The sequence below is a fragment of the Cellvibrio sp. UBA7661 genome (genome assembly GCA_002483365.1).
In the GTDB taxonomy this organism is placed as follows: Bacteria; Pseudomonadota; Gammaproteobacteria; order Pseudomonadales; family Cellvibrionaceae; genus Cellvibrio.
This window is the reverse complement of sequence record DLHT01000006.1, coordinates 303,195-533,880: the sequence shown is the minus strand read 5'-3', so window position 1 is coordinate 533,880 and position 230,686 is coordinate 303,195. Positions and strand designations below refer to the sequence as shown.

General features: G+C 47.9%; 205 protein-coding genes, 1 tRNA gene and 1 pseudogene (2 of these 207 only partly in view). 126 read left to right on the top strand and 81 right to left on the bottom strand.

Annotation, left to right across the window (positions count from 1 at the left end; translation table 11 throughout):
- The 3 genes in view from B2739_RS06435 to B2739_RS06425 are tightly spaced (at most 13 nt apart) and all read right to left on the bottom strand, a layout consistent with a single transcriptional unit that may run on beyond the window.
- A protein-coding gene (locus B2739_RS06435; protein ID WP_331345034.1) for an ABC transporter ATP-binding protein crosses the window boundary here: on the bottom strand, positions 1-447 show its 5' portion. Its footprint begins 237 nt before the window's first position; only the first 447 of its 684 coding nucleotides appear in the window; it begins with the start codon at positions 445-447; its stop codon lies off the left edge, out of view.
- Positions 444-1,640 carry an efflux RND transporter periplasmic adaptor subunit gene (locus B2739_RS06430; RefSeq protein WP_331345033.1) on the bottom strand — a complete coding sequence of 399 codons (1,197 nt, stop codon included), beginning with the start codon at positions 1,638-1,640 and terminating at the stop codon, positions 444-446. The genes B2739_RS06435 and B2739_RS06430 overlap by 4 nt, the downstream gene beginning before the upstream one ends.
- Before the next feature lie 13 nt (positions 1,641-1,653).
- The gene (locus B2739_RS06425; protein WP_331345032.1) at positions 1,654-2,364 is read right to left on the bottom strand and encodes a YIP1 family protein; all 711 of its coding nucleotides are present in this window, start codon (positions 2,362-2,364) and stop codon (positions 1,654-1,656) included.
- Between the two features lie 259 nt (positions 2,365-2,623).
- On the opposite strand from B2739_RS06425, the gene B2739_RS06420 reads away from it, so the two are divergent.
- The 7 genes from B2739_RS06420 (at position 2,624) to B2739_RS06390 (ending at position 8,493) form a co-directional block, all read left to right on the top strand.
- Positions 2,624-2,779 carry a hypothetical protein gene (locus B2739_RS06420; protein WP_331345031.1) on the top strand — a complete coding sequence of 52 codons (156 nt, stop codon included), beginning with the start codon at positions 2,624-2,626 and terminating at the stop codon, positions 2,777-2,779.
- Positions 2,780-2,879: 100 nt separating this feature from the next.
- Positions 2,880-3,899: a DUF5924 family protein gene (locus B2739_RS06415; protein ID WP_331345030.1), complete on the top strand. Its 1,020-nt coding sequence runs from the start codon at positions 2,880-2,882 to the stop codon at positions 3,897-3,899.
- Between the two features lie 67 nt (positions 3,900-3,966).
- Positions 3,967-5,355: a glycosyltransferase family 4 protein gene (locus B2739_RS06410; protein ID WP_331345029.1), complete on the top strand. Its 1,389-nt coding sequence runs from the start codon at positions 3,967-3,969 to the stop codon at positions 5,353-5,355.
- A complete protein-coding gene (locus B2739_RS06405) occupies positions 5,342-6,115 on the top strand; it encodes a class I SAM-dependent methyltransferase (RefSeq protein WP_331345028.1) in 774 nt (257 codons plus the stop codon). Before B2739_RS06410 ends, B2739_RS06405 begins: the two co-directional genes overlap by 14 nt.
- Entirely contained in the window at positions 6,112-7,182 is a 1,071-nt protein-coding gene (locus B2739_RS06400) for a prenyltransferase (RefSeq protein ID WP_331345027.1), read from the top strand. Before B2739_RS06405 ends, B2739_RS06400 begins: the two co-directional genes overlap by 4 nt.
- Before the next feature lie 2 nt (positions 7,183-7,184).
- Complete coding sequence (locus tag B2739_RS06395) at positions 7,185-7,910, top strand: 16S rRNA (uracil(1498)-N(3))-methyltransferase (RefSeq protein ID WP_331345026.1); 726 nt, start codon at positions 7,185-7,187, stop codon at positions 7,908-7,910.
- Between the two features lie 115 nt (positions 7,911-8,025).
- Positions 8,026-8,493, top strand: a complete 468-nt coding sequence (locus B2739_RS06390) for a tRNA-uridine aminocarboxypropyltransferase (RefSeq protein ID WP_331345025.1) — start codon at positions 8,026-8,028, stop codon at positions 8,491-8,493.
- Between the two features lie 351 nt (positions 8,494-8,844).
- On the opposite strand, the gene B2739_RS06385 is transcribed toward B2739_RS06390, so the two are convergent.
- The 21 genes from B2739_RS06385 to pilG all read right to left on the bottom strand — a co-directional run bounded on the left by B2739_RS06385 (position 8,845) and on the right by pilG (position 32,219).
- Positions 8,845-9,888 (bottom strand): DNA cytosine methyltransferase, encoded by a 1,044-nt coding sequence (locus B2739_RS06385; RefSeq protein ID WP_331345024.1) that lies wholly within the window; start codon positions 9,886-9,888, stop codon positions 8,845-8,847.
- Positions 9,885-11,696 carry an ATP-binding protein gene (locus B2739_RS06380; RefSeq protein WP_331345023.1) on the bottom strand — a complete coding sequence of 604 codons (1,812 nt, stop codon included), beginning with the start codon at positions 11,694-11,696 and terminating at the stop codon, positions 9,885-9,887. The genes B2739_RS06385 and B2739_RS06380 overlap by 4 nt, the downstream gene beginning before the upstream one ends.
- 263 nt (positions 11,697-11,959) lie before the next feature.
- Complete coding sequence (locus B2739_RS06375; RefSeq protein WP_331345022.1) at positions 11,960-12,874, bottom strand: NAD(P)/FAD-dependent oxidoreductase; 915 nt, start codon at positions 12,872-12,874, stop codon at positions 11,960-11,962.
- A gap of 9 nt (positions 12,875-12,883) precedes the next feature.
- Positions 12,884-13,372 carry an Rrf2 family transcriptional regulator gene (locus tag B2739_RS06370; protein WP_331345021.1) on the bottom strand — a complete coding sequence of 163 codons (489 nt, stop codon included), beginning with the start codon at positions 13,370-13,372 and terminating at the stop codon, positions 12,884-12,886.
- A 174-nt stretch (positions 13,373-13,546) separates the two neighbouring features.
- Positions 13,547-14,083 (bottom strand): SRPBCC family protein, encoded by a 537-nt coding sequence (locus B2739_RS06365; RefSeq protein ID WP_331345020.1) that lies wholly within the window; start codon positions 14,081-14,083, stop codon positions 13,547-13,549.
- A gap of 66 nt (positions 14,084-14,149) precedes the next feature.
- A complete protein-coding gene (locus B2739_RS06360) occupies positions 14,150-14,506 on the bottom strand; it encodes a metalloregulator ArsR/SmtB family transcription factor (RefSeq protein ID WP_331345019.1) in 357 nt (118 codons plus the stop codon).
- A gap of 256 nt (positions 14,507-14,762) precedes the next feature.
- Complete coding sequence (locus tag B2739_RS06355) at positions 14,763-15,644, bottom strand: transglutaminase-like cysteine peptidase (protein ID WP_331345018.1); 882 nt, start codon at positions 15,642-15,644, stop codon at positions 14,763-14,765.
- A gap of 13 nt (positions 15,645-15,657) precedes the next feature.
- Complete coding sequence (locus tag B2739_RS06350; RefSeq protein ID WP_049631419.1) at positions 15,658-15,888, bottom strand: DUF350 domain-containing protein; 231 nt, start codon at positions 15,886-15,888, stop codon at positions 15,658-15,660.
- A gap of 247 nt (positions 15,889-16,135) precedes the next feature.
- Positions 16,136-16,342, bottom strand: a complete 207-nt coding sequence (locus B2739_RS06345; protein ID WP_331345017.1) for a hypothetical protein — start codon at positions 16,340-16,342, stop codon at positions 16,136-16,138.
- A complete protein-coding gene (locus tag B2739_RS06340; RefSeq protein ID WP_331345016.1) occupies positions 16,335-16,754 on the bottom strand; it encodes a hypothetical protein in 420 nt (139 codons plus the stop codon). The genes B2739_RS06345 and B2739_RS06340 overlap by 8 nt, the downstream gene beginning before the upstream one ends.
- 316 nt (positions 16,755-17,070) lie before the next feature.
- Positions 17,071-18,054, bottom strand: coding sequence for a hypothetical protein (locus tag B2739_RS06335; protein ID WP_331345015.1), 984 nt, complete (start codon positions 18,052-18,054; stop codon positions 17,071-17,073).
- Positions 18,047-18,586: a hypothetical protein gene (locus tag B2739_RS06330; protein ID WP_331345014.1), complete on the bottom strand. Its 540-nt coding sequence runs from the start codon at positions 18,584-18,586 to the stop codon at positions 18,047-18,049. The genes B2739_RS06335 and B2739_RS06330 overlap by 8 nt, the downstream gene beginning before the upstream one ends.
- Positions 18,587-18,792: 206 nt before the next feature.
- Positions 18,793-19,131, bottom strand: coding sequence for an FKBP-type peptidyl-prolyl cis-trans isomerase (locus B2739_RS06325; protein ID WP_331345013.1), 339 nt, complete (start codon positions 19,129-19,131; stop codon positions 18,793-18,795).
- A 138-nt stretch (positions 19,132-19,269) separates the two neighbouring features.
- Positions 19,270-19,755 (bottom strand): chemotaxis protein CheW, encoded by a 486-nt coding sequence (locus B2739_RS06320; protein ID WP_331345012.1) that lies wholly within the window; start codon positions 19,753-19,755, stop codon positions 19,270-19,272.
- Entirely contained in the window at positions 19,752-20,738 is a 987-nt protein-coding gene (locus tag B2739_RS06315; protein ID WP_331345011.1) for a chemotaxis protein CheB, read from the bottom strand. Before B2739_RS06315 ends, B2739_RS06320 begins: the two co-directional genes overlap by 4 nt.
- A 10-nt stretch (positions 20,739-20,748) precedes the next feature.
- Complete coding sequence (locus tag B2739_RS06310; RefSeq protein WP_331345010.1) at positions 20,749-27,408, bottom strand: Hpt domain-containing protein; 6,660 nt, start codon at positions 27,406-27,408, stop codon at positions 20,749-20,751.
- 29 nt (positions 27,409-27,437) lie between these two features.
- Complete coding sequence (locus B2739_RS06305; protein ID WP_331345009.1) at positions 27,438-28,295, bottom strand: protein-glutamate O-methyltransferase CheR; 858 nt, start codon at positions 28,293-28,295, stop codon at positions 27,438-27,440.
- A gap of 55 nt (positions 28,296-28,350) precedes the next feature.
- Positions 28,351-30,519 (bottom strand): methyl-accepting chemotaxis protein, encoded by a 2,169-nt coding sequence (locus B2739_RS06300; protein ID WP_331345008.1) that lies wholly within the window; start codon positions 30,517-30,519, stop codon positions 28,351-28,353.
- Between the two features lie 109 nt (positions 30,520-30,628).
- A complete protein-coding gene (locus tag B2739_RS06295) occupies positions 30,629-31,171 on the bottom strand; it encodes a chemotaxis protein CheW (protein ID WP_331345007.1) in 543 nt (180 codons plus the stop codon).
- A gap of 145 nt (positions 31,172-31,316) precedes the next feature.
- A complete protein-coding gene (gene pilH / locus B2739_RS06290; RefSeq protein WP_331345006.1) occupies positions 31,317-31,679 on the bottom strand; it encodes a twitching motility response regulator PilH in 363 nt (120 codons plus the stop codon).
- A 144-nt stretch (positions 31,680-31,823) separates the two neighbouring features.
- Positions 31,824-32,219, bottom strand: coding sequence for a twitching motility response regulator PilG (gene pilG, locus B2739_RS06285; RefSeq protein ID WP_007639219.1), 396 nt, complete (start codon positions 32,217-32,219; stop codon positions 31,824-31,826).
- 346 nt (positions 32,220-32,565) lie between these two features.
- Here pilG and gshB point away from each other — a divergent pair, with 346 nt between their 5' ends.
- From gshB to ruvX, 4 genes are all read left to right on the top strand, one after another.
- The gene (gene gshB, locus B2739_RS06280; RefSeq protein ID WP_331345005.1) at positions 32,566-33,519 is read left to right on the top strand and encodes a glutathione synthase; all 954 of its coding nucleotides are present in this window, start codon (positions 32,566-32,568) and stop codon (positions 33,517-33,519) included.
- Between the two features lie 48 nt (positions 33,520-33,567).
- Entirely contained in the window at positions 33,568-34,491 is a 924-nt protein-coding gene (locus B2739_RS06275) for an energy transducer TonB (RefSeq protein ID WP_331345004.1), read from the top strand.
- Positions 34,492-34,554: 63 nt separating this feature from the next.
- Positions 34,555-35,148, top strand: coding sequence for a YqgE/AlgH family protein (locus tag B2739_RS06270; RefSeq protein WP_331345003.1), 594 nt, complete (start codon positions 34,555-34,557; stop codon positions 35,146-35,148).
- A gap of 48 nt (positions 35,149-35,196) precedes the next feature.
- Complete coding sequence (gene ruvX / locus B2739_RS06265) at positions 35,197-35,619, top strand: Holliday junction resolvase RuvX (RefSeq protein ID WP_331345002.1); 423 nt, start codon at positions 35,197-35,199, stop codon at positions 35,617-35,619.
- Between the two features lie 74 nt (positions 35,620-35,693).
- Here the strand turns inward: ruvX and B2739_RS06260 are convergent, their stop codons facing one another.
- On the bottom strand, positions 35,694-36,839 hold the full coding sequence (locus B2739_RS06260) for a PilT/PilU family type 4a pilus ATPase (RefSeq protein ID WP_331345001.1): 1,146 nt from the start codon (positions 36,837-36,839) through the stop codon (positions 35,694-35,696).
- A 77-nt stretch (positions 36,840-36,916) separates the two neighbouring features.
- On the bottom strand, positions 36,917-37,951 hold the full coding sequence (locus tag B2739_RS06255) for a type IV pilus twitching motility protein PilT (RefSeq protein ID WP_049631436.1): 1,035 nt from the start codon (positions 37,949-37,951) through the stop codon (positions 36,917-36,919).
- Between the two features lie 77 nt (positions 37,952-38,028).
- Between B2739_RS06255 and B2739_RS06250 the strand changes: the two genes are divergently transcribed.
- The 3 genes from B2739_RS06250 to B2739_RS06240 all read left to right on the top strand — a co-directional run bounded on the left by B2739_RS06250 (position 38,029) and on the right by B2739_RS06240 (position 40,309).
- A complete protein-coding gene (locus B2739_RS06250) occupies positions 38,029-38,730 on the top strand; it encodes a YggS family pyridoxal phosphate-dependent enzyme (RefSeq protein ID WP_331345000.1) in 702 nt (233 codons plus the stop codon).
- 109 nt (positions 38,731-38,839) lie between these two features.
- Entirely contained in the window at positions 38,840-39,658 is an 819-nt protein-coding gene (gene proC, locus B2739_RS06245; protein ID WP_331344999.1) for a pyrroline-5-carboxylate reductase, read from the top strand.
- A 57-nt stretch (positions 39,659-39,715) separates the two neighbouring features.
- A complete protein-coding gene (locus B2739_RS06240) occupies positions 39,716-40,309 on the top strand; it encodes a YggT family protein (RefSeq protein ID WP_331344998.1) in 594 nt (197 codons plus the stop codon).
- A gap of 123 nt (positions 40,310-40,432) precedes the next feature.
- Here the strand turns inward: B2739_RS06240 and B2739_RS06235 are convergent, their stop codons facing one another.
- Positions 40,433-40,807, bottom strand: a complete 375-nt coding sequence (locus B2739_RS06235; protein WP_331344997.1) for a hypothetical protein — start codon at positions 40,805-40,807, stop codon at positions 40,433-40,435.
- Here B2739_RS06235 and B2739_RS06230 point away from each other — a divergent pair.
- The 8 genes from B2739_RS06230 to hemW all read left to right on the top strand — a co-directional run bounded on the left by B2739_RS06230 (position 40,791) and on the right by hemW (position 49,529).
- Complete coding sequence (locus B2739_RS06230; protein WP_331344996.1) at positions 40,791-41,777, top strand: PQQ-binding-like beta-propeller repeat protein; 987 nt, start codon at positions 40,791-40,793, stop codon at positions 41,775-41,777. The two genes, B2739_RS06235 and B2739_RS06230, sit on opposite strands and share 17 nt — an antisense overlap.
- A gap of 156 nt (positions 41,778-41,933) precedes the next feature.
- On the top strand, positions 41,934-42,989 hold the full coding sequence (locus B2739_RS06225) for an acyltransferase (protein ID WP_331344995.1): 1,056 nt from the start codon (positions 41,934-41,936) through the stop codon (positions 42,987-42,989).
- Between the two features lie 217 nt (positions 42,990-43,206).
- Entirely contained in the window at positions 43,207-45,228 is a 2,022-nt protein-coding gene (locus B2739_RS06220) for a dynamin family protein (protein WP_331344994.1), read from the top strand.
- A gap of 134 nt (positions 45,229-45,362) precedes the next feature.
- A complete protein-coding gene (metX, locus tag B2739_RS06215) occupies positions 45,363-46,505 on the top strand; it encodes a homoserine O-succinyltransferase MetX (protein ID WP_331344993.1) in 1,143 nt (380 codons plus the stop codon).
- A complete protein-coding gene (gene metW, locus B2739_RS06210) occupies positions 46,505-47,092 on the top strand; it encodes a methionine biosynthesis protein MetW (protein WP_331344992.1) in 588 nt (195 codons plus the stop codon). Before metX ends, metW begins: the two co-directional genes overlap by 1 nt.
- A gap of 40 nt (positions 47,093-47,132) precedes the next feature.
- Positions 47,133-47,591 (top strand): DUF4426 domain-containing protein, encoded by a 459-nt coding sequence (locus tag B2739_RS06205; protein ID WP_331344991.1) that lies wholly within the window; start codon positions 47,133-47,135, stop codon positions 47,589-47,591.
- Positions 47,592-47,698: 107 nt separating this feature from the next.
- Positions 47,699-48,304 carry an XTP/dITP diphosphatase gene (locus B2739_RS06200; RefSeq protein WP_331344990.1) on the top strand — a complete coding sequence of 202 codons (606 nt, stop codon included), beginning with the start codon at positions 47,699-47,701 and terminating at the stop codon, positions 48,302-48,304.
- 1 nt (position 48,305) lies between these two features.
- On the top strand, positions 48,306-49,529 hold the full coding sequence (gene hemW / locus B2739_RS06195; RefSeq protein WP_331344989.1) for a radical SAM family heme chaperone HemW: 1,224 nt from the start codon (positions 48,306-48,308) through the stop codon (positions 49,527-49,529).
- A 19-nt stretch (positions 49,530-49,548) separates the two neighbouring features.
- On the opposite strand, the gene B2739_RS06190 is transcribed toward hemW, so the two are convergent.
- Complete coding sequence (locus B2739_RS06190) at positions 49,549-49,839, bottom strand: DUF1496 domain-containing protein (protein WP_331344988.1); 291 nt, start codon at positions 49,837-49,839, stop codon at positions 49,549-49,551.
- Between the two features lie 139 nt (positions 49,840-49,978).
- Here B2739_RS06190 and B2739_RS06185 point away from each other — a divergent pair, with 139 nt between their 5' ends.
- Positions 49,979-50,398, top strand: a complete 420-nt coding sequence (locus B2739_RS06185) for a Dabb family protein (protein WP_331344987.1) — start codon at positions 49,979-49,981, stop codon at positions 50,396-50,398.
- A 100-nt stretch (positions 50,399-50,498) separates the two neighbouring features.
- Here B2739_RS06185 and B2739_RS06180 read toward each other — a convergent pair whose 3' ends face one another.
- The gene (locus B2739_RS06180) at positions 50,499-51,269 is read right to left on the bottom strand and encodes an exodeoxyribonuclease III (protein WP_049631451.1); all 771 of its coding nucleotides are present in this window, start codon (positions 51,267-51,269) and stop codon (positions 50,499-50,501) included.
- Positions 51,270-51,479: 210 nt separating this feature from the next.
- On the opposite strand from B2739_RS06180, the gene pyrE reads away from it, so the two are divergent.
- Positions 51,480-52,130, top strand: coding sequence for an orotate phosphoribosyltransferase (gene pyrE, locus B2739_RS06175; RefSeq protein ID WP_331344986.1), 651 nt, complete (start codon positions 51,480-51,482; stop codon positions 52,128-52,130).
- A 34-nt stretch (positions 52,131-52,164) separates the two neighbouring features.
- Positions 52,165-52,776 (top strand): hypothetical protein, encoded by a 612-nt coding sequence (locus tag B2739_RS06170; protein ID WP_331344985.1) that lies wholly within the window; start codon positions 52,165-52,167, stop codon positions 52,774-52,776.
- A gap of 63 nt (positions 52,777-52,839) precedes the next feature.
- Here the strand turns inward: B2739_RS06170 and slmA are convergent, their stop codons facing one another.
- From slmA to coaBC, 4 genes are all read right to left on the bottom strand, one after another.
- Entirely contained in the window at positions 52,840-53,451 is a 612-nt protein-coding gene (gene slmA / locus B2739_RS06165; RefSeq protein WP_331344984.1) for a nucleoid occlusion factor SlmA, read from the bottom strand.
- A 73-nt stretch (positions 53,452-53,524) separates the two neighbouring features.
- Entirely contained in the window at positions 53,525-54,433 is a 909-nt protein-coding gene (argB, locus tag B2739_RS06160) for an acetylglutamate kinase (protein ID WP_331344983.1), read from the bottom strand.
- 37 nt (positions 54,434-54,470) lie between these two features.
- Complete coding sequence (locus B2739_RS06155) at positions 54,471-56,990, bottom strand: phosphomannomutase/phosphoglucomutase (RefSeq protein ID WP_331344982.1); 2,520 nt, start codon at positions 56,988-56,990, stop codon at positions 54,471-54,473.
- A gap of 62 nt (positions 56,991-57,052) precedes the next feature.
- Complete coding sequence (coaBC, locus tag B2739_RS06150; RefSeq protein WP_331344981.1) at positions 57,053-58,270, bottom strand: bifunctional phosphopantothenoylcysteine decarboxylase/phosphopantothenate--cysteine ligase CoaBC; 1,218 nt, start codon at positions 58,268-58,270, stop codon at positions 57,053-57,055.
- 243 nt (positions 58,271-58,513) lie between these two features.
- Here coaBC and radC point away from each other — a divergent pair, with 243 nt between their 5' ends.
- Positions 58,514-59,188 (top strand): RadC family protein, encoded by a 675-nt coding sequence (radC, locus tag B2739_RS06145; protein ID WP_331344980.1) that lies wholly within the window; start codon positions 58,514-58,516, stop codon positions 59,186-59,188.
- Between the two features lie 123 nt (positions 59,189-59,311).
- Complete coding sequence (locus B2739_RS06140; RefSeq protein ID WP_331344979.1) at positions 59,312-60,220, top strand: diguanylate cyclase; 909 nt, start codon at positions 59,312-59,314, stop codon at positions 60,218-60,220.
- Positions 60,221-60,288: 68 nt separating this feature from the next.
- On the opposite strand, the gene B2739_RS06135 is transcribed toward B2739_RS06140, so the two are convergent.
- On the bottom strand, positions 60,289-62,370 hold the full coding sequence (locus B2739_RS06135) for a hypothetical protein (protein ID WP_331344978.1): 2,082 nt from the start codon (positions 62,368-62,370) through the stop codon (positions 60,289-60,291).
- Positions 62,371-62,875: 505 nt separating this feature from the next.
- Here B2739_RS06135 and rpmB point away from each other — a divergent pair.
- The 4 genes from rpmB to B2739_RS06115 all read left to right on the top strand — a co-directional run bounded on the left by rpmB (position 62,876) and on the right by B2739_RS06115 (position 66,978).
- Positions 62,876-63,112, top strand: a complete 237-nt coding sequence (gene rpmB, locus B2739_RS06130; RefSeq protein WP_007639320.1) for a 50S ribosomal protein L28 — start codon at positions 62,876-62,878, stop codon at positions 63,110-63,112.
- Between the two features lie 15 nt (positions 63,113-63,127).
- Positions 63,128-63,283 (top strand): 50S ribosomal protein L33, encoded by a 156-nt coding sequence (rpmG, locus tag B2739_RS06125; protein WP_007639321.1) that lies wholly within the window; start codon positions 63,128-63,130, stop codon positions 63,281-63,283.
- 147 nt (positions 63,284-63,430) lie between these two features.
- Positions 63,431-65,410: a cation:proton antiporter gene (locus tag B2739_RS06120; RefSeq protein WP_331344977.1), complete on the top strand. Its 1,980-nt coding sequence runs from the start codon at positions 63,431-63,433 to the stop codon at positions 65,408-65,410.
- Between the two features lie 164 nt (positions 65,411-65,574).
- Positions 65,575-66,978: an HDOD domain-containing protein gene (locus B2739_RS06115; protein WP_331344976.1), complete on the top strand. Its 1,404-nt coding sequence runs from the start codon at positions 65,575-65,577 to the stop codon at positions 66,976-66,978.
- Positions 66,979-67,051: 73 nt separating this feature from the next.
- On the opposite strand, the gene B2739_RS06110 is transcribed toward B2739_RS06115, so the two are convergent.
- Positions 67,052-67,690 (bottom strand): PEP-CTERM sorting domain-containing protein, encoded by a 639-nt coding sequence (locus B2739_RS06110; protein ID WP_331344975.1) that lies wholly within the window; start codon positions 67,688-67,690, stop codon positions 67,052-67,054.
- A 330-nt stretch (positions 67,691-68,020) separates the two neighbouring features.
- Here B2739_RS06110 and mutM point away from each other — a divergent pair, with 330 nt between their 5' ends.
- Positions 68,021-68,833, top strand: a complete 813-nt coding sequence (mutM, locus tag B2739_RS06105; protein WP_331344974.1) for a bifunctional DNA-formamidopyrimidine glycosylase/DNA-(apurinic or apyrimidinic site) lyase — start codon at positions 68,021-68,023, stop codon at positions 68,831-68,833.
- A gap of 6 nt (positions 68,834-68,839) precedes the next feature.
- On the opposite strand, the gene coaD is transcribed toward mutM, so the two are convergent.
- Positions 68,840-69,319 (bottom strand): pantetheine-phosphate adenylyltransferase, encoded by a 480-nt coding sequence (gene coaD / locus B2739_RS06100; RefSeq protein ID WP_331344973.1) that lies wholly within the window; start codon positions 69,317-69,319, stop codon positions 68,840-68,842.
- 101 nt (positions 69,320-69,420) lie between these two features.
- Positions 69,421-70,035 (bottom strand): 16S rRNA (guanine(966)-N(2))-methyltransferase RsmD, encoded by a 615-nt coding sequence (gene rsmD / locus B2739_RS06095; protein ID WP_331344972.1) that lies wholly within the window; start codon positions 70,033-70,035, stop codon positions 69,421-69,423.
- A gap of 117 nt (positions 70,036-70,152) precedes the next feature.
- On the opposite strand from rsmD, the gene ftsY reads away from it, so the two are divergent.
- The 7 genes from ftsY (at position 70,153) to B2739_RS06060 (ending at position 76,477) form a co-directional block, all read left to right on the top strand.
- The gene (gene ftsY / locus B2739_RS06090) at positions 70,153-71,262 is read left to right on the top strand and encodes a signal recognition particle-docking protein FtsY (protein WP_331344971.1); all 1,110 of its coding nucleotides are present in this window, start codon (positions 70,153-70,155) and stop codon (positions 71,260-71,262) included.
- A 23-nt stretch (positions 71,263-71,285) separates the two neighbouring features.
- Positions 71,286-71,954 carry a cell division ATP-binding protein FtsE gene (ftsE, locus tag B2739_RS06085; RefSeq protein ID WP_049631466.1) on the top strand — a complete coding sequence of 223 codons (669 nt, stop codon included), beginning with the start codon at positions 71,286-71,288 and terminating at the stop codon, positions 71,952-71,954.
- Entirely contained in the window at positions 71,948-73,024 is a 1,077-nt protein-coding gene (ftsX, locus tag B2739_RS06080) for a permease-like cell division protein FtsX (RefSeq protein ID WP_331344970.1), read from the top strand. The genes ftsE and ftsX overlap by 7 nt, the downstream gene beginning before the upstream one ends.
- A 118-nt stretch (positions 73,025-73,142) precedes the next feature.
- Entirely contained in the window at positions 73,143-74,003 is an 861-nt protein-coding gene (rpoH, locus tag B2739_RS06075) for an RNA polymerase sigma factor RpoH (protein ID WP_331344969.1), read from the top strand.
- Positions 74,004-74,091: 88 nt separating this feature from the next.
- Positions 74,092-74,475 carry a DUF423 domain-containing protein gene (locus B2739_RS06070; protein WP_331344968.1) on the top strand — a complete coding sequence of 128 codons (384 nt, stop codon included), beginning with the start codon at positions 74,092-74,094 and terminating at the stop codon, positions 74,473-74,475.
- Between the two features lie 28 nt (positions 74,476-74,503).
- Positions 74,504-75,250: a tRNA (guanosine(46)-N7)-methyltransferase TrmB gene (gene trmB / locus B2739_RS06065; protein WP_331344967.1), complete on the top strand. Its 747-nt coding sequence runs from the start codon at positions 74,504-74,506 to the stop codon at positions 75,248-75,250.
- A gap of 183 nt (positions 75,251-75,433) precedes the next feature.
- Positions 75,434-76,477 (top strand): OmpA family protein, encoded by a 1,044-nt coding sequence (locus tag B2739_RS06060; protein WP_331344966.1) that lies wholly within the window; start codon positions 75,434-75,436, stop codon positions 76,475-76,477.
- A 32-nt stretch (positions 76,478-76,509) separates the two neighbouring features.
- Here the strand turns inward: B2739_RS06060 and B2739_RS06055 are convergent, their stop codons facing one another.
- Positions 76,510-77,397, bottom strand: a complete 888-nt coding sequence (locus B2739_RS06055; RefSeq protein ID WP_331344965.1) for an SDR family oxidoreductase — start codon at positions 77,395-77,397, stop codon at positions 76,510-76,512.
- 66 nt (positions 77,398-77,463) lie between these two features.
- On the opposite strand from B2739_RS06055, the gene B2739_RS06050 reads away from it, so the two are divergent.
- The 7 genes from B2739_RS06050 to B2739_RS06020 all read left to right on the top strand — a co-directional run bounded on the left by B2739_RS06050 (position 77,464) and on the right by B2739_RS06020 (position 86,016).
- Positions 77,464-78,393, top strand: coding sequence for a hydrogen peroxide-inducible genes activator (locus tag B2739_RS06050; protein ID WP_331344964.1), 930 nt, complete (start codon positions 77,464-77,466; stop codon positions 78,391-78,393).
- Between the two features lie 31 nt (positions 78,394-78,424).
- The gene (gene recG, locus B2739_RS06045) at positions 78,425-80,524 is read left to right on the top strand and encodes an ATP-dependent DNA helicase RecG (RefSeq protein WP_331345130.1); all 2,100 of its coding nucleotides are present in this window, start codon (positions 78,425-78,427) and stop codon (positions 80,522-80,524) included.
- Between the two features lie 268 nt (positions 80,525-80,792).
- Complete coding sequence (locus B2739_RS06040) at positions 80,793-82,196, top strand: HDOD domain-containing protein (protein WP_331344963.1); 1,404 nt, start codon at positions 80,793-80,795, stop codon at positions 82,194-82,196.
- 150 nt (positions 82,197-82,346) lie between these two features.
- Positions 82,347-83,150 (top strand): hydratase, encoded by an 804-nt coding sequence (locus B2739_RS06035; RefSeq protein ID WP_331344962.1) that lies wholly within the window; start codon positions 82,347-82,349, stop codon positions 83,148-83,150.
- Positions 83,151-83,178: 28 nt separating this feature from the next.
- The gene (locus B2739_RS06030; protein ID WP_331344961.1) at positions 83,179-83,592 is read left to right on the top strand and encodes a thioesterase family protein; all 414 of its coding nucleotides are present in this window, start codon (positions 83,179-83,181) and stop codon (positions 83,590-83,592) included.
- A 3-nt stretch (positions 83,593-83,595) separates the two neighbouring features.
- The gene (locus tag B2739_RS06025) at positions 83,596-84,402 is read left to right on the top strand and encodes a ZIP family zinc transporter (RefSeq protein ID WP_331344960.1); all 807 of its coding nucleotides are present in this window, start codon (positions 83,596-83,598) and stop codon (positions 84,400-84,402) included.
- 120 nt (positions 84,403-84,522) lie between these two features.
- Entirely contained in the window at positions 84,523-86,016 is a 1,494-nt protein-coding gene (locus B2739_RS06020) for an alkaline phosphatase PhoX (protein ID WP_331344959.1), read from the top strand.
- A gap of 80 nt (positions 86,017-86,096) precedes the next feature.
- Here B2739_RS06020 and B2739_RS06015 read toward each other — a convergent pair whose 3' ends face one another.
- The 5 genes from B2739_RS06015 to B2739_RS05995 form a co-directional block, all read right to left on the bottom strand.
- Positions 86,097-86,948: a UDP-2,3-diacylglucosamine diphosphatase gene (locus tag B2739_RS06015; RefSeq protein ID WP_053094217.1), complete on the bottom strand. Its 852-nt coding sequence runs from the start codon at positions 86,946-86,948 to the stop codon at positions 86,097-86,099.
- Between the two features lie 83 nt (positions 86,949-87,031).
- The gene (locus B2739_RS06010) at positions 87,032-87,256 is read right to left on the bottom strand and encodes a hypothetical protein (protein ID WP_331344958.1); all 225 of its coding nucleotides are present in this window, start codon (positions 87,254-87,256) and stop codon (positions 87,032-87,034) included.
- A 153-nt stretch (positions 87,257-87,409) separates the two neighbouring features.
- Entirely contained in the window at positions 87,410-88,195 is a 786-nt protein-coding gene (gene znuB, locus B2739_RS06005; RefSeq protein ID WP_331345129.1) for a zinc ABC transporter permease subunit ZnuB, read from the bottom strand.
- Entirely contained in the window at positions 88,188-88,991 is an 804-nt protein-coding gene (znuC, locus tag B2739_RS06000; protein ID WP_331345128.1) for a zinc ABC transporter ATP-binding protein ZnuC, read from the bottom strand. The genes znuB and znuC overlap by 8 nt, the downstream gene beginning before the upstream one ends.
- Positions 88,984-89,490 carry a Fur family transcriptional regulator gene (locus tag B2739_RS05995; RefSeq protein ID WP_331344957.1) on the bottom strand — a complete coding sequence of 169 codons (507 nt, stop codon included), beginning with the start codon at positions 89,488-89,490 and terminating at the stop codon, positions 88,984-88,986. Before B2739_RS05995 ends, znuC begins: the two co-directional genes overlap by 8 nt.
- Positions 89,491-89,640: 150 nt before the next feature.
- Between B2739_RS05995 and B2739_RS05990 the strand changes: the two genes are divergently transcribed.
- A complete protein-coding gene (locus tag B2739_RS05990; protein WP_331344956.1) occupies positions 89,641-90,558 on the top strand; it encodes a zinc ABC transporter substrate-binding protein in 918 nt (305 codons plus the stop codon).
- On the opposite strand, the gene B2739_RS05985 is transcribed toward B2739_RS05990, so the two are convergent.
- Positions 90,526-90,834, bottom strand: coding sequence for a hypothetical protein (locus B2739_RS05985; protein WP_331344955.1), 309 nt, complete (start codon positions 90,832-90,834; stop codon positions 90,526-90,528). The two genes, B2739_RS05990 and B2739_RS05985, sit on opposite strands and share 33 nt — an antisense overlap.
- A 296-nt stretch (positions 90,835-91,130) precedes the next feature.
- Positions 91,131-91,388: a hypothetical protein gene (locus B2739_RS05980; protein ID WP_331344954.1), complete on the bottom strand. Its 258-nt coding sequence runs from the start codon at positions 91,386-91,388 to the stop codon at positions 91,131-91,133.
- 410 nt (positions 91,389-91,798) lie between these two features.
- Between B2739_RS05980 and polA the strand changes: the two genes are divergently transcribed.
- Positions 91,799-94,582, top strand: a complete 2,784-nt coding sequence (gene polA, locus B2739_RS05975) for a DNA polymerase I (RefSeq protein ID WP_331344953.1) — start codon at positions 91,799-91,801, stop codon at positions 94,580-94,582.
- A 613-nt stretch (positions 94,583-95,195) separates the two neighbouring features.
- Here the strand turns inward: polA and yihA are convergent.
- Positions 95,196-95,837 (bottom strand): ribosome biogenesis GTP-binding protein YihA/YsxC, encoded by a 642-nt coding sequence (yihA, locus tag B2739_RS05970; protein ID WP_331344952.1) that lies wholly within the window; start codon positions 95,835-95,837, stop codon positions 95,196-95,198.
- A 214-nt stretch (positions 95,838-96,051) separates the two neighbouring features.
- Between yihA and B2739_RS05965 the strand changes: the two genes are divergently transcribed.
- From B2739_RS05965 to B2739_RS05915, 11 genes are all read left to right on the top strand, one after another.
- Positions 96,052-96,735, top strand: a complete 684-nt coding sequence (locus tag B2739_RS05965) for a c-type cytochrome (protein ID WP_331344951.1) — start codon at positions 96,052-96,054, stop codon at positions 96,733-96,735.
- A gap of 230 nt (positions 96,736-96,965) precedes the next feature.
- Positions 96,966-97,616, top strand: a complete 651-nt coding sequence (locus B2739_RS05960) for a thiol:disulfide interchange protein DsbA/DsbL (RefSeq protein WP_331344950.1) — start codon at positions 96,966-96,968, stop codon at positions 97,614-97,616.
- Positions 97,617-97,732: 116 nt separating this feature from the next.
- Positions 97,733-99,418 carry a GGDEF domain-containing protein gene (locus B2739_RS05955; protein WP_331344949.1) on the top strand — a complete coding sequence of 562 codons (1,686 nt, stop codon included), beginning with the start codon at positions 97,733-97,735 and terminating at the stop codon, positions 99,416-99,418.
- Between the two features lie 13 nt (positions 99,419-99,431).
- Complete coding sequence (locus B2739_RS05950) at positions 99,432-100,067, top strand: methylamine utilization protein (protein WP_331344948.1); 636 nt, start codon at positions 99,432-99,434, stop codon at positions 100,065-100,067.
- Between the two features lie 13 nt (positions 100,068-100,080).
- Complete coding sequence (locus B2739_RS05945; protein ID WP_331344947.1) at positions 100,081-102,414, top strand: putative bifunctional diguanylate cyclase/phosphodiesterase; 2,334 nt, start codon at positions 100,081-100,083, stop codon at positions 102,412-102,414.
- The gene (locus tag B2739_RS05940) at positions 102,411-103,313 is read left to right on the top strand and encodes a DUF3034 family protein (protein ID WP_331344946.1); all 903 of its coding nucleotides are present in this window, start codon (positions 102,411-102,413) and stop codon (positions 103,311-103,313) included. Before B2739_RS05945 ends, B2739_RS05940 begins: the two co-directional genes overlap by 4 nt.
- Position 103,314: 1 nt before the next feature.
- Positions 103,315-103,746, top strand: coding sequence for a group 1 truncated hemoglobin (locus tag B2739_RS05935; RefSeq protein WP_331344945.1), 432 nt, complete (start codon positions 103,315-103,317; stop codon positions 103,744-103,746).
- A gap of 144 nt (positions 103,747-103,890) precedes the next feature.
- The gene (locus tag B2739_RS05930) at positions 103,891-106,401 is read left to right on the top strand and encodes a glycoside hydrolase family 9 protein (RefSeq protein ID WP_331344944.1); all 2,511 of its coding nucleotides are present in this window, start codon (positions 103,891-103,893) and stop codon (positions 106,399-106,401) included.
- 330 nt (positions 106,402-106,731) lie between these two features.
- On the top strand, positions 106,732-109,749 hold the full coding sequence (locus tag B2739_RS05925; RefSeq protein WP_331344943.1) for a TonB-dependent receptor: 3,018 nt from the start codon (positions 106,732-106,734) through the stop codon (positions 109,747-109,749).
- A 100-nt stretch (positions 109,750-109,849) separates the two neighbouring features.
- Positions 109,850-111,364, top strand: coding sequence for a tryptophan halogenase family protein (locus tag B2739_RS05920; RefSeq protein WP_331344942.1), 1,515 nt, complete (start codon positions 109,850-109,852; stop codon positions 111,362-111,364).
- A gap of 9 nt (positions 111,365-111,373) precedes the next feature.
- On the top strand, positions 111,374-112,906 hold the full coding sequence (locus B2739_RS05915; RefSeq protein WP_331344941.1) for a tryptophan halogenase family protein: 1,533 nt from the start codon (positions 111,374-111,376) through the stop codon (positions 112,904-112,906).
- 167 nt (positions 112,907-113,073) lie between these two features.
- Here B2739_RS05915 and B2739_RS05910 read toward each other — a convergent pair whose 3' ends face one another.
- Entirely contained in the window at positions 113,074-114,588 is a 1,515-nt protein-coding gene (locus tag B2739_RS05910) for a tryptophan halogenase family protein (protein WP_331344940.1), read from the bottom strand.
- A 150-nt stretch (positions 114,589-114,738) separates the two neighbouring features.
- The gene (locus B2739_RS05905) at positions 114,739-115,491 is read right to left on the bottom strand and encodes a tellurite resistance TerB family protein (RefSeq protein WP_331344939.1); all 753 of its coding nucleotides are present in this window, start codon (positions 115,489-115,491) and stop codon (positions 114,739-114,741) included.
- Positions 115,492-115,781: 290 nt separating this feature from the next.
- On the opposite strand from B2739_RS05905, the gene B2739_RS05900 reads away from it, so the two are divergent.
- Together B2739_RS05900 and B2739_RS05895 are read left to right on the top strand one after the other, a co-directional pair.
- Positions 115,782-116,819, top strand: coding sequence for a GTP-binding protein (locus B2739_RS05900; protein WP_331344938.1), 1,038 nt, complete (start codon positions 115,782-115,784; stop codon positions 116,817-116,819).
- A gap of 156 nt (positions 116,820-116,975) precedes the next feature.
- A complete protein-coding gene (locus B2739_RS05895) occupies positions 116,976-119,393 on the top strand; it encodes an acyl-CoA dehydrogenase (RefSeq protein ID WP_331344937.1) in 2,418 nt (805 codons plus the stop codon).
- 64 nt (positions 119,394-119,457) lie between these two features.
- On the opposite strand, the gene B2739_RS05890 is transcribed toward B2739_RS05895, so the two are convergent.
- Both B2739_RS05890 and B2739_RS05885 read right to left on the bottom strand, forming a co-directional pair.
- The gene (locus B2739_RS05890; RefSeq protein WP_331344936.1) at positions 119,458-120,801 is read right to left on the bottom strand and encodes a GGDEF domain-containing protein; all 1,344 of its coding nucleotides are present in this window, start codon (positions 120,799-120,801) and stop codon (positions 119,458-119,460) included.
- Positions 120,802-120,890: 89 nt separating this feature from the next.
- Positions 120,891-121,766 carry a glycosyltransferase family 2 protein gene (locus B2739_RS05885; protein ID WP_331344935.1) on the bottom strand — a complete coding sequence of 292 codons (876 nt, stop codon included), beginning with the start codon at positions 121,764-121,766 and terminating at the stop codon, positions 120,891-120,893.
- Between the two features lie 147 nt (positions 121,767-121,913).
- Between B2739_RS05885 and B2739_RS05880 the strand changes: the two genes are divergently transcribed.
- From B2739_RS05880 to B2739_RS05745, 29 genes and pseudogenes are all read left to right on the top strand, one after another.
- Complete coding sequence (locus tag B2739_RS05880; protein ID WP_331344934.1) at positions 121,914-123,608, top strand: GspE/PulE family protein; 1,695 nt, start codon at positions 121,914-121,916, stop codon at positions 123,606-123,608.
- 5 nt (positions 123,609-123,613) lie between these two features.
- A complete protein-coding gene (locus B2739_RS05875) occupies positions 123,614-124,804 on the top strand; it encodes a type II secretion system F family protein (protein ID WP_331344933.1) in 1,191 nt (396 codons plus the stop codon).
- Between the two features lie 62 nt (positions 124,805-124,866).
- Complete coding sequence (gspG, locus tag B2739_RS05870; protein WP_049631499.1) at positions 124,867-125,304, top strand: type II secretion system major pseudopilin GspG; 438 nt, start codon at positions 124,867-124,869, stop codon at positions 125,302-125,304.
- Between the two features lie 34 nt (positions 125,305-125,338).
- Positions 125,339-125,731, top strand: a complete 393-nt coding sequence (locus B2739_RS05865) for a type II secretion system protein (RefSeq protein ID WP_331344932.1) — start codon at positions 125,339-125,341, stop codon at positions 125,729-125,731.
- A complete protein-coding gene (locus tag B2739_RS05860) occupies positions 125,728-126,183 on the top strand; it encodes a prepilin-type N-terminal cleavage/methylation domain-containing protein (protein WP_331344931.1) in 456 nt (151 codons plus the stop codon). The genes B2739_RS05865 and B2739_RS05860 overlap by 4 nt, the downstream gene beginning before the upstream one ends.
- A complete protein-coding gene (locus tag B2739_RS05855) occupies positions 126,161-126,778 on the top strand; it encodes a type II secretion system protein (protein WP_331344930.1) in 618 nt (205 codons plus the stop codon). The genes B2739_RS05860 and B2739_RS05855 overlap by 23 nt, the downstream gene beginning before the upstream one ends.
- A 16-nt stretch (positions 126,779-126,794) precedes the next feature.
- Positions 126,795-127,835: a type II secretion system protein GspK gene (locus B2739_RS05850; protein WP_331344929.1), complete on the top strand. Its 1,041-nt coding sequence runs from the start codon at positions 126,795-126,797 to the stop codon at positions 127,833-127,835.
- Complete coding sequence (locus B2739_RS05845; protein WP_331344928.1) at positions 127,774-128,865, top strand: hypothetical protein; 1,092 nt, start codon at positions 127,774-127,776, stop codon at positions 128,863-128,865. The genes B2739_RS05850 and B2739_RS05845 overlap by 62 nt, the downstream gene beginning before the upstream one ends.
- Positions 128,855-129,478 carry a hypothetical protein gene (locus B2739_RS05840; RefSeq protein ID WP_331344927.1) on the top strand — a complete coding sequence of 208 codons (624 nt, stop codon included), beginning with the start codon at positions 128,855-128,857 and terminating at the stop codon, positions 129,476-129,478. Before B2739_RS05845 ends, B2739_RS05840 begins: the two co-directional genes overlap by 11 nt.
- Entirely contained in the window at positions 129,475-129,999 is a 525-nt protein-coding gene (locus tag B2739_RS05835) for a hypothetical protein (protein WP_331344926.1), read from the top strand. Before B2739_RS05840 ends, B2739_RS05835 begins: the two co-directional genes overlap by 4 nt.
- A 114-nt stretch (positions 130,000-130,113) precedes the next feature.
- Complete coding sequence (locus tag B2739_RS05830) at positions 130,114-130,404, top strand: GIY-YIG nuclease family protein (protein WP_331344925.1); 291 nt, start codon at positions 130,114-130,116, stop codon at positions 130,402-130,404.
- A gap of 169 nt (positions 130,405-130,573) precedes the next feature.
- Complete coding sequence (locus B2739_RS05825) at positions 130,574-132,760, top strand: hypothetical protein (protein WP_331344924.1); 2,187 nt, start codon at positions 130,574-130,576, stop codon at positions 132,758-132,760.
- A gap of 200 nt (positions 132,761-132,960) precedes the next feature.
- The gene (locus tag B2739_RS05820; protein WP_331344923.1) at positions 132,961-134,415 is read left to right on the top strand and encodes a hypothetical protein; all 1,455 of its coding nucleotides are present in this window, start codon (positions 132,961-132,963) and stop codon (positions 134,413-134,415) included.
- Between the two features lie 127 nt (positions 134,416-134,542).
- The gene (locus tag B2739_RS05815; RefSeq protein ID WP_331344922.1) at positions 134,543-135,571 is read left to right on the top strand and encodes an acyltransferase; all 1,029 of its coding nucleotides are present in this window, start codon (positions 134,543-134,545) and stop codon (positions 135,569-135,571) included.
- A gap of 25 nt (positions 135,572-135,596) precedes the next feature.
- Positions 135,597-136,739: an acyltransferase gene (locus B2739_RS05810; RefSeq protein WP_331344921.1), complete on the top strand. Its 1,143-nt coding sequence runs from the start codon at positions 135,597-135,599 to the stop codon at positions 136,737-136,739.
- 2 nt (positions 136,740-136,741) lie between these two features.
- A complete protein-coding gene (locus B2739_RS05805; protein ID WP_331344920.1) occupies positions 136,742-137,695 on the top strand; it encodes a glycosyltransferase in 954 nt (317 codons plus the stop codon).
- Between the two features lie 21 nt (positions 137,696-137,716).
- Positions 137,717-138,565 (top strand): hypothetical protein, encoded by an 849-nt coding sequence (locus tag B2739_RS05800; RefSeq protein ID WP_331344919.1) that lies wholly within the window; start codon positions 137,717-137,719, stop codon positions 138,563-138,565.
- Complete coding sequence (locus tag B2739_RS05795; protein WP_331344918.1) at positions 138,562-139,332, top strand: sulfotransferase domain-containing protein; 771 nt, start codon at positions 138,562-138,564, stop codon at positions 139,330-139,332. The genes B2739_RS05800 and B2739_RS05795 overlap by 4 nt, the downstream gene beginning before the upstream one ends.
- A gap of 133 nt (positions 139,333-139,465) precedes the next feature.
- A complete protein-coding gene (gene rfbA / locus B2739_RS05790; RefSeq protein ID WP_331344917.1) occupies positions 139,466-140,371 on the top strand; it encodes a glucose-1-phosphate thymidylyltransferase RfbA in 906 nt (301 codons plus the stop codon).
- The gene (gene rfbC, locus B2739_RS05785) at positions 140,371-140,919 is read left to right on the top strand and encodes a dTDP-4-dehydrorhamnose 3,5-epimerase (protein WP_331344916.1); all 549 of its coding nucleotides are present in this window, start codon (positions 140,371-140,373) and stop codon (positions 140,917-140,919) included. Before rfbA ends, rfbC begins: the two co-directional genes overlap by 1 nt.
- The gene (rfbD, locus tag B2739_RS05780; protein ID WP_331344915.1) at positions 140,916-141,812 is read left to right on the top strand and encodes a dTDP-4-dehydrorhamnose reductase; all 897 of its coding nucleotides are present in this window, start codon (positions 140,916-140,918) and stop codon (positions 141,810-141,812) included. The genes rfbC and rfbD overlap by 4 nt, the downstream gene beginning before the upstream one ends.
- Positions 141,813-141,851: 39 nt before the next feature.
- Positions 141,852-142,919, top strand: coding sequence for a dTDP-glucose 4,6-dehydratase (gene rfbB, locus B2739_RS05775; protein WP_331344914.1), 1,068 nt, complete (start codon positions 141,852-141,854; stop codon positions 142,917-142,919).
- A gap of 8 nt (positions 142,920-142,927) precedes the next feature.
- A complete protein-coding gene (locus B2739_RS05770; RefSeq protein WP_331344913.1) occupies positions 142,928-143,719 on the top strand; it encodes an ABC transporter permease in 792 nt (263 codons plus the stop codon).
- A gap of 9 nt (positions 143,720-143,728) precedes the next feature.
- Positions 143,729-144,970: a polysaccharide ABC transporter ATP-binding protein gene (locus B2739_RS05765; RefSeq protein ID WP_331344912.1), complete on the top strand. Its 1,242-nt coding sequence runs from the start codon at positions 143,729-143,731 to the stop codon at positions 144,968-144,970.
- A gap of 10 nt (positions 144,971-144,980) precedes the next feature.
- Positions 144,981-145,193 (top strand): annotated as a pseudogene (locus B2739_RS17875) (elongation factor 1-alpha C-terminal domain-related protein); the annotation flags it as partial.
- Between the two features lie 99 nt (positions 145,194-145,292).
- Positions 145,293-145,898 carry an adenylyl-sulfate kinase gene (gene cysC / locus B2739_RS05760; RefSeq protein ID WP_331345127.1) on the top strand — a complete coding sequence of 202 codons (606 nt, stop codon included), beginning with the start codon at positions 145,293-145,295 and terminating at the stop codon, positions 145,896-145,898.
- Positions 145,899-145,922: 24 nt separating this feature from the next.
- Positions 145,923-149,381: a glycosyltransferase gene (locus B2739_RS05755; protein WP_331344911.1), complete on the top strand. Its 3,459-nt coding sequence runs from the start codon at positions 145,923-145,925 to the stop codon at positions 149,379-149,381.
- Positions 149,353-150,408: an acyltransferase gene (locus tag B2739_RS05750; RefSeq protein ID WP_331344910.1), complete on the top strand. Its 1,056-nt coding sequence runs from the start codon at positions 149,353-149,355 to the stop codon at positions 150,406-150,408. Before B2739_RS05755 ends, B2739_RS05750 begins: the two co-directional genes overlap by 29 nt.
- 678 nt (positions 150,409-151,086) lie before the next feature.
- On the top strand, positions 151,087-151,902 hold the full coding sequence (locus B2739_RS05745; RefSeq protein ID WP_331344909.1) for a hypothetical protein: 816 nt from the start codon (positions 151,087-151,089) through the stop codon (positions 151,900-151,902).
- 17 nt (positions 151,903-151,919) lie between these two features.
- Here the strand turns inward: B2739_RS05745 and B2739_RS05740 are convergent.
- From B2739_RS05740 to tviB, 4 genes are all read right to left on the bottom strand, one after another.
- Positions 151,920-151,996, bottom strand: a tRNA-Arg gene (locus B2739_RS05740).
- Between the two features lie 64 nt (positions 151,997-152,060).
- Positions 152,061-152,978 carry an XrtA system polysaccharide deacetylase gene (locus tag B2739_RS05735; RefSeq protein WP_331344908.1) on the bottom strand — a complete coding sequence of 306 codons (918 nt, stop codon included), beginning with the start codon at positions 152,976-152,978 and terminating at the stop codon, positions 152,061-152,063.
- Between the two features lie 37 nt (positions 152,979-153,015).
- Entirely contained in the window at positions 153,016-154,026 is a 1,011-nt protein-coding gene (locus B2739_RS05730) for an NAD-dependent epimerase (protein ID WP_331344907.1), read from the bottom strand.
- Between the two features lies 1 nt (position 154,027).
- The gene (gene tviB, locus B2739_RS05725; protein ID WP_331344906.1) at positions 154,028-155,302 is read right to left on the bottom strand and encodes a Vi polysaccharide biosynthesis UDP-N-acetylglucosamine C-6 dehydrogenase TviB; all 1,275 of its coding nucleotides are present in this window, start codon (positions 155,300-155,302) and stop codon (positions 154,028-154,030) included.
- Between the two features lie 212 nt (positions 155,303-155,514).
- On the opposite strand from tviB, the gene B2739_RS05720 reads away from it, so the two are divergent.
- The 7 genes from B2739_RS05720 to B2739_RS05690 all read left to right on the top strand — a co-directional run bounded on the left by B2739_RS05720 (position 155,515) and on the right by B2739_RS05690 (position 165,095).
- Positions 155,515-156,927: a TIGR03013 family XrtA/PEP-CTERM system glycosyltransferase gene (locus tag B2739_RS05720; RefSeq protein WP_331344905.1), complete on the top strand. Its 1,413-nt coding sequence runs from the start codon at positions 155,515-155,517 to the stop codon at positions 156,925-156,927.
- Between the two features lie 67 nt (positions 156,928-156,994).
- A complete protein-coding gene (locus B2739_RS05715; RefSeq protein ID WP_331344904.1) occupies positions 156,995-157,612 on the top strand; it encodes an XrtA/PEP-CTERM system exopolysaccharide export protein in 618 nt (205 codons plus the stop codon).
- A gap of 41 nt (positions 157,613-157,653) precedes the next feature.
- A complete protein-coding gene (locus B2739_RS05710) occupies positions 157,654-159,174 on the top strand; it encodes an XrtA system polysaccharide chain length determinant (protein WP_331344903.1) in 1,521 nt (506 codons plus the stop codon).
- A 25-nt stretch (positions 159,175-159,199) separates the two neighbouring features.
- Positions 159,200-159,985: a CpsD/CapB family tyrosine-protein kinase gene (locus tag B2739_RS05705; protein ID WP_331344902.1), complete on the top strand. Its 786-nt coding sequence runs from the start codon at positions 159,200-159,202 to the stop codon at positions 159,983-159,985.
- Between the two features lie 15 nt (positions 159,986-160,000).
- Positions 160,001-161,305, top strand: coding sequence for a hypothetical protein (locus tag B2739_RS05700; RefSeq protein ID WP_331344901.1), 1,305 nt, complete (start codon positions 160,001-160,003; stop codon positions 161,303-161,305).
- A 63-nt stretch (positions 161,306-161,368) separates the two neighbouring features.
- Entirely contained in the window at positions 161,369-163,996 is a 2,628-nt protein-coding gene (locus tag B2739_RS05695) for a tetratricopeptide repeat protein (protein WP_331344900.1), read from the top strand.
- Between the two features lie 70 nt (positions 163,997-164,066).
- On the top strand, positions 164,067-165,095 hold the full coding sequence (locus B2739_RS05690) for a GNAT family N-acetyltransferase (RefSeq protein ID WP_331344899.1): 1,029 nt from the start codon (positions 164,067-164,069) through the stop codon (positions 165,093-165,095).
- A 10-nt stretch (positions 165,096-165,105) separates the two neighbouring features.
- On the opposite strand, the gene B2739_RS05685 is transcribed toward B2739_RS05690, so the two are convergent.
- The 4 genes from B2739_RS05685 to B2739_RS05670 all read right to left on the bottom strand — a co-directional run bounded on the left by B2739_RS05685 (position 165,106) and on the right by B2739_RS05670 (position 169,646).
- The gene (locus B2739_RS05685; protein ID WP_331344898.1) at positions 165,106-166,284 is read right to left on the bottom strand and encodes a FemAB family XrtA/PEP-CTERM system-associated protein; all 1,179 of its coding nucleotides are present in this window, start codon (positions 166,282-166,284) and stop codon (positions 165,106-165,108) included.
- A 138-nt stretch (positions 166,285-166,422) separates the two neighbouring features.
- On the bottom strand, positions 166,423-167,427 hold the full coding sequence (locus B2739_RS05680; protein WP_331344897.1) for a polysaccharide deacetylase family protein: 1,005 nt from the start codon (positions 167,425-167,427) through the stop codon (positions 166,423-166,425).
- 3 nt (positions 167,428-167,430) lie between these two features.
- Positions 167,431-168,438 (bottom strand): polysaccharide deacetylase family protein, encoded by a 1,008-nt coding sequence (locus B2739_RS05675; protein ID WP_331344896.1) that lies wholly within the window; start codon positions 168,436-168,438, stop codon positions 167,431-167,433.
- Between the two features lie 32 nt (positions 168,439-168,470).
- Complete coding sequence (locus B2739_RS05670) at positions 168,471-169,646, bottom strand: ATP-grasp domain-containing protein (protein WP_331344895.1); 1,176 nt, start codon at positions 169,644-169,646, stop codon at positions 168,471-168,473.
- Positions 169,647-169,845: 199 nt separating this feature from the next.
- On the opposite strand from B2739_RS05670, the gene B2739_RS05665 reads away from it, so the two are divergent.
- The 6 genes from B2739_RS05665 (at position 169,846) to B2739_RS05640 (ending at position 175,743) form a co-directional block, all read left to right on the top strand.
- Positions 169,846-170,967, top strand: coding sequence for a glycosyltransferase (locus B2739_RS05665; protein WP_331344894.1), 1,122 nt, complete (start codon positions 169,846-169,848; stop codon positions 170,965-170,967).
- A gap of 23 nt (positions 170,968-170,990) precedes the next feature.
- Positions 170,991-171,545 (top strand): hypothetical protein, encoded by a 555-nt coding sequence (locus B2739_RS05660; RefSeq protein WP_331344893.1) that lies wholly within the window; start codon positions 170,991-170,993, stop codon positions 171,543-171,545.
- 63 nt (positions 171,546-171,608) lie between these two features.
- Complete coding sequence (locus tag B2739_RS05655) at positions 171,609-172,886, top strand: O-antigen ligase family protein (RefSeq protein ID WP_331344892.1); 1,278 nt, start codon at positions 171,609-171,611, stop codon at positions 172,884-172,886.
- Between the two features lie 51 nt (positions 172,887-172,937).
- Positions 172,938-173,822, top strand: a complete 885-nt coding sequence (locus tag B2739_RS05650; RefSeq protein WP_331344891.1) for a hypothetical protein — start codon at positions 172,938-172,940, stop codon at positions 173,820-173,822.
- Positions 173,823-173,831: 9 nt separating this feature from the next.
- Positions 173,832-174,752 carry a glycosyltransferase gene (locus B2739_RS05645; protein ID WP_331344890.1) on the top strand — a complete coding sequence of 307 codons (921 nt, stop codon included), beginning with the start codon at positions 173,832-173,834 and terminating at the stop codon, positions 174,750-174,752.
- A 280-nt stretch (positions 174,753-175,032) separates the two neighbouring features.
- On the top strand, positions 175,033-175,743 hold the full coding sequence (locus B2739_RS05640) for a hypothetical protein (RefSeq protein ID WP_331344889.1): 711 nt from the start codon (positions 175,033-175,035) through the stop codon (positions 175,741-175,743).
- Between the two features lie 95 nt (positions 175,744-175,838).
- On the opposite strand, the gene B2739_RS05635 is transcribed toward B2739_RS05640, so the two are convergent.
- The 9 genes from B2739_RS05635 to B2739_RS05595 all read right to left on the bottom strand — a co-directional run bounded on the left by B2739_RS05635 (position 175,839) and on the right by B2739_RS05595 (position 186,585).
- The gene (locus B2739_RS05635) at positions 175,839-176,897 is read right to left on the bottom strand and encodes a hypothetical protein (RefSeq protein ID WP_331344888.1); all 1,059 of its coding nucleotides are present in this window, start codon (positions 176,895-176,897) and stop codon (positions 175,839-175,841) included.
- Between the two features lie 38 nt (positions 176,898-176,935).
- A complete protein-coding gene (locus B2739_RS05630) occupies positions 176,936-178,117 on the bottom strand; it encodes a polysaccharide pyruvyl transferase family protein (RefSeq protein ID WP_331344887.1) in 1,182 nt (393 codons plus the stop codon).
- Positions 178,118-178,131: 14 nt separating this feature from the next.
- Positions 178,132-179,331 carry a glycosyltransferase gene (locus B2739_RS05625; RefSeq protein ID WP_331344886.1) on the bottom strand — a complete coding sequence of 400 codons (1,200 nt, stop codon included), beginning with the start codon at positions 179,329-179,331 and terminating at the stop codon, positions 178,132-178,134.
- Positions 179,328-181,130: an ABC transporter ATP-binding protein gene (locus tag B2739_RS05620; protein WP_331344885.1), complete on the bottom strand. Its 1,803-nt coding sequence runs from the start codon at positions 181,128-181,130 to the stop codon at positions 179,328-179,330. Before B2739_RS05620 ends, B2739_RS05625 begins: the two co-directional genes overlap by 4 nt.
- 109 nt (positions 181,131-181,239) lie before the next feature.
- Positions 181,240-182,478, bottom strand: coding sequence for a glycosyltransferase family 4 protein (locus B2739_RS05615; RefSeq protein WP_331344884.1), 1,239 nt, complete (start codon positions 182,476-182,478; stop codon positions 181,240-181,242).
- A complete protein-coding gene (locus B2739_RS05610; protein WP_331344883.1) occupies positions 182,468-183,613 on the bottom strand; it encodes a glycosyltransferase family 4 protein in 1,146 nt (381 codons plus the stop codon). Before B2739_RS05610 ends, B2739_RS05615 begins: the two co-directional genes overlap by 11 nt.
- Positions 183,595-184,524: a glycosyltransferase family 2 protein gene (locus B2739_RS05605; RefSeq protein WP_331344882.1), complete on the bottom strand. Its 930-nt coding sequence runs from the start codon at positions 184,522-184,524 to the stop codon at positions 183,595-183,597. The genes B2739_RS05610 and B2739_RS05605 overlap by 19 nt, the downstream gene beginning before the upstream one ends.
- A 173-nt stretch (positions 184,525-184,697) precedes the next feature.
- Positions 184,698-185,315: a PEP-CTERM sorting domain-containing protein gene (locus tag B2739_RS05600; protein ID WP_331344881.1), complete on the bottom strand. Its 618-nt coding sequence runs from the start codon at positions 185,313-185,315 to the stop codon at positions 184,698-184,700.
- A gap of 115 nt (positions 185,316-185,430) precedes the next feature.
- Positions 185,431-186,585 (bottom strand): glycosyltransferase, encoded by a 1,155-nt coding sequence (locus tag B2739_RS05595; protein WP_331344880.1) that lies wholly within the window; start codon positions 186,583-186,585, stop codon positions 185,431-185,433.
- Positions 186,586-186,636: 51 nt separating this feature from the next.
- Between B2739_RS05595 and B2739_RS05590 the strand changes: the two genes are divergently transcribed.
- Together B2739_RS05590 and B2739_RS05585 are read left to right on the top strand one after the other, a co-directional pair.
- Positions 186,637-187,782, top strand: coding sequence for a glycosyltransferase family 2 protein (locus B2739_RS05590; protein WP_331344879.1), 1,146 nt, complete (start codon positions 186,637-186,639; stop codon positions 187,780-187,782).
- Complete coding sequence (locus B2739_RS05585) at positions 187,779-188,918, top strand: DegT/DnrJ/EryC1/StrS family aminotransferase (RefSeq protein WP_331344878.1); 1,140 nt, start codon at positions 187,779-187,781, stop codon at positions 188,916-188,918. The genes B2739_RS05590 and B2739_RS05585 overlap by 4 nt, the downstream gene beginning before the upstream one ends.
- 4 nt (positions 188,919-188,922) lie before the next feature.
- On the opposite strand, the gene B2739_RS05580 is transcribed toward B2739_RS05585, so the two are convergent.
- From B2739_RS05580 to prsK, 4 genes are all read right to left on the bottom strand, one after another.
- Positions 188,923-190,356 (bottom strand): archaeosortase/exosortase family protein, encoded by a 1,434-nt coding sequence (locus B2739_RS05580; protein ID WP_331344877.1) that lies wholly within the window; start codon positions 190,354-190,356, stop codon positions 188,923-188,925.
- A gap of 93 nt (positions 190,357-190,449) precedes the next feature.
- Positions 190,450-191,415 (bottom strand): fibronectin type III domain-containing protein, encoded by a 966-nt coding sequence (locus B2739_RS05575; RefSeq protein ID WP_331344876.1) that lies wholly within the window; start codon positions 191,413-191,415, stop codon positions 190,450-190,452.
- 247 nt (positions 191,416-191,662) lie between these two features.
- Positions 191,663-193,048 carry a PEP-CTERM-box response regulator transcription factor gene (gene prsR, locus B2739_RS05570; protein ID WP_331344875.1) on the bottom strand — a complete coding sequence of 462 codons (1,386 nt, stop codon included), beginning with the start codon at positions 193,046-193,048 and terminating at the stop codon, positions 191,663-191,665.
- A 9-nt stretch (positions 193,049-193,057) separates the two neighbouring features.
- The gene (gene prsK, locus B2739_RS05565) at positions 193,058-195,148 is read right to left on the bottom strand and encodes an XrtA/PEP-CTERM system histidine kinase PrsK (RefSeq protein WP_331344874.1); all 2,091 of its coding nucleotides are present in this window, start codon (positions 195,146-195,148) and stop codon (positions 193,058-193,060) included.
- Between the two features lie 199 nt (positions 195,149-195,347).
- Between prsK and B2739_RS05560 the strand changes: the two genes are divergently transcribed.
- Positions 195,348-195,749 (top strand): cytochrome c5 family protein, encoded by a 402-nt coding sequence (locus tag B2739_RS05560; protein WP_331345126.1) that lies wholly within the window; start codon positions 195,348-195,350, stop codon positions 195,747-195,749.
- Positions 195,750-195,840: 91 nt separating this feature from the next.
- On the opposite strand, the gene rep is transcribed toward B2739_RS05560, so the two are convergent.
- Positions 195,841-197,859 (bottom strand): DNA helicase Rep, encoded by a 2,019-nt coding sequence (gene rep / locus B2739_RS05555; protein ID WP_331344873.1) that lies wholly within the window; start codon positions 197,857-197,859, stop codon positions 195,841-195,843.
- Positions 197,860-198,085: 226 nt separating this feature from the next.
- Here rep and B2739_RS05550 point away from each other — a divergent pair, with 226 nt between their 5' ends.
- Positions 198,086-199,801, top strand: coding sequence for a putative bifunctional diguanylate cyclase/phosphodiesterase (locus B2739_RS05550; RefSeq protein ID WP_331344872.1), 1,716 nt, complete (start codon positions 198,086-198,088; stop codon positions 199,799-199,801).
- 45 nt (positions 199,802-199,846) lie between these two features.
- Here B2739_RS05550 and B2739_RS05545 read toward each other — a convergent pair whose 3' ends face one another.
- Together B2739_RS05545 and B2739_RS05540 are read right to left on the bottom strand one after the other, a co-directional pair.
- On the bottom strand, positions 199,847-201,370 hold the full coding sequence (locus B2739_RS05545; protein ID WP_331344871.1) for a YifB family Mg chelatase-like AAA ATPase: 1,524 nt from the start codon (positions 201,368-201,370) through the stop codon (positions 199,847-199,849).
- Between the two features lie 136 nt (positions 201,371-201,506).
- Complete coding sequence (locus tag B2739_RS05540; protein ID WP_331344870.1) at positions 201,507-201,737, bottom strand: accessory factor UbiK family protein; 231 nt, start codon at positions 201,735-201,737, stop codon at positions 201,507-201,509.
- Between the two features lie 399 nt (positions 201,738-202,136).
- Here B2739_RS05540 and B2739_RS05535 point away from each other — a divergent pair, with 399 nt between their 5' ends.
- From B2739_RS05535 to B2739_RS05525, 3 genes are all read left to right on the top strand, one after another.
- The gene (locus B2739_RS05535) at positions 202,137-202,475 is read left to right on the top strand and encodes a P-II family nitrogen regulator (protein ID WP_331344869.1); all 339 of its coding nucleotides are present in this window, start codon (positions 202,137-202,139) and stop codon (positions 202,473-202,475) included.
- A 31-nt stretch (positions 202,476-202,506) separates the two neighbouring features.
- Positions 202,507-203,775, top strand: coding sequence for an ammonium transporter (locus B2739_RS05530; RefSeq protein ID WP_331344868.1), 1,269 nt, complete (start codon positions 202,507-202,509; stop codon positions 203,773-203,775).
- A gap of 189 nt (positions 203,776-203,964) precedes the next feature.
- Entirely contained in the window at positions 203,965-204,303 is a 339-nt protein-coding gene (locus B2739_RS05525; protein WP_007639554.1) for a P-II family nitrogen regulator, read from the top strand.
- A gap of 109 nt (positions 204,304-204,412) precedes the next feature.
- On the opposite strand, the gene B2739_RS05520 is transcribed toward B2739_RS05525, so the two are convergent.
- Entirely contained in the window at positions 204,413-204,736 is a 324-nt protein-coding gene (locus B2739_RS05520) for a hypothetical protein (RefSeq protein WP_331344867.1), read from the bottom strand.
- A gap of 304 nt (positions 204,737-205,040) precedes the next feature.
- Here B2739_RS05520 and B2739_RS05515 point away from each other — a divergent pair, with 304 nt between their 5' ends.
- The 8 genes from B2739_RS05515 (at position 205,041) to B2739_RS05480 (ending at position 214,634) form a co-directional block, all read left to right on the top strand.
- Positions 205,041-205,349 (top strand): hypothetical protein, encoded by a 309-nt coding sequence (locus B2739_RS05515; protein WP_331344866.1) that lies wholly within the window; start codon positions 205,041-205,043, stop codon positions 205,347-205,349.
- 332 nt (positions 205,350-205,681) lie between these two features.
- Positions 205,682-207,109: a sodium:solute symporter family protein gene (locus B2739_RS05510; protein ID WP_331344865.1), complete on the top strand. Its 1,428-nt coding sequence runs from the start codon at positions 205,682-205,684 to the stop codon at positions 207,107-207,109.
- 138 nt (positions 207,110-207,247) lie between these two features.
- Positions 207,248-208,186, top strand: a complete 939-nt coding sequence (gene hemC / locus B2739_RS05505; protein WP_331344864.1) for a hydroxymethylbilane synthase — start codon at positions 207,248-207,250, stop codon at positions 208,184-208,186.
- A gap of 3 nt (positions 208,187-208,189) precedes the next feature.
- Positions 208,190-209,038 (top strand): uroporphyrinogen-III synthase, encoded by an 849-nt coding sequence (locus B2739_RS05500; RefSeq protein ID WP_331344863.1) that lies wholly within the window; start codon positions 208,190-208,192, stop codon positions 209,036-209,038.
- A gap of 4 nt (positions 209,039-209,042) precedes the next feature.
- The gene (locus B2739_RS05495; RefSeq protein WP_331344862.1) at positions 209,043-210,161 is read left to right on the top strand and encodes a uroporphyrinogen-III C-methyltransferase; all 1,119 of its coding nucleotides are present in this window, start codon (positions 209,043-209,045) and stop codon (positions 210,159-210,161) included.
- A complete protein-coding gene (locus tag B2739_RS05490; protein WP_331344861.1) occupies positions 210,161-211,366 on the top strand; it encodes a heme biosynthesis protein HemY in 1,206 nt (401 codons plus the stop codon). Before B2739_RS05495 ends, B2739_RS05490 begins: the two co-directional genes overlap by 1 nt.
- Positions 211,367-211,406: 40 nt before the next feature.
- Positions 211,407-213,806, top strand: a complete 2,400-nt coding sequence (gene pbpC, locus B2739_RS05485) for a penicillin-binding protein 1C (RefSeq protein ID WP_331344860.1) — start codon at positions 211,407-211,409, stop codon at positions 213,804-213,806.
- Between the two features lie 120 nt (positions 213,807-213,926).
- The gene (locus B2739_RS05480; protein ID WP_331344859.1) at positions 213,927-214,634 is read left to right on the top strand and encodes an SDR family NAD(P)-dependent oxidoreductase; all 708 of its coding nucleotides are present in this window, start codon (positions 213,927-213,929) and stop codon (positions 214,632-214,634) included.
- Here B2739_RS05480 and B2739_RS05475 read toward each other — a convergent pair.
- Entirely contained in the window at positions 214,631-215,866 is a 1,236-nt protein-coding gene (locus tag B2739_RS05475) for a DUF418 domain-containing protein (protein WP_331344858.1), read from the bottom strand. The genes B2739_RS05480 and B2739_RS05475 overlap by 4 nt on opposite strands.
- 314 nt (positions 215,867-216,180) lie before the next feature.
- On the opposite strand from B2739_RS05475, the gene B2739_RS05470 reads away from it, so the two are divergent.
- The 5 genes from B2739_RS05470 to B2739_RS05450 all read left to right on the top strand — a co-directional run bounded on the left by B2739_RS05470 (position 216,181) and on the right by B2739_RS05450 (position 219,197).
- Positions 216,181-217,587 carry an MATE family efflux transporter gene (locus B2739_RS05470; protein ID WP_331344857.1) on the top strand — a complete coding sequence of 469 codons (1,407 nt, stop codon included), beginning with the start codon at positions 216,181-216,183 and terminating at the stop codon, positions 217,585-217,587.
- A gap of 29 nt (positions 217,588-217,616) precedes the next feature.
- Entirely contained in the window at positions 217,617-218,006 is a 390-nt protein-coding gene (locus tag B2739_RS05465; RefSeq protein WP_331344856.1) for a hypothetical protein, read from the top strand.
- A 48-nt stretch (positions 218,007-218,054) separates the two neighbouring features.
- Positions 218,055-218,513 (top strand): GNAT family N-acetyltransferase, encoded by a 459-nt coding sequence (locus B2739_RS05460; protein ID WP_331344855.1) that lies wholly within the window; start codon positions 218,055-218,057, stop codon positions 218,511-218,513.
- Between the two features lie 90 nt (positions 218,514-218,603).
- Complete coding sequence (locus tag B2739_RS05455) at positions 218,604-218,900, top strand: type II toxin-antitoxin system RelE/ParE family toxin (RefSeq protein WP_331344854.1); 297 nt, start codon at positions 218,604-218,606, stop codon at positions 218,898-218,900.
- 3 nt (positions 218,901-218,903) lie between these two features.
- Positions 218,904-219,197, top strand: a complete 294-nt coding sequence (locus tag B2739_RS05450) for an addiction module antidote protein (protein ID WP_331344853.1) — start codon at positions 218,904-218,906, stop codon at positions 219,195-219,197.
- 103 nt (positions 219,198-219,300) lie between these two features.
- On the opposite strand, the gene B2739_RS05445 is transcribed toward B2739_RS05450, so the two are convergent.
- The 5 genes from B2739_RS05445 to B2739_RS05425 all read right to left on the bottom strand — a co-directional run bounded on the left by B2739_RS05445 (position 219,301) and on the right by B2739_RS05425 (position 224,020).
- On the bottom strand, positions 219,301-220,152 hold the full coding sequence (locus tag B2739_RS05445) for a glycoside hydrolase family 11 protein (protein ID WP_331344852.1): 852 nt from the start codon (positions 220,150-220,152) through the stop codon (positions 219,301-219,303).
- 115 nt (positions 220,153-220,267) lie between these two features.
- Positions 220,268-222,175, bottom strand: coding sequence for a putative bifunctional diguanylate cyclase/phosphodiesterase (locus B2739_RS05440; protein WP_331344851.1), 1,908 nt, complete (start codon positions 222,173-222,175; stop codon positions 220,268-220,270).
- A 182-nt stretch (positions 222,176-222,357) separates the two neighbouring features.
- The gene (locus B2739_RS05435) at positions 222,358-222,711 is read right to left on the bottom strand and encodes a DMT family protein (RefSeq protein WP_331344850.1); all 354 of its coding nucleotides are present in this window, start codon (positions 222,709-222,711) and stop codon (positions 222,358-222,360) included.
- Between the two features lie 13 nt (positions 222,712-222,724).
- A complete protein-coding gene (locus B2739_RS05430) occupies positions 222,725-223,120 on the bottom strand; it encodes a hypothetical protein (protein WP_331344849.1) in 396 nt (131 codons plus the stop codon).
- A 51-nt stretch (positions 223,121-223,171) separates the two neighbouring features.
- Positions 223,172-224,020: a 23S rRNA (adenine(2030)-N(6))-methyltransferase RlmJ gene (locus tag B2739_RS05425; protein WP_331344848.1), complete on the bottom strand. Its 849-nt coding sequence runs from the start codon at positions 224,018-224,020 to the stop codon at positions 223,172-223,174.
- 147 nt (positions 224,021-224,167) lie between these two features.
- Between B2739_RS05425 and B2739_RS05420 the strand changes: the two genes are divergently transcribed.
- The 3 genes from B2739_RS05420 to B2739_RS05410 form a co-directional block, all read left to right on the top strand.
- On the top strand, positions 224,168-226,009 hold the full coding sequence (locus B2739_RS05420) for an autotransporter assembly complex family protein (RefSeq protein ID WP_331344847.1): 1,842 nt from the start codon (positions 224,168-224,170) through the stop codon (positions 226,007-226,009).
- A 16-nt stretch (positions 226,010-226,025) separates the two neighbouring features.
- On the top strand, positions 226,026-229,907 hold the full coding sequence (locus B2739_RS05415) for a translocation/assembly module TamB domain-containing protein (RefSeq protein ID WP_331344846.1): 3,882 nt from the start codon (positions 226,026-226,028) through the stop codon (positions 229,905-229,907).
- Between the two features lie 100 nt (positions 229,908-230,007).
- Positions 230,008-230,686, top strand: the 5' portion of a protein-coding gene (locus tag B2739_RS05410; RefSeq protein ID WP_331344845.1) for a glycoside hydrolase family 5 protein. The gene runs 428 nt beyond the window's last position; the window shows 679 of its 1,107 coding nt (coding positions 1-679); its start codon is at positions 230,008-230,010; its stop codon lies beyond the right edge, outside the window.

Sequence of the window (230,686 nt, the reverse complement as noted above, 5' to 3'; positions counted from 1 at the left end):
CTGCCCGCCGGATAATTGGTTAGGTAAATGGTGCATGCGTTTTTCCAAACCCACTCGCTCCAGCACAATGCGCGCCGCATGCTCGCGCGCTTGCAAAGGCACAGCGCGATAAATCAGCGGTTGCATTACATTGGCAAGTGCAGACAGGCGCGGCAACAAATTAAAATTCTGGAAAATAAAACCGATATCGCGGTTGCGCACTTCCGCCAATTCATCCTGATTTAACTGCGCAACATTGCGCCCGTTTAGCAAATAATCACCGCTGCCGGGTTTATCCAATGCGCCTAAAATATTCATCAAGGTGGATTTGCCGGAACCCGATGCACCGGTAAAGGCCACATATTCATTACTGGCAATGTCCAGGCTGATTCCATCCAGTGCGCGCACTGTGTCTTGCCCCATGACATAGTGTTTACAAATATCCACCAGCGAAATTAAAGGCATCATTTTGCTTGATCCTGCTTTACCGATGCGGTTTGTGCGAGAGTAGTTTGTTCAATGCGAATGCGATCGCCATTTTGTAAAAAGCGCAGCTCGCGGTCGGGGCCGGTAATGATGTTATCGCCAGCGCGTAATTTTCCCTGCGCTGTAATTTCCTGACGGGTGTCATCGGCAATGCCGGTGGTGACTGCAATGCGTTCGGCGGTTTGGTTGCGGGCAATAAAAATAAACGGTTTTTTATCCTCGTCATACACAATCGCTTGAATAGGGACTGCCAATTTTTTTGCATCATCGCCAACAAAAATTTCTGCGCGCGCCGACATGCCCGGCCAGAGTTTGATGCGGTTGTTTTCATCAAAGAGAATTTTTACCGCAAAACTTAAACCGCTGCGCCCTGGCGCAACGGCGGCTGTCTCGGCAATAAAATCCACCTTGCCGGAAATAGGTTGGTTTTCTTGCGCAATGGCAATAATGGTTGCGCGCTGGCTGGGTGCAATCTGGCTGATGTCCGCCTCGTCCACATAAACTTCGGCTTGCAAGCTGTGTGGATTAGCAATAGTCATCAAGCTCGAACCGGCAAAATTCATGGTGCCGGATACCGCTGTTTCACCTTCTTTAATCGACAGTGTGGTAACAATGCCATCGAGCGGAGAATAAATACGTGTTTTGGTGAGATTGGTTTGCGCTTGTGCCAACAGCGCCTGGCTTTGAATTAATTGTTGGCGGCCAGCGTGCAATTGGAATTCTGCATTGGCCAATGCCAGTGTGGTTTGGTCAAAGGTTTGTTGGTCGATTAATTTTTTAGTGTGCAATATTTGCTGGCGCTGCCACTGCGATTGCGCATTTTTATAATCTGCTTGCAATTGGGTAATGCGCAGCTCTTGCATGCGCACCGCCGCTTGTTGTTGTTCCGTGGCAGAGCGATAGGCTTCATCATCAATTTGCAGCAACAACTGGCCTTTGTTAATCCGGTCGCCTTCTTTGATAAAAATCTGTTTTACCTTGCCAATCACTTCTGTACTTAATTGCACCTTCTCTTGGTGTTGCAAATTGCCAGACGCCAAAATCGAGCGGGTAATCACCTGCTCTTGCAGTGCTTCTACCTGAACGGTTTTTTGTGCATTACCAGCAATTGTTTTTTTAACCACTGGTACCGCGATCACAAGGCCAATGATCGCGGCAAGAATTAATTTTTTCATGCGCGCAACTCACTTATGCCAATGCGATAGCAATCCAAATTCCGTAAATAATCACCGTGGGTGCCAGCACAATCGCAGCAGATTTGGCGATGGATTTCCCCGTCCAATAATGAAAACCCAGCACCATCAATATTTGGTTCCAGACGGTAAACGGATCCCAGGAACTGAGTGGCGCAAAGAGTGGGTCGTGGGGCGATAAATCCAACAGCATATTGTTAAAACTGACAGGGTTGATCGCCTCTAATGTCAGTTGGCCATCACTGGCGAGCAGTACATTCACCAGCGATGCCAGCGCGGTCAATAACGTGGGTGTGGCGCACCAGCAGGTGAGAGCAAACCAATGTTTGAATCCAAGTTGTTCGCTATCCAGCAATTTGTTGGCGAGCAACAAGTACACCGCCATCACACTAAAAATAATCAAGACTCCAAGCAGCATGCCTACAATCGCACTGCCGCCCATGATCATGGGTGTTAAACCGCTCATGGCCTTGGCCATATCGGCGCGCTCGGCGGCGCTTTTATCCATCGTCTGGCTATTCACCATCTGTTCAATCATCCACGCGAAATCCACGGTGGAAAAAAAGCACAGCATCAACACAATATTGGCGGCGAGTAATGCCAGCAGTGGAAATAAAAAACCGGGTTTGGTGTTGATATCGCGAAATGCCTGCGATGGGCTGGTGAGGATATTGGTCAAGGTATTGAATGCGGAGGTTTGGTTCACAGCAGGTCCCTCAAAACGTTATTGGAAAATAGCCATTGCATTTTAGGGAGGCTCTGCCAGCACAGGTCACGACAAGTGATAAACGGCAAAAAAACCGGTTGCGAGGTGGTTTGCCTTACACCGGCGGAATTTGCGCCAGATCAAATCCGTGTCTGTTCGGGGCAATGCGCCCGGCTGCAATTGATCCGGATCAAAAAACCGCAACCGGAAAACGCGCAATCTGGTGTTGAAGGCACCAGTGCTTATCGGAATCAACCTGATGAGCGGGTGCAATAACCCGGATGGAGAAATCATTATGTTGGTATCAGGTGTAGTGGCAACCGTATCTCTGGTGGGCGTGCTGGTATTGCTATTTGTCGGCGGCTTGGCTTTGGCGGCAGTGGATAAACATTGCGATAAAAACCGCGAGCACTAATCCGATCGCCATCACGTTTCAGGTGAAACGATTGAACAATTTCGCTACCGGGGATGTCCTTAGCTTATAACCTAAGGATTAACCGTTCTCAGGGTGAAGGATGTTCAAGTTTCCCAGTCATGCAATTGCAAACATCATTGCGTTATCAGAGCGCTTTCCTTGGGCGATGCCGTTATTTGGTTTCTGCTCGGGGTTGGCGAGTTTTTTATTGGTCGAGCGCAAACAAGGATTAGCGCAAATTATTGCGCTGATGATCTTGGCGAGTTGGTGCTGGTTCCTCACTGAAAAAGTGGTACACAGGATTACGCTGCGGTGGTTTGGTTTGTCATCCCCGCGGCCACTGGTGGTTTATGCTACGCAGCTGATGCATCAGGAAAGTTTATTTTTTGTCATTCCTTTTCTATTTCTCACCACTGCATGGAATAGCGGCCAATCGGTTTACACCGCGATCCTGTTGGTTGCTGCCGCCATCACTATTATCGATCCACTCTATTTCCGCTGGTTAGCGCCGCGCCGCGTTTGGTATTTTGCGTTTCATGGCATAACGCTTTTTGCCGTTTTACAAACCATATTGCCCATTATTTTTTATTTACCGACGGCGCAAAGTTATTGCTGGTCATTGGGGATTGCGCTGTTGCTGATTGCCGTTGGCATCGCCAGTGGAACCCAGTGGCGCTGGTGGAAACGTATGCTGGTTATTGTGGGGCTGGTTAGCGCTTTGGGTTATACCGGTTTAGTGGTGCGGCCCTGGATACCGCCATCAACCCTGTGGCTAACCGATGTGGCCATCGCCAGTGCGATCAACGGCGCAGAAAAAATTCCCAAAAATAATTTGAAAGTCCTGTCCGATGCTGAGTTGCACAAAGGTCTTTATGCCTACACCGCGATCCATGCACCGCGCGGCCTGCGCGAGCGGATTTATCACGAATGGAAATTAAACGGCAAACTCATCGATAGGGTGCCTCTGGATATTCACGGCGGCCGCGAAGCGGGCTATCGCGCCTGGAGTCACAAAGTCAATTTCCCTGCCGATTCCACCGGCCGCTGGCAAATTCGCGTCGTGACCGAGGCGGATCAGTTAATTGGCGTGCTGCGCTTTAAGGTAGTACCAGATTCCTGATGCGCTTTCATTCTGATTCCCCGCGATACTCCCCTATAATGTGCAAAATAGTGGGGTTTGTTTGCTTATGTCGTATTTTCCGGTCAATCGTGACCAGCCTTCCATTCACAATCCTGACCGCAATCCAGAGCAGTCGTCGCAATCCGTGGCTGTGCCGCATGCGGTGCAATCGTTGCGCATTGCGCTGCTGGGTTATCGCAGCCATCCGCACGTGGGCGGGCAGGGGATTTATCTCCAGTATTTGAGCAAAGCATTGGTGGATTTAGGGCATAAGGTGGATGTCATTTCCGGCCCGCCTTATCCCGAATTAGATTGGCGTGTGCGTCTTATACAATTGCCGGGTTTGGATTTATACGCACACCCGCACCCCACGCGTGCGCTTAAATTAAAACATTGTTTATCGCTCGCGGATTTTTACGAATGGTGGAGTAAATTAAGTGGCGCCTTTGGTGAGCCTTATTGTTTTGGTCGCCGTTTGAATGCGTATTTCAAACAACATCAACCACAGTACGACATAGTGCACGACAACCAAAGCCTGTGTTACGGCTTATTGGATTTACAACAGCGCGGTGTGAATGTCATCGCGACAGTGCATCACCCCATCACCCAAGACCGCGATCTCGCCCTCGCTGCCGCCACTGAAAAAGGCCAGCGTTGGTTAATTAAACGCTGGTACAGTTTTTTGGATATGCAAAAAACTGTGGTGCAAAAACTGCAGCATGTCATCACCGTGTCGCAACAATCCCGGCGCGATATTACGCAAGCATTTGATCGCCCCGCAGCAGAAATTCACGTGATTCCCAATGGTGTCGATACCAACATTTTTAAACCGCTTGCAGGAATTGCGCGTATTCCGTTTCGGTTAATTACCACCGCGTCTTCTGACCAACCGCTAAAAGGTTTAAGCGTATTGCTGCGTGCCATCGCCGCGCTGCACAGTGAATTTCCTGAACTGCAATTAATGGTGATCGGAAAACTAAAAGAAAACGGCGAGACCCAAAAAGAATTACAAGCATTGAACCTACAAGAGAGTGTTCAATTTAAATCCGGCATCAGTAACAGTGAATTGGTTGAGCAATATGCTCACGCCAGCATTGCCATAGTGCCATCACTCTATGAAGGTTTTGGTTTGCCTGCAGCAGAGGCAATGGCCTGCGGAGTGCCATTAATTTGTAGCGATGGTGGTGCCTTGCCGGAAGTGGTGGGCGATGCCGCGCGCTTGGTGCGCGCCGGTAATACAGATGATTTGCAACAGGCATTACGCGATTTGTTGCTTGATAATCAAGCGCGTGACCAATTAAGCGAAAAAGGGCGTGAGCATATCTTGCAACAATTAAGTTGGGATTGTGTAGGGAAAAAAATGGAACGTTTTTATTTCCAAATTTTGAATCAACAACACGACCCGATTAGCAATCGTGAACTATCGCGTGAGCAAGTACAAAATGCTTACGATTAACTTTCACGATTTCCCTTTAGCGGCGGGCGACCGCGTACTGGATCTCGGTTGTGGCGAAGGCCGCCATGTGATTAACGTTTATTTGCAGGGCGATGTAGTCGCCATCGGTGTGGATTTAAATCATCGCGATTTGCTGACCAGCCGTGAACGATTTTTACCGTTTGATCAAGCATCTGCCAATAAACACTTTTATTTACAACAGGCAGATGCGACCAAATTGCCCTTTGCTGATCACAGCTTTGACAAAATTATTTGCAGCGAAGTGCTGGAACATATTCCGGATTACCAAAGCGTATTAACTGAAATTCAGCGCATACTCAAACCCGGCGGGTTGCTGGCCATTACCGTGCCGCGCGCATGGCCAGAAAAAATCTGCTGGTGGTTAAGTGAGGAATATCATCAGGTAGAAGGTGGCCATATTCGTATTTTTAATGGCAAACAATTACGTACTGATATTGAGCAGCGGTCATTTACATTTTATAAACGCCACTGGGCGCACGCGCTGCATTCACCTTTTTGGTGGATGAAATGTTTGTGGTGGAAAACGCAGGACACCAATCCGCTGATTAAACTCTACCACCGTTTATTGGTGTGGGATTTAATGGAAAAACCCTGGCTCACACAAACACTGGAAAAATGGCTGAATCCAATTATGGGAAAAAGCGTGGTGATGTATTTTAAAAAAGCCGGTCTTGATGCAGGCATTAATTACTCCTCCCCTTTGCAAAAGGGGAGACCGGGAGGGGATTCCTGCTCATGAAAAATTTATTACTCACCAAAGGCTTTTTTCCTGAGCAGTTGTTGCGCCCGACCATCAATTATATTTTGCAAACCCAATTACCAAACGGCTGTATTCCCTGGTTTGCAGATGGCAAAGCTGACCCTTGGGATCATATTGAAGCGGCTATGGGTTTAACCATTGGCGGTGAATATGCCGCAGCGCAGCGCGCTTACCAATGGCTGGTGCAAGAACAATTGCCCGATGGCAGTTGGTGGGCAAATTATCTGGGTGATGAAGCGGTAGATAAAAATCACCGCGAAACAAATTTCATTGCTTATATTGCCACCGGCGTTTGGCATTATTTTTTAATCACGCAGGATGTAAAATTTTTGCTCGATTATTTTCCTGCCGCGCAAAAAGCGATTGATTTTGTATTGCGCTACCAAGCGCCGACGGGCGAAATTTATTGGGCTGTTGCGGAAGATGGCAGCGCTAAAAAAGATGCATTAGTCACGGCATCCAGCTCCATTTATAAAAGCCTTGAGTGCGCCATTTTATGCGCAGAGCAGCTGGGTTTTAATGCGAACCACTGGCGCAGCGCCCATCAACAATTGGGCACAACCTTGCGCCATCATTCGGAATGTTTTGACCGCACCTGGGAACCCAAAACCCGTTTTTCCATGGATTGGTTTTATCCCATTCTTACCGGCGTTGTGGATGGAAAAGCGGCGCAGCAGCGCATTGATGAAAAATGGAAAACCTTTGTCGAGCCGAATATTGGTTGCCGTTGTGTGAGTGATGAACCCTGGGTGACGGTGGCTGAATCCTGCGAACTCACACTCGCATTGTTAGCCGCTGGCGAACACGCGAAAGCCGTTAATTTATTTAGCTGGCTATTTCAATTTAAAGATGAAGATGGCGGTTATTGGACTGGTTATAATTTCCGCGACGATGTTATTTGGCCGCGTGAAAAAACTACCTGGACAGCCGGTGCAATTTTATTGGCAGCCGATGCCATCACCCAACACACCGCTGCCGCCAATATATTTTTGCAGTCGGCTTTATCCCCAATGGCTTACGCCGAACCACTTACAACAGAACACTAGTTATGCGAATCCCACGAATTTTTACCGAACAAAATTTACTGAGCGGCGAACATATCGCGCTGGAAGAATCGGCATCGCATCACCTGAGCAAAGTATTACGAATGCAAGCGGGGCGCGAATTAATTTTATTTAATGGCGCTGGTGGTGAATTTGCGGCAACCATTCATGAAGTCAGTAAAAAGCATGTGATCGTCAGTGTGCAAGAACACAGCATCGACAATCGTGAATCACCACTGGAATTGGAATTAGCGATTGGTATTTCACGCGGTGAACGTTTTGAATGGGTGCTACAAAAAGCGACAGAACTTGGCGTAACCAAAATTACACCACTCATTACCGAGCGCACCGAAGTAAAATTAGGTGGCGACCGCCAGGAAAAACTGCACGACCGCTGGCAGCAAATCCTTATCAGCGCCTGCGAGCAGTGCCAACGCAATTTATTGCCCGTTTTACATTCGCCTGTACAAATTTCTGACTGGCTGCCACAAGTGAAATCTGATTTACGTTTTGTACTCCATCACCGCGACAGCAAAACCCTACCGGCAGAGCAACAACCTGAAAGCGTCACGCTATTAATCGGCCCCGAAGGCGGCCTGAGCGAACGCGAAATCGCCCACGCCCTGGAGCAAGATTTTAACGCGCTGACCTTAGGCCCAAGAGTATTACGCACTGAAACAGCACCAGTTGCTGCGATTAGTTTGGTGCAGTATTTGTGGGGGGATTTTTGAGTTGAACCACTGGGGCACAGCCAATATTAAGCCCCTAATAGGCAATTGGACGCTAATACATCGCTTTCCAATTTGCCCATGGACGCTTTATAGAAAAACGACAAATAGCTAGCAAATGAAAATATTTTTACTCACCCATGAACGCGAACTACTGCGCCCTACTAATACCGGTGTGTTGGCACAGAATGTTGCACCGGAAATCGTAGAGCGAATAGTCTGGGCGAGAAACGAACCTAACCCGTTTTTGTTAGATGCAATCAATCAAGGAAATACGGTATTGCTTTACCCGGTTGATGATGCCGATGTTGCGTCAATTGAATCCTCTGAAAATATCATTGTGCTGGATGCCACCTGGCAAGAAGCACGCAAAATATTTAATCGCAGCCCCTATCTAAAAAATTTAACCAGAGCACAAATTAACCCGCAGCAAATTTCCCAGTACCAGCTCAGGCGCAACCAACCCGAGGGTGGTTTGTGTACCGCTGAATGCGTGATGGAAATACTCAGAGCAAAAAATCACGTAACTATTGCGCAGCGGTTAGCGGCAGAGTTTGCAAATTTCAATTCAAAAATCCGCAATTAAATGTAGGTTGGGGTGAGGCACGAACCCCAACATGACGGGCTTTCCGATTACTGAAGTGTCAATTCAAGCTTCAGAATTTTATCCAAAAAATACAATCGCGACATAAAAAATAACAGCGTGGTCGTGAGCTCATCAAAAAATGGATATCAATTCTGTGTACAATCGTCAAATCCATGCAGATTTACCAGAGGTTTATCCTTTCGCAAGTTTTTTCGATGTGTAGATAAAAAATTTTCTTGAAATTTTGTTGAAGAAAGACTGTGCATGAATTTTTTAGTGCGCTTCTATTTTCCAATAATAATTTGATCTCAGTACAACACATCACAAACTGCTTAAATCAATGAACTAGCGTTACTCAAACGTTTTTAATGATAGAAAATGATTCTTGATACTTTTTCCTATTTCTTTGGCCATTAAAGGCGGTACGGCATTTCCAATTTGTCTCGCCTTTGATGCCATATTGCCTTTAAATCTATAAGTTCTTGGAAATGTTTGTAGGCAAGCAGCTTCTCGGATGGAAATAGCACGGTTTTGAGATGGGTGACCAAATCTTCCATTTGAAAGACTAATACATCTGGTTGTTAAACCGCTAGCAGGTTTATCCCAGTGTAATCTTCCATAAACATCTGTGTGACCTTTGTAGTTTTGATGGCATTTAAGTTGAAGATCTGGTGACCAAAATTCTCGTCCTCCGCCCTCAGGAGTTTGCTTTATCCTTCTTAAGTTAATTTCAGACAGTTTCGCGGCTCGATGCTCAGAATCTTGATTACAGGTTTCTCCCGCTGAAATAGCCGTTAGATCAGAAATCCATTCTCTAACAGTACTATAAGGGGTTCCAGCCTTCGGTCCATGTGTTGCTTTGGGTAGCGAAATTGTGCCTAATTTGGATGCCAATAAAACTAATCGCTCTCTTCTTTGAGGCACTCCAAAATCTGCTGCTGGTAATACATCAAACGAATATTGATATTTTAAGTCGTCAAGAATTTTCAAAAATTCATAAAATGGACCGTTTGATCTTATTTTCTGCATGCCTGGCACGTTTTCGACTAAAACGTATTCAGGTTCCCAATACCCAATAAAGCGAGAAAACTCCATCAACAAATTTTTTCTTGGGTCATTTTCATATTTTTTTTTGTTCTGTTTTGAAAATGGTTGGCACGGAGCACAGCCACAAAATAAAATAGGATTATTTCTTTCGCCAATAATGGATGATAAATTTTCAGGCTCTATTTCCTGAATATTTGAGGTTAAAACTTTTGCATAGGGAAAGTTTTCTTTGAAAGTTGAAATTGCAACTTCATCGATATCGAGGGCAAATTTAATATTAAGCCCTTCATCGCTTAATCCGCAACTGGTGCCGCCGCAACCAGAAAAAAAATCAAATACATCAATCATTTTTTGGCGCTCAATTTTTTGAAGTTATTAATTTTATCTGCTAAGAGTAAAATATGCGAATTATTTTTTTCAATGGTGGCAATCTTGCTTTTTTGAATAAAAAGAATTTCTTGAGATGTTGGATTTTCATAATCCTCTTTACCTAATTCTTTCCTAGTAATTTTTTCAAATGTGATCTTTCTGTCTTCTTCAGGATAATTTAAATAGTCTATCGTTTTATGCATATTATCCCATACAAATTCTTCAGGGGTTTTTCCTGGAAGATATGAAACATGATCTTTTATCCATTCAATAAAAGTTCTCTCTAGATATTTTTTTTGTTCTTTGTCTCCACCATTACTATTTCCATCAACTTTAAAGTCAATATCAATACCTGATATTGACTTTATTAATTCAGGCAAATTATTTTCTGCGTCTTTGCTGATGGTATCTATATGAGGTATTTCAATCTCTCTATTTTTGTCGCCATCAAATAAAATAAAAACATCTTCTCTTTTTTCAATTGAATAAATTGGAACATAGTATTTCCACAATGTATCTGCGCCTCCTGGGAAGTAAATGACCTTGATAGTTTTAAATGTAACTTCGCCTAAGGTTTTTATAGCAAATTCGGTTACTTCTTTTGCTAAAGCATCTTCTACAACAATGGTTGTTGCTCCAATCATGGGTTCGCCAATATGAAAAAAAGCTTCATCGTGTGAACTTGACTGATTTGGTAGCCTAACTTTTTGAGTGGAACTATCAAATCGTAACGCTTTTACGGCTTCAAATGGTAGTTGACGTACTATGGCTGGGGAATGAGTTGAGATAACTATTTGGTGTTTATTTTTTTTAACTTGATCTTTAAGGAAATTGACTAGCTTTTCTTGCGCTCCTGGGTGTAGCGAAACCTCTGGCTCATCCAGCAATATTAAAGAGCTTTCTTTAGCAGACATAATATCTGTCACTAGTTTTACTACTGCGAATTCTCCACTACCAGCGAATGCTTCGCTATATTGAAGATCAGACATTTTCATTAAGCAAGTATAAGCATCAGTGTTATAAAAATAGTGCCTAATCAAATTTATTTCAGAATATTTTTTACCGAGAATGTTTGATATTTCAAGTAGCTCTTCTGAAGTCAGAGTTCTATTTTCTGAGTTAACAATTCTTTGTTGTTTCCTATAAAAAAATTCCATTTTCTTTTGTTGAATAGAGTATTTTAGATGTGGGGCCCTTGTTCTAATAAATTGTTTTTTTATCTTTGTATTATTCGATTTTCCTTTTAATTCACTATGATAAAAAAATTTATCGTAAGCGCTTAAGGATGCTCTGAAATCTATATAAACTACACTCTTATCAATGGCGTCCCATCTCGTTTTACTTCTTCCCTTCGGCAAGGGTTTATCTTCCGGTAATAGAGGCATTGGCTTCATGCCATATTTAGCTACTGGCCTTGAAGGCTCCCAATAATCAGGGTCTTCATCTTTTTTTATCCGGGTTTTTAAAACCTCTATGGTTTCGTCCGCTCCTTCATTAAAATATCCATAGATGAAACAATTTCTTTGATCTCCCGTCTCTTTGATAGGGTCAATATTAGTAGAAAACCAAAGTTCACCTAAACTGTAGAAGTTAGGGCAGCCATATAGTGCTCGTAATACCGAACTTTTATTTGTCCCATTGGCACCTACAAGCGCGGTTATAGGGAAAGTTAAATCTATCTTAGTGTTTTCCTCAAAATTTTTATATTTTGGAAATCTTATGTATCTAATGTAGGGCTCTAACTTTTTCTTTTCCAAAAGTTGCCGTAATAGTGCTTCGTAGTCCATTGATCGCCTGATATTTTTAGAGTTTAATTGGTAAAGTTTTTAAATACTCTTTTTTCAAAAAGAGAAGAAAATTCAACTATTTCCTGTAAGTTTGTTATTTCATTAATTGAATGAATTAGCTTCTTTTAATTTTTGGAATCTTTTGAGGATTTTCCAATAGAAAGTAACCATTGCTCAAAATGCATTGTCTTATCACAGACCCAAAGGCGCAAGTTTCCACTATAGCCAAGGATTTTGGGAAATACATCGTATTACACGAAATGTCAGTGCCCTTCAAAAATCAACGACCGATGTGTTGCAAACCCTGCTTGTGCGCCGTCGCCGATGGCGAAGGTGACGCTGCCCATGGGGCGGGCTAGGTCGCCGCAGGCGAATACGCCGGGGACGGAGGTTTGTTTGAGTTCATCGGTTTTGATGTAAAAACCAATCGGACTTTCTGCAATTTCACAACCTAAATCCTGTGCGATGCGGTTTGAAGGTTGCGTGAGTGATGCGACAAATAATCCGGCTAATTCCACCAAGCGCCCATTGGCGAGTTTCACAATGATGGATTGCTCGCCCGCTATTTCGCTCACCGTTTCTGTCTCGATAGTCACACCGCGTGCGGCGAGTTGTGCGCATTGTTCTGCGTTGGGTGTGAAGCAATTATTGGTGAACAATGTGGTTGGGCCCCAATCGGGAATTAGCATGGCTTGATGGAAAGAGGCTTCGCTGATGGCGAGTACGCCCAGCTTGCCCTGATCCAATTCATAACCGTGGCAGTAGGGGCAGTGGAATACGGTTTTGCCCCAGCGGTCTTGCAAACCGGTGATGGCGGGAAGGTGGTCGCTCACACCGGTGGCGAGGATCAAGCGCTTGGCGGTGAAGGTGTTGTTGCCGATTTTGTTGTCAGCGGTAGTGACAGTAAAACGCTCGCCGGTTTTTTCAGCGGAATCGACCAAGCCTTGCAGCCAGGTCAGGTTAGGGTACTCCAGCAATTGCGCTTTGGCTTCTTCGGCGATGGCGCTGGGCGATTTGCCATCTTGCCCGAGCAAGCCGTGCGAGTGGGATGCAAAACGGTTGCGGCGCACACCGCCATCAATCACCAACACACGGCGACGGCCGCGCGCGAGTTGCAGTGCCGCGGCCATACCGGCGTAGCTGCCGCCAATCACAATCACATCGTAAGTTGTTTGCATGGTGTTACCTCACTCTGCATCTGCCGCATCATCAGCGGGAAAAAGGGAATGTTCATGGGTGCCGGAAAACCCGCGCGCTTGCATGCGCTGGTGGAAATCGGCGCTGAGTTGGGCGAGGGTCACAGTGCGAAAGCGCGCGAGTAACAGGGCTTCGGCCTCGGCAAAGGCATTGTTGAGCGCGTTGTTGACGGCCTCTTCCACCAAGCAACCGGGCGATTCGGTGCGGTTGCCCATCGCCAGTAATGTCGGCTCATCCAGCGCCTGGTAGATGTCGTGCAGGGTGATGGTGTCCAGCTCGCGGCAGAGTTTCCAACCGCCGCCGTGACCTTTCTCCGAGCAGACCAATTGGTGCTCACGCAGCCCGGCGAGTACCCGGCGGATCACCACCGGGTTGGTCTTCATCATTTTCGCCAGCGCGTCCGAGGTCATGGGCGTACCCACCTCGGCCATATGCAGGAGGACGTGCAGCACGCCCGAGAGTCTGGAATCGCGTTTCATGGATCACCTCTTATTCGCAGGATGTTACGGCGGAATTTCACGTAACCAAATCAGTTACGTGAAAAGGTAATCCATAAAATCGACTTATGCAACTTTTATTGTTACGTAAGTTAAATATTGTTGCTTAAGTTAAATATTGCTACGCAAGTTAAAAAGAGCAGTGATGGATAGCTGTCAGCCCGCCAAACGCTGCGCGTATTCCGCTTCCAAACGGGTGTGGGTTTTCCAGAATCCCTCCGGGGTTTTGCCTTCCAATCGATCGCGCAAAATATTGAGATGGGTGTGCCAGCCACCGGCGACACTCAGGCGTTCGTTGGCATTGGTGAGGCGGCGATGGGTGACGGTGAGTTTGACCTTGTCGTCCTGCCGGGCGAGTTCAAAACTCACTTCGGACTCCTCGGGCGAGCCTGCATTCCAGATATAACTGAGCAAGCGCAATGGCTCGCAGGCAGTCACTTTGCCCAGCATGGGCACATCGCCCGCGCAGCTGGCGTATTTGGGCGGCGGTATGTCGTGCTCGGGTGATAGCTCGGAATTGCGGAAGGTATGTTCCACCTGGCCGCCCACCTTCTGCTCCACATTACCCGCCGCCAACCAGGTGGCGCGCTTGTCAGAATCGGTCAGGTATTGCCACACCCGCTCAATCGGGCCGGGCAGCAGGCGCTCAAGGCGCAGGGTATCGGGGGCGGTCAGTACACCGTAGTCGTTCATCTTCAGCTCCTTTGGCATAGCGCCAATTATGGTGATGGGTTGACCCGGTAATACCGTATCCACCCGTTATTGATCCGTTTCGTTGTTTGCTAACTGATCTTCCGCCAGCAGCGCGGCGGTCAGTGCATCCAGCCGCTGGTTCCAGAATTGTTCGTAATGACGTAACCACTCGATACCGCCAAGCATCGGGCGTGCATCCAACTGGCAAGTGTGGTTGCGCCCCTGAATACTGCGCACCACCAAGCCTGCACTTTCCAGCACTTTGATGTGTTTGGAAATCGCCGCGAGGGTCATATCGAACGGTGCTGCCAGTTCGGTAATGCCACAGGGTGCTTGCGCCAGCCGCGCAATCATCGCCCGCCGCGTAGGGTCGGCAAGGGCGTGAAAGACGGCATCTAGCTGTTCAACTTGATTATTTACCATATGGTTAAGTATTCTCCCGATGCTAATAATTGTCAACCATTTGGTTAAATATAATCGCAATTGCACGTTGGGTCGAGCGATTCAAAGTTGAAGGGGGAAGTTTCAGGATGGGAATAGGTAAGCGCTGGGCGACAACGGAGAAGTTTCAGGGCACTGGCGTTTGAATTTAACCACCATCGTCACTCCCGCTTGCGGGAGTCCAGCTTGCCAATTAATCGAATGACCTATGGATCCCCGCTACGCGAGGATGACGTATTCAGGGTGAAACAGAGTTATCCGCTGACGATAGCGGCGAATAATGGCTCTGCTCCACCCAGTGCTCACCGGAGTAACGCGTGGTCAGGCTGCTGCCGGTGTTGATCCAAAAGGCGGTGCGGTTAAATTGCGCAGTGGGGTGATAATCCGGCAGAGTCGCCGCGAGTGGGTAGGGCGTACCGGTACTGAGGCGCGATTTCTGCGTCGCCTCCAGAATAAATTCCTTGCCCTCATGCACCAACACCACCCAGGCATGGCCGTCATTCTGGTGTTTACCCAGCGCCACGCGCGCATCAAATCCCATCTCGATTAACCAATCGGCCAACACAATGGCGTGGTCTTCACAATCGCCGTTAGACATATAAAACGCCTGTCGGCTGGTCTGCCACAGCTCTTCCTTTCCGTAGTTGAGGCTATCGAGCATGTAGCGTTTGCGCTTGGCGATTACATACAGCGGCATCCACACATTATCGACCGCGAAGGGGCTAAAGCCCTCAAGAAACGCATTCACGATATGCGCGCGCTGATCGAGCCCCGGCGCAATCGCAGTCGCGTTTTTAATTCCGTTCAGATGAAAAAAATACACACCGCCAATCGGCGCAGGGTTGCGTGGGTTTGGATTGTAACGTTGAATAAGCTCGCTGAGTTGTTCGCTGGTGTAATGGAATTGGGTTTGGTTAATCACCACCTCACCGGGCGCAGGGCCGCTGGTTTCCAAACCGGCAGGTATAACGGCATTCGCGCTCTGACTTTGCGCCAATAAATTTGCAATCGTCGGATCATCGCCACTGCGCCAATCGCGCAGCACAATCACAACCGCAATCCCCACCAAAATCTGGAGCAGACTGCCAAACGAAAAATTATTTTTATGTTTGCGGCTCATCCGCGTTTACGCCCTAACCTTTAAAACCAAAAGTCACAATCAGTGCAACAAACACCAGAATCGACGAAGCAAAAATCGCCACCGCCACATTCCCCTTTTTCAACTCTTCTTCAATGCTCATATTTTTCAGCAATTTTTCATCGATGATGAGTAACGCCTTCACACCAATAAAAAGCGCAAGCAATGTGTAAGCAAGGTTGATTGATAAGTTAACGGCGGTAGCGATAATAAAATCCCATTGCATGGTGTTTGGCCTTGGTGGTTATTAAAATTTTAGACAGAAGCGCAATTTAGTCTTTTGTAGGTTGGGCAGCAATGCCCAACATCTTCAGATTCGTAGCCCGTATGGAGTCTAGCAGAATACGGGAGCGATGCTTCGATTCAAGTCCTTATAGATCCGACCAGATTGCATCTATCAGTAATCCCGCATTTCGTTACACTCCATGCGGGCTACTTGCTTGTGTAACCATTTTTATTTTTGGGTGTGCGCTTTACTTTAATTGCAGGCCATATGAATTTAAAGCGCCGTATTGAATGGTTTTACGTGCGTCATCAATATCCTGAAGCTTTTCATCAAAAACCAATTGTTCATTTTCAGATGGTGCACTTAATGACATTTGCTCCAAGTACTTCTCATAGTGATTTAACGCTTCCCAAATAACATTGTATTCCTTAACCAAAATTGTTGGCTCAGCCATTTGCAACCTCCACTGCAGTCAATCGGACAACCCTAATTCTATCCATTCCCAATTCCTCTAAAAGAGCCAAGTAATCTTTCAGTGGCATATTTTTTTCGGGAGCTATCATAAAGTGCCCTTCATGGCCTGGTCTAAGATCTTTCACTAATTTTAAGCCAAGCGGAATATTTGCATGTTTCTTGATTCGCCAAACGGTTTTTCCTGGGCGCTTCATTATAGGTGTTAGATAATTAAAGGCAGAAAATCCATTACCATTAGCCTTTACTATTTCAACTCCACCGGTACTGTAAATCACAACATCGGTTCTTGCACGTTCTTCTGTAAACGCAGGCCAAGTTGAGTTTCCCATCCTGTATAAATTCTCTGTGAATTTAGCTACATCGTAAAAATACAAATCATCATTGTTAATCATATGTTCTCCTTGATTTGAGTTTGGTTTAATGAGTATTAACCTCCAATCCATAAGAATGGGTGTTTTTACTCGTATGTGATTTTAAGTTGCCCGTTAATCAAGGCGCGTGTGTTAAATCTCAAAACAGTGATGTGGTAATTACGGGAAAGCGATTTTCGGTTGTGAAGGAATATTGTGAGCTTTAGTGGTTATTTTTAGTTGGGGATTCGTTTTAGTTAAAACGTTAAAAACAAATCCATGTTTTTCTTTGAGTTATAGCTTCTTGCTTGCCGGACAATTGGATGTTTATAGAGTGATTTTTCTAGTGCAGAAGTTTTTATCCATGCTTTATCCTATCGAGTGTAAATAGTATGTTGCCATGCACATCGTTGATGATATTGCTATTTTCCTCAAATATTACAGGTATGTATTCTTTGAATTCTGAAACTGTACTAATTCTGTTGAGCAGTGCAGTTTGAACTGCAGTCTGGCATCTTGAAGCACTATAGATCATTACTTGGCTATACAGCTCTAATTCTTTCTTTGAGAAATCGACACTCCTAAAACCAGAATGGACTGATTCATTTCGAAATACTCTAATTTTGTCAATGACATCAATGATTTCACTATTCCAATAGGCATATTTAGGGTGGGCGGCCAACTTTGCAATAAGCAACTTTGAAATATCATTGTAATGTTTTCCGTTAGGAAAACCTAAAAACCAGCGAACAATTCCTTCAATGTTGTCGTTTTCTGATTCTTTTAGTAGCGCTTCAATTGCGAACCAATAAAATAGTGTTTTTAGTTGAATATTTTTTTCGTGTTTACTGTTTCGCACCCAGTGTAACGAACGTTGATAGCGTTCACTTAGTTCATTCTTCAGCGACAAGATATAATTCACAAAATCTCTTCTTTGAATTTCACCTTGCTGAACCATAAACGACATTGATGGTTCATATCCAATTTTATTTATTGGATGAATTTTCCCAGACTCTAGATTTTTAGTAAACCCTATATCTGACGTTTTAAAGTTTGATATTGCGAATTCCACAGATTTGAGATCAAGCACAGCGGAGAATGCATTTTCTGATAGTTCAATTGCTTCATGTATGCTGGCAGTATCAACAATAGTTGCTATCCTTGCGCAAAAAGAATACTTGTCAAAGTCTGCTCGATTATCTAAAGCAGATTTTTTTAGTGCATCTATTTCGTATTCAGAATCCGATGTATGCGACCTGAGCTCAACAGTTCCATATATTTGAGTAGAAGGCAAAGATATGCTGTTGTTGTCTAGTATTTTTAAAACTAAAAATTTACCCACATTTAACCTTTACAATACTAATTACTAATCTCTCAAGAGCAAGCTTTTTAATGTGCTGCATTCCGAAACTGTTTAATGTTAGTTTTTCTTTTTCTAGATATTTAATTAGAGTTATCGCAATATTGTAGTTTTTTAAGTTTAGGCAAGCTTCAATAATGGTATTTAAATATTTAATTTCTATCCGCTTTGATAGCAGAAACTCACAACACTCTTCGCAATCCTTATGATTATTTACAGAGAGATAATATTTCAATCGGAACCAAAATATTTCAACATCTTTGGGTTTTGAATCATACAAAAGCTTATCGAATTTACGCACTCCATCATTGTCAAATGTTGCTATTGATAGTGAATACCCTAGCCTAATTGTTTTTTCATGATTCGGTTTTTTATCGGAAAGTTTTTTAAAGTAATACTTGGCCTCAAAAAGCTTCCCATTTTTCACTAGGTAATCAATAAAGATTGTTAGTCTTTTAGCATATTTTTTGCTATCGATTGGCGTATCTCTGAAATTTTTCTCAATTGCGTCCAAATTTTAAATCTCTTTTAATTAATTTCAGGCAAGAGCTGTCTTTTTGAACTTCATTAGCTGCATGACTTCCGCAAAGAACAGCAGCTAAACCCCTATCGTTATTCATCTGTATTTCCTATCTCCATCCAATGGCGTAAGTTTCTACTATAGCCAAGGATTTGCAAAATACATCACATTACGCGTTACGCGGGGTTTTGAGGCAGGGGTTAATCGTCGCGGGTGAGGACTTCCAGTAGTTCGATTTCAAAGATGAGATTGGAATTGGGTTTGATGTGTGCGCCGATTTGGCGTTCGCCGTAGGCTAAATGTGCGGGGACGTGGAGTTTGCGTTTGCCGCCGACTTGCATGCCGATCAGACCTTGATCCCAGCCTTTGATCACACGGCCGGTGCCGATCACGCATTGGAAGGGTTTGCCTTTGCGGTGGGAGGAATCGAATTCGGTGCCGTCTTCGAGCCAACCGATGTAGTGGGTGGTGATGAGCGCGCCTTTGACAACGGCTTTGCCATCGCCAATTTGCAGGTCTTCAATGACGAGTTCGTTCATAGTGTTCAATGCGTTTAATTTTTTACCGAGCGGTAAAAAGAATGTGTTTTACGTGTTTTGGCGGTGAATTTTTACTGAGCGGTAAAATGTTTAGACGTGCCCGCGAGATTTATCGGCTCGCGGGTTGTTTAAAAAAGCTTAATTATCCAAATGCAGATATTCCAAAAAGGCGCGCTCCATGGCTTCCACATTGGGAATCACCGCTTCTTCGCCCGCCCAACTGACGTGCATTAATTCGTAGGGCTTGTTATCGGCATCTTCACGCTCGGTGATTTCCTCTTCGGTCACGCGCGCCAAACGCGGCAGGCCTTGGGTGAGTATGGCGATAAACGGCAGGGATTCGTGTTGGCCGGTGGTGTTGAGTACCGCAAAGCGGGAGCGCTGGGCGACACCGGGTTTGTCTTCGCCATTCATCACTTCAAACGAGAGCAGCGGGATGGTTTGTTCACGCCAGCTGCAATTGCCCAAGTACCACGCCGGTGCATCTTGCACGGGAATAACCTGGGATACGGGTACAATCTCGGCCACCGTCACGTTGGGCGCGAGTAGCTGACGGCCCTGCAGCGGGATGAGCAGGCTGGCAACTTCTTGTATTTTTTTCTCAATGCGCTGAGGTGCTCTCATGACGATGGACCTTGTCGATACTGTTCTTGTCGGTTGTTGGTAACCGGTGTTTGTTTCAATTGCGCCAGTGCGCGTGCCAGATATTCCGGTGTGCCGCTGAGGCTGATGCAGCCGGTCGCGATGGCCGATACGGGCATGGAATCGCTGGTGCAGTCATCGGGTGCTTGCGCCCAGGCTTTGCCGCCGACTTGCTTGAGCAGGCGGCAACTCGCCGCGCCATCATCACCCATGCCGGTAAAAATAATCAACCCGCTACGCTCGCGGTAAATACGCGCCACATTAGCGGCTATCTGGTCGATGGAAGGCGCATAACTGCCCTTCCAGGACTGCCCGTAATTCACCGCCAGAGTACCGTTTTCCAATACTTCTACCGGATCGCGCGCGGTCACCAGCGTAAGGCTGTTCGCCTCCAGCACTAACCCTTGTGTCGCCACCATCGCAGGGTAGTTGCCCGCGTTGCTCATCATGCGGTTGAGCGTGGCGGCCTGACTTGCATCAATATGCTGTACATACAAAAAGGCGATACCCAAATTGGCGGGCAGTTGCGCCAGAAACCGTTTTACTGCCGCGGGCCCTCCGGTCGAGGCGGCCAATACCCACAACTCATGGGCGGGATTGGTCTGCTGCAGGTTGATATCGCCCCGCAGCCGCTGCAACCGTATGCCGGTGCGGCGCAACCAGGCGTTGTGTTCTTCAGTGCCGGGCGCAAATTCGCTGCTGTCGCTGAGGATAATTGGCACCCGGCTTTGGGCGAATAACTGTTCCAGCAGCTGTTGTTCATCGCAGTAGTCTTCAGCGACATCCACCAGCCAGGCATCGACCCCTGATTCGGCCAGAGAACCTTGCCCGGCAAGGGCCTGGTTGGCCGATTCGGCTCCCGACAGGGACACGTAGCGCGCCACCTTATGGCCGGAGCGCGCGACCAACTGATCCAGCGCTTGCTGCTTGCGGATACTATCGATCAGTATTCCAAGTTGCAGCATAAGCGCCGCCTTACTTCACAGTTTTGCCGAGCAGCTCATGGATATTGGTGAGCAGCAAGTCTTCCTGATAGGGTTTGCCCATGTACTTGTTCACGCCCAGGCTGAACGCGCGCTCGCGGTGTTTTTCACCGGTACGCGAGGTGATCATGATGATCGGCAAGTCTTTCAGGCGCGAGCTGGTGCGGATATTTTTGGCTACTTCAAAGCCGTCCATACGCGGCATTTCGATGTCCAGCAACATCACATCGGGCAGATGATCTTGTAACAGTTGCAGCGCTTCCACACCGTCTTTGGCGGAGATCACGCGGAAGCCTTCGCGCTCCAGGAAGCGGCCGGTTACCTTGCGTACGGTTACCGAGTCGTCCACCACCATAATGGTTTTTTCCGACAGGTCTTCTTCGATAGCCGGACTGATGCGGAGCGGGTCGAGCTGGATGGCGTTTTGCAGACCGAGTGCCAGCTGTTCGCGGATCATGGCGTGCAGATCCAGAATCACCACCACGCTACCATCGCCCATTACCGTTGCGCCGGATACGCCGCGCACGGCACTGAACTGGGCGCCGAGGGTTTTCACCACGATCTCGCGCGAGCCGAGCAGACGGTCTACTTGCAGGGCGACGGTATGTTCGGCACTGCGCACCAGTACGACCGGCAAGGGCAACATTTGGCCATCGAGCTTCGGTTGGGCGTTGGAGTCGAGCAGGCTGCCGAGGTAGCGCACCAGATAGTTTTCACCGGCGTAATCGAAACGGGCGCTGTCATCCTGATAATAGTGCTCCAGCTCAAATGGGCTGACGCGTACAATACCTTCAATCGAGTTGAGCGGAATGGCGTAGAGATCATCGCCAATCTGTACCATCAAGGCGCGGTTCACCGATACGGTAAACGGCAGGCGAATGGTGAATTCGGTACCCGAGCCCCAGTTGGAATCGATAAACATGGCACCGCCGAGCTGTTTGATCTCGGAGTGCACTACGTCCATGCCCACACCGCGGCCGGAAATCTGGGTGACTTTCTCGGCGGTACTGAAACCGGCGTGCAGGATAAATTGGATTACATCCTGATCGGCCAGCTGCGCATCGGCCGCCATCAGCCCGCGTTCAACCGCTTTTTCGCGCACGCGCTTGAGGTTGATACCGCGGCCATCGTCGATCAGGCGGATAATTACATCGCCGCCTTCACGGCCAAGGGTGAGCAGGATGCGGCCATTCGGATTCTTACCGGCAGCGATACGCTCGTCGGGCATTTCAATCCCGTGGTCCACTGCGTTACGCAGCATGTGTTCAAGTGGGGCGACCATGCGCTCCAATACGGTACGGTCCAGTTCGCCTTCGACGTTATCCAGCTCGAAATCCACTTCTTTGCCCAGCTCGGACGCGGCTTGGCGCACGATCCGGCGCAAACGCGGTACCAGACGGGAGAAGGGCACCATGCGCGAACGCATCAGGCCTTCTTGCAAGTCGGTATTAATGCGCGACTGTTGCAGCAGCAGGGTTTCGGTATCGCGGGTTTTGTCCGCGAGGGTGTATTTCAAGTCCATCAAGTCGGAAGCGGATTCGATCAGCGAGCGCGACAACTGCTGCAGTTGTGAGTAGCGGTCCATCTCCAGCGGGTCGAATTCTTCGTGTTGCGCCATCTGCTCCTGACGGAACAACACCTGCGCTTCGGTTTCGATGTCGAGGCGGCGCAGCTGTTCCTGCAAGCGTTGGATGGTGGAATCCATCTCTTCGATGGCACCGCCCAGATCGCTGACTTGCTGCTCCATACGGCCACGGCTGATGGAGGTTTCACCGGCGAGGTTTACCAGTTCCTCCAGCAATTCAGCAGAGACTTTAACGACTTCTTGTGGGCCGCTGCGGCGCGCTGCCAAGTGCTGCACTTGCGCAGGGCCGGTATTGCCGGAGCGCAGGCCACCGCCGTACTCGGTGCCCGGAATAGCGCCCGGTACAACAGGTGCTGCGGGTTTGGCTTTGGGCGCAAAGGTGAGCACATTGGGTTTTTGGGTTGGGCTGCCGCTATCGAAATCGCCACCTGCTAGCTCGCGGGTGTTGTCCACCACAATGGTCGGCTTGTTGTAGGCCGGGAAGCTGTTTTCCTGTGCGGGAATCTGGTCGCTGTCGGCGTCTTCTGCCGATGCATCAATCTCATCGCCGCTGCTTGGCATATCGTCCTGTGCGACGGATTCAACCAGGTAGCTGTCATTTAATACGGGTAGTTCTTCTGATACCGGTAGCGCTGCGGTCGGCTCAGCCGGTTTGGTGTCTGCAAAAGCGGCTCCGTTCATCCGCGCCTGGGCGCGCTCTACACCGGAGTGCAAACGATCCTGATAACTGTGCAAACGGTTGAAGAAGGATTGATCGAGTTCGGCATCTTCATCCATCTCAATCAGGATGGTTTCAAAGTCGTGCGACAGATCGCCCAAGTCCATCAAACCGGCCAAACGCGCGCCACCTTTGAAGGTGTGCAATGAGCGTTTGAGCTGTTCTACACAGTCGCTATTGTTCCAATCGTCCTGCCATTCATTGAGCGAGCCGTCGATTTCTTCCAATAATTCGCTGGCTTCTTCGAGGAAAATCTCAACAATTTCCGGATCAAAATCGTCATCAACTTCTTTGTCTGCAAGGGACTCGGCATCGTCCTCTTCAACGTCTGCAACTAATTCCGGAGTCTGCGCTGCAGGCGCGTAACTTACTGCTTCTGCTGCAAATACAGGTTCTTCTAATTCCGGTTCGGTAATTAGCTCAATGGTTTCATCGATCAGCTCAACAGGTTCTTCATCAAGCTGTTCTTCAGGTTCCAAGCTTGCTTCAACCAATGGAAGATCATTTTCCTCGATGAGTTCTATCTCATCCACCAGTGGCAGAGATTCAAGGATGGTCTTTTCAAGGTTCGGTATCTGGTCATTGATCAGCGCACTCAGGGTGACCGCTTCGGTGCTTAACAGGTCATCCAGCGCATCGTTGACCGCATCGGGAATACCGTTGAGGTTTTGCCCGGCGGCGATGGCATCGACCATATCCAGCAGGGCTACGTGTACATGATTGAGGGTGTCGCATACCGACGGTGAACAGGCCAACTGGTCGGCGATGATCATCTCGTACACGCTGTGGATTTTCTCGCTCAGCTCGGCCATCGCTGGCAAGTAGGCGTGAGCAGCCGCTTTGGTGAGTTTGCCCAGTTCATCCATGACCGGAATCAGGTGTACCGCATCGGATGGATTGGCTGCCCATTCGGCAATAATTTTGTCTGCATCCAGCAGCAGGTTCATTTCCTCGGCCATGAAAATGGCGAGCAACTCAGGGTCTACCGGACGTTTTCCGCTTTCATCCAGCTCTTGCAGGCTGACCAGCGGGGCAATATGTATGTCGCGCAGCTCATGTACGCGGGCGATAAATTGATGCAGGCGCGGGATATCAACTGGCTGGCCTGCCTCGATCTGACGCAGTGCGGTTTGGGTGTAACTGACGGCATCGCGCAGTAATTGGAGGATATCGTCGTTAATATTGACGTGATATGAACGTAACTCCTTAACAAAACGCTCCAGCGGCGTGGCCAGTTCAGCCACTTGCGTGACTTCTGCCATGTGCGCGCTGCCCTTGAGGGTGTGCAGGGCGCGCTGCATGCCTTCACTGGGCGGCTCGTAAATCGGCGCTTCCGCTTCCATCCGGGCTATATATTCTTCAACCACTTGCAGGTGGGTGAGGGCTTCTGCGCCGAAGATGTCCCATAACTGGGCATCAGGGTCGTCCATATCCTCGTCGCCGGCTTCCTGATAATTGAAGTTGGCGGTCTGGTATTCGCTGTAGGCTTGGGTGAGCTGGGCAATATCGTGCTCATCAAGGGCGGCTTCATCTTCATCCACCAGTTCGACCTGGTCTTCCAGCGTAACGGGTGGTGCCAGTTCCTCGTCGCCATCAAAATCAATCAGCTCATCTTCACTGTTGCTGACATCGATATCCTCAACACTGGCCAAAGGCAAGTCAGCCAGTTCGATTTCGTCGTGTTGATTATTGGCATCGCTGTACTCATCCGCGATGTTTTCAAGGATGATGGCCGCGTCTTCTTCCAGCGCGAATTCGGCTTCTTCCTCTCTTTCCAAGGCTTCATCAGCCAATTCCAGCGGATGCTCATCAATAGAATCCGGTTCTGGCACGGATGCTGGACTATCGCCCATTTCTTCGAGCAGCGTTTCCGGTGTAATACCTTGAGCAAGTGAGTGAGCTTGTTCGCGATAGCGTTCGGCTAAATCGGCGTGGGCGTAAGGCTGGTTGTCGCGGAAGGCAGCGATCATCCCGGGTAGCAACTGACGTACTTTTTCAATGATATGCACGTGCACAGCACTGGCGATAATGGTGTGGTCAAGCACGCGGTTGAGCATGTTTTCAATCGACCACGCCAGTTCGCCAATCTCGTTGGCACCTACCATGCGGCCGCTGCCTTTCAGGGTATGGAAAGCGCGGCGGAATTCGGTGAGTGCCTCGGTGTTATCAAAATTCTGCGCCCAACGGGGGAAATATTCGGCGATCGTTTCAGTGGTTTCTGACGCTTCTTCGATGAAAATTTCGATGATTTCATCGTCGATGTCTTCATTATCGCGCTGGATAACCGGTGCGTTATTGGTGGCGATTAAATCGGGCTCTGATGAGCTGGCAGCGATCTCAACCGCTGTTTCAGGTTCGTCTTCTGCATCCTCAATTACATCAAGGACAGGTAGGGATTCTTCAGCACTGCCATCTTCAACGAGATGATCCCCGGATGTGTGTTCCGGTACAGCCTGGGCGTAGATAGCTTCCAGTTGGCCGGATTCTTCGGTGCTTGCACCTTCGTCATCTGTGGCAACGCTGGCACTGCCATAAGCGGCGGCCAATTCCGCTTCATCATCACTGCTTTCAGCCATCTGACTGTGATCGTCAGCATATGCTGCTGCGCTTGGTTCAAGTGCAGCAGCAGGTTCCGATTTAGTCGTTTTAGCCACGGCATAGCCGAGGCTGGCTACGCTGTCTTCTGCAACGCTCAGCAGCAGGTCATTTTCTTCTTTGCGCCCGCCGCTGCTCAGACGTTCCAGATAATACTCAACGCTGGTAATCGCATCGGCGAGGGTATCCAGCGTAGACCACTGGGGTGTCGCTTCCTGTTCAAGTAGCTGCTCTTCGATAAAACGGGCGCAGGCACCCAGAATACGTGCCGGGCGCGGCAGCGGGATGATGTCCAGGCCGCCACGGATCTCGCGCAGGGTAGTGGGCACGGTTTGCAGATGCTGGCGGTTCCACTGGGAGGCGATGTATTCAATGATCGCGTCTTTGGCATGTTCAAGACCATTGCGCGATTCGCGCAGCACCGATTCTTTGGCGCGGCTTAAGGTAATGTCGGAGTCATCGCTGTTACCGGTATCGACACTACCGGTTTCGCTCAGACCATCGAGCGCGTTTTCAATCGAAATCAACTGGCTGGCAATCGCCAACAGTTGGTCATCAGTCAGTTGGCTGTTGGATTCAACCACCAGATCCAGTGCGGCACCCTGTTCAAGAATGCGCTTGCGCAGATCGCCCAGGCCAAGTACGGCCATGGTATCGGCAACCCGTTTGACGATAGGCAAAGCATCGCCCAGCGCGGCATGGGTGTCGCCACCGGCAAGGCAGATATCCAGGCTGCTTTTGATCAGCGCCAATTCTTCTTTGAGTGCGCCCACGACGGAGCGCATGGCTTCGGCATCAGGCACCGAGAGCATATTTTCAGTGTCTTCGCCGCCTTCTTTGCCTTCCAGCAGGGCTTCTTCCAGCTGGTAAGTCTCGTATACCCGTTGCAACTGGGAGTTGGGCGGGAAACCAGGGGCGTGTTTACCGGCGCGAGCGACGTAGTAGAGCAGGTTTTTAATCAGCTCATCGTTGGTGAAACTGTTGAGTGCTTTGATACCGTGCACGGCGAGCACTTTGATTTCTTTATCGAGCTGGCGCAGCAAGTTTTTCACTGCAACGCTGATTTCAATCGCATCGATTTCAATCGCTTCAACCAGCGCGAGCGATATGTCCCAGAGTGCAAAACGCGCGGTGCCATGCGTTAATTTTTGCAGGCGCGAAAAGGCTTTCTGCAGGTAGGCAAGGTTTTCTTCCGGATTGACGCCGCGAATAAAACCCGAGGCGGCGTACTGGTACATCTGGCGCAGTTTGAGCACCATCGCCTGGAACTGCACGTTGTCCTGGGTAACGGGCAAGCGCGCACCGCTGACTTTTTTAGCAGGGGTCAGGTTGGGGACGAAGAGTTTGGTATCGGTCAGCAAGCTTTCGCCGCGGACTGCGCGCAAATCATTCAGAAGCGGCAGCACCACTAACGGATTGTCTTTGCGGCTGGATTTTACTTGTTCAAGGTAGAGCGGGAATTGCAGGATGGCGCGCATCAGCACTTCTTGTGCTTCGTTGCTGTTGGCAACTGTACCGGCCACCATTGCCTGGGTGAGTTGTTCCATTTCGCTGGCGAGCATGGCTGCGCCATAGAACTCCACCATCTGCAGGCTACCGTGAACCTGATGGATATGGGTCAGGCAAAAGCGGATGCGGGTGGCATCTTTGGGATTTTCAACATAGCTTTCGAGGGCTTGGCGCGCTTCTTTCAGCGTCTCACTGATCTCATGGATCAACCAATCCAACGCGGCAAAATTGCGATTATCTGCCATGCAGAACGTTCCTCTATGTGTTCTCGTTGTTATCGTTCTTCACGAACGTAAGCCTGCACTTGATCATCGCCAGTGCGCTGCATTTTCGGGTGTTCCCAATCCACCACTTCACCCAGACCAACAATCAATAACCCGCCTGGTTTCAGGCGCTCGGCCAAGGCATTCAACACGTCGCGACGCAACCAGCGCCGGAAGTACACCAACAAGTTTTGGCAGAAAATCACATCCACACTGACCTGCGGTAGCTGGCGTGCATGGATGATATTGGCATGGGTAAAACACACGCGGTCGCGCAGCTTGCTCACTACCTCGTAACTGCCATCGGTACAGACTTGCAGGTAACGCTTTACTTCATCCGGCTTAACCTGTTCTACCCGGCGCTTGCTGTAACGGCCTTTACGGCCAGTCGCCAGTGCTGATGAGCTGATATCCATTGCGGTAATCCCGTAGTAGGGATTGATCGCTGCCAACTCAAAACAATCATTGACTACCATCGCCAGGGAATAGGCTTCTTCCCCTGTCGCACAACCCAAACTCCAGATATCAAAGCTGGTATTTAGTGCATGGTTGTTTATTTTTTGTTGTAAATAATTGCGCACATACTCAATCGATTCGCGGTGACGGAAAAAGCTGGTTTCCTTAACAGCGATACGATCAATCAGGCGCGACCATTCGAGTTTGGCTTCAATCGTTTCACTGGATATGAAATTGAAATAGGCATCGTAGTCTTCATAGCCTTGGTCGCGCATACGCGAATTCATCTGCGATTCCAACCAGGCCTTCTGTTGAAAAACCAGTTGGATACCCGTGCGCTCTTCCAGCAGCTTGCCCCATTGGAGCATCTGGTCTTCGGTGAGTGTAGGTAGTGTTCGCAGTGACCAGGCCATAGGTACTATTTACATCGTAAGCAGTGATGCCAGCGGTGCTGGCATCACTGGCTTATCAGGCTTTTGATGTGTTAGCAAAGATGTCGTCATCGGGCAACAGCTCGTCGTCCAGATCGATAACGTCAGTGCTGTTGTCATAGGAGCTGTTTTCAAAGTCCATTGCCGGCGTGCTGGCCATGGCTTTGCGTGCTGCATTGGCGCGACCTTCAGACATATCCTCTTCTGGCAGTTTGAAACCAGCTACGGATTCACGCAGATCGAGGGCCATTTCGGCGAGGTTACCAATCGACTGGGCGGTAGCAGAGGTACCGGCAGAGGTTTGGGTAGTAATCTCTTGAATAACATTCATCGTGTTGGAGATGTGACCCGCCGACGATGCCTGTTGGCGCGCGGCGTTAGAAATGTTCTGGATCAATTCCGCCAAGCTTGACGATACGTTTTCAATTTCTTCCAGTGCCACACCCGCATCCTGTGCGAGGCGCGCACCGCGCACCACTTCAGAGGTGGTTTGCTCCATCGAGATTACCGCTTCGTTGGTATCGTTCTGAATGGTTTTTACCAGCGCTTCGATCTGTTTGGTTGCTGCTGCGGAACGTTCCGCAAGGCGTTGAACTTCGTCCGCTACCACCGCAAAGCCGCGGCCCGCGTCACCGGCCATCGATGCTTGAATTGCCGCGTTAAGTGCGAGGATGTTGGTTTGGTCCGCAATGTCGTTAATCAAGCTAACGATGTCACCAATCTCTTGTGACGATTCACCGAGGCGTTTAATACGTTTGGAGGTGTCCTGGATCTGCTCACGGATGGTATCCATGCCGTGGATAGTGTTCTGTACCACTTTCGCGCCGTTGCCCGCGATGGATACCGCGCGCTCCGCTACCGCTGCCGATTCGGCGGCGTTTGCAGATACCTGGTCAATGGTGACCGCCATTTCGTTTACCGCGGCAGATGCACCGGCGATTTCTTGCGCCTGGTGTTCAGAAGCTTCGGCAAGGTGTAATGCAGTTTGCTGGGTCTCTTGCGCCGCCGCCGATACGTTTACCGCGGTTTCGTTAATGCGTGCTACCAGAATACGCAGCTGGTCGATGGTGAAGTTAATAGAGTCCGCAATCGCACCGGTAAAGTCCTCGGTTACGGTCGCGGTAGTGGTCAGGTCACCGTCCGCGAGGTCGGCCAGTTCGTCGAGCAGACGCAAAATCGCCGTCTGGTTACGTTCGTTGGTTTCGGCGGTTTCGTCCGCGCGGCGACGTGCGCCCATGTATTGGTTAAAGCCTAATACGAAGAGCGATACCAGCGTAATACCCGCAAGGCCAATAAGAGTCGCGTTGTTGATAATCGGGTGCTCTTTGGTGGAAATTTTATCGGCAATAGTGGCCAAGCCCTGCAAAAGCTGCGGGGTATCATTCAAGAGTGCGTCAGATGCCTGACGGGCGCGGGTCAGAGTAGTAGAACCTTCCACCATCTCCTGGATTGATTTATTTACGCCTTCGAATAGTTGGGTAATTTGCTCAAGGCTCGCGCGCGCTTGTGAATCGGATACACGGGTAATACGCAGGGCTGGATCGCCATCTTTCATCGCGGTAAGTACACGGGCATAGAAGTTGGCGTCGCGGTTAAACTGGTCTGCTGCATCACCTGAGTCGGTGTCACCGCGCAGCATCTTGTCCACGTTACGACCGATACGCTCAGCGCGCCATGAGAGCAGCTGGGCTTGGATCGCCTGATCGGCAGGAGCGCCGGATTCGAGCAGGATATCCACGATGTTGTTGTGCTCAGTCTGCAAGGTAGGCAGGTTGTCGTTCAGGGTTTTACCGACATTATTGAGCGATACAATCAGGTCTTTGTTAGTCGCAATGGCTTGGGCGTTGGTTTTTACACGGTTCCAGATAGCGCCAAAGTTATCGAACTCGGCACTCAGTGTTTCGCGGGTGCGTTCATCGCTCGCGCGCAACATATCCCAGGTGCTACCCATGCTTTCTACCACGCTGGTCAGCTCACCGAAGGCAGCTTCATCACCGGATGTGGCATCGCGTGACAACGAGGTCAAGCGATAGGCTTGCGCACGCAAGTCGCCCGCTTGTTGCAGGTAGCGTTGGTCATTGCTTTTGCCCTGGTTGATCAGGTAGAGCAGTACCAGGGCAGCCACAAACGAAACCACCAGCAAGACCGCGAAAAAGATCGTCGTCGGTTTTGCCTTGAAGGTGGCAATCTTTGAATCAGTTTTCATCTAAGCACTCCTAACCAGCGTTCGGTTTTATTTTTTCTTCCACTGCGCTTTTGCGTTATGCAGAAAGCGTGCGTTTGACTCTCACTGCCCGTGATCGGGCTTTGTTCAACTAGGTTTTTGCCGCATTGGTAAAACGTGGATCTTCTGCCAATAGTGCCGGTCGGAACAGTGACCAGCGCTCGCTTCCCTGTGGGTAACTACCGGTGACAAATGGCAAAATATTGCTTGCTACGGCTCCTGCCTGTTCGCTGTATTCATCCATGGGAAAATGTTGCATACCGAAAACCTGATCGACGATCAGGCCTGAGTACAAGGTTTCGGTTTCAAGGATCAATACCCGGCGGTGTTTGCGGGTACCGGTGAGGCGATCGCCAAAAAACATCGCAAGATCAAACAGCGGAAGTAACCGACCGCGGACGTTAGCGACACCTTTCACCCAAGGCTGTACACCGGGCAAGTGGGTGTGGTTGGGTACTTCCAGCATCTCGGATACTTCTCCAATAGGCGCTACGAAATAATTGCCCATGAGCGAAAAGCCAATACCGCTCCAATGGGGGCGTATATCCGCCTGTGCTGGCAGACCGCGTGCAGCAGCGCGGCTGCGCTGTGCCAACGTAAGCAAAGCCTGAAAGGCGGCCTGTGGTTCTGACATATTCCTATCCGTACCTGTCGTACATCAACACGCGCAAGCGCAAGCGCTTTATGGTCGGTGATAGATGTTTGTTGTTATTGTTGCGCGTGTCCCTGCTGAACTGCCCATGCCGGATGACCGGTTGATCCTGTAATTAATCTACAAACTAGCGCAATACTTCGGCCATAGCCGCCATCAATACTTCTTGTGTGATTGGTTTGGATAAATACGCCTTCGCCCCTTGGCGCATGCCCCAAACCCGGTCTGTTTGCTGATCTTTGGTGGTGACGATAATGACCGGAATATGGGCAGTTTCGGGGGTTTTGGTCAGTTGGCGTGTCGCCTGAAAGCCATTAAGCCCAGGCATCACCACATCCATCAGCACAAGATCAGGCAGTTCTTTCTGTGCCAGAGCGATGCCAGCTTCGCCATTATCGGCGGTCATCACTACATGGCCATTTTTTTCCAGCATGCTGGTCAGCTTGTAGGTTTCAGTCGGTGAGTCGTCAATAATCAATACTCTGGCCATAATCGCTCCAAAAAACAAAAAGTTTTCCGCGCTATTGCGGTGAATGTGAGACAGTCCTTTGGAAATCAGTCCACGCTGCTGCCAGATCCGTCGCCGCCAAATACAGTGAGCGGATGGCAACAGCCAAAATCCGGATGTATCCCGTCAAGAGGCTTTCAGGTGTTTGACGTGTGCTTCAATAGCGCCGAGTAACTCGCTTTTGCTAAAAGGCTTGGTGAGATACTGGTCGGAGCCGACAATGCGGCCTTTGGCTTTATCGAACAGGCCATCCTTACTGGATAACATGATGACCGGAGTGGTTTTGAATTCGCTGTTATTTTTGATCAGGGCACAGGTCTGATAGCCATCGAGGCGTGGCATCATGATGTCCACAAAAATAATATCGGGGCGGGTATCGGCAATTTTTGCCAGTGCATCAAAGCCGTCGGTGGCGGTAATTACCATGCAGCCCGCTTTTTTGAGTAGTGTTTCAGCCGTACGACGGATGGTTTTACTGTCGTCTATCACCATCACTTTGAGGCTTTCGTAAGTTACTTCCATACTCTGACCTTGCCTTTTGTTATTGCCGCAACAGGGTGTTATTACGGCTGCCAGATATACACGTTTAGTTGATTGAAGCCTGGCGTTGAGCCAGTATTACGCGAAGTAGTCACTTGTCGGCGAGTGTCAAAATAACGCCATTAGTGAAACCGAACTTTTAACACAGTTTTTAAGGTTACGCCATAACTAGTTGAATATATGAGCAATCCGTACCGCTTTTCAATTTTTTAGATCGCTTTAATCTGTCGGTTAGCTTCTTGCTTTAATTGTTATCAGGACTTAACTTTAGCCCGCCCTTGTTGTCTGGGCAAATTGTGCCCCGGACATTATTTTCAGAGTAAATTTTATGGCTATTTCCCTTGGCGTGGTGATGGATCCTATTGCTGATATCAAGTTCTATAAGGACACAACCCTGGCGCTCTTGCTGGCCGCACAAGAACGGGGTTGGGATCTGCACTATATGGAGCAGTCTGATCTTTATCTGTTACAGGGTGAAGCACGCGCCAATATGCGCAATTTATTCGTAGCTGATAATGGTGATAGCTGGTTTGAGCTGGGTTTGCATGAAGATCGCAAACTGGGCGAGCTGGATGTGATCATCATGCGCAAAGATCCTCCCTTCGACAACGAGTATATTTACAGCACTTATGTCCTTGAGGCTGCGCAGCAGCAGGGTGCTTTGGTTATCAATGATCCGCGCAGCCTGCGCGATTGCAATGAGAAAATATTTGCCACCCAATTTCCCCAATGTTGCCCTCCGGTATTAGTCAGCCGCGATATGCTGCGCCTGCGCGACTTTCACAAACAGTATGGCGATGTGATATTTAAACCGCTCGACGGCATGGGCGGCAGCCGGATTTTCCGCTGTCGTCAGGACGATCCTAACGTCGGCGTCATTCTGGAAACACTTACAGAATTCGGCATCCAGACAATTATGGCGCAGCGTTACATCCCTGAAATCCGCGATGGCGACAAGCGTATTTTGGTCGTCGACGGTGAGCCTGTCCCTTATTGTTTGGCGCGTATTCCTGCCCAAGGCGAAACCCGCGGCAACCTGGCAGCGGGCGGTACCGGCGTCGCCCAGCCGCTCACTGACCAGGACTACTGGATTGTCAGCCAAGTGGCACCCGCGCTCAAAGCCAAGGGTTTGATGTTTGTCGGTTTGGATGTGATTGGTAACTATCTGACAGAAATCAATGTCACCAGCCCCACATGTGCGCGTGAAATCGATAAGGCGTATGGCACGGGAATTGGATCACGGCTAATCGACGCCATAGAGCGTAAATTGGCGGCGCGTTAATTTACTCCGGCCGCCCGCAGGATAGGCCAGACACCAGAGCAGTTGTGCATGAATCAAGCCCTTGCAGTGGAACAAGAAAACCTGTTGGTACCGCCGGTCGATACCGGCGACCGACTCAGTTTTACGTTTTTTCTGGCGATTGCGCTGCATGCTTTTGTGATTCTGGGTTTTACCTTCAAACTGCCTGACCATAACAATACTTCCCAGACGATCGAAATTACGCTCGCCACCCATAAGTCGCAGCGTGCGCCTGAACAGGCGGATTTTCTCGCCCAGCACAATCAACAAGGTAGCGGTACTCTTGATGAAGCCAAACAACTGGCCACTGAGCATCAGGCAGAATTTGCCGATACCCAGGTGCGTGAGGTCAACCCGATTCCGCAACAGCAAGCCGCCTCAAAAGAAAAAATCAAAGACCAGCAGTTGCTGACAACCACTGCAAAATCCACACAGGTGGCGCAGGTCAAATTGAATTCGGATGAGCGCGAAGAGCGTGAATTCAACGATGCCCAGTTCAACACACCATCAAAATACGATGCAGAAATTGCCAGCCTGCAGGCAAAGCGCGATCTCCAGCGACAGGAGGCTGCCAAGCGCCCGCGTTTGCGTGTGCTCAATTCGGTATCCACCAAAGAATCCTTTGATGCCAAGTACCTGAACGATTGGAGCAACAAGATTGAACAGGTGGGTGACCGCAATTATCCGCGTGAAGCACTTAATCGCCGCATTACTGGAAACTTGCGTTTATCGGTGATGATCAATCCCGATGGAACCATCTACGAGATCAAAGTATTGCAGTCTTCCGGGCAGCGTATCCTCGATGATGCGGCGCGCCAGATTGTCCGCCTGTCTGCCCCTTTTGCCCAATTCCCTCCGGAAATCCGCAAGCATGCGGACCGCTTACAAATTATCCGTACCTGGCGGTTTGAAATTACCGGCAAAGACTCCACCATCACTACCTCCGCCAATTAATGATCCACCAATTAATTTAGGTCTGATGCTTGTTTTAGCCCCACCAGGCCTCATACTGAAGTTATGAACTCAAAACCCATAACCACTGATATCAATGAGCTGACACCTGGCAGCCTGCGCGATCATTTTTTGATTGCGATGCCAGGTTTGAATGACTCCTCTTTTGCCCACACAGTAACCTATGTTTGCGAACACAGCGACAAGGGTGCGATGGGGGTGGTAATCAACGCCGCTACGCCCATGCTGCTCAAAGAGATTTTTTTGCAAATGGATCTGGATGACTTATCCGACCAAGGCGATCAAATGGTCATGAGCGGTGGCCCGGTACAACCCGAGCGCGGTTTCGTATTGCACACCAGTGATGTCAAATGGCAATCCACTCTAGAGGTTTCACCGGATATTTCCCTGACGGCATCGCGCGATATTATTGTCGCCTTGGCAGAAGGTCGTGGTCCCAAACAATGTTTGATTGCCTTGGGTTATGCCGGGTGGGGTGAGGGGCAATTGGAGGCTGAGATTGCAGCCAATAGTTGGCTTACCGTTCCTGCCAATAAAGACATTATTTTCAATACGCCTTTGGAGCAACGCTGGGCATCAGCGGCGCAAGTGTTAGGCATTGATGTTAATTTAATTGCCAGCACACCAGGCCACGCGTAATTCTGCGCAACAACGACATTTCTTATTGAGCTCATTAGCGCACCTTCGATGATAAAAACCCTTCTTGCGTTTGATTACGGCACTAAAAATATTGGCGTTGCATCCGGCCAAACAATTACCCACTCGGCCAATTCGCTTGCGCCACTAAAAGCCAAAGACGGTATTCCCGACTGGACACAAATTGAAAAATTATTAGCTGAATGGAAACCCGATTTGGTATTGGTGGGGCTGCCACTGAACATGGACGAAAGCGAAAGTGAACTGAGCACACGCGCGCGAAAATTTGCCAACCGCATTCACGGGCGTTTTGGTGTGAAAGTCGAAATGGTCGATGAGCGTTTAACCAGCTTTGAAGCAAAAGGCGAAGTGATGAGCCGGGGTGGATCGCGCGATTACAAACATAATCCGGTGGATTCGATTGCTGCGCGCTTAATTTTGGAAGGTTGGTTTGAACGAAATCAAAGTGTTTAGTTTCCCCTGACCCCTCTTTATCAAAGAGGGGCATCTGCTCCTCCTCCCTTTTGTAAAGGGAGGCTGGGAGGGATTTAAAACATCTTGCCGCGATTATTCTGCTCGTCGCTTTGAATCGATAAACTGTCTGCAGCGTGCGATAAATAATTGGCATCGGTCTCGGAGCCGAGTTTAATCATCAAGCGCAAATCGTTAGGTGAGTCAGCGTGTAGTAGCGCATCTTCATACGTAATTTCGCCATTGTCATACAGTGCATAAAGCGCTTGGTCAAACGTCTGCATACCCAACTCTGTTGAGCGCTTCATCAATTCTTTCAACTCAGACACTTCGCCTTTGCGAATTAAATCTTGTGCAAGCGGGGTGTTGATCATAATTTCCAAACACGCACGGCGGCCGTTCCCATCCGGTGTTTGAATCAATTGTTGCGCAACAATCGCTTTTAAATTTAATGACAAGTCCATCCACAATTGGCGATGGCGATCCGCCGGGAAGAAGTGAATGATACGGTCGAGTGCCTGGTTGGCGTTGTTGGCGTGCAGTGTACACAAACACAGGTGACCGGTTTCCGCAAACGCAATGGCGTGATCCATGGTTTCGCGCGAGCGCACTTCGCCGATCAAAATTACATCGGGCGCCTGACGCAAGGTATTTTTCAGCGCAATTTCAAACGATTCGGTATCAATACCCACTTCGCGTTGGGTGATAATGCAGCCCTGATGTTGGTGGATAAATTCAATCGGGTCTTCAATGGAAATAATGTGGCCTTTGGAATTTTGGTTGCGATGACCGATCATAGACGCGAGTGAGGTAGATTTACCGGTACCGGTCGCGCCCACAAAAATAATCAGGCCGCGTTTGGTCATTGCCAATTCTTTTACGATTTCGGGCAAACCCAATTCATCAATTTGGGGGATTTTGGTCTCAATGCGGCGCAGTACCATGCCCGCGAGGTTGCGCTGATAAAATGCGCTCGCACGAAAACGCCCAATGCCACGTGCGCTCACTGCAAAGTTGAGTTCTTTTTTGTCCAGAAATTCAGTGCGCTGTTTTTCATTCATTACACTCAGCACCAACTCGCGCGCTTTTTCCGGCGCGAGTGGAGTAGCTGTCACAGGAACAATTTTGCCGTGGACTTTGATCGACGGTGGTACGCCGGCAGTAATAAATAAATCCGACGCGCCTTTTTCTACCATCAGGGACAATAACCGATCAAAATCCATAACAATGCACCTTAAATATTATTGAAACGTTGTGCGAAAAATAATTAAAAATAACGGAGCCTGGCAGACAGCCGTCGTTAGAAATTCTCCGGGAACTTGGCTTTCGATTTGGCCGCTTCACGGCTAATAATGCGGCGCGATACCAAGTCAGCCAGACACTGGTCCATGGTCTGCATGCCGAGCGATGCACCGGTCTGGATTGCCGAATACATTTGCGCCACTTTATCTTCGCGGATCAGGTTACGGATTGCCGAGGTGCCACGCATAATTTCGTGTGCCGCTACACGGCCACCGCCGTTTTTCTTCATCAGCGTTTGCGAAATTACCGCTTGCAGCGATTCCGACAACATTGAACGCACCATGGATTTTTCGTTCGCGGGGAATACGTCCACGATACGGTCGATGGTTTTTGCGGCGGAGGTGGTGTGCAGTGTGCCGAATACCAGGTGGCCGGTTTCAGCGGCGGTCAGTGCGAGGCGGATGGTTTCCAAATCGCGCATCTCACCCACCAGAATAATGTCCGGGTCTTCCCGCAGTGCGGAGCGCAGTGCTTCGTTAAAGCCGTGGGTATCGCGGTGGACTTCACGTTGGTTCACCAGACATTTTTTGGATTCGTGTACGAATTCAATCGGGTCTTCAATCGTCAAAACGTGTTCATATTTGTTGTCATTAATGTAATCGATCATTGCAGCGAGGGTAGTGGATTTACCCGAGCCGGTCGGGCCTGTCACCAACACCAATCCGCGCGGCACGGCGCAGATATCGCGGAACACGTTGCCCATGCCCAGTTCTTCCATCGTCAATACTTTGGAAGGAATGGTACGGAATACCGCACCGGCACCGCGGTTCTGGTTAAAAGCGTTAACACGAAAGCGCGCTACACCGGGCACTTCAAACGAGAAGTCGGTTTCCAGGAATTCTTCGTAGTCCTTGCGCTGCTTGTCATTCATAATGTCGTAAATCAGGCCGTGTACCTGCTTGTGCTCCATGGGCGGCAGGTTGATACGGCGTACATCGCCATCCACACGGATCATGGGCGGCAATCCCGCCGAGAGGTGCAAGTCAGATGCGCCTTGTTTGGCGCTAAAAGCCAGAAGTTCGGTGATATCCATCAGGGCAACCTTTTATTTTATTGGAGTCGGTACTGCAGCAGGCGGTACGGAGGACATAGGTAAATATTCATAACACTATGCACAAGATAGACGACAAGCTCGCGAAAGTCACCGCACGAATTCACCAAGCCGCTGCCGCTGCCGGACGAAATCCGCAAACTGTGCAGTTGATCGCCGTCAGCAAAACCCAACCCGCAGAGGCGGTGACGCAGGCTTACGAGGCGGGGCAGCGGGCGTTTGGTGAAAATTACCTGCAAGAGGCGCTGGATAAGCAAAGCGCCTTGTCGCATCTGGATGATCTGGAGTGGCACTTTATCGGCCCGATCCAATCCAATAAAACCCGGCCGATTGCCGAGCATTTCAGCTGGGTGCATTCGGTAGACCGGTTGAAAATCGCCCAGCGCTTGAATGACCAGCGGCCGCCACACTTGCCGCCGCTGAATATTTGTGTGCAGGTGAATATTGACGATGAATCCACCAAGTCGGGAGTGAGTCTGGCAGAATTGCCTGCATTGGTTGCGGCGATAGCCCCGTTAACGCGGCTCAAGTTGCGCGGCTTGATGGCAATACCCGCTGTCACCAATGACCCCGCCCAACAGCGCGCGGCGTTTGCCAGGTTGCGCGAGGCATTACAGGCGTTGAATAACAGCGGTGCTTGTCTGCCGATGGACTGTTTATCTATGGGGATGTCCGGCGATTTGGAAGCGGCCATCGCTGAAGGTGCAACATTTGTCCGTGTGGGTACGGATATTTTTGGCGCGCGTCCTAAACTGAATTGACATTTTAGCGCCTGGCTATTTTTACTGACTGGGTTTTTACAGGCCGGTTTTTAATAGATCGGGTTTTAATAGATCAGCTTTTCACAAATCGACCATTTAAGGAACTATCGTGAGTACAACCAAAATTGCCTTTATCGGCGCCGGTAACATGGCCAAAGCGATTATCGGGGGATTACTGGCAGAGGGTTACAGCCGCACGCAAATCATTGCCGCGGGTCCGCGTATGGAAACACTCGACAAAGTGAAGCAGGAATTCCATATCGATATCACCACGGATAACGCCGCTGCCGCACAGGCAGATGTGGTTGTGCTCGGGGTGAAACCGCAAATGCTCAAAGATGTTGCACTTGGTTTGCGCGCATCGCTTGCCCATAAGCCGCTGATTATTTCGGTCGCGGCGGGCATCACCACGGCGAGTATCGCAAGCTGGTTGGGTGACGATCAGGCGATAGTGCGCTGCATGCCCAATACGCCATCGCAATTGCGCGCGGGCGCGAGTGGTTTATACGCGAACGCACATGTCAGCGCGGCGCAAAAATCCCAGGCGAATGCGATCCTCGGTGCGGTGGGAATAGTGCAGTGGTTGGATGATGAAAGCCTGTTGAATCCGGTTACTGCGGTTTCAGGTTCCGGCCCCGCTTATTTCTTTTTATTTATGGAAGCGATGATTGATGCCGGTATAAAACTCGGGCTGAGCCGTGAGTGTGCAACCGAACTGACATTGCAAACGGCACTGGGTGCCGCCATGTTAGCGAAGGAAAGTCATTTTGATGTAGCTGAATTACGCCGCCGCGTGACATCGCCCAAAGGTACGACCGAGCAGGCGATCAATAGCTTTGAGCAGGATCAGTTGCGCGCAAGCGTATTGAATGCCATGACCGCCTGCTCCAACCGTGCAGTTGAATTGTCAGAGTTGTTGGGCAAGTAATCGTTAATTGTTTTTCAATTTATGTTGTTATTTTTCGTCGGATGAGTGGAGCCCTTCATGTTTGTCAGCATTTTGCATTTGATTGCTTACAGTCTTTTATCGCTATTTTTGTTGATTGTGATTTTGCGTTTCCTGCTGCAATTGGTGCGCGCTGATTTTTATAATCCGGTATCGCAAGCGATCGTCAAAGTGACTGCGCCGTTTTTGAAACCGCTGCGCAAAGTCATCCCCGGGTTTTTGGGAATTGATATGGCATCGGTGGTGCTCATTTTATTGGTGCAGTTATTGGCGACCTTTATTTTGGCCACGATTCTGGGTGCACCCGGGATTATCGCTAATCCGCTGCCATTGATTGCCTGGGGATTCGTCGGTGCACTGACCATCATTTCCGGTATTTTTTTCTGGTGCATGATCATCAGCATTATCGGCAGTTTTATTGCGCCTATGAGCCATAACCCGCTGCTGGTGTTGGCAAACCAGATCATCAACCCACTGTGCGCGCCGATCCGCAAAGTGTTGCCGCCATTAGGTGGTGTTATTGATCTATCGCCGATTATTATTTTGCTGGGTTTGCAAATTGTAGACATGCTGCTTGGTAGGTTCGCAGCTTTCCTCAATGTGAGCCCGCAGATAGTGCTGGGATATTGGTAAGCGATTATCTATTGGCACGCGCTTGTCGGGCGCGGCCAACGTTCTACTTTTGGTAGCGGTGTGCTGTCCATAAAGCTTAATTATCCTTCAGCCTTTCTTCAGGCTTTTTAAAACCCCTCACCTCTATTGTGATTGTGTGCGAGCCGTTGTGGCGTTGCGCCAAACCAACAATAGATGTGATGGGAGAAGAGAGATGGGTTTTTGCAATACGTCAGTATGTGTGTCATTAGCCGGTTTGAGGTTTGCCGGTTTGTTTGCGGTGTGTTTATTGACGGCGTGTGGTGGAGGTGGTGGCAACAGCAGTAAAGCGCCTTCCCCTACATTGCCTTCGTCGATAGCAGTTTCTTCAGTAGCACCTTCTTCAGTTGTTTCTTCAACTGCGCTTTCGTCAACAGTTCCCTCATCAACAGCCGCTTCGTTAATGTCATCTGCAGCGTCCAGCCAGTCGTCGGCATTACCTGGCAATCGCAGACTTGAACATGTGAGTTGGTCGTTCAACACCAAATCCAAAGTGCGCTCGACCGCCGTAACTACCGATAACAACGTTATTTTTGGTGTTGAGGGCGGAATGCTTTATGCGCTGGATCTGGAAACCGGCAGCGAGCGCTGGCGGTTGGATACTGGCGGTGCTGTCAGCAGTCATTTGTTGCTGGCAGACGGTAAGGTCATCTTCCTGAATCACAGCGGCAAAATCATGGCTGTCGATGCCACAGCCGGTACCCAGGTGTGGGTCAAAACCACCACCGGCGAACATTTCCGCCCCTGGGGGCATCACCTTGCATCTGCCCTGCTGGCGGATGATCGCATCTATATCGGCTCCAGTAGCGGCAAGCTCTATGGCCTGATGCTGGATACAGGCGAGGAGGTATGGAGTGTTGATATTCAAAGCGCCATCCACACCAAACCCGCGCTGGTTGATGGCACCTTGTATGTGAGTTCGGATACTGCCGTACACGCCATCAATATCGCCACCAAAAGCCAGCGCTGGAGTGTGTCGCTGAATAATCCAACATCGCCAGCGATTGAGGGCAACACCCTGGTAGTGGGTGGGCGCGATGCCAATGTGCATGGTCTGGATGCCACCACCGGTGCCAAACTCTGGCGCGTGCCCCACGGCATGGATTGGGTGTCGGGGGATGCGGTAATCCTCGATGGTATCGCCTACATCGGCAGCTCGGATGACGAGACTTTCCAGGCCATCGATCGGGCGACAGGCTCGCTAAAATGGCAAATCTCCACTGGCGGTAACGTGTTTTCCCGCGCGGCATTCGAGGGCGATATCGCCTATATCAGCTCCGGTGATTCCTACGCGACACCCGGTACGGGCATGGTGCAGGCGGTCAATAAAAGCGGTCGCGTGCAGTGGTCCATGAATGGCAAAAATTTCTTTGCCAGTCCAGTCGTCAAAAACGGCAAGGTGTATATCGGCAGCGATGACGGCTATTTCTACGCGATGCCAGCCCTGTAAGGTTTTGCCCAAGCCGATACGCGTGTATCGGCTTTTTTAATTGTCCAGTTAATAACGTATTAACCGGTTAATACCTTGCTAAACAGTTATTAACTGGAGCCTTGATCTGGCGCGCAATTACACTGCGGCCTGTCTTGTTGTCGCGGAATATAACTAATGAATAACAACCGGTTTTATGAAATTGATTTACTGCGCCTGATTTCAGCAGTGTTGGTAGTGGTATTTCACTACACCTTTGTGGGCTCGGTGCTGGGGTTTGCGCCTGAACCGCGCGTGGATGCCTTTGGCGAATACAGCCGCTACATGTATCTGGGGATTAACTTCTTTTTCATCATCAGTGGATTTGTGATTTTGCTGAGCGCGCAAGATGGCAAACCGCGCCAGTTTGTGGTGTCCCGTTTTGTGCGCCTGTATCCCGCTTATTGGTTGTGCGTGTTGCTGACTGCCAGCGCCGCGGTGCTGTTTAGCCAGCCGGCCTTCCAACTGGATTGGAAACATGTGCTGGTCAATTTGACCATGCTGCAAAACGGTTTTGATGTGCCACTGGTGGATGGCGTTTACTGGACGCTGTGGATAGAGCTGAAGTTCTATGCGCTGGTGTTGGTGATGATCTGGCTGCGCTTATTGCGCTTCCTGCCCTGGTTTTGCGGGATAGTGTTGGTGGGTTCCCTCATCGGATTGGAAACTTCGCTGGCTTTTACCGTCGAGCATTTTGTCGCCGGTTTTCCCCATTGGGCGGGTTATTTTGCCTGCGGTTGCGTGCTCTATCTGGTGCGGTTGCACGGCTTTAATTGGGGTTACGGCGTGCTGATCGCGTTGAGCGTCATTTTTTGCGTGCGCCAAAATCAGGTGTTTACCGAGCTGATGATCGGCTGGTATCAGGTGCCGTTTAATGAATGGGTATCTGTCATTGCAACGCTGCTGTTTTATGCACTTCTGGCGATGGTTGCCTTGCGCAAAAACGGCTTGCTGCGCGATCCGCGTTTTTACTATTTGGGGGTGCTTACCTATCCGCTGTATCTGGTGCACGAGAATATCGGCTTTATGATGTTTAACGCCTGGCAGGAACAAATGCCCGCCTGGTTGTTGATTGGCGGCACGGTGGTATTGATGTTGGCCGTGGCATGGCTGATCCATCGCTGGGTCGAAAAACCGATGCAGGTCTGGTTGAAACGGCAGCTGTTGCCCAAGCCTGTCCAACCAGCAAGTTAGGGCTCAAATCTGTGCAGTTTGGCGCGAAATGTTGCTAAAAGTAGCGCCTTCCCTCCTTTTGGTTCCCACAAATAACCGCTCATTGCTCACGAACTGGTCACTGGCGTGGATTTCCGCTTTAATGCCATTCTTGGGGAAAAGAATGTAATTACTGCTGGTTATTTCGGTTAGCTATTAAACAACGCTAATAATTCCAATACAGACTGAGAGCACCCTTATGGACGTCAGATCCTTGCACCGCCAGATGACGCATTACAACCGTTGGAAACGCCAATTGGACGAGCGTTTGCAGCAGTTTGAGCGCTGGGGCAAGAATCACGGCATGCTGGGTGCAGACATGGGCAAAACCCTGCAGCGCGCACGTCAGCTATTGCGCGGCGAGAGTTTTACCATCGCTTGTGTGGGTGAGTTCTCGCGCGGCAAAACCGAATTGATCAATGCCCTGTTGTACACCGCCGGTGGCCGCCGTTTGCTGCCATCGCAACCGGGGCGTACCACTATGTGTCCCACTGAAATTTTTTGGGATGCGCAACAGCCCACCACTTGCGTGCGCCTCCTGCCTATCGAAACCCGCTACACCAACACCAGCCTGCAAAGCTTCAAGCGTATTCCGCAAAATTGGGTCACTATCCATTTTGATGCAAAAGACCATGAGCAAACCCGCGCGGCCATCAATCAGGTGTCTGCCAGCAAGCAAGTCAGCGTTGCCGATGCGACCAAGTTGGGTTTTTCACAGGACGAATGGGGCGAGCGCGATGAAAACGGCATGGTCAGCGTACCTGCCTGGCGTCATGCGCTCATCAGCCTTGACCATCCACTGCTGCGCCAAGGCTTGCGGATTGTCGATACTCCCGGCCTTAACGCCTTGGGCAATGAGCCGGAGCTGACCCTCAAAACCCTGCCCGATGCCGATGCGATCCTGTTCCTGTTGTCGGCCGATGCCGGTGTTACCGCGAGTGATATGGACATCTGGCGCGAGCATATTCAGGGTTTGCGCGATAATCACTGCACCGCCGTCATTACCCTGCTCAATAAAATCGATAGCCTGTGGGATGACCTTACGCCCGAGCAGGAAGTCCAGGCCAATATCGATCGCTTGTGCCAGCTAACGGCGCGCCAGCTCAACATGTCGCCGGATCATGTGGTCGCACTCTCTGCCAAGCAGGGGTTATTGGGCAAAGTAGGGCGCAATCAGGCGCAATTGGCGCGCAGCAATTTTGCGCAGCTGGAACATATGCTGGCGGAGTGCATATTGCGCAACCAACAGCAAATTATCAGCCATCGCTTGGTAGGCGATAGCTACGCGATGATGATTACCGTGCGCAATAGTTTGGTGCGCCGCATCGCTGAATGCGAACAAGAGCTTGAAAGCTTGCGTGTAACAGCACCGGCAGAGGCGGCCGAAAAGCTTCATGAATTGCGCGATACCATCAAGCGCACCCACCACGAATACCACAAACAGGCACTGTCACTGCGCACCAGCCAGCGCCTGCTGGAATCGCAAAAATTATCCTTGCTGGCTCCGGTGAGCACCGCACAGCTGGAGCAGCAAATCGCCGAGGCGCACCAAAGTCTGGCGCAGAGCTGGACCACGCTGGGGCTAGGCCGCGCCATCGCCAAATTTTTTGATGATGTGGATAGCAACATCCTGCATCTGGAGCGCGAAATCGAACGCTGCAACCGGGTGCTGACATCAATTTATGAGCGTCCGGAGCAGGCGATTGGGGGCGATGACCTGATCATGAGCCATTTATTGAAAATCCAGAAACAGCGCCGCCAATTGCGCCAGTTACATGGCCGCGCCGATGATTTCCGCAAATCGCTCAGCACCGTGCTCACCCACAAAGGTGCATTGATCAGCCGCTTTATCAACACGCTGGTGCAGGAAGTGCGCGCGGTCTATGCAGACTTGAACCAGCATATCCAGCACTGGATGCAAGAAGCACTGGCTCCGCTCTTCCACCAAAACCAATACCAGAAACAATTGCTGGAACATCACATGCTGCGTCTGACGCAGTTGCAAACCCAGCGCAACAGCCACGCCGAACAATTGGAAGTTTTGAAAACCAACCTGTATCAATTGCAGACGGCGTTGGTGAATATTGAGCCGCTCTATAACGAAATTCTCACCGCACCTCTGGAGCCGGAATCCATGGCCGATCCTGCGCTTGAGTCGCAGCCGTTAGGTGCGCAAATCGTGTCGATCAAACAAGGGCGGCAATCGGCCCGCTCGGGCTGATGCCATTGCTGGCTGGCGGATAACTTGCAGCCCTGATTGGCTCTCTTTAGACTGTCGCATCATTTAACTCTGCCGGATTGGCGCTGCGCCCAAACACGCAGCGCCAATCCGCTGTTGCGGTAAAAGAGACAGCTATGCCCAATCAACTACCTGCCGATTCGGTGGGTTTAGTCACTCCCCAAACCCATCGCTTCACTGCGCCGCTGCTGTTGGCCTGCGGCCGTACGCTTGATGAGTACGAATTGGTCTACGAAACCTATGGCCAATTGAATGCCGCCAAGTCCAATGCGGTGCTGATTTGCCATGCGCTTTCCGGCCATCATCACGCTGCTGGCTACCACAGCATGGACGACAAACGCCCCGGCTGGTGGGATGCCTACATCGGCCCCGGCAAACCGATTGATACCAACAAATTTTTTGTGGTTGCGCTCAATAATCTCGGTGGCTGTCACGGTTCTACCGGCCCGCGCTCGATCAACCCTGCCACCGGCAAAGCCTGGGGGGCAGATTTCCCGATGATCCGCGTGCGCGATTGGGTTGCCAGTCAGGCGCGTTTGGCCGATGTGTTGGGCATTGATGTGTGGGCGGCAGTGATCGGCGGCAGTTTGGGTGGCATGCAAGTCATGCGCTGGGCGCTCGATTATCCGCAGCGCATCCGTCACGCGGTTGTCATTGCATCGGCGATGAAACTGTCCGCGCAAAATATCGCGTTCAACGAAGCTGCGCGCAAAGCGATTGTCAGCGACCCCAATTTTTTTGATGGCAATTACATTGAGCACAACACCTTGCCGAAAAATGGTTTGGCTGTAGCGCGCATGATTGGCCACATCACCTATCTTTCCGATTTTGCGATGGGCGAAAAATTCGGACGCGATTTGCGTAGCGGCAGTTTTGAGTTGGGCACTGATACGCCGGTTGAATTCCAGATTGAAAGTTATCTGCGTTATCAAGGCGACAGTTTTGCTAATACCTTTGATGCGAATTCTTATATCCGCATTACCAAAGCGCTCGATTATTTTGATCTCGCGCGTGAATACAACGATGATCCGGTGCTGGCATTCAAACAAACCAATGCAAAATTTTTAGTCATTTCATTCAGTACCGATTGGCGTTTTGCACCGGAGCGTTCGCATGAAATTGTCAACGCGCTGGTCGGAGCCAACCGCACGGTCACCTATGCCGAGATTGAATCCAAACATGGTCACGATGCCTTTTTATTGCCCGATGCGCGCTACCAGCAAGTGTTTGGTCGCTATCTTGCCGGAGTGGAAATCTGATGCGTATTGATCTCAGCGAAATCCAGCATTGGATCAAACAAGGCAGCCGCATTCTGGATTTGGGTTGCGGTGACGGCACACTATTAAAATTTTTGATCGATACCAAACAAGTACAAGGTTACGGTTTGGAAATCGATGCGATGCATATCAATACCTGCATCGATAAAGGTCTGAATGTCATCGAGCAAAACCTTGATCGCGGATTGGGAAATTTTGCCGATAAAAGTTTTGATACCGTGCTCATGACCCAAGCGCTACAAACTTTGCATTTCCCCCATTTGGTGCTGGATGAAATGTTGCGCGTGGGCAAAGAATGCATAGTTACCTTTCCTAACTTCGGTCACTGGAAAGCGCGTTTTCATTTAGCTGTACGCGGCCGTATGCCAGTATCGGATTTGCTGCCTTACGAATGGTACAACACACCCAATATTCACTTTTGTACGTTTAAAGATTTTGAGGTGCTGTGCCACGAGCGCAATATCAAAGTGATCCATCGCCAGGTTGTTAACGAACAGTCCGGACAAACCTTAAAAGATTTTATGCCCAATTTGTTTGGTGAAACGGCGATTTATCATTTGAGTAAGTAATGTTGCTTCCATCTTAATCGCGTAACCGCTGGAGAATTGTATGAAGACATTATTGGCCAGTATTTTTTTTGCTGTCTGTGCTATGGGCGCACAAGCCCAGATTGACCAGCCAAAAGAAATCAGCACAACAGAAACCTTTGGTGATTACACCGTGCATTACACGGTATTTAACAGCACCGATATTCCGGCGCAAGTCGCTGAAGCTTACAAGTTAGTGCGCGGTAAAGACCGCGCGCTAGTAAACATCAGCCTCACCAAAACTGAAAATAATGTAACTACATTAGGATTGCCTGCGCAGATCAGCGGCAAAACCAAAAACCTGATGCAGCAGCAACAAACATTGAAATTTATTGAAATTAAAGAAGGTGAGGCAACTTATTATTTAGCGCCTTTTGTATTTAACAATGAAGAGGTGTTGCACTTTGAAATTCAGGTTGTTGCTGCGGAAAGTACCAAGCCATTCAAGGTGATGTTTAATCGCACACTGTACACACAGTAAATACCATACCTTTGCTTGGAAGAGGCGCCGATGGGCGCCTTTTCTTTCAGGGGCAGCTTCCAGTGGAAAATTAAGATGAATAGCAATAACAGAATAATGGTTTGGTTATGAAAAAAATTGTCTTGGCTAGCGGTAACGCCGGTAAGTTGCGCGAATTTCAACAGCTGCTCAGCGGCTGCGGTTTTGAGGTGTTGCCGCAATCGGATTTTTTCAGCGAGAACGCTGAAGAAACCGGATTGACCTTTGTCGAAAATGCGATCATCAAAGCGCGTTTCGCCTGCGAAAAAACCGGCTTGCCCGCGATTGCAGACGATTCCGGTATTGAAGTTGATGCACTCAATGGTCGCCCCGGAATTTATTCCGCGCGTTACGCCGGTGAAGGTGCCAAAGATGCAGACAACAACGCAAAACTGTTGCAGGAATTAAACGGTATCCCTACAGAAAAACGCACCGGGCGCTACCACGCGGTGCTCGCGTTTATGCGTCATGCACAAGATCCAACACCGATTCTATGCCACGGTGTATGGGAGGGCGTGATTCTCACAGAGCCGCGCGGTGAAGGCGGTTTTGGATACGATCCATTATTTTTTGTACCCACGCATCAATGCGCTTCGGCAGAACTGGATAAAGCAGAAAAAAATCGCATCAGCCATCGCGGCAAAGCCATGCAGGAATTACTGCAAAAATTATCATCACTGACTGACAGCGAATAATATGTCCCTGCAATTGCCACCGTTAGTGCTACAGCTTCCGCCATTATCACTTTATATTCATGTGCCTTGGTGTATTCGCAAATGCCCCTATTGCGATTTCAATTCACATCAAGCGAATAATAATATTCCGGAAGCGGATTATGTGGCAGCCCTGCGTTTTGATCTTGAGCAAGATAAATCCCTTGCGCAAGGGCGCAAACTCACCAGCATTTTTTTTGGTGGCGGTACACCGAGTATGTTGTCGGCGCAGGCAATAGCGCAGATATTAAACGACGCAGAAGCCATTATTGGTTTTGAGCCGGATATTGAAATCACCCTTGAGGCAAATCCGGGGACATTTGAGCAGGAAAAATTTTCCGGTTTTCGCGCGGCAGGTGTTAATCGTTTATCGATTGGCATCCAAAGTTTTAATGACCAACAATTAAAATTGCTCGGACGTGTACACGGGCGCGATGAGGCTTTGCGTGCAGTAGGTGTTGCGCGCAAAGCAGGCTTCGACAACATCAATCTGGATTTAATGCATGGTTTGCCTGAGCAATCGGTTGATGCGGCAAAAGCAGATTTGCAACAAGCTATTGATCTCGCGCCGGAGCATCTCTCCTGGTACCAACTGACGATCGAACAAAATACGGCGTTTTATTCTGCACCGCCGGTACTGCCGGAAGAAGAAATTCTCGCAGACATCCAGGATGCAGGTGTTGAGCTGTTAGCGGCTGCAGATTATGAACAATATGAAATTTCTGCGTATGCGCGCAATAAAAAGCGCGCACGCCACAATCTCAATTATTGGCAATTTGGCGATTACCTTGGCATAGGCGCAGGCGCACACGGGAAAATTACATTTCCAACGGACAATAAAATTATGCGATTGTGGAAAACCCGCTTACCCAAACATTATTTGGATGCAATGCACAGCCAAAAAATATCTACCAACTTGCAAGGCCATCAAAATGTGTTTGGCGGCGGCAGCGATGTGTTATTGCCGGACGCTTTGCCACTGGAATTTATGATGAACGCACTGCGTTTAAATGAAGGTGTGGCGCAGCGTTATTTTAGCGATCGAACGGGTTTGGCTTGGCAATCCATAAGCGAACCATGGATGTTGCTTGCGAAGCAAGGTTTGGTGGAAATTGAACAAGATCACCTGCGCCCCACAGCATTGGGGCGCAGATTTTTAAATCGTGTTTTGCAAACCTTTATGAAGGACGAAACAGTTAATCAATAATATGAGTGCGCAATAATTTTTACGGTACAGTTACCAACGCTTTATCTTTTATCGTCACTTCTACCCAAACCAGCTCGCTTTGGGGCTTCAGGTTTTGGCCATAGGCTTTCACGCAGCGATACATTTTCCCCTCTTTTTCTATAATGGCACCTTCTGAATTTCCCTGATTATTCACAATGCAAAGCTTGCCTTCCTTAACTTGTTTTGCAGTTTCTGCTTTGCTCAATCCTTCATGCTCATGACCTTCATGGGCAAAACTGATGTGGCTGCATAGCAGGCCGAGGCTGGCGATCAAGGTTATTATTTTCATGGTGTGCGCTCACTAATAGGTTTGGGGTTGCAGAAGCTTATCAGAGCAGTGAAGTGGGCGTGGGTAATCTTGAGTAAAACTATTTGCCTGCCAGCGTTGTTCGTAGTTTTATCTGATTTTTTAATTCAGGAGCTGATTAATGACTGATACCAATCGCCGTCATTTCATAACCACCAGCGCTATTGCCGGTGCCGCTTTGGTTGCAGGTGATGCCTTGGCTAAACCTGCCAAGGAGAATCCCACTATGCCTGCATTGTTACACCATGTTTTTTTCTGGTTAAAAAATCCGGATTCAAAAGAAGATCTGGAGAAATTGATTGCCGGGGTTAAATCCCTTGCAGCAATTGAAACCGTGCGTTCTATCCACGTAGGTGTTCCTGCCTCTACCGAAAAACGCGATGTAGTGGATAATTCCTATCATGTTTCCGAACTGCTTGGGTTTGATGATGTAGCGGGGCAGGATGCTTATCAGGTTCATCCGTTGCACAAAAAATTTGTCGATGAACATCAGCACTTGTGGAGCAAGGTTGTCGTGTATGACGCGCTTGCCGTGAAATAACACGCTTCTGTAAATCCAATAAAAAACCCGCTGTGTAATCACAGCGGGTTTTTTATATGTAGCCAATGCAGTAGTAAAAAATGCAGTGAAGCGGTGAGTTTTACAGCTCGATGTCGTAATCAATAATTACTGGCATATGGCTGGAAAACTGCTGGGTTTTGTAAATAGCAGCATATTCCACTTTTGGCCCCAGACTATTGGATACCACTTGGAAATCGGTGCGCCAGCCATCGCCATCATCTTTCTGACCATTTGGCCACCAGCTGTATTCATCGCCGTCTTTGTTCACTTTACGGAATGCATCCACATAACCAATTTGGTTAAACAGTTGGCTCAACCACTGGCGCTCGTGGGGAAGGAAGCCGGAGTTGTGTTGGTTGGCGGCGCTATTGCTCACATCTTTTGGGGTGTGGGCCATTTGCCAGTTGCCGCAAAAAATATACTCGCGGCGCTTGCGGGTAATTTTGTCCAGATGCGCCTGGAAATCATCAAAAAATTTAATTTTGACTTCTTGCGATTCCAGTTCGGAGCTGGCGCTGGGCGCGAGCAATGAGCCAATACTTAATTGCTCAAAATCGACTTGCAGGTAGCGGCCTTCCATATCAACGCCGGACGCAAAACCCAAACCGTAAATAAGTGCTTTAGGTTGCAGGCGGGTATAAATGGCAACGCCGTTGTAGTGTTTGGTACCTGAATCGAAAAAATAGGCGTGGTAACCCTTTAGTTCAAACTCGGGTTTTTCCAGTTCGCGCTCCAATGCACGTAAATCCTGCAGACAAATGAAGTCTGCATCCTGATTGGCGAGCCACGTGTAAAGGCCGCGTTGCGCCGCCTGAAAAATACCATCGACGCTAAGACTGATAACTCTCATGTTAGCCCCTTGATTACGGACTGTGTATCATACCCGAGCTTTGTGTGATTGTGTTACCGTCAAAACTGGGTTTTTTGTGGTAGGCGTTACGATTTTTCACATCCTTACATTTGGAAAGCTGCTATAGCCCAAATGCGGGTCTTGCTCCTGGGCGAGACCTCATTGTCATTATTTGTCATCTCAAACTTAGTTCATTGTTGGATACTTTGCATGGAAAAATACCAATTTGATTTCATTCAGCTGGCCATCAGGCATCAGGCACTATGTTTTGGTGAGTACGTACTCAAGTCTGGCCGGACCAGCCCCTATTTCTTCAATGCAGGCAAATTTCAGACCGGTCAGGCACTGGCAGAGCTGGGGCGTTATTATGCGGCGGCTATCACTGCATCGGACGTGGACTTCGATATAGTGTTTGGCCCCGCCTATAAAGGCATTCCACTGGCGGCCACTACGGCAATTGCATTGGCCGACCACCATCAGCGCGACCTGCCTTACTGCTATAACCGCAAAGAAGCCAAGGACCATGGCGAGGGCGGCACCCTTGTGGGTGCACCACTGCAGGGCAATGTGTTGATTGTGGATGATGTCATTACCGCAGGTACTGCGGTGCGTGAAGTGATGAGCATTATCGATGCGGCAGGTGCAAAGCCGGCGGCAGTATTGATTGGATTGAACCGTCAGGAAAAAGGCCAGGGTGAGTTATCGGCCATTCAGGAAGTGGAGCAAACCTTTGGGATCCCGGTGATCAGTATTATTAAACTGAACCATATTATTGACTATCTTGAAAGCCAAAGCGGTCAGGAAGCGATGGTGGAGAAGATCAAAACCTATCGCGCCACCTATGGTGTAGAACTGGCTTGATCGGATGGCGAACGTCAACGAGGTGAGAAATTCGATGCGTAATCTGTTGTTGGTAGCAATAACCTGTAGTGCGTTGCTGGTGGCTGGATGGGCAGGTGCCGTCCAGCAGACAGAAGGCAAGGTGATTTATCGCTACAAAAACAAGGATGGTGTTACCGTGTTGAATAGCCAGGTTCCACCGGAATATGTGAATAAGGGTTACGAAGTCATGTCGCTTAGTGGACGGGTGCTCAAGGTGGTGCCTCCGGCTGTGCAAGGCGAGGAGGGTGAGCGTCTTTATCGCGAGCGACTGGAACGTGAAGCGCAAGAGCGCGAGGATATACAGCTGCGCCGTAGCTACAGTAATGTTGCCGATATTGATGCTGCGAAAAAGCGCAATCTTGAAAGCCTGCGCGGGAATATCGGAATTCTCACCACCAATCTGGCCTCTGCCAGATCGCGCTTGCAAGCCTATCAAACGCAAGCGGCAGCCATCGAGCGCAGTGGTCGACCGCTGCCAGATGAATTACTGAAAAATATCAGTAATTTGGAACAGGAAGAAAAAGATATCCAATCGCAAATTCAGCAGCGTGAAGCTGAATTGGAGTCAGTGGAAAAGAAATTCGATGAAGACCGTAAGCGCTTTATCGAAATTTCCCAGCAGTGATTGCAAGTAGTGACCGTGTAAATAACGCAAAGCCGGCAAATGCCGGCTTTTTTGTGGATGTCGTTATTGCGGTACCGCCGAGGGAACAAGGAATCCTTGTGCAATCAACTGCCACTGCTCCTGCCAGTACTCGGTTGGGCGGCGACGAAATTCGGTGCGCACAAACTCAGTAATGCGCCCATCCACCAGCGCAATTAAAAGATTCGCCGCTGCACTGATAGGCAATTGTGGATGCAGCCCTTCACGCAGTTCTGCTTCGCGCAGGATTTGTTTTAATTGTGTTTCGATACGATCAAAAAACTGTGCGATGCGTACACGCAAACGCTCAGTTTCTCCGGTTAGGGCATCGCCCGTCAGTAGCCGGGTTAATCCGGGATTGCGCTCGGCAAATGTCAGCAACAAAACAAGGATTTTTTCGCAGCGCTTAAGCGCAGATTTTTCATCTGCCAAAATTAAAGTGATGCGCGAAAAAACGGTTTCCTCAATAAACTCAATTAATCCCTCAAACATTTTGGATTTGCTGGGAAAGTGGCGATACAAAGCCGCTTCCGATACGCCCACTTCTTTGGCGAGCGCAGCCGTAGTGATTCGCTCACCGGGGCTGGCCTCCAGCATGCGCGCCAGACACTCAAGAATTTGCTGGCGGCGTGGGGTTTTGCTTGGGGTTTTAATCATAGCGACTCCATTCGTGACGCTGCATCAAAACATATCTGCGACGGGGATGCACAGGTAGGCATCCCGCCAGCGATTAGGCGTTGTGTGTTTTATTGGTAATCAATGTGCCAACACCGACATCGGTAAAAATTTCCAACAACACGGCGTGATCGACACGACCATCAATAATATGTGCGCTGGTGACACCCGCTTTTACTGCATCAAGTGCGCACGCAATTTTCGGCAACATACCACCGTAAATAGTGCCGTCGGCAATCAAACCATCCACTTGCTCAGTGCTTAAGCCGGTCAACACTTTACCTTGTTTGTCTTGCAGACCGGACACGTTGGTGAGCAGCATTAATTTTTCTGCACGCAGGAACTCAGCAATTTTTCCGGCAACCAAATCAGCGTTAATGTTATAGGAAGCACCATCTTCACCTACGCCAATAGGTGCAATAACGGGAATAAAGTCGCTATTGATCAGCATGTCGATGACGGATGTGTTGACGTTTTCAACTTCGCCGACATGGCCAATATCCAGAATTTCCGGTGCAAGCATTTCCGGTGTCTTGTGTGTTACGGTTAATTTTTTTGCGCGGATCAATTTGCCGTCTTTACCGGTCAAGCCAATGGCCTGGCCGCCATTGCGGTTGATCAAACTTACGATTTGTTTGTTTACGGTTCCACCCAGAACCATTTCTACCACATCCATAGTGGCGCTGTCGGTCACGCGCATGCCGTTAATAAATTCTGATTTGATATTAAGTTTTTCCAGCAAGCTGCCAATTTGTGGGCCTCCTCCGTGCACCACCACCGGATTCATGCCCACTAATTTCATCAGTACTATATCGCGCGCAAAACTATTTTGTAGCTCCTCGCCTTCCATTGCGTTGCCACCAAATTTAACGACGACTGTTTTTCCGGTAAAGCGCTGGATGTACGGCAGGGCTTCGGTGAGTACATTGGCAATATTCATTGCTGAGTCACGGTTCAAAGACATAAAAAATAATCCTGTTGTAAAAATTAAAAATTAAAAATTAAAAAGGAATTGCCAAAGTTTTATCTACTTTTAACAATTCACGTTTGAATATTTGTTGGATTTTCTCCAGCGCTTCTGCGGACTCTGCTTCAAAGCGAAGCGTGAGTGCAGGGGATGTATTGGATGCGCGCACCAATCCCCAGCCTTTGGTGTAATCTATACGCAATCCATCAATGGTAGTCGCTGTACCGTTAGCAAAATCGCCGCTGTCACTGAGTTTGGCAATAAGTGCAAATTTATCCTGCTCCGCAACCGGGATTTTGATTTCCGGTGTTATCAGTAGTTGTGGGAAAGCGGCAAAGATATCGTCAACTTTCTGATCGCGCAGTGTGATAATTTCCAGCAGGCGCGCCATGGCGTAAATGCCATCATCAAAACCATACCAGCGGTCTTTGATAAAAATGTGGCCGGAATATTCGCCGCCAATTAATGCCTGGGTCTCTTCCATTTTTGCTTTCATGGGCGAGTGGCCAGTCTTCCACATAATAGGCCGCCCGCCATAACTGCTAATGACCTGATTCAATTGGCGTGAACATTTCACATCAAATAACACGTCGGCACCGGGGTTGCGCGCAAGAATATCTTTTGCAAACAGCATCAGTAAACGATCCGGCCAAATGATATCGCCTTTGGGTGTGACAACCACCAGACGATCGCCATCGCCATCAAATGCAACGCCGATGTCTGCATTGGTTTCTTGCACTTTAGCGATCAGGTGCTGCAGATTTTTTTCAATGGTTGGATCGGGATCGTGGTTGGGGAATTCGCCATCAAGGTCGCAGAATAATGGAATTACCTCGCAGCCAAGTTCTTCAAACAATGCGGGTGCGACTATACCAGTGACAGCATTGCCCGCGTCGATCACAACAGAAACATTCCCCGCAAGTGCAACATCGGAAAAAATACGATCGATATAGTCGGGGATAATCGTGCGCGGAGTTTCCTCACCAAGCCCTTGATGAAAACGCTGGCCAATAATGCGGGCGCGCAAATCAGTCACTGCATCATCAGCGAGTGCGCGATTATTCATCACCACTTTAAAACCGTTATATTCTTTGGGGTTGTGACTTGCGGTGACCATTACGCCGCTGCAGGTATCGTCAAAATGAAATGTTGAAAAATACATTAATGGCGTAGGCACCACGCCAATGTTGATGACATTGCAGCCGGTGCGCAAAATACCGCGCACCAAGGCTTGCGTTAATGATTCGCTGTGGGTGCGTGCATCGCGCGCGACAACAATATTTTGTTCGCCTTGATCAATAGCTTCACTGCCAATGGCCTGGCCAAGTAACTGTGCAAACTCAGGCGTGATTTGGCTGTCGACTAAACCGCGGATGTCATAAGAACGGAAAATCTCAGCCGGTATAGAATCTTCATTAATTTTAGTGCGCGAACCCGTGTTGGATTTTTTACCGGATGCGGACTGCAAGCCGAGAATATTTTCATCTTCATCGATAACTGCAATATCGAGGATATCCTGCTTTTGGAATAGCGGATCGGTCATCGCATCGCTTGCATCGACGGATTCTTTACGGGTCTTGGTGACGTCAGCCAATAATGGGGCGGCAGTGGATTTATCGCCACCCAATTCAGCGCGAACCAATATTTTACTGAGGAACCACACCAGTGCCAGGCTGCCCGCCACAATCACACTGATAACTGTCAACCAAAGTGCAGGTAATTCTTCTGCGCGCTCTAATAAATATTCAGAGGGCGTGAATTTAACCGCGAGATAACTTCCGGCAACATTATTTTGCATGCTGCTGCCTGCGGTACCTGAGCCGATTTTTGCGACCAGCTGTGCGGGGCTTCCTGCAAATTGTTGCAGCAGAATAAATTCGCCCAGTGCTTGTTCCGATGTGTTGAGTATATTTAGCAATTCAGTTGCATCGGTTGTCACCATTAAGCTGCCCAAGGGGAGCTCTGTTCCGGTGGCAGGTAATGGACGCGTCCAATTGAACATCCAGCGATTATTAATCTGTACCAATTCGGGCAAAGTTGCTTCGCGTTTTTCGGCGCGCTGGATCAAATCCAGTTCTGCATAGCGAATAGGAAATTCCGCCTCGCGATCAAGCTCTGCACTGCCCATTGGAATCAAGCGAAGTTTAAGTGCGTCAGCTGTCGCCTGTTGCCATTTTTGCTCCAGTTGGTCACGCGCTTCCGGTGTGTTTGCGGGGTTGGTGAAATCCAGTATTGCAGACAACTCCGGCTCTGCTGCCAATTGATCAATAGCGGCAGTTTGTTGCTGTAGATAGCGCGATAAGGCTTTGCTTCTTTCGGCCGCTACTTCTTGCGTCAGGTTGCTCAAATTCAGTTGTTGCTGTTTGACGACCATTCTCTGGTAAAGCACAAACCCGATGATGGCATTAATGACCAATGCAATACCCAACAAAATTAATAACACTTTTTGTTGGATGGCGGCTTTGCGCTTGGCTGCTTCCAGTGCGCGCTGGGCGCTTCGTGAAAGATGCGGTGCAGTGTCAGTTTTACTTTTTAATGGATCCTGTGGATTCACTTGCGTACCTTTTCGTTTAACTAAACCCTGAATGGTTTGTCATAAACACAAATGACGGGTGTTTATGACGTCGTTATTGTTTGTGCAAAATGGGCGATCAATTCGCGTGCCAGCTGTTGTTTACTGCGCTGGCTAATCTCTGTAGTGGAATTGGCATCCACCAAGGTCACGGCATTGTCGTCACTATTAAAACCAATCCGGCTATCACTGATGTTGTTTGCGACAATCAGATCCACATTTTTGCGCGTTAATTTTGCGCGCGCATGCTCAAGCAGGTTTTCACTTTCCGCAGCAAAGCCGACTACAAAAGGTTTGGGATTAAGGCTGGCGACGCTGGCGACTATGTCGGGGTTTTTCACCAATTCCAGCATCATGGTATCGCTCGCGCCTTTTTTAATTTTTTGCGGTGCCTGCTGCGCCGGGCGGTAATCGGCAACTGCGGCGGCGGCGATAAATAAATCGCAACCCTCGGCGGCTTTCAGGCTTTCATCCAGCATCTCATTTGCACTGACAACATCGATGCGTGTTACCCGCGCCGGTGTTGCGAGCTGGGTTGGGCCGCTGATGAGGATGGTCCGGGCACCGGCTTCAGCGGCAGCTTGTGCAATTGCGTAACCCATTTTGCCGGAGCTGTGGTTGCTCAGGTAGCGCACCGGATCGAGTGCTTCGCGGGTGGGCCCTGCGGTGATGACCACTTTTTTGCCTGCGAGACTACCCGTCGTGAACAGGCTTGCGGCTGCATCGACCAGTTGCAGCGGCTCAAGCATCCGCCCCGGGCCTATATCGCCACAGGCTTGTCCGCCATCGGCGGGGCCGAACAGGTGGATTTTTCGTGTGCGCAGCAATTCCAGATTGGCCTGGGTTGCTGCGTTATGCCACATGCCCTGGTTCATCGCCGGTGCCAGCGCAATAGGGGCTGCGGTGGCAAGGCAAATGCTGGTGAGCAGGTCGTTACCCATGCCTTGGCTAAGGCGCGCAATAAAATCAGCCGTCGCCGGTGCGATCAGCACTAAATCCGCCCAGCGCGCCAACTGGATATGGCCCATCCCCGCCTCAGCTTCCGGATCAAGCAACTGCGTATGCACCGGATTGCCTGACAGCGCCTGCATCGTCAGCGGAGTGATAAATTCCTGCGCGGCAGGGGTCATCACAACTTGCACGCGCGCGCCTGCGTCTTGCAGGCGACGTACCAGATCGGCACTTTTATAGGCGGCGATACCAGCGGTCACACCGAGCAGTATCTGTTTGTTGGCAAGCGACAGCGTTGCAGTTGATGTCATGGTGTGGTGCAGCCCCGGCTGGCAGTAAATCGGTGAGGGTCGATGAATAATAGTACACGCAGCGATCTTGTCTGGTATGAGCCTGACAGTAATTGGTCGCTAACGGCGATAGCCATGCAGGGCTTGACGCAAGCTGGTTAAGATAACATTCTTGGCTGCATTTTCGTATTGCCGGGAGCGGGTGCTGCCCGCAATAAATACCTGTCCTGAAGGAATATCCACATCGCATACAAGGAGCTGTCTATGTCGATTGCCAATTGGCCTGCCGCCGAACGTCCCCGTGAAAAATTATTGTCCCTTGGTCCCCGTGCATTGTCAGACGCTGAATTGCTGGCCATTTTCCTGCGTGTCGGCTGTGTCGGTAAATCAGCGGTAGATCTTGCCCGCGAGTTATTGCAGCAATACGGCGGCTTGCGCCAGCTGCTGGAGGCATCACAAAGCGACTTCTGCAAGGGATTGGGGCTGGGTAACGCCAAATATGCCCAATTGCAGGCAGTGTTGGAGATGGGGCGACGGCATTTATCAGCGGCGATGAAAGCGGGTGATTTACTCACCAGCCCGGATTTGGTTCGCCAGTATTTGAGTGCCCAACTGCGCCATCAGCCGCGCGAAGTCTTTGCTGTTTTGTTTCTGGATAATCAAAACCGCTTGATTACCTACGAAGAATTATTTTTCGGGACGATAGACGGCGCTTCCGTCTACCCGCGTGAGGTAGTAAGGCGCGCGCTAGCGCATAATTGCGCGGCGGTGATTCTGGCGCACAATCATCCAAGCGGGGTTGCGGAGCCAAGTCAGGCTGACTGCCGCATCACCCAACGCTTGCAGGCCGCGCTGGACTTGATCGACGTGCGGGTAATTGACCATATGGTCGTAGGCGATGCCGAGGTGATTTCATTTGCCGAAAGGGGATTGCTGTGATTGCCTGTAAAGTTTAACTGTATAATGTTAATTTGGGCGCCAGGTTGCGCAAATATCTGGCGCTTATACCCAACCGACTGCTTAGAGATCCCTCCTCCTCGATAACTGTACTGGATGACTGCTGTGACCGACCATTTGGATATTCTTTTGGACATGCTGTCGGCCTTGCCCGATCCGGTTTTTGTCCTGACCGAATCCGGGCGTTATGCGGCACTAATTGGTGGTCAGGACCGCCAGCATTATCACGATGGTGCGTATCTGGTTGATTTCAGTCTTTACGATGTCCTGCCAAAAGCCAAAGCCGACTGGTTTTTGGAGCAAATCAAGACCACGCTGGCGCAGAACCAACTGCGGATCGTTGAATACGGTCTGGCGGGTACCGATGTAGACGGTTTGGATACACAACAGGGGCCAGAGGGTGAGATCTGGTTTGAGGGGCGTATCCAGCCATTGTCAGCACCGATCAACAATGAACGCGCTGTGGTATGGGTCGCCTGTAATATCACTCGTCGTCACCAACTTGAAGCAAAACTGCAACTGCTGAGCGAGACGGATGAGCTCACTGGTGCCTACAATCGTCGCAAGTTGCTGGATGCACTGACCTTGTCACTCAAGCACTTCCGCGAACGGCAAACCCCTACCGCCGTTGTGCTCATGGATATCGATTATTTTAAAAGTATTAATGATCGCTTTGGGCATGTCGCCGGGGATGAGGTATTGCGCGGTATCGCTCATCATGCGATGGCGCATTTGCGTGAAGGTGATCTGTTTGCCCGTTTTGGCGGGGAAGAGTTTGCGCTGTTACTGCCGAATACCTCTTTAGTAGCCGCTGAGTTGATTGCCGAACGTTTGCGTTTGTCTATCGCTGCCGGTGATTTCTTGTCGGGCGCTAACCTGACAGTCACCGTCAGTATGGGATTGAGCCTTATTCAGCCGCAGGATCAATCTATAGAATCCATCCTGCATCGCGCCGATGATGCGCTTTATAAAGCCAAGCACAACGGCCGCAACTGTTTTATATCTGCATCCTAGATCTGCCCTCCAAAGCGTACCAGCTGCATCACCTGTCCAATGGTGGACAGGTGATGCGACCATGGGCATTAAACCCGTTCGAAGTGGTAAATTTCTACGCTGATAGGTGCAATCGACAATGAGCCGGATGTGGTATCAAACGCAGACTCTTTGATATCCACCTGCGGCGCTTGCCCCAAAAGATTTGTGGCATCTTTATTTGGGCCGGTGAATTTCCAGCAGCGCCCAAGGCTTTTGGGTTTGAAGCCATCCAGCGACAGCGTGAAACTGTGCGGTAACTCTGTGCCGTTGAGCACCGCCACGGTCAGGATTTTTCCATCTTCACTGAGTGCGGCAGAGATATCCAGCGGGTAGGTATCACCACCGGTGTTGACGCTCGGTTGGTCGCCACCAATCGGATACTTGGGTTTTGGTGTAGGCGAGTTGCCGGTAACTTCAACTGGAATGGTGCCAAAGCGCTGCTGGTAGAACTGGAACATGCGACCTTTGAGGCTCAGCTGCGATTGGGTGCGGTTAAAGTTGAGCCAACCGGTCGCCATGGTGAAACCGGCCATATCGATGAAGTCGGTGTGATGGAAAAACTCATGGAAAGCCGCGCTAATCGCCAAAGCACCTTTCAGGTTATCCTCAAAACCGAATGCCCATTCATCGAAATAGACTTTCACCTGGCCATCGTTGAGCTTGGGGAAGTGCTGTTTGTACTGTTCCCAGGCGTCCACCATCGTGCGGATGCGGTCGGGCATTTGGTGCACCCATTCATTCAGCGTTAACTCGACATCAAACAACTTGCCGGTTTTAAGATCAAAGCGCTTATTGGCGGGCGGGTAGGCGTGGGTTCCCAATGCATCAAACTTGCCCCAGCTGTCTTTAAACATACCGTAGGCCCAATCGCGCTCGGAGCCCACTTTCACTTCTGGTTGGCCTTCGATAAAAATACCCTGGCCGGTGGTCATCTCATCGACAAAACCACCCGGTGCAACGATGTAAATGCTCGGGTCAACCTTGCGCATCGCGTCAACAAACATATTGTGCTTCACGGTGTAATGATCGCGCGACATGTGGCCGCGCTGCCAGTGGCCGTACATTTCGTTGCCCACCGCCCAGTACTTAACGCCATAAGGTTGTTTGCGACCATTGGCCGCGCGTTTGGCGCCCCACTCGGTATCGGCACTGCCGTTTACATATTCCAGCAGTTGCGCGCCGGAGCGTGGATCGCCAAAGCCGGTGTTAACACACCAGAAGGGTTCGCACTCGATTAATTCACAGAACTGGATCAGTTCATCCACACCCACGTCGTTAGGTTGCACTGCGCTCCATACCGGATCGAGGATTGGCGGACGCTTGTCGGGATCGCCAATGGAGTCTTCCCAGTCATGTGCGGAAATAAAGTTGCCGCCTGGCATCCGCAGGATCTGGCAGTTCATTTCTTTCATGAGTGCCAGGGTATCGGCGCGGAAACCCCTGACGTTGTCACCCGGCATCAAAGACACCGCACCTACCGAGAAATTGCCTTTACCGCTGGCAACAATCTCAAAGCGGGCTTCGGTGGTATCAACATCGGGATTGAGTGTGAAGTGATGGGTTTTCCACTTTTTGGTGGTTGAAATTTTTTGTGCAACCGACCGACCATCGCCCCAGCTCAATCTCACTGTCACTTTGGCAGCGGTGCCGCGCAATACGATACGACCTTTGTAAGGAACGCCGGATTTTATCGCCACGCGCTGCTGTACTATGCCTCGCTCTTGCTCGCCATCCAGTGTAACTACCGGGCTGTGCGCGCCAACATAGGCATTTTGGGTATCCAGACTAATGGCGGATATCGGCCCAAGGGCGAGCCACTTTTGCATAGCGGCCATTCTGGCGCGCCTGTCAGTTGGCTCGGGTTCGGGTTTTTCCAGAACGCCAAAGTAGAATTTCCGGTCATCCAGGGTTTCACTCCACAGGCTGTGGTTTATCAAATTACCGATGTGCTCGATAAACCCGCCATAGATCATGGGTGAAATAGAAGGACGAGCGTTTTGGGTGTAAATGACAGAGCGAATACCGGGATTAGCTGCAAACGTCGGTGCAATCCAGGCTGCTGTTGCGATAGTTGCCGATCCCGTCAGCAGTTTGCGGCGGCTTATGTTCAGATCATTATTATGTGACATCTTCAACTCCATGTTATCAGGTGGAATTATTGTGGAATGACTCGCGCGAGCGATCATGTCATACAATATTAATATCTTGATAATGGGTGGTTTTTATTCACCCTTCTTTACAAAAATAATCTGAGCTCCCGTCAATGCGGAAAGCGCCAATAAAAAGAGATTGGTGTGGATTTCAGCTCCAAGCGGTTTTAGCTATGTTTGGCTTCAGGATCTGGTTTGGCGGAGATCCAGAGTTTTTTTGGCTAAAAAATCAGCTTCTCGTTGCTATTGCGGGGCTGTTTTGGTATAAAACGCGGCTCTTTGCGGCAGGGTTGTGAAGACGTATTAAAAGAGCGTCATTTCAGCGCGAATTCCCCTCTGGAATTTGCTGCTCCGATCCTGATTTAACCCGCGTTTAGGAAAGAATAGGCTGCTTACAACAATGCTCTAGGCTGGTTGTTAGTCTGTTTTACGGTTCTAACACAGCGTCCAGCTTAGCGCGCTGAATTTTTAATGAGGCAATAAAATGTCCAAGGTATGTCAAGTTACTGGTAAACGTCCTATTACCGGCAACAATGTTTCCCACGCAAAAAACCACACCAAGCGTCGTTTTTTGCCAAACCTGCAATCTCACCGTTTTTGGGTAGAAGCTGAGAAGCGTTTCGTGACTCTGCGTCTGACTCCAAAAGGTATGCGTATCATCGACAAGCGCGGCATTGACGCTGTGTTGGCTGATGTTCGTGCCAACGGCCACAAAGTGTAATTAGGAGCATTCGTCATGCGCGAAAAAATTCGTCTGAACTCTTCTGCTGGTACTGGTCACTTCTACACCACTGACAAGAACAAGCGCACCATGCCAGAAAAGATGGAAATCAAAAAGTTTGACCCAGTTGTGCGCAAGCACGTGGTCTACAAAGAAGGCAAAATCAAGTAATTACTTGATCTGCTTTAAAAACCCGGCCTTGGTTAACCAGCGCCGGGTTTTTTATTGCCTATGATTTATCGGATTGCTCTGAGGTGTACTTTTCCCAAGTGCACTTTTTGCCAAATTCACGTTTTTACAGAGATTGGAGATAAGCCCGTGGGGTTATTTGCGCAAATTTTGCTGCTCTTGGCGCTGGCAGTGGTTGTAGTGGTGATCTTCCAGCGGTTGCGGATTCCCTCCAGCCTCGGCTATTTGCTGGTGGGTTTGCTGCTTGGCCCTCATACGGTGGGGCCGGTGATTGATTTGCCGCAGATGACCGCTCTGGCGGAATTCGGCATTGTCTTCCTGCTCTTTACCATCGGGCTGAATTTTTCCCTACCGCAGCTGCACGCCCTGCGCCATCAGGTACTGGGTTTGGGGACGGGGCAGGTGGTTTTTACTACGCTGGTGGTGGCCGGGCTCGCGTGGTTGGCGGGGTTTGCGCCGGCGGTTGCGTTTGTGATCGGCGCGGTATTTGCCCAATCCTCTACCACGATTATTGGCAAGCAGCTGGCGGAGCAGGGCGAGGAAAACAGTCGCCACGGGCGTCTGGGGTTGGCGATGTCGGTGTTTCAGGATGTCACTGCCGTGCCGTTTATCGTGATCATCCCGGTGCTGGGTGTCGCGGCAGGCGCAGATCTATTGTTGGGCACACTGGGTTGGGCGCTTGCCAAAGCAGTGCTCGCGTTTGTTCTGGTCTTTGTGGCAGGGCGCTGGTTGTTGCGGCCGGTGTTTCATCTGGTGGCGGAGCAGCGCTCGGCGGAAGTGTTTACCCTCACCGTGCTGCTGGTGGCGTTACTGGCCGCCTGGACGACTTACAGCCTCGGCTTGTCGCTGGCGTTTGGTGCGTTTTTGGCGGGCATGATGTTAGGTGAAACCGAGTTTCGCCATCAGGTGGAATCCACTATTCGCCCCTTCCGCGATGTGCTGCTGGGGCTGTTTTTTGTCGGTATCGGCATGTTGGTTGACCCCGGTGTATTGCCCGGAATTTGGCATTGGGCACTGCTTGGGGCACTGGTATTGATTGTCAGCAAAACCCTGCTGGTGTACTTGATGGTCAAGCGCAGCGGGGTGGATCCGCTCACCGCCTGGCGCACCGGATTACTGCTGTCGGTGGGCGGCGAGTTTGGCTTGGCACTTTTGGCCATCGCACTGGGTGCCGGGGTGATTGACAACCATTTGAGCCAGATTGTGCTGACGGCGGTACTGTTTGCGATGATCGCCGGGCCTTTTGTGATTCGCTACAACCAGCGTATCGCCCAAGCCCTGACTCGCCGCACCAGCGAGCAGCCGCCGGAATTGGATACCCTCGCGTTAAACCCCGACGCGGTGGCCGGTTTGCACAAACACGTGATTATTTGCGGTTATGGCCGTATCGGCCAGAGTGTGGCGCGCTTTCTGGCGGAGGAGAAAATCCCGTTTATTGCGCTGGATCTCGACCCGCAGCGGGTACGCGAGGCGCATCGTGCCGGCGAGCCGGTTTATTACGGTGATGCCACCCAGCGCGACATTCTGGAAGCACTGGGGCTGGAACGTGCGCGCTTGGTGGTGATTAGCCACGACGATGTGAATGCTGCACTCAAAATGCTTGCCTATCTGCACAAGGCTCGCCCCGTTCTGCCAGTGATGGTGCGCACCCGCGATGAAAGCCGGGTGGAAGAGTTGCAAGCGGCAGGTGCACTGGAGGTGGTGCCGGAGACGCTGGAGGCGGGGCTGATGATTGCCTCGCAAGTTTTGTTGCTGTTGGATGTCCCCCAATCCCGTGTTGCCCAGCGTATCCAGTTACAGCGCAGTGGTCGCTACAGCCTGATGCGCGAGTTCTTTCGCGGCGATGAGCTGAGCGAAAAGCCGGAAGAGCGCGATGCCAAGCGCTTGCGCTCTCTGGTGATCCCCGACGCCAGTCCGGTGATTGGCCACAGGTTGGCGGAGCTGGATCTGCCCTCTTTGGCGGTGACAGCTTTGGTGCGCCAAGGTGTGCGCCAGCCGTCGCCCGCGCCATCTACCCTGTTGCAAGCGGGGGATGTGCTGGTGGTTTACGGCAATATCGAGCACTTACAGCAGGCGGAAAGGCTCGCGCTCATCAATCCTGCGATTTGATAGGAGCTTTGCGATTTGATGGTGATCCTGCAATTGGATAGGGGCGTTATGCCCCGAAAGAAATAGTTGCAAAGAAATTACGGTACCGGGCAGCGCAAGGGCGGCGCTGAACTACACTCAACACAGCATAACTACGTTGATTGAGAGATTACATCGGTGCCAGTATGACGAGTCCCCGTGGGTTGCAAGAGTGGATGGATACCCTCGCTGAGCAGGAGTTGCCCACCTTAAATGCCGTGGTGCGTGAAATTTGCGAGTTGAGTGAAAATGAACGCTGCCGGGCGGAGGATCTCACCAAAATTATCCTGCGCGATGCCGATCTCACGTCAAAAGTATTAAAAATCGCCAATTCGGTGCACTACAACCCATCATTTGCGTCGATCAAGACGGTATCGCGCGCGATTGTCCATCTGGGTTTTGACAATCTTCGTAACATCACCCTTGCCACGACACTGATCGAAAATTTCCTGCAAGGCAAACCCAAGCAGCAGCTGATTAAAAGTCTGGCGCGCTCTTTTCACGCCGCAGTGCAGGCCAAGGCGATGGTGCCGTTTTTGGATGGCGACAAAAAAGAGCAGGTATTTATTGCTGCATTGCTGCGTAATATCAGTGAATTAGCGTTGATCTCAACCGGGCGCAAAGTAGTCGAAGACTTTATCGAAGCGCGCGATCAAGAGCCTCAGTCAGAACACAGCCTGGCGATTGAATATCTGGGAGTGGATACCAGTTTGCTGTCGCGCCAACTGATTAAAGACTGGACGCTGGGCGATCTGTTGAGCGAGGCCTGTGAGAATCACGTGCATTCCAGTCCGGCCGCGCGGGCTGTCAATCTGGGTAGCCAGATCAGTATTTACATCGAGCGCGGCATGAAAAGTACAGAGATGCAAAAGCTCGCCCAGCAGACCGCCAGCCTGTGCAAAATTTCGCAAGACGCGGCCAAAAAACAAATCCTGATGATGGCGGATGAGGCATCGGTAATCGCCAAAATTTACGGCATCGATGTGCTTATCAGTGCGCTGCCTGATCCGGCGATGATCGAAGAAAAAGAAGAGCGGGCAGAAAAGCCTGACTATTTTTTCCAGCAGCAACTTAACCAGATCCATAAAGCCATGCTGGCAGGAGAAAACCTGCCGCAGATCACCCAACTATCGCTCGCTGCCCTACATGAAGGTGCGAGTATTGCGCGCATCGCCATTTTGGTGGTGGACCATAAAAGCAAAACGCTGGATGTGCGCTATGTGGCAGGCAAAGGAACGCATTTGTGGCGGCAGAAAGTCAAAATTAATGTTGAGCAATTGCGCAAAGGTGAGTTGCTGCATGAGTTTTTGCGCAGCCAGCAGCCGCTGTGGTATCGGCCGGAGGTGGCGATCAAAGATTTAGGTGCCCTGCAGGTGATGGGGGCGACCGGCGCTATTTTTCTTGCGCCACTGTTATTAAATAAGCGTTTGATGGCGTTAGCTTATGCCGATGCAGAAGCGGGCACATTCAGTGCGCGCCAGTTTGAAGAGTTCCAATTGATTGTGAACCAGCTGAATTTGATGATGCGTTTCAGTGCAGCCAGTCATTAGTGGTCTGTATTGCGAATACCAATAAAAAACCGCCGGGGAATTGTTCCGCCGGCGGTTTTTTTATTGGGCGCACTTAATAGCGGCAGCTGCTGCGCACCTGGCGACGTGCGAAAAATAATCCGGTCAAACCCATCAGCAGTAACAAAACTGTACTGGGTTCAGTCACAGACACCAGCGTTTTGAACGCGTGGTTATCGCTTTCAAAGGCAAAACCATTGCTCACCAAATCTACGCGGTCAAAACTCTCGCCCGAAAAAGTGAAATTGATGTAGCGGTTTGAGTTAAGGCTCAACTGGTTGCCATCGGCGAACTTGCCAACAATGTCGCTACCGGAATAGCTGGCGACAAGGGTGTTGTCCAGATAAAAACGAATGAAGTTGTAGCTATCAATTGAACCCCAAAAGAGCCCGAAGTAATCCGCGGTCGTGCCCAGGGTAAAGCTGGCGCGCTGGGTAGTAGGCGATGGATTAGGCACACTCAGGTATTGTGAGTTAACCCCAAATGGTTGGGCGTAGCGTCCGCTCTGGCTGCCATTGACCAGCGCAAAATCGCCGCTGCAGGTCGAGTAGTCGCAACCAGTGTTGAAGTCGATCGTCGTTGCGCCAGTGACTGACGTGGTCACATCACCCGCGTTGGACAGTGAAACAATCGGTAGCGCTTGCACAGCGCTGGCTGCGACAAGTAAAGAAAACAGCAAAAACAGTTTTTTCATCAAATGAATGCTCCAGAAGATAATTGAACCCCGGCAGATTGGACTGCCATCGGTCTCCGTACACCGGTTGTGGCTTGGACCCGCTACCTCTGGGTTTTGCCAGCATCTCCACTCAGCAACTTGCGCGCCAAATCCGCTTGATGTTGCGAACTGGTTCTCAATAAAGTGTGATGCGAATCACATATGAGATTCTAGGCGACACTGTGTAGTTTTCCACGCCAAGCTAATAACATTTACGCTGTGTTTGATGAAAATTGCGCCACACCAGCATGATTTTGTTCTATCCAACCTATAGCATGGCGCTTTTGGCGATGAAGATCAGGAATTGAGATGCCCGAGTTACCCGAAGTTGAAACTACCCTGCGCGGTATAGCACCCCACCTTGTCGGGCACAAAGTGACAGAGATTGTCATTCGCCAGCCGCGCCTGCGCTGGCCAATTCCGGATAATCTGGCAGAGTTGCTCCGCAATCGGCGGCTGCTTTCTGCGCACAGGCGCGGCAAGTATTTATTGCTGGATTTTGGCAATGGTCATGCGCTGGTTCATTTGGGGATGTCGGGCAGTTTGCGTATCGTCAACGCAGATGAGCCGCCTCTGTTCCATGACCACTTTGATATGGTGTTTGGCAAAATTGCCCTGCGCTACGCCGATCCGCGTCGTTTTGGCTGCTTATTGTGGGTAGAAGGTGATCCTTCAACGCATAAATTACTGACAGATCTGGGGCCGGAGCCATTAACGGATACTTTTTCAGCGGACTACCTGTACCTGCGTAGCCGCAAGCGAACCCAGGCGATCAAGCAATTCATCATGGATAGCAAAATCGTGGTGGGAGTGGGGAATATCTACGCCAATGAATCGCTGTTTATGGCGGGCATCAAACCTATCCGTAAAGCGGGCTCGCTTACGCGTAAAAATTGCGAAGATCTGGTACGTGACATCAAATTTGTCTTACAGCGGTCGATCGACCAGGGTGGGACAACATTGCGCGATTTTGTCGGAGGCGACGGCAAGCCCGGTTATTTCCAGCAACAGTTATTGGTATATGGCCGTGGTGGTGAGCCTTGTACACGCTGCAAAAAAGCCTTGAAAGAGGTGCGGATGAATGACCGCACCACTGTCTATTGCGTGGATTGTCAGAAATAGGCGGTGTTACCGGCCAAACTTGCGCTGCAGTGCCGCTTCGACCGGACCTGCCACGAACTTGCTGACATCGCCGCCCAAAAAGGCGATTTCACGCACGATTGACGACGAAATATAAGAAAGGTGTTCTGCCGGTGTGAGAAAGATACTTTCCATGCTGGGAGCCAGCGCGCGGTTCATATTGGCCAACTGGAATTCATATTCAAAATCCGACACCGCACGTAAGCCGCGCAATACCGCCTGGGCATTCTGTTGTCGCACAAATTCCACCAGCAAAATATCGAACCCGCACACGCTGACGTTGGGCAGGTGTGCAAGTGTTTCTTGCGCCAGTGCGACGCGCTCATCCAATGTAAATAGCGGATTTTTGCGATTGCTGGCAGCAACTGCCACGATCACTTTATCGAACAGGCGACAAGCGCGTTCCACCAGATCAATATGGCCGTTGGTGATGGGGTCGAAAGTGCCAGGGTAGACCACTGTGCGCATAGGATTATTCCGTTGGGATGCCGTCCGGCGGGGGGCGCATGGTACAAAATTCACTGCTGGCTCGCCAGCAAATGCACCATCTAGTGTAGTTGGTATTTGGCTTAGCCGTTGTCGGATACTGTATGGCGATGATACAGGCGGTAGCTGACCTGACCGGCGTGCTTGTCGCGATGCAATTGCCAACTGACAGGCAGTTGGAGTCGCGCGTCGCGCGGTGCTTCAAGGTAGATAATTGCTTCATCTGCCAGCCATCCACCGCTTTCCAGGGTACTGGCCATCGCCTCCCACAAATTGAGGCTAAAGGGAGGGTCGATGAAAATAATATCGAATGGGTGAGGGGCTTGTTGTCGCGTGAGCCATTGAAGGCTGTCTGTATGCTCGACCTGTCCGTTACTGGCATTTAGCAGCTGTAGGTGGTTTCTGAGATGCTGCGCGGCAAGTGCATTTTTCTCCAGCATCAGACTGGATCCTGCCCCACGTGATAGCGCTTCCAGGCCCAAAGCTCCTGAGCCGGCAAACAAATCCAGGCAGCGCGCGCCCTGAATATCCGGCGCCAGCCAGTTAAACAGGGTTTCGCGGATGCGGTCTCCGGTCGGGCGCAGCCCGTCAACATCGGGAAAGCTGAGCTTGCGCCCGCGCCATAAGCCACCAATGATGCGCAGTTGGTTGCTGCCCGCAGGCTTGCGGTTGGTTGTTTTTGCGACAGGTTTGGACAAGGCATTTCTCTATCAGCGGATCAGAAGTGGTAGGATAGCGGCTTTGTTGCGTTTGCAGAATCACAATCCTGTCTGCGCCCCTCATTTCAGTCTTCAGTTCATATCCAAGACACGACTATGTTTTTCAATCTGTTTAAAAAATCCGATAAGCCCGATACCACCAAAGAAACTCCGGCTGAGCCGCTAGCGCCAGTTGCAGAAGAGGCACCTGCGACGATTGTTGAGGCTGCGCCAGCACCTGCGCCTGCACAGGCGGAGCCGGAGCCTGCACCGGTACCGGCTGAAAAGCCTGCCAAATTGGGTTTTTTTGCCCGCATCAAGCAGGGGCTTAGCCGCACCAGTAGCCATTTTGCCGAGGGCTTGGGCAATCTCTTTCTGGGCCGCAAAACCATTGATGAAGATCTGTTTGAGGAACTGGAAACCCAGTTGCTCATCGCCGATGTGGGAATGGAAGCGACCAGTGAAATTATCGATAGCCTCACCGCCCGCGTAGCGCGCAAGCAACTCAATGATGTCGATGCACTTTATAAGGCGCTGCGCGACCAACTGACGGACGTGTTGCGTCCGGTTGAACAGCCGCTGGTGATCGATAGCAGTAAACAGCCCTATGTCATTTTGGTGGTGGGGGTGAATGGCGTGGGCAAGACCACCACTATCGGCAAATTGGCCAAGCGCCTGCAAAACGAAGGCAAGAAAGTCATGCTGGCGGCGGGGGATACTTTCCGTGCGGCAGCGGTCGAACAGTTGCAAGTCTGGGGTGAGCGCAACAATGTGCCGGTCATCGCCCAGCACACAGGTGCAGATTCTGCCTCGGTTATTTATGACGCATTGAATGCCGCTAAAGCGCGTGGAATTGATGTGATCATCGCCGATACTGCAGGCAGATTGCACAATAAAAACCATTTGATGGATGAGTTGTCGAAGGTCAAGCGCGTGATGGCCAAAATCGACGGTTCAGCGCCTCATGAGGTGTTGCTGGTGTTGGATGCCGGTACTGGTCAGAATGCGGTCAATCAGGCTGAACAGTTCCTTGATGCAGCAGGCGTTACCGGTTTGGTGCTAACCAAGCTGGATGGTACGGCCAAGGGCGGGGTGATTTTTGCGCTGAGTAAAAAGTTTGCGCTGCCGGTGAGGTTTATCGGTGTAGGAGAGGCGATTGATGATCTGCAACCGTTTGCAGCCGAGCCTTTTATCAAAGCGCTTTTTAATCAGACTGACGCATCTTAATCTTTTAAAGAACAGGGTTTGTTGTGATTCGATTTGAAACCGTAAGCAAGCGATACGACACCGGCTACGAAGCGCTGGCGCGTGTGGATTTTGAAGTGCAGGCCGGGGAAATGCTCTTTCTTACCGGGCACTCGGGGGCGGGTAAAAGCACCCTGATGAAGCTGATTATGCTCATGGAGCAGCCTTCCAACGGCAATGTGTATGTCGATGGCCATCATCTGGCGCGTTTGCCCAAAAGCCAGTTGCCTTATTTCCGCCGCAACATCGGCGTGGTTTTCCAAAATCACCAATTGTTATTTGATCGCACTGTGTACGACAACGTCGCATTGCCATTGCAAGTTGCGGGTTATCCGCATCAGGAGATCGGTAAGCGCGTGCGCGCGGCCTTGGATAAGGTTGACCTGCTCGATAAAGAGCGCTCAAACCCGGTGGTACTATCCGGCGGTGAACAGCAGCGGGTCGGCATTGCCCGTGCGGTAGTGAACAAGCCGACCCTGTTATTGGCGGATGAGCCTACAGGTAACCTGGATCCGGAGTTATCCAACGAAATCATGACGCTGTTCCGCCAATTTAATGAGGTGGGCACGACAGTGATGATCGCTACCCACGATGTGGAATTGCTCAGGCGCATGAACAAACGCGTACTGGGTTTGGTGCAGGGCAAATTGGTACATGACGGGGTGCTATGGTGAGTGGTCCGAATCGTTCAAGGCCCGAGCGCCGTCCTAACCGTATGGGGAGCAATGGTGCTACGGCGCGTCCTGACCGTGTGCGCCGTGAAGTGCCACGTGCAGAGCCTGCGCGTCCGCAGGGTGCAGTGCAGAGCCAGATGTCGTGGCGTGACAAGTTTGATGCCTGGTATGCACACCACAGCAGCTCGGCGATTGAAAGTCTGTTGCGTATGCTTGAAACGCCCCTGCAAAGCGCAATGACCTGGCTCGTGATTGCAATTGCGATCGCCCTGCCGGCGGCATTATTTGTGGTGTTTAGCAATGTGCAGCAAATTGGCCATACATGGCAGGACTCCAGCCAGATATCGGTGTTCCTGAAGAAAGAGTCGACAGCCGTTCAGGCGCAGGATCTGCGCACGCGCTGGGCGCAGCGGCCGGATGTTGCACTCGCGACCTATGTATCGCCCGAGCAGGCTCTGGAAGAATTCAAGCAAGGCTCGGGTTTGGGCGAGCTTGCCAGCCACCTTGATGAAAATCCTTTGCCCGCGGTGATCCTGATCAAACCTAAAATTGGTGGCAATACACCGGATGCTCTGACCTCGCTGCAACAGGCGTTGATTGCTGAGTCTCTGGTGGCCGATGTCCGTCTGGATATGCTGTGGGTCAAGCGCCTTCACCAATTCATCGCAGTGGCTGAACGTTTTGTGATGGCGTTGGCGGGATTGTTGGTGTTGGGGGTCTTGTTGGTGATTGGCAATACCATTCGCATGGCAATCGAAGCGCGCCGCGATGAGATTCTAGTGGTGAAGCTGGTAGGCGGAACCGATGCCTATGTCCGTCGTCCGTTCCTATATACCGGCCTGTGGTTTGGGGTGGGCGGAGGCATAGTGGCGTCGCTCTTGTTGGCTGCTGGTTTTTGGTGGTTATATGCGCCTGTTGCGCAGCTTGCTGATCTGTATCAAAGCAGCTTTCGTTTGCACGGCCTAGGCTTAATAGAGAGTTTGCAATTGGTGCTGGTGGCAGGATTAACGGGGTTGCTAGGGGCATGGATTGCAGTGGCGCGCCATCTGTACCAAATACAGCCCCGGTGATTGATTATTTTTATAGCGCTGATTAGCGGCGCAATATCCACGTAAAGTGAACTTTTGCGCTATTGGCGCAACCAATACTCGATGATAGACTCGGGTCATATCGAATGTGGAGGTAAACATGAGCACAAGCACAAGTCTGCAGCCTATAGGCATTCTCGCCCCCGGCGCAAACCTGAATGCCTATGTTCAGGCGGTCAGTAGTTTTTCTGTCCTCAGTGTCGAAGAAGAGCAGGAACTGGCACGCGATCTGGTCAACAACGGTAACCTTGATGCCGCCCGCAAGTTGGTTATGGCGCATTTGCGCTTTGTGGTGCATATCGCCCGTTCTTACAATGGCTATGGTTTGCCATTGGGCGATCTGGTACAGGAAGGTAACGTTGGTTTGATGAAAGCGGTCAAACGTTTTGATCCCGATAAAGGCGTCCGTCTGGTGTCTTTCGCGGTGCACTGGATCAAAGCTGAAATTCATGAGTTCATCCTGAAAAACTGGCGTATCGTCAAAATCGCCACTACTAAAGCCCAACGTAAGTTGTTTTTTAACTTGCGCGGCGCCAAAAAGCGTCTGGCATGGTTGAGTAACGACGAAGCTCAGGCTGTTGCGGCGGATTTGGGTGTAGACGTCAAACAAGTGCGTGAAATGGAAGGCCGTTTGGCCTCTTACGACGCTGGTTTTGATGCCGGTGAAGATGACGAAGATGATGGCTATGTAGCGCCTGCGCACTACCTTGAAGATAGCCGTTACGATCCTGCCGTGCGCTTGGAAGAGTCCAACTGGGAAGAATCCAACGTCAACAGTTTGGAAAAGGCGTTGGAAAAACTGGATGACCGCAGCCGTGTTATTTTGCAGCGCCGCTGGTTAAACGACGACAAAGCGACTCTGCACGATTTGGCAGCTGAGTATGGTGTTTCTGCCGAGCGTATCCGCCAGCTGGAAAAAAATGCCATGAACAAAGTCAAAACCATGATGATGGAAGCCTGATCCTAACAGCTATACATCCCGAAAAGCCGCGCCTAGCGCGGCTTTTTTATTATCTGCCGATTTATAAAACATCATTTTAAGGTGTCATATGGCGCGATTTTTTCTGATAATCGCCGCTATTAGCGGCTTTTTCGCAGTAGTTATAGGTGCTTTTGCTGCCCATGGACTTCAGCAAGTCTTGTCGTCCAGAGCGATAGACGTAGTGAAAACCGGTGTGCAATATCAGATGTACCACGCCTTGGCGCTGTTGCTGGTCGCTCTTTGGCTACACCACAAACCTGCAACATCAGGGTTAAAAGCAGCGGGTCTAGCCTTTATACTGGGCAACCTTTTATTCAGTGGCAGCCTCTACGCACTGGCGTTGGGTGCTCCAAGCTGGTTGGGGCCAATTACACCTTTGGGTGGTCTTTGTTTTTTGTTCGGCTGGTTATCGCTGATGTTTGCCGCATGGCGTGTTCGTCCGGCCGACTGATTCCTTTTACTCCATAACTGTAGCTTTTATGTCTGAATTACCTGAGTTGACGCCTGATCTGGAATCGGGCGAAGAAGGGTTTTTAATCAAACCTGAGTTTAAGCCCAAATCCATCCGCAGCTTTGTGATCCGCGCAGGCCGTATAACCGTTGGCCAGAAAAATGCGTTCGATACCTGGTGGCCAATATTCGGCCTGAGTTTGTTCAAAGGCTCTATTGATCCCGAGCAAGTCTTTGGCCGTAAAGCGCCCCTGGTGCTTGAGATTGGCTTTGGTATGGGCGATTCGCTGTTGGAGATGGCGCGCAATGAGCCGGATAAAAACTTCATCGGGATTGAGGTGCATCCACCCGGTGTTGGGCGATTGATTAATGTCGCCGGTCAGGAAGGGTTAAGCAATCTTCGGGTATACATGGCGGATGCTATGGATGTTCTGGAAGATTGTATCCCCGATGGCAGTATTGATCGGCTACAGCTGTATTTTCCCGATCCATGGCATAAAAAGAAGCATCACAAGCGCCGTATCCTCCAGCCTGCGTTTGTGCAAAAGCTGCGCCCCAAACTGGCGACCGGTGGTGTATTTCACATGGCGACAGATTGGCAAGCCTATGCCGAGCATATGTTGGAGGTGATGAATGCTGCGCCAGGTTTTGCAACGGATTTCAGTGAAACCGGCTATGCACCTCGCCCGGATTACCGCCCCATTACCAAATTTGAAAAACGGGGGGAGCGTTTGGGTCACGGAGTTTGGGACTTATTGTTCAAAAAAACATCGTAAATTGGCATAAAAGGCTTTAATTTGCTAATGTAACCAGCTGAAAATAATCATGAAAGGGACTTTTGGAGACAATCAGCTTGAGCATCCTCTTTGAGATGCCACAAGTTTTAAAACGCTTTATGTCTAACCAATCGAGGGAATCAGATTGTCTTTGGGAACCTCGCTATATTCTACGGAGATCGAATGGCTATGAAAAACACACACGTATTAGCACTTTCCGCAGCAATCGCTGCTGTATCTGCCGGCGCTTATGCCGACACGCACAAATTTGAAATCCATGCCGACATGGGTCGTACTTTCTTTGAAGACCCTATCAACGATGCCACTACTTGGGGCTTGGGGTTTGGCTATGTATTGAATGAAAACTGGACCCTGGATGCCGTTGCCAGCCAGTACGACACCGAAACCGAAGCGGGTGGTTTCAGTGTAGATGGCACCCAGTATCGTTTGGATGCGCTGTATCACATCAACACTGAAAGCCTGTGGCGTCCTTATGTTGCCTTTGGTGTAGGTGACCAAAAGCGCGAGCTGAGTGTGGCGGGCGTTTCAGAAGATGCACGCGATACCCTGTTGAACCTGGGTGCTGGTGTAAAACGCGATCTGGGTGGTAACTGGGAATTCCGCACTGACGTGCGCGCATTCAACAGTCTGGATAACGAGTACACCGATCTGGCTCTGAACGCGGGTATCAGCTATCTGTTCGGTAAAACTGCTGCTCCGGTAAAAGCAGCTCCTGTTGCTGCTGAACCAGAAAAAGACAGCGATGGCGACGGTGTATTGGATTCAAAAGACCAGTGTCCAGACACTCCAAAAACGCACAAAGTAGACGAAGTAGGCTGTTCACTGAAGTTGACTGAAACCGTATCGATTGAGTTGAACATCACTTTCGATACCGCTAAAGCGATTATCAAGCCTGAGTTTGAAGGCGAAGTTGCTAATCTGGCGCGCTTCATGGATCAATACGCTGACACCATCGTGACTGTAGAAGGCCACACTGACAGCCAGGGTTCAGACGCGTACAACCAGAAGTTGTCACAAAGCCGTGCTGACTCTGTTAAAGCGGCGTTGATCACCAAGTACGGTATCACTGCTGATCGCGTGAATGCGATTGGTTACGGTGAAGCCAAACCTACTGCAGATAACACTACTGCAGAAGGTCGCGAGAAAAACCGTCGCGTGGTTGGCAATGTATCGACCAAAGTGACTACTACCGAAACCCGCAACTAATCCTGCGGCGTTTGGAAGTGAAAAACCCGGCTTTATGCCGGGTTTTTTATTGCCTTGAATCCCTCCAGCATTTCGCCGTAACCCTGCCGGAAGTCCTCGTAACCAAGTCTGTAGCCTGTTGCCAGCATCAACCGGTTGCTAAGCCGTTTGTTACCGCGCTCATTCACCGCATCGGCGCACAGAAAATCTGCAATTCCCAATTCTCCGACAATCCAACTTACTACCTCAACCATCGGTGTTGGGCAGGAGTCGGTGGCGATATAAATCGGTTCGATGGTGCTGTGCTTGGCTTGCTCGATAAGGTGCACCATAAATCCGGCGCAATCCTCAGCATGGATGCGGTTGGTGAAATGTGGGCTGGCCGATGCGCGCTTGCGCAGTACTTGTTCGATCAGCCGGTTGCGGCCTGGGCCGTAGATACCGCTACAGCGGACAATCGTGTGTGCAAAGCCGCTATGGGCAATCACCGCCTCTGCTTCCAGCAGGCGTTTGCCGCTGAAACTGTCTGGCTCACAAGGCGATGATTCATCGACCCAATTGCCGTCTTGTTGTGCATACACCGCACTGCTGGAGACAAACAGGATCAGGCGTGGCTTCTGTTGCGATCTTGGTTGTTGCAGTCCATTCACGAGGTTTTGGCAGGTATCGACATAAGCGCGTTGATAACCGGCATCGCTGCGTTCGTCCGGTGTCATGCTGATGACGATCACATCAAACCCTTCCGCTAACAGAGGGTGGAGTTGTTCCGGGTTGCCGACATCGCCCTGCCGGTAGTGCAGATAGGGCAGGTCAGCAGTGGGGGAGCGGCGCAGACCTGTTACCTGATAGCCCAAGGGCGCTAATTGCCGGGCGATACGCTGGCCAATATCGCCGCAGCCGATAATCAGGCACTTTTCCGGTGAAGATTCATTAATTGTCATTTGATAAATGTCGTTAATCTGATAGTTTTAGGCTATTCATATTTTGCCAGCCAGTGGAGTTGCATTATGACCCTGACCGAACTGCGTTACATAGTCACCCTCGCACAAGAACAGCATTTTGGCCGCGCGGCAGACCGTTGCTACGTGAGCCAGCCGACTTTGAGTATCGCCGTTAAAAAGCTGGAGGACGAATTGGGCGTGGCGCTGTTTGAGCGCACCAAATCCCGCGTGCAGCCTACGCCGCTGGGCGAGCAGATTGTCGCTCAGGCCAATTTGGTATTGGAACAAACCGCAGCGATCAAAGATTTGGCCGATGCCGGTAAAGATCAGCTCAGCAGCCCGCTATCAGTGGGGGCGATTTTCACCATTGGCCCCTACCTGCTGCCCAAATTTATCCCGCATTTACAACAACTGGCGAGCAAGATGCCGTTGTATGTGGAGGAAGGTTATACGCACAACCTGCGTAAGAAGCTGCGCAATGGTGAACTGGATGTGATCATTATTGCATTGCCGTTTGTTGAGCCGGATGTGGTCACCCAGGCACTTTATGACGAGCCCTTCGTCGTGCTGCTGCCCAAGGAGCACCCCTTGGCGAGCAAAGAGGCGATAGACCCGGCCGATCTCAATACCCAGCAATTGTTACTGTTGGGTGAGGGGCATTGCTTCCGCGATCAGGTGCTGACTACCTGCCCGAACCTGCAACACCACGGTGAAGAAACAGCGAACAATGTGCGCACCGCTGCCGAGGGTAGTTCATTGGAAACCTTGCGCCACATGGTGGCCTCGGGCCTGGGGCTCACGATACTGCCTGCATCGGCCGCTGAAAGCTCACTGTACAGCTCCGATGTATTGGTCACCCGTCCGTTCACCGAACCATCACCCAGCCGTACGGTTGCGCTCGCCTGGCGCGCCAGCTTTCCGCGCCATAAGGCGATAGACGCGCTGCGCACAGCGATCAAAGCTTGCCGCGTAGCTCCGGTAGAGCAAGGTAACTAACGCCACTGCTATTGTGAAATCGCCTGCTAATATGGTTGCGCTCGACCAATTGCCCGTTACTGCAATTAAAGGGGTTGGAACCAGTTTATCGGCAAAATTGGCGAAGATCGGTCTTTTTAGTGTGCAGGATGTGCTGCTGCATTTGCCTTTGCGCTATATGGATCGCACTCGCATTACGCCAATCGGGGCTTTGCAGCCCAATGTAAATGCAGTGATTGAAGCCGAAGTGCGCGCTTGCGACATAGTGTTCGGCAAGCGTCGCAGTCTGGTGTGCAAGGTTCAGGATGGCACTGGCACAATAACCCTGCGGTTTTATCACTTTAACAATGCACAGAAGCAGCGTTTGGCTAATGGTACGCGCCTGCGGATTTTTGGCGAGACCCGCCGCGGAGCCTCGGGGCTGGAAATGTATCACCCCGAATACGACGAGCTGGATACTGCTGCTCCCCTGCCGTTGGCGCAATCGCTCACCCCTGTTTACCCTACCACTGAAGGTCTGACCCAGCCGCGCCTGCGTTCGCTGGCGGCGCAGGCGCTCAAGCTGCTCGATCAATACGTCTTGAATGAATTGCTGCCGGCTGCGGTACGGCGCCAGTTGAATCAGGTGAGCCTGGCTGAAGCACTGCGTTATCTGCACCAGCCCCCTACCAACGCGAATATCCAACAGCTGATGGATGGCGAGCATCCTTACCAACAGCGATTGGTATTTGAAGAACTGCTTGCGCATCACCTCAGCTTGCTGCTGTTGCGCCGTGAAACCCAATCCGATGGCGCACATCGCCTTAATATCAACGCTGCATTACAAGCGCAGTTTATGACGCGCGTGGGGTTTGAGTTGACGCGCGCCCAGCGCCGGGTGGTGGATGAGATTGCGGCGGATCTGGCCAAGCCTATCCCGATGCTGCGCCTGGTACAGGGCGATGTTGGCTCCGGCAAAACCGTGGTGGCGGCACTTGCGGCACTCGCGGCTGTATCAAGCGGGGTGCAGGCGGCGATCATGGCGCCGACCGAGATTCTGGCCGAGCAGCATCGGCTGAATTTTGGCAAATGGCTGGAACCACTGGGCATCCGTGTTGGCTGGTTGACCGGCAAATTGAAAGCGGTGGAGCGGCGCACGCAGTTGGCGGCTATCGCCAGCGGCGAAGCGCAGGTAGTCGTTGGAACCCATGCCCTGTTTCAGGAGGCGGTAGATTTTGCCCGCCTTGGGCTGATCGTGATTGATGAACAGCATCGATTTGGTGTCCATCAGCGGCTAACACTCTCTGAAAAAGGCACAATTGACGGCGATGTTGCGCAATCCGGTATCTGCCGCCCACATCAATTGATTATGACCGCCACACCTATTCCGCGCACACTCGCGATGAGTGCTTATGCGGATCTGGATTATTCCGTGATCGATGAATTACCCCCCGGCCGCACACCCGTCACCACCGTTGTTATCAGCGATAACCGGCGTGAAGAGGTGGTGGAACGGGTGCGCCTTGCATGTGCACAAGGGCGGCAGGCTTATTGGGTGTGCACCCTTATTGAGGAGTCCGAGGCGCTGGAAGCGCAGGCTGCCGAAGTGACCGCTACACAGCTTGCTGAAAGCCTTCCGCAACTGCGTATCGGCCTTATTCACGGGCGTTTGAAACCCGCAGAAAAAGAAGCGGTGATGGCGGCATTCAAAGCCCATGAGCTGGATCTGCTGGTGGCGACTACCGTGATTGAAGTGGGGGTGGATGTGCCAAACGCCAGCTTGATGATTATCGAAAACCCCGAGCGGCTTGGGCTTGCGCAATTGCACCAATTGCGCGGCCGTGTCGGGCGCGGTTCGGCCGCAAGTCATTGCGTGCTGTTGTATGGCTCGCCACTGTCGCAGAACGGGCGCGAGCGTTTGCGGGTGATGCGTGAAAGTAGCGACGGCTTTTATATCGCCGAACAGGATTTGCTGTTGCGCGGCCCAGGTGAAGTGCTGGGCACACGCCAAACCGGCGAAATGCAGTTCCGCATTGCCGATTTACAGCGCGACAGCCATTTGCTCCCCGCTGTGAAAGACGCAGCCTTGCTGCTAATGAGCGATTACCCGCGCGAATGCGAGCACATAGTGCAGCGCTGGCTCGGCCAGAATCAGCGTTATTTGCAGGTTTAATGTCGATTTTGGCGGCTATTTCATCCCAATATGCGAACTGTTCGATTTTTTGTGCAGAGGGATGCTATCTTCCCGTTGATTGCCCCGTGTAGTGGTAAATTTGGACTATGCTTGGTCAGATACCCTAAACAAAACGGCAACTTTTGGTAATTGTTCGAAATGACTATATGGTAAGTGCCAATCCTTGTGCACACATTGGTCGTAATCGCCCAAAAGCTATGTAACACTATGTACATCAACCACTTGGATTCATTAAGAGGAGTAGGCCGTGCCAGTCCCTACCAGCGTTCAATCATTACTCAACAAACAAAATGTGCACTATCAGGTATCTGAAGTGCCAGTGTCTGAGAATGAAAGAGCCCGTTGGCATGACCAGCATCTACGTACTATGAGCGCAGCCAAATCGGTTATTTTGCAAGACGGGAAAGGGCGTGTGCAGGTGATTTATGCCGCTGACCGCCTGCTGGATCTCAAGGCAGTCAACCGCCAGTTAGGGCGCGAACTGCATGCAGCGAAACCGGAAGATATCCATAAGTTTTGTGTATCCCATAATTTGCAGTCTATTCCGGCGCTACCCAAATTGGCCGGTTTGCTGACATTGATTGACCGCAGTCTGATCGAGCGTCCCGAATTGCTGGCAGATTCAGGCGATGAGCAGCAGTTGCTGCGTTTCAGCCGCGAAGAATTCCAGCAAATAATGGATGACGCCACCATTTGCGATATCGCTGTGCCACTTGAGCCACTGGAAGTGGACGATACCAGCACCAGCGATACCGAACAGATCCTCGGCGCGGTGCGCAACTTTACCCAATTGCGCGTGAAGCAGCGCCTTGAAGAAACCCTTGAATTACCACCGTTATCGGATACCGCGCAGCGCATTATCAAGCTGCGGGTAAACCCCAATGCGGATATCAGCGATCTTGCGCAAATTGTAGAAACCGATCCAAGCCTTGCTGCACAAGTCGTGAGCTGGGCGGCATCGCCTTACTACTCTGCGCCGGGCAAAATCAAATCCATCCACGATGCCATTGTCCGCGTACTTGGTTTTGATATGGTGCTCAACCTCGCACTGGGTTTGTCACTTGGCAAAGCCATGACCATTCCCAAAGAGGGTCCGCACGGGGCTTTGCCTTACTGGCAGCAAGCGGTCTACATGGCGGCGACCATTGAGGGATTGGTAACCGCGATTCCACGCGACCATCGCCCCAGCTTTGGTATGGCTTATTTGTGCGGCCTGCTGCACAACTTTGGCTATTTGATCCTGGCTGAAGTATTTCCTCCGTATTTCCACAATTATTGCGAATTGGCTGACACCAATCCGCATGTTGACCATCAGGCCGTTGAGCGCCATTTACTGGGCGTGACCCGTGAGCAATTGGGTTCTGCGCTTATGTCTCTCTGGTCGATGCCGGAAGAGGTTGTGGTTGGTTTGCGCCACCAGAACAATCCGCATTATCAGGGTGAATATGCGGCTTACGCCAAACTGATTTATGTCGCCCAGCGCTTGTTGTACCAGCACAACATTGGCCGTGGCCCCAAACAAGCTATTCCGCCACAAGTGTTTGAAGACCTGCATCTGGATCCGGAAAAGGCCTACACCACCGTGGCTAACATCATTGAATCGGGCGATGACCTCAAGCATATCGCCCACGAGCTTTCACCTCATCATTGATAGGCTCGGCATTGCTAATGTCGATGTAAAGCAAAACCCCTTCCAAGGGGTTTTGTGTTTTTTGGCGCTGCCAATTGATGGTTGCGACGGTATTGTTTCCGCTCGCGGCAAACAGGTTTAACCCATTACGTTATCTACTACAGGTTTGTTATGACCCATGATTTTCCTGCCGCCGAAGCGGCTGCAATACTCGTAGAACGCCGCATCAAGGGTATTCAGGCCGGGCGTTTGCCTGAAACCTGCCGCCCGCAGAACATCGAGCAGGCATTGGCTGTCCAAGCAGCAGTAGCAGGGCGCTGGTGTGAACTGATGGATGACAGTATTGGCGGTTGGAAGTGCCTGCAGCCACCGGCCGATGACAAAGTGATTGTCGGATCGATTTTTACCCGCACCATCGATTCGGTGCCTCCGGTATCCCTGTGGGCAAAAACCACTGCGGAAGGTGAGCGTGCGCGTATCGAACCGGAATTGGCATTTTTCTTTGGGCAGGATTTACCTCCGCGCGCCGAACCCTACACGCCGGATGAGGTCGATGCAGCGATTGCCAGAACCCATATGGCATTGGAGTTGATCAATAGCCGCTACGCCGATCCAGCCAGTTGTGAGTTCCCTGAAATGCTGGCCGATGGCCTGGTCAATCAGGGGCTGTTTATTGGCCCGCAAGTGGATTCAGCGCAAGCGCGCGCGGCGAGCAGTTTTACTATCACCATGACCTGTGCCAATGGCGAGGTGATTGAGCGTCAGGGGCAGCACCCGAATACCCATCCGCGTGCGCCACTTTACTGGCTGGCGGAATTCTTGCGCAGCCGGGGGCAGGGCATAGTTGCGGGGCAGGCGGTCATCACCGGCTCTTATGCCGGTGTGATAGAGGTGCCGCTCAACACTGATGTACAGATCGACTATGCTGGATTGGGTAGTATGCACGTCAGTTTCAGTGCCAAACAGGCCGTTTGATAAAAAGGTCGATGAAACAGGAGTTTTTATGAGCGATACATCCCCATCCCAACCCTTCTTCAGCTGCGAAATTCCTGTGCGCTGGGGCGATATGGATGCCTACGGGCATGTGAACAATACCCTTTATTTCCGCTATTTTGAGGAGGCGCGCTTCCAGTGGATGTTGGATAAAGGGATACCACTCAAAAGCGATACCCACCCCGTCGTTGTCACTATTGGGTGTACTTTTCTGCGGCCGATTTTCCATCCGGAAACCCTGCGTATCGATGTGTATATCTCCGAGCCCGGCCGCTCCAGCTTTATGGTGACCTACAAGGTGTATACCGCCTCCCAGCCGGATGTACCGGCAGCTGAAGGCTATTCCAAAGTGGTCTGGGTTAGTGCACTGGACGGTAAATCCGTACCGCTGCCAGACCCGGTACGCGCTTGGTTTGTGGGCTAAGCCATGCCGGTGTGGCTGGAGGCCGGTTTTTGGGGATTCGCTGCCGCCAGCGCCCTGATGCTGGGGGCGTTGTTCGGTTGGTTTATCCGGTTTTCTGCCAAAACGGTCGCTTACGTCATGGCGTTTGGCAGTGGAATCTTGCTGTCAGCGTTGAGCTTTGAGCTGGTGGCAGATGCAGTGGGGCAGGCCAGCCCGGTGTGGATAATCGCCGGTTTTATGGGGGGCGCATTGGTATTTTCCCTGATTAACCGCTCACTCAATCACCCGGCAAAACACCGCAAACGCTCGCGCGGGCAGCATTTGCACAAACAGTCGGACAACACCTTCCCAAACCATGCTTCCGCAAATCATGTTTCTCCAACTAATGTCTCCCCAAATGGAGGCGTAGCGATTGCCGCGGGCACCTTGCTTGATGGTATTCCCGAATCTATCGCCATAGGCTTATTGGTCGCCAGCGGTGGTAAGCTCAGCATTGTCACTATTACTGCTATTTTTATATCGAACATCCCAGAGGCGCTTTCCAGTACGGCGGGCATGCGTCAGGCTGGGCGTAGCGGCGGGTTTATTTTGCGGCTCTGGGGTGGGATTGCATTGCTGTCGGGGTGTTTTGCCGTTATCGGCGCACTGTTTTTTGGATCGGCACCGGAGCATGTCAAAGCCCTGATTAGTTGTATCGCCGCCGGTGGGATTTTTGCGATGGTAGTGGAGACGATGATTCCCGAAGCCTTTGCCGAGACTCATGAAATGTCGGGTTTGGTCGCTGCGCTCGGATTTGTCGTTGCTATAGCGTTGCAGGCACTGGAAGTGTAACGCGTATAAGGCAAATCAGCTCATGGGTTCTGCAGCGCTGTCATCAAACGGTAATCCGATCAGCGCAAAAAGGTACTCGCTAGTGGTGTTTTCTATTATGTTAAACCCAAGGATTTTTTTATGTCTTTAAAGATTGGCCAATTGAGTCGTCGTCATTTTCTGAAAAACGCCGCCGCTACCGCTGTGGCGCTTGGGGGGCTGCGCAGTTTGCAGTTGCAGGCACAGGTCTATGCGCAGGATCCGGTGTACGGCATCGACAAGGTTGGCCAGTTATTGCTGGATCCTGCAGGCATCCTTAATTTACCGCGCCATTTCAGTTATCGCGTCATTTCCCGCACCGGCGACCGCATGAGCGATGGGTTGATTACGCCCAGCGCACCTGATGGCATGGCGGCCTTTCCGGTGCCGGGCAACCCCAGCCAGTGCATTTTGGTGCGCAACCATGAGTTGGCATCCAGTTCTGATGAGATCGACCCCTTCGGTGGCGATCGAAAATTGGCGCGCAAACATGTGGGCGACAAGGCCTACGACAACCACTTGCTGACCATGCGCCCCGTAAATGGCGGCACCAGCACCTTGTTATTTGACCATCGCAGCGGCCGCGTAGAGCGCAGTCATCTCAGCCTGATTGGAACCGCGCGCAACTGTGCGGGCGGAGCAACGCCTTGGGGCAGTTGGCTCACCTGCGAAGAATCACTGGTGGGTAAACTGCAAGGCTATGGCCGTGAACACGGCTACGTATTTGAAGTGCCATCGCTCAGCAAGGGGCTGGTCGATGCCGTACCGCTGAAGGACATGGGGCGGTTTATGCACGAGGCGGCGGCGGTCGATAGCACCAGCGGCATTGTTTATCTATCAGAGGATTATGAGCGCGGTCTGTTCTATCGCTTCCTGCCTAATGTGCCCGGCAAACTGGTGCAGGGGGGGCGCTTGCAAGCCCTGGCGATTCGCGGCTGGCCGAAAGCCAATACGCGCAATTGGCCGGAAGATTCCACCGATAAGCATGCACAATCGGTGGCCATCAACCAGCGTTTTGAGTGCGAGTGGATCGACCTTGAAGAAGTGACCTCGCCCGATGGCGATCTTAGCAAGCGAGGTGAAGCCAAAGGCGCTGCGATTTTCGCCCGCGGTGAAGGATTGGCCTTTGCGCTGCGCGACGATAACACCCGCGAAGTCCTGTTCGCGGCAACCGGTGGCGGCCCCAATCGTATCGGCCAGGTCTGGCGCTACCAGCCCAGCCCCTACGAAGGCACCGCGCGCGAAGCGGAGCAGCCGGGCACTATGGAGCTGTTGTACGAGAGCCATAACCGCGCGGTATTGCAGGCTTGCGACAATATTGCCGTCGCCCCCTGGGGTGATTTGATTATTTGCGAAGACAGCTATTCGGATAATCCCGATACCGTGAACTATCTGCGCGGGCTTACACCTGAAGGGAAAATCTACACTCTGGCGATGAATGCGCATCCGGAGAAAGGTGAGTTTTGCGGCGCCTGTTTTTCGCCCGATGGCACAACCTTGTTTGTGAATATCCAGCGCCCCGGAATGACCTTGGCGATCACCGGCCCCTGGGGGCATTTGCGCAACCAGGCCAAGGGTATGGATAAAGTAAGTTAGCGCTTGTTTACTCCAAGCGCTTTTATTTTCGGGTAGTTTCTGTTTTTAATGGTTTTTTCTTTGGGTTTTCTTACCCAATCTCAGGCTGCTTCCAGTGCAGCCTGTGCGTCCAACTCATGCCAGCGGGTGGTGTCGCTGTGGTGCAAGAGGCGCATATTGCCCTGATGGTCTTCAACCAGCGCAGTGCAGTTCTCAATCCAGTCGCCGCAATTGGCGTAGCGTAAACCGCCTTCTTCGCGCAGTGCCGGATAGTGAATATGGCCGCAGACAACGCCGTCGTAACCGCGTCGCTTGGCCTCTGCAATCGCCTCCCGCTCATAGGTTTCAATCGCCGCCTTGGCACCTTTAATATTGCTCTTGATCAATCCGGCCAGTGAAAAATAGGGGCGACCCATAAGCTTGCGGATGCGATCAGACCAGCGATTGATAAACAACAAGAGTTCATAACCGTGGTCGCCAATAACCCGCGTCAACCAGCTGTGGTTGATGTAGGCATCCATCGCATCGCCGTGCATGATCAGCAAACGTTTGCCATCGGCAGTCACATATTCATGTTCCTGCGCAATTTCAATTGGACCAAATAACTGGCCAGAGAAGTGGCGTATGGGATCATCATGGTTGCCGGGCACATAGACTACGCGCACGCCTCTGGCCGCCAGCTCATAGAATTTCAGCATCACCTGATAGTGTTTGGGCGGCCAGCAGAAGCGGCGCTTGAGCGACCACAAATCCACAATATCGCCCACCAGATACAAGGTGTCGCAATGGATGTGGTTGAGGAAATCCAGCAGATAATCTGCTTTGCAATCGCGAAAGCCCAGGTGGATATCTGAAATCCATATGGTGCGGGCATTGATCAGCGCGCTGGTCGGCTTGGGTGGGGTTTTATCGGCAACTAAAAAGTCGGCAGCGAGGGGATTGGCATGGGTCATGGTGCATTTCCGTAGCTGTTTCATCCCAGTCTGGGATCAACAGATGACGGAAAGGCAACATTTTGATGAATTTTGGGTGACAGTTAACCCGCGCGGCTTACCGTGGTCGGTTGGTCCTGTACTAGCCAGTTAAGTACCGCCTGACGGCTTTCCAGCATTTCGCAGTAGGTTTGCAGGACAATCGGGTTGGGGCTGGGTTGTTGTTGCAAGTGCTTGATGCGCGCCAGTAAAAAGTCGATGTCATGTTGTACTTTTTCGGCCACTTCCGTGCTGTTGAATGCTTCGTTACCAATATTGAGAATCGTCATTAGGGCGTTATCCTTGCTGATTTGACCGCCAAGCTGTGACTGGGTGTCATGGCGGGATACTGGCCAGTATCGCGAAATCCCAAATGTGAAAATAGTCGCAATTCTCGGTAAATCTTGTGCGATATTGCTTACACGATTGGACAGGCTTAGCCGTTATGCCTGTTGTTTTTTGAGCAATGTCAGGCAAAACAGGCTGGTGGCAGAGAGCACTATGGCGGGGCCAGCCGGGCTGTCCCACCAGTAAGACGCGGCAAGACCAGCACACACCGCCGCAATTCCCAGCAAACTGGACACTATCGCCATCTGCTCCGGGGTGTGGGTCAGACGGCGGCTTGCCGCTGCGGGGATAATCAGCAACGCGGTAATCAATAAAACTCCCACCACTTTCATCGCAATGGCAATGACCAGTGCCATCAGTAGCATCAGCGCCGTGCGCACGCGGGTCACAGGTACACCTTCAACTTGCGCTAATTCCTCATGTACTGTGATCGCAAGCAGCGGTCGCCAGAGCCACATCAGCGCCCCGATCACCGCGAGGGAAATAATCCAGATACTCACCACATCGCCCCGGCTAACCGAGAGAATATCGCCAAACAAGTAGGCCATCAGGTCAATCCGGCTGTCGCTGAAGACACTGACACACACCAGCCCCAGCGCGAGGGTGGAGTGGGAGAGTATCCCGAGCAGGGTGTCGGTGGCGAGGAAGCGGTTGTGCTGAAGAGCGACCAGTATCAACGCCAGTAGTAAGCAGCCAAGGGCAATAGCAAGGTTGAGATTGATGTCGAGCAGTAGACCAAATGTGACACCCAATAGCGCCGAATGAGCCAGGGTATCGCCAAAATACGCCATACGACGCCACACGGCGAAGGCTCCCAATGGGCCTGCAACCAGGGCAACCGCGATTCCGGCAAGCAGGGCAAGTACTAGAAAATCAGGCATGGTCATGTCCGCAATGACTGCCATGGCGATGCACCAAAGACGCAGGTTTGCTCTTGATAACATCGCCGTGGGCATCGTGCTGGTGATCGTGATGATGAGTGTAAATTGCCACCTGTGGGGAATTTGCCAACCCGGGAGTATCACCAAAGAGTGCGAGGTAGGCGGGGTCGTTAGTGACCTGCTCCGGATGACCCTCGCAGCAGATGTGCTGGTTGAGGCAAATAACGGTGTCGGTAGTGGCCATCACCAGATGCAAATCGTGGGAGACCAGCAGCACTCCGCATTGGCGACGGTTGCGGATTTCATTAATGAGTGCGTAAAGCGCTGACTGGCCGGTCACATCTACGCCCTGTACAGGTTCGTCCAACACCAGCAGTTGTGGATCGCGCAGCAGCGCTCGCGCCAGCAAAACACGCTGGGTTTCACCGCCCGAGAGCGACTGCATGGGCAGATTGATCAGCTTGTCGATGCCGGTCAGCGCCAGTGTTTCAGGTAAATCCGCGCGTGCTTTGCCTCCCAGTGAAAGAAAGCGTGCGACCGTTAAGGGCAGGCTGGCATCGATGTGGAGTTTTTGTGGCATGTAGCCAATGCGCAAATCGTGTGCTTTCTCGATCTGCCCCTCATCGATCTTGAGTAACCCAAGTACTGCGCGTACAAGCGTAGTTTTACCTGCGCCGTTGGGGCCTATCAGGGTCACGATTTTACCGGCTTCCAGTGTCAGATCGGCGCGTTGGAGAATCTGGCGGCCGTTGCGCGTAACACATAACCCGCGCGCTTTGATCAGATATTCATTCATGATGACATTCTGCTTCATGGCCGGTTGCGCAGTTGGAGCACAGGCCGGATACCTCCAACGACTGGGTTTCCACAGTGAAACCGGCATCTTGGGCGACATCCAGTATTTGCTTGCTCAGTGCGGGCTGGTTGAGTTCGATGGCAACCCCGCAGGCGCGACAGATCAGAAAATGGCTTTGGTGTTTGGTGCCGGGCGATGGGCAGCCAATAAAGGCATTGAGTACATTAATGCGGTGGATCAGCCCCTGTTCCAGCAAGAAATCCAATGCGCGATAGACCGTCGGTGGTGCCACGCGACGGGTGTTGGCTTTGGCCAGCATTTCCATCAGCGTATAAGCGCCAAGGGGTTTGTGGTTCTGCCAAATCAGCTCCAGCACCTGCAGGCGCAAATCGGTCAGGCGCACACCGCGGCCTATGCACAACTGTCGGGCAGATTCGAGCGCATCGCTAATGCAATGGCTGTGATCATGGTGGCTACAGGCGATGGGGGTGTGTTCCATAAATTTCCCGGTATGTTGCCCCGTAAGGAATAGGCTGGGTGCAGTACCCAAGTACAGTACGCAAGACAGTTAAAGAGGAAAGTCAGCAGTCAGCTATGTTACTCTATAACCTTTCATCTGGCATATAGTTCACGGGGTCGGGATAGGATTATGCGGTATTGCGGTGTTTTGTTTCGGTATGCCTTGTTTTCTGCTGCCCTGCTGTTGGTTGTTGCTATACCTGCCCAGGCAAAAGTCCAGCTGTTGGCGAGTCTTAAGCCATTGACACTTATCGCACAGGAAGTGGCCGGTGATCAGGCGGATGTCAGCACGCTCCTGCCTGTCAGTGCATCGCCCCACGACTATCCCCTCAAAATGTCCGATCACAAGCGCTTGCGCAGCGCCGACCTTGTATTGTGGATCGGGCCGGAAATGGAAAGCTTTCTTGCCCGCCCATTGGCTAATCTGAAACCGCAACAGGTAATGACAGCCTATCAATTGGAAGGGCTTTATTGGCCTGAAGCGGATGAATCAGATCATCACCATCACCACCAGAACCATTCAGGGCATGGAAGCAAAGATCCGCATATCTGGCTTGATCCGCGCAATGCGGCACTGATTGCGCAAGCACTGGCTGAGCGTCTGGCGCAGCTACAGCCGGATTCTGCGCAACAATTTCGCGCAAATGCACAGCGATTCAGCGTATCGCTCCAGCAGTTGGATGAACAATTAATGCAGCAGCTGGCACCGGTAAAAAATCGGGGGTTTGCGGTTTACCACGAAGGTTACGGACATTTTGTCGGGCGCTATGGACTACATCAGGTCGCCTATGTGACTTACATTCCAGAACGTCGCCCTGGAGCAAAACATCTGCAGGAATTGCGCGGTGTGCTGGCGAGAGAGGGTGAATGCCTGTTTATGGAGCCTTATTACAAGATGGATGCCATGGAAGAGATGGCCGCGTCACTGGATTTGCGGATCGGCTTGCTGGATCCTATTGGTGACCAACAAGTATCCAGCTATCGGCAACTATTGGAACAACTTGGGCAGGGGTTCTTAACCTGCTTTGCGGATGGGCGTAATGGATGATGGGCTGACGGATGTCAACGCTGCCGCGCTAAACGGCTTGCGCATTTTTACCCCGCGCGCTTCCAGCATCTCTAACTGACGCTTGTTTAATTCCATCAAAAACGCATCAAAGTAATGACGTATGTCTTTATTTATCGACGATGCCGCTTCTTGAAGTAATCCCAGCATGCCTTCCTGTGTCGCCATACGGTGACGGATTCCCGTTGTGTGGTACACGCAGCTCGCTAGCTGTTGCATACGAAAAATAGCAGTCTGGGAAAAAATCAGTGTATTCATGGCATCCTCCAATGCGGTTTAAAGCAAGTATTAGCGGCGTAAGATCCTGCTAATAGTGGGCTTACTCTTCGAGTCTAGGCCAGAAAATAAGCAGCGCGAGGGAGTCTGGTGCCAAGCTAAAAGCAAATTACAAATTTGTGATCAGCACAAAAAAAGAGCCCTGCGACAACCAAACAAAAAGTTATAAGGTCGCGCGCAGGGCTAATACACGAGGAGAAAATAAGGGAGATAGTCCAATCAAAACAACAGCTTAAAGAAAGCTCATTGCACCGGTGACTAGCCGATGCAGCTACAACTTAAAGGGCAAATTGTTGGGCAAGCTTGGCTTCCAGTTTCTCTTCCAGATTGGCATTTGCCTCTTCGGTCAGAGAATCGGTTTTTGCAGCCAGTTCATCAGCAATACGCGCTTCTGCGTCTTCCTGAGTTTCAACCCAAACTGTCTTAACGCCGATGTCGGCAGCAGCCAAGGTCAGGTCTTTGTTCGTTACCTCGTCGGCAAAAGCGCCGGTGGCAGTCAAAATCAATGTTGCAAATACGAGAGCGGTTTTTTTCATCGTGGGTTCCTCCGATGGTTTGTAAATCCAGTTGCCTTGTGAGCAACCTTTCTGTTGTGTTACTTCGGGTTAGGTTCACCAGTAACGAGCGGGTTTTGCTTTGTTACTGTATGTTACGCATGGTAACACAAATATTATTGTTGGCTAGAGGAGTGTTAGGCTTTTTTGTTATGTGAAGTGTTTTTTTGTGAATAAATACCGAAACTTAGCAATAAAACTTAAAAAAACTAACAGCTTTGGCGCGCGGTAACACATTTTTGTTCAAGTAACACTTTTTAACACTCACGCAAAGATTCTGTTATCGGTGCCGTGTGTGCTGTATCGCTTGGGCTTGGTTTGCAGGTGTTTGGTGTATCCTTCTCTCCTAAATCACTCCTCCAATTGCCGTATTGACAGGCTGTTTCTTTATTATGACGACTACCGAAATTCAAAATCCCGCTGCCCCCCTGGTTCTGGTCGATGGTTCTTCGTATCTGTACCGCGCGTATCACGCTCTGCCACCCTTAACCAATTCCAAAGGTCAGCCGACAGGTGCGGTAAAGGGGGTAATCAACATGATGCGCCGCCTGCGCAAGGACTATCCATATAGTCAAATAGCGGTGGTGTTTGATGCGAAAGGAAAAACCTTCCGCGATGATATCTTTGCTGAATACAAAGCCAATCGCCCGCCAATGCCGGACGATTTGCGCCCGCAAGTGCAACCCATCCACGAAATAGTGCAGGCCATGGGGTTGCCGCTGTTTGTGATTGAGGGTGTAGAGGCCGATGACGTGATAGGCACGCTTGCGCATCAGGCAACAGCGCAAAAAATGCCGGTTGTTATCTCGACGGGTGATAAAGATATGGCGCAATTGGTGAATGAGCACGTCACGCTCGTTAACACCATGACTGAAACAATTCTGGATATTCCCGGTGTTCATGCGAAGTACGGATTTGGTCCGGAATTGATGGTTGATTACCTCGCGCTCATGGGAGACAAGGTGGACAACATTCCCGGTGTGCCCGGTGTTGGTGAAAAAACTGCGCAGGGATTAATTCAAGGCGCGGGCGGTCTTGATGCTATCTATGCGGATTTGGAAAAAGTGCGCACCTTGTCGTTTCGCGGCGCGAAAACCATGCCGGAAAAATTAATCGAACATCGCGACATGGCGTATTTGTCCTATCGTCTTGCCACGATCAAAACCGATGTTGAATTACCGTTTGCGCCTCACGAAATTATTTGCCAGCCGGAAAATAAACAGCGCTTGCGCGAATTGTTTGAAGATCTGGAATTTAAAAGCTGGGTGAATGAATTGGCTGGTGCATCCTCATCTGCTCCAGTTGCTGTGCCCGAAGTGAGTGAGCAAACTACCGAGAGTGTCGCTGCGCCGGAAGTGGCGGCAGTTGAAAAACGCTACGATATCATCACCGATAAAAATACGTTTGCCGATTGGTTAGCGCGTTTGCAAAAAGCCGATATGTTTTCGTTTGATACGGAAACAACAGCATTGGAAATTATGGATGCAAAAATTGTCGGGCTTAATTTTGCAACGCAAGCGGGTGTCGCTGCTTATGTGCCCTGTGGTCACGATTATATGGGTGCGCCGGAGCAATTGCCGCTTGAGTGGGTGCTGGAGCAACTAAAGCCTATTTTGGAGGACGCATCCAAAATTAAAATTGGTCAAAATTTAAAATACGATCGCAGTGTGTTGTTAAATTATGATATCGAATTACGTGGGATTGTATTCGATACCATGTTGGAATCTTATGTGTGGAATTCCATCGGCAGCCGTCACAATATGGATGATCTTGCGCAAAATTATCTGGGCTATAAAACCGTCACCTTCGAAGAAATTGCAGGTAAGGGTGTAAAACAACTGAGCTTTAATCAAATTAAAGTTGAAGATGCAGGGCACTACGCCGCAGAAGATGCAGATATTACGCTGCGCTTACATCAGTTTTTTTGGCCGCAGTTGTCACAAATACCCAGTCTGAAATCGGTATTTGAAAATATCGAAATTCCGCTTGTTCCGGTGCTGTCGCGCATTGAGCGCAATGGTGCTTTGGTGGATGCAAAATTATTAGGTCAGCACAGTATTGAATTGGGTGAGCGTTTAACGCAGTTGGAGCGCAAAGCTTACGATATTGCCGGGCAAGAATTTAATTTGAGTTCACCCAAACAATTGGGCGTGATTTTATTTGAGCAACAAAAATTACCCATCATTAAAAAAACGCCCACAGGAACACCTTCAACTGCCGAAGAGGTGTTGCAAGAGTTAGCGCTTGATTATCCTTTGCCAAAAGTGCTGATGGAATATCGTGGGCTTGCAAAATTAAAATCGACTTACACCGATAAATTGCCGCTGGAAATCAATAAGCGCACCGGCCGCATACATACGAGTTACCATCAGGCGGTAGCAGCGACTGGTCGCTTATCGTCACAAGATCCCAACTTGCAAAATATCCCTATCAAGACCGAAGAGGGGCGGCGTATTCGCCAAGCGTTTATCGCGCCTGCCGGATATAAATTAGTTGCGGCAGACTATTCGCAAATCGAACTGCGCATCATGGCGCATTTGTCGGATGATGCGGGTTTATTGAGTGCTTTTGAAAAAGGTCTCGATGTACACAGGGCAACCGCAGCGGAAGTATTTGGTGTGGGTTTGGATGCGGTAACCCCGGAAATGCGCCGCAGTGCCAAAGCAATCAATTTCGGTTTGATCTACGGTATGTCGGCGTTTGGACTTGCCAAGCAATTGCATGTTGGCCGCAATGAGGCGCAGCAATATATCGACCGTTATTTTGAGCGTTACCCCGGTGTGCAACGCTACATGAATAACATTCGTGCGCTGGCGCATGAGCAAGGTTTTGTGGAAACCATTTTTGGCCGTCGTTTATACCTGCCGGATATCAATGCCAAAAATAAGAACCTGCAAATGGCGGCCGAACGCACTGCGATTAACGCACCTATGCAAGGCACAGCGGCGGACATCATTAAAACGGCGATGATTAAGGTACAGTCCTGGCTGGATGAAACGGGGCTGGATGCCAGGATCATCATGCAAGTACACGATGAATTGGTGCTTGAGGTGGCTGAATCGCAATTGGAGCCGGTGCGTCAAGGCTTGATTGAGCGTATGTCGGCAGCGGCTGAGCTAAAGGTGCCATTATTGGTTGAGGCGGGTGTTGGCAATAATTGGGATGAGGCGCATTAAGTACGGCTGGTCATTGGCTAATCTGAATAGAATCTGAACTGGGTTGGTTAAAATGGTGCCTTCATGCTGAATATGGAAAATTTTGCACGGATTCTATTTTTTAACTATTTGATATTTAAGAATATTTTCAAATTAACAAAAGATTGTGCAATTTTTTTAAAAATAGTTTGAACTTATTTGCAGAAGGCTGGGTCTCAGTAACGTGTGTTTTACGATCATGAGCTAACTCCTCCCCTAATGGCTTTTAAGCCAGCTGAGCAAAGTTATTAGCTAAGCCAACCCCGATAATATCGGGGTTTTTTTTGCCCGTCATTTGCCCCTCTCGACGCCGTCGTTTTGCTGTTGAATTATCAATTGTGCAAAAACTGTTGCAGTTACAAAGCTTTACGTTTGTTGCTGAACTTTCGTTTGGCCGATCCTGTCATACAGGTAACTTGATGGTGAGCAGATGTTGTTGGTCTGGTGCCATGTGGAAGTTTTTTGTTGATTTGCTTGTGTCCGTTTACTAGCCCATCTGGCATCACCCCAAGGGTGCCAGTCCTTTGTCCGGTGATTCATCGAATCACCGGATTTTTTTTGCGTGCGTGTCGCTACTATCTGGTACTACCTGATACTACTCGGCAGTAGAGTCTTCTGCCGATTGCTCGCTTTGTTCAGGTGCAAGCCAGGATTGGAGCTTGTGTTTCAGGTCATCGATTCCGGTATTTTTGAGTGCAGAAAAACACTGCACGCTGATTTCATTGCCCAATTTCATCAATTTGAGTTGTTTCTGTACCGCGAAAAGCGAATTGTTGGCTTGCATGCGGCTGAGTTTATCGGCTTTGGTCAGCAATATATGCACAGGCATGTTGCCGCGTACCGCCCAGTTAAGCATGGTGGTATCAAATTCCTGGAGTGGATGACGGATATCCATCAGCAAAATTAGCCCTTGCAGGGATTGCCGCTTTTGCAGGTACTCCGATAAATCGCGTTGCCACTTCTCTTTTTGTTCGCGCGACACCTTGGCATAACCATAGCCGGGCAGGTCAACCAAGCGTTGGGTGTCACTCAGGTTAAAGAAGTTGATCAGCTGGGTACGCCCGGGGGTTTTACTGGTGCGCGCCAGCTTTTGGTTAGTTAAGGCGTTGATAGCACTGGATTTCCCGGCATTGGAGCGCCCTGCAAATGCCACTTCGTAACCGTTTTCTGGCGGGCACTCGCGGATGCTGGGGGCGCTCTTGGTAAAATAAGCCTTGGTAAATACGATTTCGGTCAAGATAATAACCCTTCAAAATAGTGTGTTATTAGCGCGTTGGTAATATAATGCCGCCGCTTTTACCGGCCGCCGTGCGCGCCAAAAGCGGGATTTAGGGTGCGATTGTAGCCTGTTGGCTTGCCATTAAGCGAACCGGCAGCTGACTCCTGGCGATTTTCCCTGTTTAAAGACGTACGCATAACAATCAGATTCATCGATCAAATCGGATTAGCCAATGAAACTTATCGTAAGAAATGTCCTTTTATCACTAGGTTTGGTTGCTGTTGCCCAGGGTGCTATGGCAGCAGGAGATGCTGCAGCCGGTGCCAGCAAAGCCGCAGTATGCGGTGCTTGCCATGGTGCTGATGGTAATAGCATGGTCGGGACTTTCCCGAAGTTGGCTGGTTTGGGCGAGCGCTATTTGCTGAAACAGCTGCAGGATATCCAGGCATGGGATCTGGAGACAGATGCTGCCAAAAAAGCAACGACTGGCCGTGTAGTCCTTGAAATGACCGGGATTCTGGCAAGCCTGAACGAGCAGGATCTGGCGGATATCGCTGCGCACTATGCCAGCCAGACGACCCAGTTATCCGGCTCCAAAAAGATTGAAGTCCAGACCAACTCTGGTATCAAAGTAGATGGTTTGGAATTGGGTGAGCGCACCTATCGTGCCGGTAACCGAACCACTGGTGTGCCAGCCTGTGCCGGTTGTCACGCGCCAGATGGCAAAGGTAATGCTCCCGCAGGCTTCCCTCGTTTGGGTGGCCAACATCCTGAGTACATCGAAAAGCAATTGCGCGCATTCCGTGCAGGTGATCGTACGAATGATGGCGACCAAATGATCATGCGTTCAGTTGCAGATAAGCTGAGTGATGCGGAGATCATTGCGTTGGCAAACTATATTGCCGGTCTTAATTGATCTTTCATCCTTGATCGGATGATGCTTGTCGCTTGATGCGATCGGGCAGGTGATATAAGAAATGTAAAAAGGCGGCCTTGGTCGCCTTTTTTTGTAGCGCCGCACTTTACATCAGCTGTACTGCGCTGGAGAATCCGGCACCCCCTGCGGAACTTGAACCAGTTTTGCAAGACTAATCGACATCTATACAACCCCTGGATGCTGATCAATAAATAACTGAGGAGCGATTTATGCGTATTTTGGCCGCCCTGATGGGCTTGGTTTTCTCGTTGAGCGCCTGTGCCCAAGAGGCATCGAGTGAGTATCTGGAAGGTAAGCACTTTGTGCTGCTGGAACAGCCGGTACGTACCGCAGATCCGAGCAAAATTGAAGTAGCAGAAGTATTCGCTTATTCATGCCCACATTGCTTCGATTTTGAACCCATGCTGCAGGCTTGGGAAAAACAGCAATCTAACGATGTTTATCTGGCGCAAACCCATGCTATGTGGAATCCACAAATGGAGCCATTGGTTCGCGGTTACTACACATCCGTTGCTTTGAAAGTAAAAGATAAAACCCATATGGATGTCTTTAAAGCGCTGCATTTGGAGCACAAACAGATTGTATCTGCAGAGCAGTGGGCCGACTTTTTTTCCGCCTATGGTGTTGATAAAGCCAAAGCATTGAGTACTTACAACTCCTTTGGTGTAACCAGCCAAATCAAACAAGCGGAAGCGCGTGCGCGCAGCTACAAGGTAACCGGCACCCCGGAAATGGTGGTCGATGGCAAATACCGCGTCAGTTCCCGTTTGGCCGGCGGCCATGCGGAAATGCTGAAAGTGGTGGATTTCCTGGTAGCCAAAGTGCGTGCCGAGCGCGGACTCAAAGCACCAGCCCCCTGATCCGGAACGCAAAAACAAATTAACGAAAACCCGCACCGGGTGACTGGTGCGGGTTTTTTTATGGCTATACTCATTCGTACCCTCCACTTAGCCCCTTACAGGTCCGCAACGTTGTTATGACAGTCAATTCCGGCGATAAAAATAACTGGCGAGAGAAATACCTTAATGCCCTCGATGAACAGGAACAGTTAGAAAAAAAGTTTGCTGCCCAACAGGCCTTGCTGCGTAGCGCCCTGGTTCGTGTCAGTGTTGCTGCCGATGGGCAGGATGAAACCCTTGACCTGATCATGGCCAGATTGCGCGAGCACTTGCGCACCGATATCAGCGCGGTTGATATGAGCAGCCTGCTCTCCAAGCTGGAATCTGCCGCCCTGGAGTTTGAGCGGCACCGCGATCAGGGGGCGCAAGATATACGTCAAGCGCTGATAGATATCACCAAGCCCCTGCAACAATTCAAGTTGTCGCGCGCGGTCAAAAAAGAGTTGGGCGAATACATGGCGCTGTTGCCGCAGCGCAGCAAAAAAGTGCGTCTTTATCCCGCCTTGCTGCAAGAGTTAGCGAGGATACAACAGCAGGCACTTGCGGAAATTGAACAGCCAAAAAGCGGGTTGTTTGGAAAGATACTGGGTGGTAAACCTGCCGCTAAAAATACTGACCCTGACAATACAGATACCGAAGCCAGTGTTATTGAAAATTTACCGGCTCCGTTTCCTGATGTGTCAGCGCCGGAAACATCACCTGTCCCGCAAGACACCTATCTCACCGCTGCTTACGCAGAGCAAATCCATCAGGTGCTCAACCAGTTTTTCACGAGCCTGGAGAGTGAGTCTGCCATCAAAGCCAAAGTGGAATCACTGCGCAAAAATATGGTGCAAGGTATCAATGCCCAAAATTTGGTACCGCTGCTAGGGAACCTGCGCGATCTGGTGATGGAGGCTTATCTCGCCGCCAATAATGCATTTGCAACCTATCTGAAAAACGTCAATCAGGAATTGGCAGAAATTTATATGTTGTTGGGCGGCGCAGTCAAAAATACTGAAAGTGAGCGCGCTGCATCGCGCAAATTACAAGATGATGTGATGCGCGGCATGAGCGATCTGGAAAGTAGAACCGACAGTGCCACTGACATCAACCAATTAAAAGATCATGTGAAATCCCAGCTTGGCAATATCCGTCAGGTCATTGATCACTACCAGCAGACCGATCACGCACAACAAGCGTTGGCTGAGCAATTGCAAACGCTCGGAGCCAAAATCAAGACCATGGAAGTGGAGGCGGAAAAAAACCGCACTACGCTCGAAAACCATCGTCAAAAAGCGTTGCGTGATCCGCTCACTGAGTTGCCCAACCGCGAGGCTTACAACGAGCGCGCGCAGGCAGAAGTCCAACGCTGGCAGCGCTATGGTCGGCCGCTCACCATTGCTATTTTTGATATTGATCATTTCAAAAAAATTAATGATACCTATGGCCACCAGGCGGGTGACAGGGTGATTAAAGTGATTGGGCGATCAATTGCCACGCGCCTGCGCGAAGTAGATTTTTTCTGCCGTTATGGTGGCGAAGAATTTGTTGCACTTATGCCCGAAACAGACAGCCAAACGGCGTTGGCAGTGCTTGAAAAAATACGCGAAGCGATTGCCAGTGCAGCGTTCAATTACAAAGACCAGCCCATGTCGATTACGTTATCTGTAGGCGTAACCGAATTTAAAACCGGTGATATGTTGGATATGGCATTCGACCGCGCTGACCAGGCGCTCTATACCGCCAAGTCATTGGGCAGGAATCGCTGCCAGCTCGTTTGATAGGATGATCGTTATGATTTTTTTCCGGACGCTGCTGTGTTTATTATGCTTCACATCCTTACCGGTTTTTTCTGCGCAACTTGCAATCGCGATAAAAGACTCACAGGGAAAACCTATACCGGATGTTGTTGCGGCCTTGGTTCCGCAAACACCGGTTGATTACAGTAGTCTGCCCACCGCTGAGATGGACCAGCGTGAAAAAATGTTTGTGCCAAAGGTGTTGGCTATCCGTGTCAACACACAGGTGAAATTTCCCAATAGTGATGATATCCGCCATCACGTCTATTCATTTTCCCCAGCAAAAAAATTCGAGTTGCGCCTGTATCACGGATTGACTGCTGAGCCGGTGTTATTTGATAAGCCGGGCACTGTTGTGCTCGGCTGCAATATCCATGATTCAATGGTGGCTTACATCTACGTATTGGAAACGCCTTATTTCGCAGTGAGTGATGCGCAGGGAATGTTGCAGGTCAATGCGCCTGCAGGAAATTATCAATTGCAAATCCATCATCCGCAATTAAGTGAAGATTATCCTGCGGCACAAATCCAATTAAGTGAAACAAACGCCACACAAAAAACGATCACGCTGGATAATTTAAGTTCGCCGCCAACGGATGATTCTACCGATGAATTTTCCGATTTGTTTTAGGTGCAGTTGACTCATGCCTCGTTTTAGCTACCTGCTGAAATTACTGACCTTCCTGATAGGTCTGGTCGTAGTACTGGAAGGTGTTTCTCATTTAGCAACCCGTTTCGTGATCAATCAGGCAGTTACCCAAAATGCGCGGGCCGAACTGCTTTCAGGCGGTGAGTTATTCACCCGCATCATGCAAAAAAATATTGAGCAGTTGGCACTGTCGGTAAAAGTATTGACGGAAGATTTTGGATTTAAAGATGCTGTTGCCACCAGCGATGAAAAAACCATTGCATCGGCATTAATCAATCACTCTGCACGAGTCAAAGCGGATATCGGCGTACTTATCACCCGCGATGGAAAATTTATTGCCAGTGATGAAATGTTCGGCCTGCAAATTACCGACGAATTTAATAGCTTGAAAACGCAGGCACAACATCGCGGACAGGCTTATGACATTATTATTATCGATGGTCGTGCCTATCAATTTGTAATGTTTGCAGTAAAAGCGCCGGTCATTATTGGCCTTGCTGGTATGGGGTTTGAAATCAAGCAAGAATTCAGTCATGACTTGCAGCGCTTGACCGGCTTGGAAGTATCTTTTGTGATGCATGACGGGCAGGAGTTTCGTTATTTAAATGGTACCCAAGCGGGCTTGTCACGCGATGCTTTAGTCAAGCAACTCAATCGCGATACGAAACAAGGAGAAGTGTTTGTTTATGATGACTTGATTACGTTAGTGGTACCTGCGTCGCGCCAAAACAATCAGTTGCTTGCGGTATTGCAAGTGCCTCTCAGTCAGGTGATGGCGCCTTTTTCACGGTTAAATGTCCAATTGTTTATTTTGGCTTTGGTGTTTGCGGTGCTTGCCGGTGTCGCCGCGTTATTTTTAGCGCGCAGTGTGACGCGCCCTGTACGCTTGCTGGCGGATATCGCACGGAAAATTGCCAGCGGTTTTTATGCAACGCCCATCGCGGTGACATCCAAAGATGAATTGGGTGATTTGGCGCGGGCATTTATTTCGATGCAACAAGCGATTGGCGAACGAGAGCAACAAGTACTTTATCAATCGGAGCATGATCCACTCACCGGCTTGCCCAACCGGCTGCGGGTGTTCCCGGAATTGGAAGATGCAATTTCACGCTCGCATCCACTTAAAAAATCGGTCTATTTATTAGTGATCGATATTAAAAATTTTACCCAGATCAATGACGAACTCAGTCAGGAAATTGGTGATGCGGTATTGCGTGAAGTAGGGCAAAAAATTGCGCGCATACTTACGCACGGCGACGTGTTGCGTTTAGGTAGCGATGAATTTTTGGTCATACTGATGGCAGACAATAAAGAAGCAGTCAGTGAGCAGGCCGAATTAATCCATTCCGTTTTTAAAACACCTCTGTTGGTAAATGGATTGCAGGTGAGTATTGAAATCAATATTGGCTTGGCGAGTTATCCGGAAGATGCCGATGCAGCCGATGCATTATTGCGCCGTGCAAACCTTGCATTAAATGAAGGACGCAATAGTGAAAGGCACACCAGTTGGTATAAACAGGGGTGGGATGAAAAACACTTGCGCCGGTTATACTTATTCCGCGAATTTGAAAACTCGTTAAAAAACGGCCATATCAGTTTGTATTACCAACCCAAAGTCAATCTTGAACGACCCCATATATTGGGTGCCGAGGCGTTGGTGCGTTGGCATCATCCGGAAATGGGTTTTATCAATCCGGAAGAATTTATCGGTGTTATTGAAAGTTCCGGCCAGATCACGCTCTTGACTCGCTGGGCATTGAAAACAGCCGTCGCACAATTGCGTACGCTGCTCGATGAAAAAATAACAATAACCTGTTCAGTTAATTTATCGGCATTGGATTTATTGGTTGATGATTTACCTGCATACGTCGCCGAATTATTGCAAACATATAAAGTGCCTGCAGAAAATCTGTATTTGGAAATCACCGAAAGCGCAATCATGCGCGAAGCTGATAAATGTTTAAACAATTTACGACGCTTGCGCGATCTGGGGCTGACATTGTCAATTGATGATTTCGGTACGGGCTATTCCTCGCTGTCACAATTAAAAAAATTACCTGTCTCTGAATTAAAAATTGATAAATCCTTTATTTTGAATTTAGACACCAGTGCAGATGACCAACTCATTGTGCGTTCAACAATTGACCTTGGGCATACATTGGGCTTGAGTGTTACAGCTGAAGGCGTTGAATCCGAGGCGATTAAATTATTATTAAAGCAATATGGTTGTGATACAGCGCAGGGCTATCTTTATAGCAAGCCTTTGCCCGCAACCGATTTTATCCAATGGGTTCACCGCTATTTAACGCAATGGGAATTATCATCATGAAACGACTATTGTGGTTATTGGCAGCCCTTGAAGTGTCTGCCAGTGTTTATGGTGGCATGGCTCATGCGGCAACATTGGATCTGGAAAGCGACAACAAAATCTCCCGCAGCCGGTTATTGGCAACAGGTGGTGCCAGCACAATTGAAGGTGTGGCCGGTGGCGGCATCGTACCAATGGCCGTGTTATCCGGTTACGGCGCGCAGGAAGAATATAGTGCAACGGCATTCGGCAGTTACGTTGATACCGGCGATTACCAATTGGAAGTGATCGGCGGCAGTTGGAGCTGGCGCAACCGGATTGAGTTATCCATCGCCCAACAAAAACTCACCCATGATTCGCTCACTGCCGCATTAAGTTTGCCGACTGATTCAATCAGCCAGCGAATTATTTCAGCCAAAGTACGTGTGGCAGGCGATTTGATTTATACCCCCATGCCGCAAATCAGTGTGGGCGTACAACATAAAAAAAATCTGGATTTTTTAGTGCCTGCCGCGGTGGGTGCAAAAAAAGATTCAGGTACAGATGTGAACATCAGCGCAACCAAATTAATTCTGGGTGGATTTTTTAATCGCAACTTGTTGCTTAATGGCAACTTGCGTTACACCAATGCGAACCAGACGGGGTTGGTTGGTTTTGGTGGTGATAAAAATAATGATAAAGAATTATTGTCCGAAGTGTCGGCGGGTGTGTTGTTAAACCGGCATTGGTTAGTCGGTACTGAGTATCGCCAAAAGCCCAACAATTTATCATTTATAAAAGAAGATGATTGGCAAACCGCATTTGTGGGTTGGTTTCCCAATAAACGCGTTGCAGTAATCGCAGCCTATGTTGATTTGGGGGAGGTTGCGACATTTAAACATCAAACAGGTTGGTACCTCTCGCTGCAGGGGAGTTTTTAATATGCAGAACATTTTCCTCAAGCCTATTTTCGCGCTTTTTATCGCATTGTTATTTACTGCATGCACAAGCTCGCCCAAGCAATCACTTTATGATGACTTGGGACAATATCAGGGTATCGATAATATTGTGCGTGAACTGATTTTTATCATCGCCAAAGATGAACGGGTAAAAGCACGATACAAAGGCGTGAACATGCAGCATTTCAAAAAAGGCTTGAGCGATTATATTTGCCAGGTGTCAGGTGGCCCCTGTCAATATGCCAATGAAAATATGAGGCAAGTGCATGCAGGGCACAATTACACCAATACCGAATTTAATGCGATCGTGGACAATCTTATTCTGGCAATGGAACGGCGCGAAATTCCTGTCACTACCCAGAACCGTCTGCTCGCGATATTAGCGCGCGATTATAAAGATGTGGTGCATCAATAAGTCTTTTGGGGTAGTTAACATTATTTAACCTATATCGACAAATTTATTATCTCTCTCTTGAACACATAGGTTTATGCTTCTGTGCGACCTGACTATAACTGGTTTTATCCAGTGCGCACACCAATAACAACAAGGCATACTCCCATGAAAATCTCCACTCAAAAACCAATCGCAACTACAGTGTTTGCGTTGAGCGTGCTCGCTACGGCTATTGCATTTCCTTTACACAGTGCCGCCAATGGGTTGGCGCTTAACGATAAAGATTATTTTGAAATGCAGGGGCTCAACGTCACTGTGTTTAGCGATATTTACCCCGATGGGCATCAGACCGGAGTGACTGTGATCCAGCATGGCAGTCGTGTTGCCGCCAATGGTGATTTGCGATTGGAAATCTCCCCAGGGCAATGGTCACCTGTGCCAGTGGGTGGAAAACAAATCGTCGATAAAAAAACGCAGACGATTACCCAATCGCTTTCTTATCCCGACCCGAGCAAAGATCGCAAAGGCTTTAACCCGATTATTTATCCGGATTTGAAATTTACCTATGACGTAAAAGTCACTGCACTTGATGAGAACAAATTTAAAATCACGGTGGATTTGGAAAAACCATTACCGCAAGAGTGGGTAGGAAAAATTGGTTTTAATTTTGAAATTTTCCCCGGTGAGTTTTTTGGTAAGTCCTGGCTGATGGATACACAGGCTGGAATTTTCCCGCAACAACCTAATGGTCCCTTAGTGAAGCCACATGGTGAATATTTAACAGCGCCACTGGCGAGTGGAAAAAAACTGGTGATAGCGCCGGATTCCGACAAGCAGCGCATGGTGATAGAAAGTAAAACCGGTGTATTGGAGTTGTGGGATGGCCGTGCCAATCACAATAACGGCTGGTACATAGTACGTGGTGTTATTCCTGCCGACAAAACCACGGCGGCATTGGAGTGGGTCGTTACGCCGCACGTGATTAAGAATTGGGTGTACGAGCCGGTGATTCAGGTGTCGCAATTAGGCTATGGTACCGTACAGCCTAAAAAAGTAGTGATCGAGCAAGACAAACGCGATACCAAAGCCTCTGCAATTGAAATTTATAAATTATCTGAAAGCGGAAAAACCTTGGTAAAAAAAGCCAAGGTTAAACCTTGGGGGAATTTTCTGCGTTACCAATACATGACCTATGATTTCTCGGACATTACTGAGCCGGGCATGTATCAAATTCGCTACCGCGATAAAATCTCGCACGCGTTTAAAATTGGCGACGATGTATTGTCACGCCATGCATGGCAACCCACCTTGGAATATTTTTTACCAGTGCAGATGTGCCATATGCGTGTGAATGAAAAATATCGCGTCTGGCACGGGTTGGATCATCAGGATGATGCACTCATGATGCCGCTCAATTTTAATCACATCGACGGTTATATTTCCGATGGCAGTACGCGAACCAAATATAAACCTGGCGAGCGCGTTCCCGGTTTGGATGTGGGCGGTTGGCACGATGCGGGCGATTATGATTTACGCGTGGAATCGCAAATGGGCACTGTGTGGCTACTCGCTACTATGGTGGAAGAGTTTGGTTTGGATCATGACGCAACGTTAATTGATCAGGAAAAAAAGCTGGTTGAAATTCATGTTGCCGATGGCAAAAACGATGCTTTGCAACAAATCGAACATGGCTTATTGAGTGTGCTCGGCGGCTATAAGAGTATGGGGCGTTTGTATCGCGGCATTATTGAGCCGACGATTCGCCAATATGTGTTGCTAGGTGATGCCATGGTGCAAACCGATAACCTGCCATACGACCCATCACTGAAAGAAGGTGAAATTAAAAATGGGAAATCCGGTACACCCGATGACCGTTGGGTATTTACTGAAGATAATCCCGAGCGCGAGTTGGATGTAGCCGCCGGTTTGGCAGCAGCTGCACGCGTTTTAAAAACCTTTAATCCTGACATGGCGAAAGATGCACTGGATGCCGCACAGAATCTTTATCGCATCGCCGCGCCAAAAACCAAACGTCAGGATGTACGTGTGTTTGCGTTAGCAGAATTAATTCTTGCAACTGGCAATGAACAATATCGCAACGAGCTAATCAGTCTGCAAAATGAAATCGTGAAGGATATTGAAAAAACCGGCTGGGCAATTGGCCGTGTTATGCCATCGATTCGCGATGAAAAATTTGTTGCAGCAGTCAATAACGCTGTGGACATCTATCAACAACAAGTACGTGAGCGCGCTAAAACCGAATCGCCCTATGGTGTGCCTTATAAGCCCAACATTTGGGGTGCAGGTTGGAATATTCAGGAGTTTGGCGTTAAACAATATTTTTTCCACAAATCCTGGCCGCAACTCACCGGCACTGATTCCTATGTGAATGCGTTGAATTTTATTCTGGGCGTACACCCAGGTGAAAACACACAAAGTTTTGCATCCGGTGTTGGTGCTAATTCAGCAACCGTTGCTTACGGTGTGAACCGTGCCGACTGGTCTTATATTCCCGGTGGAGTGATTTCTGGTACAGCCCTGATCCGTCCGGATTTACCGGAATTAAAAATATGGCCGTTTTTTTGGCAGCAAACAGAATATGTGATGGGTGGCGGTGAGGCTAATTACATGTTTTTGGCGCTGGCGGTGGATCAGTTGAACACAAAAGCCAACTAAAACGGTTCTGCATTTTTTAAGCGACAACTCACCCCAAAAGTGATGTTGTCGCTTAAGTCTCTGTCCCTTCGTTGCTTATCGTAACAATCCCTTCATCGCTATTCCCTTAGACCACTGCAGGCAATGTGTAGTTTTGTAAAGGACTGTTATGGTCACCTTGCTTAAGTTCTATTAAGCAATTGATTTGCAAGAATAATCTCCCGAATCTTCAAAAACCTCTGTTGTTGACAAGCTTGTCTTTGGAGGTTTATGGTAAGGTGCGACAACGTTGTCTTTTTTGCGTAAAAACGTTGGAGCTTCTAACAATCAATAATAGCTAGAGGGATAGTCATGACGAATAAACTAAGAACTGCAATCCGGGCGGTAAACCACAAGATTGTACTCTGTGGCTCAGCGGCAACCTTGGCCATGTTGGCTTCGGGTGTGCAAGCACAGGGTGAAATTGAAGAAGTACTGGTGCAAGGCGTACGCGCGGCCCAGGAAAGTGCGATCAACACAAAACGTAATGCAAATTCCGTGGTTGATAGTATTGCGGCAGAAGACATTGGTAAGCTGCCCGACGTTACTGTGTCTGACTCGCTGCAACGTATTCCCGGTATTCAGGTGGAGCGTACTGCGGGTGAAGGTGGTCCGGTACAAATTCGCGGTTTGGCGTATGTTTCGACCATGCTTAACGGCGAAAGCTTCCTGAGCGCAACAACTATTGACAGCTCTGGTGCTGACTTTGGTGATTTGCCATCGCAATTGATGTCCGGTGCTGATGTTTACAAATCAGCGCGTGCTGACCTTTCCTCACTGGGGATCTCCGGTACTATCGACCTGAAAACCCGCCGCCCATTGGATATGGATGCTGGTTGGACTTTCGCTGGTGGCGCAGAAATTGATCAAGGCTCAATTAGCAAAGAAACTGATCCAACAGTTAATGGTTTGGTGGCGTGGAATAATGAGGATGTCGGTTTTTTAGTGAGTGCGGTAACGACCGAGAAAAATCTGGCAACTGACTTCAATGGTTACTTTGATACTTCAGAAAACGGTGGTATCGGTGCAACCAATACTAATTTTTCATGGGGTACTCCTGCACAAGATGCAGACGTGCGTCATGTGATGCCACAAGGTTTTGCTGCTTTCCATAAAGAAGAAGAGCGTAATCGCGATGGTATCAACGCTTCTTTCCAGGCAAATCTGACCGACTCTGTTGAACTGATCGCAGACTATTTTTATAGCAAGCAAGACCGCTTCAATCGTCGCATGGGCTTCTCCCACAACAACCGTTGGCAAACCTTTACCGATTATGCGTATGCCAATGAGCGTTTAAGAGATTTTGTAGATATCTACAACAATAATACCCCATGGACGACCGTTAATAGCTTCAGTGCAAATCCATACCGTGTGCAATCTTTCACTCAGGTGAACCGCAACACTGAAGAGTCTGAAAACATGAGCGTGATGCTCAACATCGACAATGGCGGTCCGTTGACCGGTAATGTCCGTGTCACCCGTGCCGATGCTACTGCAAGCATGCGCCATGGTTATATCGAAGGCGATATGATGAGTATCGACTCAGGTACTTTGGTAACTGGTCCTGGTGGTTTGGTTCCTGCCAAGTACTGTAACGGTTCCAATGCAATTCCAGGCACTGCCACTGGCGACTTGGGTGGTTGTTTTGTCCAATACTCACCTGGCGGTATGACCGGTACTAACTGGAAAATCGGTTACGACGCTTCTGGCGAACACCCTGTATTCAGCGGTTTTGACCAGGTTGTGAATGGCGGTCAAGGTGCGATGACCGTTGCTGACTACATGAAGAGCATTGATACCTATCATGTAGGTGCAATCTCATCTGAAAACAACAGTGATGATGATGGTGAAATGAACACCTTCAGCACCAAGTGGAAATATGCGTTTGACGATGCGCCATTCTTCAAGAGCGTAGATTTTGGTTTGCGTCAGAGCGAGCGTGAAGTTGATCATAATGTTTTCTCATACTTTGCCAACTTTGCTGATACCGGCTGTTCTGCGCAATGGAAAGCGGTTGACCAGTTTGCAGGCACGTCCGAATGTGATCCTACAAAAGCACAAGGTGAGATGGTGAATGGTGTGTTCACCAACTACACATTGTTGCCACCAACCCGTCTTGACCAGCACAACAAAGTTATATTTATGGATGACTTTGGTCCGGTAAAAGGCATTCCAGGTGTATGGGTTGCTGATCCTCGTGCGTTCGACAACACCTTGGCCTATCAAGAGAAAGTATTTGGTGCGCAAACCAAGTTCAACCAACCAGGGCAAAGCTATGGCGTTGGCTTGGATGAGTTCAGCTATTTCTTGCAAACTGAATTTGAAGCTGGCGCGTTTAAGGGTACTGCGGGCGTAAAAGTTATTGAAACCGAACTGACTGTTCTACAAAACGTCACCGGTGCTGGTGTGCCTCACTCCGGCGTTAACTACGATGCAGGCGACGTTGTGACCAAGCGTGGCTACACCGATGTATTACCTGCGTTGAACTTGTCTTATGACTTCACCGATGACCTGAAAATGCGTTTCGGTTACGGCGAAACCATGCAGCCGCTGGATTTATTGCAGTGGGGCGGAGCCAAGTCTGTAGGTCGTGTGTTTAATGACGACTGTGATTGTATGCGTGTTACCGATGGCGGTTCTTTGGCGGGTAACCCTGATCTTGATCCAACCCGTGCAGAAAATATTGATCTGTCGCTGGAATGGTACCTCGGTAATGCAACTGCAGTATCGGCTACTCTGTTTAACATCAAGATTGATAGCTTTATTGCTGCCGGAAGTGTGTACATTGATGAGCCAGATGAAGACGGAATCTTCCGTGGTCCATGGCGCTTCAGTGCCCCTATTCAAGGTAAGGGTGGCGAAGTTAAAGGTCTGGAATTGGCAGCTCGCGTAGCCTTCGCTGATTTTGCCGATGGTTTTATCTCTAACTTCGGTATGGATGTTAACTACACCTTGTCAGACAGCTCACAAGAAAGAAAAGGGGTAAATGGTAAAGAGTTACCATTTATTAATAACTCTGAAGACACCTATAACCTTGTTGGTTGGTTCGAAAACGAAAACTGGTCTGCACGATTGGCCTATAATTTCCGCTCGCCTCGGTTGGTCGCTTACGGAAACCCAACTATTGCTGAACAAGCGTTATATCAAGATGATTACGGTCAACTTGATATGAACGTGACTTGGGACGTAACTGACAACGTTTCTGTTTACGTAAATGGTTCTAACATTCTGGAAGAGTACCAACAAACTTATCTGGAATTTAAAGAGCAAAAAGCTTTCCAAAACATTTACGAAGCGCGTTGGGCACTCGGTACTCGTATAAACTTCTAATCACTGATGTGTTAACAGGTTAGATGTTAAGATCAACAAGGCCACAGCAAGCAATTGCTGTGGCCTTGTTGTTTCAGATAAGTAGATTGTGGGGTAGTCAGTGAACCAACATCACCAAGTGAAATCCATTGTCATTGCTGGTGGCGGAACAGCCGGCTGGATGGCGGCTGCCAAATGTAGCCAGCATTTTGCCAAAACTGATATAAAAATTACGCTGGTAGAGTCCAGTGAAATTGGTACTGTTGGTGTAGGCGAAGCAACCATTCCAACGCTGCGTCGTTTTTATCAGTCACTTGGTATGAGCGATGCTGACGTGATGCGCAAAACCAGCGCAACGGTCAAGCTCGGTATTGAGTTTAAAGATTGGTACAAACCGGACAGCTCGTTTATTCATCCCTTTGGATTATTTGGCCACGCGGCCAATGGCATTCACTTTCATCACTATTGGCTCAAATTAAAAACGTTGGGTGATACCAGTAAGTTGGAAGAGTATTCGTTGGGCATTGCACTGGCACGTGCGAATCGATTTGACTTTCCCTCGCCCACACCATCATCGCCGCTATCGGTGTTTGATTGGGCGCTGCATTTTGATGCGGGCAAATTTGCCATGCTCATGCGCGACTATGCATTAAAAAATAAAGTGCAGCATATCGATGCAAAAATTGAGTCGGTGCAGCTTAATCCTGACAATGGTTTTATCCAGTCGTTGCGTTTGGATAACCACATGGAATTGCATGCCGATTTATTTATCGATTGCACAGGTTTTAATGGATTGTTAATCAAAGGTGCATTAAATACAGGCTATGAAGATTGGAGTCAGTGGTTGCTGTGCGACCGTGCATTGGCGGTGCAATCGGAATTAGTGGGCGAGCCAGCGGCACGCACTGTTTCTAAAGCCCACCCCGCAGGATGGCAATGGAAAATTCCGTTGCAGCATCGTCAGGGTAACGGCCATGTGTATGCCAGCCAGTTTATGGATGATGCGGAAGCAGAGGCGATTTTGTTGCGTCACATTGATGGCAAGGTTTTACATGCGCCGCGTAAATTTAAATTCACTGCCGGGCGTCGCGCACAGGCGTGGAATAAAAACTGTATCGCGATTGGTTTGGCGGCCGGGTTTTTAGAGCCGTTGGAAAGTACGAGTATTGCGTTAATCGAAACCGGCATCGAAAAAATTTGCGGTTCTTTTCCTGCACCTTATTTCAGCCAAAACAATATTGATTACTTCAATCAGGTAACCGCGACTGAGTGGGAGCGTATCCGCGATTTTATTATTCTGCATTACAAAATAAACCAACGCACCGACAGCGAATTTTGGCAGTACTGCCGCACCATGAGCCTGCCCGATACACTGCAACAAAAAATAGATGCCTATCAAGAACGCGGGGAGTTACTGCATTTCCCATGGGAAATTTTTCACCCGGATTCCTGGTTGGCAATCTACAGCGGGTTTAATATCTACCCCAAAAATTATGATAAAAATGTGGATCGCATGAACCCAGAATATCTGCAGCAGAGTTTGACGGCTATGCGAAAATCCATTGCTGATGCAGTGGCAAGCGTGCCTACGCATCGCGAGTTTATTAATGCATTCTGCAAAACAGATGTGGTTTAGGATAAATAAATGATGCAAGTAACTCCAAACCCGATTCGCAGCATTTGTATTGTTGGCGGTGGTACGGCCGGTTGGATGGCTGCCGCATTGCTCTCCAATATCCATCAAGGCACAGAGACAAAAATCACCTTGGTGGAATCGCCGGATATTGCCACTATCGGAGTCGGTGAGGCGACGGTTCCTTCGTTTATGGCATTTCTTTCCAGCGCAAAAATAAATCCAAAAGAATTTATTGAGGCAACCGCTGGCACGTTTAAATTAGGCATCCGCTTTGATGATTGGTATCAAAAAGGCCACAACTTTTTGCATCCTTTCGGAAAAATAGGCCGCAGCCTTGATGGCCATGATTTCTATCAACTGTGGTTAAAAACACTCGCGCAAAGTAATAACGGTTACTCCGGTGATGTAACGCGCTTAATGGATCATTCGCCCTCGGCGATTATGGCCGAACAGCAGCGCTTTATGGTGGAAGCACAGCTTAAGAATACACCTTTGGAAACTTACGGTTATGCCTTGCATTTGGATGCCGTATTGGCCGCGCGCTATTTGCGCGAACTGTCTATAGCCAAAGGTGTAGTGCGGGTTGAAGCTACTGTTAACGCCGTGCAACTTGATGCGCGTGGATTTATTGATTCAATCACCTTGACCAATGATGAGCGCATCAGTGCAGATTTTTTTATTGATTGTTCAGGTTTTAAAGGGTTATTGATTGAAGAAAACCTGCACGTCGGTTACGAGGATTGGTCAGAATATTTGCCGTGTAATCGCGCGGTTGCGGTGCAGACTGAAAACATTCATGAGCCCGCTCCGTTCACTATAGCCACCGCGCGCGCTGCGGGCTGGACCTGGAAAATTCCATTGCAGCATCGCACCGGTAACGGCTATGTATTTGCCAGTGATTACTGTTCCGATGACGAGGCAACCCAAACATTGTTGAATGCCGTTGAAGGGCGGTTAGTCAATGAGCCGCGCATCATTCCATTTGTGACCGGCAAGCGCAAAAAAATTTGGCACAACAACTGTTTGGCGCTGGGTTTGGCATCGGGTTTTTTGGAGCCGCTGGAATCTACGGCGATTCATTTGGTTTATCGCACGCTGGTGCATTTTATTCGCAATTATCCTGAGCGCGATTTTTCCGCAGCGCTGGAACAGGAATGCAATGCACAGATCGATCAGGATTACATGGAAGTGCGCGATTTTATTATCCTGCACTATTGCACCAGCCAGCGCGATGACACCGCGTTTTGGCGCTGGTGCCAGAACATGCCAGTGCCAGACACCTTGCGCGACAAAATAAATCGCTTTCGCTTGCGTGGCCAGTTAGAGCGGAACAGTGAAAATTTATTTGGCGTTGATAGTTGGCTGTCCATTCTTGAGGGAATGCACATTCGGCCGCAAGGGTATCATCCACTGGTGGATGCGCTCGATGGTGAAAAATTGGCACGCTCGCTGATGCAAGGCAAACAGGCAATTTATGACACGGTTATGCGCTTGCCTGCGCATGGTGATTTTATTCAACAGCATTGCGCGAGTAAAAAATAAAAGCCATGGATCCCCGCAAGCAGGGATGACGATTCCCAGTGATATCGCGTTAGTCGTCACTCCCAGGTACAGCAGCTCATGTGTTCAGCAGCTCGTCATTCCTCCTGTGGGAATCCGCTCACGATGTGTCATTCCCGCTTGCGGGAATCCATAGGTTTCAAATCAAATTAATCAAAATCCGGCGCTGCGCAGTGTTTGCGGATAAATTCGTGGTGAGCCATCGCATTTTTTCCGGCGTGTGCGAGTGACTGTTTTATTTTTTCCAATTGCGCGCCTATGTCGGCATCCTTGAGGTGATCTATACGGTTATCCGTGCGCGCCGGCGTTACACCAAATCCGTGATAAATACTGAGCCAGCTGGATTTTTCAAACGCTTCCGGTTCGTGTTGCAAAATATGGCCGCAACTTTTAAATAGCTCAATTTTGTGTTGCAGGCTGTCGGGAATTTCCATGGCTTGGCAGTAGCGCCAGAATTCTGTGTCGGTACGCTGGGTTAGTTTGTAATGCAGAATAATAAAATCGCGGATGCGTTCCATTTCATGCTGATGGCGACGGTTGACTTCGTCGATCATGCTCTGGTCAAGCGAAGTGTCCGGGAAAAAGGTCAGCAGATGAGTAATGCCGGTTTGGATTAATGAAATACTGGTACTTTCCAGTGGTTCCAAAAATCCTGATGCTAAACCCAGGGCAAAACAATTTTTATTCCATATTTTTTTACGTCGCCCGGCCTGGAATGAAAAAGGTTTTGGTGTAGTAATGGGGTTTGCGCTGATGTTTGCCAGTAATGTTTCGGTGGCTTTTTCTCTGGTTAAAAAGCGGCTGCTAAATACATAACCATTACCCATGCGGTGTTGTAGTGGAATTTGCCACATCCAACCGGCATCCAATGCGCTTACACGGGTGTAAGGTGTTGGCTCTTTGGTATTTTTGCATTGCACTGCAACCGCAGAATCACACAGCAGCCATTGGCTCCAATCTTCGTAACCGGTCTTGAGTGTTTCTTCGATCAATAACCCTTTAAAGCCGGTGCAATCAATAAATAAATCACCGTGAAGGGTTTCGCCATTTTCCAATAATAATGACTCAATAAAACCATCGCTCTCGCGCAGGTTAACACTGGCCACTTTTTCGTCTATGTGAATCACGCCGCGGCTAAGCGCCAGCTCGCGCAAAACCTTGGCATAGAGTGTGGCATCAAAGTGATAAGCGTAGGAAAAGTCGGCCAAAGGATTATTGGGGTTTTCCAATGGCTGGGCAAAATGATTGTGTTTTGCCAGCTGGCAGGCAATGGAATAATCGTGCAAATTTTCCTGCGGGTTATTTTTTTTGTGGCGATAAAAATAATGCTGGAATTCCACGCCGTTAAAATTAATACCGTAATCCGCAAAGGGGTGAAAAAATTGTTCACCTTGTTTGCGCCAATCTTCAAATTGGATGCCGAGTTTAAAACTGGCGCGCGTTGCACGAATGAACTCCAGTTCATCCAAACCAATACTGTTATTAAAGGCTACGATGCTGGGAATGGTCGCTTCACCGACACCTACAGTGCCTATGACGGTTGATTCAATTAATGTGATGCGGATATTTTTGTGAGCAAGATGGCGGGAAAAACTGGCTGCAGCCATCCAGCCTGCAGTACCGCCACCGACAATCACTAACTGTTGAATGGGTGAATGCGCCATAGAAAATACCTGAATATTCTTGTTATCGGGTTGATAATTTTTTTGTTATAGATCGATGGCGCTATTCTATGGGATTTGGAAAATTCTGTGCGAAAAAAAGCGGCAATTGCGATGAACAATTGCCGCTTTGGTGATAAACCTGTGTGTTAATTAATTGCAGAGTTGCAATGCTTGCTTGGCCTGATTGGTGATCTCGGTTTGCAGCCCTGGCTCAAGCCGCAGTTGTTTGGCCAATTCTTGTAAATACGCGCGCTCCATAAAATTTTCTTCATCGATAATCAACACACTGGCCAGATACATTTCGGTCGCTATTTCCGGTGTGGTTGCCGCACTGGCAATGGCCGCTGGGTCGAGCGGTTTTTTCAGTTCCTGATCCACCCAGGTGAGCAGGCTTGGGTCTTGCGTGAGTTTGCCAATTTCACCATCGATCAACTGGCGCTCGCGGTCATCCACGTGGCCATCGGCTTTGGCGGCGGCAATCAGTGCAATCAAAATCGCGCGGCTGTGTTGCTCGGCTTGCGCTGGCGGGATGCGATCAATGGTTTGTGGACCTGCGGCGGTGGATGCCTGTTGTTGCGCTTGCCAGTTGCCATAGGCTTTGTAAGCGATAGCGCCGAGTGCAGCCAAACCACCGTAAGTGAGTAATGTGCCGCCCATTTTGCGGCCTTTTTTGCTGCCCAGTAACAAGCCCAATGCGCCACCCGCGAGCGCCGCCCCGCCTTTGCCGGACAACAAACCCGCCAAGCTGCCCAATGGTGAACTGTCACCTGCCGGTTGTGAGTTTGAGGTTTGTGCGTTGGAAGATTGTGGCCAGCCGCCGTTGGATTGTTGCGCGCCGCCTTTGTTTTGCAGCATGTCAGTTCCTGCTTTGAGCAGTTGATTAAGCAGATTGGTGGTGTTCATGTGTTGTCCTCAATAGAGATCATTTAAAAGATCCGTCAGAAATATCCGTAAATCCGTAAATCCGTAAATCCGTAAATCCGTAAATCCGTAAATCCGTAAATTAGATAAGTGATATACAAAACTGTTTCATCTATGGGGGCGTAGCGTTTGAATGCAAGCAACCTTCAGGTCGTTGTGCGGGCGTGTTTGTCGCAACGCACAGGAAGTGTCTGTGTAAAATAGCTGCAGAGCACTATGCCTTACACCGCCATCCCCCAGAATGCTTTTTACGAACCTTGACGATAATGACGATGACTGAAACCCCTGCAGCGAAAAAATTAATTCCCGCCAACATCATTACCGGCTTTTTGGGTGTGGGAAAAACCACGGCCATTACGCATCTGCTCAAACACAAGCCTGCACATGAAGTCTGGTCGGTACTGGTCAATGAGTTTGGTGAAATTGGTATCGATGGTGCGCTACTCAAAGATACCAATGCCCATATCCGCGAAGTACCGGGGGGATGCATTTGCTGTGTGGCGGGGCTGCCGATGAAAATGGCGCTCAACATGCTGATCGCAAGAACCAAGCCCGACCGCATTATTATCGAGCCAACCGGTTTGGGGCACCCGGAAGAAATCATCAATACGTTGACTGGTGAGTATTACGATACGGTGCTGGATTTGCGCGCGACCATTACGTTGGTCGATCCGCGCAAATTGGCCGATAGCCGCTACACCGGCAACGCCACCTTCAAGGATCAAATTGCGGTGGCCGACGTGTTGATCGCCAACAAGATCGACCTTTGTTCGCCACATGATCGCGCCAATTTCGACGATCTTGTGGCTGGTTTTACTCCCCCCAAACAAGCGGCATTTGCGGTAGAGCAGGGCGCGTTGCAGTTGGCGTGGCTGGATTATTCACGCAAGGCCCATGCACTGGTTCACCCCGGGTTGCATGCCGCTGCCAAGCCAAATCGCCTCAGCCCACAACGCGAGCTCTACAATGCAGCGATTAGTTTGCCGCAAGGCCAGGATTTTTTACGCCGCGAAAACAGCGGGCAGGGTTATTACTCCTGCGGTTGGATGTTCCAGCCCGCCATCCAGTTTGACTTCAATCAACTCTTTGGCTGGATGACCGGTTTACCGGTGGTGCGCGCCAAAGCGGTGATGAATACTGATCAGGGTATCTATATGTTCAATGCGGAAGACGGCGTGCTCAGCGTCAAACCCTTGATGATGGATGGCGAGCCGGAGCTACTGGATAGCCGCATTGAATTGATCGACAACCAGCCACTGGCAGCCGATGATCTGGAGCAGACGCTGCTCGCGTATCGGTTATCGACATAAGGTGTTGGATACCGGTGATGCTTTTTGGTGCATCATCCTGCGTTTGGAACCAAACCGACACAGGAAATCCCACCAACTTAACTGTCTTGAGCTAAGGTTAAGGATAGAGTTCTCAACGGAAACTCACACAACAAAAACCTTTCAGAGGTCTACAACATGATGTTACTGCTTTCTCTCGTGGCGATATGGGTCCTGGTTGCGCTGCTGACTTACCGCCAAGTGGCGCTGGCCGCTGCTTCGTCCATAGTCCTTGTTGCTTGGTTGGTCTTGGGGGCTGTAACCCCGGCGATGCTCTCGCCCTGGCTGGTAGTACCTTTGGCGTTGGTACTGGTGATTTTGAACGTTGCGCCTGTTCGCCGCGCGATACTCACCAAGCCCGTCTTTGGTGTGTTGAAAAAATCCATGCCGCCCATCAGTGCGACCGAGCGCGATGCACTGGAAGCCGGTACCACATGGTGGGAAAAGCAATTATTCAGCGGTAAACCTGATTGGGATGAGTTCGCACAAATCGCCCTGCCGCAGCTCACCGCTGCCGAGCAGTCGTTTTTGGATAACGAGGTAAACGAGCTGTGTTCGTTGCTCGACGAGTGGAAGATCCAGAACGATCTGAAAGACCTGCCGCCCGAGGCGTGGCAGTACCTGAAAGATAAAAAATTCTTCGGCCTGATTATCCCCAAAGAATACGGCGGCCTGGATTTCAGCCCCCATGCGCAAAGCCGCATCATGAGCAAAATTGCCAGCCGTTCCGGTACAGCTGCCGTGACCGCGATGGTGCCCAACTCTCTTGGCCCAGGTGAGCTGTTGGTGAAATACGGCACCGAAGAGCAGCGTCAACGCTGGCTGCCCGGCCTTGCCAATGGTACTGAAATTCCCTGTTTTGGCCTGACTGGCCCTGAAGCGGGTTCCGATGCAGGCTCAATTCCCGATACCGGTATTGTGTGTAAAGGCATGCATGAAGGGCAGGAAGTCATCGGCCTCAAGCTCACTTTCAGCAAGCGCTGGATCACCCTCGCGCCAGTGGCCACTGTAGTTGGTCTGGCGTTCAAGCTCTCTGATCCCGAAGGCTTGCTGGGCGATCCATCCAAAAAAGAATACGGCATTACCTGTGCGCTGATCCCCGCTAAACACCCGGGTGTGGAAATCGGCCTGCGCCATAACCCCGGTTCGCCTTTCATGAACGGGCCGATTTTCGGTACCGATGTATTTATCCCGCTGGATTGGATTATCGGTGGCGCAGCCATGGCCGGTAAGGGCTGGCGCATGCTGATCGAATGTTTGGGTGCCGGTCGCGGTGTTTCATTACCGGCGCTGTCTACTGCCAGCGGTGAAATGAACTATCGCCTTGTAGGTGCCTACGCACGCATCCGCCGCCAATTCAATATGGAAGTGGGTAAATTTGAAGGTGTGCAAGAAGCTTCTGCTGAAATTGCGGCGAGTGGTTATGCACTGGAGGCGATGCGCCAGCTGGTCACCAAAGGGTTAGAGACCGGTGCGCCGTCAGTCATGACCGCGATGGCGAAATACCATGCAACTGAATTGATGCGTAAATCAGTTGAGCACTCAATGGACATTGTGGGTGGCCGCGCAATTCAAAAAGGTCCGCGCAACTTTTTGGTGGCCTCTTATCACTCGGTGCCCGTGGCGATTACTGTAGAAGGCGCAAACATTTTGACCCGCTCACTGATGATTTTTGGTCAGGGCGCAATGCGCTGCCATCCGTTTTTGTTTGAAGAAATGCAAGCCATGCAGCTGGAAGATTCAGCGGAAGGTTTGAAGAAGTTCGACAAATTATTCATCAGTCATTTGGGCCATATTTGTAACAATATGCTGCGCACCAAAGTGCTCGGAGTCCTCGGTGGCCGTTTAAGCAGCGTGCCCGCCAATGCCGATGACTTCAGTAAACGTTGGTATCAGCGCATTAATTTATTGAGCGCTGCGCTGGCATCGATGTCGGATATCGCACTGGGTATTTTGGGTGGTAATTTAAAACGTCGCGAGCTTTTGTCTGCGCGTTTGGGTGATGTGCATAGCCAATTATTTATCGCCTGTGCGATTTTAAAATTCCACTCCGCGCATCCGCGCACCCGCGCAGAAGATGCTCATGCGGAATACGCATTGACGCGCGCGTTGTATATCGCACAAGAAGCACTGCGCGATTTTGCCGATAACTTCCCGCAAAAATGGATCGCAAAAATGATCCGCTTTGTGACTATGCCGTTTGGCAATATCGTCAATAAACCCAACGATCATTTGATCCGTGAGTTGGGTGATTTGATTATGGAAGACAATCCGGTGCGTCAAATGCTCGCGCAATATTTGTATGTGAGCCACGATCCACAAGACGCTGCAGGCCGTGTAGAAAGCACCTACCAATTGCTGTTGTCATTGGGGCCGGTGTGGCATGCGTTTCTTAAAGCCAAAAACAGCGGAAAAATTTCCGGTGCAACAACGGAAGAATTGGCAAAAGATGCGGCGGAAAAAAATATTATCCAGCCGCATGATGTTGCTAAGGTAGTGGAATACGATGCGCGCCGCTTCGATTGTTTGTTAACGGATGCATTTGAAAAGCTGTAAACACTGTCGTTAACCCAGACAATAAAAAACCCCGCAGTAGCGGGGTTTTTTATTGCACATGAATTTAAACTGACAAATCATCTGTCGCCATCACACAACAATTTCGCCCTTGGGCTTTTGCGGCATAGAGCGCGTTATCTGCCCGTTTGAAACAGGTGGCAAAGTCTTCGTTGTCGTGTTTTTCACTCACCCCGATGCTGATGGTAACGTACAAAGGGTTGTGCTGTTCAAACATGGTTTCATTAATCAATAAACGGATTTTTTCAGCCAGGATAAACGCAGTCTCTTTGGTTGTGCCCGGCATGATTACAATAAATTCTTCACCACCCCAGCGCCCCAGAAAATCTTGCTCATTAATTTGCTGGCTAATGATGGCAGCAATATTTCTCAAGATGCGATCGCCAGCATCGTGTCCGCGTCTGTCGTTAATCCGTTTGAAGTGATCTATATCAAGCAGCATTAATGCAAATTCGGGCAGTGCTTGTCGCTTGTCCGAATTTTTATGGAGGCTAATCAACGAATTAATAATGCTATCGATTCCAAAGCGGTTGTAAGTCTGCGTCAGTGCATCCACAGTGGAGAGGTGGCGGAATTTGTCTTTCTCTAACTGCAAGCGTGCATTTTTATCGCTGAGTTGGTGAATGATACTGACATCGTGCTTGGTCTGTTTTTTGAGTTGGGTTAATTTAACAATTGCATAGCAAAAAATGCCCAGCATCCAACAGAAAAGAATGCATAGGTACCAGTGTTCAGCAGAAATCCACTTGCCCACAAATTCGATTTTTTCAATCTGCATATCGTGGTTGCCGGGCGTCATGCCTTCTACATAATCGATACCCAATGTCATGGCGTTGCGCATGTCCGGGCGCGAGAGCTTGCGTGGTATGTCGTAATCGCTCAGCCACCAATCAGCGACAATAAATTCATCCAGTCCGATGCTCAGTTCCTGGTGCAGATCGCTGGTGTGCAGCGTAATTGCATTGAATTTTGTGCTGTTGGAATCCTGTACGTTGGAATAGGCTGCATCAAAATTGCGGACGTAAACCCGCATCCGATGTGCACTGCCGGTGTAGCTGACTTTCAGGTTCAAATGTGTGTAGCCGGAGAGATCGATGCCGGTATCGAGCGTTTTTTCAAAGAGCGCATTGAAACTGCAGGCGAAATACTCCTCATTGGTGACGCTGGGATAATTGCAGCGCCAGATACTCTTGTCTTTATCGAGCCAAAACGCTGCTTGCGCACTATCACCTGCACTGTTGCCCTGAACAGAGGAGTAAAAATAGACATTGATTTGTGAGTTTGGCCAGACGGTGAAGCGCTTTTGCGGAAAAAATTGTTGCGCAAATACAGCTACCAGCGTGAGTAGGATGGCCAGTAACAGCGCAGAGTTAAAATTTTTGTCATTCATTGAGGGTGTGATGTCGCACCAGTTAACCCGAATGTAGGTAGTGCTATCCAAGTATTGATGAAATAAGGGAATTGTCCAGCAATCCTGTGTTATCGCGGTTTGCGTATAAGGCTGCGCAATGCGACCAGCGCAAATCGTCCCCAGATTGCAATCAGCACCAAGGCCAGCAGCGGCAGCGCAGGGGCGGTGTGAAAAAATTTGAGATAAAAACGGCTCATACCTTTGTGCTTGTGCCACTCCACAAACAGCGGGCGCGATTTACTGCAAGTGCCCTGGTCATGGGTGATAGGCGCTGAGGGCACAAACAGAATGTCCCACCCGGCGCGGATAAAGCGCATGCACCAATCCAGATCTTCACAGTGCAAGAAATATCCGTCATCCCACAGGCCAACCTGGGCAATGGCCTCGGGTTTAACCAACATGCATGCCCCGGAAATGGCTTCCACAGCTATTGGTTTATCGGGGCGCGGTTGCTGGTGCAGGTTAAAATCCACCAACAGCGATGGCCAGCGCTTGGCGAGCGCCTGCAAACCAAATGCGCGCACCAGCGTGCGGCTGGGGGTGGGGGTTAAACGGCGGCCGCCCGCTTGTTCGCTGCCATCGGGGTTCAATAACAAACCGCCCACCATGCCTGCCTTGGCATTGTGGGTGAGCACCTCAAAGAGTTCGGCAACGCTGTTGTTGCCACAAATGCAATCGGGGTTGAGGAAAAACCAGTAGAGGTGCTGCGCTGCGCGCGCGCCTATATTGCAGGCCGCGGCAAAACCGAGGTTATCGGTATTACGGATAATCCGCACGCGCGCATCGCCCGCAAATTGCGCTTCAACCAATGCGATGCTGTTATCGCGCGAGGCGTTATCTACTAACACCACTTCGCTCACCTGATTTATCACCGACTGGATGCAGGCCACTAAACCCGGTCCGGCATTGTAATTAACGATGATGGTGGAGATGGGAGATGCCACTGTGATATCCGCTTCGGTAAAAGTCCGCGAGCATAGCGGATCAGCAGCCGAACTGCATCCGCTGGCTGCATGGGCAAGTGTCGCGTTTTGCAGTAGTATGCCAAGCCATTTATGCCGTAAGTGCAAAGACAAGAGTGAAGTTGAAACGTGGATAAACTGATTGGCGAAATGCTCATCGAGCGCGGACTGGTTCAGCCCGACGACATCAAAAAAGCCCTGCAATTACAGCAGTCGGTGGGTGGGCGTATTGGTGCCGGTTTGGTGCGTATGGGCTCAATCGCCGAGGAGCAGTTGCTTGAAGTCTTGTCACTGCAACTGGAGATTCCGGTGGTGCAATCCGGTAAGGGTTTGCCCGATGCCAGCGCGCTCTACAGTTTTATCCAGCAGTCCCGCTTGGACATCAATTGGTGTATCGATAACCGCGTATTGATCTGGAGCCCGGCCGAACAGCAATTGCATTACACTGGGCGCGATCCGCTTTCCCCGTTTGTGCGCGATGTACTCGCCTATCACTATCCGGAATTCGCCATTCAGCCTTGCCTGCTATCCAGCCACAGTCTGGACATCCTGATCGATTATTTGCGCAAAGAACTCAATGCCGAGCGCTTTTTCTCGGAAGGCAGCGAAACCAAAGGCCTGCGCGAACTTGCAGAAGAAGCACCGGTAGTCGAGTTGGTAAATAACATTTTCTCCAAAGCCGTGGCCTTTAACGCCTCGGATATCCACCTTGATCCGCAGGAAGAAGTCTTCCGCGTGCGCTTGCGTGTGGATGGTGTATTGCAAACTCATCTGGAGCAGCCGATTGACCGCTACCCGGCGGTGGCCTCGCGGGTAAAGCTTATTTCGGAAATTGATATCGCCGAGCGCCGACTGCCGCAAGATGGCCGTATCACCACCCGCGTCAACGGCCGCGAGATGGATGTGCGTGTGTCTACTTTGCCCGGTGTGCACGGTGAATCCATCGTTATGCGTCTGCTGCCTAAAGATCGCAAAGAGCTATCGCTTGCTACCCTGGGATTGGAGCAGGACCATATGGATCTGGTGGGCTCGCTGATGCAGGAAGCGAACGGGATTGTATTGGTGACGGGGCCTACCGGTTCCGGTAAATCCACTACGCTCTATGCTGCCCTGCAGGAAGCGACTGACGGCACACGCAAAATCCTCACTGTGGAAGATCCGGTCGAATACCAGTTGCCGGGCATCACCCAGGTACAAGCCCACGCCGAAATTGGCTACACCTTTGCCAAAGCCCTGCGCGCGTTCTTGCGTCAGGATCCGGATGTGATCATGGTGGGCGAGATCCGCGATCTGGAAACCGCGCAAATTGCGATCCAGTCAGCACTTACCGGCCACTTGGTGTTATCCACCCTGCACACCAACGATTCGCTTTCCGCGTTCACGCGTTTGATTGATATGGGCGTTGAGCCATTTCTGGTGGCTGCGCCTATCAAGGCCGTACAAGCCCAGCGCTTGGTGCGCAAAGTCTGTAAACACTGCGCCAAACCAACGCAGGTTCCGGAATCGATCAGCGCTGAATTTGCCAAGCTTGAACGCGGCTTTCTTGGCGAGCATTTTGTACCGACCTGGATGGAGGCTGTCGGTTGCGCCGCCTGTAATCACACAGGTTATTCCGGCCGTATGGGGGTGTACGAGATAGTCCCGATTTCGCCAGAACTGCACGACATGATTATCGCCAATACCCCGGTGACCGAAATGCGCAAACTGGCACGCAGACAAGGCCATAGATCCATGTATCAGGATGGTTTGATCAAAGCTGCCAAAGGCCTGACCACAGTAGAAGAAGTGATGCGTGCAACTAATATTGATGTGGATTCCGAGTAGCGGCTATGCAATTTAGTTACAAAGCCCTCGACCAGCAGCAATCGGTGATCAGTGGTGTCATTGAAGCCACTGACGAGCGTGAAGCTGCGCGCCTGATCCGCGAGAAAAACCTGCAACCCCTGACGGTAGCTCCCCATGAGGAGTCCTCAGGGAATATCCGCAAAAAACTCGGGCGTGAGGAAATTACCATCTCCCTGTTCGAGTTGACCACTATGCTTGAATCGGGCGTTTCCATTGCCGAAGCCCTGCAGTCGCTGCAAGAGGCGGATTCCCACCCGCAGCTGCGCAAGTTTTATCGCTCAGCGTCAGAGCAGCTCCAGCGCGGTGCCAGTTTTGGGCAGGCGCTGCGTGCGGCAGATCTAAAATTACCGCCGTATTTCATTCAATTGGTAGAGGCGGGTGAAGCATCCGGGCAGCTGGGGCAGACCATGCGCCGCGGTGTGGAGCAAATGGAATATGACCTGTCGGTGGTCAATGAGCTGCGCAATGCGCTGATTTACCCGGCGGTATTGGTGCTCACCGGCATCAGCGCTGTGGCACTTATCTTTATTTTTGTAGTCCCAAAGTTCGCCAATTTGATGGATGGCAAGCAAGAGTTGCCGATGCTGGCGACGGCAGTACTATCGACCGGCTTGTGGCTCAATGAAAACTTTTATTGGGTTGCGGCGGTGGTTGTAGTTTTCGGGGCGATGTTGGGGATGCAATTTGCAAAACCCGAAGTGCGCCAGGCACTGTTGGATAAAATGTCCGGCCTGCCGGTGTTTGGCCGCTGGCTGGCCGAATCCGATATCGCCCGCTGGTCATCAGTTATGAGTGCCATGCTTTCCAGCCACATTGAACTCACGCGGGCACTGGATTTGGCGCGCGCCAGCGTCAAAAATTCGCGCCGCAACAAAGCCCTGCTGGCGGCACTGAATACGGTGCAATCTGGCGGCAGTTTGTCCAAGGCGTTGCAGGACAACCAAATCCTGAATGCCACCGCCTACAACCTGATCCGCGCGGGTGAAAAAACCGGCCGTCTTGCCGAGATGCTGCAAGCCGTCGCCAAAATTTATGAAAACTCCGGCAAAAACCGGATGAAACGCTTGTTGTTGTTGATCGAACCCTTGGCGATTGTGTTTATCGGGATTGCCGTGGGGGTGATTATTCTGGGGTTAATCCAGGCGATCACCAGCGTTAACGACGTGGCTATTTAAGAAATTCCTCCTTTAAAAAAGGTTAGGGGGAATTAACCATGAACATTTTTAAGAGAGACGTTATGCGTAATACACACACTCGCCAACGCGGCTTCACCATGATCGAACTCTTGGTGGTACTGGTTATCCTTGGTCTGCTGGCGGGTCTCGTCGGCCCCAAAATGTTTGGCAAGGTCGATAGCGCCAAAGTCAAAACCGTGGAAACCCAACTCAAGTTGCTGAAATCGGCGTTGCAAACCTATCGCCTGGATATGGGCGAATACCCCAGCACCCAGGAAGGTTTGGGTGCGATTATCCGTTCGCCCGACAGCGCGCGCGCCCAGCAAAACTGGAAAGGGCCTTATCTGGATGAAGAAATCCCGCTCGATCCATGGGGCACTGCCTACCAATATCGTCGCGAAAAAAATGGCCTGCAGGATTTCACCCTCTACTCGTTGGGTGCCGATGCCAAACCCGGTGGTGAAGGTCTGGATGCCGACATAGGTTTGGCGACCAAATAATCCCTCGTTTAGCCATCCCAACAGCAGAAACCCTATGAACCCGCGCGCCGGATTTACCCTTATCGAATTGTTGGTGGTACTGATGATTCTCGGGCTCACCAGCGCGCTGGTGCTGCCGCGCTTGCCTGCCATTTATGAGCAATTTCAGGATAAGTCCGATCAGGAGCGGGTCGCGCAGCTGCTTTCATCGCTCCCGCTAAAAGCCTATACCCGCCAGCAAACCATCATCCTCAAACCGGAAGATGCGCTGCAAGTCTTGCTCAACGAAGGTTTGCAGCTGGATGGCCAGCTCAAGCTGCATCTCAAACAGCCCATCACTTACCAGCCCAATGGCGTTTGTGTGGGTGGACAAATGGATGTCGAGCTCAACGGCATCACCCGCCGCTTACAGCTAGATCCGCCTTACTGCGAGCCGCGTGAACAATGACCAGGCAGCGCGCAACAATACCCAAATCCTCTCGCGGTTTTACGTTGGTCGAGGCCATGGTCGCACTGGTGATTTTCTCCATGGCGGCCATGGGCATATACAGTTGGATCAATACCAATCTCATCTCCCTCAACCGCGTCGCGGTGGTGGCGGAATCGGAGTTTGTGGTGAATTCGGCCATCGAACGCCTGAAATTGGTGGATTTGCGCAGTGAGACGGAAGGTTCTTTTGATGTCGCGGGTTACGATGTGCAGTGGCGTGCGGAGTTAGTGGAGCCTTGGGCACAAGGTTTGGCTCCACGCGGTACGCTGAGTCTTTATGATTTAGGGCTCTATCAGATTATTCTTAATCTTGATAAAAACGGTCAAACTGTGGCGACATACACTTATCGTCAAACAGCTTGGTATCAAGCAAGAGAGCCGAAAAAGAATGAAGATGCTTTCGCTCCCTAAAGCGGCTCTCCGTCGTCAACGTGCATTCACGTTAATAGAGATGCTGGTGGTGATGATTATAGTTGCCATGATGGTGACTCTGATAATGCAGGGTTTCGGATACTCACTCGGGCTTTATCAACGTGTAGTAAAAAATCAGGCAAATGCTTATCAGCAGGCATTTGCTTATCGTTGGTTTACTTCAACACTTCAGTCGCAGGTCGCTATGCGTCTTGATGACCGTGGCCTTGAAGGCAATCAGTATCAGTTTTCTACTTACACTTTTTCTCCGTTAGTGGGAGTTTCAGGTATGAAAACCCGTATTGCCTGGGAGCTTGACTTAAATGGAGGCGATTTGATGCTTGGTTATCGTGAAGGAACTCAGCAATTTACGGTATATACCTGGGTTGGGGCAACAGGGCAATTTCAATATATGGATATTGAGAAAAACTGGCGTGATCTTTGGGAACCGCTAAAAGATGAGCCATCGGCATTGCCCAGTGCGATCCGGCTGCAAGTTTCCCAAGGGAATGAGTTGCGAAACTTCGTTGTAACAACAGAGACTAGGCAGCGCGCCATAATTACAGCTGATGAAAGAATGTATGGTCGGGAATAATAGAAAACTAAATGCTATGGCGCGACAACAGGGGTTTATCCTCGCGGTTGTTCTTTGGATTGTGGCAATTATTTTTATTATTGCCGGAATATTTCACCATTACGTGCAAGAAAAAATAACAATTGGCATTCAGGTAAAGTCACATCTACAACAGCAATTGAATTTGCACTCTACAGAGCAAACCGTGTTTTATGTCTTGTCTACCTCTCGCTTAACGCGCGCAGGGATGACGTTAACCCGACAAAATATTTTCGAGTACATTGATGTAGAAGAAGGAACAATTAATACAGATCCTCGTGGTGATGAAATGTTTCTGGATGGAACTAATTATTTGGGTGTCGGTGATAGTGCATTTTATGTGCAGGATCTTATGGGTTTGGTTGCGCTAAATGCACCTGACAATTACGATTTACAACGTCTTATGGCTAAACAGGAACCAAATGCGCAAGTTAATCAACGGTTGCTAACTGCATTGCAGGACTACGTTGATGCTAACGATACATTAAGTTTATCAGGGGCAGAAAAATATGAATACGCGCGTGCAGGCCTTGCTGCTCCCTCCAATGATTATCTTCGTTCAGAGATTGAATTGCAGCGCGTATATGGATGGGCGCAGTGGTTAGATCTCCATCCTCAATTTAATTGGCAGGGTTGGCTCAGTGTGAGACGCTACTCTATGATAAATCCCAACAGTATGCCTAAGTCCCTTATGCAAGCCTATTTTGGGATTAGCGAAGAGATCGCCACGCAATTAGTGAATGAGCGGCATAAAAATCCCTTTGTGAATTTGGATGATTTTTTTTCGCGTTCTGGAATTTCCGAAGGGTTAACCGAGGAGAACACCCGCTTTTTCTATGGCAATGAATTTCAAGTTTGTCTCTGGAGCCGTGGGGGAGGACAAGCGGAGTTGATTAGCCTACAATTAACGCCCTCTGGCCCCTATGGGCCATGGCAAATTAATTACAAATACCAAGCTCCAATAATCAGGCGCGACCATGAACCTTCGGCCCTTCAGCAAACCCGCCTCTTTGGTTACACCTTGGGTGATTACCTCTGAAGGAGTCAAGCTGCTCACTGACCTAACTTTTGCAGGCTCCTGCACTCAACTTGAATCGCCGTGTGTAATTATACCGCGTCAGTATCTTTTCTTCTTGCATGTCAATCTGGAATCGGTGCCCCATGGACTGCGTCGTAATCTGATCCAGCAGCGCTTGCGGCAAGTTAGCCCCTTCAAAAATCCTTCAAGCTGGATTGTGCAGGAGGGTGTCAACGCCCAAATTTGGTTTTGGGATGATAGCTTGATCTGTACTCGTCGCGAACAGGTACCTGAACTGCCCAGATCAGTCTTGCCGGAATCTTTGCTGCGTAGTCCCTTTGCTCAGGGGTTTCGCATGCAACCATGCCTGAATGGTTGGGAGATGCAATATTGGGATGCTACCAATTTACGCCACACACGTTGGTTACTGCAGCGTCCCGATGCTTGCGAACAAGCCGATTTCGTTCGCACCTGTGGTTATAGTTTGGAACAAGTTAAGTGGGTAGAGGCTGGCACAGATTTGCTCCCTCGTCCTTGGAGTGAAAAACCCTTTTGGACAAAAGAAACCTTAACCAATGAAAAAATCGCCACCAAACTGATTGCCGGTGTGTTGGTCGCTTGGGTGTTTCTGGAGTTGGGTTTGGGGCTTGGCACCCAAATAAAATCGTCCTGGCTTGCCGCGCAGGTTGCTGACAAAAATGAAGCCATGATGGACTTGGTCAATCAGCGCGATGGCGCGTTACGCCAGCAGGAATTTAATCAAGCCATCGGTCAATTAGTGTCTGCACCATCACCATTATTTTTGTCTGCGCAAGTCCACCAGTGCTTGGCCGATTTCGATTTCGCCATTCTGGATTGGCAATACCAGCGCGGCCAGTTGGTATTGCTACTGCAAAAAGAAGGCTTGGACACCCGCGCATTAATTGAATCCTGTGCGGCTAATCCGGTATTTACTGATGTGCGGGTTGAACCGGGCCTCACGCCCGAGCAAACACGCGTGTTGTTCAGCTTGCAAGGTGAGCCATCAGGGGAGCAAACCGATGCTGAATAATCTGCACAAAACGCTGCTACCTCATTGGCTACAGCTGCAACAACAAGCTGCCGCGAATCCGCGCCTGCGTTGGATGTTATGGGGCATCCTCTATATCTTCCTGATGTATTTCGCGCTGAGTCTGGGCGAGTGGCGCGCAGAACAGCAGCAAGAGATCAGCCAGCTACAACGCACCGCGACGAAACTGGAACAGTTGGAATCCCAAACCGAATGGCCTGATCGCTGGGCAGCTGAACAAGCAGTGTCATCCCAATTGCAAGGCCGTGTCTGGAAAGCCAAAACGATTGGCTTGGCAGAAGCAGATCTACAAAACTATCTGCGCAACCTGATCAATAACCACAATGGTGATGGCTTGCGCTTGCGTCTTGCTCCGACAGAAACGGTGGTGATCGGCGGGGAAAATATGTTCAAGGTAAGTGCCGATGTATCAGCCGTATTGAGTGTTCTGCAAATCGATAGCCTGATGCGCGCTATGGCAGAGCATCCACAGGCTTTGCTGGTTGAGCGGTTTTCTTACAGTGCCCAACGCTCCGGCCAATTTAATATGCTGGTGACTGCGTATTTCAGTAGCGCAGAAAATGACACCAACGCAGAAAGCGGAGCCCAAGAATGAGCCTGTTGCAACGTTTTGCCCAGCTCCCGGCGCATGAGCAAATTGTTTATGCGCTTACTGCCAAATTGGCAGCATTCGCCTTTGTACTCGGTATTTTGTGGGTGATGCTGGGCTTGGGGGATCAATCCCCAGCGGCGGATAACGACTGGCAAGCCTCCGTCTTACCCAAAGCAGAAGATGCAATGGGGCTATACGTCACCGTTGCAGAAAAACCGCGTTGGTTTTCAGAGTCGGGAATGCAACAAACCAAGCCAGTAGAAGATCCTGCAAAAGCGCTGGAAGGTAAACCGGAAAGCTTGCGCCTGACCGGCTTGGTCACCAAAGGCGATACACGCTACGCCCTGTTTGTGCCGGTTATTGCCTCCGCCACTGCAATAGGGAAACCCTCCGTACTCCAATTCAAGGAAGGTGACAAATTGGTAGGCGACTGGCAAGTAACAGCGATAGAAGCCAACCAGGTGCAAGTGCGTATGGGCGATGAAACCCGCACTCTCAAAATGTATCAGCCTAAAGCAAACTAATCGCAAATCGTCATTCCCGCGTGGGTAGATCCGCATCAGCAGGGAGTCGTCATCCCCGCGTGCGGGGATCCACAGGTTTTAAACTTAACAACAATCAAAGAGAAAGGAGTTCTCATGAAGCAGCCCGCAATATATATTCTTGCAAGTCAGCGCAACGGAACTCTTTACATAGGTGTAACAAGTAACCTTATCCAACGAATTTGGCAGCATAAAAAACATCTTGCTGATGGATTTACCAAAAAATATAACGTCACTCAATTAGTCTATTTTGAACAAGCACAGACGATGGATTCGGCAATAGCGCGCGAGAAAGAGCTTAAAAAATTAACCCGCAAAGCGAAAATTGAATTAATTCAACAACGAAACCCGGGTTGGATTGATTTATACAAACAAGTTATCAGCTGAGTTAGTCGTCATCCCCGCCCGCGGGGATCCATAGGTCTTAAACCCAAAAGCTGGACTCCCGCGAGCGGGAGTGACGATAGCGCGTACACAAAACCTTGCGCGCCGTCACTTAGTTAATCAAACTACCCGCCCAATTAGCGTCACTCTATGTCAGCCGGGAATTCCATACATGTTCAGCGTAAAAGCCAGTTCTGTTGTTAATACCAGTATAAAAACACTTGCCTCTATCAGCGTACTTATGGCGCTGACCAGCTGCAGCAGTGTCTGGCATAAACCCACCCAAACAGAGCGTGGGCAGGAGCTGATTCGCTTGGAGCCGGTACGTGAACCCAAGGAGTTTTCAACTTCAGCGAGCCAGCCCCAGGCGCAGCAGCAACAAGTCCCCCAAACCAAAATCAAATCCGGCCCTTCGGTGACTATCGGCAGTACAGTGGCCGATGCCCAAGCGCAGGAGCTGGCGCTGGATCTCAAAGGTTCGCCCATTGCTGGCAATTACCACAATATGCCGTTGCCGGTATTTATTAATGAAGTCTTTGGCGAGCAACTGGGCTTGTCGTTTACCTTGGATCCACAAATTGAGAAGCAAGAAGATCTCGTCACCTTGCGTTTAATAGAAGCGGTTCCTCCTTCGGAATTATTCCGTATTGCCCTGCGCACTTTGAATACCTACGGTGTTGCCGTGTCGCAACAAGGCGATGTACTCAATTTTGCGATAGATAAAAACATCACTGCCGGTGAGACACCTTTATTAGTCAGTGGCCGCGCGCTTCCGGAAGTGCCTCAATCCCATCGACCGGTGTTTATGTTTGTGCCATTAAAAGTCGTTACCAATGTCAAAGTGGCTGGTTGGGTGCGTGATGCTTTAACTGGAAAGGATATACAAGTTAATGAAGACTCTAGTCGTAATGCAGTATTGCTTAAAGGTAAGCCTGATCTTGTGAATCAGGCATTAGCGATAATAGAAGTGTTGGATCAGCCTGTGATGCGCGGTAAATTTTCAGCAAGTATCGAGCCTGCATTTGTTAAGGTGGATGCACTCAGTAAAAATCTGAAAGAAGTATTGAATGCTGAAGGGTACGATGCGGCAGTGAACTCGCAAATTGGTTCTATTATTCTTATTCCTTTAGAAGGCGCTAACCAGCTAGTTGTTTTCGCTTCATCCCAACAAATTATTAACCATGTTCGCGAATGGGTGGAAGTGCTGGATCGTCGCCAGCAAATGAGTATCGATCAAGGCATTTTCACGTACGAGGTGCGTAATACGGAAGCATCACATATTGTTGAGTTACTCAACAGTTTTGAAAATGGCTCTTCGGGCTCCACAAGCCGCAGTGGGGGATTAGATTCTGCGGCAACTGGCTCTGCAATATCCGATGTTACCTCTGCAACCACTGCTATGGGGCAAGGTTCTGGCGCTCAGTCTGCCTCTGCCAGAGTGAGTGGTGGCAATTTTGTGGTGGATACCAACCGCAACACTATTATTTTCAAGGGTAGTGGTCAGGCTTGGTTGGATATGCTGCCTGTTATCCAAACCTTGGATAAAGCGGCTCCCTCAGTTTTGATTGAGGTTTTGTTGGCAGAAGTCACACTCAATGACAAAGAGCAAACCGGTTTTGAGTTTGTTGCCAAAGGCTCGCAAAGGGTAGGCGGAAAACTCTACAGCACCACCTTTGGTACCTTGGGTGGTTTGGGGGTTGGTTCCGCAGGATTAAGTGCGACTTTAGATAACGCTGGCGAAACTCGCGCACTCTTAAACCTGTTCTACGAAAACAAGCGCGCAGAAATTCGTTCCCGCCCGCGTTTAATGGTTAAGAGCGGTCAACAAGCTACTATAGATGTAGGAACAGAAATTCCTGTCTTAGGGTCGTCCAGCGGAGTAACAACAGGCGGTTTAGTGGTTCCCCCAAGTATCAGTAACCGCAAAACCGGTGTGCGTTTGACTGTAGCACCTATTGTCCATGCCTCTGGTCATGTGGATATAGAGATCGATCAAGAGCTAAGTGAAGCCCAGCCTAATCAAAGCAGTGGAATAGATTCTCCCAGTATTTTTAACCGCAAAATCCAAACCACAGTCACCCTGCAAGATGGTGGCTCAATCTTACTTGGTGGTTTAATTTCCAGCTCTAACTCATTGGGAAATGTAGGGGTTCCATGGTTTGGAAAATTGCCTATAATTGGCAAACTTCTGAGCTCGGACAATAACTCATCAGCGCGAACAGAGCTGATGGTGATGATCATTCCATATGTCATCGACAGCCCTGCTGAGGGGCAAGCCGTTACCAAAAGCATCCAGCGGGCATTTCAAAACCCGGAAGTTTGGGGTGAATCTGGTTCAGAAGCTGTTCAGAATGATTAAGCTCTAATCAATTCTGGCGTGATTTAAATCCAAAACCACGCAAAAGGATTGGCTTTTAATAACTTAGGCTTGATCTATAGGTTTGATGCAGTATATTCTTGGGCGGTCTTTAAATCGTGGGATTGCTCTTGCAGACCCAAGGACCCAAGACCAATCAAATCAACGTTGATTATAAATTCATGAAATAGGAGTTAAACCATATGGTTTCCAAGAAAATTTTAGGCGTAGCTATTGCTGCTGCTTTCTCGGCACCTGCATTTGCGGCTATCGATATGACCGCTGGCACTAACGGTGCAGGTACTGGTGCTGTTACTGTTGCTAAAGAATCTGTTACCACTACTCAAGTTACTTCTGGCTTGGTGCAAGTAACTCACGCTACTGCTTTTGATACAACTTTTGCGCTTGGTTTCGGTACTTCTGCTGGCTCTCACGCCTTTATCCGCATCGACTTGACTGGCGGTGCTAAATTCAAAACTGGTGTTGACGCTACTTCTTTGACTTTGTCTGGTAAAGCAAACCCTGCTGACTACACCGTATCTGTGGGCCAAGGTGGTGCTGCTGGTGATACTTACGTTATTTATGACGTAACTGCTGTAACTGCTATGACTCAAGCGCAGGCTGTAGTTTTGAATTTGGCTGATATGCAACTTAGCCCAACTTCCACCGCTGGTATGACCGTTGCTCATTACAGCAGCTCACCAGCTGCAGTGGGTGCATCTGCCACCAACACCACTGGTGCCCTGGCAACTGACAGTTATGCATTTGCAAGTGTTTCTCCAGCGTTGAAAGTAAACATTTCTGGTACTGACAAAACTGCTGACGTAAATGCTACTCCAGTATTTACTCAATTCACCGGTGCTACCCCAACGGCTACGCTGGGTAATGTACAGTTTGTTCTGACTGCTGGTGCAATCACTGCTGCTGGTGCTAACGTTACTTTATTGAGTCAGTTGATTGATACTGCTGCTGGTGAATCGCAATTGTCAGTAACTGGCGACCTGAGCTTTATCGGTAAAACTGATGCTGCAACTACTGCTACTAAATTAACCTTTGGTGGCGTTAATGCAGATGTAGCAACTCCTACAGACAGCTTGGTATCTTCTGCTAAGTTGAGCGATCTGAGTGGTTTGTTGGTTGAAGATACAACCACTGATCCATTGGTTGGTAACGACATCGTTATTACCGCTAACGAAGCTGATGCAATCAATGCTGGTGCTTACACTTTGACCTTTACTCCAACTGCAATCGCTTCTGCTGCTTACGGTCCTACTGCTGCTAGCGCTTCTATCGGTAGCATTCTGCGTAACGGTGCAACTGCTCAAGTTCCATATTTGACCACTAATGCTGGCTTGAACCAAAAGTTAGTGTTGGTTAACCGTGGTTCTAACGACACTACTTACAGCATTACCTTTACCCCAGAGGCTGGCGTAACAGCGACTGCTGGTACTAAAGCAACTGGTACTTTGGCCAAAGGTAAAACTTTGGTTCTGAAGGCTTCTGATGTTGTTACTTTGACTGGCGGTACTCGCACTGCAGCTACCGTTGTTGCATTGGCTCCAGCTAGCGTTATTGATGCGGCTACTCAAACTGTTGTAACTGATACCACTTCAGTTTCTTACGGTTCAAATGACACTGTAAATCTTACTGTTAAGTAATTAACTTCTGATTTAGTTTTGTTAAAAAATAAGGGCGCCTTAGGGCGCCCTTATTTTTTGTCATTAATTATTCTAGCTCTTAAACTAGCATTGCTTATCAAGTGGTATAAAATTCAAACGGTAATTTATGCTTGGCGTCTACAGAACATTTTTGGCCTTAATGGTTGTCATACAGCACCTTGCGGGCGCTCATGTGTTGGGCGCATATGCAGTATTTGGTTTTTATTGCATCAGTGGTTACCTAATGACGACGGTTATCAATGAGAGCTACGGTCATTCAGTGAAAGGAGTTGTTCGTTATCTCTTGAATCGCTTTTTGCGGATCTATCCTCTTTATTGGTTATCAGCGCTTCTTTCGATTATCCTTATTTTAATGTTTGGTGTTTCCGCAACACGGGCTTTCCACCCAGATATTTATTTGCCGCAAAATACGTTAGACGCATTAAGAAACCTATTCATTTTTTTTCCCCTGCTTGAGTCACCACGGCTAACGCCGCCTGCCTGGGCTCTAACCGTCGAACTGTTTTTCTACTTGCTTATCGGATTTGGAATATCAAAAAGCAAAACTATTACAATGATATGGTTTGTGTTGAGTGTCTGTTATCACTTCTTTGCAGCGCTTAACAATTATGGTTGGGATGATATTTACTTTACTGTGTGGGCTGCATCGCTACCATTTTCAACGGGTGCAATGATTTACCATTTTCGCGTTTCTTTGGTGCGTACTTTGGCCGTTTTCCCCAAAAGCCATTATGTGGTGTTGCTGCTGTTTATTGCTCTTCCAATTAACTGGTGGTTAGCATCGCTTGGGGGATATGTGCGCGATATTGGTTTCTACATTAATTACTTAATTTGCGCTTTGACTATTGCATACCTTATAAGTGGATCATTGCCGCTAACGCAGTTTCAGCGGATGGACAAAAGGATTGGTGATTTAAGTTACCCAATATATCTCTTTCACTACCAGATAGGTTTTCTGGTGATGAGTGCAATAGGCTATTTTGGTCTTGCTGTGCCAAGAGGTGATATTCTGTTGGCATTAGTGTCTATCCCTATTGTTGTTATTATTGCCTGGTTAATAGTTAAGTGGATTGAATCGCCAATTATGAAAATAAGAGAGCAGATAAAAAAGGGAGATACATCGCTTGGTAATTAACGTTGTTGGTAGTCAAAAAAAATAAATGAATAAACGTGAAGATTCAATTGATTACCTGATGGTATTGCGCGCATTAAGTGCGGTTGCTGTCGTCTTTTGTCATTTGCCTTTTCAGGCAAGTGAGTTTTTACATTTCCCCGAAACAGAGTGGATAAATGCATTTTTTAACCCCTTTGGTTATATCCCGGTATTAATCTTCTTTTCTTTAAGCGGGTATCTGATTTCTCTCGGATTTCTGACACAAAGACACGATGCGCATTCGGTAATAGGTATAAAAGCTTATTACCGCAGTCGTCTATTTCGAATTATACCCCTCTATTATTTTTCTATCGTGGTTTGTGTATTAGTTTTTTGGGAAGCAGCAGAACAGCATCCTTGGCGAGTACTAAGTCTGTTTTTATTTATAGAAAACTATAAACCGATGGACGGAATAGTTTTTAATCATGTCTATTGGACAATGCCAGTTGAGATGCTCTATTTTCTTTGTGCGCCATTTGCTCTTATCGCTATAAAATGGTTCTCAGAGCGCTATGGGGATATAGCTTGTTTCTTGGTGGTTCTGATAATTTCTATGGCTATATCACATTATTCATTTTCTGGATTTGAAAAAAACTCCGAGGGAGTGTTGGCATCTAGGCGTGAATGGAATTATTTCGCAAGATTTGATTTTTTTTACAATCTGCCCGCTTTTTTGTTGGGTGGTGCAGGTGCGTTAGTTGTAAATAATCCTAAATATCGTATTTTTTTTGAAGATAATCGAATGCTGATAAAGGTAATAACTGTAAGCTCCTTTATAGCGATAACAATTTATTGCAGTTCTATTGGGCTAAATCAAATGTCAGGAGGATTAATAAATTATTTCATTGCTTATGCATTAATTCTATCGATGGCGTTAATTGTGTTAGGAGTGGCGATAATTGGTGTAACACAAAAAACACATCAAAAGAGAAAATTAAAGATCTTAAAGCCTGTAGAATACCTTGGCGTATTGGCATATGGAGTCTATCTATTTCATATGCCTGCTTTTGATGTGGTTAGCAGGATGATAACTGCGTTTAAAATAAATATAACAAATGAGTGGTTAACATTACTAGTGCTACTGATTACTATTGGGTTTTCGCAACTTGCTTATTGTTATGTGGAGCAACCATTTTTGCGGAGGCGCTAAAATTGTCGGGAACCCATCTGGCTCGCATTTGTTTCTACCGCGACTTTCAGGAATACACCGGCGGCCATCAAAAAGTAGCGGATTATTTTTATCACCTGAAATCATCCCCGGAGTTTTTGCCGCACATCAGTTTTTCGGACGAAACCCTTTGGGATCGTACTAACCCTTGGTTTCCTGATTATCAGCAGCAACAAGCTGAATACATTCCTTCAAATTATGACTATGCATTTCTTGCCGGGATGGATTGGCAGCGTTATCTCACTTCAAATCCGCCCAAAAATCAGCCAGTGGTAAATCTTATCCAGCATGTTCGTCATGCCGATCCTGCGCAACCTATGTACGAATTTCTTAGCCAAAAAGCAGTTCGAGTTTGTGTGTCGCGTGAAGTGGAGTTGGCAATTACTGCAACCGGCCGGGTAAATGGTCCGGTTTTCACAATCCAAAATGGAATTGCCTTGCCTCTGCTTCCGGGCGTGGAGAAGCAACACGAGTTATTGATATTTGGTCCGAAAAATCCCATACAAGCTCAGGTATTGGGCGATGAATTAAAAAAGCAGGGAATAATTGCGCACTGTATTAACCACTGGTTGCCGCGCGAGCAGTTGCTCGGTGTCTTGGCCGCAAGCCGGATTGCAGTATTGTTGCCCAGTGAAACAGAAGGTTTTTACTTACCTGCACTTGAGGCCATGCATTATGCCGACTTAACCATAGTGCCCGACTGTGTAGGCAATCGCAGTTTTTGTCATGACCGCCAAAACTGTCTCTTTCCCGCGTACAATACGCCCTCATTGGTTGCTGCTGTTGAAGAGGCTTTGCATCTTTTGGAGCAGCCAGAGCAACTGAACATTTTTAAACGGAATTGTGCGAATACCTTGGCGTATCATTCGCTTGAGCGTGAGCGCACTGAGTTTCTTGGTTTGATGCGGCAGCTGGATTCAATCTGGCAATCCTTCTGACGCTAATCAACGGATTAGGCTTTGATTTCAAATACTATTTTATTAACAGGTTTGCCTCGCGCAGGTACAACCTTAAGTTGTCATATTCTTAATAGCTGCCCTAATACTTTGGCACTGCATGAGCCTATGCGGCCAGTGGATTTTACTCCGGCGGCGGGTATTGGCGTAGCCTTGGAATATATTGCACACTTTGCTGCATCAACGCGCGAGCAAGTGTTGAATGAAGGAAAAGCGCTAAGCCAGCAAAAAAATGGTGCAGTGCCTGAAAATCCTGTGGCTTCAAATGCGATACAAAATGGCTTGCGCCCTATGGATGTGAGTCTGGACTTTATTGATGTGAGTGCGCGTCACTTAAATCCTGAATTTAATTTAATCATTAAACACAATGCGCTTTTTACCGCGCTTTTGCCTGAATTGGCTGCAGCATTTCCGGTGTTTGCGGTTGTGCGTAATCCCTTGGCGGTGCTGGCCAGTTGGAATTTGGTCGATTTACCCATCAATAAAGGCCATATTCCCGCAGCAGAGCAATTTGATAACACATTAAAAAAACAATTGGCAAACACCTCAGATGTATTGGATCGCCAATTAGTGATTCTTGAATGGTTTTGTGAACGTTATTGCCGTTATTTGCCGGGGCGCTGGTTGCGTTATGAAGAGTTTGTGTCAGCGCCTTTGTCGTTAGCAACTGCACTGGGGCTTCCAGTGCCAGAAGAGCAGCCGCCAATTCGTAACAGTAAAAATAGTGGTTACGATGTGATGCTGATGGAAAAACTCTTCGCGCGTTTAAATACCGCGGGCGACGCAGTCTGGCAAATCTACTCGCGCGATCAAGTAGGCGCGCTGATGGATTCAATCAGGCGCAGCGCATGAAAACCTTGGACTTTATGATTGTAGGTGTACAGAAAGGCGGTACAACTGCGCTCAGTTTTTTTCTTGACCAACATCCACAATTGGCGATGGCGAGGGGAAAGGAAGTGCATTTATTTGATGCACCCGAATATTCTTCGCAGTGGAGCCGTGAACAAATAAATCAGCGTTATGCGGCATATTTCGACGGTGCTTCAGCGGAGTTGTTGTGGGGCGAGGCAACCCCTATTTATTGCTATTGGCCAGAAATTGCCGCAGAGTTGCGTCGTTATAATCCTGCCTTAAAACTTATTATTATTTTACGCGATCCGGTTGAGCGGGCAATTTCACAATATGCGATGGAAAAATCGCGCGGTGATGAAACATTGCCATTGTGGTTGGCTCTAATGCTGGAGCCATATCGGTTATGGCACGACCCGAGTCGCAAGCAGGGCGGCGCACGCCGCTGCCACTCATATGTCGGTAGGGGTAACTACAGTACGCAATTAAAAAATTTATGCCGATATTTTTCAAGCGATCAATTGCTCGTACTGGAGAATAATGAACTGAATACCTGGCATAGGGAAACGCTGGAAAAAGTTGAAAAATTTTTGGGTGTAAGCACAGAGCGGTTACCGGAAACCGCGAACATTTTTAGCGGCAACTACGATCGCAATCACTATCGGGTAACGCGTTGGTTGCTGAGATGTTACTACCGGTTCAGTAATCGCCAATTAAAAAAGCAATTGCTGAAAATGGGGTACAAGCCTGATTGGAAATGGCTGCAATAACTGCAGTATCACGTTAATTCATCACATAAAGTATGTGTCATTCCCGCTTGCGGGAATCCATAGGTTTTAATGCCAAGGTCTGAGCTCCCTCGTCCGAGTGTAACGACTAGGTAAAAAAACAGAAGGTCTACATATGGTGCAAAAACATATCGCAACTAGCAAACGCAAAGGCATAGTGCTCGCAGGTGGATCAGGTACACGGCTGTATCCCATCACCAAGGCGATCAGCAAGCAAATTGTCCCTATTTACGATAAGCCTATGATTTATTATCCGCTGACAACATTAATGTTAGCGGGTATTCGCGATATTTTAATTATTTCTACCCCGCGCGATTTACCAACTTACCGTGAGCTGTTAGGTAATGGTAATGAATGGGGGCTAACTATCACTTACGCCGAACAGCCATCGCCCGATGGCCTCGCGCAGGCATTTATTATTGGTGAGGAATTTATTGGCGATGATAATTGTGCATTAGTGTTGGGTGACAATATTTATTACGCGCACGATTTTTCCCAAGTGTTACAGCATGCGAATAACCGCCAAACTGGCGCTACCATTTTTGGTTATCACGTAGATGATGCGCGCGCATACGGTGTAGTGGAGTTTGCTGACGATGGCACTGTGTTATCAATTGAAGAAAAACCGCTGAAGCCAAAATCAAAATACGCAGTAACAGGATTATATTTTTACGATAACCGCGTCATTGAAATTGCAAAATCAATCAAGCCATCAGCGCGTGGCGAATTGGAAATTACGGATGTCAATAAAGCTTATTTATCAATGGGTGAGTTAACTGTTGAGTTATTAGGGCGCGGAGCAGCTTGGTTGGACACCGGAACTCACGATAACTTATTGGCAGCGAGTCAGTTTATTCAAACCATAGAAAAGCGTCAGGGATTAAAAGTTGCTTGCCCGGAAGAAATTGCATTTCGTATGGGTTATATCGATAAAGAACAGTTAATTAGTCTTGCCAAACCATTATTAAAAAGTGGCTACGGTGAGTACCTTATGAATATTCTCGAAGACCGGGTGTTTTAATGGAAGTCATTTCTACCGTAATTCCAGATCTGTTGTTGTTCAAACCCAAAGTGTTTGGTGATGAGCGCGGATTTTTTTTAGAAAGTTTTCGGGAAAGCTGGTTTAGCGAGCGAGGCATCAGTGCGAACTTTGTGCAGGACAATCACAGCTCATCAAGCAGGGGTGTGTTGCGCGGCTTGCATTATCAAATAAAAAATCCACAGGGGAAGTTGGTGCGTGTTACTGCTGGTGAAGTTTACGATGTCGCTGTTGATATGCGCAAAAGCTCGCCTACCTTTGGGAAATCAGTGGGTGTTTATTTATCTGCGGAAAATAAACATATTTTTTGGGTGCCGCCAGGATTTGCGCATGGATTTTTGGTGTTAAGCGAGCGTGCAGAATTTAATTACAAGTGTACCGAATACTATGCGCCACAACATGAGCGCTCATTGCTGTGGAATGATCCTGAACTAAATATTGATTGGCCTTTGGCGGGAATTGAACAGCCTGTCTTGTCTGCAAAAGACCAGCTTGCTCTTCCACTATCACAAGCTGAGGTTTTTCCGTGAGTAGTCAGCAATCCAGTATTAAAGTGCTGATAACGGGGGCAAATGGCCAGCTAGGTTATGCGTTGCAGCAAACGTTGCCTGCTTTATTAAAAGGGTTTGCTGTTGATGCACAGGCGTTGACTCGCCAAGAGTTAGATCTTGCCGATGTTGATAATATTTCAATAGTGTTGAGCCATTATAAGCCTGATATTGTGATCAATACTGCTGCCTACACTGCAGTGGATAAAGCGGAATCGGAACCTGAACTTGCCCAGTTAATTAATCATCGTGCAGTTGATGCAATTGCACGTTGGTGCGCTCAGCAACAAAAAACTTTGGTGCAAATATCAACGGATTTTGTTTTTAATGGAAAATCATCAACACCCTATTTGCCAGAAAATGAGTGTGATCCATTGGGTGTATACGGAAAGACAAAGCGGGCAGGTGAGTTGGCAGCGTTAGAGTCAAATCCTGACACCTATGTGGTTCGCACGGGTTGGGTTTACTGTGAGCAGGGAACTAATTTCGTCAAAACGATGTTGCGTCTGGGAGCTGAGCGAGAAACATTAAGTATTGTGAGTGATCAGGTAGGCACACCAACTTATGCTATTCATCTGGCACAAATGATTTGGTCATTACTGGATAAAAAACCTACGCAAAAAATATTTCACTTCTCTGATGCAGGAGTTGCTAGTTGGTATGATTTTGCGTGTGCAATTTTTTCCTTTGCAGAACAAAAAAAAATGCTGTCCAGATTGCCGCATGTGAAGCCTATCCGTACCTGTGATTATCCAACACCAGCAACACGTCCTTCCTATTCTGTATTAGACAAGTTCCAGACATGGACATTGTTAGATATTAGACCCGTGCATTGGCACAATGCGCTATGCGCAATGATGGATAAAATAAAATAACCATTTTGGTTTTTAAGCTTTATAGCAAAGAGTAATGCAATGAGAAATATTTTAATTACAGGTGGCGCCGGTTTTATAGGCAGTAACTTTTGTCATTATTGGAATCATAAATACCCTCAAGACAAACTGATTGTATTGGATTTGCTCACCTACGCCGGTCACCGTGAAAATATTCAAACATTGGAAAATGCACAATCTTTTATATTTCTACAAGGTGATATTGGCGATCAATTATTAATTGAATCATTGTTTGAATCACACCAGATCAATACCATTATCCATTTTGCAGCCGAATCCCATGTGGATCGCTCTATTCAAGGGCCGGATGCATTTATCCAAACCAATATAATGGGTACACATAATCTGCTCAAAGCTGCAAAAAAATTCTGGTTGGATACAGGTGTTTCCGAGCATCATTTTCATCATGTCTCTACCGACGAAGTTTACGGATCTCTTGAGGCTGATGCGCCAGCATTCACAGAAAATACCCCGTTTGCTCCCAATTCTCCTTATTCTGCATCCAAGGCTGCATCCGATCACTTGGTACGCGCCTATCACCATACTTACGGTTTAAAAGTTACCACCAGTAATTGCTCGAATAATTACGGCCCCTATCAGGATAATGAAAAACTAATTCCACTCGTGATCCACAATATTTTGCAGGGCAAAGCGCTGCCTATTTATGGCGACGGAAAAAATATCCGCGATTGGTTGTATGTAGAGGACCACTGTCGCGCGATTGATTTGATATTACATAAAGGCAAAATCGGCGAAGTCTATAACGTAGGCGGTGAAAATGAATGGCGCAATATTGATATCGTTAATTTGATTTGCGAAAAAGTAGATAAAGCCCTTTCAGAAAACTCCCAGCTTATCGCCATGTTCCCCGATGCGCCCTATGCCAAAGGTGGGCAAGCAAAAAGTTTGATTACCTTTGTGAAAGATCGCCCGGGGCATGATCGCCGTTATGCGATTGACCCAAGTAAGTGTCACGCCCAACTGGGTTATCACCCGGTGGAGAGTTTTGAAACAGGTATTGTCAAAACGATTAATTGGATGTTGCATAACCAAAAAAATCATTGTCAAAATAGTAACCCGGTTAAATGAGCTAACGAATGTTTACTCACGCATGGAAATATAAAACCCTGATTTGGCAATTGCTGCGTCGCGATGTGCACTCGCGCTATCGTGGCTCTGTGTTGGGGTTGTTGTGGTCTTTGGCAACGCCACTATTGATGTTGGCGATTTACACATTTGTGTTTCAATTTGTATTTAAATCCCGCTGGACAGATACCAGTGGAGAAACCACATTGAATTTTGCCATTATTTTATTTCTTGGTTTGAGTATTCACGCAATGCTGGCGGAAATTCTTACTAAGTCACCACAATTGATTACTGGTAATCCTAACTTCGTTAAGAAAATAGTATTCCCTCTCGAAACCCTTTCCTGGGTAACACTATTGGGTGCGTTATTTACGTTTTTGATTAGCTTTTGTCTGTTGTTGATATTTATTTTTATTGAATTGCACTCCATTCCGCTTACTGCATTGTTGTTGCCAATTATTTTATTACCTTATTTTTTATTATTGCTGGGTGTTTCCTGGGGGTTGTCAGCGCTGGGTGTGTATCTAAGGGATATCCAACAAATAACTGGCACACTTTCTACCTTGCTGTTGTTCTTAAGCCCCATCTTTTATTCGGTACAGATACTGCCTGAAAATTTACAATCATTGATTTTTTTAAACCCCCTGTCGTTTGTGGTTGAGTCGGCAAGAGCTGTTCTCATTTATGGAAATCCGCCAGATTTTGCAGGCTTGGCTATTTATACTGCAGTTGCGTTAATTGTTGCAGTGAGTGGCTACTTATTTTTTAGCAAAGTTCGTCCTGGCTTTGCAGACGTCCTATAGGTTTGGAAAATGATACGAGTCAGCAACTTATCCAAGACCTATTTAATCTGGCGTACTCCCTTTAGTCGGTTGTTCGTGCCGTTAGTTATCCGTTTGTTACGTTCTTTTTTTCCTCAATACTGTCATTCGCTTTTTAGTAGGGAATGTCAGTCAATCAGGGCCTTGGAGTCCGTTGATTTTTGTATCGAGGAAGGGAATAGTCTAGGCATTATTGGACTTAATGGCAGTGGCAAAAGTACGTTACTACAAATCATTGCGGGCACTTTGCAATCTACGAGTGGGAGTGTTGAAGTAAAAGGGCGTGTAGCTGCCTTGCTTGAATTAGGGAGTGGTTTTGATCCTGAGTTCAGTGGGCGCGAAAACATCTATATCAATGCATCCATTCTTGGATTAACCCGCGCAGAAATTGATGAGCGTTATGATGCGATAGTAGCGTTTGCAGACATTGGCGATTTTATTGATCGGCCGGTAAAAACCTACAGTTCTGGCATGATGGTGCGCTTGGCGTTTGCAGTACAGGTGCACGTTGATCCTGATGTACTGATAGTAGATGAAGCCTTGTCAGTGGGTGACGCACGTTTTCAAGCCAAAGCACTAAATAAAATCGAGGAAATTTTAAAGCGCGGAACCACACTACTATTTGTGGGCCATGATTTAAGTGCAGTACGTTCTTTTTGCAATCAGGCGATTTTGCTCGATAAGGGGCGGGTGATTAAAGCGGGATTGCCAGATGATGTTATCGCCGATTATCTTTTTTTAGTACAAAAAGATCGTATCGCTGAATTGAGTAATGGGCTTGATGTAGCTCGTAATGAAAAAGGTTTTGCAGTACATGGTTTTGATGTGGTGCAGGCAACATTCAGGGATATGGGGCAGCATGCAACGCTGGCATTTAATCAAAGTTTAATTCTTGATGTTGATATCGTAATGGCGATCGATGTTGCTTCGCCTGCGTTGATTGTCGACATTATTGATAATCGCGGTATGCAATTGACTGGCAAGCGAATTACTATTCCCCGGTTTAAGGGTGAAAAGCGCGTTTCTATTAATATGGTTTGTGGTTTTCAAAAGGGTATTTATCGTGTGCGCTTGCGTTTGGTTGATGCCCCGAGTATTGAACAAACACTCCTTATGAGTCGTTATGATGATTTATTATCAATCGAAATGATTGAAGATGTGCGCGATAGGTTCACAGGTTTATTTCCTATTCCAATGACTATTGATTGGTCAGCCGCTGATAGAGTTGATTAAGGAATAATGTATGACGCTCACTGCAAACCAGTATCAAGCAAAAATTGAATGGCGCGCTGCTCGCTCTTTAGTTGCAGGTCGCAGCTATGTTTTGAATTGCGATGATCAGAAAAATCCTGTCACTATCACAGCGATAAAATATCGGCTTCATCCTAAAAGCGGTGAGCATCTTTCGACAAAAAATTTAAATACTGGCGATGCAGGTGTTGTTATCATCAGTACAGTGAAAGAATTAAATCTTACTAATGACCCAGCGAGCACATTAGAAATTTATGATGCAGAGACACGCACGCTAGCCGCGTTAGTAGAAATTCAATTCGCCTTGCGCCGCTCAACTAATATTCGTTGGCAGCAATTAAGTATCGACAAGGCTGCTCGCGCACAACAGAAAAAACAAGTCCCCGTTTGTATATGGTTCACTGGGCTTTCGGGCTCCGGAAAATCTACTATTGCTAATCTGTTGGAAAAACGGCTGCATGATTTTGGCAAGCACACCTATTTGTTAGACGGCGATAACATACGCCACGGGTTGAACCGTGATTTGGGGTTTACCGAGGCGGACCGTGTCGAAAATATTCGTCGTATTGCAGAAGTCGCCAAGTTAATGGTAGATGCCGGTTTAATGGTTATCACCTCTTTTATTTCCCCTTTTAAAGCCGAGCGTCAAATGGCGCGCGAGCTTTTTTCTGCAGGTGAGTTTATTGAAGTTTTTATAGACACGCCTTTGGCTGAATGTGAAAAACGCGATGTAAAGGGTTTGTATGCAAAAGCCCGCCGTGGTGAATTGAAAAATTTCACTGGAATCGATAGTGCTTACGAGCGGCCTGAACATCCAGAGTTAATGTTTGATACCTGTTTATTATCTGCCGAAGAGTGTGTAGAAAAAATTATCCAGAATTTGCCTGCACTAGAGCTTGCAAATAAATAGTTAACGCTTTTGAAGAGACCGGTTGTGATTAAAACCAAAAAACTGATTGTTGTATTGGGCATGCATCGTAGCGGCACTAGCACGGTCGCTAATGCGTTAGCCTGCATGGGAGTTAATTTAGGTGATGATCTTTTGCCTGCGGGTAAAGACAATCCAAAAGGTTTTTTTGAAGATAAAGCGATCAATGATCTAAACATTGAAATGCTGGATGTGATTGGCCAGGACTGGTTTAGTTTATCCTTGGTAACAGATGCGCAAGTGGAGCACTTGGTTGCTGCTGGCTATTTGGAAAAAGCAGTGGAATTACTGCGGACTAAAATGACAGGGCATGAGTATTTTGGCTTTAAAGATCCTCGCGTATCGAAATTACTGAAATTCTGGAAAAAAGTATTTGCCCAGTTTGATTGTGAAACTCACTATGTGCTCTGCTTACGTCACCCATTAAGCGTAGCTAATTCAATTTTAAAGCGTAATAAAACGCCAATCAAAAAAGGCTATTTGTTGTGGTTAAGTTACAACCTGACAATAGTGACAGAATTGGTCAATATTCCATTAGTGGCAATTGATTATGACCAGCTAATGGAGGCGCCCGCAGATAAACTGGAAGTCCTTGCTCATGGGTTGGGGCTTGAGACTCAGCCAGAAATGGTGATCCAGTTTGCCCGTGAGTTTTTGGATGAAAACTTGCGGCATACTACCTTTACTGAAAACGATCTACAAAATGACCCGCAATGCACTGCAGAAGTCATCTTGGCTTATCCATTGGCAAAAGAACTAACCCGGCAAGATAATAGTGCTGCAATTGCAGAGTTTTCATCTCAATACATTCTTCATAAGAAAAAATTAGATGAAGAATTTTTACTGTTGGATCAAATAGAAAAAGCAGCGATAGAGTATGTATACACCAGCGAAAATATCTCCGGTTTAAAACAATTAGTAGAAGAAAGAACCCAGTGGGCAAAATCGTTAGAAAAAGATCTTGAGGATCGCACCTATTGGGGTAAAACACTTGAGCAATCGCTTAAGGAAATGACTCAACAGCATAAGGATGTGCAAGAAAATCTCGGTTCTGTATTGGCAGAATTATTGGACGTACAAGATGATTTGGCGCAGCGCAATCGCGAATACGATATCGAGCGGGAATCGAATCAACGCTTGCAGCAGTATCTCGCAGATGCAGAGCTACGCCACCAGCAAATCATAAATTCCAAATCCTGGAAGCTGACTTTACCGTTGCGTGTAATGGGGCGAATATTTCGCGGAGAAACCCAATTGTTAATGGCATCGATGAGGCCGGGGTTGCAACGTTTTGCGCGCGCTGTGCACAAACGTTTACCGCTTAGTCCACGTATAAAAAATGCGCTTGCAAGTGTTGTTTACCGCATTGCCGGACCAATGTTTGAAGGTGTGGTGCACTATGAAATGTGGCGCCGTAGCGGCCGGCCTGATGCCCCGCAACTGGCTATCCAGGGTGTGGTTGCTCGCGAAGAAATTAATACCGTACTTAATGCATTGGTAATGCCGCGTGCTGAACAGCCTTTGGTATCAGTCATTATTCCAAGTTACGGCAATTTGCCCGTGACCTTGACATGTCTTATGTCGATTGCACGCCATATACCTAAGGCATCAATTGAAGTAATCGTTGTTGAAGACCATTCGCCCGATCATGAAATCCATTGTTTACAGCAAGTGCAAGGTTTGCGCTATGAGGTTCACCCGGAGAATTTAGGGTTTTTGCGATCCTGTAATCGAGCAGTATCTTTTGCTAAAGGTAAATATATTTATTTACTGAATAACGATACTGAAGTGACAGAAAATTGGTTGGATTCGATGTTGGATGTTTTTCATTCCCATGCCGACTGTGGCATGGTGGGCTCCAAGTTGGTATACCCTGATGGTCGTTTGCAAGAGGCTGGCGGTATTTTATGGAAAGACGGATCTGCCTGGAATTTTGGTCGGCTGCAAAATCCACAACAACCCGAATTTAATTATTTGAAAGAAGCAGATTATTGTTCTGGTGCATCCCTGTTAATTGAAAAAGATTTTTTTATTGCGCTCGGTTTATTCGATGAGCGTTATGTTCCTGCTTATTACGAAGATACTGATTTGGCATTTAAGGTGCGTGCAGCGGGGAAAAAACTCTATTATCAGCCGGCGTCAGTGATTGTGCACTATGAAGGTGTTTCTAATGGAACGGATACAGGTTCAGGTATAAAAGCGTATCAAGTCGCTAACCAGAAAAAATTCTTTGAAAAATGGCAATCTGTTTTGGCTGGGCATTTTAATAATGCAGAAAGTGTGTTCACTGCTAAAGACCGTAGTTGGGCTAAGCCTTGTGTTGTGGTGATAGACCATTATGTTCCGCAACCAGATAGGGATGCGGGTTCGCGCTCGACAATGGCCATAATTGCTGGCCTGCAAGCAATGGGTGTGAATATAAAATTCTGGCCAGACAATTTATGGTACGACCCGGATTACACACCCGCGTTGCAACAGTTAGGAATAGAAGTTATTTATGGCGCTGAATATAGTGGCGGCTTTAAACAATGGTTAATGTCAACGGAGGGGGCAGTAACGCATGTGCTGATTAACCGTCCCCATGTTGCTGCAAACTATTTGTCCGATTTGCAATCCTTTCCCAATATTCGCAGCATTTTCTACGGACATGATTTACATTTTGAACGCTTGCAGCGCGAATATGACATCAATCAATCTGCGGCATTGAAAAAAGAAATAGACCATTTTTACGCACTCGAAACATCTGTGTGGAAGTCCATGGATGTCGTTCTTTATCCATCCCAAGAAGAAGCTGATACCGTTAAACAAATAGCACCCAGGGTGAACGCAGCAGCAGTGTGCCCCTATCTCTATACCGATTTGGATCGTTACGCAGCACGCTCTGTTGTACAAGGCAATAAGATTATTTTTGTTGCGGGTTTTGGCCATCCGCCCAATACCGATGCGGCGGTATGGTTTGTACAAGATATTTTCCCAAAAATAAAACAATCCTGCCCTGATGCAACTTTATATTTAATTGGTTCGCGCCCTACAGATCAGGTGTTGAAATTGCAATCGGCATCTATTCATGTAACTGGCTATGTGACTGACGAACAACTTGCTGAACACTATGCATCTGCACGCGTTGCTGTTGTCCCTTTGCGTTTTGGCGCAGGGGTAAAAAACAAAGTCGTAGAAGCTATGGCATACGGAGTGCCATTAATTACAACGGAGGTTGGCGCTCAGGGATTACTTGGCATAGACAGTATTATCCCTGTTACTAACGATACAACACTATTTGCTGATTATGTTCTTTCAGTGATGAATAGCGATGAGCAGTGGATCAAATTATCTTCAGCGGGTAACGCGTATGTGAGTCAGCATTTTTCATTGGATGCAATGAAGCAAACGTTAGCTGTACATTTTCAACAGGACAACAGCAATAGAGCGGACCTTTATGCAACTACAACAATTATTAAATCCTAAAAAAAACAATCTTGACCTGTTCAGACTGGTCGCTGCATTGTTGGTTATTTATGGGCATGCCCCAGCATTTATTCCCAATGCTGTGAGCACTGATGTGGTTGCCCGGCTGTTGGGCTTTGATTATTCGGGTTCTTTAGCTGTGAAGTTTTTTTTCATGCTGAGTGGTTTGCTGGTTACCATGAGTATTATGGCGCGACCTCAACCCGTTGAGTTTTTAATTAAGCGAATAGCGCGAATATTTCCTGGTTTATTGGTCTGTTTGAGCATTACAGTTTTCATTGTAGGCCCTTTATTTACACAGCTAAGTGTCATTGAGTATTTTGCTCAGTCAGCAACTTGGAATTACCTGCTGCATAACACTTTGTTGTATCAACTTGAATGGAACTTGCCTGGTGTATTTTCCTCAGGGAAAAACACAACTGTTAATGGTTCGCTTTGGACATTGCCATTAGAAATGGTTTGTTATTTATTTTTAGTGGCTTTCTATACATTAGGCATATGGCGCTACCGAATGTTTGCCAGTGTGTTTTTATTGTCCATTGTAATCGCGTCATTTTTTTTACCCCACTTTTTGCCTCCGGCATTTGCGAATCATCAAGAGGCAACCTTACTAGCTGGTTGTTTTGCATTAGGGGCGTTATTTGCTACTCATAAAGATACTATCGAGATTAACGGCCATACTTTACTGGCACTGATACTGCTTAGCGTTTTACTCTGGTCTTCACCTTTAAAAATATTGTTGTTTTACATTAGTTTCTTTTATGCATGTCTTTATCTAAGTGCGTTACCAATGATGGTGGAAAAACTGAAGCTGCCCGGTGATGCATCCTATGGTGTATACATTTACGGGTTTGTTATCCAGCAATCAGTTGCACATATATTTCCGCAGCAAGGCGTTGTGTTTAATCAGGTGGTCTCTGCATTTATTGCGCTTGGGTTTGGTTTCGTGTCCTGGTTTTGGGTAGAAAAACCAGCTATGTATGCAGTTAAAAAAATTCTACTTTCTCATGAATCAGTGGCTTCTTAAGGGACTTATGACGTGAACTATCATCAAAAACACTCTTTTCTTTTTAGCGGGAAAGGTGTGATTAATATATTGGCTTTGGTGATGATTGCTTGGACCATGCATTTTTTCGCGTTGTATTTTATTTTTCCGGGGCACTACAGCCCCTTGGCCTTTCATCATTCGGATTTTTATATTCCGGCATCATTTGCCTATGCAACGGAAGATGGTTACAGTTTTGCCGACTTGCTCAATTGGCCTCGCCCGTTATTTATGTGGGTATATAAATTTACTGGATATTTTGGACATCTAGGCAGTGTGGCTTGGGTGGTGGCGGTAGTGTTTTTAAATTGTGCATTGACTGCATTGCTTGCCAGGCGGTTACTCAGGCTGGATTTTGATCGTAGATTTTTACTCTTTTTTGCGCTCTATTGCTTCCTGTTATTTACGCAGCCGTATTTTTATACATTTTATTCTCAGGATATAGGCTCGCAGGTTTCTTATTTTCTGCTCTTGTCAGGTATGTATTGTTTTTTGCTTTTATCAGAGCGCCATGTGTATCTAGGGGCGGTTATTATCTTTGTGTTGAGCTGCTGTGCGTTTCTGGTCAAAGAGACCTACATCCTTGCATTCGGTTTTGTCGCATTTTGTTGGTTTGTTTTTTACATACGCAGCGATTGGAAAAAAGCAGTAGTTCCCGGCTTGGCTATTTTTATTGCAGGGATCATTTCAATTTTAATTAACCTGCGCTCCAAATCTGTTTTTGTAAATCCTGATGCACAAGCTGGTTCTAGCTATCACATGGATCTGAGTCCTTTAAGTATCATTAGGGAGTTGGCGCGTTATACCTACGAAGGTTTTACGCCTATTTTGCTGTTTGTTTTTGCGCTCATTATTTTTCAAGTCCACAAAGCCTATAAGGATCGTTGGATAACTTTAAGTGCCTTTTTGTGTTTGGCATTTGCGTGTTTGTCTTGGCTACCGAATGCATTATTGCCCAATCATCACTATGAGGGTTATTCATTCAATGGTCTTTATGTGAGCTTTTTGTTGTTATTTTTTGTGGCAAAAATGGTGCAGGACAAAATCGATTTTAAACGAGCATTAACTGCGGTTATTGTCTTGGTGTTATTGAGTCCGCTGTCAAGCATTCATCGGTATGAGGGAGCACGTAATACCTGGGTGTTGGCGATGGAACAAGTGCAAACAAATATGTTAGCGGGATTTAATCGCGCAACTGCGCAACTCATCGATAGACCAGAGCCGATTCGTGTGTTGGTGAGTGGTATAACTTCGCCATTTCATCCATTTGCATTTCCCCAGTCTATTCGCTCTTTCAAAGGTGGAGAAAATGCAATTTATTATTTCATCCCCCCAAAAGATTTTCAGGCTAATCTCGGTACGAGTATTGATCTGGTACATTTTATTGCAGAAGCAGATAAGGAAAATTACACCTACGATCAGGAGTGGAAATTTGATGATCAAGGCAACTTGGTGGAGCTTAAAAATCTGAAATAGGGGACGAGTAAAAAGAGTGGCGCACCTGACTGGATTCGAACCAGCGACCAACGGCTTCGGAAACCGCTACTCTATCCAACTGAGCTACAGGTGCGTGTGTGGTGATAGATGTTCACCAAGGGCGGCGATTTTACTGCCCTTAATAGATTGCGTCCAGTTTACTGCTTGTGATTTAAATCGATTGCCAGATCGTTAATGCCCAGTTGTTTATGAATCTGTGCAGAACCGATACTTTCGCTCATAGTGCCAAATTGAAAATCACCCAGCATACGTTCCAGTCGTGGCAAGCAGCGTTTTAGGTTGGTGTAGTGACGGAAGTTGCTGAACCAGCTGGCATTGGGTACTCGCGGTTGGTCCGGGTCAATTTCCCAAGGATGCAAATAAAAAATCTGCGGCTTTGTTTGGTTAAGGCTTGCTCGCTCAAATAACCATTTGGAAAGCAAATAGGGATATTGACGGAAATAGCCTCCACCGGCAGCAGGAACGGCCTGGCCTAAAACCTTGGCGGTTGTCAGTGGAAATTCCATCAGGGTAGCGCCACTGGTGGTGACGATGCGGTAAGGTTCTTCGGGGCTGCCCGGAATGCCGTAATTGTCATGTCTTGTCGGGAAGATGCTTGAATCCCATGTAAACCCCAAATCGGCCAGAATATCCAGCGCCCAAAGTGATTTGCGGGTGATTGAATAGCTGGCGGCGCGGTACCCTGTGATAGGCGTCTGCGCCAGATCTTCCAGTATCTGTTTTGATTTCGCGGTCTCTGCGCGGAACACATCCGGGCTTTGTTTATAGATCAGCTGATGACTGTAGCCGTGAGAAGCAATCTCGTGACCCTGCGCGTGAATTGTTTTCACCAACTCAGGATAGTGTTCGGCAACCCAGCCCAAAATAAAAAAGGTAATTTTGATATTGGCATCGTCAAACAATTGCAGCAGGCGATGGGTATTGGCCTCAACACGTGACGGCCAGTTTTGCCACTCATCCGGCTTGATGACGTTAGCAAAAGCGGCGACGTGATAATAATCTTCCACATCGACGGTCATGGCGTGCGTGATGCTGTTCTTTTGCTGGGTTTGCATAATAAATAGGCGACCTATAAGGCTTGGAGGATAAGCGTCAGGTGATTTTGTAATAGTGACGATACCATTCGATAAAGCGTGCGACACCATCCTCGATACTGGTTTGAGGTTTGTAACCTACGGATTGGATTAGTAGATCGACATTGGCATAGGTATCAGGCACATCGCCTGGTTGCATGGGCAATAAATTTTTGATCGCTGTTTTCCCCAGCCCTTGCTCCATGAGTTCAATAAATTTCAGCAGTTCAACGGGGTTATTTGAACCGATATTGTAGATCCGATAGGGGGCGGCGGAACTGGCTGGGTCGGGGTTTGCGCTATCCCAGTTGTGATTTGGCTGGGGTGGGTTATCAAGTGTATGAATAATGCCGGCTACAATGTCATCGATATAAGTAAAATCGCGACGATGTTTGCCGTAATTAAACACCTCAATAGGCTCGCCGCGTGCAATCTTGTTTGCAAACAAAATTGGAGCCATATCAGGGCGGCCCCATGGACCATACACGGTGAAAAAGCGTAAGCCAGTGGTTGGCACCTTGAACAGATGGCTGTAGGTATGCGCCATCAATTCATTGGATTTTTTTGTTGCAGCATAAAGGCTAACTGGATGATTGACACTGTGGCTTTCCGCAAACGGCATTTGGGTGTTGGCACCGTAAACGGAGCTGCTAGAGGCATACACAAGATGTTCTGTGCCGAAATGCCGGCAAGCTTCCAGAATATTCAAAAATCCGGTGATATTGGAGTCGATGTACGCTTGCGGGTTGCTCAGTGAATAGCGCACACCTGCTTGCGCTGCCAAGTTGACTACCCGTTGCGGTTGATGCGTTTTGAATAATTGATCAATTGCAAACTTGTCTTCCAGTGAGATACGCAAATCCATAAAGCCAGGCTGCGATGCCAGTAGTTCCAGGCGGGACTGTTTTAGCCGCACATCATAATAATCGTTGAGGTTATCTACACCGATAACCTCATCGCCGCGCGCCAATAATTGTTGGGCAAGCGCGGCACCAATAAATCCTGCTGTACCGGTAACCAGAATTTTCATATTACAGTCGCGCGTCTACAGCATGTTTAGGAAGGATGTGTTTTACATCGAACAAAACGTGGTTCGGGGCCCCCAAGGCGCGAATGCCTTCTGCGCCCATCTCGCGAAACACATCATGGGCTACACAGATGATGATTGCCTGATAGCTGCCGGGTACGGGTTTATCGATAAGATCCAGTCCATATTCGTGCTTCGCTTCAGCGGCATCAGCCCAGGGATCATAAATCTGTACGTTGGTGTTATAAGTGCGCATCTCTTCAATAATATCGATCACACCGGTGTTGCGCAGATCGGGGCAGTTTTCTTTGAATGTCAGGCCCATAATCAATACGTTGGAATCTACAACATGGGCTTTGCGTTTGGTCATCATCTTGACGACGGAGTCTGCCACAAAAGCGCCCATTCGGTTGTTGATGCGGCGGCCTGAAAGTATGACTTCAGGATAGTAGCCTACCTGTTGTGCTTTGTGTGTCAGATAATAAGGATCAACACTAATGCAGTGACCGCCAACCAGGCCGGGGCGGAACGGCAAAAAATTCCATTTGGTGCCTGCTGCTTCAAGCACTTCCAAAGTGTCTATTCCAAGACGATTAAAAATCAACGCAAGCTCATTCACCAATGCGATATTGAGATCGCGTTGGGTGTTTTCGATCACTTTGGCGGCTTCAGCAACTTTGATGCTACTAGCCTTGTGGGTTCCAACTGTGACTACTTTGCGGTAGAGCGAATCCACATAATCCGCCGTTTCAGGTGTTGAGCCGGAAGTAATTTTGACAATGTTGTGGATGCGTCTTTGCTTGTCGCCGGGATTGATGCGCTCAGGGCTGTACCCGGCGAAGAAATCTTGATTGAACACAAAACCGGATGTTTGTTCGATAATCGGGATGCAAATTTCTTCTGTGCAGCCCGGGTAAACTGTCGATTCAAAAACAACAATAGCGTTTTTCTTGATTACTCTGCCGAGCAGGGCGGACGCTTTTTCGAGTGGAGTAAGGTCAGGCTGATAGCTGTTGTTGATAGGGGTGGGTACGGTAACAATGTAAACATCGGCACCTGCGATGTCGGCTTCTGTGGTGGTAAATTCCAGTTGATCTGCTGCCTGAAGCTCTTCGGTGGTTAGTTCCAGGGTGTGATCGGTTCCTTTCCTCAGCTCATCAACTCTTACCTGATTGATGTCAAAACCGATGGTGGCAATTTTTTTGCCGAATTCAACGGCGAGAGGCAGGCCAACGTAGCCTAAGCCTATAACACAGAGCTTGGGATTGCTTGCAAACATGATTATTCCTTAGCGGGACGGGATCCACAATTGGGTCACTAAAATAGCATATTCGCTTCAATTTTAAATGATAGTGGGCAGTTGAAATGCGAATTAGCTATGTTGACGTAGCGGGGAAAGTTCCTGCGGGAATAAATCGAAATATTGTCATAAATCTTGATATAATCCGCCGCTGTAAACATTTCTGTCATATTAACTTGAAGGAATCGGGTTTGTCCTATATTCGTCTGAATAAACACTATATCCATATCCCGTATCTCTGCCTTGGCGTGGTGGATGCGCTTATCGTTGCCGGCGTTGCTTGGGGAATCCAATATTTTGGTTTCTATGCTAATACCGGCGAATTTCCTGTTGCATCTTCTTTCTCATGGTTGCCAATTATCACACTCTCTTTGGTGTTGAGCTGCTGTACGCTATCTATGGGGGTATACACTGCATTGGTTCGCGAAGGTTTTTCCAGTATGGTCTTGCGAACAATGGTGAGCTTTTTCCTGCTGGGCAGCCTTTCTCTGTATCTGATTAATTTGTTATTTGATGGCTCCTTTATCAATCAGTCTCTGATTTTCTGGAGCATCTTGTTATCCACCATAATGGTGTGTGTATCCCGTTGGGTTTTTGTCAAAATTGTTGATGTCGACCAGTTGAAGCGGCGGGTTGTGATTTACGGTGCGGGCACAAAAGCCAATAAGTTGCTCATCGATTTGGCGCCTGATGTAAATGTACTGGGTGTAAAAATTGTAGGCTGTATCCCAAGTGCAGACGAGCCTGTTAAAGTTGATGCTGCTTTGGTCATCAATGAACCATCTGACTGGCTGTTATTTGCCAAGCAGTTCCAGATTTCCGAAATTGTGATTTCCCCCGATGAGCGCCGCCGCACAAATGGCGACGCATTTCCATTAAGCCAATTTTTAGATTGTAAGCTTGCAGGCATTCCATCCAGTGATGCCTTGAGTTTCTGTGAGCGCGAGTTGGGTAAAATCGATATATCACTATTGCAGCCAGGTTGGATGTTATTTTCCGACGGTTTTAAATACTCAAAGCGGCGCATGTTGGCAAAAAGATTATTCGATTTGGCTTTGGCTTCAGTATTTTTAGTGTTGCTTTGGCCGTTCATGTTGCTTACTGCATTAGCGGTGAAACTGGAGAGCCCGGGCGCAGTCTTATATCACCAAATACGTGTCGGTCTAAATGGACGTACATTCCGCATTTATAAGTTTCGCAGCATGAGGCAAGACGCAGAAAAAAATGGTGCGGTATGGGCAAAGAAAAATGACTCGCGTGTGACACGCGTTGGTGCATTTATCAGGAATACGCGCTTGGACGAGCTGCCTCAACTTTACAATGTGTTTGCCGGTCACATGAGTTTTATCGGTCCTCGCCCCGAAAGGCCTGAGTTTGTTACTGAGCTTGCAAAACAAATTCCTTTTTATGAAATGCGCCACAAAGTAAAGCCTGGGCTAATGGGTTGGGCCCAATTGAAATATCCCTATGGCGCTTCAGTAGAGGATGCAAAAAATAAACTGCAATATGATCTCTATTACACCAAGAATCATAGTTTTTTTATGGATATGCTCATCATGATTCAAACAGTAGAAATTATTTTGTTAGGCAAGGGCGTTCACTAGGGCGTGTAGCTTTTATAACCGGATACATGTATCAGTTAGCTGTCACAATTAATGAGGGATGTTCTAAATGAGAAACAAATATTTTGTGATTTCAGTGTTTTTGTTGTTCTCCGTTCTTGTCGGCTGCAGCAGCAATAGAGCGGTGCAATTACCTGCTGCTGCAGATGCAGCGGTGTTAGCAGAATACAAAATAGGTGTTGGCGATGCATTGTCTATTAACGTGTGGCGCAATCCTGAATTATCTCTCAGTGTGCCGGTTAGACCTGATGGGAAAATTTCCATGCCGTTGATTGGTGACGTTTTGGCTGCCGATTTAACGACAGAACAATTGTCAAAAAATATTACAGAAAGTCTTACAACATTCATCAGAAGTCCACAGGTCACAGTAATTGTTGCAAATCCTAGTAGTTCTGATTTTCAGCGTCGGGTCAGAATTACCGGTGCTGTTGCCAATCCGCAATCTATTCCTTATCGGGAGGGTATGACTGTCCTCGATTTGGTGTTATTAGCAGGTGGTACGAATCAATTCGCTTCAGCAAACAAAGCGAAGCTTTATCGCAAAGTGGGTGGTGAATTAAAGGTATATCCAATCAAGCTTGATGACTTGATCAATGAAGGCGATGTCGCAACAAATTATGCATTGCAGCCTTCAGATATAGTTACTGTGCCAGAAAGAAATTTTTAACAAAGCAGGCTAAATTCCCGAAACACCAATTGAGATAGTTCATGGATAAAGCATATCTAAGAGATTTATTGGCTGCACTGCGCGCAGAACTAATTCGCTTTCGGTTTTGGTGTGCGCTGTTATTTTTAGGTGCGGCCTATCTATTTCTATTCCTCGGCCTCATATGGCCCAAGAACTACACTACTAAAGTAGTGTTGTTTGCGGATGTTACTAATATTATTGAGCCCTTGCTTAAAGGGCGCGCAGAAATAACCAAAATTGATCGGTCTGCGCAGGCCAGCGAAGTGATTTATACACGCCGAATAATGCTGGAAACTGCTAGGCAGGCTGGCCTATTGCAAAATAATGCAACCGAAGAGCAGCAAGATGCAATCGTTGCCCAGTTGCGAGCTGGAGTGGTAGTTGCTCGTGAGCGTAATGAAAATTATGTTCAACTTAGCTATACAACAACAAATCCTGATCGTTCTTTTGAAATATTGAATGCGGTTGTAAACGTATTTATTGAGGATACTGCAAAGCGCAAGCGCGACGAAAGCGTGGGTGCGTATAACTTTATCGACGCACAAGTTCAAACTTACAAAAAGCAACTTGAATCAGCAGAAGAAAAATTAAAAGAATTTAAATCCAAAAACACAGATGGTAGTGAAGATGCGGTGAGTGCGCGCATAGCATCGTTGCGCCAAGAGATTGAAGGCTTAAAAATCACTATAGAAGAAACCCAATCGCGAATAGCCACAATTGAGCAACAATTGAATACTGAAGGGCAGTATTTGCAGACCAAAGGTCAGATAGATGAATTAAAGCAGCGCCGACAAACGTTGAGCTCGCAATTGGAGCAGATGCTGCTGAGTTATCAGGAAAACTATCCAGATGTGGTTTCGATGCGTGCCCAGATCAGCGAGTTGGATAGTGCGATTGACAAAATACAGCAATCGGGCGGAGAGGTTTATGGCAGTACCGACAAGGTACAAAATCCTCTTTATGAAGAGTTGCGTAAACAGCTTGCTGATGCTGATGTAAGTTTACGGTCTCAAAAAAGAAGAATGCAGTCATTACTTTCGCTGCAAGAAGATGAATATGCCAGGCAGCAACGTATTGCTGCCAATCAGGCGACGCTCTCGGATCTGACTCGTGATTATGATGTTACGAAAAAAGTTTATGAAGAGATGTTGCAGCGTAAAGAAACTGCTCGTATTTCGATGACGCTCGATATTGAAGGGCAGGGGGTGTCTTATCGAATTCAGGAGCCTGCGGCCTTTCCATTAAAGCCATCAGGGTTACATTTTATTCATTTTGCATTAGTGGGCCCCTTTATTGGGTTGTTGCTACCGTTGGGTTTACTAATTCTGTTTATACTCGTTGACCCTCATGTGCGTTCAGCAAGAGCCTTACAAAAACAATTACCACCTGACCTAGAAGTAATAGGTGTCGTACCTCACTACAAATCACCCATTGGTGAGCGGCTGCTTAAAAAGGATGTTCTATTGATATTCTCGGTGGCGGCAGTTGGAATGATTTGTTATCTAGCAATTGTCATCTATTGGCTAGTCGCCAAAGGTTGAACCTATTGATTGTCAGGATGGAACAATGGACACGCGAAAAGAAAAAAATTTAACTCAACTGATGGATGATGTTGATGCGCTTGTTGAGGCAAGCGACCACTTGGTAAAAAGTGCAGTAATGGAACATCGCAAACGCGAAAAAATTAAAAATATGGAAATGCCACAATTATGGACTCAGGATGAGCTCTATGAAAAAAAGATCGTGTTTACTGGTATGCGCCAGCGAGATGTTCTGAATGCATTTCGTGAAGTACGTATTAAGTTATTGAGTCGGCATCATTCGGATAACATGGTGGTGTTGGTTTCATCTGTTGCGATGGGGGTGCCCTCTAGTTATTTTAGCTTTAATCTGGCTGCTACATTCGCACTGGATCAACATAAGACCGCTTTATTCGTTGATTGCAATCCTTATAATTCTGATGTCGATAAGTACGTCACGTGCGATATAACTGCAGGGTTGTCGAGCTATTTAACAGATTACACAGTTCCTTTGAAAAATATTATTTACCCTAGTGGTGTTGAGCGTTTGCGTGTGATCCCTTCTGGCGGAGCAAGTGAATCAGCAGCTGAATTCTTTAACTCAAAACGAATGGAAGTTTTGGTTGCAGAAATAAAATCGCGCTATCCCGATAGATTCATTGTGCTTGATGCTCCTTCAATCCAGCAATCAACTGAAGCAAGGATTTTGGCGAAGTATTGCGATCATGCCTTATTGGTTGTGCCGTTTGGGAAAGTGGTTGCCGATGAAGTCTTGTCAGCAGTAGATGCGGTGGGCAAAGAAAAATTTGCTGGTCTTGTTTTCAATCATTGATGAGTGAGGCGGGTCATGCGTAGCAAAAAAATACACATTAAAAGCAGCTATCCACTGGCAATCCTTTCTTTATGTTGTGCTACTGCACAAGCGAATGACATCAAAGGTTCGCTCTCAGCGACAAGCCTGTTTTCAGATAACACGTTAAAAACCCGGGAAAACCCCATAGAAGAGCGTCAGGATTTTTATAAGGTGGGAATTTCCGCTGACTACGCTAATTGGCTGGTTGATGCAGAGGCAAAATATGAATGGGTTTCGCGGCAATATGCTGAGCAATCGCAACCTGATGACCGTTATGCGGAAGGTAATTCCAGTGTTATTTTTGGCAAGGAAGAAGATCCATTAGCATTGGAGCTTAATCATTCCCGTAGAATTTTGTTGATAACACCCGATGCAGTTGCTCTTGCCCAAAATGAACAGGAGCGAGAGGTTATATCTGTGCTGCCGGAAATAAGAGCCAGAGTTTTTGCAGCAGATAGGCTTTTTCTCTCCGGCGAATTCATGCAGGTAAGCTTTCCCGATAATGAGTTGCAAGATTCTCAGCGAGATGGCGCCGCATTTGGTTGGCTGCATCCTTTGTCAGCAGTTAGTCTTTTGCGTCTAAATGCCAGACAGCAAAAAATCAGTTTTGAACATTTTCCTGCCGCAGATTATGCGTTTTCAAGCGCAATGCTTGCTTATGGTGTTGAGTTGCGCAAATTAAAATACGGTTTGGAGCTGGGATATAACCAGAGCAAACCAGAAGAAGGAGATAAAGAAGGAGCTCCTTCATATTTGTTGTCTATCAGTTACCTTGGCGGTTTCAATCAGTTCGATTTGAGTGCAAGCCGAGTGTTAACCGACACGTCCCTTGGCAATGGTAATCTGGAAGGCGTTTCTGGTGTGCCAAGTAGTGACGGTTTAACCCAGGCAGTGAATAAAATAGATCGATCCAGTGCAAGTTTGAACTGGCAAACACAAATTATCTGTACGCGTTGTCAATTCTCCATTGGGCTTTCGGGTGTTGAAGATGACTATCTTGAAAAAGATGAAACATCAGTGAGTGTTTATGCCCGAGGACGCTTCACGTACACATTTTCCTCTGCTTCAAATCTATCATTAAGCGTTGTTAAGTCTGATGTCGACTTCGACAGTCAATCCGCTATCCGTGATCATGAGCTTAATACTGTTTCGGTGGAATATATGTATTCCTTTGATAATGGGCTTAATGCGCGTTTGGGCGCGAGAAAAGAAGAAAGAAAATCAAAAGAGGAAAGCGAAAATGCATACGGAACTTACACAGAAAATATTTACAGTATCGGCTTAGGATATAACTTTTAAGATTGGGTTGATAATTTAAAAAAGAGTGTGGATAGGAATAATACCGACAGACAGGTGAAGACAATGAACAGTATTTCGAAAATAATAGTTATCTCGCTCTGTATATCTTTTGCTGCGTGTAGCGATAAACAAGAAAAAAATCTTGAAGATTCAAAGCGGCACGTTAGCTCTGCAAAAGTATATCAAGAGCAAGGACAATATAGAGCTGCGATTATTGAGGCAAAAAATGCTATTCAATTGATGCCTGATTCACCTGAGGGATATATCAGTCTTGCGCGCATTTATAACGAAATCGGCGCTAGTAGTGCGACACAATCAATGCTATTGCCAATAGTTGATAAGCTGCCAGAGGTGTCAACAGAGTTGGCGAACGCACATTTTCTTAATAGAAAATATCTCACTGCAATTAATACCATCACTTCTTATCCTGCAGAGGCTTCTCACCCTGAAGATAAACAGCGCCAAGCTTGGTTAAGTGCAATGTCCAATATTTATCTTGGCAATAAAGAGGGCTATGAGCTTGCGTTGAAGGAGTTTGTTGCTTTGGGCGGGAAAGATGCTGATGCAAAGTTCATTACTGCCAGTTACCTTATTTCAAAAGGTGAAATTGAAAATGCAAAAACAATATTAGTGGAAGTCTTGGAGGCTGATCCACAGGGAGTAGATGCGCTTTTCACAATGGCAAATGTCAGTGTTTATCTTAAAGACCTTGAGGCAGCTGAGCGCAATCTTACGCAAGCCCTGGGGCTGCTCAAGAAAACAGACATAATGAATACCAAAAGAAGTCAAATAATAAGTTTGTTGACTGATGTATTAATTCAGTTGGGGCGCACTAGCGAGGCTTACACTTACCAAAAGCTTCTTGCTGAATCCAATCCTGAAGGTAGTGCTGCTCAGCAGCGATTTAATGATGCGATGGAGCTGTATCAACAAGGTAAATATGCAGAAGCTGAAGTCATCCTGCGGGAACTGAGAGAGCAGTTTCCTAATGATAAAAATACAGGCACCCTATTAGGGTTAATTGAATATCAGCAAGGATCCAATCGTAAAGCAGAAGATTTATTTGATGAATTTATTGATCCTGAAACAGTAACTCCCTCGGTGCTTCAAGCTGCTGCACTGGTTAAGTTTCGTAATAACCAAATCGATGATGCCGTTGCATTATTAAAAAAATCTGCGGATAGTCAGCCTAATAATCCGATTGTACTTGCAACCTATGGGTTGGCTTTGCTTGATAAAGATCCAAAGAGTTCAGAAGGTGTAACCGTATTGGAAAAAAGCCTTGCGCTTGACCCAAGACAGCAACGTATTCGTATCGCGCTTGCAAATCGTCACATGGCCCTGGGGCAGCAGGAGCAGGCAGTAGCGCAATTACAAAAAGCCTATCAAGAACAGCCGGACGATTTTTATATTCAACAGTCTTACTTCAAAGCCCTGTTAAGTAATGAGCAGGCAGAAAAACTTGAAGAAGAAATTAAACGATACAAAGATAAAAGCCCCGATAGTTCACGCGGATACTTTTTTGATGGTTGGTACCAATTTCAACAAAAGAACTATAAAGCCGCCGAGCAACAATTTGAAAAAGCGATAGCTGTCAGAGATAGCAGGGAAAAAAATCTTGCTTACGCAGGTCTGGCTCAGTTGTATGAGGCACAAGATCAAACGCAAAAATCGATTACTGCTTGGCAATTTGCATTACAAGAAGACCCTGGCATGGTTGTTGGTTACTCGCGTTGGTTAACGCAGATGCGTAAGCTTAATCGCGACTCGGACGCGCTAACCTTTTTGAATGGACTGGAAGAAAAGACTTTGCGTTGGGAGCCTTCAATTGTACTTGCGCAGCTTTATGCTTCAACGCAAGAGCTAGGCAAGGCAATAAAGCATGCCGAGCTTGCATTGGAGCGCAGTAATCAAAATGCGAATGTAAAACAGCTGACTGCAAATCTTTATCGAGTGCAAGGCGTTCAATTTAGGAGTCAAAATAAATTACCTGAGGCTCGTGAACGCTTGATGAAAGCCGTAAAGCTGCAACCGGAAAATGCTAGCTTCTTAGGTAATCTTATCGAAACAGAAATTGCGGCTCAGAATATCCCTGAGGCGCAAAAACTGCTTGATCAATTTATCAAAGTTCCAGAGAACGAAGGTGAGCGTTTATTTTTGCAGGGTTTGATTCGTTTTGCTGAAGATAAGAAAGAAGAAGGGATACAACTCTATCTTGATTCTTGGTCTGCCAAACCAATGGAATCTGTCGCCGAGCAAATTTTTGCTTATTATCAAAAAGCGGGCGACAAATCCAAGACGGAGGAATTTCTTTCATCCTGGATTGAAAAAATTCCCGAGAGTAAAGCGGCTTCTTTAATGATGGCTGTTACAGCTCAGGGCAAAAATAATATGGATGATGCCCTGACCTGGTATGAAAAATCAGTTGCACTAAACCCTAATATGCCTGCTGCATTAAATAATCTTGCATGGCTGTATTATGAGCGCAAAGATCCTCGCGCATTGGAATACGCTAAAAAGGCCTATGATATGGCGCCTAACAGCGCCCCCATTGCTGATACCTATGGATGGATTTTGGTAGAGAAAGGCGAGCTGGCAAAAGGCATTGAGATACTATCTAAAGCAGCACAGCTTGAACCCGACAACAAAGAAATAGTAGATCATCTAAAAGAAGCCAAAAGTCGGCAATAGCAATAACATAATCGCGAGCCTATAAGAGTAGTCTCGCGATTTCTTTTTTGATTCTAGCGAAATGACTGGCATGCCTGATTTTTTCCCCGAGACTAATTACCCAGGTATGTTTGCCAGTCATGAATGGGTTGATGCTTGGCAAAATGCTTGGTCAGATTGTATCGATATTACTGCATTGCAAAGACACACCGATCCTGAGAATTGTCGTGATGGATTTTATACTTACGAGCTAAAAAAATTAGCGTGTATAAAACTGATAACGCTTTTTTCCGCTGGTATATCAACACCTGTTAGTCCGAGTCTAAGAAGCGAATATTTTAATCTGGATAAAAAGCATGCTGCACTGCTCCTGCAATCTGCTTTGCGGTTTCAATGGGATCAATTTTATATTCCTGATCTCATTTTGGATTCTGATGAATATCGTGAGCTTTGCCGAGTGGCATATAAAGAAAATATAAAGCCGATTGTCCGTGATCAATCAATAAGTTATGCCGTTCAACTGAAACATAACGAGTTTGCAGATTACTTAAAAAGATTAGGCAGCAATACCCGGTTGAAGTTATTTAATAAGCGGAAAAAACTTTTTCTGCTGGGCGATATACGAATAGAAAATCTCTGGCCAGATATAGATGCGTTTATCGATGTATTAAATCTGTTTCATCAGCAGCGTTGGGGCCGGCCCTGCTATTCAGGGCGTAATCGGGTACAAATCACATATTTTTTAAAGCAGATCGCACTTGTCGGCGGCAAACCGGACTTGTCCATTATTTATTGTAATGACGAGGCAATATCTGCAGTATTGGACTTGTCATATCGGGGAAGAATTTACAATATCCAATCAGGTTATCGTGAAAAATTTCAGGATGGCATTTCGCTCGGAACACTGCATTTTGGTTTTCAATTAGAGAAAGCATTTGCCTCTGCCGCTGATTATTATGATTTTATGGCAGGCCATGGCAAGCATAGCGATTATAAAAAATCGCTCGCTACGCACAGCACTACGTTAGTTAGTTTGATGGTTGTGCGCAGCAGATGGCTTCAGGGATTGTATGCGGCAAATGATCTGCTCAGTCGAATCAAGAACCAGCATAAACCTTAATTAACTGATATTAAGGTATTCCTCTAATAATATGAGGCCCCAATAAATTGGCTACCCATAAAGGTAGCCACTTCCACAAGGCAACAAATATTTTTAGCTTGGGATTGTCGGGATTCATTTCAGGTTTGGGTGTGTTAGGTGGCAACACGCAATACCAATAATGTTGACAGGGCTCTGCTCCCCATTGTTTTTTAAATTTGTAGGTGCCTGCATCCAGTGTTGACCGACCAAAATCAAAATACGAACAGCCTTTTTGAATAGCAAACGATAAAATCTGTCGGTACATCCACATATTGGTATTGTATTTGTTAGCCGACTTTAAGGTTGAAGCCCAAGGGATCTCCATAAGCGTTCCATAGCTCACTAAAAAACCACATGAGACAGGTTTTTTGCCTACGTATACAACAATGATATTTGCGTCCAAATCAGGATGGCTGAGAATGTTTGCAAACCATTTTCTCGCGTATACCGGTGTTCCTAAATCGCGCATGTTTTGTGAAAATACCTGATAAAAATCATCGAGTAATTCCTGTTTTCCGATTTTTACTTGCGGTGAAAATTCATCTGCTTTTTTATATTGTGCGCGTACTTTACTGCCAAGTCTTTTATCCAAGGTTTCATCATCTGTAGGCAAACGCAATAGCATAGAAGCCTTTTTAGTTGATGGATTATCGCCAAGTCCCTCGTGAATGCTGCGTATTTCAATATGTTGCAGGCCGAGCTGTTCGCGTACGCTCTCCAGCGACTGCATTAGAGATCTACACACATCATTGTATTCGCTGACCACTCCGCCATAGTTTAAATAAGGCATGGAAACACCAAATTTCCCGAATAATGGCGATGAAAAAACTGTAAATGGAATTCCGCCAAGTAGGTCGCCGCTAATTGAGCGAGCGCAGAGAATAAATGATGTGTGACCAAAGGTCTGTTCGACAACCTGTGCCCACGCCGGGTTATGGCTTGGCAGTGTAAATTTATTGTTGCGCACAAATTCTGTCCAATCATTTACCGAATCAAAATCTGCTAGTGCAATTTTTATGTCATTGCCCCAGTTGTGCTCTTTATCAAGCCGCGAAAAAACTTGCGTTGATGACGAATCAGGATGCAGAGTTTTTTGCTGCGTATTACCTGTTTCAGCTGCTTTTATATCCGCTTCAAGTTGGGCAATCTTTTGTGAAATTTCTTTCATTAGTGCCAATTGTTGGGTGTGCTCGGGTGTGTTTTTTTGTAAATATTTGAATTTGCCCGAGATGATTCCTTTCTGGGTTTTAAGCAGTTTTAATTCGTGGAGTTGTTGTTCCATTGTTTATTTCATCACTAGCGAAAATTAAATGCGACTGCGAATATATTCCAGCCAGGAAGAGTAGCGAACAAATTTTTCGAAATTTGCGGGAAAGCTGTGCCGTTTAACTAAAAATGGATGTTGTGCGATTTGATGCTGGCTAATATTGCCCGGCATTGATGTCACTGCGCCAATAAAAAACTGTGTGTTTTTGACTAACTCGGTATGTTGTTCGGAGAAGTCACTCAGCGTTCCTGATGGATAACAAAATACCTGCGAGGGATTTTCCAGTTCACGCGCGAGCAAATCATGTGCCCGTTGTAATTCGTGTTTAATTTCTGGGTCTGACAAAGCAGAAAATACTCTGTGGGTACAGGCGTGAGAACCAATGCGTAAGCCCGCTTTTTCCGCCTTGCGCAAGCTGTCCCAACTGCTTGGTTTGTAGTTGGGTGGAGCGGGTTTGTGCGGATCAACATCCAATGCATTTAACAGTGCAGTGACGTATTCGACCAGTAAGTTTGCAGGTAGGCTTTTTCCAAAACGCGTTAGCTGCCTACGGCTAAGGCGTTTTGCTTCCGGCGCACTAAAGTCCAGTGCAAACGTTTGATTGTTAAAATGAAAACTCAGCTGAGATTGCCGTGTATTCCAAATGGCATCACTGATCCTGGAGTCCCAAGGCCAATCAATCCCCTCTACCATATCGACAATAGTAAATAGCGTTGGCTTGCAATCATGTCTTAATAAAATAGGTACTAATTGATCCAACTGGTCTTGATAACCATCATCCAGTGTAAAGCAGAGTGTTGGACGTTTTGGTTTTTGTTTTGCCAGCGCGTTTTCAATGACCTCATCAATTGAGGCAAATTCAAATCCGGCAGCTTTCGCATAAAGAATGCACTGTTCCAATAACTCGGGGCCTACTCCATCATAAGCACCATCAAGCGGGCGGGGGCGATGAATCATATAGATGGTTGCATAGTGCCCCACAATCGCGTTCATCAATGATGCGATGGGTCGTGATGTGAGTGTTTGATAGAGAATGCCCCCCATGAATCAAGTCCACCCTGATAAGCGCGCACCCAATAAGCGCGCGGTATAGCTGACATTTTCATGCAAGCCAATGCGGCAGAGTTGGTGTGCAGGCGTGGTGCGTGCATTTACAATTCCGCGCTGGGTAGTCACTGCGGCCATGTAAGTGCTGCGAACAGATTCCAGTGCAGTGGTGTTGTAGTCGCCGTTTGGAAAGCAAAAAATATCTATAGCTTCTGGCAGCTGTTGCGCGAGTAGGGTTTTGCTGTCAACCACTTCATGAATGATATCGGCAGCGGGCAATGTGTTATTAAGACGTTTATGGTTGCAGGTATGCGACCCCACTTTTACCCAGCCGGAATTTGCCATAGCGCGCAGTTCATCCCAGTTCATCAGCCCACGCGGTAGTGTAAATGCGAGATGTTGTTGCCATCCAATAGCATCCAGCGCTGCAAAAATATCAGCATCGCTGGATTGTTTGAGTGCACGAATAACGGCAGCCATATATTCGCGGTTGCTAGTGTCGGTTACCGAAGATACCTGCTGCAACGCGCGCGCAAAAACCGGGTGTTCAGCCATCGCATTGGTGGCATTACTAGCCAATAGCGCGCTGACCAAATTAGGCCAGAATTGAAAGTCAGTCCCTATTTTTTCTACTACGGCAAACAGGGTTACAGGCACTTGTTCCTGTTGGATTATGGGCAGTGCAAACTCATAGTTATCGTACCAGCCATCGTCAAAAGTAATTGCACAGGCGCGGCGTGGCAGTGGCTTACCCTTTGCGCGCAATTCCAACCATTCACGCAGATCTATCACATCGAAATGCTGTTTCAACTGGCGTAAATGCAAAGCAAAGGTTTCGGGTGTCACTATCATTCCCGGTTCTTCCAGGCGGTAGCGAATATCTTCTTTGGGCAAAATCCGGTGATACATCAAGACCCATAGCTGAGGATCGCGGCCAAACCCTGCAAAGCGATGCGGACCAAATTGATTGGCAGCACTAATAACGCATTGCTTGATGAGTTGTTTCATGGCTGTGTTGGTCCGCTATTGATGGATGTGCTTTACGCGCGCCCAAGTAGTTGGCGTAGGTAAGTTTTAAATTCATAAATACCAGGGCCCATGTCGTCCAGCCGGTTGGTTTCATGCCGGGTATTGAAGGGAGATGGTACTAAAAAGGCCAGAATGCGTTTGAACTTGTAGCTTAAGGGAGCCGCGCTTTTCAGGCACAGATATAAACTGTCCAGATCCCCCAGCAGCCAGCGCAGGCGCTGCCCCTTTGTGTAATTGTCGGGGATATCGCCTTCAATGCCCAGTTCTGCTTGTACCAATAGGCGAGGAAAATCCACACCGGAATCAATCGATAGTTGCAGCGAGCCCCAAAAGCGCGTGTTCACTTCCATCAAATAGGGGATTCCCTCAGGCGTTACCCTGAATTCCACCATGGCAACACCATGCCAATGCACATGGTCTAGCAGTTGTTGCGCATAGTGTTTGAGTGTTTCATCAACAGCAACGCTCTCACTTAATACGCTCACACCACCTTGCGGAGGTTTTTCACGCAGGCGTTTGTGGGCAAAAAAAACTACTGGCTTCCCATGGTTGTATAAACAAAACAAGCCCGCACCCGAACCAGGGATAAATTCCTGAATCATAAACGGGTATTGCGCCAGATAAGGCGCGCTTGCGAGGGCATTCTGTAAATCCTGTTCGTTCTGCAACAGTTTTACACTGGTGGAGATCCAACCCTTGGCAGTATAGATGCGCGATAAACAAGGTTTGATCACGCAAGGATACGTCATGTTCTGTGCATCCAAATCGGCGCTGGAGGAAAGCAGCCTAAATGCTGGCACGGGCACTCCCGCAGATTTTGCTTGCTCCAACAAACGATACTTATCCGCAAGTGACATAACCGTATCGTAATTGGCAAATGGCAGGCGCAAATCGCCTAACTGTTCGCTGTGCATCAGCAGGAGTTGGCTGGTGATTTCCGTAACCGGAATGACCAATGAATAATGGGTTGCCGAACAAATTTGTTTGACCCATTGCAAATACAATTCGGGCTCGTCGGCTGAACTGGGGGATTGTAAATAATCGCTGGAATATTTGGAGTGAGCAGCGAGAGCAGAAGGCGTTGAATCAGCAGAAACAATGCGGATATTTTCAAGCTTACCTAATGAGCGGGTAACGGCCAGGGCACTTCGCTGTGCAGCATCAAGAACAAGGATAGTGTGTGTCATGTCTCTGCAACCGGCCCTAGTCAACAATAAACGGCAATCAAAAAAACAATTGTACTACTGTGCAAATCTGCATTTCGCAGCAATGGTTTATGTGAAAGCCGGAATCATACGGATTGCCTAACAAATCCACAAGCTTGCAATAAGAAGGTGATAGAATGCGCTCTTTGTAAAAACTCGCATCGTCAATCGGAAGGAATTAATGACCGATAAAAAACGAACCATTCTTCACGCGATAGACACCACCGGCCCAGGTGGTGCAGAAACTGTTTTTCTTGATATCGCACAGCATCTTCATCTTCCTTATTATGACAATCTTGCCATCATTAAAGGCTCTGGTTGGGTGGAGGATCAATTAAAGTTACGCGGTATTCGCTATCGTATCGTTAAGCCGCATGGTTTTTTGTCTATTCCTTATTACTACCAGTTGTATAAGTTAATTCGCCGTGAAAATGTTGCGCTGATCCATGCACATTTACTTGGCTCGACACTTACCTATTCCATACTATCGTTGCTTGCGCGTTTACCGCTGATCGCCACCTTGCATGGTCGTGTTGATATCAATCCGCGTGAGCGGTTTGTATTTATCAAGCAGACGATTATGCGTATGGGGGTAGATAAGCTTATAGCGGTCAGTCGTGATCTGGCGGCCTACATTGAAGCGCGCAAACTTTTTCCCCGTAAAGCAATAGATGTTATCTACAACGGAGTTGACCAGCACCGTTACACTGCAAATGCACCGAAAAAATTAAAAGCGCAATTGCAACTTCCCGATGATGCAATACTGATTGGCAGCCTTGGCAATATTCGACCGGCGAAAAATTACGAGAATTTAATTTCCGCTGTCAGCTTATTAAAAAATCCGCAGTTACATTTTGTTATTGCGGGGCACAAAAAAAAGGATTTGATGGAAAAGCTGGAGGCACAAATGCAGGCGCTGGGTGTGGCTGCACAAATGCACTTTATTGGTTTTTATGACAATACCCCGGAGTTTCTTGCGCAGATGGATATGTTTGTACTCTCATCCAGCTCGGAAGGTTTTTCTATTGCCACCATAGAAGCAATGGCAGCAGGCCTACCGGTCATTGCCACGCGTTGCGGAGGACCAGAAGAAATACTGCAGCACTTAACAACGGGGTATTTAGTTCCTGCAGAAAATCCTGAAGCGCTTTCTGCGGCGATTAAACATCTGCTAGACAATCCTGAATTGGCATCGCGGTTGGCTAAAACAGGGCACGACCATATGCGCCTCACCTTTTCGTTAGGTGCAATGCTACAAGCTTATCAGCAACACTATTACAGTTTGCTCCATGAAAATGATTAAGAACAACCACTGAAGGTAAAGCTGTGTCGGTATCAGAAGCTATTAAAAATCGCTTTGGCTCAAAAAAAGGCATGCTGCGTTATTTCATTTATGAAGTGCTGCGTGTTTTTGGTGTGTATCGTAAATTGACACAAATAGATTTCACGCAAGTACAGCGTTTGGTATTTGTTTGTCAGGGCAATATTTGCCGTAGTCCGCTGGGTGAAGCTGTTGCCCGCCAGCAGGGCTTTGCTGCGATATCATTTGGATTAGATACGCGCGGAAATGATCCAGCAGATCCGCGTGCAATTGCATGGGCACAATCTAATGGCTACAACTTGCAAAATCACATCACGCAGCGTGTAGATCAATACACGCCGCAAGTAGGTGATTTATTAATTGGCATGGAACCGCGCCACATCCGCAAATTGCAATCCTCATTTGCACAAGCACCGGTACAAATTACGCTGATAGGTTTATGGTTGAAATCGCCTTTGGCCTATTTGCATGATCCATTTAATGCAAAACCGGAATATTTTTCTCGTTGCGAACAATTGGTTGTAAAAGCAACCAACGAATTATTTAATCAAGTTAAATAAATTATCGGCTGCTTTGATATTTCTGGGTAAAAGATAGATAGTAATTAAGAGATCATTCATACAATGAGTAATGAAACTGTTGAGAGCTTTTATGCTTTTAAAGTAGGTGCAATGTGGCGCTACTTTAAAAAGCAGCATTTTTCATTCTGGATGATATGCGGTTACCTGTTTTTTGAGTTTGTTAAGCCGCAAGCGCTTGTTCCTGCAATTGATATTTTGCCTTGGGCTCAACTGTTGCTAATTGGAGCGATGGTTGGCGCGATTGTGGATCCAACAGTGAAATGGGTATCATCAGCGGTTAATATTTTTATCGTTATTTTTCTAGTAACTATTTTAATTTCCGTCGCTACGGCAATCTACCCAGAATTCGCACACAAAAATTTTATGCTTTTTTTTGGTTGGTTCGTGATTTATTTTTTAGTAATTAACATCGTTAATACGCCCGAAAGATTTTATTTATTTCTACTTATTTATATTCTTGCTGCAGGAAAAATCGCGCTTGGCACTTCAAAATCTTGGGCGTTTCGCGGGTTCAGTTTTACGAGCTGGGGCTTAATGGGGCCGAAAGGTTATTTCCAAAATTCAGGAGAGCTCGCAATATTAATGTTAATGTTATTTCCTTTGGCTTTTTATATCTACCAAGCGTTAAAGGAAAGGATGGCGTTATGGGAGCGAATGCTGCTCGCGCTATTCTGGATATGCCCCATTTTAACAGTTCTTGGTGCTAGCAGTAGGGGGGCTCAAGTAGCGCTGTTCATGCAACTAGTGTTCATGTTCAGAAAAAGTCTATTCCGTGTAAAGCCTCTTATAGGAGTAATAGTTTTAAGCACTTCTCTTTATTACCTGTTGCCTCAGGAGCAGAAAGATCGGTTCAGTAGCGCGGGCGATGATAAAACTTCAGAGCAAAGGTTGCTTTACTGGGAGCACGGATGGGAAATGATGAAAGACTATCCCTTTACTGGCGTTGGATTTTATAACTTCATACCTTATTACGAAGCGCATTTCAGTTATGACATGCTTTATCCAACGGCTCAGCTGCCGCATAATATTTTCATTCAGGTTGGTACAGATGCTGGATTTATAGCAACTACATTATTCCTTTTAATTATTTGTTATTGTTTAGTAATGACGTACAAGTTAACAAGAATAAAAAATATTGAACCTTTCACTAAAGCGGTAGCTGCCGGATTAGGTATGGGTGTGGCAGGATATGTAATCGCAGGCCAATTTGTTACAGTTGCCTATTATCCTTTTCTATGGGTTCATCTGGCGTTTATCGTTTGCTTGACTAAGATTACAGATGTGTTTGTATACGATAAGCCTTCAAAAACTGAGCACTAATTGCTTTGCCAAGTGGCTCTGTCCGCCTTTTACCTAATTTTGGAGATATCCATGAATTTCTTTAGAACAGTAATTTATGTCGGAATTATATTTTTATCTTCTCATTCGTCTTCTTATGCGGAAGTAAAAGTTCTTCTGGAGGAAAATTTTGATACTCCCGGGAAGTTGACGTCCGGTTTAGGCATTGGATATCAAGCCGGTGGGCTAGTGGAAACGAGCTTTTTAGATGAAGATCAGATCAATGTCACTACGAGTGAAGGAGTGCTTAAAGCTGTTTACCCTGTTAGTAAAGGCGGCGGCATATATGGTTGGGCCAGCTTTGATATGACTCCTTATAACACTTATGAAGTTTACGTAGAGTTTCATGCTCGCATGCCAAAAGAGAAACAGGGGATTAAGTTTTTAAAAATCTTTGGAGGCGCTAATACAACATTCGGGCTGGATTACACAGGTATCTCATCAGGTAAAGGCTCCCTGTATCAGGTTTCCTTTGGTGATGGCACTACTACACAAAACGATACGCAGAATGTAATCAATTTGAATGGCAACAATCCGAGTTGGATTGGTCGTTCTTATGGAAAGGCGGTTGTTAATACTCCAGAGAAAAAAGGTTTTACTGCGGCGGATTGGGGAGATAAATGGCATCATTTTAGATTTAAAGTGAAGTTCAACTCTGCTATCAAGAATAGTGACAACACATACACCGAAATTAATGATGGCGAATACTATGTTGAGATAGATGGGAAAGTGTATGTCGATGCAACAGGCTTATTGAATCGCCATCCAACGAATGGCCCTATTACAAAGGTCGCTCTATTGGATTGGGCTCAAAACGTAGATAAATCTTTTGAAATTTATTATGACAATCTAAAAATTACTACAGGTGGGTTTGATGGCACAGGTCCAAGTGGGCCAAAAGATTTTAAGCGTCAGTGAGTCCTAGCAATGATATCTGTAATAATACCCGCTTTTAACGAGGCAAATTATATTAACAAGACCTTATCTACACTAGATAGGTTTGTTCAGAATAATGATGTAGAAGTTATTGTGGTTGATAACGGAAGTAGTGATAAAACTGCAGATATATGCAGTCAGTTTAAATGGGTAAAGTTAATACAATTAAATTGTCGTACTACAGTAGCTGATGCTAGAAACATTGGAGTTGCACAATCGTCTGGTCAATGTTTAGTTTTTATTGATGCTGACATATTAGTAACAGAAAAGTGGTTTCTTGCTGTTTCTAATTTCGCGGAAAGTATTGAGTTCAACGATCTTATAGTAACAGGAAATAAGGTTTCAGTATCTCAAGACCCCTCGTGGATTGAGACTGGTTGGTTTGCGTGCCTTAAAAATACATCTGCATCTTATATAAATTCTGGAAATTTGGTCTGCTCAAAAAAGCTATTTAATTCGATTGAAGGGTTTAATAAGTTACTAAAAACAGGGGAGGATGTTGATTTTTGTGAAAGAGCAAAAAAACATGGGGCACAAGTGAAACCGGATCAGGAATTTTTTGTATATCATGAGGGGTACCCTAAAACTCTGAAAGCTTTTTTTGTCCGAGAGCGGTGGCATGGCATCGGAGATACTCAATCGATAGGAAAATTTATTTCATCCAAAGTTGCAGTGCTGTCGCTATTCGTGGCTCTTTTAACGGGGTGTTTTCTTTTAGCTGTGATTTTTGGTTTGTATAGCTACGCGTTACTGATTCTTTCCGGATTGGGGCTGATTAACTTTGCAGTCCTTCTTGTGCGTTTGAAAATTACGTCAGTTTCTCAGTTTGTTTCGTCTCTGGCGCTTAACTACATTTATTTATTGGCAAGATTTACATCTATTTTCAGTCATAGACAAAATCGTATTCGTTAGCGTGCGGCGCGTAAAAGTAAAGTTTCGTGATCCTCTGTGGATTTGCCTTATTGCTTTGTGCCGAAATAGTGGGTGACAATAGTCAAAATAACAATTTCGCTTCTGCTGGCGATGGCATAAAGAATATACTGGGCTTATACGATGAAGTGCAGGTAAACGAAATCAAGCTCTCAGAATTTAGAAAAGCACTGGTTGCAGTTTTTCGGCGGGCTCCAGAAGTTGTTCTGTTACTTTTTGTATGTTTGAGCTAAGGCACTTTGATGCGAACAAGGAGTAAGGCATGTCTAAGTTAATATATAAAACTGTTTTTCTATTTCTAATGCTTTGTTCTGGTGAAGCTAAATGTCTCACTATAGAAAATGTCGATGCATTTCATCAGAACGATAATCTTGCTGTCCGGGACGTAGATACTGGTTTGGTATGGTTGGATTTTGGCGTCAACAATGGGGCGAGCATTAACTCCGTTGTAGACAGTCTCAATTCTGTCTATTCCGGATGGCGCCTTCCAACCGAGGCTGAGGTGATCAGTTTTTGGGACAAGCTTTCGGTGTCAGATCTCACCAACATATTTGATTTTTGGGGTGCCAATAAAACTCCCGCCGACAATCTTCCTTACCTCTCATGGGGTTACTTTGTTGATAACGAAGGTTACTTGGGTGCCGCCTACATCATGGAGGAGCCAAGCGCTTTGCGAGGTGCGACAACCATGAGCTTTTCAGGTGGCAAAATAGTTGCGGGGATAGAAAAGAAAATTATCGATATGAAATATGACGGCTCAAATTACTATCTTTTTGATCTGGATGGTGCTGCTGAAATAAGTACATTGCTCGTAAAAAAAATTGAAGTGGCCGAGCCTTCCCTGTTATATCTAGTATTATTGATACTTATAATACCTTTAAGAAAGCTATATCGCCTTGGATCGATACATTTGAAAAAATCGGTGAGCTTTTCCAGTTCAGCTGAGGCACCGAAAACAAGATATAGCTATTAGTGTATATGTGCCTCTATTAAGAAAGTACAGGTGAGTTTCATCTTAATTTAAGTACTGCAGAGCGATTCAATCAAGTACTCAAATATTTTTTATTTCTATAAGCTTATTCGTTTAATCGCATTCTCAACTAATTTTTCTGGCAATAAGTGCTCTTTGTAATATTCTAAATTGTCCATCATCATTTTTTGTCGTAGCTCTCTATTTCCAATTAATTTTAAAACGCTATCAATGCATTTGTTATTGGTATCAAATTGAAGATAGTTTTTTCCCTCTGCGAAGCCATCAGGGATTAAGATTTCACTTGCTTCTGACACTATTGCTCTTCCTAGCGCGACATACTCAGCCATTTTCCATCCGATAGACCCGTGTAATCCGGTAGTTGCTATGCAGATAGGCACTTTTCTAACCAAGCTCAAATAATTCTTTTTCTTTGTAAGATTGCTATCTGATAAAACTAGGTCTGGGTATTCTCTCGCGCTATGGATGCTTCTTGTGAATCCACCGATGAATTTATCTCCAAGCTCGATCTTTAAATTTTTTATTAGTTCGGCACGTTCGCAATTTATTTTATGACGGTCTTCCTGCTCCTCTTCGGTAAGACGTGTCCCTGCTTCAAGTGGGTCCCATGTCCTAACCATAAATAATACGCTGTCATCTTCTTTAAAATGACCATTCATACATTCAAAATTTTTTATCCTCGGAAGAAAACTTATTCCAATGGCATCAAGCAAAACACCTATATTTGATTTAAAACTCTTTTTGCTGCTGTAGTTCAAAGAGATATATCTCATGCTCTCGTACCAGTAGGGATAATTGTTATATATCTCGAAATTTAGCCCTAAAGGAAAAATTTTTTCTGACGCGTATCCGCTGCTTGCATAGCTTCGCTTAAGATAAAATTGAACACTATGTAAAACTTCATCTTCTATCTTGGATGAGTCGAGTAGATCGATGAAAACGAGATTTTTGTCGGCTTTTATAAGAACGCCAGGAAGACGATTAATGGTGTCCTGAGGCAAGGTTGTATGGGGGCTTGCTCCATTACTTGAAGTATAATGGAGGTCAATTTTTTTCTGAGATTGAAGTCGGTGTAGGCCGGTATATATTTGAGATGAGTGCGGTAAAGCACATGTTCCAAATACGGTAATTTTCATAATAAATGCCTTTTTAATCAATTAAAATAGTTGTGTAATTATGAAAATAAGCAACGCGAAAGTTTAGAAAAATTTAATGCTGCTTGGTTTCTTAATGCTTTATTTTTTTGTTGGCTTTCGTTAATCATTGCATTAAGTGCTTCTTTTTCTTTGAGTTGTGGCAATTTCAGGAAGGAACCATTTAGAAAATCATCCATTGAAATAATATGATCCTGCAGATTAACGAGTTCAATAACCCCATTGACCTTAGGCATATAAGCAATACTCATTACAGGTGTATTGGTATTGATCGCCATTATTGATCCATGCAGGCGTTCAGCCAATACAAAATTAGATTTACTGATAATGCCTTGTATTTCTTTTGCGTTATATCTTCCGCGAAGTATAAATGCGCGGCTTTTGGCATTTGCCGAAAGCTTTGAGTAAATGGCTTCTATCGCAGCAAGGTCGTCATGCGAGTCATTTCGTTGCATGGGGATTAGCCACAAATTGCAATCTAACTCTGCGATAGCACGTTCACAAAATGCAATATATTGCTGCATCCAGCCGGATTGAGCTGTGTTGTAACAGCAAGGAGTGAGGGCAATGTTTTTTTGATTGTTGCCATAGAGGAACAATTCGGTAGATAAAATTTCTATTACTCGCTCATCGCTAGCTGAATTAAGCGTAAATACCAAATCAGGAATTACATGAATTTTATCTGGTGAAACACCACATTTAATCAGGGTGTTTTTGGATGTATTGTCTCTTACTGAAATAAGATCAACTAGAGAAAATGCTTGTGCAATAGCATCTTCCGATCCTTTATGGTGCAGAGGGCCTACACTAATGCCCACAAGTGCGACTTTCTTTCCAAAGCGTTTTGCTCGATGAATTAAGTCGATGTAGCCGAAAATCCATTTGTTGGTTTCTTTGCTATCAAAAAATAAACCACCACCACCAATAATAATTAAATCAGATCTAAAAAAACTAACAATTGCGTTAATGTAATGGCTACGTGTTTTGCGTAGCAGGCCTTTAGCAATCGCTTTTAGGCTTGTGCCAAAAAAAGGGAAAGCATTAACGTGATGGCTTTTTTTGGTTTCTTCTGGGTTTGCTGAGCAAACACTAATATTTGCACTGGGCAACTCAGTTTTAATTCCATCAATAAGCGCGGATAGGATCGCCTCATCTCCTGCGTTTCCTTGCCCATAGTAACCAAAGATTGAAATTCGACTCATTTTTTTTCCAAAAGTTATCTTGTATGTAATAGCTGCGTATCAATTTGTTTGAAAATAAATGGCCAGGCGTAGGTTCTATCAATAAATGATTTTGCAGCTGCGCCTATTTTTTCTGCATAGTCGCGATCACTGGCTAATAAAACCAATGCGTCACCAATGGTGTCATCCGTATTTGCTTCGATAATCTCGATACGATCTTTTGCGCCTATTCCCGAATTGCCCAGCGCAGAACTAATGACCGGTTTTCCTGCGCCCATTGCCTCTAAAAGTTTATTTTGTTGCCCGCTGCCTATTTCCATAGGGAATGCAAACAAATCCACACCATTAACATACGGCCAAATGTTATCAACTGTGCCTGTCACGATAACATCAGGATCTTTTGCTAATGCGGCGATCTCTGGTGCTGGGTCACGTCCGATAATAACTAACTTGGTATTGGCTAAGGCATCTCGGCGGGATTTAAAAATAGCATAAAGTCGTAATGCTGCCTTTATATTTGGTGGGTACCCCATATGACCTAAGTAACCAATGGTATGACAGCCATACTCTATCTTTTCTTCGCTGTGGTCTTGTAAAAAAAGCCCATTGGGAATTACACCAATTTTATTCTGATCAGCCCCGGTTCCAGCACCAATTTCCCGATCAAGTGGCGATACGTAGCAAGCATAATCAACGGTTGTTAATGCTTTTCTTTCCCAAAGTTTCATCATATTGACATCATAAGCACTAATCAGTGATGTGCCCTTTGAGCGTAGGCTTGTAGAGTAGGGTGAATCAATAACATCTAAACTATGATAAGTAGCGTGAACAAATTTCTTTACGAGATGTTGGTATGAAAGCAAAACACACAGTGCAGTGTCATACATTAAGCCTTTGGTTTCCTGTTGTATAAAATCAGCAATTAACGATTCATCGTAACAGATAAAGTCAAAAGGCAGCGTGTTTGGAATAAATGCTTTAACGCGCGTAAATAATTTTTTTATTTTGCTGACTGGGTGAGGTTTACGAACATAAATAGAAACCTTATGGCAAAATTCTTTGGCTTGTTGAATTCCCTCTTCGCTGACGGCTCCCTCGGCAATAATCAGTAGATGAATATTAAATTCTTTTGCCGCATGTTTAAGAATTGGATAATAGCGTATTGAAATTCCATTTTTCCGTGCCGGAAATGGAAAATCAGGCATGCATACTAATAGATTTTTTTTTTCGCTCATTGGCTCATAAATCCTTTTTCGATCATGGACTTAAAGTAATCATTTTCTGCATATAATTGTGCGTACTCGCCGTTTGCGATAAGTTTTCCATCAGCAATAACGGAAATCCTATCGGAAAGCTTGATGGCTGCCGGGCGATGCGAGATAACAATAATCAATACTTCTTTTTTAAGCTGGTTCAGCAGATTCATCAGTTCATGCTCTGATTCGATATCAAGCGCGCTTGTTGGTTCATCTAAAATCAGCACCTTGTTGTTACGATACAGTGCGCGTGCAATACCTATGCGTTGACGTTGGCCACCACTCAGTAACTTTCCATCTTGCCCTAGTCCAGTCTCCAGGCCTTTGGGTAGCTTCTCAACAAACTCCATCGCATTGGCATTAATTAATGCCTGCTTTACACGCTCAATATCAATATCCTTTTTATCTACACCAAAGGCGACGTTGGCAATTACACTATCATCCAAAATAAAAATATGTTGTGGAACATAGCCAATTGTTGCTTGGTAAGATTGTAATAATTCACCTTGGAGGTTGATATTGTTGGCTGTCATTTTGCCGCTGGCTGGTGGCAGCAAACCCAAAATAATATCGGCTAATGTAGATTTTCCCGAGCCGGAGGGGCCTGCAATAGTATTCAGTTGGCCTCGCATAAAATTGAGAGAAACATCATCCAATGCATACTTATCAGTATTTGGATATTGGTAAGTGATGTTATTCAATGTCAGTGAATCAACATTTTGCATGGGTTTGATATTGATGTGTTCTTTGTTTTCAGTGACTACATCGAGATTCCGTTTCAGTTCCAGTACTACGCCACCATTTGCACTAATGCTGGAAATAGATTTATACATTTGTTGCATAGTTGGCAGGAGCTTATAACCAGCAAGTGCATAAACACTTAAAATTGACACAACGTTTGCGCTGCTTGAATTGTTCGCCAGTAATAGTATTGCAAAAAGTAAAATAGCACTGAACGAAATTGTCTCAATAGCAAAGCGTGGCAATTCACCTGATAAAGCAATATAAGCACTGGAATCCAATCCGCGCTGGTTTATCTTACGGTAGTTCGCTGTGTATTTTGTCTCGAGCGTGTTTAGCTTAATGTCTTTAATGCCGATAAATGATTCTGATAATAAAGCCTGTATTGAACGATTGCGCTCAGTAATAATATCGCCGTGACGCTTGAGCGATTTTTTGATAATCCAGTAGGTTCCCAGATAAGCGCCACCAATAAGCAATGCGGAGCCTATTGCAATAATAGGATCAAGAAACAAAAGGCCGACGAGAATAATAAGAGCTACAAATGCTTGGCTGCACATCATTAAATAAGGCTGCAGTACCATGTAAATAAATCGCGGTGCGTCTGAAGAAATTATTGAAATAAGCCGATTGTAGTTAGTTGATTTATGAAATAAATAATCACGGTTAATAAATTTTTCAAACAACTGAAACTGAAAACTACTACCTAAATAAATAGAAAATCGTAATTGGAGCCAGAGCGTTAATGCGCTGACGCCATTAGATATAAGAATCATTGCAATTGATAATAAAGCGAAACCCAATATGAATTCATTAGTAGAGTTGAATTTACCTAGATCATAAATAGTAGAAAGTACCTTATTAGTATGTATGCTCTCCGGGTTTGAAATAATACCGATAAACGGCGCAATACTGGCTACACCTACCACTTGTACAACAGCAGAGAATGCAAAAAACAGTTGCAGCAGCAACATTTTTGTTTTTTGCTCTTTGCTCAGAACGGCATAAATACTGCGGATGATGCTCAAGATATACATAAACAGTCAGTGTCCATTATGAATATGAATCAATTGGAAATATCGAGTTTTTAGGCTGGCAATTGCCTAAACGGCTAAACAAAGTTGTCCCTGGATTAAATGAGCCTAACTACTTATGTGGCTCATTTCTTTTTTCGAAAGCCGCTATAGCATTGGAATAGATCGTGCGCATTTTATTTTGAATAAGTTCTGCGCCCCAGTTATTGTAAGCATGTTGCTTGCCTGCTTGTGCAAGTGCGTTTGTATCTATGCGGCCTTCTGCGATCTGGCTAAGCAGGTTAACCAATTCGTCAGTGTCTCCTGGGGGAAATAATAAGCCTGTTTTTTGGTGAATAACTGCTTCTGATGTTCCTCCTGTATCGGAAGTGACAGTGAGCACACCTAATTGCATCGCTTCTATAAGAGAGCCGCCCAATGCTTCAAACCATAGCGGTGTTTGTAGCGCGATATCAGCGTATTGCAACAAATGTAAAACATCATCTCTGTGGCCAACTAGCAGTACTCTATCAGAGAGCTGGTGCTCCTGAATTTTTGCTCTCAATGTTTTTTCATACTCATCATCGCCTTCAAAGCTGCCGGCTAATATCAGTGCAATTTTGGGGTGTTTATCTTTAAGTTTGATAATTGCATCAATTGCAATATGTTGACCTTTATCGTGACAAATACGTGCCGCATGCAGTATGACCAGATATCCGTTAGCCTTAAATTCTTGTATAAAATTCAGGTTAGATGCTGTTGTTTTGGCAAGGGATTTTTCAGAGTCAAAGGGTGAGTGGACGACTTGGCATCGATCTCTTGGTAGTGTTTGTAGCAATTCCAGATGTGCTTTCATTAGGTTGGCGCTAACAAAAATATAATCATTTGCCCGGCCCAGCATTTTCCCTTCTGCCCAACGGTAATCATCCAAATGGCGGAAATAGTAAATCAGCGCGGCTTTTTTGATTGTGGCTAATCTATAAGGCAGAAAATGCGCTCCTCCATTTGCTTGAACCAAATCAATATTCAAAAACAATGTCTTCATTAGCGTTTGTATAGCAACGGAGTATTCGTTGAGTAGATCTAATAGCGCGATAAACTTTAAACCAAAGAAACGTATTAAGTTATTACTGGTGAATTCCTTAAGTGCTTTGATATGAGCACTTTTTCGTTGGTAGTTGTAAAACGAAAAAACACGCTTCGCCGTCACGTGGCCTGAGAGTGGTTTGTTATATAGATCTTTAAGTGGGTGATAGTTAATGAAAATAAATTGGAATTCTTGCAGTTCATTGGCAAGATCTACAGCCCTTGCAATTGAGCCGCCCGATGTTTCAACCTGATCAAAAATAAGAATTGTTTTTTTATTCATCATTTATCCCGCCGATGATATTCGCCATCTTTTCTATTTGCATTGAAACTGAAAAATATTTTTCAGCACGCAATCGTGAGCTTCTGGAGAAATCCTGTGCGAGTGCGGTGTCGTTACATAAAGTCGTTATTCTTTGTGCTAGTTCGACATGATTGCCCGGTGTAATAAGGAATCCATTTTTGTTGTTTTCAATGGTTTCCGAGAGTCCTTGTAGATTTGATACGATCAATGGTAGCCCAGAGGCCATCATTTCCACACTGGACATAGTGAACGAATCCCACCCAGTAGAAGCGATGACTCCAATAGTAGAGCTGCGCATTAACTCGGCAATATCTTTGCGATAGCCAGCAAAAGTAACATGGTGTTCTGCTGTAGTGCCTGTCAGCATATCTGTATAAGTCTTTGCTTCATCGCCTTTGTTGCCGCAGAGGACAAAGTGAATATCGTCCAACTGGCCAGAATCAGCCAAATGAAGTGCTGCTTTGATAATTGTTCTAACGCCTTTGCGCTCTTCCATATGCCCTGAATAAAAAATAATACGGCGAGCTTCTGGAATGTGTAGCGCGTGATGTGCATAAAAATTTTTACTGTAATCGGGAGAAAATTTCTTTGTGTCTACGCCCAAATAGAGTACACGTGTAGCGCTATCAGGTACGCCTCTGCCCAGAGTGGCTGTTTGGCGCATGGCCTCCGATTCAAAAACAAACAAGTCCGGCTTGTTTTTTCGTAATAAAAACTCTAATTTTTTCAGCCAAAGTTTTAAACCAGAATTAATGCTACTCATGCTGGCACCCCAGTATGAGATTATTTTTTTTACGCCATTATCTTTTAGTATGCGAATAACTTTAGCTGGATATCCGAGATCAAATGCTATGACAGTTTGAATATTGTTGTTGCGCAAATAGGGAATAAGTGAGTCTGGATTTGGGTCGCGGTAATCACAATCGATTTTATTTGATGAGCAGCTATCCTTTAATCCATTAAAAGACCAAAAAATACGATCTTCCGAAAAGCCTGCACGTAATGCGGCTTGATGAAAAACATATTCCAGTGATGAGATCGCATAGCCGGTGTGCTCCTCGCAATGGATCATAATCAAAATAGCAGGCGAGGACTGTTTCATGACGACAAAAGCCATAGTTTTATCAAAGTGAAATTCTTGCAAATGCACAAGTAATGGTAGAAGCGCGCAGCTTTATCCATCTTTATTGATGCGAATAAAAATTTAAGTGCAGCACTGAAGGAGTTGGTTAGTGCGTCTATTAACAAGCGAACAGGCCTTCCCATAAATTTTTTGCGCGCCGTTAATTTGGCTATATGAAAAGACGAGTGTGCACCATCAACAAAGAGTTTTTTAATATTTTCGCTGGTGTATTCGCGCTCTTTGAGTCTGTGGCCTACGCCTGCGGATGGAAAGTAAATAACCTTTTTATTGGCCCAAATCATTTTGCGATAGAGCAGCGTTTCCTCACCCGCAGCAAGTTTGCTGCCTTGACGGCCAAGGTTAGGGTCAAATCCTCCCAATTCAATCAAGAGTGTTTTTTTCACGCAAAAATTTTTCCCATAAAATTCGCGGTGAATATCATTTATTTCGAGTAGTTTGTCACCGTAATCCAGTCCTACAAAGCAGGGTGTATATTGAGGAAGGAACCACCAGGGTTTTGGTTTATCCCAAATAATACGGATTTTGCTGTAAAGACAGTCTGGTGATAAGTTGCGGATGGCGTTGATGTATTCTTTCGTCCAATGACTAGGAATATCGGCATCATCATCAGTAAATAAAATATATTCGCCTTGAGCTTTCTCCAGGCCGGTATTACGGGCGTGCGATAGGCCTTGTTTAGGCTCAAAGTGATAATGAAAATACGGGTGTCGAGCAGAAAAGTTTTGTGCGATTTGCGCAGTGTGATCCGGCGAATTATTGTCAACAATAATTACTTCTATGAGGCCCGGTTCGGGCTGATCCATTGCCGCCAATTGATTCATTGTGATTTCTAATGAATCGGCGTTGTTGTAAGTGCATAGCACGATGCTGATAAGCGGTTTCATTTCCCTGGTCGTCTACGTAGGCAATATGGAGTTTCGCTGCAAATACTTATGCGAAAACGTTATTCGTAAGGCGGGGAATTCTACCACAGGGATTAATAAGAGTTTGTTGCAATGCCAAATTCACACAATAAAAAAAGGCACCTTAAAGGTGCCTTTTTCTTCGAAGCAGCTAATTATGCTTTTTTAGCTTGACGACGACGAGACAGGCCAAGACCCATCAAGCCAAGACCAAGCAGAGCAAAAATACCTGGCTCTGGAACTTCAAGTGCTTTCACAGAGAATTCGTCTCTTGCACCGCCAGCCCAGAATTTGATTTCATCAACAGTGATGCCACCAACAACAAAAGTTTGCTCGCCGTTAGCTTGCACTGAATCGATGCCGTAGAAAGTCAGGGTTGGAACAACTTGTACGCCGCCAAACCAAAGTGATAAGTAACCAACTTCGCCTTTCACTGGATCGCTACCGTCACCGCCTTCATTGTCTTTATTGAACAAGTCAGTAACTTTGATTGACTGCAGAGAAACTGCGTTTGCGAATAGAATCTTGATGTATTCAACGCGATCAATTTCATCGATTTCGCCACCGCGAACACCCAGACCGTCTTGTGGGTCTGCTGCGAATAACAGTGAGCCAGCTGGGCCAGCAATTGCAGTAACGTCACCAACGGTGTGGCTTGGTTGGTTGTTTGCTGCTGGAGTCCAGGCTGCTGAACCAAAATCGATAATAAGTGCGTTTGCTTGTGCAGCTGCGAACAGTGCACTTGCGGCGAAAAGCTTGCTAATAAGTTTCATTGTCTATCTCCATGATAAGTGAGTGTTTGGCGACCAACCTGGGTCGTTGGCAAGGCTAATGCACAACCTGTGCCAACCAAAAAATGCCATTTTTTTCAGTAACTTATGTATTTATTTAATTTTGCGGTGTAAAACTATCCGACGTTTGTGTGATCAGCTTGCGGTAGAGCTTTAGGGTGCGACTGGCATTCTCTTCGCTGGTATAGATGGGATTGAGCCGGGTTGTGATGGGGTTTTCAAATAGTTGCAACAGGGTTTCGGCATAACCATCAATGGTGTGCTTGGAGACTAGTAGTTTGGGGTAATCGGCGAGAACTTCACGCAGCCCTCCTGTGTTGTGAGCAACTAAGGGCTTGCCGAGTGCGAGTGTCTCCAGTGCCGTCATGGGGGTTCCTTCATGGTCGGAGCACATAACGATTATATCGAGTGCGGCAATGGCAGCTGTTGAATCAGTTCTGTGACCGTGAAAGATAATGGCCTCGCTGAGCCCCAGTTGTTGAGATTGCGAAATCAGCTCGTTTTTAAGCTTACCGTCGCCAATAACGTGAAACTTCAATTTATATTTTTGTTGCGAATGAAGGAGTTGGCTGGCGGCTTGAATAAACAGGTCGACCCGCTTTACGGGTTCCAGTCGTCCAACAATGCCGATATGAATGTACTCTTCTGCTTGTGCGCGAATGTCGGGTGCGGGTGTCAGTTTGTTAAGTGAGTGGCTGTCGATGCCGTTTTCGATAATGCATATATGTCGGGGTGGAAATTTACTTGCAAGTTTGTGTGCGAGATCCTTTGAGACTGCAATAACGGCATCTTGTGCGTATTTTCCGGTGATGTTGTCGAGCCAAACCACGATTCGCTTTAATCCCCGTGGATTGTGCTCGGGAGCCCCATGGGTTGTGCGCAGGGATTTGGTTCGTCGCCAAGGGAAGATACTGACGGCCAGATTGGCAACACTGGTTAGAATGTTTTCTTTCTGGCGATGGGTATGAATTACATCTGGCTTTATGGTTTTTATCACCTTGATGAGTTTGCTGATAATACCAATGCCTGATGTCTGCTGTTCATCAATAATTTCAAGGGAGATATTTGCCTGTTTGAGTTTGTTTGCCAGGATGCCATTGTTCATTAATACAACGTGCAAGTCGCAGTCATCTTTAAGTGAGGATATAAGTGTAAATGCTTGAACTTCTGCTCCTGCCCATAGATCGCCAGAAATGATGTGCAAAATCTTGAGGCGGGAGGGTAAAATCGGCGGGATTGCGTTTTGTGGCATGGTGTCGATATCTTCAGCGAGTTTTGTTAGGGATAGTTTCCAGAGGTTAAAATGTTAACATTTTTGTTTTGGTTGTTTTGTGTTGCTGCTCTTTATAGCTATTTTATTTATCCGTTAGTGTTGCGCGTGTTGGTGGCAAAGAAAGGCGTGAAAACTAGCGCAACAACAGAGCCATCATCGATGGCTGTCAGTGTTTCATTAATTGTGACTGCATACAATGAAGAGTCTAGGGTAAGGGCGAAGATAGAAAATAGTTTGCAATTGGAGTTTGATGGCTCGGCATTTGAAATTATTGTTGCATCTGATTGTTCCTCTGATAGGACTGACGATATTGTGCGTGAATATGCAGATCGCGGTGTGCGCTTGGTGCGTGCGCCAGAGCGTTTGGGTAAAGAGCATGCGCAGCAGTGCGCGATTAAAGAAGCAAGCGGTGAAATTTTGGTGTTCAGTGATGTAGCAACAGAAATTCCCGCAGATGCGATTAAAAAATTGGTCGCTTATTTTAATGATCCTAATGTAGGGGCTGTGTCCAGTGAAGATCGCTTTATCAGCCAGAATGGCACGGTAGCTGGTGAGGGGGCATACGTAAAATATGAAATGTGGCTGCGCCAGCAAGAATCCCGATTGGCAGGATTGGTTGGTTTAAGTGGCTCTTTTTTTGCTGTTAGAAAATCGCTGTGTAGTGATTGGGATATACATTCGCCTAGTGATTTCAATACTGCATTGAATACTGCAAAGGCAGGGCTAAGGGCAGTGACCGCCCCGGATGTGCTTGGTTTTTATCAAGACTTGAAAGACCCATCAAAAGAATATCAACGAAAAATCAGAACTGTGATTCGTGGCATGACAGGGCTATCGCGCCATTCGGAAGTGTTAGGTTTTGGTAAGTTTGGGTTTTTTTCCTTTCAAGTAATATCGCATAAATTAATGCGCTGGTTAACGCCATGGTTTTTATTGGCGTTATTTTTGACCAATGCGCTAATTGCCGATAATGGTTTATTTTATTTTTTAACTTTCCTCGGCCAATTGATGTTTTACGGTGTAGCCGTAGTTGCACATTTTCTGCCGAACTTACAGTCCGTTTCACTTATTAAATTGGTGTATTTCTTCGTGCAAGTAAATATTGCCTTGCTAGATGCTGGAGTTAAATTTATTGCTGGCCAACGTATGACTACCTGGAAGCCTTCTGCACGATGATTTGGCATGGTGATCTTGCTCCTGTAGGGAATCGTATCTCGCTTGAATCAAGCAAGGAATGTCTGCTTGAAAATCAGCTCGGTAATTATCAATACTGGCTGGATTCCGGTACATCAGCCTTGGCGTTAGCGTTGCTCGATGCAAAAGAAAATTTTCCTGATGTGAATAAGCCGCGTGCAATCATTCCAGGTTATTGTTGCCCTGATCTTATTGCGGCTTGTGTGTATGCAGGTGTTGAAGCGGTTGCTGTTGATATTAGTCCTAACGATCCATCCTATGATTTGGAACAATTACGATTGCATTTGGACTCACATGTCATTGCGGTTATTGCGGTAAATTTTTTAGGAATCGGTGAGCGCCTAAATGAACTGCGTACACTCATTTCTGATTTGAATCTGCGTGCTCGGGTAATTGAAGATAATGCGCAATGGTTTCCAGCGGAAATTGGGTCAATGCAGTTTAAATCCGATTATGTGACATTCTCTTTTGGTCGTGGAAAACCAATGAGTTTGTTAGGTGGTGGATTGCTTTGGGCAAAAGAACCTGTTGCGGCGAATGCTGCAGCTCACATTGAGCCGTCGGTACATTCTTCCTTTCTGACGCTAAAATTGAAAATTGCAGCGTATAACTTGTTGCTTAAGCCCCAGTTTTATCAATTGTTAAATCGTAATCCTTGGCTTCGTTTGGGTGAAACTCGCTATGTGCCGCTCGAAAAAATTGAGGCTCTCGATGCTTACAGGCGCACGTTACTGAGCGTAAATTTTACTCGTTACAGTAATCGAGAAAATCGGCTGTCACAGCTTATCAATAAAACAGTGATCGATTGTGGTGTGCAAACGCTTTCCGATCATTGTGCCTCTCGTCAAAATCGACTGTTGCGATATCCCTTGTTGTGTCCGGAGAGTGATATCCGGGATAGATTGCTTGCGCAATTAAATATCGCTGGTCTTGGAGCTTCTCCAATGTATGCTGCAGCTATTGATCAGATTGCCGGTGTGGATGGGTTGGTGACTATTCCCCACGCATTAGTTAATGCTAAAAACTTTGCTGGGAGATTTATGACATTGCCAGTCCATGAGCAGGTTACGCAGGCATATCTCGCGCGTATATTGGCTGCTTTGTCCTCCTTTCGTTAGGAAGTCAGCTCTGCGGAATGCTGATTACAGGCAGGGCTCTAATTAATTTATCCAGTTCGTTTTGACAGTTATTCGAGCAATTTGCTTGCGCTACTAATAATCCGAAATATTTGTCACCCATAGCATTTGCCATGATTTGCAAAAATTTTGCAGCGATATACTTTTCAGTGTGTATCTTGCCAACAATATATTGCGTGGCGATGATCGTTCTGGTGTTGCTGCCTACTTTTTTATAAATGGCGATTGAAAACTTACTCTGGGGATCGGAGAGCGATCGTTCAAGTGACCATTGTGATCGATCAACCACCCCTTGTATAAATGGCACTATTTCCCTGCTTTGACTAGTGGGCATATGAGTAAATAAATCCACGCGGATTTTTATTTCTTCATGTGTTATTAGTCGTTTATCCAGATGATTAATAGCAGGACTGGGTTCTGCACCTATGCGCTCTTGAACTTCCGTTTTGAATTTATCAAGATGACTTAACTGTAGCGGCGAATGTGTTGGTGGTATGCCTGAGTTAAGGTAAAGAAATATTGGGCCAAGACTAAGGGCTATCAACGATAGATAGTGTGGTCGAGCGGGGAGGCTGACTGTTTTTGCCGGATCTCTATTGATGGGGGCAAAGTAGATTGCTGGTACAAGCAGGCATGCGAATAAGATCCAGCCAAAGGTTTCGTGATCATGCATCAGGCTGCTGGTCATTTCGGTGTGATAACCAATCAGTACAAGCAAGTAGATGCGCAACCAATTGGCGAAGAGGCCCAATAGTGCCGCTATTAAAAGTGTTATGAGCGAAGTGCGAAGGCTATATTGGTTGATTAAGATGAGTATATAGCCCATCAATAGCGAAATAATTAGATATCTAATGCCTGAGCATCCATCGGCAATATAGATGGTGCCACTGGGTATGAATAAGCTGCTGCCATCAATAAGCACTGTCAAGTTGCTGAGTTTTACGGCTTTGCCTACAACAAGTGCACTGAGATCAACAAGGGTACTTGTGAGTTCAGACCAAATCGGGACGGTAAAAAATAATAAACCGAATAGGGGTAACACTGCCAACATGGTTGATGCAGAAAAACACGCGCCTATGAAAAAGCAGAGTGTGGCAATCAGTAGGAAGTAGGCGGGTAGGCTTATGCTAAGGCTTTCGAACAGATACCATCCCAAAGAGCTACCTGCTGTTGCCAACACTAATAGCCAATGTAGAAGGTTCGGACTTTGGCTTCTATCGCCTGTTACGTAGTTGCAGCGTCCAAGTAAAACGAGCATTACGCCAACAGTAGGGATGGCGTGAGCCAAGTCTTGATCCCAGAGCACCCATTTTTGCCATAGCGTCGCAAGACTTGGGTAATACAGCAATGCGACGGCAAAAATTGCAGCAAAAATAGGTAAAACTCTGACTTGATGGGTCAAATTTTTGAATAAATCCATATACAGAACGCTATTCAATCCGATGTGTTGTGATGCGGTTCATAATAGCGTGAACGAATAAAAAAATCCCTAGTTCAATCTTTGAGCATGAAATTATTGTGAAACCTTCACGAAGCGGCTGTATACGCCGTTAATATCAAAAACTGCTATTTCAAATTCTGTGTCGCTGGCATCGGCGTGGGTGTATTCAGTGACTTGATTGCTATTAATCACTATATAGGTGAAGCGCTTATCGGTAGCTTTGCGATAGCGAATTTCATATCCACCAATTTCGTCCAATTCAAGGTACTGTCCATTTTCCCTTTGGCTGGGGTGTGCCCAAGTCAGTTTGGCGGATTGTTGACTTGTTGTGCTGCTTGATGTTGAAGAAATGCTTTTTGCACTGCCGCTTGATATAGAGCTGTTTGATGTAGAGCTGCTTGATGTAGAGCTATTTGAGCGGCTGCTATTTGCATTGGCTAGGGTACGTATTTTGAAGGGAGGGGATTTTTCCGACTTGTTTCCTGCTGCATCAAAGGCTGTGATGGTGTATTGATAATCAGTGTATGCGAGCAATTGCTGATCTGAAAGTACGTGTATTGATGGGTCAATAGAGGCAAGTATTTTGCCATCACGTTCAATCTCATAATGGCTGATACCGACATTATCGGTAGCCTCTTCCCAAAGAAGGGTAATACTGCTTTCGGATAGGCGATAAAGTAAAAGTTTGGTTCCCGATGGGGGAGTGGTATCTGTACCACTACCGCTCGATGGTAATGAGCTGTTGCTACTTGAGCGAGATGCTCGCACATAAGTCTCTGAGCTTGTAGCGGAGGATGACTTATTAATGCTGCTGGAGCTGGATACTGTGGCTTGAGGAGCGCTGGATGATTTTGGTTCAGATGAACTTTGTTCAGTAATACTGCTCGCTGCCATCGAGCTGGGATTTGGCTTGTTGATGACTGTCCCGCCGCCGCTACCACTGGTTTCTGATGCGCCACCACCGCCGCAAGCAGTCAGAATTATTACGGACGATGCCAGGGTAATGGCGCGTATGCTCTTTTTAACGCTGTTGTACATCTATAACACCTACGATTTATTTGGTCTTGAATGGTTCACTACCTGTGAACCAGTTTTAGCACCTGTGTATTAAACATGTGCTAATCACATCTTTTTTTATGAATTTCGCGATTAAGTATCCAATTATTGTGATGAGCAATACATTCTGAAGTGCGTAGGCATATTCCAATTGATTATGAGGCAGTATTCAGTTGATTTTGGATGGTTTTCAGGCGCGTACAGCGAATTCAACAGTGCATCACTTTATTCAGTCTCCTGAATCGCCATTGCTAAGATATTGCTGGTTCATGTCATATTTTTTTATCAAATCATAAAATGTTGGGCGGGTGACGCCGAGCAGTTTTGCTGCTGCGGAAATATTGTTATCGGTCATGCTGAGTGCACGGAGAATTGCTCCCCGTTCGGCTTCCTGACGCACATGGCGAAGATTCAAGGAGAGGTCTCCGGCTTCCGCCAGCCCCAGATCTTCACGTGTGACATGTTTGCCATCGGCCATAATCACGGCGCGTTTTATCTTGTTTTCCATTTCCCGAATGTTGCCTGGCCATGCATAGTTCTCGATAGCGGCTATTGCATCTGGGGTAAAGCCGGTCACGTTTTGGCCGTGTTCCTTGGCAAACTTCAATTTGAAATGACGCGCGAGCAATACCTTGTCGCCCAGCCTGTTGCGCAGAGGAGGGATCAATACCGTCATTTCACAGATACGATAGAAAAGGTCTTCGCGGAAACTTCCTGCTTTTACCATCTCTTCGAGATTTTTGTTGGTGGCGCAAATGACGCGTACATCAACGGGTATCTCTGATCGTCCGCCCACGCGCTCAATAACTCTTTCTTGCAAAAAGCGCAAAAGCTTTGCTTGAAGATTGAGAGGCATATCACCAATTTCATCAAGAAACAGGGTGCCTTCATTGGCAGTTTCCACCTTGCCTATGGTGGTTTTGTTAGCACCGGTAAAGGCGCCTTTTTCGTAACCGAAGAGTTCACTTTCAATCAGGTTTTCGGGTACGGCTGCACAGTTGATTGCGACAAAGCGTTTGTTTTTGCGCGGGCTGAGTTGATGGATTGCCCGTGCCATGACCTCTTTGCCGGTACCGCTTTCTCCCAATAATGTACAGGTAACGGTAGTCGGGGAGATTTTTTCCAACTGGCGACAAATTTTTAACATTTGCGGGTCGTTGGTAATCAGGCCTTCCAAAGGTTCTTGTTGGGACAGGCTGATACGGCGGTTGTAGTCTTCCAATTCGTGAATATGGAATGCGCGCTGGACAATCAGATCCAGGGTGTTGGGATCAACCGGTTTTTGATAGAAGTCATAGGCTCCCATCGCGACCGCGCGCAGTGCGTTGTCGCGATCAGTTTTGCCGGTCATCACAATGACTTTGCTATTGGGGGAAATGCGCAGAATATCCTGGATACATTTGAATCCTTCATCAACACCGTCTTCATCCGGCGGCAGCCCCAAGTCCTGGATGATGACTGAGGCTTCATGCAGGCGCAGTGCTGCGATGGCGTCCTGACGATTGTCGGCGACGATGGTCTCGTATTGGTCAAAGTGCCAGCGCAATTGGCTTTGCAGTCCTGCATCGTCTTCGACGATCAGTAATATAGGTTTGGTTGAGGCTGATTTGCTCATGCGTTTACGCTAATCCTTGTTCAACGGGAGGGAGATGGTGATAGTCGTGCCTTCGCCCAATTCGCTGGCGACATTCAGTGTGCCGCTTAGCTCACTGATGTACTCGCGCGATAGGTAGACTCCTATGCCCATGCCTTTGCCGGATTTGGTTGTTTCGAATGGTTTGAATAACCGATTGTGGATGAAATCCCAGTCCATCCCTGAGCCTGTGTCTTGGATGACGATGGTGGCCCAGTTATTGTTGACCTGAAGTGTAACATGAACTTGGCCGTCGTCTGGCGTCGCTTCCTGCGCATTTTTAATGAAGTTGGTGATGGTCATTACCAGTCTGACCTGGTCGGCATTGATGGTGCGCTGGGTGGTTTCTATTTCGGCGGTCAGCTTGGGTGCGCTGCGTTGGCATTCGCTAATGGCTTGTTGCACAACTTCCATAATCGACAGGCGTTTAACCAGATCTGAATCATCGCGGCGCAATTTTTTCAGCAGGTTATTCATGCGGTCTACAGAGTTGCTGATGGTTTTGATTGCGTCTTCAAAGAATGCCGGATTGCCTTTGTGCTTTTCGGCGTTGCGTACGACCAGCGCTTGCTGGGCAATCAGGTTGTTCAAATCGTGAATGATGAAGGCCACCAGCTTGTTGTAAGTATCGAATTGCCGACCTTCTACCAACTGCTCCGCTTGTTGGTGCCGTTTGAGGTAGCTCGCAATCTGGCGTCCCATGGTTTTGAGTAGATCCAGGTCTTCCCAGGTGAGGGTTTCATCGCCGCCGGGTTTGGTCAGTGCAATAAAACCAACCAACTCTTCGCCCACAATTAATGGAAACAGCAGCCACAGGTCGGGAATGTTATGCGCCCAGTGAGGTAGCAGCTCATTGTGTTGGCTGAGGGCTTCGTTATCGCCGCTGTCGGGGATAAAAACCCATTCAGATTCAATAAACGCGCGGCAAAACGGGCTATCGACGGGCTCCTCCTGTAAATCAACAAAGCTGGGCAGATTGGCGCGATAGACGGGCTCATAAAAGCCTTGTTTGCGTAGCCAAATGGCACCGCTGGGCGCGCGGGTGGTGGAGGCGACTGCAAAAAAGGCGCGCTGGTTGACCTCACTGGCCTCGGCTGGTTGGGCGAGGTAATTGATCAGGCGCAGCCACTCGTTGCGGTAATCGTACTTGTAGCGGAACAAGTGTTTATTGATCAAAACGGATAGTTTCATCCGGATACGGCTGGAGACAAAAACGGTCGCGATGATGAGTACTGCGCCGACCAGCAGCAGGCTGTAAAACACGGTGCCCCAATTGCCACCATACAAGCGCACATAATAACCACCGAGCGACAGCACAGTGATCAAAATTCCGACACCTACTAATGACGTGGTATAGAACGCAATCGGGCGGGATAAATTGAAATTGGCAGGACGTTCATGCCGTTGCAACAGTAGCATGCCGCCAAGAGCCATAAACAAACAGGTGGCGATGGACACTGCCGCGCGTGACTGCCACAGCATAGGGTCGAGGCCTTTAAAAATCAGGGCATGTGTAAATAGATAAATATCGTACAGAAAAATGGCGGCAAGGTTCATGCACAGCAGTTTGATCTGGCGGTCGTTCTCGGCGGCAAAGCGATATAGCTGCTCCACGCTCACCAGCGCAATGACGGCGAGCCCCAGTGCAAACCAGACCGACAAGCCCGCTTGATTCATATTGGGCAGGAACAACATGGCAATCGCCAGCGCGGTAATTGGCCAGCCCCCACTGAATAACAATTGCAGGCTGGTTGGCAGTTGCCGGCGTTGGGTATTGTGTTTGAGGCTGAGGCTGATACAGAACACCCAAGCGTTAAAATGCAGGTATTCCAGAATAATCAGTATGTAGAGTGGTATCTGGTAGGTGGAGAAGGACAGGGCAATCGCGCCAAGATGAAGGGTGTGGACAGCAGCAGCCCCGGCAAACACCCATGTCTTTTGTTTTCGCACCAATTGGAACAGATAGGCCAGCATCATCAGGGCAGAGACGATTGCTGCGCTGAAGTAGGCGACAAAGGTGACGCTGTTATATTCCATACCGGCGATAATCCTGTAATAGGTATAAGACTTGGCAATAAGCATAACAGCTGGTCGTGGTAGATCAAATTGCAGCAAGAATCTTCATGCTGACATCAAATACTGCCATCGCCTGTGTGGGTATTTGCCGCTATAATGCGCGCCCGACGCTATCGGGAGCTTTGGGGTTCCTGATGATTTACAAAGGCGATACTGGAGCAGGTTCCAGTGGGCCTATACCAACGAGGAAAACACCGTGAGCCAAATGAAAAAATTGTTCGGAATTTTGTTAGTGAGTGCTTTGGTGAGCGGCACAGCTATCGCTAACGAAGAAGAGATCCAGTCGCGTCTTGCCCCGGTAGGCAGCACTTGTATGTCAGGTGATGACTGCGCTGCAGCGCCAGCACCGGCAGCGGCAGCAGGCCCGAAATCAGGTAAAGATGTATATGGTGGTTTTTGCACCACTTGTCACGGTGCCGGTGTGATGGGCGCGCCCAAATACGGCACAGCAGCTGATTGGGCTCCGCGTGCCGCCAAAGGGAAAGACACTCTTTATACCCATGCTATTAATGGTTTTAACGCCATGCCACCAAAAGGCATGTGCGCCGCCTGCTCTGATGATGAAATCAAAGCAGCGGTGGATTACATGTTGGATGGCAGCAAGTAATATTGGGTTAAGTGAGGGCTTTAGAGCTCTCCATAACAACAAAGGCGACCTCTGGTCGCCTTTGTTGTTTTTGGCTTTTTGTTACGCCGGATTAATCAAACAGGTTCAGCAGATTGGTCAGGGTTTCTTCTCCCTTGGCGATATTTTTCTCCGGGCTCTGCTCGCCAAAACCTTCCCACTCGACATCGTCGGGTGGTAATTCATCCAAAAAACGGCTGGGGGTGGTTTCGCTCATCTCGCCAAACTGTTTGCGCTTGCCCGCGAGCGTCATGCTCAAGGTGCGTTGCGCGCGGGTAATGCCCACATAGGTCAATCGGCGTTCTTCTTCGATGTTGTTATCTTCAATACTGTTGCGATGTGGCAGTAGATCTTCTTCCATTCCCACCATAAATACATGGGGGAATTCCAAGCCTTTTGATGCATGCAAGGTCATCAATTGCACCTGATCACTGAGATCCTCTTCCTCTTGCCGCTCCAGCAGATCGCGCAGTACTAATTTGGCGATAGCATCTTCGATGCGCGACTCTTCGTCTTCATCATCGTTGGCACTTTTATCGAGGCTTTTTTGTAGGGATTCCACCAGATAAAACACATTTTCCATGCGTTTTTCAGCTGCTTTGGGGGTGTTGGAGTTTTGGTGTAGCCAGCCTTCATAGTCGATATCGCTGAGCATTTCGCGAATGGCATCGACCGGCGCACTGCCGCTGCAATTGCGTTTGACCTGGTTGATCCAGTGCGCAAAACGCTGCAAACGTTCAAGATTTTTTTCGGGAATGCGACTTTGTAAGCCCACCTCGTCCAGTGCAGCAAATAAACTGATTTGACGCTCGCTCGCATAACCGCCCAAGGCTTCCAGAGTACTGGTGCCAATTTGGCGGCGCGGGGTGTTGATCACGCGCAAGAATGCGTTGTCATCATCCGGGTTCACAATCAAGCGCAAGTACGCCATGACGTCCTTGATTTCGGTTTTAGCAAAAAACGAAGAGCCGCCACTCATTTTGTAGGGGATCTGGTGATGCTGCAGTTTCATCTCCAGCAGACGCGCTTGATGGTTGCCGCGATAAAGCACCGCAAAATCGCGGAATTTATATTGTTTTTGCAGGCGCTGGGTGATGATTTCGGTGGCGATGCGCTCGGCTTCTGCCTCTTCATTTTTACAGCGGATGACACGGATAGGGTCGCCCAAGCCCATTTCACTCCACAGTGCTTTATCGAATTCATGCGGGTTGTTGGCGATAAGATGGTTGGCGACGCGCAGGATGCGGCTGGTAGAACGGTAATTCTGCTCCAGTTTGATCACCCGCAAGTTGGGGTAATCCTGCTTGAGTTGGCTCATGTTTTCGGGGCGGGCACCGCGCCAGGCGTAAATGGACTGATCGTCATCGCCTACCACGGTGAGTGCGCCACGGTCGCCTACAATTAACTGCACTAAAAGGTATTGGCTGGAGTTGGTGTCCTGATATTCATCGACGAGCAGATAGCGGATTTTGCGCTGCCAGCGCGTCAGTACATCCGGATTGGTTTGGAACAATTCCACTGGAATGAGGATCAGGTCATCAAAGTCCACGGCGTTGTAGGCGCGCAAGGCTTGGTTGTAGCGCAGATAAATCATGGCGATGGTCTGTTCGCCCTGGCTTTGCGCCATACCCAATGCACGCTCGGGAGTGACCAGATCATTTTTCCAATTGGAAATTTGGTGTTGCACCAAGTCCAGATGGTCGCTGTCCAGATCGCCGTCTTTGAGCATCAGCTCTTTAAGTAGCGAGCGGGCATCTTCCGAATCGAAGATGGAAAAGCCGGGTTTAAAGCCAAGGCTTTTGTGCTCGCGGCGGATGATATTGAGCCCAAGGTTGTGAAAGGTGGAAACTGTTAGCCCTTTGGAGGCATTGCCTTTTATCAGCTTGCTAGCGCGTTCTTTCATTTCACGCGCGGCTTTGTTGGTAAAGGTGAGCGCAGCGATATTGCGCGCAGGAATCTCACATTGTTCAATTAAATAAGCGATTTTGCGTGTAATCACGCTGGTTTTGCCGCTGCCAGCGCCCGCCAATACCAGACAGGGGCCATCAATATAAAGCACGGCTTCTTTTTGGCGGGGATTGAGTTGGGACACAGCAACAGCCTTGAATAAGTGGGCGGGCATTCTATCAAGCCCGGTTGTTGTTGTAATTGCCGATGCAGCGCAGTTTGTGATGCTGCCGCAAAGCTATAACCACAAGATAAAAGAAGGCCGTTTGTAGCGGTTATTTGTTATATAGCAAGGCGTTCAGTTTGCTTGGGTGCACTGTTACCATTGAGCAGGGTGGCGTGTGAATAGTGTTTTTAAGGGATCGAGAGTAATGGAGCGGAAAATAAAAATCCTGTTTATCGACCGTGAGCAAGGTGAATACCTGCTCATCGCCGAGATTTTGTCTCACATTCGCCATGTGGAATACGAATTGACCTGGTGCGATGATCTGGATTTCGCACTGGGGAAAATTTTATCCCAGGAATTTGATGTCGCTCTGCTCGATTATTACTGGGGCGATATCAACGCGCGCGACCTGCTCAATGCGGCGCGTGTGCAAGCCTGTCAGACCCCGATTGTGGTCATGACCGATGAAATGGAAACAGAGGTTGACCGCGAGGCCATCCGCGCCGGTGCTGCGGATTACCTGATCAAAGGTCAAATCGATCACCTGCTGCTGGAGCGCACCCTGCGCTATGCCATCGAACGTAAACAGACCGAGCAGCATCTCAGCCGCCTGGCGCACTACGACCCCTTGACCGATGTGCCCAATCGTATTTTGTTCCGCGATCGCCTCGAGCATGCGATCCATCTGGCGGAGCGCGACCAAACCAGTTTTACCCTGATGTTTATCGATCTCAACGGCTTTAAAGAGGTCAACGATAACTTTGGTCACGATGCTGGCGATGCGATTATCCGCATCTGCGCTGAGCGTTTGGGTGGGTGTTTGCGCCGCAGCGACTCTGTTGCGCGCATGGGGGGCGATGAATTTACGCTGCTGCTGCAAAATATTGCAGTGAATACCGATGTCGCCCACATTGCCGAAAAAGTTATCAAGGCGATCGAACAGCCGGCAGAGATCAACGGGCATGAAGTCGTTGTGGGCTGCAGTGTGGGAATTGCGATTTATCCACAAGCCGGGCGCGATGCCGATACTTTGCTCAAGCACGCGGATATGGCGATGTACAAAGCCAAGCAAGAGGAGGGCAGCAGCTACCGTTTTTTTACCGAGATGATGAACCAGGATGTGCGTCGCCAGCTGCGGCTGGAATCCGATTTACGCGCAGCACTCAAGAAGCAACAATTTGTATTGCATTACATTCCGCGCGTGGATGTCAGCACTGGCAAGGTGGTCGCGCTTGAAGCTTTGCTGCGCTGGGACAAACCGGGTGTCGGCATAGTGAACGCCAGCGATTTTATCGCCACCGCCGAAGAGACCGGCATTATCAACGCGCTTGGATATTGGGTCATCCGCCAGGCGTGTAATGATTTGAAGCTCCTGCAATCCATTTGGGGCGATCATTTGATGATGGCGATCAATTTGTCGATCCGCCAATTCAAAGACGACAATTTGGTGCACGAGGTTGCACGCATTTTTGCCGATAGCGATATACAGCCGGGCGATATTGAATTTGAAATCACGGAGACGGTATTTGCGGAAAATATTGAACTGATTTCACTGTGTATGCGCCCGCTGTCCTTTTTTGGGATCAATTTTTTACTCGACAGCTTTGGTGCCGGCAACTCATCGCTGCTGCATTTACAGCGGTTGCCCATCAGCACCGTCAAAATTGATTTGGGCTTCTTGCAGGAATTAAACCGCAGCCATACCGACAAACGTTTGGTCTCCGCCATGATTACGCTGGCGCACAATTTAGGAAAGTTGGTTGTCGCTGAAGGCGTGGAGACCAAAGAGGAAAAAGAGTGGCTCAAGGAAATGGGTTGCGATTTGATGCAAGGCTATTACTTCTCGGCACCCAAATCCTACGCTGAAATTGTCAGTTGGTTGCAGATGTCAGTGTCGCACCAACATCTGACACCTAATTAATCCATTCTCCAACAGACAGCTTGGTTATCGCGCGCCATATGTCCGTCAGCTGCCTGAATTTCCGCCACCGTTCTGCCGGTCAAGTGTCCGGTAACTCAGTGCTTCGCTGATATCGACCGTGCTGAGTTGCTCGCGTCCGGCCATATCGGCGAGAGTGCGCGCCAATTTGAGCACGCGGTGATAGGCGCGGGTGGACAATCCCAACTTTTCAATGGCTTGTTCCAGCAACAATTTGTCGGCGGGTATCAACTCGCAATAGCGCTCCAACTCCGGCGCAGTCAATTGATGGTTGGCTTTTCCCTGCCGCGCTATTTGGCGTTTGCGCGCTTGTTCCACCCGCAAGCGGATGGTGCTACTGCTATCGCCGAGGGTTTTGTTGTGCAGCTCGCCTTGGCGCAGGCTTCTTACTGGTACATGCATATCGATGCGATCCAGCAGCGGGCCAGAGATCTTGTCGCGGTAGCGCTTTACCTGGTCGGGCGTGCAGCGGCAGCGGTTGGTATCGCTACCGTGATACCCGCAAGGGCACGGGTTCATCGCCGCCACCAGCTGGAACCGGGCGGGAAAGCAGGCCTGGCTGCGCGCGCGTGAGATCCGCACTTCGCCGCTTTCAAGCGGCTCGCGCAATACCTCAAGTACTTTGCGCGGGAATTCAGGTAGTTCGTCCAAAAACAACACCCCTGCATGCGATAACGAAATCTCGCCCGGCTTGGGGTTGCTGCCCCCACCCACCAAGGCAATGGCCGAGGAGGTGTGATGGGGTGCTCTAAAAGGTCTTTTTCGCCAGTGATAATCTTGCGACTGGGCGGCCACCGAATAAATGGCGGCTACATCCAACATTTCCCGTTCGCTTAAATTGGGCAGTATTCCCGGCAGGCGGCTCGCCAACATGGTTTTACCGGTTCCCGGAGGGCCGTAAAACAACAGGTTATGGCCACCGCTCGCGGCAATTTCCAAGGCGCGCTTGGCGTGCGATTGGCCTTTCACATCCAGAATATCCAGCGAATCCGCCTGCCGTTCGTCGTCCTCTCGTTTTGCTTCTGCTTGCGGTAAGGCTTCGCGCTGGTGCAAGTGTGCGCATACCTGCAATAAATTTGCTGCACCAAATACGCGCGTAATCGTACTGAAGGCGGCTTCCGCTGCGTTCTCGCTGCTAACAATCAGGCCGCGTTGCGCATCGCCACAAGCCAGGGCGGCAGGTAGTGCCGCACTAATTGGACGCAACTCCCCCGATAGCGCCAGCTCTCCCAAAAATTCGTACTGCTCCAATTGTCCGGCCGGGAGTTGTCCTGAGGCCGCAAGAATGCCCAGAGCGATAGGTAGATCGTAGCGTCCGCCCTCTTTGGGTAAATCCGCCGGGGCAAGGTTGACGGTAATCCGCTGGGCAGGGAATTCGAGATGGCTGTTGATCAGGGCACTGCGTACCCGGTCTTTGCTTTCTTTAACCGCTGTCTCGGGTAAACCGACAATCGAAAGGCTGGGCAGTCCGTTGGAGATATGGACCTCAACGGTAACCTGTGGGGCGTTAATACCGAGTTTGGCACGTGAATATACGATGGCGAGAGACATTGACGATCCTTGTGTTTGTTTTTAAAGAGGTTTTTCTATCGATTAGCGCAACCTCATCCTGCTGGCAGGCCTGTGTGCGACAGGCGATAGGGTGGATGACTATAAAGGAATCCGGTTGCGGAAAATACGTATCAGATCATGCTTTGCTTTCCAGTTCGGCCAGGGCCCGTTCCAGTGCCTCCAGTTTTTGGCGGGTGCGCTGGAGGACTTCCGTCTGGGCATCAAACTCTTCGCGTGAGACCAGATCCAGGCGTGCCAATGCAGACTGCAGCATCAGGTGCAGTTCCCGCTTGGGTAGCAATTGATCGGTTTGGGAGAACTGGTTCTGCAATTCATCCAATAACCGCTGTGCTGTGTCTTTAATCATGAAATGCCCCTTGTTTTTACTGTGAACAAGCAGTTTACCGCTTCGCTTGTCCTGCCGCATTAATCCCCATGTGCAAATGGCCGTTCTTATACCTGTCGGCTGTCAGGCAAGTCATTAAATGTGGAGTTTGATGACGATGTACACAATTGGTGCTTGTAGTTTGTTGTGCTGATCAAAAATGGTGCACTGCTTGTATTCGAACTTGGATATTTTGAGTTTTTGTCTGTTTGATTGAGCCTAAATACATGATTTTTATTGGTTTTATGAAATTGGCCTGCTCTGTGCAAAATTCCGGATGAATCATTAATGGAGTTGGCGGTATTGCATCCGTCTGCTCCAGAGAGTTTTTCCGGTGTTTCCCGCACCTTCGGGGCGGGAATTTTTTCAGGAGTGTGATCAATGAAATTGGTAACAGCGATCATCAAGCCATTCAAATTGGATGTGGTGCGTGAAGCACTCTCCGATATCGGTGTGCACGGCATGACCGTCACCGAAGTAAAGGGTTTTGGTCGTCAGAAAGGCCATTCCGAACTCTACCGTGGGGCAGAGTACGTGGTGGATTTTTTGCCGAAAACCAAAGTGGAGATTGCCGTCTCGGATACTGAGGCTGATTCAGTAGTGGAGGCCATCAGTAAGGCTGCGAACAGCAGCAAGATTGGTGACGGCAAGATCTTTGTATCCGATTTGGAGCAGGTGGTGCGTATCCGCACCGGCGAAACCGGCGACCAAGCGTTGTAATTCACTTTAATAAACAGACGGGGAACAACCAATGGAAGAGAATATTTATCATCTTCAATATGCGATGGACACCTTTTACTTCTTGGTATGTGGTGCCTTGGTAATGTGGATGGCAGCAGGTTTTGCCATGCTCGAATCCGGCTTGGTTCGCGCCAAGAATACGACTGAAATCCTGACCAAAAACGTAGTGCTCTATGCGACAGCCTGTACCATGTATCTGGTGTGTGGTTACGCAATTATGTACGGTGGTAATTTCTTCCTCACCGGCATCGCTGATGTCAATGTTGATGAAACCCTGAAGAGCTTCGCTGAGCGTGAAGATGGTTTCACTGGCGGGTCAATCTATTCAGGCGCATCTGACTTCTTCTTCCAGGTAGTGTTTGTCGCCACTTGTATGTCTATCGTTTCCGGTGCCGTGGCGGAACGTATGAAACTTTGGGCATTCTTGCTTTTTGCTGTGGTGATGACCGGTGTGATCTACCCAATTGAGGGGTCATGGACATGGGGTGCAGAAGGTCTGTTTGGCCTGAACATCGATGACCAGTTCGGCTTCAAGGATTTTGCGGGCTCAGGCATTGTGCACATGGCAGGTGCTTCTGCAGCTCTGGCTGGTGTGCTGTTGCTGGGTGCACGTAAAGGTAAATATGGTCCGAACGGTGAAATCAATGCAATCACCGGCGCTAACCTGCCAATGGCAACCCTGGGTATGTTGATTTTGTGGTTCGGCTGGTTTGGCTTCAATGGTGGTTCAGTGCTGAAGCTGGGCGACATCGCTAATGCTAACTCTGTTGCCGTAGTATTCCTCAATACCAACGCTGCAGCTGCAGGTGGTTTGTTAGGTTCATTGATTGTTGCGCGCCTGTTGTTCGGCAAAGCTGACTTGACCATGGTTCTCAACGGTGCGTTGGCTGGTCTAGTCGCTATCACTGCAAGCCCCGATACGCCAAGCGCCTTGGGTTCAGTCATTATCGGTTTTGTTGCCGGTGTTCTGGTTGTCTTTTCAATTCTTGGCTTGGACAAACTGCGTATCGATGATCCTGTAGGTGCAATTTCTGTTCACGGTACTGCTGGTTTGTTTGGTTTGCTGGTAGTTCCATTTACTGCAGAAGGCACTACTTTCCTTGGTCAGTTAGCTGGTGCAGCGATTATCTTCGCTTGGGTATTCGGCGCGAGCTTGGTGGTTTGGTACATTATCAAGTTGATTATCGGTATCCGCGTCTCTGAAGAAGAAGAGTTCGAAGGTGTTGATATTGCTGAATGCGGTATGGAAGCTTATCCAGAATTTACTCGCTCCAAGTAATGACAATACACGCTGTCTTGTTCAGTCATGATCAGGGCAGCGTAAATACCTTACCCACTCTATAAAGTTGTTGTTGATGTGTGAAGCTTGGGTGTATCTTTACTGCAAGCTTTCGGGCTCACGCCAATCCCATGCGAGGGCATGAGTTTCTGGCACAGCATTCACAAGACTCCAGCAAAGGAATTAATAATGAAACTGATTACCGCTGTTGTAAAACCATTCAAACTTGATGACGTGCGCACCGCATTGTCAGACGTTGGTGTCCAAGGCATGACTGTCACTGAAGTAAAAGGTTTTGGTCGTCAAAAGGGCCACACTGAACTTTATCGTGGTGCTGAATACGTTGTAGATTTTCTGCCGAAAGTAAAAATCGAATTGGCTGTTGATGATTCAATGGTGGAGCAGGCAGTAGAAGCGATTACCAAAGCAGCTCAAACCGGAAAAATTGGCGATGGTAAAATTTTTATCGCGCCACTGGATGAAATTATCCGCATTCGCACCGGTGAAACAGGGTCAGATGCAGTTTAATTGATTGCATTTTTTGTTGCTGAAAACGCGCAGAAAATAAAAAAACGCCACATTTTTGTGGCGTTTTTTTATGGTTATTCGAATTTTTTTCTAAAAGTGATGATTTATTTTACGGTAAGAATTTATTCAAACTTACGCGCAAGCGATTAATAAAAAGCCGGTGTTGAATAAAAAAATAAACAGGGAATGCAAAAATCATCAACAGTATTGCGCTGGTCTCTTGCGACATGCCGAGCGCAGGGCGCAACACGATCACAAAGAAAAAACATAAAGCGGCCATAATCAATGCGCTAGTGAGGTTGCTGCGCCAGATGCGCATTTTATGTTCTGCAGAAAAAGCATCCTGATAGGCTTTTGCAAGCAACGCTTGTTGCTCCGGCGGATCAAAAGATGACAGTTCGGGAAAATGTTTTACAAGGCGTTTAAAGTTCATAAGCGGGACAAAAGAAACCTAAAAAGGATGTGTGGACAATTAGTGTGCAAAGTTTCCGTGAAACTGATTTTGTTGTCACTTTTTTGCACGCATCTAGCAAGCGCTAGACTTGCTCATGGTTAATAACTAAAATCCGCCGCGATGGCAGTGAGTAAGATAAAAAAAGCCTAAAAATTTATGGCCAATAGTCATGACGTTTAAAAGAGTCTGCGCTATATATTAGCCGAAGCCATTGCTGCTATCAGTAATGAACAAGTCGGGATAAAAACCAAGATCCACATTGTACAAGTTTTCAGGTGACATTATGACTGTTGAAGACCCCATTAACGATGAAGAATTAGAAGACTCAGTAGACGGGGAAGAGGATACTGATGAGGCCGAGGAGACACTGGATAGTGATGATGCAAGCTTCTCCGGTCCTGCCAGTAAAGTAGTCGAATCAGAGGCGCTGGAAGATTTCAGTATCGCATCCCGCCAAAAGGCGCGCGACGAACTGGAAGCCCAGATTGCTGCGTTCCTGGCGAGAGGCGGTAAGATCAATGAAGTGCCTGCAAATGTCACTGCTGATCCGCCTAAAAAACCTACACCCGACTATGGTGGTCGCCCCATCTGAATCAGGTGCAGTACGCCTGACAAGTCGATAAAGTCATACCAAAAGCCCCGCTTGATAGCGGGGCTTTTTTATGGGCAAGTTAATTGCATGGGAAAGTGGCAAAAGACGCCTTGCAAGTGGTAATTTTGGTTTAATTTTCAGGTATTTCCATTATATTAGCGCTGAAAAATTCAGGCGCACTTTTGGGGGTGCCTGCGCGGTCATTTTCAGCTTGTCGGGCGAGTCCAGACTCAGTTTTCCAGCATGTCGCTATTTAATTTCCGGTGCGTCTGCGGTGAGTGTGCACATCTGTTCCATTCCAATAACTCAGCCAAGATTAAAGGAACCAACGAATGTTAGTTAGTTTTGTTGTGCTCTATTTGCTCATTTCAATCGGGATCGGGGTCTACGCCGCGACCAAAGTCCATAACGCGAAAGACTACATCACTGCGGGCAGGCAGTTGCCGATGGGTGTGGTTATCGCCATGGTGTTTGCAACCTGGTTCGGAGCAGAAACGGTTCTGGGCATTCCCGGTACGTTCGTGGAAGAAAATCTGGGCGGGCTTATTTCTGATCCTTTCGGTGCTTCGTTCTGTTTGATGTTATTTGCGCTGGTATTCGCGCGCCCGCTCTATCGCAAAAATCTGCTCACGCTGGGCGATTTTTATCGCGAGAAATACAGCAAACCGGTTGAGATTGTTGTGTCCATCGCGATTGCACTTTCGTATCTTGGTTGGGTGTCTGCACAGATCACAGCATTGGGGTTGGTATTCCATGTGCTGACCGACAGTGTTATCAGTATGGAATTGGGCATCATTCTTGGCGCTGCGATTGTAATGACCTACACCCTCGTGGGTGGTATGTGGTCCGTTGCAATGACTACTGTGGTGCAGATGACGGTAATCGTCGTCGGGTTGTTGTGGATTGCGTTTTTGGTATCGGACCAAACCGGTGGTGTGGCTCCTGTGGTGAAGCACGCTTATGAAGCGGGTAAATTTGAACTCTGGCCGAGTTTGGAATGGGCTGCAGTGCTCACCTTCATTGCCGGTTTTCTCACTATGGGCTTTGGTTCGATTCCGCAACAGGATGTATTCCAGCGTGTTAACTCTGCCAAAAGCGAAAACATCGCTGTTTGGGGGACTTTCTTTGGCGGTGTAGCGTATTTATTTTTCGCCGTTATTCCGCTTTATTTGGCGTATTCCGCATTTATGGTTGATCCGGAATTGGCTGCCCGGGTGAGCGAGCAGGATTCCCAATTGGTATTGCCAACCTTCGTGTTGGAACATATGCCTGTATATGCCCAGATCATTTTCTTCGGTGCGCTGTTGTCGGTCATTATGAGTACAGCGAGCGGCACTTTGCTGGCTCCTTCCGTTACGCTATCGGAAAACGTGATTAAAGAATTATTGCCTAATGGAAAAACCATGAGCGATAAACAATTCCTCACCATGATGCGTATCGTGGTTGCGCTGTTCTCGGTGTTGGTTGCACTTTATGCGCTTTATTCGTTGCAAGAAGAAACCTCGATCCACACAATGGTCGCCAATGCTTACAAGGTGACGTTGGTGGTCGCACTCGTGCCCTTATTTGCCGGAATTTACTGGAAAAAAGCGAGCAATATCGGTGCGGCAAGCTCGATTATCGCCGGGCTGTTAGTGTGGATTCCGCTGGAATTCATCATGCCTGATGCAGCACTTCCACCTCATTTTGCTGGGTTCATCGTTGCTGCAGTAGTGATGGTTGTTGTCAGTCTGCTCAAGCCTGCCAAAACTGCGGTTTGATCCCTATTCGCAGGCTCATGGATGAGCCTCCTACTTTGCATTTCCCTTTCTTGATTAGCGTCGAATTTCCCCTTTGTGCCTTTTTCGGGGAGGCTGATGGTATCATTTGCACATTGTTAACTTACCAGTATTAAATCCATGTCAACTCCTTCGCTTGTGCGCATTGCCACCCGTAAAAGTTTGCTTGCCTTATGGCAGGCAGAATATGTCAAAGCCGAACTGGAAAAGCAGCATCCCGGTTTGACGGTTGAATTGGTTCCATTAACCAGTCGCGGCGATAAAATCCTCGATGTCCCTCTCGCCAAAATTGGCGGCAAAGGTCTCTTCGTCAAAGAGTTGGAGCAAGCGTTGTTAGCAGGTGAAGCGGATATTGCTGTGCATTCAATGAAAGATGTTCCTATGGATTTTCCGGCGGGGTTGGGTTTGGCAGTGATTTGTCCGCGCGAAGATGCACGCGACGCATTTGTTTCCAACTGTTTTCATTCCTTCGATGAATTGCCACAAGGTGCTGTGGTGGGAACATCAAGCCTGCGCCGCCAGTGCCAATTGCTCGCCCATCGCCCTGATTTGCAGATCCGGTTTTTGCGCGGTAACGTACAAACGCGCCTGCAAAAACTCGATGACGGTGAATACGATGCCATTATTCTCGCTGCTGCAGGTTTGATCCGTCTGGAGTTGAAAGAGCGTATCCGCGCTTACATAGCGCCTGAAAAAAGTCTGCCCGCCGGTGGGCAGGGTGCGGTCGGCATTGAATGTCGCACCGATGATGCCGCGACGCTCGCCTTGATCAAACCCTTACATCATCAAGTCACTGCTGAGCAGGTGTTGGCAGAGCGCGCGATGAATCGTCATTTGCAGGGCGGCTGCCAGGTGCCCATCGCCTGCTATGCTATTCATCGTGGGGATTCCTTGTGGTTGCGCGGATTAGTAGGTGCGCCCGATGGAAGTCAAATGCTGTTCGATGAAATTTCCGGTGCGGTGGCGGATGCTGAAAAAATGGGAATCGAATTGGCTGAGCGTTTACTGGCAGCCGGTGCCGATAAAATCCTCGCGGAGGTTTACGCAAGCGCGGAATAATTCATGACGACCAAGTTGCAAGATTTTTGTGTGGTGATTACGCGGCCTGCTGCACAGGCAACACCTTGGGCTGCGCAGTTGACGACACTGGGATTCACCTGCACTTACTGGAATTTATTGGAAATATCGGCAGTAGCCAGCGACGAAAAAATCCGTGCGGTGAAAAATAAAATTCTGGATTTTGACCTTTATCAAAAAGTGATTTTTGTTAGCCAGAATGCCGTGGATTTTGGTATGGAGTGGCTGGAAAATTACTGGCCGCAGCTGCCAATTGGTATCGAGTATTTTGCTGTGGGTGCAACTACAGCCAAAAAATTGGCTGATTATGGCGTTGCGGTACAAGATCTTGCGGTCAGTAACCGTGGTGGAATGACCAGCGAGGATTTATTAACAGCAGAAAACTTGCAGCAAGTCGATGGCGAAAAAATCCTGATTTTTCGCGGTTGCGGTGGGCGTGGGCATCTCGCAGAAGAATTGCGCAAGCGCGGCGCCTGGGTTGATTATTGCGAATTGTATGAACGCCAATTACCCGCAAGTGCAACAGAGCAATTGGCGCAACTGATGTCATCAACAGAATGTGCGGATAAAGACATTATTGTGAGTTTGCACAGTGGTGAAAGTTTGCAAAATATGTTGGATGCAATAGCGCAACTGCCTGCGCAAGAACAACAGCAAACACAGGCATGGCTGTATGAGCGAACCTTGCTGGTGCCGAGCCAGCGAATCCGGGCTGCTGCACAAGCTGCGGGATTCAAGCGGATTATTTGCGCCGAAAATGCTACGGACAGTGCCATGACGGCGGCGTTGTTACATTATTGTCGCACACAAGAGTGCATTTCATTACAGGACTAACACAGTGACTGATTCAGATACGACAACTCAATCATCCGCCGATAACACCTCCATCAATAATAATTCAGCGGGCAAAGTGGCCAGAGTTACCGATAAAAGCCATTCCGGCAGCTTTGCATTGTTGTGGTTTTTTATTGTGTTGTTATTTGCCGCTGTGTGTTACGGCGCTTATTTTCTCAGCAATCAAGCCATGCTCCAAAAAAATGTTATTGACAGTCTGCGCAGTCAACTTGAGCAGCAAGTGCAAGCAGCTGAAACGCGGCAACAAGTATTGGAAAGCAATCTTGAAAAAGAATTGGTTGAGCAACAAGAAATAGTGCAAGCAAATCTGAACGATCTTGCTGAACAACTTGATAGCAACAATGCCCGTTTGATGTCGCTCTCCAGTGTCAATCGCGATGAATGGAAACTACAGGAAGCACAATATTTATTACGTTTGGCTGACCAGCGTATTTTGCTGGAAAAAGACAGCCAGAATGCGTTGGCATTAGCATTATCAGCAGACGATGTGTTGCGCGATATAGACCAAGCCGATTTGGTTGGGGTGCGCAAGTTACTGGCAGAGGAAATAGCGGTATTGAAATTGGCGGGCGTGATTGACCGTGAAGGTATCTATTTGCGTTTGTCTGCACTTTCCAACCAAATTGAAGCGATTCCCTTTATTGAGCCTTTGGGTACGCAAAGCGATATTCTGGAAGAAGAAGTCATTCCGGAAAATGAAACGGTCAAACAAAAAATTACACGCGGTTTTTATAGCTTGTTGCATAAGTTAGGTTCCTATGTGCGTGTGCGCGATCATGGCAAAACTATCAATGCCGTACTGCCGCCTGCGGAACAAAAATACTTGCAACAAAATTTACGCTTAATGCTTGAGCAGGCACAGGTTGCTTTACTGCGCAATGAAGAAGGCATCTATCAAGAAAGTTTGGTCAAAGCGCAAAACTGGATTAACCAGTATTACAACCTTAATGAAAAAGCATCGGCCGTATTGGAAGAATTGCAGGCGTTGCAGCAAGAAGAGGTTGCTCCGGAACTGACTAACTTTAGCAATTCTGCAACTGCGTTAGCTGAATATATTGCCAAGCGTGAAAAAATGGCTGCTGCTCGTCGCGGGGTACGCTAATGAGACGTCGTCTACTTAAAGCGATTTTCTTTGTTCTTATCGCGCTTGGTTTGGTGTTTTTGTTATGGCGCGGTGATGGTTATCTGTTGATCGCCTACGGCACTAAAACTATCGAGATGACCTTGTGGGTTGCAGCTCTGGTTGTCGTATTGATCTATACCACTGTGTGGTTTATCCGCAAAGTCATGCTTGGCGGCGTTGAAATGGCGCGCCGTTTCCGCGAAATGTTTCTATTTGGCAGTGTTGAGCGCGCCCAAAAACGCGCTGCTACCGGTATGGTCGATTATCTCACCGGCGATTGGCTGGAGGCGCGCAAAAAATTGGTGCGCACTCTGGATAAAGTCGAGTATCCACTTGCGAACTATATTGCTGCTGCGCGCAGTAGTTTTGAAATGGGTGATGAAGCAGAAGCCGACAATATTCTGGATAAAGCACTCACACTTGCGCACAGCGAACTGCCTGTAGCATTGACCCGTGCCCGTTTGCATGTCCAGTCCGGCCGCTATGAAGAAGCGATCGCGATTCTAAAACCGATCGATATTAAAATGCCGCGTCAGGCTGCGGTGCTGGATTTAATGCATCATATTTACATTGCGCAAAAAAATTGGCGTGCATTGGAAGAATTGTTCCCGGTTATGCGCAAAGTCAAAGTGCTTTCCAATGTAGAGTTTGAAGCGCTGGAAGTGTTGCTTGCCAGCGAAAAAATGGCAGCACTGGCGAGTGAATCAAAATCGTTATTGATTGCTGAACGTTTGCCTGCCTTGCAAAAATTGTGGAAGTCGTTCCCACGCAGTGTGCAGCGCTCCCCAAAAGTGGTTACCGCATATGCACAGGCCTTGGCTGAAAATTATCAGGATCAGGAAGCCGAAGTGATTGTACGTAAAGCGCTTGGCAACCAATGGTACGATCCGTTGGTTGCGCTCTACGGCCGTTTACAAGTAAAAGAAATTCACGCCCAAATTCGCACGGTTGAATCATGGTTAAAAAACAAACCCCAAGACGCTGTATTGCTGTTGACCATGGGGCGCTTGATGGAACGCAACCAACAATGGGAATTGGCGCGCGAGTATTTCCAGCGCAGCCTGAACCAAAAGCAGGATTTGGAAACCACTGCTGAACTGGCGCGCTTGATGACTAAATTGGGCGATCACAAAAAAAGTGCCGAGTATTACCAGCAAAGCTTGCAACTTGCTGTACACAAATAATTTTCCCTTCTGCAAATAATTTTTTCTGTCGGTTGTTAGTATGGATGTGTGGCGATGGATATTAGCGAGAGGTAATCGCCACCCGTTCATCAGCAGCGCTGTTATTTTTCTGCTGTTTATCTGTGCCTGTTTGCAATGGCTCCCGCTTCCCTCCAGTCTCACACACACAGCATATGCGCGCATGTTGCTCGCACGCGACGGCAGTTTATTAGGTGCCAGTATTGCGCAAGACCAGCAGTGGCGATTTGCGCCCGCGCAATACCTGCCCGAAAAATATAAAAAATCCTTGCTGCTATTTGAAGACCAATATTTTTATTCTCACCCGGGCATTAATCCTTTATCCATTATGCGCGCCGCAGCGGGGAATTTTTCTGCAGGTAAAGTAACCAGTGGTGGTAGTACTTTGACGATGCAGTTGGCGCGCCTGCTACGTCAGGGGGATGCTCAACAGCAGAATAAAAAAATGCCGGCAAGGAATGTTGCCAGTAAGTTATTTGAGGCTTTTATTGCATTGCAATTAGAGTGGCGTTTTAACAAAGATGAGTTGCTTACCCACTATGCCAGCCATGCACCTTTTGGTGGAAATATTGTGGGTTTGCGCGCGGCAGCCTGGCGCTATTTTGGTAGGGCACCGGAAAATTTATCCTGGGCAGAGTCGGCGTTATTGGCAGTGTTGCCCAACAGCCCCGCGCTGATTCACCCCGGTCGCCAGCGCGATCTATTGCAACAAAAGCGCGATCGTTTATTAAAACGAATGCATGCAAAACAGTATTTTTCTGATCTGGATTTGCAGTTGGCTTTATTGGAGCCCTTGCCGGAACGTCCGCAGCAGTTACCGCAACTTGCACCACATTTATTGGCCACACTTAAAAAGCAATATCCGGACGAATGGATATTGCACTCCAGTATTGATCCATTTATCCAACGCACTGCGCAACAAATAACATCGCGTCACATCGCCCGCCTTGCAAATGAAGGTGTCAATAATATTGCTTTGGTGTTGATCGATCATGAGCGCATGGAAACACTGGCGTACATTGGTAATGAATCCTGGCAGCAACAAGAGCGTTATGCCCCGCGTGTGGATATTGCGCAGTGTCCCCGTTCAACAGGCAGCATTTTAAAGCCGTTGCTATATGGCTTGATGCTGCAAGAAGGTCAATTAACGCCGACCCGTTTGGTGCCGGATATTCCCACCCAATTTGGTGGTTACAGCCCTAAAAATTATGACCGGAGTTTTCGCGGTGCCGTGCCCGCACAATTTGCATTGGCGCATTCATTAAACGTGCCTGCTGTGCGCATGTTGCGCGATTACGGTATTGGAAAATTCCAGCAAAAATTACAGGCAATGGGAATGAGTACGTTGTTCCGCCCCGCTGATGATTATGGCCTGACATTAATTTTAGGCGGGGCAGAAGGAACCTTATGGGAGCTCACGGGTATTTATGCTCGCCTTGCTGCCAGTGCGCGTGACGGCGATATAAAACAACACGCACCTTTGTTGTTGCTTAACCAAAAAACAATATCAGTAAAACCAGCGTCAATAAAACCGGTGCTCACACAAGGCGCTGCGTGGTTGACGTTACAAGCGCTAATTGATGTAGCTCGTCCAGGCAATGACAATTATTGGCGCGATTTTTCCGGCAGCCAAACTATCGCCTGGAAAACCGGCACCAGTTATGGCCTGCGCGATGCATGGGCGATTGGCAGTAATGGCCGTTACACCTTAGGCGTATGGGTGGGGAATGCCGGTGGTGAGGCGGCGACTTTTATCAGCGGCCAAAGCAGCGCTGCACCCCTGTTATTTGATGTGTTTGATGCGCTCCCCACCATTAATTGGTTTGCCAAACCTGCACATGCTTTAAAAACTATTTCGGTGTGTAACGACGATGGTTATCTCGCCGGTGGCCAGTGTGCAGCGGTGGATAGCGAAATTCCCCGCACTAGCCATTTTGATCAGGTCACGCCATTTCATCGCCGCATTCATTTGGATGGCCATGAACAATTTCGCGTGCACGGCCACTGCGAAACTGTAAGCAATATGAAAGCGCGCGATTGGTTTGTATTGCCGCCGGTGCAGGAATTTTATTGGCGTCAGCATCACAGCGAATACACATCGCTGCCGCCCTGGCGCAATGACTGTGTGAACAACCTGTTGCAGACCGATGAAGACCAGCCCATTGAATTTATTTATCCCAATGAAGAAAGCCGCATTTATATTCCGATGGATTTAGACGGAAAGCGCAGTCGGATTATTTTAAAAGCCATCCATCGCGATCCTGCGGCTCAACTCTATTGGCATTTGGATGATGAATTCCTCGGTGCAACAAAAGTCTTTCATGAACGCGAAGTTGCATTGGAGCCGGGCATCCACACCTTGCTGGTGATTGACAAGCAAGGCTATCGGCTGGAGCGTCGGTTCCGTGTGATCAGTCAATAAGCTTGTGCTGTCTCTTGCAGCCTATGGCCGCATACATCGGTAATCTTCCCTCTTACGTATTAATGCTACTGCGCTAAAAATAATTAGCGTTAATCCTATGTATTGATGCGGAGCAGGCTAATGAGTCGTTATTTAATTGTGGGTGGTACACGGGGAATTGGTAATGCGCTTGCCCGACAATTGTTGGCGCAGGGACATGAGGTTTTTATTTGGGCGCGCCATGCCGCCGATGTGAACGGCGCGCAGGTGTTTATCAATAACCCGGCGGAATCTGTGCCCGATCTGACCGGCTTGCCAGACACTTTGGATGGAGTCGCCTATTGCCCCGGCAGTATTAATCTCAAACCGTTTGCACGTTTATCCGCAGAGGATTTTGCAGCAGACTTTGCGCAAAATGTGCTGGGCGCTGTGCGCAGCCTGCAAGCAGTATTGCCGTTGTTAAAAAAATCCCCGCAGGCGAGTGTGGTCCCGCAGGCAAGTGTGGTGTTGTTCAGCAGTGTTGCTGCATCGGTCGGTATGCCGTTTCATGCGAGCATCGCCAGTAGCAAAGCGGCAGTTGAAGGTTTGGTAAAAAGCCTTGCGGCAGAATGGGCTCCGGCGATTCGGGTCAATGCATTGGCACCGTCATTGACGCAGACATCGCTCGCCGAAAAGTTAATAAATACCAGCGAAAAAATGGATGCCGCTGCCAAGCGTCATCCCCTGCAAGCGATTGGCAAAGCAGAGGATGTTGCCGCAATGGCAGCGTTTTTGTTATCGCCCAGTGCGGCGTTTATCACCGGGCAAATTATTGCACTTGATGGAGGTATCTCCAGCATCAAAAATTAATCTGATGGCGATGCATGATCGCGCGCTGGTTTTTTGAAAGGGACATTAGTGGTCATGTAAGTTGCACTGCGCCATAACCATTCAACCGGGCCGTAATAAAAACGTTTTATCCACCAGTGCGCAATCACAATCAATAACCCATAAAAAACAATTCCGATCAGCAAACTATTGGTTTGCCCCAAGGTGAGGTAGCCGCCGTATCCCGCTGGATAAAATAAAGGAATACCAACCACTGTTTGAATCAAATAAATGCTCAGGCTGATACGGCCACAAGGTGCGAGCAGGTTTAGCACTTTACCGGTCGGCCGCCACAGGTAGCACTGCATAAACAGCAAGAGAATAGCGGCCATTATTGCGGTGCTGAGGTAAGAGCCAATAATTTGTTCTATGTACATTTTTGCCATGCCTTTTTCCTGAAAGAGAGTGGCGGGCAGTTGTTTGAAATGTTCGTTGGCAAAATACAATACCGCCGTTGCAATTACTGCAACCCACACGGCAATCATGCGCGCTTTGGCAAAGCGTTCAATCTGGGTGAAAAAGCCGATACGCCCTAAGACTAACCCCACAATAAATAATCCTACCAATTGGATGCCGCGCCCGGATTCCACAAAAAATAACCATTTGGCGGTAAGGCCATCCCAGCTATTGATGGCGACCAGCTCACTGAAATTGGCTTTGGTGAGTGCGCCGTAGACTTCAGGGAAAACGGCCCAGTGTGAGGGGGCATCGTTTGCGCCGGGGAAATTATTCAGCGCAGCATAAAATTGATAATAAAAAGGCAGTTGCAATAAACAGAGCGCCGCAGCGGCAACCAACCAGCGGTTGTTGAGTTTTTGCACAAACAGCAAACTCAATCCAATAATACCGAGCACCGATAAAATATCGCCAAGGTATAGCAGGGTATGTATATAACCAATTATCAACAAAACCACTAATCGCCACGCAAAACGGTAACTAAACTTCACTCCTTTTTGCGCCTGATTATCCATGATGATGAAAAAACTCAAACCAAACATCAGGGCAAAAATTGCATAGGCCTTACCGGCAAACAAAAAGAACACAATGTTGTGCAAGGTTGTCGGATCTTGATTGATCCAGTAAAGCTCAAAATATTCCATAAAATGCACCAGGCAAATGCCCATCAGTGCAAACCCGCGTATCGCATCAACCAATTCAATGCGGTGGGGTTTGTGAGCAAGCGGCGGCAGTGGGGGCGCGGTAGTATTCTGCATAAGAGAGTTCCAGAGAAAATGTATATTATGGTTTGACCTGCTCAAAGCCGCCTTTCGCGGCGGCATTTTTCTTATGTCCTTTATTTTAGCGGTCTTTATCAAAATGCCATTTAATAATTGTTAAGTCGTTCGAGTAAGCGCGAAACCCCTCTGTCACTTTTGCACTGTTGTTAGAACCACGCACCGCTTTCGGCAATAACCTAAAGTGAACCCATCCGATCGTTAGAAAATGCAGGTCGTTAGAAAATGCAGCGCGCTGGCTGTTTTAGCCTTTACCACTTTTTAACAATCGCAATTGCTAAATCAGCTCTATAATGGCTACCAATTTCCCGCCGGAGTTTTCTGTGGTCGCCTCGCCTGAATTAATTTCAATCCATGATAAACGCGCATTCTGGCGCGGGGTCATTTTGCTTTCTTTGCCGGTTGCAGCGCAGATGCTATTGCAATCGCTATTGGGCATGGCCGATGTGATTATGGTTGGCCACTTGGGTGCCGATGCCATTGCCGCCGTCGGTCTGGCTGCAAAAATCCATTTTTTGCTATTGGTATTAATGAGCGGTCTCGCGACCGGTTGCAGTATTCTGATTGCGCAATACACCGGCGCAAAAAATTTTGTCAGTTGCCAGAGAACCTTGGCGGTGACTTTATTAGTGGGTACGCTGGTAATGGTTCCCTTTGTGCTCGCGTTTGGTTTTGGCGCGAGCACATGGGTAGGGTGGATCAATCCTGATCCGCAAGTTGTATCGCTTGCAGCGCAATATCTCATCATCACTGCCCCCGCATTGTTGCTTACCCAATGGATTGTGATTTACGAAGCATCGCTGCGCGCATTGGGTAGTACCACTATGCCTTTGATTGCCGGTGTATTTGCCGCGGTGCTGAATATTATTGGCAACTACGCATTGATCGGCGGCAACTGGGGCTTTCCTGCGTTGGGTGTTGCCGGTGCCGCCTGGGCAACTTTGGGTTCGCGTGTGTTGCAGTTGGCAATTGTCGCGGGTTGGATCTACGCAAAAAAACACGGCTTTGCGTTAAGCATTGCGCAAATGCGCATGGGCTTGGATAAAGCCCAGGTTCATCGCTACCTCGCATTTTCATTACCGCTGGTGGCTAATTACGCGATATGGGCAGTGGGTAATTCCACCTACCATTTAGTGACGGGTTATGCGGGCACTGAAGCGCTTGCGGTGATGGGTGTGATTGTTCCCATCGAGAGCGCATTTTTTGCATTGTTTGTTGGGCTTGCCAATGCATCGGCGGTATTGATTGGCCGTGAACTGGGTGCGGGCAATAACGATACTGCGTGGTATCTGCACCGGTTTTTTGATCGCATTACATTTATATTGCTGATTGTTTTTTGCAGTGCGCTCTGGTTTGCGCGCCCGTTAATGCTGAATATTTTTGACCAGTTGGATGCAACATCTACCGAGTTGTTATTTAACACCCTCGGTGTGTTTTGCTTGTTGGTGTGGGTAAAAATTATCAACATGATGCGCATCATCGGTGTATTGCGCGCGGGTGGCGATAACCGTTTTACGCTGATTACCGATACCGTCGTCATGTGGGTGTTTGGCTTGCCGATTTATATCGCAGTCGTTTTTCTCACCAAAATTTCGTTTGTATACATTTATGCGCTTATGTTTCTGGAAGACGGCTTGAAATTTATTCCGGTGATCAAGCGCGTTATTAGCCGCAAGTGGATGAATAATTTAACCCGGTAATCCCTAAAACTAATTGAGCGGAAATAACAGTGCATAAATTTACCTTGATGGATTCACACATTTTGCTTGGCATTTCCTATGCCGACAAAGGTGCTGATATTGAATGCACAGAGTTAGTCGCCAGTTGCGCCGCAATAAACCGTGAAATTCCCTCGTTAGGAGAATTCGCAACGGCGTTTAACAAATTTTTATATACAAGCATTATCCATCTGGATGGCGATAAAATTTACCTTACCGATTTTGGCCGCGAGCTTATTCATCAAGCTAACGCTAGCGTTGTAACCCACGCCGATGAATCAGTGCAACTTGTACTAAAAGCATTGTCCGGTTTTAAATTAAAAAGTATGTGTAACAGAAATGTGTGGTCGCAAGAGCAGTATCAGCTGGCAGTTAATGCACAGCGAATTGATACTGACTGAAAAAACAAAGCAAAAAATTCACAAAAAAATGCACTAAAGGAATTAACCATGCTGATTAAAATCGATGACCTGCGCGGCCCCGAAGTAGCACAAATACTCACCGAACACCTGAACGATATGTACGCCGTATCGCCCCCCGAAAGTGTGCACGCATTGGACTTGGAAAAGTTGCACCAACCGGAAATCACCTTCTGGTCAGTGTGGGACGGCAACCAGTTAGCCGGTTGCGGTGCAATAAAAGAATTAGATGCGACTCACGCCGAAATTAAATCCATGCGCACCGCCAATGCCTATCGCGGCAAAGGTGTGGCGGTAAAACTGATGGAACATATTTTAAGTGTCGCCGCCGAGCGCAAATACCATCGCCTGAGTTTGGAAACCGGCCCACAAGAATTTTTCCTCCCTGCACGCAAACTTTATGAGCGCTTCGGCTTTGAATACTGCGACCCATTCGGCGACTACCAGGAAGATCCTTACAGCGCGTTTATGACAAAAGTGCTTGTTTGACCCTCAGAATTGAGTTGCAGGCAATAACTAGAGTGTCTACACTTGGATACACTATGGAAGGTTAGTATTTTTATGGATATCCCAAGGTAGATGAATACCGTACTTAAATCGCAGGAATTTGATAAGTGGCTTATCGGCTTAAAGGACTTAATTGCCAAAGCGCAAGTGATGGCTCGAATACGTAGCGCCCAAATTGGTAATTTTGGTGATCATGCACCCGTAGGTGGCGGTGTTTATGAAATGCGTATTCATGTTGGTCCTGGCTACAGGATTTATTACAGGCGCACAGATAATGTTGTTTACTTTCTGTTGCTAGGCGGCACTAAAAAAGGCCAGCAGCGTGATATTGATAATGCGATTGCCATGGCTAAAGCCATGAAGGAATAATTCATGAAGCCTACATTTACCCCGTTTGATGCAGCCGACTATTTAAAAGATGAAGAAACTATTGCGGCTTATTTAAATGCTGCAATTGAAAGTGGCGATACTGAACTTTTACTTGTGGCGCTTAAAGACGTTGCCAATGCTCGCAGCATGACTCAATTAGCCAAAGACTCTGGTTTAGCCCGTGCGAGCTTATATAAGGCGCTTACTCCCGGTGCAAAACCACAATTTGAAACTGTCATGAAAGTGGCTGGGGCATTAGGCTTAAAATTGGAATTTCATCCCGTCACCCAGCATTAATCTGATTGAAAGCAAATCGCTGTCATCGTTCATGGTGCTTCCTTACGTTGGAATGTAAAAAACGCCGTGGGAGATAATCGCACGGCGTTTTTTATTCATTCATTTATTTTGCAGATTCATCCCATACTTTGCCAGAAGCGGTGCCGTCTTGTGGTGGGTTGAAAACTTCAACGGCCATCACTTGGTAGGTAGGATCATCGCTGGCGTTGAAGTTATTCATGTCAGGAAGAAGCCAACCGCTATCGGCCCAGGCTTTTACGTGGTCGGCGAAGATAATTTTATGATCTTGCCCGAGTGGTAATTGCTCTTTGGGTTTGCTCCAGTATTGATAGAAAGTGGTCGGGCCATTGATGGAAGGTTTTTGCTCCCGAATTGAACGGTAGGTGGAATATTCCACGCCGCCACTGACAAACGTTTTTCCGAATACGCCGTCTTTGCTGGGGTCGTAAGTCCAGCGCTGCAGGATGTAATACTCAACCAAGTGAGCCGGATCTGAGGCGGACATGTTTTTGTCGTATCCCCAGCCGTATAAGGTGATGTAGCTAGCACCGCTGTCTTCATTGAAGCGATAACCAATCACTCTGTTGGTATCGCCATAGTGCCAGCCCGGGCCGCCGACATAATTGTAGCCGCCGCCTTGCCAGCTCACGCTAAAGGCACCATCGGGGCTCATGGTTAATGAGGTTGTGCCGCCGTCTTTCCAATGCGTAAAGAAAAGGTTACCCACATGGCCGGTGGCGTGGTTTTGGGTGATGGTGGTGTTGTCGGTGAATTTTTGGGTATAGGCTTGGTATTTTTCGATACCGCTTGTCTGCACCTGACTTGCTGCAACTGCTTGAGTCTCCGCTGGAGTTTGAGCTTCAGTTGTAGTGGCTGCTGGTTGTTGCTTTGAACAGCTTGCGATGCTGAATGAGGCGAGCAAAAGCGCTGTTTTAAAACCGAAAGAATGTTTCAAGTGGATGTCCTCCATCTGTGTGTAGTGGTTGAGCCTATTGAGTAAAGCACTGATACGAATCAAATCAAACGCACTAGTATACTAGATGGGTTTTTTACAGGCGTAATAGGAATTTTTATTCCTGGTCTTTGCGCCAAAATTCGATAAAACCGGGCACTTCATCGGCGGGCATGGGGCGCGCCCAGTAATAACCTTGGGCTTGGGTGCAGCCAAGGCTGCGCAAGAGGGCGGCGGTGCTGGCATCTTCCACACCCTCGGCGATAGTTTTTAAACCGAGGCTGGCAGACATTTGGATGATCGCGCGCACAATCGCCGCATCGCCGGTTTGGTCATCCATTTTGCGCACAAATGATTGGTCAATCTTGAGTGCTTCTACTTCAAATTTCTTCAAATAACCCAGATTGGAATAGCCTGTTCCAAAATCATCAATCGATAAATGCACACCTTCTGCGCGCAGCGCCGATAAGGTGGTGGAAAGCCGTTCGCTGTCTTCAATCAATAAGGACTCGGTGAGCTCCAGCTCCAGATATTGCGGCGGTAATCCGCTGGCGGCGAGTGAGCCCAGCACAATAGTATCGATATTGCCGCGCTTGAATTGGATCGAAGAAATATTTACAGCGACTGCAAATTCCAGCAGACCTTGGTCGTACCAACGTTTGGCTTGTTCGCAGGCTTCAATAATGACCCATTCGCCTAATTGGATAATCAAACCGGATGATTCTGCCAGTGGAATAAAGGTGGCAGGGGAAATATAACCTTGCTCCGGGTGGTGCCAGCGCAGCAATGCTTCCAATCCGCAAATTTCATTGGTTTGCAAATTGATTTTAGGTTGATAGTGAAGACTGAACTGGTTTTCTTGCAGCGCTTTGCGCATACCGGAAATTAAACTGATGTGCTCCAGCATGTTGCGGCTAATCGCCGGATTAAAAAAACGGAAACTGTTGCGGCCGGAATCTTTGGAGTGGTACATCGCGATATCAGCTTTTTTAATCAGCGTGTCCAGGTCATCGCCATCTTGTGGTGCCAAGGCAATACCAATCGAACAGGTGCAAAAAATTTCAATATTGCGGTAGAGATAATTTTCAGAGACCAACTGCAAAATTTCCAGACTCGCTTGCGATACTTGCTCAGCGGTTTGGATGTGCGGCATAAACACAATAAATTCATCGCCACCGTAGCGGCACACGCGGTCGGCATCTTTGGTGTAACTGAGTAAACGCAGCGCAACTTCTTTGAGAATTTGGTCGCCTGCCTGATGCCCGAGTGAATCGTTGATCGGTTTTAAGTTATCGAGATCAATAAAAATAAGGCCGAGCAGATCGTGTCGCGCGCGTGCATTGCGGAATAATTTATCGAAATTGCGCTGCGCCATCATGCGGTTGCATAAGCCGGTTAATGGGTCGTGCATCGCCATATGTTCAATATGGGTTTTGGCGTTTTTGACGCGTTCGTTCTCGCGTGCGAGTTCATCCAGTGCGGAGCGGTAGTCGTGTGCGATCATCCACACTGCAAAACCAATCACAATCAAAATAATGGCAGTAATGCTGCCGGTGATCAAGTTAATGGGGGCGATGACGTTGCGATGAATACCGTATTCATTAACGTAAGCGATGCTCATCAACATCACTACCATGATGCAAAGCAATACCACCAACAATCGTTTATTGCCGAGCATGGCGGCAAAGATCAAAACTCCACAATAACCCAATAGGGCACCGTCGCGGATGCCACTGCCAGTCCAGGCAAGGTAAGACAGCATCATGGTGAGTGAGCATAAAAAAATGGCGGTCGCGGTTACCGGGTGTTTTTTGTAAATCGCCCAATCAACACTGAATAGAAAAATTCCGGTAGCCATCATGATGATGGAATCGCTGTAGCGGCCGGTGCTGATTGTCATGATGCTAACCAGCAATAACGCGATCTGGGTAATGCGCAGTATTTGTATCAGGCGCTTGATTTTTTGACGGGTGAATTCTTGCTGGCTGGAGTGTGGTGGCGATAAAGAGCGGTTGGGGTTGTTCACGTGACACCTTGAGTTAATGAATTTTTAACCAGTGGGGCAAATGTGTCCGTGATTATGGGAATGGTTAGCGCTCCTGTTCGCTATCCCGGATAAACCCCGAGTTTGTCTTTAGGTATAGACGATCCCGCGTGAAGTGCTAGCCGCCAAGGGAAATACAGCGGCCATTCGAGGGTTATTGCGGGTTATCCCGTTAATTTATCTCTAAACATAAAGAAAACGGCACCTAAAAGGCATAAGCCCGCCCAAAGGTAATCCAGTTTCAGGGGTTCTTTCATATAAAAAACCGCGAAGGGTACAAATACACTCAGGGTAATGACTTCTTGCAATATTTTTAGTTGGCCAACATTCATTACCGTATAGCCAATACGGTTGGCGGGAACTTGCAATAAATATTCAAACAGCGCTATACCCCAGCTGACCAGGGCCGCAATAATCCAGGGTTTTTGGTTGAGTTCTTTTAAGTGCGCATACCACGCGAAGGTCATAAAAATATTGCTGCAAAACAAAAGGCCAATCGCGATAAATGAAGCTTGCATGTAGATTGCTCCGTTAGTGTGATTGTTTGGCTTGATCTATTTTTTGTCCGGCATAGTAGGAGCTGATAATGCTCAATACCCAGCTTGCCAACAATAACCATTTGCCATCATCCCAATAGGGCGATGAAAAAAATGCGCCGTGTAGTTCACTGGCAAGATAAGCAACATCAAAATCAAATACTCCCTTGTCCGCTTTTTCCTGCAATTCGGCATTCAAACGGAAGGCAACGGTAAATAAATTTTTAAACAACATGATAATAATCAATGCTGCGGGCACCGCGAAAATACAGCCGCGCACATAGCGGCGTAAAAAAAATAAACCGGCACCGGGGAATATGGTTGCAGACAAAATCGCGGCGCGTTTGGCTGTGCTCATGGTGTCGGATGTTTTGTTCGCTTTTTCGTTCATGCTGCGGTTATCTCTGTCTCGTTGCTTTTTAATCCATCATTTCGCGTGCCATTATTTCTCGGGAACCAATTGTTCCAGGCGATAAAACGCATCGCCTTCTTCGGTATTCAGGTTATCCACCAGCCAGGGCAGGGTTTCCTCCATTGCTGCCCAGAGTGTCCAAGGGGGATTGATGACAATCATTCCGCTGGAGGTCATACCGTATTCCGGGTGGTCAGCATGCAGCCCAAATTCCATCAGCTGGATATTTTTAATGCCGGATTTTTTTAGCGCAAGCTCAAGGTCATCGATGCGTTGACGTAATACCACGGGATACCAAATTGCATAGGTTCCTGTCGCAAAACGTTTGTGCGCTTGCACGATTTGTTTGACCAATAATTGGTAATCACTTTTGACTTCGTATGAAGGATCAATCAACACCAAGGCGCGTCGATCCGGCGGTGGCAAAAGTGCTTGCAGGCCTGCAAAGCCATCAGTCTCATCGACTTTAATGCGTTTATCGCCCTGCATGCATTCACTCAGCATTTGGAAATCAGCCGGATGAAGTTCGTGCAGAAATAAACGGTCGATAGGGCGCATCAGGTTTTGCGCAAACAGCGGAGAGCCGGGATACAACTGCAAGCGCTCACCACCATTGACCGCACGTACCTGCTCAAGATAGCGGGCGATCGCCGCAGGGGGATTGGTGCAGCCCCACAAACGGGTAATACCATTATCGTATTCGCGATTTTTTTGTGCCTGATATCCGCCCAACTTGTATACACCGGCACCGGCATGGGTATCGATGATGCGCAGTGGCTTTTCTTTTTGCGTCATGTACTCCAACGTGTGGACCAGTACAGTGTGTTTGAGCACATCGGCAAAATTGCCAGCGTGGAAGCCGTGGCGATAACTGAGCATAAAGAAGATCCAGCAGGAAAGTAAAAACTGGATTATAGCGGCCAGCAGGAACAATTACCCGAACAAGATTGTCACAAAATTGGCCTTTTAGCGTTTGTCTTTAGCAGTTAAAGTACCTTCTATTTCCTTAATACGCCGTATCCCACTGTGAAGATCCTGGAATTGCTGACTTCATTTTCATCGCTGTCCTGCTTACTGCCGCGCCCTCGTTGGTTGCGGCCTCTTGTTGCTCGTGTGCTTGCGCGTTTATGGAACAGAGCTGCATATCTGCCGTCTGCCTTGCTGTTGTGTCTGGCAATTGCGCCTGCAAAAGCGGCATCGCCAGACATTGAATTGCATGGCGGCACCAAAAGCCTGCGCGAAAATATTTTGTTGCACCTGTCATTGGCAGATGAAAGCTGTAAAACACCGCTCTGGCGTTTGCAGGCACTGCTGGCCGAGGCAGAAAATGAAGTGATGATCGCCGCCCAGGCGCTGGGGTATTACCAGCTGGAGTACGAAACCAAATTACTGAAAAACAAAGAATGTTGGGGCTTGGATATTACCCTCACGCCTGGTGATCCGGTGTTGGTGAAAGAGATACGTATTGAGATCAATGGTGAAGGCAAGTTGGATCCGATTTTTCAAAGTCTGTATGAAAAACCCGGAATCAAAATTGGCAATAAATTAAATCACGGCCGCTACGAAACCCTGAAAGCGCGCTTTGGAACCCTGGCAGCAACCCACGGTTATTTTGATGCGGAATTTGAGCATTCGCAGATCAAGATTAATGTCGCCGAAAAATCAGCGATTATCGAACTGATTTACGACACAGGGCCACGCTATCGCATTGGTGAAATTCGTTTACAGCACAATATTCTCGACGACGATTTTTTGCGCCGCTATTTCACTTTTAACGAAGGCGATTACTACGACACCGATAATTTGTTGGAATTAAAAAATCTCTACAATGCCAGTAATTATTTTGCTGTGGCTAGTGTTGTTCCGAGCCTGCAAGAACTTGAAGGTAATAAAGTGCCGGTCGATATACAGTTGGAGGCACGTAAACGCCGCGAATATTCCGTCGGTCTTGGCGCAGCAACCGATACCGGGCCAAGATTGTTGTTAGGATTTGACGACCGCTATGTAAACCAACGCGGCCATTCTGTTGCAGCCGATATAAAAGCGGCCGAGAAAAAAACCGAAGCCTTGCTGACATACACAGTGCCCATGCGCCGCCCGGCCTATGAGTTCTTACGCATTTATACCGGTTACGATAAAGAAATTACCGATACCTCGCGCAGTGAAAAAGATATTTACGGAGCCAGTTACAGCTACTTCCAAGCTAATAGATGGCTGCATGTTTATGCGCTGGATTATGTACAGGAAGATTCGATTATCGGAACCGATCCGGAAACCAGTACCGATTTAATTATTCCCTCGGTGACCTATAGCCGCACCCAAACCGATGGTTCGCCTTATCCAATGTACGGCTGGTCGTTCAAAGGAGAGTTGTCCGGTTCACCGCAAAGTCTGGGATCAGATTTCAGCTTTATCAAGTTACATTTACGTGCAAAATACATCACCGGTTTTGCCGGTGGGCGCGTTTTGTTGCGCGCTGAAACGGGCACGATACAGACCGATAGTTTTTCCATCGTACCGGCGTCGGTGCGGTTTTATGCCGGTGGTGATTCCAGTGTGCGCGGTTACGATTACGAATCCCTCGGTCCAATAAAAATAGTGGACGGCAAAGAAGTTGTTGAGGGCGGTAATAATTTATTGGTCAGCAGTATTGAATACGATTATCGCTTTGAAGATTCCAATTGGGCAGTGGCTGCATTTTTTGACCAAGGTAATGCCGCGAACGATACCGATATTGATGTTATGCGTGGAGCGGGTGCCGGTGTGCGCTGGATTTCACCGATTGGACCCATTCGTGTGGATGTTGCGCAGGCATTGGATGGCGATAAAGGTTGGCGGATACACGTCAGTATGGGGCCTGATTTATGATGTTGTTGGGTAAGCCATGCTAAAAAAATTACGCAACATATTTTTCAGTATCCTGGCGCTGTGCATCATTCTGCTGGCGACAGTGAGCGCGCTGTTAGAAACCGAAACCGGTAGTCACTGGCTGGTAACGCGTGTTGCTGGTTTGGTGGATATTCAACTGGGCGCTATGTCCGGCAATTTGCGTCGCGGTCTTGATATTGAATTTATCGAGTACCAAACCCTCGACAGTAACATTGAAAACCAAATACAAAAACAACCGCAAACGATTCGTTATCGCGCCGAGCAGGTTTCGTTCCGTTGGCGTCCGGCCGATTTGCTTTATAGCGCGGTGTTTATTCAATCGTTTCAGGCGGCCAACGTGCGTATCAGCATGCCCGCCGCCGTTGATGATAAAAAACCGTCCGAACCTTTTAACCAGTGGCCGCATTTACGCTTGCCTGTGCGTATCCATTTGGATCAGTTATTGATAAAGGATATTGAATATCTGCAAGGTGATACGCGCCTGCATTGGACGCGCGTGAGCGGTTCCATGAGTTGGGGTACGTTTCATTTGCGTTATAAAAATCTGGCGCTGATGAGTGAAGGCTACGCACTGTTATTAAGCGGATCAACCAACCTTGCATTTCCCTATGCAACGGATGCGAATTTGCAATGGCAGTGGCACGCGGCTACAACAGAAGAACATCCGCAACCACTTCAATATATGGGCACGACCGATATAAAAGGGAATTTGCACGCTGTGCAGTTGCATACCCAAACCAGCTTGCCAGTCGTATTGGCTGCCGATATTCAGACTGCTCTGGTCGATCAGCAACAGTATTTTCAAATGCGCCCTACGATCAACCTGAACGCGCAGTGGCAAACACAAACCTTGCCTGCAGATTGGTGGGTGCCGGAACAACCAGCGCCGATAACAAGTGGAAAATTAAACGCGCAAGGCGATTGGAAAAATTATCAGGTGCAATTGGATGGCGATATTTATTTGCCCGATGCACCAGCGTTGACGGTGAATGGTAAGGCGGCAGGCGATTTGGAAAATATCCAGATTGAGCATTTGCGTATCAGTGAATTATTGCTGCCGCTATTATCGCAACATCAATCATCTCCAAATCAATTATCCCCACATCAATCGCCGCCAGATCAGCCATCCCAAGGATTGAATATTGCAGGTAATGTGCGCTGGTTGCCGCAACTGCAATGGCAATTAAATGCCGATGCAACGCGCTTAAATGCCGCGAGTGTATTTGAAAATTGGGTGAGCGATATCAATGCCCAATTCAAAACGCGCGGTAGTTTTGATGCTGCCCAACAACAATGGACTGCTGCGTTGCAAGATTTGCAATTATCCGGTGAATTGCGCGGTGTCAATTTGCAGGGCAATGGCAGTGTCAGTTTTGATGGACAACAATTCCACTCGCCCGGTTTGGCGCTCACGCTGGGTGCCAACCAATTAACACTCAAAGGCGATGCAGGTAATAGTGTCGCGTTGGATTGGGAGCTGAACGCCCCGCTCTTGCAACAATTGGATAACAGTATTCAGGGCAGTATTCGCAGCCGTGGAAATGTGCGCGGCAATTGGAAAGCTCCGCGTTTGCAAATGACGGCGGCTGCAGAAAAATTTCGCTGGGGCAATTACGCGGTTGAAAAACTGGATTTATCGTTAACGCCGCTGGCTACTTTGCAAATGGGCGCTGAAAAAAATCAGCCTGATAGCGCAACTGATCAAGCGCAGTCTTTACCTGTGATTGATCCTGCGGGTTTACTTGCACCGGAGTTGCTGACAGAAAATTATCAACTGGCATTCAGTGCAAACCAATTGCGCATAGCAGACAACCGTTTTTCCAGCATCCAACTTAATGGCAATGGCTCTTTTGATAAACACCAATTCCAATCCAGTGTAAAACACGCACAATTTGGCCGTGCAGATATCAAGCTGGTGGGCGGTTACGATGGCAGTGAATGGCGCGGCCATTTTGAGCAGTTGGCGGTAAAACTAAAAAAAGTGCCGCGCTGGTGGCTGATGTCGAGCAAGCCCATTCGCATTAACCGTCAAGCAGTGGTGATGGGTGCGCAATGCCTGACAACCCGCACCAATTTAACGGCAGCGGTCGAACATCTGGATCAGGTTGCGCGCGAGCAAACCGTTAATGAATGGATTCCCAATCAATCATTTACTAAAAATACCTACGATTGGTTAATTACCCAAAAACCATTACCCGCGAGCAGTGTGGAGCGCTATTCGCTACCGCAGTTGTGTGTGCGTGGCGATTGGGCAACCAATACCGGAGCAAAATTTGTTGCGCAATTGGATTCAGTACCGCTGCGGCAATTTCTTTCACTGTTTAAAACAGAAGTGTATTTTGCCGGTGTGATGGATGGGTCGTTCCATTTTGCGAGCAACAATTTTACCTTGGCTGATATCACTGCCGATACCAATATCACCACGCGTAATGCGGAGTTGCGCTATCAATATACTGGCGGTACTACCGAGGTTTATCCCTGGCGCGATTTTAAAATCAGCGCGCAACTGGCGCAGTCGCAATTGAATGCGAATGCCGCAATGGAGTGGACCGGCTATGGTCGTATTGATGCAAATAGCCAATTGGATCTGGCACAGCAAACTATCAAACAAGCCAGATTACAGGCTGCATTTTCTAATCTTGCGCCGTTGGAAACCTTGCTGACATTTGCCAATGATGTGAAAGGCGATTTTCGCGCAGATTTGAATGCCGGTGGCAGTTTTGCAAAACCCTATGTGTTGGGTGACGTGAGTTTGCGCAATGGCACCGCTAATTTGCCGCGCTTGGGGCTAGACCTGAGTAATATCGAACTGCAAATCAATTCAACCCAGGCTGGCAGTATTAATTGGGTGAGCCAGATGCAATCCGGTAAGGGGCGTTTGTCGATAGTGGGCGATCTGAATCAGTTGGGAACACCTGATTGGAATTTGCAGGGCTATGTGAATGGCGCTGATTTTCAAGTCATCGCTTTGAGTGAATTAAAGGCGACTCTGACACCGAATATAAAAATTGTCGCAAATAAAACCGCTGCCAATATTACCGGCGATGCGATTATTCCTTGGGCGCGCGCCAATATCAAAAGCCTTCCGGCATCGGCAACCCAGGTGTCAGATGATGCGGTGATTGTAGATGAAAAATTTACAGCGGATATCCCTGAAAAAAAAATGGATATCCTCAGCAATGTAACTTTGTCATTGGGTGATGATGTTACCTTTACCGGATTTGGTTTAAACAGCAAGCTGACCGGTAAAGTCAATTTGTTGAAAGAGCCCCAACGGCAATTTTTCACCAGCGGCTATGTCAGCGTGGTGGATGGTAGTTATAAAGCCTACGGGCAGACACTGACGATTGAACGCGGGCGTTTGTTGTTTCAGGGCTCTTATGAAAACCCCGGTCTGGAAATCCGTGCATCGCGGATTATCCGCGATGCAGAAAACACCCGGGTGGGGTTGGATATTGACGGCACCTTGCAGCGCCCGAAAGCAACGGTGGATGCACCGCCCGGTGTAAGTGATGCCGAGGCCATGAAAATGCTGATGACCGGCAAACCCGCGGGTGAATTTACCAAAGGCGATGCCTCTTTGTTGTTAAGTGCAATGGGTGGTTTGGGAATGGATTCCGGTGGTTTTGTTGCAGCCGATATCAGCCAGTTTTTTCGCCTGGATGAATTGGAATTAAAATCCGATCAGGGTTTGGACCAGAGTGAGTTGTGGATTGGAAAATATCTCACACCCAAATTATTGGTGCGCTATGTGGTGGGTATTTTTAATAAAGCCTTTAGCGTGGGAATGGAATACCAGCTCACCGACCGGTTGCGACTTGAGGCCGAGTCAGGCGAAGCGCAAAGCGTGGATATTGTCTACAAAATAGAAAAGTAAAATAAAAAGTAAACTTGGGTTATTTCCGCTGCACAGCGGCGTTACTTGTGTTATTTCTGGGCTGCTTGTGCACCTAATAATAATTTCAGGAGATGCTGGTATGAAATTTCGTAAGGGTTGTTATCGCTCGCTGTTCATTTCATTTTTTATTTTTATCAGTGCAAATTTATTAACCCATAATGTCTGGGCCGATAATGCATGGGAAAGCACCAGTGGTTGGTGGAATGCGACGGATATTCCCGCGTTTGATAAAAGTAAAATTACCCGGCAACTTTCACTAATAAAAGTGAAGGGTAATGTGTTTGTCGATGACTCTGGCAAAACAACTGTATTTCGCGGTGTGAATATTGCTGACCCGGATAAAATCGCGCGCGACAAACATTTCACCAAAAAACATTTTGAAGTCATCAAGGCATGGGGCGCGAATGTTGTGCGTATTCCTGTGCATCCATCGGCCTGGCGCAAGCAGGGCAAAAAAGCGTATCTGGAATTACTTGACCAAGCCGTCATCTGGGCGAATGAGTTGGGTATGTATGTGATTATTGATTGGCACTCCATCGGCAATTTGAAATCGCAAATGTTCCAGAATAATTCCTACTATACCGACCGCGGTGAAACCAACGATTTTTGGCGCACGGTATCCGAGCGTTATGCCGGTGTGAATGCAGTGGCGTTCTATGAAATTTTTAACGAGCCAACCGTATTCAACGGGCGTTTGGGGTTGTTGAGTTGGGCGGAGTGGAAGGCGATTAATGAAGAGATCATTACGGTGATCCAGG

What these genes read in the sequence shown, in the direction of transcription:
- B2739_RS05940 (WP_331344946.1), top strand. Translation starts at nt 102,411, where the DNA reads ATGAAACGACTATTGTGGTTATTGGCAGCCCTTGAAGTGTCTGCCAGT.
- hemC (WP_331344864.1), top strand. Translation starts at nt 207,248, where the DNA reads ATGTCAACTCCTTCGCTTGTGCGCATTGCCACCCGTAAAAGTTTGCTT.
- B2739_RS05945 (WP_331344947.1), top strand. Translation starts at nt 100,081, where the DNA reads ATGCCTCGTTTTAGCTACCTGCTGAAATTACTGACCTTCCTGATAGGT.
- B2739_RS06190 (WP_331344988.1), bottom strand. Translation starts at nt 49,839, where the DNA reads ATGAAAATAATAACCTTGATCGCCAGCCTCGGCCTGCTATGCAGCCAC.
- B2739_RS06400 (WP_331345027.1), top strand. Translation starts at nt 6,112, where the DNA reads ATGAAAAATTTATTACTCACCAAAGGCTTTTTTCCTGAGCAGTTGTTG.
- coaD (WP_331344973.1), bottom strand. Translation starts at nt 69,319, where the DNA reads ATGCGCACAGTGGTCTACCCTGGCACTTTCGACCCCATCACCAACGGC.
- B2739_RS05625 (WP_331344886.1), bottom strand. Translation starts at nt 179,331, where the DNA reads ATGAGCGAAAAAAAAAATCTATTAGTATGCATGCCTGATTTTCCATTT.
- B2739_RS06365 (WP_331345020.1), bottom strand. Translation starts at nt 14,083, where the DNA reads ATGAACGACTACGGTGTACTGACCGCCCCCGATACCCTGCGCCTTGAG.
- B2739_RS06035 (WP_331344962.1), top strand. Translation starts at nt 82,347, where the DNA reads ATGACCCATGATTTTCCTGCCGCCGAAGCGGCTGCAATACTCGTAGAA.
- rpmG (WP_007639321.1), top strand. Translation starts at nt 63,128, where the DNA reads ATGCGCGAAAAAATTCGTCTGAACTCTTCTGCTGGTACTGGTCACTTC.
- pyrE (WP_331344986.1), top strand. Translation starts at nt 51,480, where the DNA reads ATGGAAAAATACCAATTTGATTTCATTCAGCTGGCCATCAGGCATCAG.
- B2739_RS05620 (WP_331344885.1), bottom strand. Translation starts at nt 181,130, where the DNA reads ATGTATATCTTGAGCATCATCCGCAGTATTTATGCCGTTCTGAGCAAA.
- B2739_RS06375 (WP_331345022.1), bottom strand. Translation starts at nt 12,874, where the DNA reads ATGCAAACAACTTACGATGTGATTGTGATTGGCGGCAGCTACGCCGGT.
- B2739_RS05925 (WP_331344943.1), top strand. Translation starts at nt 106,732, where the DNA reads ATGACGAATAAACTAAGAACTGCAATCCGGGCGGTAAACCACAAGATT.
- B2739_RS05795 (WP_331344918.1), top strand. Translation starts at nt 138,562, where the DNA reads ATGAAAACCTTGGACTTTATGATTGTAGGTGTACAGAAAGGCGGTACA.
- B2739_RS05830 (WP_331344925.1), top strand. Translation starts at nt 130,114, where the DNA reads ATGAAGCAGCCCGCAATATATATTCTTGCAAGTCAGCGCAACGGAACT.
- B2739_RS05770 (WP_331344913.1), top strand. Translation starts at nt 142,928, where the DNA reads ATGTTTACTCACGCATGGAAATATAAAACCCTGATTTGGCAATTGCTG.
- B2739_RS06300 (WP_331345008.1), bottom strand. Translation starts at nt 30,519, where the DNA reads ATGAAAACTGATTCAAAGATTGCCACCTTCAAGGCAAAACCGACGACG.
- B2739_RS05710 (WP_331344903.1), top strand. Translation starts at nt 157,654, where the DNA reads ATGGATAAAGCATATCTAAGAGATTTATTGGCTGCACTGCGCGCAGAA.
- prsK (WP_331344874.1), bottom strand. Translation starts at nt 195,148, where the DNA reads ATGCTTATTGCCAAGTCTTATACCTATTACAGGATTATCGCCGGTATG.
- B2739_RS06405 (WP_331345028.1), top strand. Translation starts at nt 5,342, where the DNA reads ATGCTTACGATTAACTTTCACGATTTCCCTTTAGCGGCGGGCGACCGC.
- B2739_RS05490 (WP_331344861.1), top strand. Translation starts at nt 210,161, where the DNA reads ATGAGACGTCGTCTACTTAAAGCGATTTTCTTTGTTCTTATCGCGCTT.
- B2739_RS06370 (WP_331345021.1), bottom strand. Translation starts at nt 13,372, where the DNA reads ATGAAACGCGATTCCAGACTCTCGGGCGTGCTGCACGTCCTCCTGCAT.
- mutM (WP_331344974.1), top strand. Translation starts at nt 68,021, where the DNA reads ATGCCCGAGTTACCCGAAGTTGAAACTACCCTGCGCGGTATAGCACCC.
- B2739_RS05890 (WP_331344936.1), bottom strand. Translation starts at nt 120,801, where the DNA reads ATGAATGACAAAAATTTTAACTCTGCGCTGTTACTGGCCATCCTACTC.
- gspG (WP_049631499.1), top strand. Translation starts at nt 124,867, where the DNA reads ATGCGTAATACACACACTCGCCAACGCGGCTTCACCATGATCGAACTC.
- B2739_RS05860 (WP_331344931.1), top strand. Translation starts at nt 125,728, where the DNA reads ATGACCAGGCAGCGCGCAACAATACCCAAATCCTCTCGCGGTTTTACG.
- B2739_RS05510 (WP_331344865.1), top strand. Translation starts at nt 205,682, where the DNA reads ATGTTAGTTAGTTTTGTTGTGCTCTATTTGCTCATTTCAATCGGGATC.
- B2739_RS05715 (WP_331344904.1), top strand. Translation starts at nt 156,995, where the DNA reads ATGAGAAACAAATATTTTGTGATTTCAGTGTTTTTGTTGTTCTCCGTT.
- B2739_RS06055 (WP_331344965.1), bottom strand. Translation starts at nt 77,397, where the DNA reads ATGACAATTAATGAATCTTCACCGGAAAAGTGCCTGATTATCGGCTGC.
- B2739_RS06325 (WP_331345013.1), bottom strand. Translation starts at nt 19,131, where the DNA reads ATGAACGAACTCGTCATTGAAGACCTGCAAATTGGCGATGGCAAAGCC.
- B2739_RS06305 (WP_331345009.1), bottom strand. Translation starts at nt 28,295, where the DNA reads ATGGCCTGGTCACTGCGAACACTACCTACACTCACCGAAGACCAGATG.
- B2739_RS06025 (WP_331344960.1), top strand. Translation starts at nt 83,596, where the DNA reads ATGCCGGTGTGGCTGGAGGCCGGTTTTTGGGGATTCGCTGCCGCCAGC.
- polA (WP_331344953.1), top strand. Translation starts at nt 91,799, where the DNA reads ATGACGACTACCGAAATTCAAAATCCCGCTGCCCCCCTGGTTCTGGTC.
- B2739_RS05480 (WP_331344859.1), top strand. Translation starts at nt 213,927, where the DNA reads ATGAGTCGTTATTTAATTGTGGGTGGTACACGGGGAATTGGTAATGCG.
- B2739_RS05675 (WP_331344896.1), bottom strand. Translation starts at nt 168,438, where the DNA reads ATGAAACAACTCATCAAGCAATGCGTTATTAGTGCTGCCAATCAATTT.
- hemW (WP_331344989.1), top strand. Translation starts at nt 48,306, where the DNA reads ATGTCCCTGCAATTGCCACCGTTAGTGCTACAGCTTCCGCCATTATCA.
- B2739_RS05545 (WP_331344871.1), bottom strand. Translation starts at nt 201,370, where the DNA reads ATGTCTCTCGCCATCGTATATTCACGTGCCAAACTCGGTATTAACGCC.
- B2739_RS05650 (WP_331344891.1), top strand. Translation starts at nt 172,938, where the DNA reads ATGAATTTCTTTAGAACAGTAATTTATGTCGGAATTATATTTTTATCT.
- B2739_RS05705 (WP_331344902.1), top strand. Translation starts at nt 159,200, where the DNA reads ATGGACACGCGAAAAGAAAAAAATTTAACTCAACTGATGGATGATGTT.
- metW (WP_331344992.1), top strand. Translation starts at nt 46,505, where the DNA reads ATGCGTATTGATCTCAGCGAAATCCAGCATTGGATCAAACAAGGCAGC.
- B2739_RS05600 (WP_331344881.1), bottom strand. Translation starts at nt 185,315, where the DNA reads ATGAAACTTATTAGCAAGCTTTTCGCCGCAAGTGCACTGTTCGCAGCT.
- B2739_RS05450 (WP_331344853.1), top strand. Translation starts at nt 218,904, where the DNA reads ATGAAGCCTACATTTACCCCGTTTGATGCAGCCGACTATTTAAAAGAT.
- B2739_RS05530 (WP_331344868.1), top strand. Translation starts at nt 202,507, where the DNA reads ATGGAAGAGAATATTTATCATCTTCAATATGCGATGGACACCTTTTAC.
- B2739_RS05595 (WP_331344880.1), bottom strand. Translation starts at nt 186,585, where the DNA reads ATGCCACAAAACGCAATCCCGCCGATTTTACCCTCCCGCCTCAAGATT.
- B2739_RS06030 (WP_331344961.1), top strand. Translation starts at nt 83,179, where the DNA reads ATGAGCGATACATCCCCATCCCAACCCTTCTTCAGCTGCGAAATTCCT.
- B2739_RS05605 (WP_331344882.1), bottom strand. Translation starts at nt 184,524, where the DNA reads ATGAAACCGCTTATCAGCATCGTGCTATGCACTTACAACAACGCCGAT.
- B2739_RS06010 (WP_331344958.1), bottom strand. Translation starts at nt 87,256, where the DNA reads ATGACGATTCTCAATATTGGTAACGAAGCATTCAACAGCACGGAAGTG.
- B2739_RS05435 (WP_331344850.1), bottom strand. Translation starts at nt 222,711, where the DNA reads ATGCAAGCTTCATTTATCGCGATTGGCCTTTTGTTTTGCAGCAATATT.
- trmB (WP_331344967.1), top strand. Translation starts at nt 74,504, where the DNA reads ATGTCTGAATTACCTGAGTTGACGCCTGATCTGGAATCGGGCGAAGAA.
- B2739_RS05590 (WP_331344879.1), top strand. Translation starts at nt 186,637, where the DNA reads ATGTTAACATTTTTGTTTTGGTTGTTTTGTGTTGCTGCTCTTTATAGC.
- B2739_RS06275 (WP_331345004.1), top strand. Translation starts at nt 33,568, where the DNA reads ATGAATCAAGCCCTTGCAGTGGAACAAGAAAACCTGTTGGTACCGCCG.
- B2739_RS05680 (WP_331344897.1), bottom strand. Translation starts at nt 167,427, where the DNA reads ATGGGGGGCATTCTCTATCAAACACTCACATCACGACCCATCGCATCA.
- metX (WP_331344993.1), top strand. Translation starts at nt 45,363, where the DNA reads ATGCCCAATCAACTACCTGCCGATTCGGTGGGTTTAGTCACTCCCCAA.
- B2739_RS05430 (WP_331344849.1), bottom strand. Translation starts at nt 223,120, where the DNA reads ATGAACGAAAAAGCGAACAAAACATCCGACACCATGAGCACAGCCAAA.
- B2739_RS06295 (WP_331345007.1), bottom strand. Translation starts at nt 31,171, where the DNA reads ATGTCAGAACCACAGGCCGCCTTTCAGGCTTTGCTTACGTTGGCACAG.
- B2739_RS06360 (WP_331345019.1), bottom strand. Translation starts at nt 14,506, where the DNA reads ATGGTAAATAATCAAGTTGAACAGCTAGATGCCGTCTTTCACGCCCTT.
- B2739_RS05425 (WP_331344848.1), bottom strand. Translation starts at nt 224,020, where the DNA reads ATGCTCAGTTATCGCCACGGCTTCCACGCTGGCAATTTTGCCGATGTG.
- B2739_RS05735 (WP_331344908.1), bottom strand. Translation starts at nt 152,978, where the DNA reads ATGCAAACCCAGCAAAAGAACAGCATCACGCACGCCATGACCGTCGAT.
- B2739_RS05550 (WP_331344872.1), top strand. Translation starts at nt 198,086, where the DNA reads ATGGAGCGGAAAATAAAAATCCTGTTTATCGACCGTGAGCAAGGTGAA.
- B2739_RS05515 (WP_331344866.1), top strand. Translation starts at nt 205,041, where the DNA reads ATGACTGTTGAAGACCCCATTAACGATGAAGAATTAGAAGACTCAGTA.
- B2739_RS05960 (WP_331344950.1), top strand. Translation starts at nt 96,966, where the DNA reads ATGCGTATTTTGGCCGCCCTGATGGGCTTGGTTTTCTCGTTGAGCGCC.
- B2739_RS05910 (WP_331344940.1), bottom strand. Translation starts at nt 114,588, where the DNA reads ATGGCGCATTCACCCATTCAACAGTTAGTGATTGTCGGTGGCGGTACT.
- B2739_RS06255 (WP_049631436.1), bottom strand. Translation starts at nt 37,951, where the DNA reads ATGGATATCACCGAACTTCTGGCTTTTAGCGCCAAACAAGGCGCATCT.
- B2739_RS06340 (WP_331345016.1), bottom strand. Translation starts at nt 16,754, where the DNA reads ATGATTAACAATGATGATTTGTATTTTTACGATGTAGCTAAATTCACA.
- B2739_RS05950 (WP_331344948.1), top strand. Translation starts at nt 99,432, where the DNA reads ATGATTTTTTTCCGGACGCTGCTGTGTTTATTATGCTTCACATCCTTA.
- B2739_RS06410 (WP_331345029.1), top strand. Translation starts at nt 3,967, where the DNA reads ATGTCGTATTTTCCGGTCAATCGTGACCAGCCTTCCATTCACAATCCT.
- B2739_RS05635 (WP_331344888.1), bottom strand. Translation starts at nt 176,897, where the DNA reads ATGAAAATTACCGTATTTGGAACATGTGCTTTACCGCACTCATCTCAA.
- B2739_RS06225 (WP_331344995.1), top strand. Translation starts at nt 41,934, where the DNA reads ATGAATAACAACCGGTTTTATGAAATTGATTTACTGCGCCTGATTTCA.
- B2739_RS05900 (WP_331344938.1), top strand. Translation starts at nt 115,782, where the DNA reads ATGACTGAAACCCCTGCAGCGAAAAAATTAATTCCCGCCAACATCATT.
- B2739_RS06050 (WP_331344964.1), top strand. Translation starts at nt 77,464, where the DNA reads ATGACCCTGACCGAACTGCGTTACATAGTCACCCTCGCACAAGAACAG.
- B2739_RS05525 (WP_007639554.1), top strand. Translation starts at nt 203,965, where the DNA reads ATGAAACTGATTACCGCTGTTGTAAAACCATTCAAACTTGATGACGTG.
- pilH (WP_331345006.1), bottom strand. Translation starts at nt 31,679, where the DNA reads ATGGCCAGAGTATTGATTATTGACGACTCACCGACTGAAACCTACAAG.
- B2739_RS05955 (WP_331344949.1), top strand. Translation starts at nt 97,733, where the DNA reads ATGACAGTCAATTCCGGCGATAAAAATAACTGGCGAGAGAAATACCTT.
- coaBC (WP_331344981.1), bottom strand. Translation starts at nt 58,270, where the DNA reads ATGACATCAACTGCAACGCTGTCGCTTGCCAACAAACAGATACTGCTC.
- B2739_RS05990 (WP_331344956.1), top strand. Translation starts at nt 89,641, where the DNA reads ATGCGGTATTGCGGTGTTTTGTTTCGGTATGCCTTGTTTTCTGCTGCC.
- B2739_RS05810 (WP_331344921.1), top strand. Translation starts at nt 135,597, where the DNA reads ATGAATAAACGTGAAGATTCAATTGATTACCTGATGGTATTGCGCGCA.
- B2739_RS05615 (WP_331344884.1), bottom strand. Translation starts at nt 182,478, where the DNA reads ATGATGAATAAAAAAACAATTCTTATTTTTGATCAGGTTGAAACATCG.
- B2739_RS05500 (WP_331344863.1), top strand. Translation starts at nt 208,190, where the DNA reads ATGACGACCAAGTTGCAAGATTTTTGTGTGGTGATTACGCGGCCTGCT.
- pilG (WP_007639219.1), bottom strand. Translation starts at nt 32,219, where the DNA reads ATGGAAGTAACTTACGAAAGCCTCAAAGTGATGGTGATAGACGACAGT.
- recG (WP_331345130.1), top strand. Translation starts at nt 78,425, where the DNA reads ATGGTTGCGCTCGACCAATTGCCCGTTACTGCAATTAAAGGGGTTGGA.
- B2739_RS06415 (WP_331345030.1), top strand. Translation starts at nt 2,880, where the DNA reads ATGTTCAAGTTTCCCAGTCATGCAATTGCAAACATCATTGCGTTATCA.
- B2739_RS05915 (WP_331344941.1), top strand. Translation starts at nt 111,374, where the DNA reads ATGATGCAAGTAACTCCAAACCCGATTCGCAGCATTTGTATTGTTGGC.
- rfbB (WP_331344914.1), top strand. Translation starts at nt 141,852, where the DNA reads ATGAGAAATATTTTAATTACAGGTGGCGCCGGTTTTATAGGCAGTAAC.
- B2739_RS05820 (WP_331344923.1), top strand. Translation starts at nt 132,961, where the DNA reads ATGGTTTCCAAGAAAATTTTAGGCGTAGCTATTGCTGCTGCTTTCTCG.
- B2739_RS05930 (WP_331344944.1), top strand. Translation starts at nt 103,891, where the DNA reads ATGAAAATCTCCACTCAAAAACCAATCGCAACTACAGTGTTTGCGTTG.
- B2739_RS05455 (WP_331344854.1), top strand. Translation starts at nt 218,604, where the DNA reads ATGAATACCGTACTTAAATCGCAGGAATTTGATAAGTGGCTTATCGGC.
- gshB (WP_331345005.1), top strand. Translation starts at nt 32,566, where the DNA reads ATGGCTATTTCCCTTGGCGTGGTGATGGATCCTATTGCTGATATCAAG.
- rfbA (WP_331344917.1), top strand. Translation starts at nt 139,466, where the DNA reads ATGGTGCAAAAACATATCGCAACTAGCAAACGCAAAGGCATAGTGCTC.
- B2739_RS06320 (WP_331345012.1), bottom strand. Translation starts at nt 19,755, where the DNA reads ATGAGAGCACCTCAGCGCATTGAGAAAAAAATACAAGAAGTTGCCAGC.
- B2739_RS05875 (WP_331344933.1), top strand. Translation starts at nt 123,614, where the DNA reads ATGCAATTTAGTTACAAAGCCCTCGACCAGCAGCAATCGGTGATCAGT.
- B2739_RS06185 (WP_331344987.1), top strand. Translation starts at nt 49,979, where the DNA reads ATGACTGATACCAATCGCCGTCATTTCATAACCACCAGCGCTATTGCC.
- B2739_RS05935 (WP_331344945.1), top strand. Translation starts at nt 103,315, where the DNA reads ATGCAGAACATTTTCCTCAAGCCTATTTTCGCGCTTTTTATCGCATTG.
- B2739_RS05980 (WP_331344954.1), bottom strand. Translation starts at nt 91,388, where the DNA reads ATGAAAAAAACCGCTCTCGTATTTGCAACATTGATTTTGACTGCCACC.
- B2739_RS05825 (WP_331344924.1), top strand. Translation starts at nt 130,574, where the DNA reads ATGTTCAGCGTAAAAGCCAGTTCTGTTGTTAATACCAGTATAAAAACA.
- B2739_RS05415 (WP_331344846.1), top strand. Translation starts at nt 226,026, where the DNA reads ATGCTAAAAAAATTACGCAACATATTTTTCAGTATCCTGGCGCTGTGC.
- radC (WP_331344980.1), top strand. Translation starts at nt 58,514, where the DNA reads ATGTCGATTGCCAATTGGCCTGCCGCCGAACGTCCCCGTGAAAAATTA.
- B2739_RS06420 (WP_331345031.1), top strand. Translation starts at nt 2,624, where the DNA reads ATGAGCGGGTGCAATAACCCGGATGGAGAAATCATTATGTTGGTATCA.
- B2739_RS05640 (WP_331344889.1), top strand. Translation starts at nt 175,033, where the DNA reads ATGTCTAAGTTAATATATAAAACTGTTTTTCTATTTCTAATGCTTTGT.
- B2739_RS06310 (WP_331345010.1), bottom strand. Translation starts at nt 27,408, where the DNA reads ATGGCAGATAATCGCAATTTTGCCGCGTTGGATTGGTTGATCCATGAG.
- B2739_RS06430 (WP_331345033.1), bottom strand. Translation starts at nt 1,640, where the DNA reads ATGAAAAAATTAATTCTTGCCGCGATCATTGGCCTTGTGATCGCGGTA.
- pbpC (WP_331344860.1), top strand. Translation starts at nt 211,407, where the DNA reads ATGGATGTGTGGCGATGGATATTAGCGAGAGGTAATCGCCACCCGTTC.
- B2739_RS06070 (WP_331344968.1), top strand. Translation starts at nt 74,092, where the DNA reads ATGGCGCGATTTTTTCTGATAATCGCCGCTATTAGCGGCTTTTTCGCA.
- B2739_RS06135 (WP_331344978.1), bottom strand. Translation starts at nt 62,370, where the DNA reads ATGTCACATAATAATGATCTGAACATAAGCCGCCGCAAACTGCTGACG.
- B2739_RS05700 (WP_331344901.1), top strand. Translation starts at nt 160,001, where the DNA reads ATGCGTAGCAAAAAAATACACATTAAAAGCAGCTATCCACTGGCAATC.
- B2739_RS05520 (WP_331344867.1), bottom strand. Translation starts at nt 204,736, where the DNA reads ATGAACTTTAAACGCCTTGTAAAACATTTTCCCGAACTGTCATCTTTT.
- B2739_RS05855 (WP_331344930.1), top strand. Translation starts at nt 126,161, where the DNA reads ATGAAGATGCTTTCGCTCCCTAAAGCGGCTCTCCGTCGTCAACGTGCA.
- B2739_RS05845 (WP_331344928.1), top strand. Translation starts at nt 127,774, where the DNA reads ATGAACCTTCGGCCCTTCAGCAAACCCGCCTCTTTGGTTACACCTTGG.
- B2739_RS06110 (WP_331344975.1), bottom strand. Translation starts at nt 67,690, where the DNA reads ATGAAAAAACTGTTTTTGCTGTTTTCTTTACTTGTCGCAGCCAGCGCT.
- B2739_RS05985 (WP_331344955.1), bottom strand. Translation starts at nt 90,834, where the DNA reads ATGAATACACTGATTTTTTCCCAGACTGCTATTTTTCGTATGCAACAG.
- B2739_RS05685 (WP_331344898.1), bottom strand. Translation starts at nt 166,284, where the DNA reads ATGAAAGAAATTTCACAAAAGATTGCCCAACTTGAAGCGGATATAAAA.
- ruvX (WP_331345002.1), top strand. Translation starts at nt 35,197, where the DNA reads ATGATAAAAACCCTTCTTGCGTTTGATTACGGCACTAAAAATATTGGC.
- rpmB (WP_007639320.1), top strand. Translation starts at nt 62,876, where the DNA reads ATGTCCAAGGTATGTCAAGTTACTGGTAAACGTCCTATTACCGGCAAC.
- B2739_RS05630 (WP_331344887.1), bottom strand. Translation starts at nt 178,117, where the DNA reads ATGAGTCGAATTTCAATCTTTGGTTACTATGGGCAAGGAAACGCAGGA.
- B2739_RS06180 (WP_049631451.1), bottom strand. Translation starts at nt 51,269, where the DNA reads ATGAGAGTTATCAGTCTTAGCGTCGATGGTATTTTTCAGGCGGCGCAA.
- B2739_RS05840 (WP_331344927.1), top strand. Translation starts at nt 128,855, where the DNA reads ATGCTGAATAATCTGCACAAAACGCTGCTACCTCATTGGCTACAGCTG.
- B2739_RS06200 (WP_331344990.1), top strand. Translation starts at nt 47,699, where the DNA reads ATGAAAAAAATTGTCTTGGCTAGCGGTAACGCCGGTAAGTTGCGCGAA.
- B2739_RS05610 (WP_331344883.1), bottom strand. Translation starts at nt 183,613, where the DNA reads ATGGCTTTTGTCGTCATGAAACAGTCCTCGCCTGCTATTTTGATTATG.
- slmA (WP_331344984.1), bottom strand. Translation starts at nt 53,451, where the DNA reads ATGATTAAAACCCCAAGCAAAACCCCACGCCGCCAGCAAATTCTTGAG.
- B2739_RS05470 (WP_331344857.1), top strand. Translation starts at nt 216,181, where the DNA reads ATGGCTACCAATTTCCCGCCGGAGTTTTCTGTGGTCGCCTCGCCTGAA.
- B2739_RS06015 (WP_053094217.1), bottom strand. Translation starts at nt 86,948, where the DNA reads ATGACCCATGCCAATCCCCTCGCTGCCGACTTTTTAGTTGCCGATAAA.
- B2739_RS06345 (WP_331345017.1), bottom strand. Translation starts at nt 16,342, where the DNA reads ATGGCTGAGCCAACAATTTTGGTTAAGGAATACAATGTTATTTGGGAA.
- ftsX (WP_331344970.1), top strand. Translation starts at nt 71,948, where the DNA reads ATGGTGAGTGGTCCGAATCGTTCAAGGCCCGAGCGCCGTCCTAACCGT.
- B2739_RS05665 (WP_331344894.1), top strand. Translation starts at nt 169,846, where the DNA reads ATGACCGATAAAAAACGAACCATTCTTCACGCGATAGACACCACCGGC.
- B2739_RS06315 (WP_331345011.1), bottom strand. Translation starts at nt 20,738, where the DNA reads ATGCTGCAACTTGGAATACTGATCGATAGTATCCGCAAGCAGCAAGCG.
- B2739_RS06260 (WP_331345001.1), bottom strand. Translation starts at nt 36,839, where the DNA reads ATGGATTTTGATCGGTTATTGTCCCTGATGGTAGAAAAAGGCGCGTCG.
- B2739_RS05895 (WP_331344937.1), top strand. Translation starts at nt 116,976, where the DNA reads ATGATGTTACTGCTTTCTCTCGTGGCGATATGGGTCCTGGTTGCGCTG.
- B2739_RS05835 (WP_331344926.1), top strand. Translation starts at nt 129,475, where the DNA reads ATGAGCCTGTTGCAACGTTTTGCCCAGCTCCCGGCGCATGAGCAAATT.
- argB (WP_331344983.1), bottom strand. Translation starts at nt 54,433, where the DNA reads ATGTCTTTGAACCGTGACTCAGCAATGAATATTGCCAATGTACTCACC.
- B2739_RS05560 (WP_331345126.1), top strand. Translation starts at nt 195,348, where the DNA reads ATGAAAAAATTGTTCGGAATTTTGTTAGTGAGTGCTTTGGTGAGCGGC.
- B2739_RS05540 (WP_331344870.1), bottom strand. Translation starts at nt 201,737, where the DNA reads ATGATTAAAGACACAGCACAGCGGTTATTGGATGAATTGCAGAACCAG.
- B2739_RS06395 (WP_331345026.1), top strand. Translation starts at nt 7,185, where the DNA reads ATGCGAATCCCACGAATTTTTACCGAACAAAATTTACTGAGCGGCGAA.
- B2739_RS05730 (WP_331344907.1), bottom strand. Translation starts at nt 154,026, where the DNA reads ATGAAAATTCTGGTTACCGGTACAGCAGGATTTATTGGTGCCGCGCTT.
- tviB (WP_331344906.1), bottom strand. Translation starts at nt 155,302, where the DNA reads ATGTTTGCAAGCAATCCCAAGCTCTGTGTTATAGGCTTAGGCTACGTT.
- B2739_RS06060 (WP_331344966.1), top strand. Translation starts at nt 75,434, where the DNA reads ATGGCTATGAAAAACACACACGTATTAGCACTTTCCGCAGCAATCGCT.
- B2739_RS06170 (WP_331344985.1), top strand. Translation starts at nt 52,165, where the DNA reads ATGCGTAATCTGTTGTTGGTAGCAATAACCTGTAGTGCGTTGCTGGTG.
- B2739_RS05905 (WP_331344939.1), bottom strand. Translation starts at nt 115,491, where the DNA reads ATGAACACCACCAATCTGCTTAATCAACTGCTCAAAGCAGGAACTGAC.
- rpoH (WP_331344969.1), top strand. Translation starts at nt 73,143, where the DNA reads ATGAGCACAAGCACAAGTCTGCAGCCTATAGGCATTCTCGCCCCCGGC.
- prsR (WP_331344875.1), bottom strand. Translation starts at nt 193,048, where the DNA reads ATGAGCAAATCAGCCTCAACCAAACCTATATTACTGATCGTCGAAGAC.
- B2739_RS05965 (WP_331344951.1), top strand. Translation starts at nt 96,052, where the DNA reads ATGAAACTTATCGTAAGAAATGTCCTTTTATCACTAGGTTTGGTTGCT.
- B2739_RS05575 (WP_331344876.1), bottom strand. Translation starts at nt 191,415, where the DNA reads ATGTACAACAGCGTTAAAAAGAGCATACGCGCCATTACCCTGGCATCG.
- B2739_RS05645 (WP_331344890.1), top strand. Translation starts at nt 173,832, where the DNA reads ATGATATCTGTAATAATACCCGCTTTTAACGAGGCAAATTATATTAAC.
- B2739_RS06355 (WP_331345018.1), bottom strand. Translation starts at nt 15,644, where the DNA reads ATGAGCCGCAAACATAAAAATAATTTTTCGTTTGGCAGTCTGCTCCAG.
- B2739_RS06270 (WP_331345003.1), top strand. Translation starts at nt 34,555, where the DNA reads ATGAACTCAAAACCCATAACCACTGATATCAATGAGCTGACACCTGGC.
- B2739_RS05670 (WP_331344895.1), bottom strand. Translation starts at nt 169,646, where the DNA reads ATGACACACACTATCCTTGTTCTTGATGCTGCACAGCGAAGTGCCCTG.
- B2739_RS06380 (WP_331345023.1), bottom strand. Translation starts at nt 11,696, where the DNA reads ATGGACTACGAAGCACTATTACGGCAACTTTTGGAAAAGAAAAAGTTA.
- B2739_RS06390 (WP_331345025.1), top strand. Translation starts at nt 8,026, where the DNA reads ATGAAAATATTTTTACTCACCCATGAACGCGAACTACTGCGCCCTACT.
- B2739_RS06385 (WP_331345024.1), bottom strand. Translation starts at nt 9,888, where the DNA reads ATGATTGATGTATTTGATTTTTTTTCTGGTTGCGGCGGCACCAGTTGC.
- B2739_RS05695 (WP_331344900.1), top strand. Translation starts at nt 161,369, where the DNA reads ATGAACAGTATTTCGAAAATAATAGTTATCTCGCTCTGTATATCTTTT.
- B2739_RS05850 (WP_331344929.1), top strand. Translation starts at nt 126,795, where the DNA reads ATGGCGCGACAACAGGGGTTTATCCTCGCGGTTGTTCTTTGGATTGTG.
- rfbC (WP_331344916.1), top strand. Translation starts at nt 140,371, where the DNA reads ATGGAAGTCATTTCTACCGTAATTCCAGATCTGTTGTTGTTCAAACCC.
- B2739_RS05655 (WP_331344892.1), top strand. Translation starts at nt 171,609, where the DNA reads ATGAGTAATGAAACTGTTGAGAGCTTTTATGCTTTTAAAGTAGGTGCA.
- B2739_RS06020 (WP_331344959.1), top strand. Translation starts at nt 84,523, where the DNA reads ATGTCTTTAAAGATTGGCCAATTGAGTCGTCGTCATTTTCTGAAAAAC.
- B2739_RS05750 (WP_331344910.1), top strand. Translation starts at nt 149,353, where the DNA reads ATGCAACTACAACAATTATTAAATCCTAAAAAAAACAATCTTGACCTG.
- B2739_RS05460 (WP_331344855.1), top strand. Translation starts at nt 218,055, where the DNA reads ATGCTGATTAAAATCGATGACCTGCGCGGCCCCGAAGTAGCACAAATA.
- B2739_RS05995 (WP_331344957.1), bottom strand. Translation starts at nt 89,490, where the DNA reads ATGGAACACACCCCCATCGCCTGTAGCCACCATGATCACAGCCATTGC.
- ftsY (WP_331344971.1), top strand. Translation starts at nt 70,153, where the DNA reads ATGTTTTTCAATCTGTTTAAAAAATCCGATAAGCCCGATACCACCAAA.
- B2739_RS06240 (WP_331344998.1), top strand. Translation starts at nt 39,716, where the DNA reads ATGTTTGTCAGCATTTTGCATTTGATTGCTTACAGTCTTTTATCGCTA.
- B2739_RS05580 (WP_331344877.1), bottom strand. Translation starts at nt 190,356, where the DNA reads ATGGATTTATTCAAAAATTTGACCCATCAAGTCAGAGTTTTACCTATT.
- B2739_RS05765 (WP_331344912.1), top strand. Translation starts at nt 143,729, where the DNA reads ATGATACGAGTCAGCAACTTATCCAAGACCTATTTAATCTGGCGTACT.
- znuB (WP_331345129.1), bottom strand. Translation starts at nt 88,195, where the DNA reads ATGCCTGATTTTCTAGTACTTGCCCTGCTTGCCGGAATCGCGGTTGCC.
- B2739_RS05690 (WP_331344899.1), top strand. Translation starts at nt 164,067, where the DNA reads ATGCCTGATTTTTTCCCCGAGACTAATTACCCAGGTATGTTTGCCAGT.
- B2739_RS05865 (WP_331344932.1), top strand. Translation starts at nt 125,339, where the DNA reads ATGAACCCGCGCGCCGGATTTACCCTTATCGAATTGTTGGTGGTACTG.
- znuC (WP_331345128.1), bottom strand. Translation starts at nt 88,991, where the DNA reads ATGAATGAATATCTGATCAAAGCGCGCGGGTTATGTGTTACGCGCAAC.
- B2739_RS05815 (WP_331344922.1), top strand. Translation starts at nt 134,543, where the DNA reads ATGCTTGGCGTCTACAGAACATTTTTGGCCTTAATGGTTGTCATACAG.
- B2739_RS06220 (WP_331344994.1), top strand. Translation starts at nt 43,207, where the DNA reads ATGGACGTCAGATCCTTGCACCGCCAGATGACGCATTACAACCGTTGG.
- B2739_RS06205 (WP_331344991.1), top strand. Translation starts at nt 47,133, where the DNA reads ATGAAGACATTATTGGCCAGTATTTTTTTTGCTGTCTGTGCTATGGGC.
- B2739_RS06115 (WP_331344976.1), top strand. Translation starts at nt 65,575, where the DNA reads ATGACGAGTCCCCGTGGGTTGCAAGAGTGGATGGATACCCTCGCTGAG.
- B2739_RS05535 (WP_331344869.1), top strand. Translation starts at nt 202,137, where the DNA reads ATGAAATTGGTAACAGCGATCATCAAGCCATTCAAATTGGATGTGGTG.
- B2739_RS06250 (WP_331345000.1), top strand. Translation starts at nt 38,029, where the DNA reads ATGCACAAGATAGACGACAAGCTCGCGAAAGTCACCGCACGAATTCAC.
- B2739_RS05585 (WP_331344878.1), top strand. Translation starts at nt 187,779, where the DNA reads ATGATTTGGCATGGTGATCTTGCTCCTGTAGGGAATCGTATCTCGCTT.
- B2739_RS05475 (WP_331344858.1), bottom strand. Translation starts at nt 215,866, where the DNA reads ATGCAGAATACTACCGCGCCCCCACTGCCGCCGCTTGCTCACAAACCC.
- B2739_RS06350 (WP_049631419.1), bottom strand. Translation starts at nt 15,888, where the DNA reads ATGCAATGGGATTTTATTATCGCTACCGCCGTTAACTTATCAATCAAC.